209 protein-coding genes, 2 tRNA genes and 1 pseudogene (2 of these 212 only partly in view) are annotated in these 228,498 nt (G+C 67.4%); 126 read left to right on the plus strand and 86 right to left on the minus strand.

Annotated features, from left to right (window positions below):
• Positions 1-115: the 3' portion of a hypothetical protein gene (locus OG394_RS33010; RefSeq protein ID WP_328991087.1), read on the plus strand. Its footprint begins 65 nt before the window's first position; only the last 115 of its 180 coding nucleotides appear in the window; its start codon lies off the left edge, out of view; it ends in the stop codon at positions 113-115.
• Positions 116-166: 51 nt separating this feature from the next.
• Here OG394_RS33010 and OG394_RS33015 read toward each other — a convergent pair whose 3' ends face one another.
• Together OG394_RS33015 and OG394_RS33020 are read right to left on the minus strand one after the other, a co-directional pair.
• A complete protein-coding gene (locus tag OG394_RS33015) occupies positions 167-1,114 on the minus strand; it encodes a R2-like ligand-binding oxidase (RefSeq protein ID WP_328991088.1) in 948 nt (315 codons plus the stop codon).
• 3 nt (positions 1,115-1,117) lie between these two features.
• Positions 1,118-1,708: a TetR/AcrR family transcriptional regulator gene (locus OG394_RS33020; protein WP_328991089.1), complete on the minus strand. Its 591-nt coding sequence runs from the start codon at positions 1,706-1,708 to the stop codon at positions 1,118-1,120.
• 328 nt (positions 1,709-2,036) lie between these two features.
• Here OG394_RS33020 and larE point away from each other — a divergent pair, with 328 nt between their 5' ends.
• Both larE and OG394_RS33030 read left to right on the plus strand, forming a co-directional pair.
• On the plus strand, positions 2,037-3,509 hold the full coding sequence (larE, locus tag OG394_RS33025) for an ATP-dependent sacrificial sulfur transferase LarE (protein ID WP_328991090.1): 1,473 nt from the start codon (positions 2,037-2,039) through the stop codon (positions 3,507-3,509).
• 109 nt (positions 3,510-3,618) lie between these two features.
• Entirely contained in the window at positions 3,619-4,002 is a 384-nt protein-coding gene (locus OG394_RS33030; RefSeq protein WP_328991091.1) for a cold-shock protein, read from the plus strand.
• A 50-nt stretch (positions 4,003-4,052) separates the two neighbouring features.
• Here OG394_RS33030 and frdD read toward each other — a convergent pair whose 3' ends face one another.
• The 6 genes from frdD to OG394_RS33060 all read right to left on the minus strand — a co-directional run bounded on the left by frdD (position 4,053) and on the right by OG394_RS33060 (position 9,567).
• The gene (gene frdD / locus OG394_RS33035) at positions 4,053-4,403 is read right to left on the minus strand and encodes a fumarate reductase subunit FrdD (protein WP_328991092.1); all 351 of its coding nucleotides are present in this window, start codon (positions 4,401-4,403) and stop codon (positions 4,053-4,055) included.
• The gene (locus OG394_RS33040) at positions 4,400-4,792 is read right to left on the minus strand and encodes a fumarate reductase subunit C (protein ID WP_328991093.1); all 393 of its coding nucleotides are present in this window, start codon (positions 4,790-4,792) and stop codon (positions 4,400-4,402) included. The genes frdD and OG394_RS33040 overlap by 4 nt, the downstream gene beginning before the upstream one ends.
• Entirely contained in the window at positions 4,789-5,532 is a 744-nt protein-coding gene (locus tag OG394_RS33045; RefSeq protein ID WP_328991094.1) for a succinate dehydrogenase/fumarate reductase iron-sulfur subunit, read from the minus strand. Before OG394_RS33045 ends, OG394_RS33040 begins: the two co-directional genes overlap by 4 nt.
• A gap of 5 nt (positions 5,533-5,537) precedes the next feature.
• Positions 5,538-7,277 carry a fumarate reductase (quinol) flavoprotein subunit gene (gene frdA / locus OG394_RS33050; protein ID WP_328991095.1) on the minus strand — a complete coding sequence of 580 codons (1,740 nt, stop codon included), beginning with the start codon at positions 7,275-7,277 and terminating at the stop codon, positions 5,538-5,540.
• Positions 7,274-7,507 (minus strand): hypothetical protein, encoded by a 234-nt coding sequence (locus tag OG394_RS33055; RefSeq protein ID WP_328991096.1) that lies wholly within the window; start codon positions 7,505-7,507, stop codon positions 7,274-7,276. Before OG394_RS33055 ends, frdA begins: the two co-directional genes overlap by 4 nt.
• 104 nt (positions 7,508-7,611) lie before the next feature.
• Entirely contained in the window at positions 7,612-9,567 is a 1,956-nt protein-coding gene (locus tag OG394_RS33060; protein ID WP_328991097.1) for an MFS transporter, read from the minus strand.
• A 143-nt stretch (positions 9,568-9,710) separates the two neighbouring features.
• On the opposite strand from OG394_RS33060, the pseudogene OG394_RS33065 reads away from it, so the two are divergent.
• Positions 9,711-10,463, plus strand: a pseudogene (locus tag OG394_RS33065) (DUF3027 domain-containing protein); the annotation flags it as partial.
• On the opposite strand, the gene OG394_RS40165 reads toward OG394_RS33065, so the two are convergent.
• Positions 10,454-10,978, minus strand: a complete 525-nt coding sequence (locus tag OG394_RS40165; protein ID WP_442914316.1) for a DUF2530 domain-containing protein — start codon at positions 10,976-10,978, stop codon at positions 10,454-10,456. The pseudogene OG394_RS33065 and the gene OG394_RS40165 overlap by 10 nt on opposite strands.
• A 240-nt stretch (positions 10,979-11,218) precedes the next feature.
• Here OG394_RS40165 and OG394_RS33075 point away from each other — a divergent pair, with 240 nt between their 5' ends.
• A complete protein-coding gene (locus OG394_RS33075; RefSeq protein WP_328991099.1) occupies positions 11,219-12,691 on the plus strand; it encodes an NCS2 family permease in 1,473 nt (490 codons plus the stop codon).
• On the opposite strand, the gene OG394_RS33080 is transcribed toward OG394_RS33075, so the two are convergent.
• A complete protein-coding gene (locus OG394_RS33080) occupies positions 12,652-13,758 on the minus strand; it encodes a hypothetical protein (RefSeq protein ID WP_328991100.1) in 1,107 nt (368 codons plus the stop codon). The two genes, OG394_RS33075 and OG394_RS33080, sit on opposite strands and share 40 nt — an antisense overlap.
• Before the next feature lie 64 nt (positions 13,759-13,822).
• Between OG394_RS33080 and OG394_RS33085 the strand changes: the two genes are divergently transcribed.
• Positions 13,823-14,674, plus strand: a complete 852-nt coding sequence (locus OG394_RS33085; protein ID WP_328991101.1) for a hypothetical protein — start codon at positions 13,823-13,825, stop codon at positions 14,672-14,674.
• Between the two features lies 1 nt (position 14,675).
• Here OG394_RS33085 and OG394_RS33090 read toward each other — a convergent pair whose 3' ends face one another.
• Positions 14,676-15,698, minus strand: coding sequence for a saccharopine dehydrogenase family protein (locus OG394_RS33090; protein ID WP_328991102.1), 1,023 nt, complete (start codon positions 15,696-15,698; stop codon positions 14,676-14,678).
• Positions 15,699-15,796: 98 nt separating this feature from the next.
• Between OG394_RS33090 and OG394_RS33095 the strand changes: the two genes are divergently transcribed.
• Positions 15,797-16,750: a helix-turn-helix domain-containing protein gene (locus OG394_RS33095; protein ID WP_328991103.1), complete on the plus strand. Its 954-nt coding sequence runs from the start codon at positions 15,797-15,799 to the stop codon at positions 16,748-16,750.
• Positions 16,751-16,778: 28 nt separating this feature from the next.
• On the opposite strand, the gene OG394_RS33100 is transcribed toward OG394_RS33095, so the two are convergent.
• Positions 16,779-17,189, minus strand: a complete 411-nt coding sequence (locus tag OG394_RS33100) for a hypothetical protein (RefSeq protein ID WP_328991104.1) — start codon at positions 17,187-17,189, stop codon at positions 16,779-16,781.
• 526 nt (positions 17,190-17,715) lie between these two features.
• Between OG394_RS33100 and OG394_RS33105 the strand changes: the two genes are divergently transcribed.
• Positions 17,716-18,165, plus strand: a complete 450-nt coding sequence (locus tag OG394_RS33105) for a MarR family winged helix-turn-helix transcriptional regulator (protein WP_328991105.1) — start codon at positions 17,716-17,718, stop codon at positions 18,163-18,165.
• Positions 18,162-19,550: an MFS transporter gene (locus tag OG394_RS33110; RefSeq protein WP_328991106.1), complete on the plus strand. Its 1,389-nt coding sequence runs from the start codon at positions 18,162-18,164 to the stop codon at positions 19,548-19,550. Before OG394_RS33105 ends, OG394_RS33110 begins: the two co-directional genes overlap by 4 nt.
• 4 nt (positions 19,551-19,554) lie before the next feature.
• Here OG394_RS33110 and OG394_RS33115 read toward each other — a convergent pair whose 3' ends face one another.
• Positions 19,555-21,039: a TIGR03560 family F420-dependent LLM class oxidoreductase gene (locus tag OG394_RS33115; protein WP_328991107.1), complete on the minus strand. Its 1,485-nt coding sequence runs from the start codon at positions 21,037-21,039 to the stop codon at positions 19,555-19,557.
• Positions 21,040-21,073: 34 nt separating this feature from the next.
• Between OG394_RS33115 and thpR the strand changes: the two genes are divergently transcribed.
• The 6 genes from thpR (at position 21,074) to OG394_RS33145 (ending at position 26,692) form a co-directional block, all read left to right on the plus strand.
• The gene (thpR, locus tag OG394_RS33120; protein ID WP_328991108.1) at positions 21,074-21,637 is read left to right on the plus strand and encodes an RNA 2',3'-cyclic phosphodiesterase; all 564 of its coding nucleotides are present in this window, start codon (positions 21,074-21,076) and stop codon (positions 21,635-21,637) included.
• Positions 21,638-21,680: 43 nt separating this feature from the next.
• A complete protein-coding gene (efeU, locus tag OG394_RS33125; protein WP_328991109.1) occupies positions 21,681-22,511 on the plus strand; it encodes an iron uptake transporter permease EfeU in 831 nt (276 codons plus the stop codon).
• A 26-nt stretch (positions 22,512-22,537) separates the two neighbouring features.
• Positions 22,538-23,668: an iron uptake system protein EfeO gene (gene efeO, locus OG394_RS33130; RefSeq protein WP_328991110.1), complete on the plus strand. Its 1,131-nt coding sequence runs from the start codon at positions 22,538-22,540 to the stop codon at positions 23,666-23,668.
• A complete protein-coding gene (efeB, locus tag OG394_RS33135) occupies positions 23,665-24,906 on the plus strand; it encodes an iron uptake transporter deferrochelatase/peroxidase subunit (protein ID WP_328991111.1) in 1,242 nt (413 codons plus the stop codon). The genes efeO and efeB overlap by 4 nt, the downstream gene beginning before the upstream one ends.
• A gap of 178 nt (positions 24,907-25,084) precedes the next feature.
• A complete protein-coding gene (locus OG394_RS33140; protein WP_328991112.1) occupies positions 25,085-25,393 on the plus strand; it encodes a DUF4333 domain-containing protein in 309 nt (102 codons plus the stop codon).
• 192 nt (positions 25,394-25,585) lie between these two features.
• Positions 25,586-26,692 (plus strand): hypothetical protein, encoded by a 1,107-nt coding sequence (locus OG394_RS33145; RefSeq protein WP_328991113.1) that lies wholly within the window; start codon positions 25,586-25,588, stop codon positions 26,690-26,692.
• On the opposite strand, the gene OG394_RS33150 is transcribed toward OG394_RS33145, so the two are convergent.
• Both OG394_RS33150 and OG394_RS33155 read right to left on the minus strand, forming a co-directional pair.
• Positions 26,609-27,916: an MFS transporter gene (locus tag OG394_RS33150; protein WP_328991114.1), complete on the minus strand. Its 1,308-nt coding sequence runs from the start codon at positions 27,914-27,916 to the stop codon at positions 26,609-26,611. The genes OG394_RS33145 and OG394_RS33150 overlap by 84 nt on opposite strands.
• Positions 27,913-28,644, minus strand: coding sequence for an ArsR/SmtB family transcription factor (locus tag OG394_RS33155; RefSeq protein ID WP_328991115.1), 732 nt, complete (start codon positions 28,642-28,644; stop codon positions 27,913-27,915). Before OG394_RS33155 ends, OG394_RS33150 begins: the two co-directional genes overlap by 4 nt.
• 202 nt (positions 28,645-28,846) lie before the next feature.
• Here OG394_RS33155 and OG394_RS33160 point away from each other — a divergent pair, with 202 nt between their 5' ends.
• From OG394_RS33160 to OG394_RS33170, 3 genes are all read left to right on the plus strand, one after another.
• Positions 28,847-29,206 (plus strand): hypothetical protein, encoded by a 360-nt coding sequence (locus OG394_RS33160; RefSeq protein WP_328991116.1) that lies wholly within the window; start codon positions 28,847-28,849, stop codon positions 29,204-29,206.
• Between the two features lie 474 nt (positions 29,207-29,680).
• A complete protein-coding gene (locus tag OG394_RS33165) occupies positions 29,681-31,039 on the plus strand; it encodes a class I SAM-dependent methyltransferase (RefSeq protein ID WP_328991117.1) in 1,359 nt (452 codons plus the stop codon).
• Positions 31,036-32,415, plus strand: a complete 1,380-nt coding sequence (locus OG394_RS33170; RefSeq protein ID WP_328991118.1) for a hypothetical protein — start codon at positions 31,036-31,038, stop codon at positions 32,413-32,415. The genes OG394_RS33165 and OG394_RS33170 overlap by 4 nt, the downstream gene beginning before the upstream one ends.
• On the opposite strand, the gene serC is transcribed toward OG394_RS33170, so the two are convergent.
• Both serC and OG394_RS33180 read right to left on the minus strand, forming a co-directional pair.
• Positions 32,391-33,515 (minus strand): phosphoserine transaminase, encoded by a 1,125-nt coding sequence (gene serC / locus OG394_RS33175; protein ID WP_442914244.1) that lies wholly within the window; start codon positions 33,513-33,515, stop codon positions 32,391-32,393. The genes OG394_RS33170 and serC overlap by 25 nt on opposite strands.
• Before the next feature lie 102 nt (positions 33,516-33,617).
• Positions 33,618-34,460 carry a phytanoyl-CoA dioxygenase family protein gene (locus tag OG394_RS33180; protein ID WP_328991119.1) on the minus strand — a complete coding sequence of 281 codons (843 nt, stop codon included), beginning with the start codon at positions 34,458-34,460 and terminating at the stop codon, positions 33,618-33,620.
• Positions 34,461-34,551: 91 nt separating this feature from the next.
• Here OG394_RS33180 and OG394_RS33185 point away from each other — a divergent pair, with 91 nt between their 5' ends.
• A complete protein-coding gene (locus OG394_RS33185) occupies positions 34,552-35,370 on the plus strand; it encodes an AraC family transcriptional regulator (RefSeq protein WP_328991120.1) in 819 nt (272 codons plus the stop codon).
• Between the two features lie 6 nt (positions 35,371-35,376).
• On the opposite strand, the gene OG394_RS33190 is transcribed toward OG394_RS33185, so the two are convergent.
• Both OG394_RS33190 and OG394_RS33195 read right to left on the minus strand, forming a co-directional pair.
• Complete coding sequence (locus OG394_RS33190) at positions 35,377-36,048, minus strand: DUF2293 domain-containing protein (protein ID WP_328991121.1); 672 nt, start codon at positions 36,046-36,048, stop codon at positions 35,377-35,379.
• Positions 36,049-36,054: 6 nt separating this feature from the next.
• Positions 36,055-37,170 carry a citrate synthase 2 gene (locus OG394_RS33195; protein ID WP_328991122.1) on the minus strand — a complete coding sequence of 372 codons (1,116 nt, stop codon included), beginning with the start codon at positions 37,168-37,170 and terminating at the stop codon, positions 36,055-36,057.
• Between the two features lie 164 nt (positions 37,171-37,334).
• Here OG394_RS33195 and pdxH point away from each other — a divergent pair, with 164 nt between their 5' ends.
• Positions 37,335-37,973 (plus strand): pyridoxamine 5'-phosphate oxidase, encoded by a 639-nt coding sequence (gene pdxH, locus OG394_RS33200; protein WP_328991123.1) that lies wholly within the window; start codon positions 37,335-37,337, stop codon positions 37,971-37,973.
• On the opposite strand, the gene OG394_RS33205 is transcribed toward pdxH, so the two are convergent.
• Positions 37,970-40,153: an MMPL family transporter gene (locus OG394_RS33205; RefSeq protein ID WP_328991124.1), complete on the minus strand. Its 2,184-nt coding sequence runs from the start codon at positions 40,151-40,153 to the stop codon at positions 37,970-37,972. The two genes, pdxH and OG394_RS33205, sit on opposite strands and share 4 nt — an antisense overlap.
• Positions 40,154-40,265: 112 nt before the next feature.
• Here OG394_RS33205 and OG394_RS33210 point away from each other — a divergent pair, with 112 nt between their 5' ends.
• The 3 genes from OG394_RS33210 to OG394_RS33220 all read left to right on the plus strand — a co-directional run bounded on the left by OG394_RS33210 (position 40,266) and on the right by OG394_RS33220 (position 42,620).
• A complete protein-coding gene (locus tag OG394_RS33210; RefSeq protein WP_328991125.1) occupies positions 40,266-40,985 on the plus strand; it encodes a TetR/AcrR family transcriptional regulator in 720 nt (239 codons plus the stop codon).
• 297 nt (positions 40,986-41,282) lie between these two features.
• The gene (locus OG394_RS33215) at positions 41,283-41,555 is read left to right on the plus strand and encodes a hypothetical protein (RefSeq protein WP_328991126.1); all 273 of its coding nucleotides are present in this window, start codon (positions 41,283-41,285) and stop codon (positions 41,553-41,555) included.
• A gap of 111 nt (positions 41,556-41,666) precedes the next feature.
• Positions 41,667-42,620, plus strand: coding sequence for an SPFH domain-containing protein (locus OG394_RS33220; protein WP_328991127.1), 954 nt, complete (start codon positions 41,667-41,669; stop codon positions 42,618-42,620).
• Here OG394_RS33220 and OG394_RS33225 read toward each other — a convergent pair whose 3' ends face one another.
• Entirely contained in the window at positions 42,621-43,343 is a 723-nt protein-coding gene (locus tag OG394_RS33225; protein ID WP_328991128.1) for a hypothetical protein, read from the minus strand.
• A gap of 226 nt (positions 43,344-43,569) precedes the next feature.
• Here OG394_RS33225 and OG394_RS33230 point away from each other — a divergent pair, with 226 nt between their 5' ends.
• From OG394_RS33230 to OG394_RS33250, 5 genes are all read left to right on the plus strand, one after another.
• Entirely contained in the window at positions 43,570-44,205 is a 636-nt protein-coding gene (locus OG394_RS33230) for a TetR/AcrR family transcriptional regulator (protein WP_328991129.1), read from the plus strand.
• A gap of 89 nt (positions 44,206-44,294) precedes the next feature.
• Positions 44,295-45,254: an ROK family protein gene (locus tag OG394_RS33235; RefSeq protein WP_328991130.1), complete on the plus strand. Its 960-nt coding sequence runs from the start codon at positions 44,295-44,297 to the stop codon at positions 45,252-45,254.
• On the plus strand, positions 45,251-46,381 hold the full coding sequence (gene nagA, locus OG394_RS33240) for an N-acetylglucosamine-6-phosphate deacetylase (RefSeq protein WP_328991131.1): 1,131 nt from the start codon (positions 45,251-45,253) through the stop codon (positions 46,379-46,381). The genes OG394_RS33235 and nagA overlap by 4 nt, the downstream gene beginning before the upstream one ends.
• Entirely contained in the window at positions 46,369-47,289 is a 921-nt protein-coding gene (locus tag OG394_RS33245) for a 1-phosphofructokinase family hexose kinase (protein ID WP_328991132.1), read from the plus strand. Before nagA ends, OG394_RS33245 begins: the two co-directional genes overlap by 13 nt.
• A 16-nt stretch (positions 47,290-47,305) precedes the next feature.
• Positions 47,306-48,142 (plus strand): class II fructose-bisphosphate aldolase, encoded by an 837-nt coding sequence (locus OG394_RS33250; protein ID WP_328991133.1) that lies wholly within the window; start codon positions 47,306-47,308, stop codon positions 48,140-48,142.
• Positions 48,143-48,747: 605 nt separating this feature from the next.
• On the opposite strand, the gene OG394_RS33255 is transcribed toward OG394_RS33250, so the two are convergent.
• Entirely contained in the window at positions 48,748-49,095 is a 348-nt protein-coding gene (locus OG394_RS33255; protein WP_328991134.1) for a hypothetical protein, read from the minus strand.
• 104 nt (positions 49,096-49,199) lie between these two features.
• Here OG394_RS33255 and OG394_RS33260 point away from each other — a divergent pair, with 104 nt between their 5' ends.
• The 3 genes from OG394_RS33260 to OG394_RS33270 all read left to right on the plus strand — a co-directional run bounded on the left by OG394_RS33260 (position 49,200) and on the right by OG394_RS33270 (position 51,649).
• Positions 49,200-49,757, plus strand: coding sequence for a hypothetical protein (locus OG394_RS33260; protein ID WP_328991135.1), 558 nt, complete (start codon positions 49,200-49,202; stop codon positions 49,755-49,757).
• Between the two features lie 94 nt (positions 49,758-49,851).
• Positions 49,852-50,376, plus strand: coding sequence for a hypothetical protein (locus tag OG394_RS33265; protein ID WP_328991136.1), 525 nt, complete (start codon positions 49,852-49,854; stop codon positions 50,374-50,376).
• Complete coding sequence (locus tag OG394_RS33270; protein WP_328991137.1) at positions 50,369-51,649, plus strand: APC family permease; 1,281 nt, start codon at positions 50,369-50,371, stop codon at positions 51,647-51,649. The genes OG394_RS33265 and OG394_RS33270 overlap by 8 nt, the downstream gene beginning before the upstream one ends.
• Here the strand turns inward: OG394_RS33270 and OG394_RS33275 are convergent.
• Entirely contained in the window at positions 51,639-52,106 is a 468-nt protein-coding gene (locus OG394_RS33275) for a hypothetical protein (protein ID WP_328991138.1), read from the minus strand. The genes OG394_RS33270 and OG394_RS33275 overlap by 11 nt on opposite strands.
• Positions 52,107-52,314: 208 nt before the next feature.
• Between OG394_RS33275 and OG394_RS33280 the strand changes: the two genes are divergently transcribed.
• The 4 genes from OG394_RS33280 to OG394_RS33295 all read left to right on the plus strand — a co-directional run bounded on the left by OG394_RS33280 (position 52,315) and on the right by OG394_RS33295 (position 56,015).
• Positions 52,315-53,016 (plus strand): metal-dependent transcriptional regulator, encoded by a 702-nt coding sequence (locus tag OG394_RS33280; RefSeq protein ID WP_328991139.1) that lies wholly within the window; start codon positions 52,315-52,317, stop codon positions 53,014-53,016.
• 87 nt (positions 53,017-53,103) lie between these two features.
• Positions 53,104-53,877 (plus strand): class I SAM-dependent methyltransferase, encoded by a 774-nt coding sequence (locus OG394_RS33285; protein WP_328991140.1) that lies wholly within the window; start codon positions 53,104-53,106, stop codon positions 53,875-53,877.
• A gap of 87 nt (positions 53,878-53,964) precedes the next feature.
• Positions 53,965-55,323, plus strand: coding sequence for an aminodeoxychorismate synthase component I (gene pabB, locus OG394_RS33290; RefSeq protein WP_328991141.1), 1,359 nt, complete (start codon positions 53,965-53,967; stop codon positions 55,321-55,323).
• Positions 55,320-56,015: an aminotransferase class IV gene (locus tag OG394_RS33295; protein ID WP_328991142.1), complete on the plus strand. Its 696-nt coding sequence runs from the start codon at positions 55,320-55,322 to the stop codon at positions 56,013-56,015. Before pabB ends, OG394_RS33295 begins: the two co-directional genes overlap by 4 nt.
• Positions 56,016-56,056: 41 nt before the next feature.
• On the opposite strand, the gene OG394_RS33300 is transcribed toward OG394_RS33295, so the two are convergent.
• Positions 56,057-56,230, minus strand: a complete 174-nt coding sequence (locus OG394_RS33300; protein ID WP_328991143.1) for a hypothetical protein — start codon at positions 56,228-56,230, stop codon at positions 56,057-56,059.
• 229 nt (positions 56,231-56,459) lie between these two features.
• Between OG394_RS33300 and OG394_RS33305 the strand changes: the two genes are divergently transcribed.
• From OG394_RS33305 to OG394_RS33325, 5 genes are all read left to right on the plus strand, one after another.
• Complete coding sequence (locus OG394_RS33305; protein WP_328991144.1) at positions 56,460-56,837, plus strand: GntR family transcriptional regulator; 378 nt, start codon at positions 56,460-56,462, stop codon at positions 56,835-56,837.
• On the plus strand, positions 56,834-57,793 hold the full coding sequence (locus OG394_RS33310) for an ABC transporter ATP-binding protein (RefSeq protein ID WP_328991145.1): 960 nt from the start codon (positions 56,834-56,836) through the stop codon (positions 57,791-57,793). The genes OG394_RS33305 and OG394_RS33310 overlap by 4 nt, the downstream gene beginning before the upstream one ends.
• Positions 57,790-58,554 carry a hypothetical protein gene (locus OG394_RS33315; RefSeq protein WP_328991146.1) on the plus strand — a complete coding sequence of 255 codons (765 nt, stop codon included), beginning with the start codon at positions 57,790-57,792 and terminating at the stop codon, positions 58,552-58,554. Before OG394_RS33310 ends, OG394_RS33315 begins: the two co-directional genes overlap by 4 nt.
• 50 nt (positions 58,555-58,604) lie before the next feature.
• The gene (locus tag OG394_RS33320; protein ID WP_328991147.1) at positions 58,605-59,528 is read left to right on the plus strand and encodes an ABC transporter ATP-binding protein; all 924 of its coding nucleotides are present in this window, start codon (positions 58,605-58,607) and stop codon (positions 59,526-59,528) included.
• A gap of 201 nt (positions 59,529-59,729) precedes the next feature.
• On the plus strand, positions 59,730-60,464 hold the full coding sequence (locus OG394_RS33325; protein WP_328991148.1) for an ABC transporter permease: 735 nt from the start codon (positions 59,730-59,732) through the stop codon (positions 60,462-60,464).
• 365 nt (positions 60,465-60,829) lie between these two features.
• Here OG394_RS33325 and OG394_RS33330 read toward each other — a convergent pair whose 3' ends face one another.
• From OG394_RS33330 to OG394_RS33340, 3 genes are all read right to left on the minus strand, one after another.
• Positions 60,830-63,427 (minus strand): glycogen debranching protein, encoded by a 2,598-nt coding sequence (locus OG394_RS33330; protein ID WP_328991149.1) that lies wholly within the window; start codon positions 63,425-63,427, stop codon positions 60,830-60,832.
• Between the two features lie 22 nt (positions 63,428-63,449).
• On the minus strand, positions 63,450-64,454 hold the full coding sequence (locus OG394_RS33335; RefSeq protein ID WP_328991150.1) for a LacI family DNA-binding transcriptional regulator: 1,005 nt from the start codon (positions 64,452-64,454) through the stop codon (positions 63,450-63,452).
• A gap of 169 nt (positions 64,455-64,623) precedes the next feature.
• A complete protein-coding gene (locus OG394_RS33340) occupies positions 64,624-65,355 on the minus strand; it encodes an SDR family NAD(P)-dependent oxidoreductase (RefSeq protein ID WP_328991151.1) in 732 nt (243 codons plus the stop codon).
• A gap of 169 nt (positions 65,356-65,524) precedes the next feature.
• Here OG394_RS33340 and OG394_RS33345 point away from each other — a divergent pair, with 169 nt between their 5' ends.
• Genes OG394_RS33345 through OG394_RS33355 form a run of 3 tightly spaced genes read left to right on the plus strand, consistent with a single transcriptional unit; the run spans position 65,525 to position 68,014 of the window.
• Entirely contained in the window at positions 65,525-66,967 is a 1,443-nt protein-coding gene (locus OG394_RS33345) for an AlkA N-terminal domain-containing protein (RefSeq protein WP_328991152.1), read from the plus strand.
• Between the two features lie 10 nt (positions 66,968-66,977).
• A complete protein-coding gene (locus tag OG394_RS33350) occupies positions 66,978-67,541 on the plus strand; it encodes a GNAT family N-acetyltransferase (protein WP_328991153.1) in 564 nt (187 codons plus the stop codon).
• Complete coding sequence (locus OG394_RS33355) at positions 67,526-68,014, plus strand: methylated-DNA--[protein]-cysteine S-methyltransferase (protein WP_328991154.1); 489 nt, start codon at positions 67,526-67,528, stop codon at positions 68,012-68,014. Before OG394_RS33350 ends, OG394_RS33355 begins: the two co-directional genes overlap by 16 nt.
• On the opposite strand, the gene OG394_RS33360 is transcribed toward OG394_RS33355, so the two are convergent.
• Positions 68,011-68,154, minus strand: coding sequence for a hypothetical protein (locus tag OG394_RS33360; protein ID WP_328991155.1), 144 nt, complete (start codon positions 68,152-68,154; stop codon positions 68,011-68,013). The genes OG394_RS33355 and OG394_RS33360 overlap by 4 nt on opposite strands.
• Before the next feature lie 271 nt (positions 68,155-68,425).
• Between OG394_RS33360 and OG394_RS33365 the strand changes: the two genes are divergently transcribed.
• The gene (locus OG394_RS33365) at positions 68,426-69,139 is read left to right on the plus strand and encodes a nucleotidyltransferase domain-containing protein (protein WP_328991156.1); all 714 of its coding nucleotides are present in this window, start codon (positions 68,426-68,428) and stop codon (positions 69,137-69,139) included.
• Here the strand turns inward: OG394_RS33365 and OG394_RS33370 are convergent.
• Both OG394_RS33370 and OG394_RS33375 read right to left on the minus strand, forming a co-directional pair.
• Positions 69,132-70,403, minus strand: a complete 1,272-nt coding sequence (locus OG394_RS33370) for a cation:proton antiporter (protein ID WP_328991157.1) — start codon at positions 70,401-70,403, stop codon at positions 69,132-69,134. The two genes, OG394_RS33365 and OG394_RS33370, sit on opposite strands and share 8 nt — an antisense overlap.
• Before the next feature lie 3 nt (positions 70,404-70,406).
• The gene (locus OG394_RS33375; RefSeq protein ID WP_328991158.1) at positions 70,407-70,889 is read right to left on the minus strand and encodes a cation:proton antiporter regulatory subunit; all 483 of its coding nucleotides are present in this window, start codon (positions 70,887-70,889) and stop codon (positions 70,407-70,409) included.
• Positions 70,890-71,015: 126 nt separating this feature from the next.
• Here OG394_RS33375 and OG394_RS33380 point away from each other — a divergent pair, with 126 nt between their 5' ends.
• The 10 genes from OG394_RS33380 (at position 71,016) to OG394_RS33425 (ending at position 83,132) form a co-directional block, all read left to right on the plus strand.
• Positions 71,016-71,573 carry a PadR family transcriptional regulator gene (locus OG394_RS33380; protein WP_328991159.1) on the plus strand — a complete coding sequence of 186 codons (558 nt, stop codon included), beginning with the start codon at positions 71,016-71,018 and terminating at the stop codon, positions 71,571-71,573.
• Positions 71,570-73,585: an NADPH-dependent 2,4-dienoyl-CoA reductase gene (locus tag OG394_RS33385; protein ID WP_328991160.1), complete on the plus strand. Its 2,016-nt coding sequence runs from the start codon at positions 71,570-71,572 to the stop codon at positions 73,583-73,585. Before OG394_RS33380 ends, OG394_RS33385 begins: the two co-directional genes overlap by 4 nt.
• Positions 73,586-73,735: 150 nt before the next feature.
• A complete protein-coding gene (locus OG394_RS33390) occupies positions 73,736-74,254 on the plus strand; it encodes a hypothetical protein (RefSeq protein WP_328991161.1) in 519 nt (172 codons plus the stop codon).
• 159 nt (positions 74,255-74,413) lie between these two features.
• Positions 74,414-75,223, plus strand: coding sequence for an ABC transporter ATP-binding protein (locus OG394_RS33395; protein WP_328991162.1), 810 nt, complete (start codon positions 74,414-74,416; stop codon positions 75,221-75,223).
• 45 nt (positions 75,224-75,268) lie between these two features.
• On the plus strand, positions 75,269-76,240 hold the full coding sequence (locus OG394_RS33400; RefSeq protein ID WP_328991163.1) for an ABC transporter substrate-binding protein: 972 nt from the start codon (positions 75,269-75,271) through the stop codon (positions 76,238-76,240).
• Positions 76,237-78,330 (plus strand): iron ABC transporter permease, encoded by a 2,094-nt coding sequence (locus OG394_RS33405; protein WP_328991164.1) that lies wholly within the window; start codon positions 76,237-76,239, stop codon positions 78,328-78,330. The genes OG394_RS33400 and OG394_RS33405 overlap by 4 nt, the downstream gene beginning before the upstream one ends.
• 165 nt (positions 78,331-78,495) lie before the next feature.
• Positions 78,496-79,803 (plus strand): metallophosphoesterase family protein, encoded by a 1,308-nt coding sequence (locus OG394_RS33410; protein ID WP_328991165.1) that lies wholly within the window; start codon positions 78,496-78,498, stop codon positions 79,801-79,803.
• A gap of 4 nt (positions 79,804-79,807) precedes the next feature.
• On the plus strand, positions 79,808-81,049 hold the full coding sequence (locus OG394_RS33415; protein ID WP_328991166.1) for an MFS transporter: 1,242 nt from the start codon (positions 79,808-79,810) through the stop codon (positions 81,047-81,049).
• Positions 81,046-81,990, plus strand: a complete 945-nt coding sequence (locus OG394_RS33420) for a TolB family protein (protein WP_328991167.1) — start codon at positions 81,046-81,048, stop codon at positions 81,988-81,990. The genes OG394_RS33415 and OG394_RS33420 overlap by 4 nt, the downstream gene beginning before the upstream one ends.
• 92 nt (positions 81,991-82,082) lie before the next feature.
• The gene (locus tag OG394_RS33425; RefSeq protein ID WP_328996892.1) at positions 82,083-83,132 is read left to right on the plus strand and encodes a YibE/F family protein; all 1,050 of its coding nucleotides are present in this window, start codon (positions 82,083-82,085) and stop codon (positions 83,130-83,132) included.
• 275 nt (positions 83,133-83,407) lie between these two features.
• Here the strand turns inward: OG394_RS33425 and OG394_RS33430 are convergent, their stop codons facing one another.
• The 3 genes from OG394_RS33430 to OG394_RS33440 all read right to left on the minus strand — a co-directional run bounded on the left by OG394_RS33430 (position 83,408) and on the right by OG394_RS33440 (position 89,159).
• Positions 83,408-84,337, minus strand: a complete 930-nt coding sequence (locus OG394_RS33430; RefSeq protein ID WP_328991168.1) for a hypothetical protein — start codon at positions 84,335-84,337, stop codon at positions 83,408-83,410.
• Positions 84,338-84,361: 24 nt separating this feature from the next.
• Complete coding sequence (locus OG394_RS33435; protein WP_328991169.1) at positions 84,362-87,829, minus strand: glycoside hydrolase domain-containing protein; 3,468 nt, start codon at positions 87,827-87,829, stop codon at positions 84,362-84,364.
• Positions 87,830-87,995: 166 nt separating this feature from the next.
• Positions 87,996-89,159: an ROK family transcriptional regulator gene (locus OG394_RS33440; protein WP_328991170.1), complete on the minus strand. Its 1,164-nt coding sequence runs from the start codon at positions 89,157-89,159 to the stop codon at positions 87,996-87,998.
• A gap of 217 nt (positions 89,160-89,376) precedes the next feature.
• Between OG394_RS33440 and OG394_RS33445 the strand changes: the two genes are divergently transcribed.
• The gene (locus OG394_RS33445) at positions 89,377-89,991 is read left to right on the plus strand and encodes a TIGR03086 family metal-binding protein (protein ID WP_328991171.1); all 615 of its coding nucleotides are present in this window, start codon (positions 89,377-89,379) and stop codon (positions 89,989-89,991) included.
• Here the strand turns inward: OG394_RS33445 and OG394_RS33450 are convergent.
• Positions 89,964-91,157, minus strand: coding sequence for an FAD-dependent monooxygenase (locus tag OG394_RS33450; RefSeq protein ID WP_328991172.1), 1,194 nt, complete (start codon positions 91,155-91,157; stop codon positions 89,964-89,966). The two genes, OG394_RS33445 and OG394_RS33450, sit on opposite strands and share 28 nt — an antisense overlap.
• A 165-nt stretch (positions 91,158-91,322) precedes the next feature.
• Between OG394_RS33450 and OG394_RS33455 the strand changes: the two genes are divergently transcribed.
• The 5 genes from OG394_RS33455 (at position 91,323) to OG394_RS33475 (ending at position 96,428) form a co-directional block, all read left to right on the plus strand.
• Entirely contained in the window at positions 91,323-92,357 is a 1,035-nt protein-coding gene (locus OG394_RS33455) for a GntR family transcriptional regulator (protein ID WP_328991173.1), read from the plus strand.
• A 384-nt stretch (positions 92,358-92,741) separates the two neighbouring features.
• Entirely contained in the window at positions 92,742-93,641 is a 900-nt protein-coding gene (locus OG394_RS33460) for a hypothetical protein (protein ID WP_328991174.1), read from the plus strand.
• A 9-nt stretch (positions 93,642-93,650) separates the two neighbouring features.
• Positions 93,651-94,325: an SDR family NAD(P)-dependent oxidoreductase gene (locus tag OG394_RS33465; protein WP_328991175.1), complete on the plus strand. Its 675-nt coding sequence runs from the start codon at positions 93,651-93,653 to the stop codon at positions 94,323-94,325.
• A gap of 81 nt (positions 94,326-94,406) precedes the next feature.
• Positions 94,407-94,673, plus strand: a complete 267-nt coding sequence (locus OG394_RS33470; protein ID WP_328991176.1) for a hypothetical protein — start codon at positions 94,407-94,409, stop codon at positions 94,671-94,673.
• 96 nt (positions 94,674-94,769) lie between these two features.
• Positions 94,770-96,428 carry an alpha/beta fold hydrolase gene (locus OG394_RS33475; RefSeq protein WP_328991177.1) on the plus strand — a complete coding sequence of 553 codons (1,659 nt, stop codon included), beginning with the start codon at positions 94,770-94,772 and terminating at the stop codon, positions 96,426-96,428.
• On the opposite strand, the gene OG394_RS33480 is transcribed toward OG394_RS33475, so the two are convergent.
• Positions 96,429-97,004: a TetR/AcrR family transcriptional regulator gene (locus OG394_RS33480; protein ID WP_328991178.1), complete on the minus strand. Its 576-nt coding sequence runs from the start codon at positions 97,002-97,004 to the stop codon at positions 96,429-96,431.
• Between the two features lie 94 nt (positions 97,005-97,098).
• Here OG394_RS33480 and OG394_RS33485 point away from each other — a divergent pair, with 94 nt between their 5' ends.
• From OG394_RS33485 to OG394_RS33520, 8 genes are all read left to right on the plus strand, one after another.
• Entirely contained in the window at positions 97,099-97,428 is a 330-nt protein-coding gene (locus tag OG394_RS33485) for an SDR family NAD(P)-dependent oxidoreductase (protein WP_328991179.1), read from the plus strand.
• Positions 97,413-97,916: a hypothetical protein gene (locus OG394_RS33490; protein ID WP_328991180.1), complete on the plus strand. Its 504-nt coding sequence runs from the start codon at positions 97,413-97,415 to the stop codon at positions 97,914-97,916. Before OG394_RS33485 ends, OG394_RS33490 begins: the two co-directional genes overlap by 16 nt.
• Positions 97,917-97,955: 39 nt before the next feature.
• Entirely contained in the window at positions 97,956-98,603 is a 648-nt protein-coding gene (locus OG394_RS33495; RefSeq protein ID WP_328991181.1) for a LysE family translocator, read from the plus strand.
• 91 nt (positions 98,604-98,694) lie between these two features.
• Positions 98,695-99,072, plus strand: coding sequence for a YciI family protein (locus OG394_RS33500; RefSeq protein ID WP_328991182.1), 378 nt, complete (start codon positions 98,695-98,697; stop codon positions 99,070-99,072).
• 114 nt (positions 99,073-99,186) lie between these two features.
• Complete coding sequence (locus OG394_RS33505) at positions 99,187-100,443, plus strand: RNA polymerase sigma factor (protein ID WP_328991183.1); 1,257 nt, start codon at positions 99,187-99,189, stop codon at positions 100,441-100,443.
• A gap of 220 nt (positions 100,444-100,663) precedes the next feature.
• Positions 100,664-101,263 (plus strand): dihydrofolate reductase family protein, encoded by a 600-nt coding sequence (locus OG394_RS33510; RefSeq protein WP_328991184.1) that lies wholly within the window; start codon positions 100,664-100,666, stop codon positions 101,261-101,263.
• 126 nt (positions 101,264-101,389) lie between these two features.
• A complete protein-coding gene (locus OG394_RS33515) occupies positions 101,390-102,178 on the plus strand; it encodes an alpha/beta fold hydrolase (protein WP_328991185.1) in 789 nt (262 codons plus the stop codon).
• Positions 102,179-102,212: 34 nt separating this feature from the next.
• Positions 102,213-102,998, plus strand: a complete 786-nt coding sequence (locus OG394_RS33520; protein WP_328991186.1) for an alpha/beta fold hydrolase — start codon at positions 102,213-102,215, stop codon at positions 102,996-102,998.
• Positions 102,999-103,064: 66 nt separating this feature from the next.
• Here OG394_RS33520 and OG394_RS33525 read toward each other — a convergent pair whose 3' ends face one another.
• Genes OG394_RS33525 through OG394_RS33535 form a run of 3 tightly spaced genes read right to left on the minus strand, consistent with a single transcriptional unit; the run spans position 103,065 to position 107,712 of the window.
• Positions 103,065-103,436: a VOC family protein gene (locus tag OG394_RS33525; protein ID WP_328991187.1), complete on the minus strand. Its 372-nt coding sequence runs from the start codon at positions 103,434-103,436 to the stop codon at positions 103,065-103,067.
• A 48-nt stretch (positions 103,437-103,484) separates the two neighbouring features.
• Entirely contained in the window at positions 103,485-106,448 is a 2,964-nt protein-coding gene (locus tag OG394_RS33530; RefSeq protein ID WP_328991188.1) for a BTAD domain-containing putative transcriptional regulator, read from the minus strand.
• A 10-nt stretch (positions 106,449-106,458) separates the two neighbouring features.
• Positions 106,459-107,712: an MFS transporter gene (locus OG394_RS33535; RefSeq protein WP_328991189.1), complete on the minus strand. Its 1,254-nt coding sequence runs from the start codon at positions 107,710-107,712 to the stop codon at positions 106,459-106,461.
• A 132-nt stretch (positions 107,713-107,844) separates the two neighbouring features.
• On the opposite strand from OG394_RS33535, the gene OG394_RS33540 reads away from it, so the two are divergent.
• Genes OG394_RS33540 through OG394_RS33550 form a run of 3 tightly spaced genes read left to right on the plus strand, consistent with a single transcriptional unit; the run spans position 107,845 to position 110,341 of the window.
• Positions 107,845-108,663, plus strand: coding sequence for an NAD(P)-dependent oxidoreductase (locus OG394_RS33540; RefSeq protein ID WP_328991190.1), 819 nt, complete (start codon positions 107,845-107,847; stop codon positions 108,661-108,663).
• Positions 108,660-109,409: an SDR family oxidoreductase gene (locus OG394_RS33545; protein ID WP_328991191.1), complete on the plus strand. Its 750-nt coding sequence runs from the start codon at positions 108,660-108,662 to the stop codon at positions 109,407-109,409. The genes OG394_RS33540 and OG394_RS33545 overlap by 4 nt, the downstream gene beginning before the upstream one ends.
• A 20-nt stretch (positions 109,410-109,429) precedes the next feature.
• Positions 109,430-110,341, plus strand: a complete 912-nt coding sequence (locus OG394_RS33550; protein WP_328991192.1) for a ribonuclease Z — start codon at positions 109,430-109,432, stop codon at positions 110,339-110,341.
• A gap of 1 nt (position 110,342) precedes the next feature.
• Here the strand turns inward: OG394_RS33550 and OG394_RS33555 are convergent, their stop codons facing one another.
• On the minus strand, positions 110,343-112,115 hold the full coding sequence (locus OG394_RS33555; protein ID WP_328996893.1) for a bifunctional metallophosphatase/5'-nucleotidase: 1,773 nt from the start codon (positions 112,113-112,115) through the stop codon (positions 110,343-110,345).
• Positions 112,116-112,355: 240 nt separating this feature from the next.
• The gene (locus OG394_RS33560) at positions 112,356-113,255 is read right to left on the minus strand and encodes a LysR family transcriptional regulator (protein ID WP_328991193.1); all 900 of its coding nucleotides are present in this window, start codon (positions 113,253-113,255) and stop codon (positions 112,356-112,358) included.
• Positions 113,256-113,337: 82 nt separating this feature from the next.
• Here OG394_RS33560 and OG394_RS33565 point away from each other — a divergent pair, with 82 nt between their 5' ends.
• The 3 genes from OG394_RS33565 (at position 113,338) to pdxR (ending at position 119,113) form a co-directional block, all read left to right on the plus strand.
• Positions 113,338-114,552, plus strand: coding sequence for an MFS transporter (locus OG394_RS33565; RefSeq protein ID WP_328991194.1), 1,215 nt, complete (start codon positions 113,338-113,340; stop codon positions 114,550-114,552).
• Between the two features lie 99 nt (positions 114,553-114,651).
• Positions 114,652-117,630 carry a glycine--tRNA ligase gene (locus OG394_RS33570; protein ID WP_328996894.1) on the plus strand — a complete coding sequence of 993 codons (2,979 nt, stop codon included), beginning with the start codon at positions 114,652-114,654 and terminating at the stop codon, positions 117,628-117,630.
• A 70-nt stretch (positions 117,631-117,700) separates the two neighbouring features.
• Complete coding sequence (gene pdxR / locus OG394_RS33575) at positions 117,701-119,113, plus strand: MocR-like pyridoxine biosynthesis transcription factor PdxR (protein ID WP_328991195.1); 1,413 nt, start codon at positions 117,701-117,703, stop codon at positions 119,111-119,113.
• On the opposite strand, the gene OG394_RS33580 is transcribed toward pdxR, so the two are convergent.
• Positions 119,077-119,922 carry an SDR family oxidoreductase gene (locus tag OG394_RS33580; protein WP_328991196.1) on the minus strand — a complete coding sequence of 282 codons (846 nt, stop codon included), beginning with the start codon at positions 119,920-119,922 and terminating at the stop codon, positions 119,077-119,079. The genes pdxR and OG394_RS33580 overlap by 37 nt on opposite strands.
• A gap of 374 nt (positions 119,923-120,296) precedes the next feature.
• Here OG394_RS33580 and OG394_RS33585 point away from each other — a divergent pair, with 374 nt between their 5' ends.
• From OG394_RS33585 to OG394_RS33610, 6 genes are all read left to right on the plus strand, one after another.
• Complete coding sequence (locus OG394_RS33585) at positions 120,297-121,133, plus strand: helix-turn-helix domain-containing protein (protein WP_328991197.1); 837 nt, start codon at positions 120,297-120,299, stop codon at positions 121,131-121,133.
• Positions 121,126-121,938 carry an alpha/beta fold hydrolase gene (locus tag OG394_RS33590; RefSeq protein ID WP_328991198.1) on the plus strand — a complete coding sequence of 271 codons (813 nt, stop codon included), beginning with the start codon at positions 121,126-121,128 and terminating at the stop codon, positions 121,936-121,938. Before OG394_RS33585 ends, OG394_RS33590 begins: the two co-directional genes overlap by 8 nt.
• A gap of 57 nt (positions 121,939-121,995) precedes the next feature.
• On the plus strand, positions 121,996-122,295 hold the full coding sequence (locus OG394_RS33595) for a hypothetical protein (RefSeq protein WP_328991199.1): 300 nt from the start codon (positions 121,996-121,998) through the stop codon (positions 122,293-122,295).
• Positions 122,296-122,448: 153 nt separating this feature from the next.
• A complete protein-coding gene (locus tag OG394_RS33600) occupies positions 122,449-123,903 on the plus strand; it encodes a S1C family serine protease (protein WP_328991200.1) in 1,455 nt (484 codons plus the stop codon).
• A 325-nt stretch (positions 123,904-124,228) separates the two neighbouring features.
• Positions 124,229-125,656: an MFS transporter gene (locus OG394_RS33605; protein ID WP_328991201.1), complete on the plus strand. Its 1,428-nt coding sequence runs from the start codon at positions 124,229-124,231 to the stop codon at positions 125,654-125,656.
• Positions 125,653-126,195 (plus strand): TetR/AcrR family transcriptional regulator, encoded by a 543-nt coding sequence (locus tag OG394_RS33610; protein WP_328991202.1) that lies wholly within the window; start codon positions 125,653-125,655, stop codon positions 126,193-126,195. Before OG394_RS33605 ends, OG394_RS33610 begins: the two co-directional genes overlap by 4 nt.
• A gap of 24 nt (positions 126,196-126,219) precedes the next feature.
• Here the strand turns inward: OG394_RS33610 and OG394_RS33615 are convergent, their stop codons facing one another.
• The 3 genes from OG394_RS33615 to OG394_RS33625 are packed head-to-tail and all read right to left on the minus strand — an operon-like array spanning position 126,220 to position 129,086.
• Complete coding sequence (locus tag OG394_RS33615; protein ID WP_328991203.1) at positions 126,220-126,990, minus strand: sugar phosphate isomerase/epimerase family protein; 771 nt, start codon at positions 126,988-126,990, stop codon at positions 126,220-126,222.
• Positions 126,983-128,113 (minus strand): mandelate racemase/muconate lactonizing enzyme family protein, encoded by a 1,131-nt coding sequence (locus tag OG394_RS33620; protein WP_328991204.1) that lies wholly within the window; start codon positions 128,111-128,113, stop codon positions 126,983-126,985. Before OG394_RS33620 ends, OG394_RS33615 begins: the two co-directional genes overlap by 8 nt.
• A 4-nt stretch (positions 128,114-128,117) precedes the next feature.
• On the minus strand, positions 128,118-129,086 hold the full coding sequence (locus OG394_RS33625; RefSeq protein ID WP_328991205.1) for a hydroxyacid dehydrogenase: 969 nt from the start codon (positions 129,084-129,086) through the stop codon (positions 128,118-128,120).
• A 104-nt stretch (positions 129,087-129,190) separates the two neighbouring features.
• Between OG394_RS33625 and OG394_RS33630 the strand changes: the two genes are divergently transcribed.
• Positions 129,191-130,054 (plus strand): LysR family transcriptional regulator, encoded by an 864-nt coding sequence (locus OG394_RS33630; protein WP_328991206.1) that lies wholly within the window; start codon positions 129,191-129,193, stop codon positions 130,052-130,054.
• 3 nt (positions 130,055-130,057) lie between these two features.
• Here the strand turns inward: OG394_RS33630 and OG394_RS33635 are convergent, their stop codons facing one another.
• The gene (locus OG394_RS33635) at positions 130,058-131,224 is read right to left on the minus strand and encodes an alanine--tRNA ligase-related protein (RefSeq protein WP_328991207.1); all 1,167 of its coding nucleotides are present in this window, start codon (positions 131,222-131,224) and stop codon (positions 130,058-130,060) included.
• 515 nt (positions 131,225-131,739) lie between these two features.
• Here OG394_RS33635 and OG394_RS33640 point away from each other — a divergent pair.
• Positions 131,740-132,210: a GNAT family N-acetyltransferase gene (locus OG394_RS33640; RefSeq protein WP_328991208.1), complete on the plus strand. Its 471-nt coding sequence runs from the start codon at positions 131,740-131,742 to the stop codon at positions 132,208-132,210.
• 9 nt (positions 132,211-132,219) lie between these two features.
• Here the strand turns inward: OG394_RS33640 and OG394_RS33645 are convergent, their stop codons facing one another.
• On the minus strand, positions 132,220-133,812 hold the full coding sequence (locus tag OG394_RS33645; protein ID WP_328991209.1) for a hypothetical protein: 1,593 nt from the start codon (positions 133,810-133,812) through the stop codon (positions 132,220-132,222).
• A gap of 245 nt (positions 133,813-134,057) precedes the next feature.
• Here OG394_RS33645 and OG394_RS33650 point away from each other — a divergent pair, with 245 nt between their 5' ends.
• The 4 genes from OG394_RS33650 to OG394_RS33665 all read left to right on the plus strand — a co-directional run bounded on the left by OG394_RS33650 (position 134,058) and on the right by OG394_RS33665 (position 140,391).
• Positions 134,058-136,424: an ATP-binding protein gene (locus OG394_RS33650; protein WP_328991210.1), complete on the plus strand. Its 2,367-nt coding sequence runs from the start codon at positions 134,058-134,060 to the stop codon at positions 136,422-136,424.
• A 148-nt stretch (positions 136,425-136,572) separates the two neighbouring features.
• Entirely contained in the window at positions 136,573-138,174 is a 1,602-nt protein-coding gene (locus tag OG394_RS33655) for a galactose-binding domain-containing protein (protein ID WP_328991211.1), read from the plus strand.
• 10 nt (positions 138,175-138,184) lie between these two features.
• A complete protein-coding gene (locus OG394_RS33660; RefSeq protein WP_328991212.1) occupies positions 138,185-139,414 on the plus strand; it encodes an MFS transporter in 1,230 nt (409 codons plus the stop codon).
• Positions 139,411-140,391 (plus strand): hypothetical protein, encoded by a 981-nt coding sequence (locus OG394_RS33665; protein WP_328991213.1) that lies wholly within the window; start codon positions 139,411-139,413, stop codon positions 140,389-140,391. Before OG394_RS33660 ends, OG394_RS33665 begins: the two co-directional genes overlap by 4 nt.
• On the opposite strand, the gene OG394_RS33670 is transcribed toward OG394_RS33665, so the two are convergent.
• Together OG394_RS33670 and OG394_RS33675 are read right to left on the minus strand one after the other, a co-directional pair.
• Positions 140,274-141,554, minus strand: a complete 1,281-nt coding sequence (locus OG394_RS33670; RefSeq protein WP_328991214.1) for a DUF418 domain-containing protein — start codon at positions 141,552-141,554, stop codon at positions 140,274-140,276. The genes OG394_RS33665 and OG394_RS33670 overlap by 118 nt on opposite strands.
• A gap of 392 nt (positions 141,555-141,946) precedes the next feature.
• Entirely contained in the window at positions 141,947-142,927 is a 981-nt protein-coding gene (locus tag OG394_RS33675; RefSeq protein WP_328991215.1) for an aldo/keto reductase, read from the minus strand.
• Between the two features lie 175 nt (positions 142,928-143,102).
• Here OG394_RS33675 and OG394_RS33680 point away from each other — a divergent pair, with 175 nt between their 5' ends.
• On the plus strand, positions 143,103-143,429 hold the full coding sequence (locus OG394_RS33680; RefSeq protein ID WP_328991216.1) for a hypothetical protein: 327 nt from the start codon (positions 143,103-143,105) through the stop codon (positions 143,427-143,429).
• Between the two features lie 18 nt (positions 143,430-143,447).
• Here OG394_RS33680 and OG394_RS33685 read toward each other — a convergent pair whose 3' ends face one another.
• Complete coding sequence (locus OG394_RS33685) at positions 143,448-143,933, minus strand: GNAT family N-acetyltransferase (protein WP_328991217.1); 486 nt, start codon at positions 143,931-143,933, stop codon at positions 143,448-143,450.
• Positions 143,934-144,368: 435 nt separating this feature from the next.
• On the opposite strand from OG394_RS33685, the gene OG394_RS33690 reads away from it, so the two are divergent.
• Positions 144,369-147,422, plus strand: coding sequence for an ATP-binding protein (locus OG394_RS33690; protein WP_328991218.1), 3,054 nt, complete (start codon positions 144,369-144,371; stop codon positions 147,420-147,422).
• Here the strand turns inward: OG394_RS33690 and OG394_RS33695 are convergent.
• Together OG394_RS33695 and OG394_RS33700 are read right to left on the minus strand one after the other, a co-directional pair.
• Positions 147,419-148,198, minus strand: coding sequence for an ABC transporter permease (locus OG394_RS33695; RefSeq protein WP_328991219.1), 780 nt, complete (start codon positions 148,196-148,198; stop codon positions 147,419-147,421). The two genes, OG394_RS33690 and OG394_RS33695, sit on opposite strands and share 4 nt — an antisense overlap.
• The gene (locus OG394_RS33700) at positions 148,198-149,163 is read right to left on the minus strand and encodes an ATP-binding cassette domain-containing protein (protein ID WP_328991220.1); all 966 of its coding nucleotides are present in this window, start codon (positions 149,161-149,163) and stop codon (positions 148,198-148,200) included. The genes OG394_RS33695 and OG394_RS33700 overlap by 1 nt, the downstream gene beginning before the upstream one ends.
• Positions 149,164-149,486: 323 nt before the next feature.
• Between OG394_RS33700 and OG394_RS33705 the strand changes: the two genes are divergently transcribed.
• The 4 genes from OG394_RS33705 to OG394_RS33720 all read left to right on the plus strand — a co-directional run bounded on the left by OG394_RS33705 (position 149,487) and on the right by OG394_RS33720 (position 156,588).
• Positions 149,487-153,164, plus strand: coding sequence for a CARDB domain-containing protein (locus OG394_RS33705; RefSeq protein WP_328991221.1), 3,678 nt, complete (start codon positions 149,487-149,489; stop codon positions 153,162-153,164).
• Between the two features lie 212 nt (positions 153,165-153,376).
• Positions 153,377-154,387, plus strand: a complete 1,011-nt coding sequence (locus OG394_RS33710; RefSeq protein ID WP_328991222.1) for a glycosyl hydrolase family 18 protein — start codon at positions 153,377-153,379, stop codon at positions 154,385-154,387.
• Between the two features lie 164 nt (positions 154,388-154,551).
• Complete coding sequence (locus OG394_RS33715) at positions 154,552-155,394, plus strand: alpha/beta fold hydrolase (RefSeq protein ID WP_328991223.1); 843 nt, start codon at positions 154,552-154,554, stop codon at positions 155,392-155,394.
• A 141-nt stretch (positions 155,395-155,535) separates the two neighbouring features.
• Entirely contained in the window at positions 155,536-156,588 is a 1,053-nt protein-coding gene (locus OG394_RS33720) for a lipoyl protein ligase domain-containing protein (RefSeq protein ID WP_328996895.1), read from the plus strand.
• Here OG394_RS33720 and OG394_RS33725 read toward each other — a convergent pair.
• From OG394_RS33725 to OG394_RS33745, 5 genes are read right to left on the minus strand one after another with little or no spacing between them, the layout of a single operon-like run.
• On the minus strand, positions 156,572-157,228 hold the full coding sequence (locus tag OG394_RS33725) for a DUF624 domain-containing protein (RefSeq protein ID WP_328991224.1): 657 nt from the start codon (positions 157,226-157,228) through the stop codon (positions 156,572-156,574). The genes OG394_RS33720 and OG394_RS33725 overlap by 17 nt on opposite strands.
• A complete protein-coding gene (locus OG394_RS33730; protein ID WP_328991225.1) occupies positions 157,225-158,112 on the minus strand; it encodes a carbohydrate ABC transporter permease in 888 nt (295 codons plus the stop codon). Before OG394_RS33730 ends, OG394_RS33725 begins: the two co-directional genes overlap by 4 nt.
• Complete coding sequence (locus OG394_RS33735) at positions 158,109-159,014, minus strand: carbohydrate ABC transporter permease (protein ID WP_328991226.1); 906 nt, start codon at positions 159,012-159,014, stop codon at positions 158,109-158,111. Before OG394_RS33735 ends, OG394_RS33730 begins: the two co-directional genes overlap by 4 nt.
• 5 nt (positions 159,015-159,019) lie before the next feature.
• Positions 159,020-160,291, minus strand: a complete 1,272-nt coding sequence (locus OG394_RS33740) for an ABC transporter substrate-binding protein (protein ID WP_328991227.1) — start codon at positions 160,289-160,291, stop codon at positions 159,020-159,022.
• A 26-nt stretch (positions 160,292-160,317) separates the two neighbouring features.
• Positions 160,318-161,328, minus strand: coding sequence for a hydroxyacid dehydrogenase (locus OG394_RS33745; protein ID WP_328991228.1), 1,011 nt, complete (start codon positions 161,326-161,328; stop codon positions 160,318-160,320).
• A 134-nt stretch (positions 161,329-161,462) separates the two neighbouring features.
• On the opposite strand from OG394_RS33745, the gene OG394_RS33750 reads away from it, so the two are divergent.
• Positions 161,463-162,563 carry a LacI family DNA-binding transcriptional regulator gene (locus OG394_RS33750; RefSeq protein WP_328991229.1) on the plus strand — a complete coding sequence of 367 codons (1,101 nt, stop codon included), beginning with the start codon at positions 161,463-161,465 and terminating at the stop codon, positions 162,561-162,563.
• Here OG394_RS33750 and OG394_RS33755 read toward each other — a convergent pair.
• From OG394_RS33755 to OG394_RS33770, 4 genes are all read right to left on the minus strand, one after another.
• A complete protein-coding gene (locus OG394_RS33755) occupies positions 162,552-164,399 on the minus strand; it encodes a DUF2264 domain-containing protein (protein ID WP_328991230.1) in 1,848 nt (615 codons plus the stop codon). The two genes, OG394_RS33750 and OG394_RS33755, sit on opposite strands and share 12 nt — an antisense overlap.
• Positions 164,389-166,293, minus strand: a complete 1,905-nt coding sequence (locus OG394_RS33760) for a heparinase II/III domain-containing protein (RefSeq protein WP_328991231.1) — start codon at positions 166,291-166,293, stop codon at positions 164,389-164,391. Before OG394_RS33760 ends, OG394_RS33755 begins: the two co-directional genes overlap by 11 nt.
• Positions 166,294-167,412: 1,119 nt before the next feature.
• A complete protein-coding gene (locus tag OG394_RS33765) occupies positions 167,413-170,130 on the minus strand; it encodes a hypothetical protein (RefSeq protein WP_328991232.1) in 2,718 nt (905 codons plus the stop codon).
• Positions 170,127-172,166: a glycoside hydrolase family 36 protein gene (locus OG394_RS33770; RefSeq protein WP_328991233.1), complete on the minus strand. Its 2,040-nt coding sequence runs from the start codon at positions 172,164-172,166 to the stop codon at positions 170,127-170,129. The genes OG394_RS33765 and OG394_RS33770 overlap by 4 nt, the downstream gene beginning before the upstream one ends.
• Positions 172,167-172,254: 88 nt before the next feature.
• On the opposite strand from OG394_RS33770, the gene OG394_RS33775 reads away from it, so the two are divergent.
• The 4 genes from OG394_RS33775 to OG394_RS33790 are packed head-to-tail and all read left to right on the plus strand — an operon-like array spanning position 172,255 to position 176,377.
• On the plus strand, positions 172,255-173,361 hold the full coding sequence (locus OG394_RS33775; RefSeq protein WP_328991234.1) for a LacI family DNA-binding transcriptional regulator: 1,107 nt from the start codon (positions 172,255-172,257) through the stop codon (positions 173,359-173,361).
• Complete coding sequence (locus OG394_RS33780; protein WP_328991235.1) at positions 173,358-174,677, plus strand: ABC transporter substrate-binding protein; 1,320 nt, start codon at positions 173,358-173,360, stop codon at positions 174,675-174,677. Before OG394_RS33775 ends, OG394_RS33780 begins: the two co-directional genes overlap by 4 nt.
• Positions 174,678-174,683: 6 nt before the next feature.
• The gene (locus tag OG394_RS33785) at positions 174,684-175,565 is read left to right on the plus strand and encodes a carbohydrate ABC transporter permease (protein ID WP_328991236.1); all 882 of its coding nucleotides are present in this window, start codon (positions 174,684-174,686) and stop codon (positions 175,563-175,565) included.
• Positions 175,562-176,377 carry a carbohydrate ABC transporter permease gene (locus OG394_RS33790; RefSeq protein ID WP_328991237.1) on the plus strand — a complete coding sequence of 272 codons (816 nt, stop codon included), beginning with the start codon at positions 175,562-175,564 and terminating at the stop codon, positions 176,375-176,377. Before OG394_RS33785 ends, OG394_RS33790 begins: the two co-directional genes overlap by 4 nt.
• Here OG394_RS33790 and OG394_RS33795 read toward each other — a convergent pair.
• Positions 176,355-176,912 (minus strand): isochorismatase family protein, encoded by a 558-nt coding sequence (locus OG394_RS33795; protein WP_328991238.1) that lies wholly within the window; start codon positions 176,910-176,912, stop codon positions 176,355-176,357. The genes OG394_RS33790 and OG394_RS33795 overlap by 23 nt on opposite strands.
• Positions 176,909-177,544 carry a TetR/AcrR family transcriptional regulator gene (locus tag OG394_RS33800; protein WP_328991239.1) on the minus strand — a complete coding sequence of 212 codons (636 nt, stop codon included), beginning with the start codon at positions 177,542-177,544 and terminating at the stop codon, positions 176,909-176,911. The genes OG394_RS33795 and OG394_RS33800 overlap by 4 nt, the downstream gene beginning before the upstream one ends.
• 58 nt (positions 177,545-177,602) lie before the next feature.
• Here OG394_RS33800 and OG394_RS33805 point away from each other — a divergent pair, with 58 nt between their 5' ends.
• Entirely contained in the window at positions 177,603-177,731 is a 129-nt protein-coding gene (locus OG394_RS33805) for a hypothetical protein (protein WP_328991240.1), read from the plus strand.
• On the opposite strand, the gene OG394_RS33810 is transcribed toward OG394_RS33805, so the two are convergent.
• From OG394_RS33810 to OG394_RS33820, 3 genes are all read right to left on the minus strand, one after another.
• Positions 177,701-178,141 (minus strand): DUF1707 SHOCT-like domain-containing protein, encoded by a 441-nt coding sequence (locus tag OG394_RS33810; RefSeq protein ID WP_328991241.1) that lies wholly within the window; start codon positions 178,139-178,141, stop codon positions 177,701-177,703. The two genes, OG394_RS33805 and OG394_RS33810, sit on opposite strands and share 31 nt — an antisense overlap.
• On the minus strand, positions 178,138-178,812 hold the full coding sequence (locus tag OG394_RS33815) for a PadR family transcriptional regulator (RefSeq protein ID WP_328991242.1): 675 nt from the start codon (positions 178,810-178,812) through the stop codon (positions 178,138-178,140). The genes OG394_RS33810 and OG394_RS33815 overlap by 4 nt, the downstream gene beginning before the upstream one ends.
• An 88-nt stretch (positions 178,813-178,900) precedes the next feature.
• Positions 178,901-179,524, minus strand: a complete 624-nt coding sequence (locus OG394_RS33820; RefSeq protein WP_328991243.1) for a class I SAM-dependent methyltransferase — start codon at positions 179,522-179,524, stop codon at positions 178,901-178,903.
• Between the two features lie 206 nt (positions 179,525-179,730).
• Here OG394_RS33820 and OG394_RS33825 point away from each other — a divergent pair, with 206 nt between their 5' ends.
• Complete coding sequence (locus OG394_RS33825) at positions 179,731-180,183, plus strand: hypothetical protein (protein WP_328991244.1); 453 nt, start codon at positions 179,731-179,733, stop codon at positions 180,181-180,183.
• A 54-nt stretch (positions 180,184-180,237) separates the two neighbouring features.
• On the opposite strand, the gene OG394_RS33830 is transcribed toward OG394_RS33825, so the two are convergent.
• Positions 180,238-181,218, minus strand: a complete 981-nt coding sequence (locus OG394_RS33830) for a hypothetical protein (RefSeq protein ID WP_328991245.1) — start codon at positions 181,216-181,218, stop codon at positions 180,238-180,240.
• 245 nt (positions 181,219-181,463) lie between these two features.
• On the opposite strand from OG394_RS33830, the gene OG394_RS33835 reads away from it, so the two are divergent.
• From OG394_RS33835 to OG394_RS33845, 3 genes are all read left to right on the plus strand, one after another.
• Positions 181,464-183,641: an ATP-binding protein gene (locus OG394_RS33835; protein ID WP_328991246.1), complete on the plus strand. Its 2,178-nt coding sequence runs from the start codon at positions 181,464-181,466 to the stop codon at positions 183,639-183,641.
• Positions 183,642-183,755: 114 nt separating this feature from the next.
• Positions 183,756-184,223, plus strand: a complete 468-nt coding sequence (locus OG394_RS33840) for a YybH family protein (RefSeq protein ID WP_328991247.1) — start codon at positions 183,756-183,758, stop codon at positions 184,221-184,223.
• Between the two features lie 145 nt (positions 184,224-184,368).
• The gene (locus OG394_RS33845) at positions 184,369-185,736 is read left to right on the plus strand and encodes a hypothetical protein (protein ID WP_328991248.1); all 1,368 of its coding nucleotides are present in this window, start codon (positions 184,369-184,371) and stop codon (positions 185,734-185,736) included.
• 74 nt (positions 185,737-185,810) lie between these two features.
• Here OG394_RS33845 and OG394_RS33850 read toward each other — a convergent pair whose 3' ends face one another.
• The 5 genes from OG394_RS33850 to OG394_RS33870 form a co-directional block, all read right to left on the minus strand.
• Positions 185,811-186,689, minus strand: coding sequence for a carbohydrate ABC transporter permease (locus OG394_RS33850; RefSeq protein ID WP_328991249.1), 879 nt, complete (start codon positions 186,687-186,689; stop codon positions 185,811-185,813).
• Entirely contained in the window at positions 186,686-187,624 is a 939-nt protein-coding gene (locus OG394_RS33855; RefSeq protein WP_328991250.1) for a carbohydrate ABC transporter permease, read from the minus strand. The genes OG394_RS33850 and OG394_RS33855 overlap by 4 nt, the downstream gene beginning before the upstream one ends.
• The gene (locus OG394_RS33860) at positions 187,621-188,691 is read right to left on the minus strand and encodes an ABC transporter ATP-binding protein (protein WP_328991251.1); all 1,071 of its coding nucleotides are present in this window, start codon (positions 188,689-188,691) and stop codon (positions 187,621-187,623) included. The genes OG394_RS33855 and OG394_RS33860 overlap by 4 nt, the downstream gene beginning before the upstream one ends.
• A gap of 9 nt (positions 188,692-188,700) precedes the next feature.
• Positions 188,701-190,098, minus strand: coding sequence for an ABC transporter substrate-binding protein (locus tag OG394_RS33865; protein WP_328991252.1), 1,398 nt, complete (start codon positions 190,096-190,098; stop codon positions 188,701-188,703).
• 300 nt (positions 190,099-190,398) lie between these two features.
• Positions 190,399-190,471, minus strand: a tRNA-Arg gene (locus tag OG394_RS33870).
• A gap of 98 nt (positions 190,472-190,569) precedes the next feature.
• On the opposite strand from OG394_RS33870, the gene OG394_RS33875 reads away from it, so the two are divergent.
• Positions 190,570-190,980 (plus strand): maleylpyruvate isomerase N-terminal domain-containing protein, encoded by a 411-nt coding sequence (locus OG394_RS33875; RefSeq protein ID WP_328991253.1) that lies wholly within the window; start codon positions 190,570-190,572, stop codon positions 190,978-190,980.
• Between the two features lie 66 nt (positions 190,981-191,046).
• The gene (locus OG394_RS33880; RefSeq protein ID WP_328991254.1) at positions 191,047-191,169 is read left to right on the plus strand and encodes a hypothetical protein; all 123 of its coding nucleotides are present in this window, start codon (positions 191,047-191,049) and stop codon (positions 191,167-191,169) included.
• A gap of 46 nt (positions 191,170-191,215) precedes the next feature.
• Here the strand turns inward: OG394_RS33880 and OG394_RS33885 are convergent, their stop codons facing one another.
• Positions 191,216-191,470: a DUF4242 domain-containing protein gene (locus OG394_RS33885; RefSeq protein WP_328991255.1), complete on the minus strand. Its 255-nt coding sequence runs from the start codon at positions 191,468-191,470 to the stop codon at positions 191,216-191,218.
• An 80-nt stretch (positions 191,471-191,550) separates the two neighbouring features.
• Between OG394_RS33885 and OG394_RS33890 the strand changes: the two genes are divergently transcribed.
• The 5 genes from OG394_RS33890 to OG394_RS33910 all read left to right on the plus strand — a co-directional run bounded on the left by OG394_RS33890 (position 191,551) and on the right by OG394_RS33910 (position 198,292).
• Positions 191,551-192,549, plus strand: a complete 999-nt coding sequence (locus OG394_RS33890; protein WP_328991256.1) for an AraC family transcriptional regulator — start codon at positions 191,551-191,553, stop codon at positions 192,547-192,549.
• A 66-nt stretch (positions 192,550-192,615) separates the two neighbouring features.
• The gene (locus tag OG394_RS33895; RefSeq protein ID WP_328991257.1) at positions 192,616-193,962 is read left to right on the plus strand and encodes a glycoside hydrolase family 27 protein; all 1,347 of its coding nucleotides are present in this window, start codon (positions 192,616-192,618) and stop codon (positions 193,960-193,962) included.
• Between the two features lie 112 nt (positions 193,963-194,074).
• Positions 194,075-196,816 (plus strand): AfsR/SARP family transcriptional regulator, encoded by a 2,742-nt coding sequence (locus tag OG394_RS33900; RefSeq protein WP_328991258.1) that lies wholly within the window; start codon positions 194,075-194,077, stop codon positions 196,814-196,816.
• 104 nt (positions 196,817-196,920) lie between these two features.
• A complete protein-coding gene (locus OG394_RS33905; RefSeq protein WP_328991259.1) occupies positions 196,921-197,364 on the plus strand; it encodes a peptidase inhibitor family I36 protein in 444 nt (147 codons plus the stop codon).
• A 1-nt stretch (position 197,365) separates the two neighbouring features.
• On the plus strand, positions 197,366-198,292 hold the full coding sequence (locus OG394_RS33910; RefSeq protein ID WP_328991260.1) for a hypothetical protein: 927 nt from the start codon (positions 197,366-197,368) through the stop codon (positions 198,290-198,292).
• A gap of 45 nt (positions 198,293-198,337) precedes the next feature.
• Here the strand turns inward: OG394_RS33910 and OG394_RS33915 are convergent, their stop codons facing one another.
• From OG394_RS33915 to OG394_RS33945, 7 genes are all read right to left on the minus strand, one after another.
• Entirely contained in the window at positions 198,338-199,198 is an 861-nt protein-coding gene (locus OG394_RS33915) for a MauE/DoxX family redox-associated membrane protein (RefSeq protein ID WP_328991262.1), read from the minus strand.
• 27 nt (positions 199,199-199,225) lie between these two features.
• A complete protein-coding gene (locus OG394_RS33920; RefSeq protein WP_328991263.1) occupies positions 199,226-199,828 on the minus strand; it encodes a cell wall protein in 603 nt (200 codons plus the stop codon).
• An 11-nt stretch (positions 199,829-199,839) separates the two neighbouring features.
• The gene (locus OG394_RS33925) at positions 199,840-200,253 is read right to left on the minus strand and encodes a hypothetical protein (protein WP_328991264.1); all 414 of its coding nucleotides are present in this window, start codon (positions 200,251-200,253) and stop codon (positions 199,840-199,842) included.
• 295 nt (positions 200,254-200,548) lie between these two features.
• Positions 200,549-201,604 carry a hypothetical protein gene (locus OG394_RS33930; RefSeq protein WP_328991265.1) on the minus strand — a complete coding sequence of 352 codons (1,056 nt, stop codon included), beginning with the start codon at positions 201,602-201,604 and terminating at the stop codon, positions 200,549-200,551.
• A gap of 354 nt (positions 201,605-201,958) precedes the next feature.
• A complete protein-coding gene (locus OG394_RS33935) occupies positions 201,959-202,570 on the minus strand; it encodes an META domain-containing protein (RefSeq protein WP_328991266.1) in 612 nt (203 codons plus the stop codon).
• Positions 202,567-203,061, minus strand: coding sequence for a SigE family RNA polymerase sigma factor (locus tag OG394_RS33940; protein ID WP_328991268.1), 495 nt, complete (start codon positions 203,059-203,061; stop codon positions 202,567-202,569). Before OG394_RS33940 ends, OG394_RS33935 begins: the two co-directional genes overlap by 4 nt.
• A gap of 97 nt (positions 203,062-203,158) precedes the next feature.
• Positions 203,159-204,586: an alpha/beta hydrolase gene (locus OG394_RS33945; protein WP_328991270.1), complete on the minus strand. Its 1,428-nt coding sequence runs from the start codon at positions 204,584-204,586 to the stop codon at positions 203,159-203,161.
• Positions 204,587-204,672: 86 nt separating this feature from the next.
• Between OG394_RS33945 and OG394_RS33950 the strand changes: the two genes are divergently transcribed.
• Positions 204,673-205,647 carry a winged helix-turn-helix domain-containing protein gene (locus OG394_RS33950; protein WP_328991271.1) on the plus strand — a complete coding sequence of 325 codons (975 nt, stop codon included), beginning with the start codon at positions 204,673-204,675 and terminating at the stop codon, positions 205,645-205,647.
• 43 nt (positions 205,648-205,690) lie between these two features.
• Here OG394_RS33950 and OG394_RS33955 read toward each other — a convergent pair whose 3' ends face one another.
• Complete coding sequence (locus OG394_RS33955) at positions 205,691-206,311, minus strand: hypothetical protein (protein ID WP_328991272.1); 621 nt, start codon at positions 206,309-206,311, stop codon at positions 205,691-205,693.
• Positions 206,312-206,599: 288 nt separating this feature from the next.
• Between OG394_RS33955 and OG394_RS33960 the strand changes: the two genes are divergently transcribed.
• Complete coding sequence (locus OG394_RS33960; protein WP_328991273.1) at positions 206,600-207,262, plus strand: hypothetical protein; 663 nt, start codon at positions 206,600-206,602, stop codon at positions 207,260-207,262.
• 9 nt (positions 207,263-207,271) lie between these two features.
• Positions 207,272-207,406: a hypothetical protein gene (locus OG394_RS33965; RefSeq protein ID WP_328991274.1), complete on the plus strand. Its 135-nt coding sequence runs from the start codon at positions 207,272-207,274 to the stop codon at positions 207,404-207,406.
• A gap of 20 nt (positions 207,407-207,426) precedes the next feature.
• On the opposite strand, the gene mscL is transcribed toward OG394_RS33965, so the two are convergent.
• From mscL to OG394_RS33980, 3 genes are all read right to left on the minus strand, one after another.
• On the minus strand, positions 207,427-207,810 hold the full coding sequence (gene mscL, locus OG394_RS33970; RefSeq protein WP_328991275.1) for a large conductance mechanosensitive channel protein MscL: 384 nt from the start codon (positions 207,808-207,810) through the stop codon (positions 207,427-207,429).
• A 146-nt stretch (positions 207,811-207,956) separates the two neighbouring features.
• Positions 207,957-208,685, minus strand: coding sequence for an SAF domain-containing protein (locus OG394_RS33975; RefSeq protein WP_328991276.1), 729 nt, complete (start codon positions 208,683-208,685; stop codon positions 207,957-207,959).
• 72 nt (positions 208,686-208,757) lie between these two features.
• Positions 208,758-209,108 (minus strand): FmdB family zinc ribbon protein, encoded by a 351-nt coding sequence (locus OG394_RS33980; RefSeq protein ID WP_328991277.1) that lies wholly within the window; start codon positions 209,106-209,108, stop codon positions 208,758-208,760.
• Between the two features lie 178 nt (positions 209,109-209,286).
• Here OG394_RS33980 and OG394_RS33985 point away from each other — a divergent pair, with 178 nt between their 5' ends.
• Complete coding sequence (locus OG394_RS33985; RefSeq protein ID WP_328991278.1) at positions 209,287-211,875, plus strand: penicillin acylase family protein; 2,589 nt, start codon at positions 209,287-209,289, stop codon at positions 211,873-211,875.
• Here OG394_RS33985 and OG394_RS33990 read toward each other — a convergent pair whose 3' ends face one another.
• Positions 211,876-212,811: an aminoglycoside phosphotransferase family protein gene (locus tag OG394_RS33990; RefSeq protein WP_328991280.1), complete on the minus strand. Its 936-nt coding sequence runs from the start codon at positions 212,809-212,811 to the stop codon at positions 211,876-211,878.
• Between the two features lie 25 nt (positions 212,812-212,836).
• Positions 212,837-213,427: a 5-formyltetrahydrofolate cyclo-ligase gene (locus OG394_RS33995; protein WP_328991282.1), complete on the minus strand. Its 591-nt coding sequence runs from the start codon at positions 213,425-213,427 to the stop codon at positions 212,837-212,839.
• A gap of 226 nt (positions 213,428-213,653) precedes the next feature.
• Here OG394_RS33995 and OG394_RS34000 point away from each other — a divergent pair, with 226 nt between their 5' ends.
• The 9 genes from OG394_RS34000 (at position 213,654) to OG394_RS34040 (ending at position 219,997) form a co-directional block, all read left to right on the plus strand.
• The gene (locus OG394_RS34000; RefSeq protein ID WP_328991283.1) at positions 213,654-214,175 is read left to right on the plus strand and encodes a hypothetical protein; all 522 of its coding nucleotides are present in this window, start codon (positions 213,654-213,656) and stop codon (positions 214,173-214,175) included.
• 64 nt (positions 214,176-214,239) lie between these two features.
• On the plus strand, positions 214,240-215,628 hold the full coding sequence (locus OG394_RS34005; RefSeq protein WP_328991285.1) for a UTP--glucose-1-phosphate uridylyltransferase: 1,389 nt from the start codon (positions 214,240-214,242) through the stop codon (positions 215,626-215,628).
• A complete protein-coding gene (locus OG394_RS34010) occupies positions 215,621-216,085 on the plus strand; it encodes a GNAT family N-acetyltransferase (protein ID WP_328991286.1) in 465 nt (154 codons plus the stop codon). The genes OG394_RS34005 and OG394_RS34010 overlap by 8 nt, the downstream gene beginning before the upstream one ends.
• Positions 216,086-216,111: 26 nt before the next feature.
• Positions 216,112-217,338, plus strand: a complete 1,227-nt coding sequence (gene glp, locus OG394_RS34015; RefSeq protein ID WP_328991287.1) for a molybdotransferase-like divisome protein Glp — start codon at positions 216,112-216,114, stop codon at positions 217,336-217,338.
• A complete protein-coding gene (gene moaC, locus OG394_RS34020) occupies positions 217,335-217,814 on the plus strand; it encodes a cyclic pyranopterin monophosphate synthase MoaC (protein ID WP_328991288.1) in 480 nt (159 codons plus the stop codon). Before glp ends, moaC begins: the two co-directional genes overlap by 4 nt.
• Positions 217,811-218,302 (plus strand): MogA/MoaB family molybdenum cofactor biosynthesis protein, encoded by a 492-nt coding sequence (locus OG394_RS34025; protein ID WP_328991289.1) that lies wholly within the window; start codon positions 217,811-217,813, stop codon positions 218,300-218,302. The genes moaC and OG394_RS34025 overlap by 4 nt, the downstream gene beginning before the upstream one ends.
• Entirely contained in the window at positions 218,302-218,913 is a 612-nt protein-coding gene (locus OG394_RS34030; protein WP_328991290.1) for a GNAT family N-acetyltransferase, read from the plus strand. The genes OG394_RS34025 and OG394_RS34030 overlap by 1 nt, the downstream gene beginning before the upstream one ends.
• Before the next feature lie 97 nt (positions 218,914-219,010).
• A complete protein-coding gene (gene sepX, locus OG394_RS34035) occupies positions 219,011-219,805 on the plus strand; it encodes a divisome protein SepX/GlpR (protein WP_328991291.1) in 795 nt (264 codons plus the stop codon).
• Positions 219,806-219,924: 119 nt separating this feature from the next.
• A tRNA-Ala gene (locus tag OG394_RS34040) sits at positions 219,925-219,997 on the plus strand.
• Between the two features lie 100 nt (positions 219,998-220,097).
• On the opposite strand, the gene OG394_RS34045 is transcribed toward OG394_RS34040, so the two are convergent.
• On the minus strand, positions 220,098-223,259 hold the full coding sequence (locus OG394_RS34045) for a M14 family metallopeptidase (protein ID WP_328991292.1): 3,162 nt from the start codon (positions 223,257-223,259) through the stop codon (positions 220,098-220,100).
• Between the two features lie 628 nt (positions 223,260-223,887).
• On the opposite strand from OG394_RS34045, the gene OG394_RS34050 reads away from it, so the two are divergent.
• The 4 genes from OG394_RS34050 to OG394_RS34065 form a co-directional block, all read left to right on the plus strand.
• Positions 223,888-225,186, plus strand: coding sequence for a serine hydrolase domain-containing protein (locus OG394_RS34050; RefSeq protein WP_328991293.1), 1,299 nt, complete (start codon positions 223,888-223,890; stop codon positions 225,184-225,186).
• Positions 225,187-225,308: 122 nt separating this feature from the next.
• Complete coding sequence (locus tag OG394_RS34055) at positions 225,309-227,168, plus strand: CocE/NonD family hydrolase (RefSeq protein WP_328991294.1); 1,860 nt, start codon at positions 225,309-225,311, stop codon at positions 227,166-227,168.
• A 192-nt stretch (positions 227,169-227,360) separates the two neighbouring features.
• On the plus strand, positions 227,361-228,257 hold the full coding sequence (locus OG394_RS34060; RefSeq protein WP_328991295.1) for a hypothetical protein: 897 nt from the start codon (positions 227,361-227,363) through the stop codon (positions 228,255-228,257).
• A 50-nt stretch (positions 228,258-228,307) separates the two neighbouring features.
• Positions 228,308-228,498 carry the 5' portion of a RidA family protein gene (locus tag OG394_RS34065; protein ID WP_328991296.1) on the plus strand. Its footprint extends 247 nt past the window's final position, so 191 of the gene's 438 nt are visible here — the first part of the coding sequence; its start codon is at positions 228,308-228,310; its stop codon lies off the right edge, out of view.

Consider the following 228,498-nt stretch of genomic DNA (forward strand, 5'->3'; position numbering starts at 1 on the left):
CCAGGAACGGCGCGACCGTGAGGAGCAGGAACGACGCGACCGTGACGAGAAGGAGCGGCACGACCGTGAGGAGCGGGAACGGGAGAACGCGACCGCCGTTAGCGGGAACGAGTAGCCGAGGGGCCGGACCCGATCAAGGGCCGGCCCCTTTGCCCTCTTTGGAGGATTAGCGGACGGCGGCCAGCGCGGCGTCATCCTCGGAGCCGAAGTCGTCTTCGAGTTTTTCGGGGGAGTAGTCGAGGTCGATGCCGGCGACGTCGGCGCCGATGGCGGACTCGATCGCGCCGAGGCGGCGGGTGGCGCGGTCGCCGGCGTACGTCATCAGTGCGGTCGGGTTGATCTCGGGCGGCAGTTCGGGGCTGTGCTCCATCGCCCACTGGATTTGCGTCAGCGCGTGCGGAAGCAGTTCCTCCATCGTGTCCGTGACGACCTTCCAGTTGGACTCGTCGGCGGCGACATGGCGGCGGCAGGTGAACGTACCCCAGGCCATGTGGCGGCGTTCGTCGTCACCGATACGGCGGATGAGCTCCTGCATGCCGGGCAGTACGCCGCGTGCCGTGCACAAGAGGTTCCAGGCGTGGTAGCCGGTCAGAGCGAGTGTGCCTTCTACTACGTGGTTGTACGTGACAGAGGCGCGCACTTGGTTTGCCGGCGACGGGTCATCGCTCAGAGACTTCAGGGCCACAGGTAGCGCCTCGTAGAAGATCGCCCGGTAGCCCGGATTGTCCTCGACGTGGTGATGCAGGTCCTCCTTGACGCCGACAGCGTCTAGCCAGAGCCGGAAGACCTGGGTGTGCTTGGCCTCTTCGAAGCAGAACTGCGTCAGGTACATCTCGTCGCCGAATCGGCCCTCCGCCGCCATGGCCTGCATGAACGGCTGCAGGTCCTCGGTGACGGCCTCCTCGCCCGCGATGAACTGTGCGCACAGCATCAGCGCGTTGTGCCGCTCGTTATCGGTGAACTCCTCCCAGTCCTTGGCGTCCTGGCTGAAGTCGAGGTCAGCCGGGTTCCAGAACTTGCGATTCCCCTTGTCGAACAGGCGTAGCGGCAGTGCGTCCCAGTTCAGCCCGCCCGCTCGCAGGGAGGAAAAGCCAGTGCGATGCAACGTGGTCATAGTTCACCTCTCGGAAGCCGCGGACAGGAAAGGGCCGAGCACCCGGGCGACCTCGTCGGCGACCGTCGCCGGGGCACCCGCGGGATTGACGATGTGGCTGAGTACGACGCGCAGCGCGATGTCCACGCCGAGACGCGCGTCGTCGGGCGAGACGTCCGGCCAGTGCGAACGGACGTGCGTGTCGAGTCGTTGGTGGCACAGCTCGAGGATCTGATGGCCGCGCGTGGTGAGCAGTTGGCTGGCCTGGTCGGACCCGGGCGCGGTCAGGGCCGCCTTGATCAACGGGTTGTCCGAGGCGAGCGTCAGGGCCCGGTCGACGGCGGCGCGCAGGCCGGCGATGGCGTCGCGCTCGTGCTCCGCGAGGGCCTCGTTGACCAGCACCAGGAAGCGCTCGGTCTCGCGGGTGGCGACGGCCTGCAGGACATCCCACTTGTCGCCGAGTTCGTTGTAGACGGTCTGCCGGGATACGCCGGTCCGCCGCGCGATATCGGCCATGCGCAGGCCCTCGTATCCGCCGGCGACCAGGGCGTCGTACGCCGCGTCGAGCAGCTCATCGCGCAGTCGCCGCTTGGTCCGCTCGGAGAAGGAGGCCATGTGGTCATAGTTGACACTTCGGATAAAAGTGTCAAGAGGTCGGACAAAGCGTCACCGCATGTAAAGGTCGGCTGTGGACGTGATCCGTCCACAGCCGGCCAGGCGCTCCATCGCGAGAGCGCCGATGATCGGCCCGAGGGCAGACTCGGCCGATCGGTCGGGGCCGCACCTCCGCAAGTACGGCTCCGTGCTCCGGGTCCGACCCCAGTGCGGGACCCTGAACACAAAAGAGTCTATGTGCCCTTATTTACTGCACTTTGGGTTGTCCGGACTCCGAGATGCACCGCCGGAAGGCTGGCCGGTCAGACCTCCGCGTAGGGTTGAGGACGTGTCAGCAGCAGAGATCCGCCCCGCCGAATTGCCGACAACTCTCGTTCCGGAACTCGTGGTCGGGTTCGACCTGGACATGACGCTGATCGATTCCCGGCCCGGTATCAAGGCCGTGTACGACTTGCTGGCAGCCGAGACCGGCGTGGCGATCGATACGGAGCTGGTGGTCTCCCGGCTCGGTCCGCCGCTTGTCTGGGAGATGGCGAACTGGTTCCCGCCAGAGCAGATCGACGCCATGGTCGCCCGCTACCGCGAGCTCTACCCGACGTACGCGATCACTGGATCCGACCCGCTGCCGGGAGTGCCTGAGGCGCTTGCGGCCGTGCGGAGCTTGCACGGGCGGACGGTAGTCGTCTCGGCCAAGTACGCGCCGAGCGTGAAGCTCCACCTCGAGCACCTCGGTCTGGACGTCGACGAGCCGGTTGGTGACCTCCATGGTGCAGAGAAGGCCGTTGCCCTGAGGGAGCACAGTGCCGGCATCTACGTCGGTGACCACGTCGCTGACATCGACGGAGCCCGTGCCGCGGGTGCCGTCGCAGTAAGCGTTGCGACGGGCCCGTTCACCGCAGGCGAGCTGAAGGCGTACGGCGCTGACGTCGTACTCAACGACCTCACGGAGTTCCCTGGCTGGCTCGAGGACTACGTGTTGGAGCAGCGGCTTGAGGCGCTCATGGCCTCCCTTGCCGAGCACAGGAAGCTACTGGTCGCCTTTAGCGGTGGAGCCGACTCTGCGTTCCTCCTGGCGGCCGCAGCCCGTGCGATCGGCCCTGCGAACGTGGTGGCCGCTACGGCCGTCAGCCCGAGCCTCCCGCTCGCAGAACTCGAACCGGCCGCAGCTTTCGCCGACAGCCTCGGCGTACGCCACGTCACGCCGCCGACGCATGAGATGGAGCGAGAGGGTTACCAGGCCAACGCCGGTGACCGTTGCTACTTCTGCAAGGCGGAACTCGTCGAGACCCTGCAGCCCATCGCCGACGACTTCGGCATCGAGGCCATCGCCACCGGTACGAACGCCGACGACGCGGTCGCCGGCTTCCGCCCGGGTATTCGCGCCGCCCACGAGCGTGGTGCGATCACGCCGCTGAGGGACGCCCGGCTGACCAAGGCCGAGATCCGCGAGGCCTCCCGGCGCTGGGGCCTCGTCACCTTCGACAAGCCCGCGGCGGCCTGCCTGTCGAGCCGGATCGCGTACGGCATTCGCATCACGCCGCGCCTGCTGGCCCGCGTCGACCGTGCCGAACAGGTCGTCCGGGACCACCTCACGTCGTACGGCGTGGAGAACGTGCGAGTGCGCGACCTCGGTGGCAAGGCGAGTATCGAGATCGACGCCGGTCTACTCGCGAAGGTGGACGCCGCCACGCTGGAGGAGCTGGTGAGGGCCGAAGGCTTCGACGCGGCCGCTCTCGATCCGCGCGGATTCCGCTCCGGCGCCATGAACGAGCGCCTCGCGAACCCGGAGCAGTACCGCTAGAGGATTGGTATCGCAGAGGCGCGGGGACCATCGTTCACGTACGCTAAGTAGCCGGCACCAGCCGGAGTAACCGTCCCCTGTTCCGACGAAGACATCGAAGAGGTTTCCCGTGCCTGTAGGCAAGGTCAAGTGGTACGACGCCGGCAAGGGATTCGGCTTCCTCAGCAAGGACGAAGGCGGCGACGTCTACGTCCGGGCCGAGGCTCTGCCGGCTGGTGTGACGAGCCTCAAGCCGGGCCAGAAGGTCGAGTTCGGCGTGGTCGAGGGACGTAAGGGCGAGCAGGCGCTGCAGGTCCGCTTGATCGATCCGCCGCCCTCGGTCGCGAAGGCGATGCGGCCCAAGCCGGAGGACATGGTCACGGTCGTCGAGGACCTGATCAAACTGCTCGACAGCATCGGCGAGAACTACCGCCGCGGCCGCCACCCCGACAACAAACTGGCCCACAGCGTCGCGACCGTGCTGCGCGGTGTTGCCGACAAGCTGGACGTCTAGCGAGCGTGCATGGCCTCGATACCGGCGATGACGGTGTCGAGGCCGAGCCGTCACGCGCTCAGCAGGAGATACCCCGCCGCCACCGAACCGATGACAGCTCCGCCGTAACAGAACATGGTGATGATGGCGCTGAACCTCTTGAGCTGCAGGCCGTCATAGAGGGTGTAACGGAAGCGATGCGCCCAGTGGAACAGCGCCAACGCGCAGAGTCCGAACAGGATCAGCTTGGTGAGGGGATGCTGCAGCACCGAGAGCAGATACGCGTGATCCGGAGCGGTCAGCCAGCCCAGCGGGAACGCGACGCCGAACAGGAACAGCAGGACCGGAACCATCAGTGCGGCAACCATGCCGCCGGCGCTGAACAGCAGCCAGAGCAGTGGTTCCGGCGACCGGCGGGTCATCGGAGGATCACCCAAGCGGTGACGGCGGACAGCACCAGCCAGAGCAGGTAGTGCGCCGCCGCGATCACGCGGGGCGGGACACGGCGACCGCGCATCCGCACCACGATGGCCTTGGGTGCCAAGCCGAACCAGGTCACCGCGTGCAGCAGCACGAAGAGCAGGGCGACAACATTCAGCACGAGCACCCAGGCGCGCCCGCTCCAGTCGACGAACCGCTCGTACTCCCCACTGCCCGCACTGATGGCGCTGACCAGCAGCAGCAGGTACACAACGAACCAGGCGACGAACACACTGCTGAGCTCGCGGAGCACGAACACGAGGTATGAGCGACGCTCAAGCCACCAGAAGGTGGAGACCGGCCGGTGATACGGATGGGGCGTATCAGTCATCGTGCGCCCCTGGGCAGGAGGAAGTCCTTGAGCGCATGGGTGGCCGCGGTGAGCTTGTAGCGCTGGATGGCGCCGGCAGGGTCGACGTCTTTGGGGCAAACGGCGCTGCACTCGCCGACGAAGGTGCAGGCCCAGATCCCTTCGGGAGACGACAGTACGTCGCGACGGTCTGCGGCTCCCTCGTCCCGCGAGTCGAGGTTGTAGCGCTGGGCCAGCGCGATGGCCGCCGGACCGACGAACTGCGGGTCGAGCGCGTAGACCGGGCAGGCCGAGTAGCAGAGCATGCAGTTGATGCACATGCTGAACTGCTTGTACTCGTCCATCTCGTCCGGTGTCTGCAGGTACTCGCCCTCGTCGAGTGGCTTCTCCTCGTCGTGGACGAGCCAGGGCTTGACCGTCGGCAGCTTGCTCATGAAGTCGTCGATGTCGACGACGAGGTCGCGGACCACCGGGAAGTTGCGCAACGGCTCAATCCGCACCGGGCCCGGCGCGTAGTCGGTGAGGAAGGTGGCGCAGGTCAGCTTGGGCTCGCCGTTGACGGTCATCCCACAGCTGCCGCAGATACCCATCCGGCAGGACCAGCGGTAGGAGAGCGTGCCGTCCAGGTGGTCCTTGATGTGGTTGAGCCCGTCGAGGATCGCCCAGTCGGGGCGTAGCGGTACCTCGTAGGACTGCAGCACCGGTTCGGTCTCCAGCTCCGGCCGGTAGCGCGCGACCTCGAGGGTTATCCGGTCCGCCATGGCAGCTACCTCCCGTACACGCGTTCCCCCGGTGGCCAGCGAGTGATCGTCACCGGGAGGTATTCGACGCGGCCTGCGCCGTCGGGCTGATGGTGGATCAACGAGTGCGCCAGGTATCGCTGATCGTTCCGGGCCGGGAAGTCGGTGCGCTGGTGCGCGCCGCGCGACTCCTCACGTTGCTGGGCGCAGGCGATGATGCTCTGCGACACGTCCAGCATGAACGAGAGCTCGAGCATGGCGATGAGGTCGGTGTTGAAGGTCCGGCTGTGATCCTCGACGGCCGCGTCGGCGAATCGCTCGCGCAGCTCCAGCAGCGTGTCGGCGGCCTTCGCCAGGGAGTCCCCGTCGCGGAAGATCCCGGCCCCGTTCTCCATGGCGCTCTGCATCTCGGTCCGGATGTCCGCGATCCGCTCGCGGCCCTCGGCATGCCGCGTCAGCTCCCGCTCCAGCCGGCGCTCCTCGTCGTGGCCCTGCGCGAGCACGGCCGGGGAGACGGTACCGGCCGAGCCGGCGAACTCGGCAGCGGCCAGTCCGGCGCGAGCACCGAAGACGAGCAGCTCCGGCAGCGAGTTGGAGCCCAGCCGGTTGGCGCCGTTGATGCTGACGCAGGCGACCTCCCCGGCGGCGTACAGGCCGTCCATCGGTGTGGCGCCGTGGATGTCGGTGTGGACGCCACCCATCATGTAGTGCACCACGGGCCTGACCGGGACGAGCTCGGTGACCGGGTCTATGTTCTGGTACTTCGAGCACAGCTCCCGGACGAAGGGGAGCTTGGCGTCGATGAGCTTCGCGCCGAGATGGCGGAGGTCCAGGTGCACGATCGGCCCGTACGGCGTATCGATGGTCCGGCCTTTGTCGAACTCGTGCACGAACGCCTGCGACAACCGGTCACGTGGTCCCAGCTCCATGCTGCGCATCACCGGAGTGGGTTCGGGTTTGCCGAGGTCGTAGTCCTGCAGGTAGCGGTAGCCGTCCTTGTTGAGCAGCCAGCCGCCCTCGGCGCGGGCCGCCTCGGTGATCAGGATGCCGGTGAAGGGCAGGCCGGTGGGGTGGTACTGGACGAACTCCATGTCCTTGAGCGGCGCACCGGCCCGGTAGGCGAGCGCCATCCCGTCCCCGGTCTTGATGTTGGCGTTGGTGGTGAAGGGGTAGACCCGGCCGCAACCCCCGGAGCACACGATGACGGCGCCGGCGGTGATGGTCTCGACCCGGCCGGTGGCCAGCTCGATGGCAACGACGCCCCGAACCTGCCCCTCGTCGACCAGCAGCTTGGTGACGAACCACTCGTCGTACCGGACGATGTCGGAGTAGGAGAGCGCGGTCTGGAACAAGGTGTGGAGCAAGTGGAAGCCGGTCCGGTCGGCGGCGAACCAGGTGCGCTTCTTCTTCATGCCACCGAAGGCCCGCACCGCGATGTGCCCGTCGGGCTGCCGGCTCCAGGGGCAGCCCCAGTGCTCCAGCCGGAGCAGCTCGCGCGGAGCCTCGTCGACGAAGGCCTCGACGGCATCCTGGTCGCACAGCCAGTCGCTGCCGGACACGGTGTCGTAGGCGTGCTCGTCGAGACTGTCGTCGGCACCGGCGACCGCGGCGGCTCCACCCTCGGCGGAGACCGTGTGACTGCGCATGGGGTAGACCTTGGAAACAATCGCCACGCTCAGCCGCGGATTGGCTTCCGCCACGGCGATGGCCGCCCGCAGGCCGGCCCCGCCGCCCCCGACCACCACGACGTCGTGAAAGGCGGTCATGCCTCGTGGTCGCCGCTGTGCTCGTCCAGCAGGACCTTCCCGTCGTGGCGGACGGTCCTGATCCGCACGCTGCCGTCGTGGAACTCGTGCCGGATCAGGCGGCAGCCGCACGCGAAGAGAGTGTCGTCGAAGCTGAGGCCCTCGGCATCGCCTTCCTGGCTGCGGTCACCGTCCACGGTCCTCCCGCACGGCGCCCGCTCCTTGGTGAAGTGAGTGGTGGTGCCGGTCATCGTCGACCTCCTCCACGGCGAATGTTGTGACGGAGCTCACATCATCGATAGTGCTCCCGTGATCGCTGCTTGTCGACCCGGCGAGGACGACCGGCCTCGGGTGGTCAGCGGGGTGGGCGGCTGCCAGGGGAGCGGCGGCGGAAGGGGGAGGTGCGGGGCTGGTTTTCCACGGTCGGGTCCTTTGCCCAGTCCTCCTCGGCGGCGGGAGGGGACGGCGGCGCGTCGTCGCGCCACCAGTGATCGTCGGTACGGCGCTCGGCTGGACGTCCGTCGGTGCTCAGGATCGTCGTCGCGTCGCCATTGTCCCGCCGCCGCGGTTGCTGGTTCACCACGGTCGGGCTCGCGGCAGGTCGCGCTGGCGGGCCGGTGCGGGAGGTGGGCTGGGGCTTTGTGGGTGGGGGGCCGGAGGGGTCGCGGTTAGGGCGGCCGACGGGGGTGGTGGAGGGGCGGTAGCGGACGACAAGGAACACCACGATGAGCAGCACTGCCGCGAGGAAGCCGAAGCCCAGGCGCGGGATCAGCGGCAGGACGATGCCGCAGCCGCCGCCGAGCACCCAGGACAACTGCAGCACCGTTTCCGAACGCGCGAACACCGATGTCCGGACGGTCTCCGGCACGTCCCGCTGGATCAACGCGTCCAGCGAGAGCTTGCCAAGTGAGCTGCACAATCCCGCGACCAGGCCGAGCGCGATCAGCATCGGCAACCCGTAGAAGATCGCGACGAGGATCGCGACCGTCGCGTCCGCGAGCAGCACGACGAGTACGACGGCCTCGGGTTTACGGGCCTTGAGCAACGATCCGAGCAACGTGCCGAGACTGTTCCCGATACCGGCCGCGGCGATCACCGCACCGGCCAGCACCGCACCGTCGAGCCCGCCGATCGGCTTGTCCCGCAGGAGAAACGCCAGGTACATCGTCAGGAATCCGGACACGAACCGCAGCCCCAGGTTGCACCGGATCGCCCGCGCCACCGCCGCCGTGATCGCGCGACGCCGAGCCGCCTTGCCCTCGGCGCCGGTCATCTCCTCTTCTTGGGGCGAGTCGACCCGCGAGGGCAACCGGATGGCCAGCACGAGCCCGACCGTGTAGACCAGCGCGGCCCAGCGCAGCGACCACGCCGGGCCGATCTGCGCGAGCCCTCCGGCGATACCGGCCGAGACCGTCGCGCCGGCCACGCCTGCCAGCGAGATGCGCGAGTTCGCCGTGACCAGGGTGATGCTCTGCGGCAGCAACCGAGGTACGGCGGATGCCCGAGTCACGCCGTACGCCTTGGAGGCGACGAGACATCCCAGCGCCGCCGGGTAGAGCCACGGCGACACACTGCCGGTCATCGAGGCGGCGAGGCTCCAAACGAGGAACCCACGCAGTCCGAGCGTGGCGCCGATCGCCCAGCGCCGCCCGTGCCGGAAGCGGTCCAGGAACGGCCCGATCAGCGGTGCCATCAACGCGAACGGCGCCATCGTCAGCAGCAGGAACAACGCGACCTGGTCCCGCGCCTGGTCACTCGGTACGGCGAAGAAGACCGTGCCCGCGAGTGATACCGCGAGGGCCGTATCGCCGGCGGCGTTGACCGCGCCGAGCTCGATCAGCCGGGACAGACCGGACTCGCCCGCGCCCTGGGCAGTCGTCAAACCGCGAATCCGGCGCCCGGTCGCACGCCCGGCCCGCCCGGTGGCTCCCGCCGTACGACGTGAGGCCGACGCGACTCCGGCCGCTCCTACCTTCGACGCCTGGCCGACCTTGCGCCGCGCCTCGGCCAACTGCTCGCGCCGTCGCTCCCGCGCGACCCGCTTCGCCTCGGCCAACCTGGCCGCCTCGGCGGGATCCACGTCCGCCTTGTCTCCGCCAGAGCCGCGTGATCCGAACGGCAGGCGCCCCTTCAAACCGCCGACCCCGAACGTCGTACGACCGCTCTCGTTCTCTTGGCGTTGCCCGCCTTGAGGCTTGGAGTGGGGTGGTTCGCCGGAGCCGGTACGCCGCTGCTGCCCGGGCTCGTTCGGCCCGGCCGCGGGGTGGCGGCGGCCGTGCGGGCCGTCCGGCCTGTCGTCGCGGGGATCCATGGGCTCCATCCTGCCTGGTCGCAGGTCAGGTGGCAGCCGCAACGCACGGATTTCTGCCGGTCCAGGAGCGGGTTCAAACCAGCACCGGACGATCCGCCCCAGGGATTCGAATGGCGGCCGCGGGCGTGCGAGAATAGTCGATTGTGACTCCCGTCAAAGCTCCGGACCAGGTTCGCGCCAAAGCCGACGCCATTTGCGTGGCCGCGGTCGATGCGGCGCGGGAGGCCGCTGTCGAGGAGGCGGGGGCCGCGCAGGTCGGTGCGCACCTGTCGTACCGGGTCGAGGGCGAGCGGCTGCTCACGCACTACTTCGCGTCCACACACCCGGGGTATCTCGGCTGGTGCTGGGCCGTCACGCTGACTCGCGCCTCCCGGGCGAAGGTCGTCACCATCAACGAGGTGGTGATGCTGCCCGGCGACGAGGCGATCGTCGCGCCGGTGTGGGTGCCGTGGTCGGATCGGGTCCAGCCCGGCGACCTCCGCCCCGGTGACCTCTACCCGACCCCGTTGGACGACCCGCGGCTGGAGCCCGGTTTCGCCGACACCGGTGCGCCCGACGAGGTGCTCGAGGTGGTCGAGGAGCTCGGTCTCGGTCGCGCCCGGGTGCTCAGCCCGATCGGCCGGGACGACGCCGCCGAGCGCTGGTACGCCGGAGAGCTCGGTCCCGAATCGCCGATCGCCCAGGCCGCGCCGTACAAGTGCTCGTCCTGCGGTTACTGGATCCGGCTGGCGGACAGCCTCGGCCGGGTCTTCGGCGCCTGCTCGAACGAGATGGCCCCGGGTGAGGGACGCGTGGTGGCGGCCGACTACGGCTGTGGCGCGCACTCCGATGTCGTGGTGGAGTCGGTCGAGAGCCCGTCCACCGAGCACGCCTTCGACACCACCGGCTACGACGACCTGGACCCGGTCTCCGAATCGGCTTCGACATCGGATTCGGTTGCAGAAGAGGTCGAGCCGGTAGAGGTGCTGGATGGCGCCGGGCCCGCCTCGGTCGCCGCCTCCGTAGAGGATGTACCCGAGGCCGTGCCCTCCGTCGAGGCACCGGTGGCCGAAGCAGAGGCCGTCGAGGCGCTAGAGTCGTCCGAGGACTGACCGGTCGTCGGCTCTTCGGTGGTGAGCTTGCCGCTGGGAAGTAGCTCGGTGGTGGGCTCGGGGACGCCCCAATCTGCGACCTCGTGCTTCCCTGCCGCGAGGTGGCCTTCGATCGCGGCCCAGCGACGGCGGGTGTAGAACAGGCCGATCAGGCCCAGCCCGGTGCCGGCGACGGCGACCCAGATCCACCACTCTTCGCCGCGCGCCTCCAGCTCGGACCGGAAGATCAGCAGCACCACCAGCGCGATCAGCCAGGCACCGATGCCGACGGCAACGGTCGGCACCCCGCTCAGGTCCAGCGGTTTGACCTCGGCATGCATCAGCTCGCCGCGAGCCAGCTGGCTCGTCGGGTCGGTCCGCTTCGGGCCGCTCTTCTCCGGGCCCTTTTCCGGAACTGCGTCCCTCGCGCTGTCATCTGCCACCCCTCCACACTAATGCCCGGCTCCGACAATCCCTTGACAGGCTCGTCCCGCCTGCCCAACGCGGACCACTTAGGCCGCAAAGGGCACAGACCTGCCGAATCGCTCGCCAGTGTCGGAGCTACCTGTAATCATTCCGCCATGAGTACGTCCGAGACCACGACGGCACGCTCGAGCAGCGGCCCCCTCGACTCCTTCTTCAAGATCAGTCAGCGCGGGTCCACGCTCGGGCGTGAGATCCGTGGTGGCCTGGTCACCTTCTTCACGATGGCGTACATCGTCGTCCTGAATCCGCTCATCATCGGCACCGTCAAGGACGGATCGGGCCAGTTCGTCGGCGGCGGCACCGACCCGGCCGCCTCGATCGCCAAGATCGCCGTCGCCACCGCGCTCGCGGCCGGCGTGCTCACCATCCTGATGGGCCTGGTGGCGAACTTCCCGTTGGCGCTGGCCACCGGTCTTGGGCTGAACGCGTTCGTCGCCTTCTCGATCGCCACCAAGATGACCTGGGCCGACGCGATGGGCCTGGTCGTGCTGGAGGGCCTGATCATCCTGATCCTGGTGCTGACCGGCTTCCGCAAGGCCGTCTTCGAGGCCGTGCCACGTCAGCTCAAGGTTGCGATCAGCGTCGGCATCGGCTTGTTCATCGCGTTCATCGGCTTGGTCGACGCGGGCTTCGTGCGACGGCCGGCCTCCCCGACGGCGCCGCCGGTGGAGCTCGGCGTCGGTGGCACCCTGCGCGGCTGGCCGGTGCTGATCTTCGTGATCGGCCTGGTGCTGGTGGTGGCGCTGTACGCGCTGAAGGTCAAGGGCGCGATCCTGATCGGCATTGTCTCGGCGACGGTGCTCGCCGTCATTCTCGAGGCGATCGCCAAGATCGGCCCGCGTTCGGATACCAACCTCGGCGGCTGGGGTCTGAGCGTGCCGGAGCTGCCGGACAAACTCTTCATCGCGCCGAACTTCGACACCCTTGGCGAGTTCAACCTGTTCGGCTCGTTCAGTCAGGTCGGCGTGATCTCCGCGCTGCTGCTGATCTTCACCCTGATGCTGGCCGACTTCTTCGACACGATGGGCACGATGACGGCCATCGGCGCCGAGGCCGGCCTGCTCGACAAGGACGGCAACCCGCCGAGCACACAGCGCATCCTGATCGTCGACAGCGTTGCCGCCGCAGCCGGTGGTGCCGCCTCCGTCTCGAGCAACACGTCGTACATCGAATCAGCTTCCGGTGTGGGCGAGGGCGCGCGGACCGGCCTGGCCAGCGTCATCACCGGGTTGTGCTTCCTGGTGGCGATCGTCTTCGCGCCACTGGTCACCCTGGTGCCGTATGAGGCGGCCACTCCGGCGCTGATCCTGGTCGGCTTCCTGATGATGACCCAGATCAAGGGTGTCGACTTCGATGATCTCGAGATCGGCATTCCGGCGTTCCTGACCATCATCCTGATGCCGTTCACCTACTCGATCACCGCGGGTATCGGCGCCGGATTCGTCTCGTTCGTGCTGCTCAAGATCATTCGTGGCAAGGCCAAACTGGTCCACCCGCTGATGTGGGTGGTGTCGACGCTGTTCGTGATCTACTTCGCGATCGGCCCGCTCGGCGACTGGCTGACCTGAGCCCGGAGCGCCAGATAGTCACGACGTTCGGCGAACACGTCGCGAAGCTCGTCGGTCATGTTGTCGAGGAAGTCCTCGCGATAAGTGGCGTCGGTGAGCAGCGAGATCGAGTAGTAGAGGCCGGTGAAGGTGGCGATACCCGTCGCCACCTTCACCAGTGCCTCGCTGAGCAGTAGCGAATGCCCGAGCAGGTTGAAGTTCAGCTGCCAGGTGCCGTGGTCAATACCCCATGATTCGTAGATTGGCTCGCTGATCGCCAGCGTGCCGAAGGCGATGAAGAAGGCGCCGACTCCGACGCTCACCACCAGCACCTGCAGCCATTGCCGCAGCACCAGGTTGACGGTCAGGTTGAGGCGCTGGATCCGGCGTAGTGGCGGGCTGTCAGCCGCGACCTCCTGCACGATCCGCTTGAGCTCGCCCGGCAGCCGCAGCACCAGGAAGGCATCACCGAGCAGGGTGAACAGGACGACCGCGACAACGATGAACACCGTCGGCATACCCGAGAAGACCTGCCACATCTCGGTGTTGACGAACAGCACCAGCGAGAACACCAGCAGCAGCGGCAAGGCCCGGACCAGACTCGCCACCGAGTTACCGAGTTCGGTCACGATCCCGCGCGCTCCCCAGATCGTCGTACCGATCAGGCCATAGCCGACCACGACGTACACCACGCCGATCAGTAGCAGGTTGCTCGCGGCGATAGCGAAGAACTGCTGGACCTGGCCCTCGCTCGCCAGTGGCAGCAGGGCCGGCAACAACACGAAGACCGCCAGCTCAGGCGTGCCGAAGCGATCCGGGAACGCCCAGAATGGCCGGCCGCGCAACCCGTTGAGCAGGCCGAAGCCGCCGACCAGAACGGCGAGTGCGCCAAGGACGGCGAGCAGGTTCACCCACCACGGCCACTCGAGTGAGGTGGCGCCGAGCATCTCCGCGAGAAAAACCAGCACCAGCAGGGGAGTCGCCCGCGCGAAGATGTCGTGGGTGGGGGAGAAATCCTCGATGAACAGCGGTAACCCGGCTCGCCGGAACCGTTGCTCGTACCTATTCAGATCAGCCTGCTGCGCCATGACAGCAGACCCTAGTGTCCGATTCGTTCAAGACGTGCCTCCGGCGACGGGCCATGCTGGGGATATGACTACTTTCGATACCGCGAGGGAGTTCATCCGCCGCGAAGGCCGGTTGCTCGAGCAAAGGTTGTTCGCGACCCTGTTCGAGGATGCCGATCCGTCCGGCGTGGTCGACGCCCTGCGCGGATACCAGAACCCTGATGGCGGTTTCGGGCATGGCCTGGAGCCGGACAAGCGTTGCCCGGCCAGCCTCGGGCTCGACGTCCAGGTCGCCTTGCAGAACCTCGTCACGGCCGGGACCAACGACGTACCGATGGTCACCCGGGCGGCCGATTGGCTGCAGTCGGTGGCGAGTCCCGAGGGTGCCGTGTCGATGGCGTCCAAGGTGATCGAGGACTACCCGAGAGCGGAACACTGGGGCGATTGGACCTACATCCCCGGGCTCAACCCGACTGCGGCGATCGCCGGCCTGATGCACCAGCTCGGCGTGCAGCACCCTTGGCTCGACCGGGCCACCGAGTGGTGCTGGTCCACGCTCGAGGCGGGTCTGCCGGAGGAGGCGCACTCGCTGCTCGTGAGTACGGTCTTCCTCGAGCACGTGCCGGATCGCGCCCGCGCCGAGTCGTACGTCGAACCGATCCGCGAGTGGTTGCCGAAGGTCTCGATGTACCGCGCCGACGCGGACGATCCGTCGTACGGCGTGACGCCGCTCTGGTTCGCCCCGACGCCCTCGAGTCTTTGGCGGCGACTGTTCACCGATGAGCAGATCGAGGGCCATCTCGACCGGCTCAGGCGTGACCAGCAGTCCGACGGCGGCTGGGCACTTACCTGGGAGCCGCCCGGTCAAGCCGCCACGCTCGAGTACCGCGGCGTCATGACCGTGCAGGCCCTCCAGACCCTGCGTGCGTACAGCTAAATCAGTGCGGCAGTTCGACCGTCACGTGCGGGGCTAGTGCCATGAGGAAGTCTGCCGCGTCGAAGATGGCGCCCGCCGAGGCCACACCCTTCGTCCGCGTCTGCCCGGCCAGGATCCGTCGTACGGCCTCCACCGCCAGTGGTGCGGTGACGGCGTAGATGTCCTGGCCGCTGGCAGTCGCGCGGCGCTCGACCCCCTTGGCGCGGACGAGGACGTCGACGACGAAGGTCTGGTCCGAACGCCCTGACGCGTCGACCGCCTCCGGCGCAGGCGTGTCCTGGTCGAACAGGTCGCGCGCGGCCTCGACGGCCATGTACGTGCGGACCTTGGGCACGGCCAAGTGGCTGGGAACCGTCACGATGTCGGCCATGGAGAACTCGGGGAGGACGATTCGGCGGCCCAGCGGCTCCGGGAAGTCCCAGTCCTCTTTGGTCGACTCGTCATCGTGGTACTGGAGTTCGCCGTCCGTGAACCGAACCCGGCGGCCCGCACGACGCTCGTGCGACACCTGACCCGCTTCCCGCGTGCCATTGGTGGGGTGCCAGCTGCTCAACCCGTACGCGACGTGCACCTCGTCCGCCTCGGTCCACTCGCCCATCGCCGCGGTCGCCAGCAGGTCGCCCAATCCGCCGAAAAAGGCCATCGCCGGCACGACGGCGGTGCCGGCCTCTTGAGCTGCGTCCGCGTAGTCGGCGAAGGTCGAGACGTTCGCTTCGATCTCCGCCGCGACATCGACGTACGGGATGCCGGCGCGCAAGGCGGCCTCGACGACCGGGCCGCTCGTCACCGCGAACGGGCCGGCGGCGTTGATGACGGCCGCCGCACCGGCAAGCGCCCGATCCAGCGAACTCGGGTCGTCCACCGTGGCCGGCCGAACCTCGACGTCGCCCCACCCCGCGGCCAGCTCCTGCAACCGAGCCGCGTCACGGCCCGAGACGACAGTGGTGAAGCCGCGCTCGAGCAGTTCGGCGACGATGAATCGCCCGGTGTGCCCGGTCGCTCCGTAAACCACCACTGCGTTCATTGTTTCCTCCGCTTCAGCTGTTCTGATGCGTCCATTCTTGGGGCGCGGAGTGCTCGAGCGTGATAGTCCGGAACGACACCATGCGTACACTTTCGGACATGCACACTGTCGCGGTGGCTACCGCCGGTCATCTGCTGCACTTCGAGCTCGGAGTGGCGTACGAGATCTTCGGCAACCCGCCGCGCGAAGGCGGCAAAGCCCTCGACTGGTACGACGTACTGCTGTGCGGGCCTGGTCCGATCCAGGTCGGACCGTTCATGGTCGAGCCGGAGTACGGGCTGGAGCGATTGGTCAGCGCGGACACCGTGATCGTGCCCGCCTGCGCCGATGTCGACGAGCCGCCGCCGGCCGAGCTGGTCGACGCTGTTCGGGCGGCCCACGAGGCGGGTGCGCGGATCGCGTCCCTCTGTACCGGGGCCTTCGTGCTCGGTGCCGCGGGCCTGCTGGACGGTCGGCGGGCGACCACCCATTGGGCGCATACCGCGGAGCTGAGTGCCCGGCATCCGCTGGCCGTGATCGACCAGGACGTGCTCTATACGGACAACGGCAGCGTGCTCACGTCCGCGGGCAAGGCGGCGGCCGTGGACCTCTGCCTGCATCTGGTCAACCTCGACCACGGCGCCGGTATCGCCAACTTTGTCGCGCGTCGCCTGGTCATGCCGCCGCATCGGGCCGGCGGCCAGGCCCAGTTCGTATCAACGCCGGTGCAGGTCACGGGCGACCACAAACTGGCCCACTTGCAAGAGTGGGTGCAGGAACGCCTGGACCAGCCGTTGACGGTGACCGATCTGGCGAAGCGGGCGAGCACTAGTCCTCGCAATCTCGGCCGGCACTTCCGGTCGGTGACCGGGCAGGCTCCGATCCAGTGGCTGCTGGTCCAGCGCGTGCGTCGCGCTCAGGAGTTGCTGGAGGCAACCGATCAGAGCATCGAGGCGGTTGCCGTGGCTACCGGGATGGGCACGGCCACGACGCTTCGGCGCCAGTTCAAGCGGATCGTGGGGGTTCCGCCGGACACCTACCGCCGATCGTTCCGCAGCACGCGGTCGGCCTAGCTCACCGCGAGCACGCGGTCGGCCTAACTCACCGCGAGCACGCGCCTTGGAAGAGGCTGATGTAGGAGTAATAGGTGCCGGAGTCATGCTTTCGTTCAATTTCCGAGACCTCGACGCACGAAGCCGCCGGGGCTTGGTCGTCGTCGCTCGACTGCATCTGTCTGGTGATCTCGTAGAGCCTGGGCTTATCGGCCTCGGCGCTGTCGGACGAGATCCGCTCGACGTACAGGTCGGCGTCGACGAGGTCCTCGACTGCCGCCTCGATCCGCGTGGCGGTCACTAGGTCGCTGGTTCCGTCCAGGGGGCGGACGGCGCGCTGGGTGGCGTCGTACAGCTCGTCATCCGTCAGCTGGATCCGGTCGATGCCAAAGCCCGCGATCACGACCGCGATCACCGCGACCAGCCAGTTCCACCAGAAGAGCCACTTGTATCCGCTCACGGTCGGCTCCAATGCGTCCGGCCGTACCTGGGACCGCACCTTCCGATGCCAACGCTCCGGCCCCATCAATGCGCGACCAACCAGCCCGACCGCCAAACCACAAAGACCTACAACAACCACGACCACGGGCTCTCCTTCCAGACCGCTGCTCAACCTAAGCCGTCCCGGGTTCACGCCCAACCCACTCATCGGGCCCCTGTGACACGGCGCGTCGGCCTTCATCGGTCCCTTGCGACCAGTGGCACGGGCCAACCGCCTTTGCATTCGTTCGTCGGAATCCGCCCTCGCAGCCACCGCGGTCCAGTACAGGTCAGCGAACGGACGAGGGCGGATTCCGACGAATGAATGCAAAGTGACGGTGCTGCGCGGGTCGTCGCGGGCGGGCTACGCGCGGTCCGAAGGGACCGATGAACCCCGACACGCCGCGTCACAACGGCCCGATGAGCAGGGGGTGGGCGTTGTTATGTCAGGACGTGGGCGGTTGTCAAGAGTTTAATTAGCAAAGGTAATGAGTTAAGCTAACGATATGCCCAGTGTTGTCGCGCAGCAGGTGAAGAGTGATGTCGGTCTGGCCAGTGCGCTGAGGTCGTCGATCATGCGGCTGTCTCGGCAGATCCGGTGGCAGCGGGCCGATGACGCGGACCTGACGGCGAATCAGCTGAGTGTGCTCGGCGCGCTCGCCAAGCATGACGCGATGACGCTCGGTGAGCTGGCGGCGCACGAGAAGGTGAAGCCGCCGTCGATGACGCGGATCGTGTCCAACATGGAGGCGGCCGGGCTGGTGGTCCGCCGTCCGCATGAGAGCGACAAACGCCTCGTGCTGGTCGAGCTGACCGATGCCGCTCGCGCCCTGATCATCGCGAACCGCCGCCGCCGGGACGAGTGGCTGAAGACCAAGTTGAAGACCCTGACCCTTGAGGAGCGCGAGATCCTGCGCAAAGCAGCACCTGTACTAGAACGACTGGCAGCTCTATGAGTCCGACCTTCCGTGCATTCAAGGTCCGGAATTTCCGGCTCTACGCCTCTGGCGCGATCGTCTCGAACGTCGGCACCTGGATGCAGCGGGTGGCCCAGGACTGGCTGGTCCTGGAGCTGACCCACTCCGGTACGGCGCTCGGCATCGTGACCGGCCTGCAGTTCCTGCCCGCCCTGCTCGTCTCGCCGTATGCGGGCCTCATCGCCGACCGCTTCCCCAAGCGCAAGGTGCTCACCATCACCCAGATCGCGATGGGTTCCGTCGCGCTGCTGCTCGGCACGCTGGCCGTCACCGGTCTGGTCGAGGCCTGGCATGTGTACGTGCTGGCCTTCGCTTTCGGTATCGGCACTGCCTTCGACGCGCCGACCCGGCAGGCGTTCGTGGTCGAGATGGTCGGCAAGGACGAGCTGTCCAACGCCGTCGGGCTGAACTCGGCCTCGTTCAACGCGGCCCGGCTGATCGGCCCCGGTCTGGCCGGTCTGCTGATCGCCTGGATCGGCACCGGCCCGGTGATCATCATCAACGGCCTCAGCTATGCCGCGGTGATCGTGTCGCTACACCTGATGCGGACCAGCGAGCTGCAGACCCCGACGCCGGCAGCCCGGGATAAGGGCATGATCCGCGACGGCATGCGCTACCTCTGGCGCCGGCCGGAGCTGATGATGATCCTCACGGCGGTGTTCTTCGCGGGCACCTTCGGGCTGAACTTCCAGATGACCTCGGCGCTGATGGCGACCAACGCGTTCCACAAGGGCGCGGGGGAGTACGGGATTCTCGGCTCGATCCTCGCGATCGGTTCGCTCACCGGTGCCCTGCTGGCCGCCCGCCGGGTCCGGACCAGGCAGCGGCTGGTGATCGGTGCCGCGCTGGCCTTCGGCGTGATGGTTGTCATCAGCGGTCTGATGCCCAGCTATCTGACCTTCGCGCTGGTGCTGCCGGTCGTCGGCTTCACCGCGCTGACGCTGCTGACCGCGGCCAACGCGACCATGCAGCTCGGTATCGACCCGACCATGCGCGGCCGGGTGATGGCGCTCTACATGACCGTGCTGATGGGTGGTACGCCGCTGGGCTCGCCGTTCATCGGGTGGGTCGGCCAGACCTTCGGCGCCCGGTGGTCCCTGATCGTCGGCGGGTCGCTGACCGTGCTCGGCACCCTCGGCTCGGTGCTGTACTTCTCCCGCCGCCGGGGCCTCTCGATCCGCCCGCGCCTGCTACCCCGTCCGCACCTGGACGTGCTGCCGCAGACCGACCTCCTGGACGCCAAGCGCACAGCCGACCTGGTGGACGCCAGGCGCACGGCCGACCTAGTGGACGGCAAGCGCACGGCCGACCCGGTGCCGGTCAAGCCCGGGCCTGTGCGGCCTGTCAGGCCGCGGGTCGCTTAAGCCGCTAGTGGAAGGCCTCGATGACCGGGGCCATCCGTTCGAGTACGGCCGTCGCCTGCTCTGGCGAGGCGTCGAGGTCGGGGAGCCGGATCATCACTTCGGCGGCTCCGGCCTCGGCGAGTTCGCGGAACCGCCCGATCTGGTCCTCGACCGTACCGGCGTGCACGCTCGCGGCGTACTTGGCCGGATCCTGCCGACGCGGCCGCAGCCGTTCCACCGAGGCCGCGAGCTCTTGGTCGTCCTTGCCGACCAACACGGTCGAGAGATGCGTCAGCGCCACCTCGGCCGGCTCCCGACCCGCCGCCACGCAATGCGCCCGCAGTACGTCGGACTTGTGGCGTACGTCGTCTGCTGAGCCGAAGACGTTCGCAGCGGACGCATAACGCGCTGCAAGCCGTAGCGTCCGCTTCTCCCCGCCACCGCCAACCAGAAGTGGCAGTGGATCCTGCAACGGCCTCGGGTAGCAAGAGGTGTCCGGTACGTCGAGAAGCTTCCCGTGGAAGGCCTTATTCCCAGGGCCCCACATGACGGGCAATAGCCGCAACGCGTCCTCCAGCAACGCATACCGGTCATTGACCGACGGGAAGTCCCAGCCGTACGCCTTGTGCTCTGCCTCGAACCACGCGAGCCCAATCCCGCAGACCGCCCGGCCGCCGCTCAAGACGTCCAGGGTGGCAGCGATCTTCCCGAGGTGTGCCACGTTCCGGTAGGTGATACCCGAGACCAGCGTGCCGAGGCGGACGTGAGACGTACAGGCGGCCAGATACGCGAGTGTCGTCCAGCTCTCGAGGAAGTCGTCCCAAGCCCTCCCAACCTGCGGGATCTGCCTGAAGTGGTCCATCACGTAGATCGCGTCGAAGCCGACAGCCTCGGCTGTAGACGCCACCACCCGCAGCCAATCGCTCATCCCCTCACGCCCGGCTGGAAACTCTCCGAGGTGCAGGCCAAACCGCAGCCCGGTAGGCCGCTCCTGCTGACGTACCAAGGCTGCAGACGCCGACACGAACGCCTCGGGTACGACGCGAACAGCCTGCGGCAAAAGCACCTCGTCGTACCCCTCGGTGTCGAGCGCAGCGCGAACGGTAGGCCAGTTACGCAGTTGCGAGGCCAGTACGTCGGCAGGGATGCGTTTGGCGCGCAGGCGATTCCGTAGGCGGCACTCCTCGGCAGAGGTATCGAAGGCCACCGCAACGCACGCCAGACCGTGGGAACGGGCCAGCGCCAGCCAAGCCGTACGACGCTCCTGGTCGAGCCCTAGCGTGTCGATGACCGTTGTGAGGCCGCGAGCCAGCCTGAGCCGCACGATCTGCTCGAGCAGGTCAAACGCGTCAGCGCTCGCAGTGATGTCGTCCTCGCCCGAACCCGCCACTGCACGCAGTCGGTCGCTAGAGACGATCGTGTCGGCCGGGAAATGCTCCAAAGCCCAGGTCGACTTCCCGGCCGCGCCAGGCCCCACCAGGATCACCACACACGGCGACGGCAGATTCATGAGCATCAGTCTGCCAAGGTCGTACGATCCTCGGATGCGATTGTTCGTTGGAGTTGTCCCGCCGTTGGAGGTTGTCGAGCATCTGGCCGAGTTCGTGGAACCGCGCCGGTCCCATCCGGACGAGGATCTGCGTTGGTCCTCCGAGAGCACCTGGCACATCACTCTCGCCTTCCTCGGCGAGGTCCCCGATTACAAGACCGATGACCTGGCCGAAGGGCTGGAGTTCGTCGCCAAGCGGCAAAAGCCGATCGACCTGCGCTTGAAGGGCGCCGGCGCGTTCCCGGGCGTACCGAATGCGCGCGTCCTCTTCACGGGCGTCCACGATCCCGAGGACCAGCTCGCGCACCTCGCGAGCGTGACCCGCGGCGCGGTGAACAAGGCCGGCGTGCAGGTCGACGGGCGCAAGTTCACCCCGCACGTCACGCTGGCACGCCTCGGCCGCCCGGTCGACGTCCTGCGTTATGTCCGGGTGCTCGATCTGTACGAAGGCCCGGAATGGACCGCCACCGGGTTCGAGTTGATCTCGTCACGTCTGGGCGAGGGCCCGAGCCATGGTGCGGCCTACGACACAGTGGGCGAATGGGAGTTCTTAGGTTAGCCTTCCATAGGTTAGCCATGCCTAATGTCCCAGGAGTCCGCCGATGCTCGCCAACTACCTGATCGGGCTTCGGGAAGGCCTTGAGGCATCCCTGGTGGTCAGCATCCTGGCTACCTTCCTGGTCCGATCCGGTCATCGCGACCGCATGCGCTACGTCTGGTACGGCGTCAGCGCGGCCGTCGCGGTGGCCGTGGCCGGCTGGGCGCTGCTGCAGTTCATCACCGCGCTGACCGCGAAGTCGTTCGTGGCGCAGGAGACCATCGGCGGCATCATGTCGATCCTGGCGGTCGGCTTCGTCACCTGGATGATCTTCTGGATGCGCAAGGCGTCCCGCTCGATCGCGGGGGAGTTGCGCGAACGCCTCGGCCAGGCCCTCGAGATCGGCCCGCGCGCCATCGTCGTACTCGCGTTCCTGGCGGTCTTCCGCGAGGGCATCGAGACGGCCTTCATCGTCTACGCCTCAGCCGCGACGGCCACTACGGCGACGCCGTTCGTCGGCGTCCTGCTGGGCCTCGTCAGCGCGGTCGTGCTCGGCGTGCTGATCTACCGAGGCGCGGTGAAGGTCAACCTGGCCGTCTTCTTCAAGTGGACGGGCGCGATCCTCGTGCTGGTGGCCGCCGGGATCCTCGCGTACGGCTTCCACGACTTGCAGGAGGCGAACATCCTGCCCGGCCTGCACACGCTCGCCTTCGACATCTCGACCGCGATCCCGCCCGACAGCTGGTACGGCGTACTGCTCAAGGGGATCTTCAACTTCAACCCGATGCCGACCGTGGTCGAGCTGACCGTCTGGCTGCTCTACCTCGCACCCGTGCTCTTCCTTTATTTCCGTCCGATCCGCAGCAACGCACCAGCGCCCACGGTGCCGGCCTGATGCTCTATTCCCAGGAGAGAACCACTATGACCTTCCGCCGCGGTCTCGCTGCCGTCGCCGTTCTGTCGCTCACAGCCCTGACTGGTTGTGCCGAGGAGACGCCGGCCACCAAGGACGACGGCACCGGCCCGGTCGCGGTCAAGGCCAGCGACACCGAGTGCGGGCTGAGCCGCTCCACCGTGAAGGCCGGTACGAGCACGTTCTCGGTCAGCAACGGCGGCAGCAAGGTGACCGAGTTCTACGTGTACGCCGAGGGCGACCGGGTGATGGGCGAGGTCGAGAACATCGGGCCCGGCCTGAAGCGCGACCTGATCGTCGAGCTGCCCAGCGGCAAGTACCAGACCGCCTGCAAGCCCGGCATGATCGGCGACGGCATCCGCGGCGACCTGGTCGTCGAGGGTGACGCCGCCCCGCAGATCGACACCGACACCGCGCTTAAGCAGGCCACCGAGAGCTACCAGCGGTACGTGAACTCGCAGTCGATCGCGCTGGAGGAGAAGACGACCGAGTTCGTCAACGCGGTCAAGGCCGGTGACGTGGCGAAGTCGAAGGAACTGTTCCCGGTCTCGCGGACCTATTGGGAGCGGATCGAGCCGGTGGCCGAGTCGTTCGGTGACCTCGACCCGAAGATCGACGCCCGCGAGAACGACGTCGAGCCCGGTACCGAGTGGACCGGCTGGCACCGGATCGAGAAGTCGCTGTGGGTCTCCAACACCACCAAGGGCATGGAGAAGTACGCCGACCAGCTGCTGGTGGACGTGAAGACCGTTGTCGCCGAGGCGAAGAAGGTCAAGCTGAACCCGCTGCAGCTCGCCAACGGCGCGAAGGAGCTGCTGGACGAGGTCGCGACCGGCAAGATCACCGGCGAGGAGGACCGCTACTCGCACACCGACCTGTGGGACTTCCAGGCCAACGTCGAGGGTTCGCAGGCCGCGATCCAGGCGCTGCGCCCGGCCCTGCAGGAGCGTGACCCGGCGCTGGTGAAGACGCTCGATGCCCAGTTCAAGGCGGTCGACGCGGCGCTGCAGAAGTTCCGCACCGCCGACGGCTTCAAGCCCTACCTGCCCACCGACGCCGAGCGTAAGGAGCTCGGTACCGTGATCGACGCGCTGGCCGAACCGGTCAGCAAGGTCGCCGCGGTGATCGCGAAGAAATGACCGTCTCCCGACGCGGTCTGATCGGCGCGGCAGGCGCCGCCGTTGTCGCGGGTGCGGCGGGTTACGCCGCGCATGCGGCCACCAGCGATGAGGCATCGGCGGCCGGCGTCGACAACGCGGCACCGGTCGACTTCCACGGTGACCACCAGGCCGGCATCCTCACCCCGGCGCAGGACCGGTTGCACTTCGCCACGTTCGATCTGACCTCGACGAAGCGCGACGACCTGATCAAGCTGCTGAAGACCTGGACCGCGGCCGCCGCGCAGATGACGGCCGGTCACGACATCGGCGAGTACGGCGCGGTGTCCGGGCCTGGCGTGGCGCCGCCCGAGGACACCGGTGAGGCGGTCGGGCTGCCGCCGTCGCGTCTGACCATCACGATCGGGTTCGGGCCGTCGCTGTTCGACAAGCGCTTCGGCCTGGCCGGGCTTCGGCCCTCGGCGCTGGTCGATCTGCCGCACTTCATCGGCGACAACCTCGATCCCCGGCGCAGTGGCGGCGACATCGCCGTCCAGGCCTGCTCGGACGACCCGCAAGTCGCCGTACACGCGATCCGCAACCTGGCCCGGCTCGCGTTCGGCACGGCCGCCGTGCGCTGGTCCCAGCTCGGCTTCGGCCGTACGTCGTCCACCTCCCGCGCCCAGGCCACGCCACGCAACCTGTTCGGCTTCAAGGATGGGACGAACAACCTCAAGCTCGAGGACACCGCCAAACTCGACCAGCAGCTCTGGGTCCAGCCGAACGACGGGCCCGACTGGATGCTCGGCGGGTCGTACCTGGTGGCCCGGCGGATCCGGATGACGATCGAGACCTGGGATCGGACCTCGCTGGACGAGCAGGAGGCCATCGTCGGACGGGCGAAGGGCTCGGGCGCGCCGCTGGGTAAGGCCGAGGAGTTCGACGAACTGGACTTCGGCCTCAAGAACGAGGCGGGCGAGCTGCGGATCGGCGAGGTGGCGCACGTACGGCTGGCGCATCCCTCCAAGAACAACGGGGCCGAACTGCTTCGCCGGGGCTACAACTTCGTCGACGGCTCGGACGGTCTCGGGCGGCTCGACGCGGGGCTGTTCTTCCTGGCGTACCAGCGGGATCCGCGGAAGCAGTTCATCCCGATTCAGCGTCAGTTGGCTCGCGACGACGTCATGAACGAGTACATCCGCCACGTCGGTTCCGGCATCTACGCGTGCCCGGGCGGCGTACAGCAGGGTGGCTTCTGGGGAGAGCGACTCTTTTCCTGACCTAGTGCCTCGTGGTCCTGATTCCTTTGCACTGGCGGCGCCCAGGCGGGCACCTCGCGGCGTTGGAGAAGCGTCCACGATGCTCCGCATCGAGGACGCTCCTCCGCCTTGCGATGCACCCACCTGGACACCGCCAGCACTAAAGGAATGAGGACCACGAGGCACTAGGCTTCACCCCATGAAGCTCGGGGCAGTTACAGGAATCGCCATTGTCACCGCCGCAGCCCTCGCCGGTTGTGGTGGTACGCCGTCAATCTCGCAGGACGCATTGCAGAACAGCGTCTCCAGCTCGCTGGAGAAGTCGGTCGGCACGAAGCCGGAGAAGATCGAGTGCCCGGGCAAGCTGATCGCCAAGGTCAACGAGGCCACCCGCTGCGTGCTGTCGCACAAGGGCAAGAAGTACGGCGTCGCCGTCCGGATCAAGTCGGTCAAGGGCACCAACGCGAAGTTCGACATCAAGGTCGACGACAAGCCGATGTCCTCCTGATCACATCGGCCGGGCCGGTGCGGGGATGCCCGCCGCGGCCCGGCTACTGTGAGGCGGTGGACCCCCGCACCCGGCGACTCGTCACCTCGGCCGTACTGGCGCTACTCGTTGCCATCGTCATCGTTGCCGCGTTGACCAGGTAGTTCGCTGTTGGCCGCACGGATTGTCGGAGCGGCCCGGTAACCTCCCGGCATGACCACCTCCGCCGGTCGATCGCCGTACCTGCTGCGCGCCGGTCTGGTGCGCGATGTCCGAACCGCCGCGCACCTGACCACCTTCGTCGTGGCAGCGGTCTCGACTGTGCTGATCACCCGGTTGTTCCTGCGGTTGAGCGGTTATCCACAGATCGGTACCGAGGGCGGTCTGCACATCGCCCACATGCTGCCCGGCGGTCTGCTGATGCTGGCCGCGATCACCCTGCTGCTCGCGTTCATCGGCCCGGTGGTGCGACCCGCGGCGGCCCTGATCGGCGGGATCGGCTTCGGCCTGTTCATCGACGAGGTGGGCAAGTTCGTCACCTCCGACAACGACTACTTCTACCGACCGGCCGCCGCGATCATGTACGTCGTCTTCGTGCTGCTGGTGCTCGCGGTTCAGTTCGTGCGGCGAAGACCGTTCGACCCGCGCGAGCATCTCGCCAACGCGGTCGACCACGCCGTCGAAGGGGTCGCGGGCGGGCTGTCCCGGCAACGGCTGGCCGCGGCCTCGGCACAACTCCGGCTGGCCGACGACGCACCCGGCCGGGCCGAGGTCCGTGCGCTGCTCGCCGCGTGTAGACGCGATGACGTTGAGCTCGCCGCGCCGCTGGATGCCGTCCTGGTCCCGCTCAAACGTGCCTTCGGCCGCCTTGCCACACATCCGGCCGCACCACGCGTGGCGGTCGTCGTACTGGTCATCCAGGCCCTCGGCGCGCCCGTTTTCGCGGTGTTGTTCAGCCCGGAGCACCATTTGAACGAGGCGCCGGTCATCGGTGTGGCCGCGGGGAGTCTGCTGTCGGCCGTCTTCACCTTGCGCGGCGCCTTGCGGATGCGGGTCGACCGGCTGCGGGCTGTTCGGCTCTTCGAGGTCTCAGTGCTGATCTCGCTGCTGGTCACGCAGGTCTTCCAGTTCGCGGGGACCCAGTTCTCCGCGGTCGGCGGCATCGTTCTCGACCTGATCCTGCTCGGCCTGCTGGGGGCCGAGCAGGTTCGCATCGAGGAGCAACGCGTCCTGGCGCTACCGCCCGCCCCAGTCGCGCCGAGTTCCGATCAGCGTGGGGCTGGTGGTGGCGACGAGATAGGCGATACCGGCGACGAGTAGGGCGGGCGCGAGGCCGATTGAGGCGATCGCGGCACCGGCCAGTACGCCGCCGAGCGGCATCCCGGCCCAGCCGAGCGACTCGGCCAGCGAGCCGACTCGGCCGAGCAGGTGTCGAGGCACTCGCTCGATGAACAGCGCGCCGAGGATCGGGTTGATGAACCCCACGCCGAACCCGCCGATCAGGCAGACCCCGACGACGACCCACAGCGGGCTGTCCACGGCCATCACCACGAATCGTGGAATGCCGCCGAGCATGAAGCCGAGCGTGAACACGAGCCGACGGGGGACCCGGTCACCCATGGCGGCCGCGAGCAGGGCACCGATGGTCGCGGTGATACCGAACACGGACATCAGCAGGCCGATCTCCGCCGGACCGTACCCCTGGCTGCGAATCCAGACCGGCACCAGCACCGCGTTGTACGCGATGTCGAGCAGGTTCGTCACCGTGATCATCAGGATCAACGCCATCAGGAACTTGTCCTTGCGGAGGAAGTCCCAGCCCGACCGCAGCCTGCGCAGGTAGCTCACGCCCGCCTCGTCGTCCGGCTCATCCTCGGTAGCAGCCTTCTTGCGTGGCGCCCAGATACCGATCAGGAGGGCGCACACAGCGAACGAGGCCGCGTCCACGAGCAGCGCTTGTGCCGTACCTATTGAGGCGATCAGTACGCCGGCGATGGCAGGCGCGATGAATCCGGCAGTGCGATCGGTGGTGCTCTCCAGGCCGGTCACGCGCTCGATCGGGACTCGTGCCGCCTCGGCGATATCCGGGACCATTACGCCTTTGGCCGCGTCGCCCGGACCGCGGAAGACCCCGGCGATCGCGACCAGTGCCAGCAATAGCGGGAACGAGAGGCGGTCCAGCAGTTGCAGGATCGGGATCAGCGCGACCACTACGGCACTCGCGCTGTCCGCGATCATGCTCACGCGGCGCGGCCCGACTCGGTCGATGAGCGGACCGCCTAGGGCCTTGCTCAGTACCAGTGGGGTCATCTCGAAGACGACCACCAGCCCCATCTTGGCCGCCGATCCGGTCGTCACGAGCACCAGCCAGGGGATCGCGATCGCGCTCACCCTGGTGCCGGAGATGGAGACGACGTTCGCGATCAGGAACGCGATCAGCGGTACGCGGTTGGGCGGACCGCCTGGCTGTTCGGTGGGTGGTCGCGGGGTGGCTGGTTGTGGGGTGGTTGATCGCGCGGCGGGCGGGGATTCGGCGGTCGTCATTCGGCTGTCCTCTGGAAGCCCTGGATCTGCACCGAGACCTTCTTCTGGCCTTCCGCCAGCGGCTGGGTGAGATCGGTCCGGTACTTGTCCAGCACCACCAGGATTTCGTCGAACATCCGCTTGGCCTGGTCGCTGGTGAGGTGAAACGCGAAATCCGACAACATTCCCACGTCGCGCCATTCGGCATCGAGGGTCGGGATCTCGTCGATCGCGCGAAACATGTTCTCGGCGTAGATCTGTGCGTTCGAGTGCAGATAAGCCAGCGCGAGCTCAGGATCGCTGTCGAGCAAGGCGTTCTCGTCGAAGTAGGTGCCGCGGTGCGCCGCCTTCCACCAGCGATCCCGAGCGTTGCCGCGCTCTTCGTCGTCCACCACCAGCCCCGCCTCGGCCAACTGCCGGAGGTGGTAACTAGTGGCTCCGGTATTGACCCCGAGCCGACTCGCCAGCGTGGTCGCCGTCTGCGGTCCATGCGCTCGCAACAGCCCCAGCAACTTGTTCCGCATCGGATGCGCCAACGCCCGCAACAACCGGCTGTCCAACGACACATCCAGCACGGGATCCGGATGCCAGGAATGCTCAGCCGGCGCATCCTCAACGACCTGCGCCGCGTCGCTCCCGGCGGTCGCCGTGTCGCTCCCGGCCGTCGCCGTGTCGCCCCCGGCGGTCGCTGCGGCCTGGTCGTCGGGAGTCTTCGGAGTCTGCTCTGGGAGGTGGTCGCGGTCGCTCATGAGTCGACCATAGATCACACAATCTCTTTGCAAAAGCCCTTTGCAAAGAGATTGTGCAGTTTTTTCGAGCTTGCTGGCCGAGTTGTCCACAAGTTCGGAAGTAAGTGCGGAAACGGGCTTGGATCGCGGCATCTTCCCTGCCGAGAGGCTGATGTGGCCGCCGAGATGGTGGTCAGCGGTCCGAAGGAGAGAGGAGCCAGAGATGGTGCGGGTGTTGCTCGAGGAAGCCGACTATTGCGACGTCGCGGCGGACCTGCTGACGTTCGTCGAGGGTGCGGTCGTGTTCTGGAAGGACGGCGAAGAGGTCGCCCGGCAACGACAGAACCGGATCCGCGGTCTGGAGATGCTGACCTCACCCGGCAGACGCGTCGGCGAGGCACGCAAAACCTTCCCGAATGCCTACAAGCCCTGGACCACCGAACAAGAGGAAGAGCTCACCGAAGCCTTCAAGTCCGGCGGCACCATGGCAGACCTGACCAACCTCCTAGGCCGACAACCAGGCGGCATCGAAATGCGCCTAAGACACCTAGGCCTACTAACCGACACCGAACACCTCGCCTAAACCCACCACACGACCCCGGGAGGCGCCGGCCTATGCCTACGGGGAGGCGTTCGCCTAGGACTCCTCGTCGATTGGTCTCATTTGGTGGGCCGCATCTCGCCAAGTTCGACTCGTCATCCGACGGGATCACCTTTGAACCGGCGGCCCACGAAATGTGACCAATCGTCGAGAGTCCGGTTCGACTCGCGCGCTAGCCCACGATTTCCTCGTCAGGCCGCAGGGTGGCCCGCAGCCACACGGCACGTCTGGTCTATCGGGCGCGGACAACAGGGTGCTCGGACGGCTGCTCGGAAGGTGGCAAGGAGTCGGCCAAAGCCTCGATTGGGAGGCCCAAGGAGGCGCCTGAGAGGGCTGATTTGGGCGTCCCGGGAGGTGGTTGCAGGGTCAGGTATTGGGTCTCCGGAGAGGTGGTCGCGGCGCGGTTCGGGCGAGACCGTTTTGTGATGGTGTGGTGCGGTCGGTCAGAATGGCGCGGTGCAGTCTGACCTCGAGCCGCCGACTACGGGCTCCGAGCCTCGCGACGAGGTTCGGGCCGCGCTGCTCGACGAGTCGGCGCTGGTCCGTGCGCTCGGGTCTGGACGGCGTCGCGGCGCGGAGCCTCCGGCGTTCCACCGGGTCGAGTTGCGGTACGTCGATCTCAAGGCTGGGCGGCACCTGCAGCTCACGCAGTACGACGAGCGGCAGGCGCATACCAGCAACGCGGCGGTCGGTGCCGAGGCGGCGAAGCTCGTGGACGAACTACTCGACGAGCCGTACGGCAACTGGCATGTCGAGACCACCGCGGAGACCCTCCAGTTCCGGTACACCAAGAAGGGCCGCCCGCTGCTGCACCGCCAGCAGGACCGGCACGAGCAGGTGACCGGGCACGACCGGCCCAAGGAGCGGTTGCTCGATCCAGCCGCGCCCTTCCTGATCGAGCTCGGCATCAGCGACCACCACGGCCGGGTCAAACCGTCGCGGCAGTCCAAGTACAAGCAGATCGAAGAGTTCTGCAAACTGCTCGCTCCCGCCCTGGACGAGGCAGTCGCCGCCGGCCGCATCACCGCCGTCCGAACCACCTCGACCAGCACCGCGTCGGGCCACACCGCGTCGGGTGACGCCGGGTCGGACCAGGCCGCGTCGGACCACGCCGCGTCGGGTGACGCCGCGTCGGGTGGTGATGGCGGGGAGCGTGTGGGGGTGCGGCCGTTGCATGTGGTGGATTTGGGGTGTGGGAATGCGTATCTGACGTTGGCGGCGTATCACCTGTTGAGTGCGCGCGGGTATGACGTGCGCGTGACGGGGATCGACCACAATCCGAAGGCGCGGGTTCGGAACAGCCGGATCGTGGCGGATTTGGGCTGGCAGGAGCAGCTGCGGTTCGTTGACGGCACGATCGCCGAGGCGGAGCTGGACTCGCCCGCGGACGTGGTGCTCGCGCTGCACGCGTGTGACACCGCGACCGATGACGCGTTGGCTCGGGCGGTCGGCTGGGAGGCGCCGCTCGTGCTCGCCGCACCGTGTTGCCATCACGATATTCAGAAGCAGCTCAAGGCGGGCGAACCACCGGCCCCGTACTCTCTGTTGACGAGGTATGGCATCGTTCGAGAACGGTTCGCTGATCTTCTCACCGATACGTTGAGAGCGGCCGTGCTGCGACAGGTCGGGTATCGCGTGGAGGTGGTGCAGTTCGTGGACAGTGAACATACGCCCCGCAATCTGCTGCTGCGTGCCGCCCGGACGGGTGCCGCGCCGGACGAGGGCACTCAAGCCGAGTACGCCGAACTGATCCGCGAATGGCAGGTCCAGCCGCGCCTCGCCGACCTGGTCCTCCGGCCCGGGGCAGACTCTTGACCGCGCTCGGCCGCGTGCTGGCCGGTTCCGCCGCGACGCTGCTGGCGCTCGCGGCCGCCGCCGCTCCAGCTGCCGCAACGCCGACCGCGGATGAGCCGCCGGCGCCGAAGAAGTTGTTCACGATCCGGGATGACCGGATCACGGAGTCGTCGGGGCTGGCGAAGAGCGTCAAGTTCCCCGGGATCTGGTGGACGACGAACGACTCGAACGACTCGGCGCGGGTTTTCGGCGTCGACAAGAACGGCGAGGTTCGGGCCGTGCTGACGTTCGGGGCCGAGGTGCGGGACGTCGAGGCGCTGGCGATCAGTAAGGACGGCCGGATCTACGTCGGGGATATCGGCGACAACGAGGGCGTGCGGGACCAGATCCACGTCTACTCGATGGCCGAGCCGGAGAAGCTCGAGAACCAGCAGGTCAAGTTCCGGCAGTACGACTTCGAGTATCCCGACGGCGCGCACAACGCCGAGACGTTGATGATCCATCCGCGCAACGACCGGTTGTACATCGTCACCAAGGAGCAGAAGAAGGGCGGGCTGTACGCCGCTCCCGAGGTCGCTTCCCGCGAGGGCGTGAACAAGCTCAAGCGCGTCGGCGATATGCCCGCCCTCGCCACCGACGGGACGTTCATGCCGGACGCGCTGCGGATCGTCGTGCGAAGCTATCTCTCGATGACCGCGATGACCTGGTCCTCCCCTAAGGCGTACGCCACGGTGCAACTGCCGATCGCGCAAGGCGAATCCATCGCGGTCGGGCCGACCGACAACACGGTCGTGGCCGGCAGCGAAGGGTCGAACTCGGCCGTTTACCAGGTTCAGGTGCCACCACGGAAGGCGGCGGTCCCGCCCAAGGCGACGACCAAACCGGCCGATACCGGGGCCGGCGATGCCACCTCGAAGTCCGGCGGAACGTTGCGGTGGATCCTGGCCGGCGCCGGGGTGTTCGCGCTGATCGTGGCGCTGGTGACGTTCCCGACCGGCCGGCGCGAGCGGCAGGACGCGCTGATCGAGCAGCAGCGCCTGGACAAGCTACGCGATCGCGACCAGCGCGACCGCTACAGTCGGGTCGGCGAGACGGGCGAACACGCCGCCTACACCGATGCGGCATACGCCAGCGCAGGCTACGACGAGACCGCCTACGCGCCGAACGGCTACGAGCAAAACGGTTACGACCAAAACGGGTACGACCAGGGCGGCTACGACCAGAACGGTCACGGGCAAACCCACGGCGCCCACGGGCAAGGCGGCTACCCCCAGCACCAGCAGCACCAGGGTGGGCACCAGCAGGGCGGGTTCGATCGCAGTCGGTTCCAGCCGGTCGGGGACTATCACAACCCCGACCGGCAGGATCCGTATCAGGCCAGGCGCTCGACCGTGTAGTCGATCGCCTGGGTGAGCTTCTCCACGTCATCCGGGTCGACCGCCGGGAACATCGCCACCCGGAGCTGGTTGCGGCCGAGCTTGCGGTACGGCTCGGTGTCGACGATGCCGTTGGCGCGCAGCACCGTCGCGACGGCGGCCGCGTCGATCGAGTCGTCCAGGTCGATCGTGCCGATCACCAGCGAGCGGGCGTCCGCGTCCTCGACGTACGGCGTCGCGTAGCTGGACTTCTCGGCCCAGGTGTAGAGCCGGTTGCTGGAGTCGGTGGTGCGCTGTACGGCCCACTCGAGCCCGCCGTTGGCGTTCAGCCAGTCGGTCTGCTCCGCCATCAGGAACAGCGTCGACAGCGACGGGGTGTTGTAGGTCTGGTTCTTGCCGGAGTTGTCGATCGCCGTGGCCAGGTCCAGGAACGCCGGGATCCAGCGGCCGGAGGCGGTGATCTCCTCGACCCGGGCCAGCGCGGCCGGGGACATGATCGCGATCCACAGACCGCCGTCCGAGGCGAAGCACTTCTGCGGCGCGAAGTAGTACACGTCGGTCTCGGTGATGTCGACCGGCAGACCGCCGGCGCCCGAGGTGGCGTCGATCGCGACCAGCGCGCCCTCATCGGCACCCTCGACCCGCTTGATCGGGGCCATCACGCCGGTGGAGGTCTCGTTGTGCGGCCACGCGTACAGGTCGACGCCCGCCTCAGCGACGGCGACCGGACGGGTGCCGGGCTCGGCCTTGATCACGCTCGGGTCGGCCAGGTGCGGCGCCTGCTGCGCGGCCTTCGCGAACTTGGACGAGAACTCGCCGAAGCTCAGGTGCTGGCTCTTCTCCCGGATCAGCGCGAACGTCGCGACGTCCCAGAACGCGGTCGAGCCGCCGTTGCCGAGCACGACCTGGTAGCCCTCGGGCAGGTTGAACAGGTCCGAAACGCCCTGGCGAACGCGGCCGACCAGGTTCTTCACCGGGGCCTGGCGGTGTGAGGTGCCGAGCAGCTTGATGCCCTCGGTGGCGAGGGCCTGAACGGCCTCCGGGCGGACCTTGGACGGTCCGGCGCCGAAACGGCCGTCGGCGGGCTTGAGCTCTTCGGGGATTACAACGTCGCTGGTCACCAGCGGTGCTCCTTCGTCGTCTGGCTTGATACTTGCTCTGCCGACGACGCTGTCAGCTACCAGCAGTGTTCCATATCCGGCTCGCCGGGTTACCTACGGGTCTCACTCGTGTTTCCGGCTGACGGTGTGCATGCCGGTCATGGCCGCCACTGGACCGTCTGGCGTCTCTACCCACTCACCGCAGGCTCCACCGCCCTCAGCCACCGCTAGCTCCAGTGGGCTGCCGTCCATTCGCAGTGCGGGGTGGTAGTACTCGGCGACCTGCTCGGCCGCGCCCTCGATGTAGTGCCCGATCAGTGCTCGCCGGAACCGGTCAGACGTCACATTGGGCGCACTGCCGTGCACGAGTGCTCCGTGGAAGAACAAGACATCCCCGGGCTCCATAACCACCGGTACGGCGTCCCGGACGTCCCCGGCGTCAGGTAGCGGCACTGTCACGTCGGTGAAGCTCACGGACGTATCGGCCTTCTCCGTGCACAGGATCGGCCAGCGATGGCTGCCGGGGACTACGGACAGACAGCCGTTCGACTCGTCGACCGGGTCGAGCGCCATCCACGCCGCCACACACGTGCCCGGCTCGGCCTTCAGGTAGAAGTTGTCCTGGTGCAGGGCCTGTCCCCGCGACCCCGGCGGCTTGAAGTAGAGCATCGTCTGCACGGCGTACGGCGCGCGCCCGAGCATTTCGGTCAGCACCCGCTCGAGTCGATCGTCGATCAGCCATTGCAGGGAGAGCTCGTCCCACCGGTGCATCTGCGCCATCCGCGGATACCGCCGCAGGGGATCGCGGCTGCCCGCCTGGACGCCCACCGCGTCACCGTCGTACGACCCGCGCCGGCGCAGCACCATGTAGTGCTCCCGCAGCCGCTCGACCTCGTCGGTGCCGAACAGCCCGCGGGCCACCGTGTACCCCTGCTGCTCGAATTCGTCCTTGAACGAAGCGCTCATTCGTACCATCCCTGCTCGATAGGTCGTTACTCTTAGCTTGAACGCCGCAAGTCATAGTCGCGACGGAGAATCGACGCGAGGAGTTGCACTTTTGACGCGCACGACGCTCAGCGACGGACCGCCGTTGACCCTTGAGCTGCACAGCCCGCCGACCTTCTGGCGCTGTGAGCCGAGTTGGTACTGGCAGACCCGGCCGCTGCGGGATCACCTGCTCTGGTGCGTCCTCGACGGCCGAGGTCACCTGAGGCTGGACGGCCGGGAGCAGGAGTTGGGCCCGGGCATTTGCGCGGTCTTTGGCCCGGGCGACGAACCAACGGCCGGGCACGACCCGAAGAGGCGCCTCCTGGTCTTCGGCATGCACTTCAACGTCACAAGCGCCACAACCACCAGCAGCGCCACCGGCACCACTGGTGCTCAGGTCGACGTACTGCCGGAGCAGCGCTGGTGCGACGTACCGGATCGGCTGTTGCTAGGGGAGTTGGCCCGCGGCGCGGATACGGCCTACCGGCGAGGTGGTCGCGCTGGTAGACGCCAGGCCGAGTTGTACCTGGAACAACTGCTCTACCTGATCTGGGACGCCTCCACCCGGCCCAACCACCGCAAGGACGCAGCGCTGGAAGAGATCGCCCAGGTGATGAGGCAAGACCCCAGCCGCCAGTGGACCGTGACGGAGCTTGCAGCGCGTGCTGCGTTGTCCCGGGCTCAGTTCACGCGCAGGTTCACCAAGCAGTTCGGCGCCTCGCCCGCGCAGTACGTCATCCAGGCCCGAGTGGACCGGGCACACCAGCTCCTGACCGAGACGAGCATGTCCGTGACCCAAGTGGCGGCAGCCCTCGGCTACACCGACGTGCCCTACTTCAGCCGCCAGTACAAACAACGAACCGGCCGAACCCCACGCCAAGACGCCTGAAAAGACCTAAGCCTCAGCGCGCCAGCGGTCCAGTACAGCGTCGAGGGCCGGCCGGATTTGGTCGCGAGCGGTCTGGCGAGCGATGCCGGACATCAGCAGGAGGTCGTAGTCGGTGTCGAGGTGCCTGGCCGATGCCACCACCGCCAGCGTGACCGCATTCTCGTCGAGCGCGCGACCGGCCGCGCTCCGCCCAACGCGCCCGCTGCCCCTCGTCCCGGCATGCTCCGCGATCTCCTTCGCGCGATCCGACGGGCAGCTCGGGAACAACCGCAGGATCGCGGCCGCCATCCGCTGCTGGAAGTCGGCGTCTTCGTCGACCCGCCGCAGGGCCGCGCGTTCACGTTGCCGAGCCCGTACGTCGGCATCGGCGAGGCATTGCTCCTCGGCTGACTGCAGCGCCGCCTCTTCGACCAGCACGCCTTGCCGCTCGTACCGCTTCCGCGACCGGCTCCACTGGAGGACGATCGCGGACAGCGAACTCTCCTTGCGCGCCCGCCGGGTCAGCGCCGTATCGCCGCGAGGCAGGAACACCAGATGGCCGAGATCGGCGCACGCCAGGCAATGCGGGGCCTCATCCTCCAACCGCAGCAGATCGCTCTCGGTGTCACCGCAATCCGCACAGGTGAAGGGCTTCAGCGGTGCGATGACAACGAGGTCGTCGGACTTGCCGGTCGGCATGAGAGGTCAGCGGTTGAGCCAGGAGGGGTTCCAGCCCTCGATGTCGGTGGCGGGGCGGGTCGCCGGGCCGGAGTAGATGGCGGAGGGGCGGATCAGTCGGCCGGTGCGCTTCTGCTCCAGGATGTGCGCGCTCCAGCCCGCGGTGCGCGCACAGGTGAACATCGAGGTGAACATCGGCGGCGGGACCTCCGCGAAGTCCAGCACGATCGCCGCCCAGAACTCGACGTTCGTCTCCAGCACCCGGTCCGGACGACGCTCGCGCAGCTCGGCGAGAGCCGCCTTCTCCAGCGCCTCGGCCACCTCGTACCGCGGGGCGTCGAGCTCCTGCGCGGTCCGGCGCAGCACCCGGGCGCGCGGGTCCTCGGCCCGGTAGACGCGGTGCCCGAAGCCCATCAGGCGATCACCGGAGTCGAGCAGTCCCTTCACGTACGCGCGGGCGTCGCCGCCACGCTCGACGTCCTCGATCATCGTCAGCACTCGCGCGGGCGCACCGCCGTGCAGCGGGCCCGACATCGCGCCGACCGCGCCCGAGAGTGCGGCCGGTACGTCGGCGCCGGTCGACGCGATCACCCTTGCGGTGAAGGTGGAAGCGTTCATGCCGTGCTCGGCGGCAGACGTCCAGTAGGCGTCGACAGCCTTCACGTGCTTGGGGTCCGGCTCACCACGCCAGCGGATCATGAACCGCTCGGTGATGGTCTGAGCCTTGTCCACCTCACGCTGCGGAACCATCGGCTGACCAGTTCCACGAGCGGCCTGGGCGACGTACGACAACGCCATCACGGCCGCGCGCGACAAGTCGTCCCGCGCCTGCACGTCGTCGATGTCGTACAGCGGGCGTAGACCCCAGGCCGGTGCCAGCATCGCCAGTGCGGACTGCACGTCGACCCGGACATCACCAGAGTGCACGGGCAACGGGAACGGCTCCGCGGGTGGTAGACCCGGCGTGAAAGCTCCATCCACCAAGAGGCCCCAGACGTTCTCGAAGGGGACTCTGCCGACTAGATCCTCGATGTCGACACCGCGATAGCGCAGTGCCGATCCCTCCTTGTCCGGCTCGGCGATCTGGGTGTCGAAGGCAACCACACCTTCGAGGCCATGCTGGACGGTGACCGGCTCTGACATTCGCCCGCGACTCCCTTGTCTGTATCGGCTGCCCACGCAGCATAGGCCCACCACCTGCCAGACGGACACCTCTGTGTGTTGCGGGTTACAGGACTGTGTGAAGCGTGTTACCCACGTCATCCCTTTTGACCACTCGCGGACAAAAGGGAGTCTAGGCTCGCCTTGTGGAGCTAGAAGAGATGCGGGAGACCTACGGCCTCGGCGAGCTGCGTGAGGATCAGGTGCACCCCGATCCGATCGTGCAGTTCCAGCGGTGGCTGGAGAACGCCGTTGCGTTCGGGGTGGCCGAGCCCAACGCGATGGTGCTGGCGACGGCGGATCAAACCGGCCGTCCGTCCGCGAGAACCGTTCTGCTGAAGGGGATCGACGAGCGCGGTTTCGTCTTCTACACCAACCAGCAGTCCCGCAAGGGTGACGAGCTCGCGGCCAATCCACTGTGTGCACTGGTATTTCCCTGGCACGTGATGGAACGCCAGGTCCGCGTGGAAGGCACAGCCTCGAAGTTGCCGCAGGACGAGGTCGACGCCTACTTCGCCAGTCGCCCGCGTGGTTCCCAGCTCGGCGCCTGGGCTTCGCAACAGTCGCAGCCGGTCGAATCCCGCGAGGAGCTCGACCTGCAATACGCGTCGTACGAGCGGCAATGGCCCGACGGCACCGAGATCGCCACGCCGTACTTCTGGGGCGGTTACCGGATCAAGCCCGACTTCATCGAGTTCTGGCAGGGCCGGACGGGCCGCCTGCACGACCGGTTGGCGTACCGGCGTACAGGCGACTCCTGGCAACTGCAGCGGCTCCAGCCCTAGACGTTGACGGGCTCACGCTCATCGGACGAAGGGCGTGGGGCTTCGACCTCGCGGAAGCCGTTGCGCTGCCACCAACGGGTGAGTGCGGGCGGAGCCCACCAGTTGGCCTTGCCGAGCAGGCGCATCGTGGCCGGGACCAGCAGGGCGCGAACGACCGTGGCGTCGAGGGTGATCGCGATCACCAGGCCGATACCGATCATCTTCACGAACACGATGCCCGAGGTGGAGAACGCGCCCACCACGATCACCAGCAGCAGGGCCGCACTGGTGATGATGCCGCCCGTGCGCTGCAGTCCGAGCGCGACCGCCTTCGTGTTGTCACCGGTACGGTCGTACTCCTCACGAATCCGGCTGAGCAGGAACACCTCGTAGTCCATCGAGAGCCCGAAGAGTACGGCGAACAGCAGCACTGGGTTGGTCGCGTCGAGGAAACCCGCCGGGGTGAAGTCGAGCAGACCCGACAGATGCCCGTCCTGGAAGATCCAGACCATCGCGCCGAACGACGCCGCCAGCGACAACACGTTCATCAGCAACGCCTTCGCCGGCAGTACCAGCGAGCCAAAGGCCAGGAACAACAGCAGGAACGTGATGACGATGATCAGACCGATCATCCACGGCGCACGCTCGCCCATGACGTCCAGCAGATCCAGTAGCGCCGCAGTCTCGCCTCCAACCTGCACAGACGTCCCTGCCGGCGGTACGACGCCACGGACCGCCTTGACCACATCACGCGCTGGCAGCTCCTGCGCGGTGTAGGAGGTGTGTACGACAACAGAGGCAACGCCATCCTTGTACCCGTCGACACGAACCGCATCTACGTCCCTAAGCGCCTGCAAGTTCTTGAGGTACGGCGCGAGGCTCTGCTGCGCCTCACGATCGCCAAGCGATGCGTCAAACCGAACCGCCGCCAAGACGTTCGAACCACCAGCACCGGCGAAATCGCTCTGCAGGATCTCCGTGACGGTACGGCTCTCCGAACCCACGGGGAGTGCCCGGTGGTCGACACCGCCGAGTTCGGCCCGCAGGAAGGGGATACCGAGGACCAGTACGAGCGGCACCAGCACTACGACGTACCGGATGGGCCGACGCATCACGCTCTGCGCCAGTCGGTACCACGCCCCGTGCTGGCCCTCGCGCGGCTTGGAGCGGCCAAGGCCGGGGATGCGCAGCTTGTTCACCCGATGTCCCAGCACGGCCAACAGCGCGGGCAGAGCGGTCAAGGCCGCCACCATCGCGACAACCACCGCAGCGGCACCGCCGTACGCCATGGACTTCAGGAACATCACCGGGAACAACACCAGGCTAGTGATGGCCACACCCACAGTGATGCCGGAGAAGGCGACAGTCCGACCGGCGGTCGCCATGGTCGTCACCAGGGCCTTCTCGACGTCATCGCCTTGCGCGAGCTGCTCACGGAATCGCGTCACGATGAACAGCGCGTAGTCGATCGCCAGGCCGAAACCGATCATCGTCACGATGTTGATCGAGAACACGGACACATCGGTGAACGTGGTGAGCGCCCGCAGCACGACGAACGCGCCGAGGATGGCGAGTCCGCCCACGAACAACGGCAGACTCGCCGCGACCAGTCCGCCGAACACGATCACCAGCAAGACCAGCACGATCGGCAGCGAGATGGTCTCGGCCTGGACGATGTCGTGCTCGGTTTGGACGTTCACCTCTTCGAAGACGGCCATTTCGCCACCGAGCTTCACGTCGAGCCCGGCGGGCGTACGGCCGAGCGCGTCCTGGATCCGGTGGTAGGTAGCCAGCCGCTCCTCGGGATCGGCGCCGGCCAGCGTCAGTACGGCATACGTGCTGTGTTGGTCGTTCGAGACGCACGCGGGCGCCTTCGTCGACCAGTAGGTGGCAGTCCGAACGACCTCGCCGTCTGGCAAACCGGCCAGGTGCGAGTCGACCGCCTGTTTAAATTCCGGGTCTGCCACAGTCGCCGCATCACTGCGATAGAGCACGATGACGTCCGAGCCATCCCGCCCGACGGTCTGCTCGAGCGTGCGCACGGCCTTGGCGGCCTCGCTGTTCGGCGCCTCGAATCCGCCGTTCGCGAGCGAGCCGAACACGCCCGTGCCCCAGACGGCCGCCCCGATGACGAACAGGCCGGTCAGGACGAGGAAGGCGCGGCGCCGCCGGTAAGCGAGCCGACCGAGTGTTTCGAACACGGAACCCCTCCGAAGGGCGTACATTGAACAGTGGTCGCGGTAGTGAACACCGTTAACGGTTAACGGTGTTCACCATAGCCGGGACTGAACCTGACCTGTCAAGGAGTCAAAGGTGAGTACTGAAGCGACCGTCGAGACGCGACGGGACCGGCAACGTGCCGCGACCGTCGCCGAGATCAAGGCGGCGGCCCGGCGGCGACTGGTCGAGGGCGGCCAGACCGCGATCGGGCTGCGGGCGATCGCGCGCGACCTCGACCTGAGTGCGCCCGCGCTGTACCGGTACTTCCCGAGTCACGACGAGCTGATCACCGCGCTCATCACCGACCTGTTCGACGAGCTCACCGCCGCGATGGTCGCCGCTCGCGACGAGTACGCGCCCGACGATCTCGCTGCCCGGCTCTACGCGACCGCGCTGGCGCTGCGCGCGTGGGCGGTGGCCCATCCGGCCGAGTTCGGCCTGGTCTTCGGCTCGCCCGTGCACAGCCCGATGCTCGATCCGTACGACGATTCGCCGTGCCATCAGGCCGGGATGCGGTTCGGCGCGGTCTTCAAGGATCTGATGCAGGAGCTGTGGCACCGCCGTCCGTTCCCGATCCCGCCCGACGAGGAGCTCGGTCCGGAACTGGTGGCCCAGCTGGAGAGCCGCGCGGCCCAGTTCGGCAATCTGCCGCCGGGCGCGATCTACCTCAGCCTCAACTACTGGACCCGGCTCTACGGCCTGATCTGCATGGAGATCTTCGGCCAGCTGCACTGGGCCCTCGACGACGCCGGCGCCTACTTCCAGGCCCAGGTCAACGAGATCGCCAGGGCGCTCTCCCTGGATTGCCTGTAAATAAAAGAGACCCGTGAGCGCTTCCTCGATCTTCGAGGGTCAGGCGGACTGACCTGACTGCTCACGGGTCCGGTGACTGGCGTGAAACTGGCTAGCCACATGCCCACTAACTGTGGAGAGCGGCTAGCCCGCCGCCACCTCACGAGTCCGATTGCAATTCATGCGTTGGACCACCTCCCTTCGCGTGTACTGAGAACCTACGTCGCGATCGGCCGGCACTCAACAGATTTACGCCGCAGGCTGACAAGTGGCCGAGATGGTCATCCAACGACCCACGAACGTGGTCCCATTGGACACATGCTGAGGCTCGTACTACTACCGGCCGTGATCCTGGCCGTCGCGCTGGCCTGGTTCGCCATCGCCTCGTATCGCCGGGCGCAGATCGCGGAGCAGCAAGTCGCCGCGCTCAAGGACGAGGTGCGCACGCTGGAGAAGGTGGTCGCGACCGCCGAGCAGGGGTTGCGTACGCTCGCCGGGCATCCGTCCGTGCCTCGCGATGTCGCCGTCTCGGCCGACATCACCCTGGCCGACGTACGACGGCTGCTCGACCGCAAGGAACTCGACGGATAACTCCGCCGTCCAAAGGCTGTCCAAGGCGCAGCAACTCCCCGAACAAGTCGCAGCACATCCCCGAATGACCCGGCGCTATGCCGGCATGACCAGCAAGGAGCACGACCCCAGATGGCGAAGACCCCGAACGTGGCGGCGATCAAGTCGAAGAGCCCGGTGGGCAAGGTGATCGGCGTTGTGATCCTGGTGATCATCGCGATCATCCTGCTGGTCAAGATCTTCAACTTCGCGAACACCGCGACGAATGAGATCGGCCTGCACTACGGCGGCGGCATCATCGAGGATCGCAAGTTCAAGAGCGTGATCGCGCCGGGTTCCACCAACAAGCGGATCGGCCCCGGCGACCAGTTCTACGTCTACCCGATCGACCAGCGCTCGTACATCATCGGCGGCGCCGGCGCGGACAGCTCCGCCGATGACGAGGTCACGGTCGTCAGCAAGGACAACGTGCGCCTCGGGGTGCGGGTCCAGGTCTACTTCACGCTGAACCGTGACCAGGCCATCCTGCAGAACTTCCACGAGCGGATCGGCCTCAAGACCTACGCCTTCACCGAGAAGGGCTGGCACGACATGCTGCGGGCGTACTTCCGGCCGCAGATCGACCGCGCCCTCGCCGCCGTCGCGACCAACTACAACTGGGCCGAGCTCTACAACAACGAGGCCAAGAAGGCGCAGTTCCAGACCGCCGCGGCGAAGGAGTTCACCCGGCTGCTGCCGGCCGCCGTCGGTGGCGACTACTTCTGCGGCCCGAGCTACAACGGCAACAACGGTTGTGGCGAGCTGTCCTTCACGATCCAGAAGCCGAACCCGATGGACAAGGGCATCATCGACGGTATCGAGGCGAAGCAGCGCGCCGAGCTGGCCCGGCAGGCGCAGGAGCAGAAGAACCAGCAGGTGAACGTCGAGCTGCAGTCGGTCAAGGCCCAGGTGGCGCTGCTCGGCGCGCAGGGTTACCTGCTCAAGTCCGCGATCGAGTCCGGCAAGATCCAGTTCATGGTGATCCCGCAGAACGGCAACGTCAGCATCCCGGTGCCGGTGCCGAGCACCACGCCGACGCCGCGTTAGTCAGCGGAAATCGGCCGGGTCCACGGCGATCCAGATCTGGGTCGCGCGAGCGAGGACCCGGCCGTCCGCGTCGTACAAGGTCGTCGCGGTGTGGGTCTTGCGTCCGTCTTCCCCGAGGTGGCGGCCCATCACCACACACGCCTCGTCGGCCGGTGGGCGCGCGTCGACGCAGGTGGTGATCTGGCCGAGTACGGACGGCCGGCCCTCGAGGTCGATCGTCCAGCCGCCCGGGCAATCCAGAGCCGCCCAGAGGTACGGCGTACCGACGAGGCCGTCGGCATCGGCCAGGTCCGCCGACGGGGTCCAGGTGCACGCGGTCCGGCCGTCGCCGAGCGGGCCGGGCCGCAACCGCAGACCGGTCGCGTTCTCCGGGCCGCACGCGAAGCAGGTGGGGAACGGGTGGTGCGCCAGCCCCCGGTACGACGCCTCCGCCGCGCGCGCCTCGGCCGGCTCGACGGGGTCCACCACGGGCAGCTCGTCGCCCGTCCCAACGCCTTCGGCCACCAGGCCATCGGGCCCGGTCAGCTGTACGACGTCGCCGGTGACCGCGAGGTCGAGGTCGATCGTCAAGGGCGGCGGCATCCGCAGGCGGACGCGGATCGGAGTGCGCGCCGGGGCGAGGGCGGACGCGACTAGGCCGGCCGTGTAGCCGCCGTTCCCGGACCGCGCGGGTCCACAAAAACGCGGGTCGATCCGGACGGAAGTGGATTGCGGAATGCTCACCGCAAAGACCCTAGCGCCCTGCGCGGGCGGTGGTTCGACCTCCCGTGCAGGCCTCCGATTTCGGCACTGACGGGACCTTGAAAGGCAACAGGTCGGCATCGGCGGGAAATTAGTCGGCTGAACGCTGCTATTCAAACGGTCGTTTGAACTATGCTGTCGAACAAGCTACGGGCCGTGAGCAGGTGGGGTGCCTGGACGGCCGGTGCTTGGGGGGAAGGAGAACTCTGTGGAAGCACCCGTGGAATCCACCCGGGAAAGGTTGCTCAACGTCGCCGAAGAAAGGTTCGGCGATGGGGGGTACGAAGGCACCTCACTGCGCGCGATCACGGTCGCCGCCGAGGCCAATATCGCCGCGGTCAACTATCACTTCGGTTCCAAGGAGGCGCTGTTGCGCGCCGCCGTGGCGCGGGCGATGGCACCGGTCAACACCGAGCGCAAGCGACGGCTCGACCGGCTTGAGGAGGAGGGCGACGCGACACCGGAGCAGCTGATCCGGGCCTTCGTCGAGCCGGGGCTCAATCTCGCGATCAGGCGAGGTGATCGCGGCCCGACCATCCAGCGGTTCATCGGCCGGGTCGCGTTCGACCCGAGCCCGCGGATCCGCGAGCTGTACGCCGCCGAGGCCGATCCGGTCGAGGGGCGTTACCTGGCGGCGCTGCGGGCGGCACTGCCCGAGGCGCATCCGGAAGCGGTCGCCTTCGGGTACGTGAACATGCTCGGGCTGCTCGCACTGCACCAGTCGCGCACGTTGTCCAAGGCGCCCGGGGCGAGTGACGGGGTCCCGTCGGACACCCAGGATCTGACCGACAGCCTGGTGGCGTTCCTGGTGGCGGCGTTTCAGCAGGGGTTGAGCGCCAATTAAGCCGAGTGTCTCGCTTAAAACGTCTCGAAGCGTCCACGTTTTGCTCATGGATGTTCAAACCGGCGAGTAACGCTGCATAATGGCGCTCCGTGGAGCTCAGTGAAGTCGTGGTGGCCGTCGATCTCGGCGGAACCCGGATGAAGTGCGGCCTGGTCGCGCGCGACAGCACCGTCGTGCATCGCGAGACCAGGCCCACTCCCCGGGAGGCCGGCGGTCAGGCGGTGCTCGACGCACTGGTCGAAACGGTCGTCGAGTTGGCGCAGAAGGCCGCCGCCGAGGGGTACCAGGTGCGCGGCGTCGGCGTCGTCGTACCGGGCATCATCTCCGCTCGCGGTACCGTCCGCGCTGAGAACCTGGCCTGGCTGAACGTCGGCGTACTGGACGCGATCCGCTCGGCCGTCGGCGATGGTCAAGAGGTGGTGCTTGCCCACGACGTACGCGCAGGGGGATACGCCGAGCTGCGCAACGGCGCCCTCGTCGGCACCACCAACTCGCTCTTCCTTCCGCTCGGCACGGGTATCGCCGCGGCCATGGTGGTCGACGGCCGGCTGGTTTCCGGAGACGGATTCGCCGGTGAGATCGGCCACACCCGGTTCGTGCACACCGACGCGGCCGAGCGTTGTGCGTGCGGCCAGTTCGGCTGTCTCGAGACCGTCGCTTCGGCCGCCGCCCTTGCCCGGCGGTACGGCGAACGCACGGGTCATCCCGTCAGCGATGGCTCTCGCGAGGTGCTCGAACTCCTCGCGGCAGGTGATCCCGACGCCGCCGTGGTCTGGGACGAGGCCGTGCGGCCGCTGGTGGACGCTCTGGTGCTTTACACGACTCTGCTGGCGCCCACCCGGATCGCCATTGGCGGCGGGCTGGTCGGCGCGGGGGAGACCCTGCTGCGGCCCTTGCGGGACGGGCTCGCGGCGCGCTTGACGTTCCAGCGGCGTCCGGAGATCGTTGCGGCCGTGCTCGGCGAAGAGGCCGGCTGCCTCGGCGCCGCGTTGATGGCCTGGGACGCGGTGAACTTGAAGTCGGACCCTGAGGAGGGTGAAGCCGAATGACGACGTACCTGGCGGGCCGGATCGTCACCCCGGACGACGTGCTGGAGCGGGCGTGGATCCAGATCGTCGCGGGCGACATCTTCGCGATGGGCCGCCGCGCCGACGGGATGCCCGCCAACGGTGAGCGGCCGGAGGACCTCGGCGACATCACGCTGGTCCCGGGCTTCGTCGACATCCACACCCATGGCGGCGGCGGTGCGTCGTACTCGACGACCGATCCGGAAGAGGCTCGCAAGGTCGCCGCATTCCACGCCAAGCACGGCACCACTACGACGATGGCGAGCCTGGTCACGGGTCCGCTGGACGAGCTGGTCTCGCAGACCGCCTGCCTGGCCGACCTGGTCACCGATGGCGTGATCGCGGGTGTGCACCTGGAAGGCCCGTTCCTTTCGGCCGCGCGTTGTGGTGCGCATGAGCCGTCGTTGTTGCGCGATCCGGTCGAGGGCGATCTGGCCAAGGTGCTCGGCGACGTGGTCAAGATGGTGACGATCGCGCCCGAGCTGCCGAGCGGTCTGGACGCGATCCGGCAGACGGTCGACGCGGGCAAGGTGGCCGCGCTCGGTCATACCGACGCGACGTACGAGCAGATGGTCGCGGGGGCCGACGCCGGCGCGACCGTGGCGACGCATCTCTTCAACGGGATGCGGCCGTTCCACCATCGCGACCCGGGGCCGGTCGGTGCCGCGCTGAACGATCCGCGTCTGCTGCTCGAGGTGATCAACGACGGCTTCCACCTGGATCCGCAGGTGGTCCGGGTGGCGGTGGCCGCGGCCGGGACCAGGCGGATCGCGCTCATCACCGATGCGATGGTCGCGACCGGGATGCCCGACGGCCGGTACAAGCTCGGTGGGCTCGAGGTCGACGTCGCTGCCGGCGAGGCCCGCCTCACCACGGGCGAGAAGTCGATCGCCGGTAGCACGCTGACCATGGACGTCGCGTACGCCAACGCCGTACGGGCCGGGATCTCCCTGGTCGACGCCTCCCGGATGGCGTCGACCGCGCCCGCGGAGGCCTTCGGTTGGTACGAGGTAGGCGCGATCGAGGTCGGCAAGCGTGCGGACTTCGTCGTGCTCGACAGCGAGTACGCCGTCCAGAAGGTGATGCGGGCCGGCGAATGGCTGGACTGATCGGCACGGTCACGCTCAACCTCGCACTGGACGTCACGTACGACGTACCCGAGCTGGTGCCGGGCGGCAGCCATCGCGTCGCCCGCGTCCGCCAGCGGGCCGGTGGTAAGGGCGTGAACGTCGCCCGGGTCGCCTTCGCTCTCGGCCATCGGGTGCTGACGCTCGGCCTGGTCGGCGGTGTGACCGGCGATCTCGCGTTGGACGAGCTCTACTCAGCGGGTTTGACGGCGCTGCTCACGCCGATCGCGGGCGAGACTCGACGGACCGTCGCGGTAGTTGCTTCGGACAACGGTGATGCCACGATCTTCAACGAGGCCGGGCCTTCGGTCGCTCCGGACGAATGGCGCGCCTTCCTCGATCGGTTGCCGTGGGCAAGCTTGTCGGTGCTCGTCTGTTCGGGGAGTCTGCCGCCGGGGATCCCTGATTTTGCGTACGCCGAGTTGGCCGCGCGCGCCCGGGAGCACGACGTACCGGCTGTGGTTGACGCCGGCGGTGCGGCTTTGGTCGCTGCGGCCAAGGCTGGTGCGGTCGTACGGGCTAACGCGGCTGAGCTGCGCGAGGCCCTTGGCGAGGACGTGGTTGTTGCCGATGGCACCCGTCAGTTGCTCGAACTTGGCGCTGCCGCTGCGGTGATCACTGATGGCGCTGCTGGGATGGTTGCCGTGAGCCCCCTTGGCGCCTGGCGTGCGTTGCCGGTTGAGCGCGTGGCCGGGAATCCTACTGGCGCGGGTGATGCCTGCACGGCGGTGGTCGCTGCTGCTGTGGCTGATGGTTCTTTGGATTGGCCCGACGTGTTGCGTGCTGCTGTGGCGGCCTCGTCGGCGGCCGTGCTCACACCTGTTGCCGGGGACATCGATCTCGACGCGTACCAGCGCTGGTTGCCTGCTGTAACCGTGACTACGTTGTAAATAAGGGAGTTTCGTCATGCCGTTGGTTTCCGGAGCCGAGGTCGTGCTGAGCGCGGCGAAGGCCGGTCGTGGTGTCGGTGCGTTCAACGTGATCCAGCTGGAGCACGCTGTCGCGCTGATCGCGGGCGCCGAGCAGGCCGGCGCGCCCGTCATCCTGCAGATCAGCGAGAACGCGGTGAAGTACCACGGCGCCCTCAAGCCGATCGGCGTCGCCACTCTCGCCGCGGCCGCCGCGTCGACCGTGCCAGTGGTCGTACACCTGGACCACGCGATGGACCGGGACCTCGTCACCGAGGCCGTCTCGCTCGGCTTCACGTCGGTGATGTTCGACGCGTCGAAACTGGAGTACGCCGAGAACGTGCGGGCCACTGCCGAGGTAACAGCGTTCTGCCACGAGAACGGCGTTTTCGTCGAAGCGGAGATCGGCGAAGTCGGCGGCAAGGACGGCGTCCACGCCCCCGGCGCGCGCACCCGGCCCGACGAGGCAGCCGCCTTCGTCGAGGCGACGGGGGTCGACGCTCTCGCTGTGGCGGTCGGCTCGTCGCACGCGATGACCGAGCGAACTGCCGAACTCGACTTCGAGCTCATCGGACTCCTGCGCGAGGCAGTCAGCGTTCCACTCGTTCTGCACGGCTCATCCGGTGTAGCCGACGCCGACCTCACCCGCGCGGTCGAGGCCGGTATGACCAAGGTCAACATCGCGACTCACCTCAACAACGTCTTCACCGACGTAGTCCGCCAAGTCCTCGCCAACAACCCCACTCTGGTAGACACCCGCAAATACCTAGGCCCCGCCCGCGACGCCGTAGCCACCGAAGTCGCCCGCCTCCTAACCACCCTAAAAGCCACCTAACCCACCCCCACCACGCCGCCGCCTCCACCGTGCGGCGCCGTGCACGGATCGCGAGTCTGTCCTTGAGCACCACTGCCGAGTGGTCCCGCGCCCGGCTGGCATCTTCCCGAGCGGACTGGACGTTTTCCGGCCGCGAGAACGTCCAGTCCGCTCGGGAAGACGCACCCGCAGCCATCGATAAGCGCTGAGTCGTCAGGTTCCGCCGCCGGTCCCCGTCCCGGCAAGTTTGGCGAGTCCACCCCCTTTTCCGCAGGTCGACCCTCGGAATAGGGCGACGGTCGGTGGCATCGGCGGCCGCACTGCGTGTTTGGGAGTGGCTGGCCATTCGCGAGGTGGGTTACCACCCCGCCAATCCGAGGTGGTAACCCACCCGCACGGTGGTTACCCCCTCGCAATTCGTCGGCCTCGTGGCGATCGGGCTCTTGACCGCGGCAAGGCGGGCGCATTCTGCGACAACCCGCCAATTCGCAAGAACTCAGGGGGACGGGTGCCCACCAACACCACCCGGAATCGGGCGCGCAGGACGAGCCACCTCGCGCCGGATCGCGCGGGATCCGCGGGATCGCGGGATCCGGGGAGGCCGGTCGACGCTGGAGAGGATGGGGTTACATGGAGGCGGCGCCGCGGGTCCAGTGGGTGCGGAGGTTGTTGCGGGCGGTGGTTACCTGGGCGCGGATCGTCGGGTCGGGGACTTCGTAGTCTTCGATCATTCGGCTGAGGGCGTGTTCGATGGCGGCGATCACGGCGTCCTCGTCCGAGACGGGGAGCGGGCGGCCGGCGAGGCCCGTCGTCAGGGTGGACAGGCCCGCGGCCAGTGCCGCGAGTGCGGTCTCCTCGGCCGGGGTGAAGCCGAAGGCGCGCTCCGACCGCTCCGGCATCTTGGCGGCGCTCGGCTCGGAGGCGCTCGGCTCGGGGTCGCTCGACTTGGCTGGGGGTTCGTTGGTGGCGGCCACGCGCTTCTCCTTGGGTTGGTAGAGTCATGGTGCAATGAAACGGGGATGTTTCACAAGGGGCCTGCCGGTGCAGACGGTGGCCATGGCCGGAAGTGGCGACAGCGATGACGGTGACGGTGGAGGAAACGCTGCGCGAGGCGACGGTGGCGGTGCTGGCCGAGCACGGTTGGGCCGGGGTCACGCTGGAGCGGGTCGCGGAGAAGGTCGGGCGTTCGCGGGTGACGCTCTGGCGGCAAGGGCTGACCGTCGAGGTGCTGCTGGATGCGCTGCTGGACGCGCTGGCCGAGGACTTCCGCAGCACGATGTGGCCGGTATTGACCAGCTCGGGGACCGGCCGGGACGGGCTGGTGCGATCGCTGGAAGCCCTTTTCGACTTGGTGGACAGGCATTTGCCGCTGCTGATGTCGTCGGACCTGGTCTTCCATCGCGAGCAGGAGCGCAACGGTTCGGTCGTCTTCATCGAGCCGTTCGAGCGGTTCCTGCGCGAGGGCGCGGAGGACGGTTCGCTGCATCCGCGCGGCCGGATCGACGACGTGGCGGAGATCGTGATGGTCGCAGCCGTGCAGACCTACGTGCACATGCGCGGACGGCACCACTGGTCACGTCGTCGCGTGCGTACCCTCACTCTCGACATCCTGCTCCGCGGCATCGTCGACCCCTGAGCAGACGGACCCGGATGCAACATAGGTGTTGCAAAATCTGCAACGCAGGTGTTTCATAAAGGAGTCAAGCCGAAGCATCGAGAGAGGCACCGCCATGACCCTTCCGTACGCAGAACCGCTGATCCGCCGCGAGCTTGGGCCGCGAGTCATTCCCGAGCCGTTCCGCGTCGGCGAGCCGGGTGGCGATCCCTGCGGCCTGTGCGCGTGGTTCGCCGCCGGGGAAGCGTCCGAGCACCAGCCGCCGCTGTGGAGCAACGACGACTGGGTGCTGTGCCGCGCCACCGAGGTCACCATTCCCGGCGTGGTCTGGCTGACCACGCGGGAGCACCACGACTCGTTCGCCGATCTGCCCGATCACCTCGCCGCGTCGTACGGCCCGGTCGTCGCCAGGGTCGAGCGGGCCATCCTCGCGCTGGAGGACATCGCCCGCGTGCACGTCTACCGCTGGGGTGACGGCTCCGCGCACTTCCATGTCTGGTTCTTCCCGCGCCCGCTGGGCATGCTGGAGGCGCGACGCGAGATGCTGCCCCTGTGGGCGGACCTGCTGCCCGAGGCGCCCGCGGATGTGGTCGCCGATGCCGAGAAGAGGATCGCCGCCGCGATGGAAGCCAGTGACTGAACACCAGCCAACCCCAGAGGACAAGGCGACGAAGCCGGCAGGTCTGGCGCGGCGGCTCGGGGTGACGGATGCCGCGATCATCGGGCTCGGTTCGATGGTCGGGGCCGGGGTCTTCGCGGTCTGGGCGCCGGCGGCTCGCGCGGCCGGCGCCGCCCTGCTGATCAGCCTCGTCCTCGCCGCGATCGTGGCCTACTGCAACGCCGCGTCATCGGCCCAGCTCGCCGCCGTCTACCCGGTCTCCGGCGGCACGTACGTCTACGGCCGCGAGCGCCTCGGCCCCGGCTGGGGATTCGCCGCCGGTTGGGCGTTCGTGATCGGCAAGACCGCGTCGTGTGCCGCGATGGCGCTCACTTTCGCGACGTACGCCGTACCGGGGCCGGAGTGGTTGCGAAGGCTCGTCGCCCTGGCTGCCGTGGTGGCGTTGGCGGCGGTCAACTATCGCGGCATCACGCGTACGGCGCGGTTGACCCGGGTGCTGGTCGGCTGCACGCTCGTCGTACTCGCCACTGTTGTGGTGGTTCTCCTGGTCGCCCGGCCGGATCATGCCCTGACGCTCTGGTCGTACGGCACTTCGCCGTACGGCGTATTGCAGGCGGCCGGATTGCTCTTCTTCGCCTTCGCGGGATACGCGCGGATCGCGACGATGGGGGAGGAGGTACGCGATCCGGCGCGGACGATTCCCCGGGCCATCACGATCGCGTTGGCCGTTGCCGTCGGCATCTACCTGGTGATCGGGATCAGCCTGCTGACCAGCCTCGGCACGGCCGGGATCGCCGGGGCGACCGCGCCACTGGCCAGTGCGGTCAACGAGGTGGGTGCGGACGGCGTCGTACCGGTGGTGCGGATCGGCGCAGCGCTGGCGAGCCTTGGCGCGTTGCTGGCGTTGATCGCCGGCATCGGGCGGACGTCACTCGCGATGGCCCGCGGTGGCGATCTGCCGTCCTGGCTGGCGGCGGTGCATCCACGTTTCCAGGTGCCGCATCACGCCGAGGTGGCGCTGGCCGCGGTGGTCGGGGTGCTGGTGCTCGTCACGGACCTGCGTGGCGTGATCGGGTTCTCGTCGTTCGGCGTATTGCTGTACTACGCGATCGCCAACGCGGCGGCCATCACCCAGCCGCCGGAGCAGCGCCGGTTCCCGAAGGCGCTGAGCGTCCTCGGGCTGACCGGTTGTCTGGTGCTGGCCGTCACGTTGCCGATCGCCTCGGTACTCACCGGCGCGACCGTGCTCGCCATCGGTCTGGCGGGCAGATATCTGCTGAAGCTCAGGCGCTGAGCTGCTGGGCGGTGTCGCGCCAGGCGGCGATCGCGCGGGCGACCTCGGCGCGGTACTGCTCGTCATCGAAGATCAGCGTCGGCACCTGCAGGCGCTCGCCGGCGTCGGGCGGGATCTCGGCGATCGCCCGGGGCCCGTCGAAGACACCGGTGTAGCTGCGGAAGTCCATCCACCACAGCTGGCCGACGATCTTGCGCATCATCGGTGCGACCACGCCACAACCATCGGCCGGACAGGCGCAGTGGTAGATGGCGATCCGGTCACCTGGACGGCTGGGCAGGAACGGACTGTCGTCGGACAGGACCACGTCCGGCGACCACCCGACCTGTCCGGTGGCGGCACCGATCACGTCGACACCGTCGACGAGCACGGTCAGACGCGGGCCCGAAGGCGGGTGTCCGGTTGGTGCCTGGGCGGGAAAATCGACTCGAAGCGCGAACTCACTAGTGTGCTGCATGGCGTCTTGAGCCTATGCGGTATCTGTTAATCCGTCCCGCGTGTTGGACCAGCTGCGGCCATTCCGCAACCTTCCCGCCCTTGCGCCCGGCGATTCGCCGCCTCCCGGTCGACCGCCGGGCACGCTCCCATGGGCGCACGGCCGTGCTGCGGGGGCGATGGCCGACCGGGATTCGTGAGGGTTGCCTCAGTAGTGGACAATAGAAAACGTGAGCGAGCTGATCGATACCACCGAGATGTATCTGCGCACCGTCTACGAGCTCGAAGAAGAAGGCATTCTGCCGCTGCGTGCGCGGATCGCCGAGCGCCTGCACCAATCCGGCCCGACCGTCAGTCAGACCGTCGCCCGGATGGAGCGCGACGGCCTGGTCACGGTGGAGGGCGACCGCCATCTGGAGCTGACCGAGGTCGGCCGCATGCAGGCGATCCGGGTGATGCGCAAGCACCGCCTGGCCGAGCGCCTGCTGGTCGACGTCATCGGCCTCGAGTGGGAGGACGTGCACGCCGAGGCCTGCCGCTGGGAGCACGTGATGAGCGACGCCGTTGAGCGCCGCCTGCTGGAGATCCTGAAGAACCCGACCGAGTCGCCGTACGGCAACCCGATCCCGGGTCTGGAGGAGCTGCAGAAGGACAACGAGGCCACCGCGATCACCGAGTTCCGGCTCGGCGTGGAGCCGCTCGACCAGGTCCTCGACGCCGCCGGGGAGAAGGTCCGGGTGCTGGTCCGCCGGATCGCCGAGCCGGTGCAGACCGACGACGACGCGATGTCCGTGCTGCGCCGGGCGAACGCGCTGCCCGGCCGCGAGGTGGATTCCGCGCTGGACGCCGAGGGTGTGCTGGTCGGCAGCCGCGAGGCCGGGGGCGTGATCAGCGACGAGATCGCCGGTCACATCTTCGTCAGCCGGGTCTGACTGACCGTTAGGTCACACCTCAAGGCTGAGTAAGGCCTTGGCGCCAATGCTGTACGCAGCGTGGCCGGGCGGTAACGTCTGTCCGCGATGCCTGAGAACGATGTCGACTGGCCGGCCTACGTCCGTGAGTTTCACGAGACCAGGCCGGGCAGTACGGAAAGACTGCTGTCCCGCGCCGTCGCCGGCGACCACACCCCGTACCGCTGGCTGGTCCGGGCGGTGTCCGGCGAGGCCAAGCGGGTGCTCGACCTCGCCTGCGGTAACGGCCCGGTCGCCCGCGAGCTGCACGGCCGCTGGGTGGTCGGCGTCGACACCTCCGCGGCCGAGCTGGCGGGTGCGCCCGGGCCCAAGGTCCAGGCCGACGCGCTGCACCTGCCCTTCGCGAACGAGTCCTTCGACGTGGTCACCTGCTCGATGGGCCTGATGGTGATGCAGCCGCTGCCGGCCGTGCTCGCCGAGGCGGCCCGGGTGCTTCGCCGCGGCGGCGTACTGGCCGCGACCGTGCCCGCCATTCGGCCTTTGCGGCGGACGGATTTCCGCATCCTCACCACGCTCACCACCCGGCTCCGGTCGACGCCGCAGTTCCCGGCGGGCAGCGAGCTCACCGAGCTCCGGGACCAGCTCCGCGCCGCGGGTTTCGACGTACTCGAGAGCCAGCGCGAGCGCTACGCCTACCGGGTCAACAACGTCGCCGACGCGAAAAACCTGGTCGAATCGCTCTACCTGCCCGGCACCAGCGACAGCCGCCGTACGTCTGCCGCGACCTGGTTGGGCGAACGCGCCGAGTCCCGCGACGGCCTCGAAATCGCCATCCCAGTCCGCCGCATCGTCGCCATGCGCGGCAAAGTCGCCCTCCACTAGGCTCCGTCTTCCCCTAATCCCGCGAGTGGTCGCGTCTTACCCGACCACTCGCGGCCGGGAGGACGCGGGAGGTATTACCGTTCGGGTGTGAGTACTCCGCTGCGTTGGTCCGTCGTTCGGGTCGATGAGGTGTACGACGGCGAGACGGTTTACCGCGAGCTGTTCGCCGCCGAGCCGACCGCGTTCTGGCTGGACGGCAGCCTGGTCCCGACCGGACGAGCGTCAGTGCTCGGTACGACGACGGGCCCCGGCGCGGAAGTCGTCGTACGGGATGTGGCCGACGGGGATGCGTTCGCCGAGATGCAAGCGCTGCTCGCGACCAGGCATGGCGACGTACCGGCTGAGTTGGCGGACATTTTCTGCGGCGGGTACGTCGGCTTCTTCGGGTATGAGCTCAAGGCCCTGACCGGTGGTGCCGTCGCGCACGAGGCGCCGACGCCGGACTCGCTGTGGATCTGGGCGAACCGGTTCGTCGTGATCGACCATGCGCGGGCGCGGACCTTCCTAGTGGCGGTTCATCCGGATGAGGAGGCGGCGGCCGCCGAGGCGTGGTTGCGGAAGGCGGCGGCGTCGGCCTCGAACTGGTACATGGGATCGACGTCCAAACCCTTTGCCGGGCTCGATATCGAGGCGCATCTCGAGCAGGACCGGGAGGCCTATCTCGCCGGGATCGACGCGTGCCGGGAGGCGCTGGAGGCCGGCCAGACGTACGAGGTCTGCCTGACGAATCGCGTCCGCCTGCCCGCGGTGGTGGACCCGTTCGAGTTCTTCCTCTGGCAGCGCGAGGCCAACCCCGCGCCGTACGCCGCCTTCGTTCGGCATGGCGATCTCGCGCTCGCCAGTTCGTCGCCCGAGCGGTTTCTGGCGGTCGACGCGGACGGCTGGGCCGAATGCCGTCCGATCAAGGGCACGGCTCCCCGCCTCGATGATCCCGAGAAAAACCGGATCGCCGCGGCGGAGCTGGCCGCCGACGAGAAGACGCGCGCCGAGAACCTGATGATCGTTGACCTGATCCGCAACGACCTCGGCCGGGTCAGCATGCCGGGCTCGGTGCAGGTGCCGCAGTTGATGGCGGTCGAGACGTACGAGACTGTGCACCAGCTCGTCACCTCGGTCCGCGGCCGGTTGCGCGACGACGTGGACGCGATCGACGCCGTACGCGCCTGCTTCCCGCCCGGCTCGATGACGGGCGCACCGAAGATCCGGACCATGCAGTTGATCGACGAGCTGGAGTCCAGCGCGCGCGGGATCTACTCGGGCGCGCTCGGCTGGTTGTCCGTGGACGGTCGGGCCGACCTCAGCGTGGTCATCCGGACTGCCGTGCTCACGCCGTCCGAGACGGTCGTCGGCGCGGGTGGTGCCATCGTGCTCGACTCGGACCCTTTCGCCGAGTACGACGAGATGTTGCTCAAGGCAACCGCCACCCTCCGCGGCAGCGCCACGTGACCAAGTTGTTGGTGGCGGATTCGTTTTTGCTGGATGACGGCCGGGTGCGCGGGCTTGAGCTGCATCGTGAGCGGTTCGTTGGCTCTTGTACGGCGGCCGGGGTCGACGCGAACGCCTTCTGGGTCGACGTGATCGCCCGGTTGCCTCGCGGCGGCCGATGGTTCCCACGGGTCGAGCTATCCACCGATCGCGAGCTTTCCCTACGCCTTCGGCCCGCGCCGCCGTTGGGTGGGCAGGTCCGCGTCAGCCGGTACGGCGGCCCGGATCCGCGAGTGGCGCCGACCGTCAAAGGCCCGGACCTCGACGTACTCGGTGAGCTGAAAGTCCTTGCGTACAAGGAGAACCAGGCCGACGAGGTGCTACTAACCGGTCCGGGTGGTGTCGTCCTCGAGGCGGCGTACTCCGCGATCCTTTGGTGGGAGGACGAGACGCTATGCCTACCGCCTTCGGACCTCCCGATCCTGCCGTCGGTCACGGCCAGACTGCTGCGATCACTGGCCGCCGATCGCGGTACGCCGGTTGCCGAACGACGCCGCACGTTGGACCAGTTGGCTGGCCGTGAGGTCTGGCTGGTCAACGCACTACACGGCATCCGCCCAGTAGCCGCCTGGATCGACGGACCACCGACCGGCCCGATCGAACGCGGCCCGGACTGGCAGCTGGCCCTCCGCCAATTAGCCGCGCCGCTTTAGCCATTTGTCCCGACGCCGCGACCTGGTCCCGGCGGTGCGAGCTACCTGTCTCGGCGCTGCGTTGCGGCGATGACGGCGAGGCTGTGCGCGATCGAGGTCAGCGCGAGGGCGTTCACCGCGTCGTACGTGCCGGGCTTCAGCTTGCTGGCCACCGCGGCGGCCTGTGCGGCGTACTCCTGGGCAATGCCAACGGCCTGGTCATGTTCAGAGGTCATCCCCAAACGCTAGCGGCACCGCTGACCTCTTTTGCGTTCATTCGTCGGAATCCGCCCTCTGCCGCCGCGGACCGGTACATGTCCACTGGGCTGGAAGGGCGGATTCCGACGAATGAACGCAAAAGAGGACGTGCTTGGCAGCGGAGCGGGCCAGGTGCTACGGTTCGTTAGTCAAGTAATGAACCTAGGAACCGAAGAACCATGAGACGAACCACGAGGAGGGCGGACGGTGTTCGACGATCGCAGCCCGATCTATCTGCAGATCGCGGAGCAGATCAAGACCGACATCGTCACGGGCGCCCTCGGTGAGGACGAGCAGGTGATGTCGACCAACCAGTACGCCGCGTTCTACCGGATCAATCCCGCCACGGCGGCGAAGGGCTTCGCCCAGCTGGTGGATGAGGGCGTGCTCTACAAGAAGCGCGGCATCGGCATGTTCGTCAGTCCGAAGGCCCGTGAGTTGCTCCGGTCCGGGCGGCGCGAGTCGTTCTTCGCCGAAGTGGTCGATCCGATGATCACCGAGGCGCAGGCGATCGGCGTACCGCTGACCGACGTCATCCAGCACATCGAGAAGGCCAATGCCGAAAAGGGGGAGGAGGCGAAATGAGTGGGCTGAGTGTGCGGACCGAGGACCTAACCGTCCGGTTCGGCGATGTGACCGCCGTGGACGGGCTCGACCTGAGGCTCGCGCCGGGCAAGATCCACGGTCTGCTCGGCCGCAACGGCTCGGGCAAGAGCACGCTGGCCGCGCTGCTGGCGGGCTTTCGCCGGCAGACCTTCGGCCGGATCCTGATCGAGGGTGCCGAGGTCGGCGAAGGCGGCGAGCCGTACGAGAACGCCGCCATCACCAGCACGGTCTGCCTGATCCGCGAGTCCGGCGACGTGGCCCAGCCGATCCCGGTGCGTTGTGCCGTGGAGTTCGCGCGGGACTTGCGCCCGTTCTGGAGCGACGAGGTGGCGGGCGAGCTGCTGGACAAGTTCGAGCTGTCGCCGAAGAAGCGCATCCAGAGTCTGTCGCGAGGGAAGAAGTCGGCGCTCGGTGTCGTGCTCGGGATCGCCAGCCGGGCGCCGCTGACGATCTTCGACGAGTCCTACCTCGGTATGGATGTGCCGTCGCGCAACCTCTTCTATGACGCGCTGCTGGCCGATTACGCCGAGGCGCCGCGGACGATCGTGCTGTCGACGCACCTGGTCAGCGAGGTCAGCGCCTTGCTGGAAGAGGTCGTGATCCTGGACGAGGGCCGCCTCGTCACCCAGGCGCCGGTCGAGACCCTGCGTGGACGCGGTGCCGCCCTGGTTGGCCCGGCCGCAACGGTCGACGAGCTCACCGGCGGTCTCACAGTCCTGTCCGAACAACGCCTGGGCGGCACGAAGTCCACCACCGTCTTCGGCGATCTCGACGACGGTCTCCGGACCAGGGCGCGCTCGGCCGGCGTCGAACTCGGCCCGGTCGGCCTGCAGGAACTCTTCGTCCACCTGACCCAGAACAGCTCGGCCCAGAACAGCTCGACCCAGAACGGCAACGCGACGAACGGCAACGCGACGAAGGAGGCGCACCGATGAGTGCCACTACCAGTGTTACGACGGAGGTGCGGCCGGTTCAGCGGACCACGGACACGGCCGCCAACGTCTGGCGGATCGTCCGGTTCATCGCCTACTCGTTGCGCGCGATGTTGCTCGGCTACTGGTTGATCATGGTGGTCGGGTTCACCCTGGTCGGCGTCGGCATCCACCTCGCGACCGGCACGCTGGACGAGAGTGTCTGGGACTACGCCTCCCAGTCACCGAAATACTTCAGCTCGGCCATCGGGATCATGCTGATGCCGACGTTCTTCGCCCTGCTGGTCGCCCACGGCGTTACTCGCCGCACGATCGCGCAGGCCGGTACGGCGGTGCTGTTGCTGAGCGCCACGGCAACGACGTGCCTGTGGATCGTGATGTACCAGCTCGAGTCTGCGGTCTACGCCTGGCAGGACTGGCCGCAGAAGTTCATGAACCCACACGTCTTCACGAGCAACTCGCAGGTCGGCCTGATCTTCCTCGAGTTCTTCCTGCTGATCATGTCGCACCAGGTGTCGGGCTGGATCATCGCGACCGGGTTCTTCCGGTTCGGCTTCTGGACCGGCCTGCTGGTGCTGCCGGTCGGCCTGATCCCGGCCGTGGTCACCGAGTTCCTCCTGATCGCCGGTTGGGTCGGGCAGGTGCTCGGCTGGGACCGCGCGCCGCTGGCCGTCTCCGTGCCGGTTGTGCTGGCGATCGTCGCCGCCGGGCTCTACGGCAACTACCTGATGATGCGGCCGATCGGGCTCAAACAAGTCAAGTAAGTCCCGCTAGACCCTCACAAATCCTCACTAGCAGAAAGGGCGGCTTCGCCATGCCCGAAAACCTGGTCGTCGTTGATCACCTGCACAAGTCGTACGGCGCCACGGTGGCCGTCGACGATGTCTCCCTGACCGTCCGCCGAGGTGAGATCTTCGGCATCCTCGGCCCGAACGGCGCGGGCAAGACCACCACGGTCGAGGCCATCGCCGGACTGCGGACGCCCGACCGTGGCACCGTACGCGTCGCCGGTCTCGACCCGCGGGCCGACCGCGCAAAGACCACGGCCGTCGTCGGCGTACAGCTCCAGGCGGCCGAACTGCCCGAGAAACTCCGGGTCGAAGAAGCGCTCAGCCTGTACGCCTCGTTCTACCCGTCACCCGCGGATCCCGAACAGTTGCTGGCGAAACTCGGTCTGACCAAGGTCCGGAAGAGTGCCTTCGGCAAGCTTTCCGGGGGCCAGAAGCAACGACTCTCGATCGCGCTCGCCCTGGTCGGCAATCCCGAACTGGCCATCCTCGACGAACTCACCACCGGCCTCGACCCGCAGGCCCGTCGCGACACCTGGGAGCTGATCCGCCAGGTCCGCGACTCCGGCGTCACGATCATCCTGGTCACCCACTTCATGGAAGAAGCCGAACACCTCTGCGACCGCCTCGCCATCATCGACGCCGGCCGCGTAGTAGCCCTCGACACCCCCGCCGGCCTCATCGGCGCCGCCACAACCGCCCAACGCATCACCTTCCGCCTCGCAGAAGCCGCCGAGCTCGACGACGCCATCCTGACCCGCCTCCCCGAGGTCGCGTCAGTCACCCGCGACGGCGCCCGCATCGTTGTCACCGGCAACGACAACCTCCTGGTCCCCCTGATCACCACCCTCGCCGCCCACGGCCACACCCCCCAAGACCTCCACACCGAACGCGCCACCCTCGACGACGCCTTCCTCTCCCTAGCCGGCCACACCTACGCCGCCGCCTAGCCCTCCCGCGCCGCCGTGCGCCCCGCCTCCGCCGTGCGCCCGCCTCCGCCGTGCGCCCCGCCTCCGCCGTGCGCCCCGCCTCCGCCGTGCGCCCCGCCTCCGCCGTGTCGCAATTCCAATCATCGGACCCTCGTGACGCGGCGTGTCGCGGTTCATCGGGCCCTTCTGACCACGCATGTCCTCTCGATCGGAGCACCGACCATGAGCCAGACGCTCACCTTGACCCGGACCGAGTCCAAGTTGTTCCTGCGCGAATGGACCGGCCTGTTCTTCGTCTTCGCGCTACCGCTCGGCCTGCTGGCGATCTTCTCGATGATCAGCAGCGGCGACACCTCCGACCCGGCGCAGAACATCCCGGCGAGTTTCCTGCCGACGATGGCGATCGGGATCGGCGTCTCGATGCTCGGCATGGCGACGCTGCCGATGGTCCTCGCGACGTACCGGGAGAAGGGCATTCTCCGCCGCCTCTCGACCACCCCGGCGCGCCCGCTCAAAGTGCTGCTCGCCCAGCTCGTCGTCCACCTGACGGCCGCCGCAATGGTCGTCGTGCTCATCGTCGGCGTCGGCGCCCTGGCCTTCGACGCGGCGCTGCCCGAGTCGGCGCTCAAGTTCACCGTCGCCGCCCTGCTGACCGCCGCCGGCCTGTTCTCGATCGGCCTGGTGATCGCGGCGCTGCTGCCGACGGCGAAGGGCGCGAGCATCGTCGGCAACGTGCTGTTCTTCCCGAGCATGTTCTTCGCCGGCGTCTGGACCCCCGGCGACGTGATGCCCGAGTCGCTCCGCTGGCTCCGCGACGTCACCCCGATGGGCGCGGGCATGAGCGCCCTCCAGGACGCCTGGGCCGGCACCTGGCCCGACCCCACCCACGTCATCGCCCTTGTGACCGTCACTGCCGTCTGCCTGGTCGTCGCGTCGCGCTACTTCCGCTGGGAGTGACCGGCGAGGTTATGCACAGGGCCTGTGCATAACTTGGGGCGAAGGTGTGGATTAAGTCGCGTGGGGTGTGGATGACACGCCGATGGCGTCCGAATGTCGGATCTCCTTCTGTGCAAGGGGTTGTGCCCGGCCGGATCGGGGAGGTACAACTTTCACACGTCGTTCGAATCCGGACGACGGGATCGGGCGGAAACCGAAGTTCTCACCGACGGGCCACTTCCATGCGCGGGAGCCGCCGGAGCAGACCGGTGACGAGGTCTGTGGTTCAGACGGGTCGTCCGTGAGGCTGGGGACGTCACTTTCCTCTGGCTGTCGATGGGCCCCTCCGACTCATACGCGGAGGGGCCTATCCTTGTCCCCGACTCCTAACGCAACGTGATCCGCAGAGACGCGTGCGAGGTCTCGGTAATGACCCGGAGCTCGGTGCCGCGGGCCGTCTCCACCAATCGGTGCGGCACGGTTCGATCGTTCATCCGCACGGACGCGATCTCCGCACCAGCCGGCAGTACGGCACCGATGGTGAGAGCAGCCGGTACGTCGTTGAGGCGTACGTCGGTGCTCAGCGTCTTGCCGACCTGACGCGCCGATACGTCGATGCTGCCGCGCCCCAACCGGATGTTGCTGGCGGCAACCTTGTTCTGGCCGGCCGGCAGTTGCGGTACGACGCTGAGCTGGTGCCGCCCGAGTGCGGGTGATACCCCGAGGTACTGGTGGACGACCGGCCACAGCACGCCGTACGTTCCCCACGCCTGCAAGTTCATCGAACGGTCGTAGAAAGGCCGATCGATATTCGCGATGAAGTCCGGCGACGGCGCGATCTCCGGCATCGCGCCGGGCGTCTCCCAGACCTTCGGATCGAGTTGGATCCGCGCGTTGCCGGTCGTGTATCGCTGCTGCTGCAATGGCCCGAGTCGTCCGAAGTTGCCCTCGGCAACCGCCATGATCGAGGTGTTGAGCGAGAAGATGCTGCGCTCGCTCTTGACGGCCGAGACCACCGAATCGCAGGACGGCCCCGGGTTGCCGGCGGGATCACTCGTCGGACCGCTGCCGGTGTGGAACAGCCCGAATTCCCCTGTGTAGCAAGGAGTTTCGCGCTGCGCCAAAGCGGTCAGCCCATGAGCCCGTGACGCCAACGGGCCAACCCCGGCGGGCCGGGTCAGTTCGACCTCCATCGGGGTGACGCCGGTCCAGTGCCGCTGGAAGATGGGCTTGTTGTCGTTCGCCGGATCGGCCGGATCGTCGACCGAGTCGGCATAACCCTTGGCCGCGTCCACCCACCACTGCGACTCGAAGCGTCGTTCGAGGTCTTCCGCCTTCGCCGTCGCCCAGGCCTCGACCGCGCCATCCCGGCGGGATGCGGCCAGGTCCGCGAGATCGCGCAGACCCCGCGCGAGGTAGACCGTGCTGTCGAGCTTCTCCACGCCCATCCCGCTGCGTTCCACATTCGCCAGCCCCTCGGGCCAGCCGTCCTTGTCGTCGTCGAGTTCGCGATAGACGTAGCGCAGGTTCCGGACGCTGAAGTCGTACATCTCGTCGCGGAAGCGGTCATCCCCGGTCCATCGCCACAGCAGCGCCACGATGCTCGGGAACTTCACCGTCTCGTCGGTATTACCCGCGCTCTGGTTCGAACCGAAGTACACGTCACCGGTCGGCATCACCTCGTGCACGACCTTGCCGCTGCCCTTGTTCACCTGGTCGCTGATGTCCCGCAGGGCGCGCAGGTGATCCCGCACGGTGTCGAACTGTCCGGCGGCCACCGCGGCGTACGCCGTGTACTCGCCGTCTGTCGCGAACAGCCAGGGGTAGTCCGGGAAGCCCGCGCCGTACCAACGGGCCTTGGGCAACGATCCGGTCGGAGCCGGATAATCCTTGCCTTCGTTGACGTCTCGCAGCTCGAGGTCGCGGGCTTCTTGGACCGAGTCGGCCAGGTTCTGCTTGCTCCAGGCAACACTTTGCTGCAGCAGCGGATCGCCCGGCAGGTCCACCACGGTCTGCGCGGCGACCTTTGCGCGAGAGGCGATCTTTGCCTTGAGCAACGTCCCGGCATCGCGAAGCGCGGACCGGTGTTCGCGGTGCGCGGCGGCCAGGCCCTCGTCCGAGCCGGAGACCGCGAACCACACGGTCGTCGGACGGCCGGGCGCCACCGGCACGCGATACGTCAACCGGCCGCCCGTGCCCTTGCCGAAGGCCGAGTCATCGCAACGCGGCGGCGCCGTACCGTCGGCCGGGCAGACCACCGCAGGCTCCTGCGGTCCGCGATGGCCGGACCCGAGTGCGTGGGCGACGGGTTTGAGGTTGGACCCGGCGACGGCCGCGTAGTCGTGCGCGGCCATGCCCGGCGGCGTGCCTTGGTCGCGGAAGACGAGCGCGCCATCGGCGTACGAGCCGGAGTCCGGGAGGTTCGCGGTCGCGGCGCTGGGAGTGGTCCAGCCCCAGGGGTACGACGGCAGCAGTTCGGAGTGCGCGTCGGTGTCGAGGTCGATTGTGCGGGCCGAATCCGACGCGGTGAAGGTCAGCCCGACCAGCACTGAGCGCATGCCATCCGGTACGAAGTCCGTCCGGGTGAGGCCGACACCGTTGGTCGTGCCGTAGTCGATCCGCTGGTAGCCCTGCCCACTGGTGTACTTCCGGGCGGCGATCCCGTCCCCGAGCCAGTCACCGCCGACGGCGAACCACAGTCCGTCGAGCATCTTCATCGGCTGTGTCCAGAAGCCGCCCATCTCGCCCCGGATATGCCAGCCGGTGGCGGGATAGCGGCCGGTCTCGTCGCCCATCGCGTACGCGCGATCCCCGCTCACCAACGATCGCCGATCGGCCAGGCGGGTGGTCTCATAAAGCTCCGGCCCGACAGAGGCGCTGCCAGGGGGCACTTCGACGGGAGGAGACGCGGCGCTGGCCGGGACGGCGAGGGCGGTGGCGAGCAGGCCCACGATGATGGATCGTCTGACGTGGCGGGGTGTCATGACGGGCTCCTCCTACATCGGATTACCCGGGGCTCGAGCTGCCCCGGATCACGAGTTCAGGTAACAACAGCCGAGTGGTCGCGCGGTGGGATGGTTCGCTGAGCAGCTTCACCAGCTCGGCGGCGATCTCGTCGATCGGCTGCCGCAGACTGGTCAGCCCGGGCTCGACCACGGACGCCAGCGGCGAGTCATCGAAGCCGGTCAGCCCGACGTCCACACCCGCCCGCAGACCACGACGGTTGATCTCGCGCAAGGCGCCAAGGGCGAGTACGTCGCTGAGGGCCACGATCGCGTCGACCGGCCGGTCCGCGTCGAGCAGCTTCGCGGCACCGCGCGAGCCTTCGACGATGGTGTCCGAGCGGCAGGCGACGGACAGGCCACCAACCTGCAGGCCGGCCTCTTTGCACGCGCCACGCCAGCCGGACCGCCGGTCTTCCGCAAGGCCCGAGGTCTTCGGCCAGCCGAGGAAGCCGATCCGCGTCCGGCCGGCTTCGGCCAGATGCTGTACAGCCTGGGCGCAACCGGCCGCGCCGTCCACGTCGACCCACGAACCGGGCTGCGACTTCTCGCCCCAGACCCGGCCGAACGAGACGAACGGGATCTTCCGTTTGGCCAGCCAGGGATGACGCGGATCCTTGGTCTCGGTCTGCGACAGCACGAAGCCGTCCACGAGCCGACGCGCGTGCAGGTCGTCGTACACCCTCATGCCGTCAATGCCCGGCGGCGCGGTGAAAAGCAGGATGTGCCGGCCGCTGGACTCCGCGGCGGCGCAGAGCGCGTGCAGGAATTGGTCCATCACCAGATGTGCCTGGCCTTCGGGCCAGCTGGGGACGCAATAGCCGACCAGCTCAACCGCGCTCGTCCGCAGACTGCGGGCGTTACGGTTGGGGCGGTAGTTGAGCAACTCGATCGAGCGCGTGACTCGTTGCAAAGTGTCGGCGCGGAGCCGGTGCGGCGCGTTCAGCGCGTTCGAGACGGTCTGGACCGAGACCTCCGCATGCGCGGCGACCTCTTTCAGTGTGGCCATCGCGCACCTCCGGGTCGGGACTCGCGGCTTTTGACGCCCAGGTGACAACTTTGAACGTTAAAACCGCAGTCTCGATCGGACTGCCTGACCTGTCAACCCTATACGACCCTTTGTACGGCCGACGGGCCCCTTCGCGTTCGCCGGCCGCCGAACGCGAAGGGGCGCCGAATTACGCGCTGTGTCCGCCGTCGATGGTCAGCTCGGAGCCCGTCATGTACGCCGCACCCGGGCCGGCCAGGAACGCGACGGCCTCGGCCACCTCGGCGGTCGAGCCGAACCGGTCGAACGCGAGCGCGGTCCGCTGCGCCTCGGCGTACGGGCCGTCGGCCGGGTTCATCGCGGTATCGGTCGGACCGGGGTTGACGATGTTCGACGTGATCCGGCGGTCGGCCAGATCCCGTGCGAGACCCTTGTTCATGCCGATCAGCGCCGACTTGCTCATCGCGTAGAGCGTCATCCCGGGACCGGTGTTCCGGGCGGTGATGCAGCTCCCGATGTGCACGATGCGGCCGCCATCGCGCAGGTGTCCGGCCGCCGCCTGCGAGGCGACGTACGCCGCTCGCACGTTCACCGCGAGCACCCGGTCGACCTCTTCGAGCGGTACATCGGCGAGCATTCCCGACGTACCGACGCCTGCGTTGTTGACGAGGATGTCGAGCCCGCCGAGCTCCTCGGACGCCCGCGTCACCGCGGCCGCGACGGCTGCCGCGTCGGCGCCGTCGGCCTGGATCGCGACACCCCGGCCGCCGTACGCCTCGATCTTCTGCACCACCTCGGCGGCCTCGTCGGCGGACCGCAGGTACGTCACGGCGACACTCGCGCCACGCTCGGCCAGGGCCAGCGCGACGGCCGCGCCGATACCGCGGCTTCCTCCGGTCACCAGGGCGGTCTTACCGTTCATTTCGGACATCGTGACCTCTCGGGTAGTTCGTTTCGGTACCTCCAGCAAACGCGGCTGGGCGAGCCGTTGCTGGCGGAAATACGACACCCAACTTGATGTCGTTTTTTCGCTAGTGAACGGTTGACCGGCAGGGGATGCTGGGGGAGTGCATGAATGTGTCGAGAGGTGTGTGCGGGCGGTCCAGTCCAAGGACGCGCGGTTCGACGGCTGGTTCTTCACGGCCGTTCTGACCACGCGGATCTACTGCCGCCCGAGCTGTCCGGTGGTGCCGCCGAAGGTCGAGAACATGCGGTTCTACCCGAGCGCGGCGGCCGCTCAGCAGGCCGGATTCCGGGCCTGCAAGCGCTGCCGGCCGGACGCCAGCCCGGGCTCACCCGAGTGGAACGACCGGGCCGATCTGGTCGCCCGCGCGATGCGTCTGATCGCGGATGGCGTCGTCGACACCGACGGCGTGCCGGGATTGGCAGCGCACCTCGGCTACAGCGTGCGCCAGGTGCAACGCCAGGTGCTGGCCGAGCTCGGCGCGGGTCCACTCGCGATCGCCAGGGCGCAACGCGCGCAGACGGCCCGGCTGCTGATCGAGACGACCGCGATGCCGATGGCGGATATCGCGTTCGCGGCGGGTTTCACCAGTGTGCGCGCGTTCAACGACACCGTGCGCGAGGTCTTCGCGCTGTCGCCGACCGAGCTGCGAGTACGGCGCAAGGGGCAGGCGGTGCCGACGACCGGGATGATTTCCCTCCGGCTGCCGTTCCGCGAGCCGCTCAACCCGGACAACCTGTTCGGCCATCTCGTGGCCACCGGGGTGCCGGGGGTGGAGGAGTGGCGCGACGGCTGGTACCGCCGGACCCTGCGGCTGCCGCACGGGCATGGCGTGGTGGCGTTGCGCCCGATGCCCGATCACATCGCGTGCCAGCTCTCGCTCAGCGACCAGCGGGACCTCGCGATCGCGATCAGCCGTTGCCGCCGGATGCTCGACCTCGACGCCGATCCGACCGCAGTAGATGATCTGCTTCGGAACGACCCGGTGCTGAAGCCTTTGGTGGACAAGGCCCCCGGACGGCGCGTGCCGCATACGGTCGACGGCGCCGAGTTCGCCGTACGGGCCGTGCTCGGGCAGCAGGTCTCGACCGCCGCGGCCCGGACGCATGCCTCCCGGTTGGTGCTCGCGCACGGTGAGCCGATCGCGGATCCGGCCGGTGGGCTCACGCATCTGTTCCCGACGATGCAGGCGTTGGCCGGGACCGACCCGGAGACGCTCGCCTTTCCAAAGAGTCGCCGTACGACGTTCATGACGCTGGTCGAGACTCTCGCTGCTGGGGAGATCGACTTGGGCGCCGGGGCCGATTGGGACCAGGCGCGTGTGCAACTCGCCGCGCTGCCCGGCATTGGCCCGTGGACGGTCGAATCGATCGCGATGCGCGCACTCGGCGATCCGGACGCCTTCGTGGCGTCCGACCTCGGCATCCGGTACGCCGCTCGCGATCTAGGGTTGCCTGAGGCCCCTAAAGCGTTGACCGAGCACGCCCGGGCCTGGCGTCCTTGGCGGGCGTATGCCGTGCAGTACTTGTGGGCCACCGGCGACCACGCCATCAACCGGCTTCCCGAATAGTTGGAGTGTGATGACCGAACTGCGAACCGATCGCCTGCTGCTGCGCCAATGGACCGCGGCCGATCGTGAACCATTCGCCGCCATGAACGACGACCCCGCCGTGATGCGGCACTTCCCGAACCGAATGACGCGGGCCGAGAGTGACGCACTGGTCGATCGATCCGAGCAGGCGATCGTTGCCAACGGCTACGGTCTCTGGGCGCTGGAGGTGCTCGAGACCGGGAAGTTCATCGGTTTCACCGGGCTGGCGCCGATTCGTTTCGATGCGCACTTCACCCCGGCCGTCGAGATCGGCTGGCGGTTGGCGGAGCCGGCCTGGGGCAACGGTTATGCCACCGAGGCCGCCCGTGCCGCGCTCACCCATGCGTTCGGACCGGCCGGGCTGACCGAACTGGTCTCGATCACCGCCGTACCGAACCAGCCATCCCGCCGGGTGATGGAACGCATCGGCATGACGCACGATCCGGCCGACGATTTCGACCACCCGCGGATCGAGAAGGGTCATCCGCTCGAACGGCACGTGCTGTACCGGATCGACCGAGCCACTTGGGAGCAGGCATGCCGCACACCGTGATCGACAGCCCGATCGGCGCGCTGACCGTGGTCGCGACCGACGACGGCCGGTTGTGCGGTCTCTACATGGAGCAGCAGCGCCACCTTCCCGACATCGAGACCTTCGGCGATCGCGTAGACGGCCTGCTACCCGACGTCGAGGCCCAACTCGAGGAGTACTTCGCCGGCCGCCGGACCACCTTCGACCTACCCCTAGCCTTCTCCGGCACCCCCTTCCAACAGGAAGTCTGGAACGGCCTACTGGACATCCCCTTCGGCGAAACCTGGACGTACGGCGGCCTAGCCGCCCACCTCGGCAAACCCCCAGGCGCCGCCCGCGCCGTCGGCCTCGCCAACGGCAAGAACCCCATCAGCATCATCGTCCCCTGCCACCGCGTCATCGGCTCTACCGGCGACCTAACCGGCTACGGCGGCGGCCTATCCCGCAAACGCACCCTCCTAGCCCTGGAATCCACCACCCCCGCTTTGTTCTAGCCGTTCATCGGACCCTTGTGACGCGGCGTGTCGCCCTTCATCGGACCCTTCTGACGCGGCGTGTCGCCGTTCATCGGTCCCTTCTGACCACGCCCGGCGCAGCCGATCAGCCGAAGCCAACCGCCTTCCCCAACGTTCACCGATCCAAATGTCGCTTGTCTGCAGGCCGTATTCGGACCGATGAACGCTGGAACTGTGCGGACAACCCGGCCCATCAGCTGGTCACAAGGGACCGATGAACGCCGACACGCCGCGTCACAAGGGTCCGATGAAGGGCGACTCGCCGCGTCACAAGAGCCCGATGAACGGCTACGGCGGCGGGGTGCAGGTTTCCGGCGCTGGGAGGGCGGGTTCCGACGAATGAACGCAAAAGAAGGTGCCGAAGGTGGCGCGCCTCCGCAGAATGGCGGGATGGATGCGGGCGTGGTGGCGAAGGGGTTGGTGGTGGAGCGGTTCGCGGATGCGCGGGCGGCTTGGCTTGGGGGGAGTGTTGCGCGCGGGACGGCGACGGCGACGTCGGATCTCGATATCACGGTGTTGCTGGTGGGGGCGCCGGCGCCTTATCGGGAGTCACTGGAGTACGGCGGTTGGCCGGTCGAGTTGTTCGTGCATACCGAGGTGTCGCTCAAGGAGTTCCGGGCGAAGGACAGCGCGCGCCGGAGGCCGACGATGATGCGGCTGGTCGGTGAGTCGATCGTGTTGCTCGACACCGACGGCTCTGGGCGCAAGCTCCAAGTGGACTGTTTGGAGGAGATCGCGGCTGGGCCGGCGCCCTTGTCCGAGACGGATTTGCTGCTGCGGCGCTATCACGTGACCGGGTTGCTCGACGACTTGCTGGGGGCCTCGGACAACGACGAGGTCGCCGCGATCGCCGCTGCCCTTTGGGGCGATGCCGCCGAGCTCCTGCTGCTTGGGAATACCCGTTGGACCGGTATCGGCAAAGGCTTGCGCCGCGAACTCCAGGCTTACGACGAGGCGCAAGGTACGACGTACGCCTCGTCGCTGTTGGCGGGTCTGCGCAGCGCGATCAACGGCGATCCGCGGCCACTTGCCGAGGTGGTTGAGGTCGTGCTTGCTACGCAGGGAGGCCGGCTGTTCGAGGGCTTCCGCCTCGCCGCTACGTAGTCGCCTCCGAATTGGCTGCCTCCGCGGCCGCCACATCCGAGCTCGCCACGTCCGAGGTCCCCACGGTGGAGGGCGCTACCTCCGAGGTGGTTGGGGTGGTACGGAGGCGGGTGGCGTACGTGGTGAGGCGGGTGGCGAGGGGTTCGGTGTAGCGGGCGGCGATCGGGCCGAGGATGACGAGGATGAGGACGTACGCCGTTGCCAGGGGGCCGAGGCGTGGTTCGACGCCGACGGCCAGGCCCGCGATGACGATCGAGAACTCGCCTCGGGCAACCAAGGTGCCGCCCGTGCGCCAACGGCCGGCCGGGCGAATACCCGCGCGCTTCGCGGCGAACCGCCCAGTCGCGATCTTCGTTGCCGTCGTCACCAAAGCGAGCAGCAACGCAATCCCCAGCACAGGCGGGATATCCGCCGGATTCGTACTCAGCCCGAAGAACACGAAGAACACCGCGGCGAAGAGATCCCGCAACGGGCTCAGCAGATTCCGCGCACCCTTGGCGACTTCACCCGACAGCGCGATGCCGACGAGGAACGCGCCAACCGCGGCCGAGACCTGCAGCTGCTGAGCGATACCAGCGACGAGCAGAGTCAGCCCAAGCACCACGAGCAGCAACATCTCCGGGTTGTCCGACGAAACGGCCCGGCTGATCACCCGCCCGTACCGCAGGGCCAGGAACAACACAATGCTCACCGTGCCAAGCGAGATCAGCAACGTAAGGCTTCCACCAGCCAAACCAACCCCGGCCAGCAGCGCCGTCAGAATCGGCAAATAGACCGCCATCGCGAGATCCTCAAGCACCAGAATCCCAAGAATTACAGGGGTTTCACGATTACCCAGCCGGCCAAGATCCCCCAGCACCTTAGCGATGACCCCAGACGACGAGATCCAGGTCACGCCCCCGAGCGCCACCGCGGCGACCGGCCCCCAACCGAGCAGCAGCGCGACAGCCGCACCCGGCAAGGCGTTCAGGACGAAGTCGACGATGCCCGCGACGTACTGCGTCTTGAGCGTCCCGACCAGATCCGAAGCGGTGTACTCCAGCCCAAGCAAAAGCAGCAGCAGGATCACCCCAATCTCGGCACCGGTCGCCACAAACGCCTCACTCGCGCCAAGCGGCAACAAACCGCCATGCCCAAAGGCGAGACCCGCCAGCAGATACAACGGAATAGGGGAGAAGCCGAGCCGGTTCGCGATCCGCCCGAGGATGCCGAGCGCCAGCAACAACGCGCCGAGCTCGATCAGCAGCGCCGTGAGGTCGTGCACGGTCTACCCTCCGGCGATCAGGTCGGCGACCGCGTCCACGCCCTCGCGCGTACCCACGACCACGAGGATGTCCCCGGTCGCGAAGCGGAAGTCCGGCGTCGGCGACGGCACTGCGTCCGTACGCCGAAGCACCGCCACGATCGAGGCGCCGGTCCGCGACCGCGCCTGCGTCTCGCCGAGCGTGCGTCCGCTGTACGGCGATCGGGCCGAGACGGGCAGTTGCTCGGTGATTAGGTCGATCTCGAGCTCGTGCAACGGCTGGATCGGCGCGGGCGTCAGCAGGTGGGCGAGCGCGGCGGCCTCGGCCTCGTCCAGCGGCACGCTGTCCTTGCAGTTGTCATCGTCATCCGGGTCGTGGAAACCGAGGAACCGCCGCCCGTCGATGTGGGCCACGATCGAGATGTGCATACCGCCTTCGGTGACCAGGTCGTACCGGGTGCCGATGCCCGGCAACGTGGTCCGGGTCGGGTGCGCCTTCGGTTCCATACCTCTCCCTCGGTTTGCCGGGACATAGAAGTCAATCGTCCGCCGACGCCGCGCATTCCCGGCCGCTGGTGTGAGATGGGTTGCACCTGAGTGCAGTGCACCTAGTTGCATAGGTATGGTCAGGCCATGGCACTGGAGCACGCGATTCTGGTCTCGCTGAGCGAACGGGCCGGCTCGGGCTACGAACTGGCCCGCCGGTTCGACAAGTCGATCGGCTTCTTCTGGGCGGCGACGCACCAGCAGATCTATCGCGTGCTGGCCCGGATGGCCGAGGCCGGCTGGGTCAGCGCGGAGGAGATCGCGCAACAGGGCCGGCCGGACAAGAAGGTCTACACGGTCAGCGCCGCCGGTCACGCCGAGCTCGAGCGCTGGCTGGCCGAGCCGCTCGAGCCGCCGTCGTTCCGGGACGAGCTCGGGGTGAAACTGCGCGGCGCCGAGCTCGGTGGCGCCGTCGACTCCGTGCTCAAAGAGGTCGAGCGACATCGCGAACTGCACGCCGAGCGGCTGGCGATCTATCGCGCGATCGAGCGCCGCGACTTCCCGGCGCCGGACGAGCTGACCGGGCGGCAACTGCATCAGTACCTCGTGCTGCGCGGCGGCGTACTCGCGGAACAGTCGTTCATGCAGTGGTGCGACGAGGTCATCCAGGCGATCAGCAACGACATGAGGGGAACATCCCGATGAGCCAGTACCCGAACCTCCTCGCGCCGTTGGATCTCGGCCACGTGACGTTGCCGAATCGCGTCATCATGGGCTCGATGCACACCGGCTTGGAGGATCGCCTCAAGCACGCACCGCGTCTCGCGGCGTACTTCGCCGAACGAGCCCGCGGCGGCGTTGGCCTGATCATCACCGGCGGGTACGCACCGAACCGCCTCGGCCGCCTCACCCCCGACGGCTCGAAGCTCACCACCCGGCGGGAGGTCCGCGCGCATCGCGTCATCACCGACGCGGTCCATGCCGAAGGCGGCCGGATCGCCCTGCAGATCCTGCACGCCGGACGCTACTCGTACCACCCGTTCAGCGTCTCAGCGTCCTCGCTCAAGGCGCCGATCACGCCGTTCCGCCCGCGCGCTTTGAGCGACCGAGGCGTTCGCAAGCAGATCAAGGCGTACGTCGATTGCGCGGGCCTCGCCCAACAGGCCGGGTACGACGGGGTCGAGGTGATGGGCTCGGAGGGCTATTTCATCAACCAGTTCCTCGCCGAGCGGACCAACAAACGCACGGATCGCTGGGGTGGTAGCGCGGAGAACCGCCGCCGCCTCGCCATTGAGATCGTGCGCGGAATTCGCGAGCGGGTCGGCCCGGACTTCATCATCGTCTACAGGCTGTCGATGGCGGACCTGGTCGAGGGCGGCCAGACGTGGGACGAGATCGTTGCGCTGGGCAAGGAGATCGAGAAGGCGGGCGCCTCGATCATCAACACCGGTATCGGCTGGCACGAGGCCCGGGTGCCGACGATCGTCACGTCCGTGCCGCGCGCCGCCTTCACCGGTATCACCGCGCGGTTCCGGCCGGAGGTGTCGATCCCGGTCGTCACGTCGAACCGGATCAACATGCCGCAGGTCGCCGAGGAGGTGCTGGCTCGCGGTGACGCGGACCTGGTCTCGATGGCGCGCCCGTTCCTGGCCGATTCCGAATGGGTGCTCAAGGCAACGACCGACCGTGCCGACGAGATCAACACCTGCATCGCCTGCAACCAGGCCTGCCTCGATCACGTCTTCGCGAAGCGCAAAGCGACTTGCATGGTCAATCCGCGCGCCGCCCGCGAGACCGAACTCCGCCTGCTGCCGACACGTCGTACCAAGCGAGTCGCCGTCGTCGGTGCCGGGCCCGCGGGCCTGGCCGCCGCCGTGACGGCCGCCGGACGCGGGCATCACGTCGAGCTGTTCGAGGCGGACCAGGAGATCGGCGGCCAGTTCGGCATCGCCCGGCGCATCCCCGGCAAGGAGGAGTTCGCCGAGACCATCCGGTACTACCGCCGCCAACTCGAACTCACCGGCGTAAAGCTCCACCTCGGCCATCGCGTGTCCGCCGCCGAACTCATCGAGCAAGCCTTCGACGAGGTCATCCTCGCCACCGGCGTCAGCCCGCGTACGCCGGTCATCCCCGGCATCGACCACCCCAGCGTCTTGTCGTACGTCGACGTGGTGCGCCACCAACGTGCCGTAGGCAAGCGCGTTGCCGTGATCGGCGCGGGCGGGATCGGCGTGGACGTGAGCGAATTCCTCACCCACGGCGAATCGCCGACGTTGGACCTTCCGGCGTGGCAGGCGGAGTGGGGTGTGACGGCGGAAGGCCGGCTGACCAAGGCTCACGTCGAGCCGTCGCCGCGTCAGGTCTACCTCCTGCAGCGCAAGCCCGGGAAGATCGGCGCGGGTCTTGGGAAGACGACTGGTTGGGTCCATCGGGCGGCTCTGAAGAACAAGCAGGTCGAGCAGCTGCGTGGCGTCAACTACGAGCGAATCGATGACGCCGGGTTGCACATCACCTTCGGCCCCAAACGCGAACGCGCGCAGGTTGTGGAGGTCGACACGATCGTGGTCTGCGCGGGCCAAGAACCCGTCCGCGACCTGGCCGACGCCCTCCGCGCCGCAGGCCTCCCCACCCACCTCATCGGCGGCGCCGACGTAGCCGCCGAACTAGACGCCAAACGAGCCATCGACCAAGGCACCACCCTCGCCGCCTCCCTCTAGCCCGGGTGGGGTGGTTTTGCGTTCATTCGTCGGAATCCGCCCTCTCCCGCCGCATCCGGTGGCGATCCGTTTTCCTGAGGGCGGATTCCGACGAATGAACGCAAAACCAACGGGCGAAGCGGCGATGGAAACAGGCGTACTGTCCCTGGAATGGAGTGGACGAACATCCGGACAGCAGGGCAGTCGGCCGAGTTCGTCCCGGCGGCCGTGCTGAATCTGGTCAGCGACGACTTTCGAACCAGGGATGACGCCTACGCGAACCTCGAGAACGGTGTTGTCCAGCAGAGCCGGCTCTTCGAGGCCGCCTACTACACCGTGCCCCTCCTGATCGAGCTGCTCGAGCGATCGACAGAGGACACCGGCAAGGACCTCATCTACGACCTGCTCTACGAGATCGGCAACGGCTGGGCGGACGACCGCATCACCCACAAAGACGGGACCTCTGAGCCACTACGCGAAGCCTGCCGCCGCGCGGTGCGCGATCACCTCAAGCTCTATCTCCGCGACGTGACCGCCGAAGACGAAACCGTCCGCCGCCGCGTCCTCGACGTCCTGGTTTCCATGGAAGACCCCGCGCGCCCCGGCGAGATCCAGCGCCTGCTCGGCGAAGTCCGCACCACCGATTCCGAAGTCCTCGCCGACATCGCCCAAGCCAACAACGACCTCTAACCCGTTCCTTTCTTTGCGTTCATTCGTCGGAATCCGCCCTCTCCCGTGTGTAGACCTGTACCGGCAGGCGGTGGTCAGAGGGCGGATTCCGACGAATGAACGCAAAGAAGGGGGGCACCTGCCTGACAGGTCAGGTTAGGTGAGGCTATCCTTCACGGCATGCGTGTGGATGGTGGGTTGGCTGGGGAGGATCTGCACCTCGGGTACCACGGGAAACAGGTGGTCGAGGGGGCGTCGCTCCGGATCGAGGCGGGTGAGGTGACCGCGTTGATCGGGCCCAACGGCTCCGGCAAGTCGACGTTACTGCGTGCGTTGGCCCGGTTACACCACGCTGACAAAGGCCGGATCTCCTTCCCTGACGGCACTTCCGCCTTCGACCTCTCCGCCAAGGACTTCGCCCGCCGGGTCACCCTGCTGACCCAGTCGCGGCCGACGCCGAGCGGGGTGAGCGTGCGCGATGTCGTCGGCTACGGCCGCCACCCGTATCGCAGCCGCTGGCGCGATGACGATCGCGACGGCCCGCGCGCGATCGAGCACGCGATGGACGTGACCGGCGTGACCGCGATGGCCGAGCGGGCGGTTGACGAGTTGTCCGGTGGCGAGTTGCAACGCGTCTGGCTGGCGACGTGTATCGCCCAGGACACCGGCGTACTGCTGCTCGACGAGCCGACCACGTTCCTCGACCTGCGCTACCAGATCGAGATCCTCGACCTGATGCGCGACCTGGCCGATGACCATCACGTGGCCGTCGGCGTCGTCCTGCACGACCTCAACCAGGCGGCGGCCGTCGCCGATCGGGTCGCGCTGCTGGATCGCGGCAAGGTCCGGGCGACCGGCACCCCCGCCGAGGTGTTCGACGCGACCGCGCTGACCGAGACGTACGGCATCCAGATCGACGTACGTACGGACGCCCACACCGGCCGCCTGACCGCGGAACCCTTCGGCCGCCACCTCCAACGCCTCGCCTGACCAACACCCCCCAAGCACCACCACCCCCGTAAATAAAGGAAGAACATGCGAATCACCGCCCTGGCCGTCGCCTCCCTGGCCCTGGTCCTGACTGCCTGTGGCAGTAGTGAGACCGTCACCCCCGAGCCGGAGGGCAGCGCTTCGGTCCAGCCGGTCTCGGTGACCGATGCCCGTAACAAGAAGGTGGACCTGAAAGCGCCCGCCACCAAGGTCGTCGCACTGGAGTGGGGCGTCGTCGAGGGCCTCGTCACCCTCGGCGTGATGCCCGTAGGCATCGCGGACACCAAGGGGTACAACAACTGGGTGACCGCGGCCAAGCTCGACCCGTCGGTGAAGGACGTCGGAACTCGTGGCGAGTCCAGCGTGGACGCGATCGTTGCCTTGAACCCCGATCTGATCATCACCACCACCGACGAGGCGCCCAACACGATCGCCCAGTTGGAGAAGGCCGTGCCGGTGCTGGTGATTCGCGGTTCCGACGCGAAGAACGCCATTCCGCAGATGAAGACCAACCTCGACCTGGTCGCGCAGGCCGTCGGCAAGACCGACACCGCCAAGACCGTGCTCGCCGACTTCGACAAGGCCCTTGCCGAGGGCAAGCAGAAGATCACCGCCGCCGGCAAGACCGGTGAGTTGTTCACCATGTCCGACGGCTACAAGCAGGGCAGCACGGTCTCACTGCGGATGTACACGACCGGTTCACTGCTCGGCGCCGTCGCAACTGAGCTGGGCCTGAAGAACGGCTGGACCGGCGCGGGCGACAAGGACTACGGCCTGGCGCCGACCGACATCGAGGGCCTGACCAAGATCCCGAACGGCAACTTCCTCTACATCGCCAACAAGAACGACGGCGGTGACGTCTTCGGTGAGGACCTGTCGAAGAACGCCATCTGGAAGAACCTGCCCTTCGTGAAGAGCAACGACGTGCACCGGCTGCCGGACGGTATCTGGATGTTCGGCGGTCCGAAGTCGACCGAGCAGTTCATCGACGCGGCGGTCGAGGCAGTCACCTCTTGACCCTGCTCAAACCCGCAGCGGCGCAGACCGCCGTACCGGTCGCCCAGCCGGTACGGCGGATCCGCGTCGCAGGCGTCTTCCTGCTCACGATCGCGGCCGTCGTCGTACTGGCCGGGGTGCATCTGACCCAGGGCACGTCGTCGATCGGAGCGGGCGATCTGCTCCGGCTGGCGATCGGCCAGGGTACGGATGACGCCGCCTCGGTCCTGGTCGCGTCGCGGCTGCCGAGGTTGCTCGCGGGCGCGCTCGTCGGCGTGGCGCTGGGAGTCGCCGGCGCTGGGCTGCAGTCGCTCGCGCGCAACCCGCTTGCCTCGCCCGACACGCTTGGCGTGAACGCCGGGGCCTACCTCGCGGTTGTCGTCTTCGCGGCCTTCGGCATCAGCCTGCCGACGTTGCCCGCGGGTGGCGTCGCCTTCCTCGGTGGATTGGCCGCCGCGGTGCTGGTGCTCGCGCTGTCCGCGGGTGGTACGAGCGGGCCGACCCGGTTGATCCTCGCGGGTTCGGCGATCGCGATGGCGTTGGCCGGTTTCACCACGTTGCTCCTGGTGCTCTACCAAGAGGAGACGGTCGGCACGTTCGCCTGGGGGAGCGGCTCGCTGGTCCAGACGGACCTGGACGCCGTTACCCAGATGGCGCCGATCGTTGCCCTCGGCATCATCGCGGCCATCCTTCTTGCCCCGAAGCTGGACATTCTCGCGCTCGGTGACGACACGGCCTCGGTGCTCGGTGTCAACGTACGGCGTACGCGCATGGTCATCACCCTCGTCACGGTGATGTTGTCGGCCGCCGCGGTGACCGTGGCAGGCCCGGTCGGTTTCGTCGGCCTGGTCGCGCCCGTCATCGTCCGGCTGATCGCACCACTGGTGCCCGGGTTGATGCGGCATCGCGTGCTGTTGCCGCTGTCGGGACTGGCCGGCGTCATCGTCGTACTCGGGGCGGATGTGGTGCTGCGCCTGGCCCTTGGTGGCAAGGCCGGTGTCGAGATTCCGACCGGCATCGTGACCATGCTGGTTGGCGCGATTGTGCTGGTCTGGCTGGCTCGGCGCTATCGCGATTCGGGCCCGAGCCGGACGGCCTCCGGGAGTACTCGCGGCCGGTTGCGCAGCCGTCGTACGTTCGTGATCGTCGCGGGCGTGCTCGTCGTACTGGTGATCGGTGCCGCGATCGTGGCCATGCTCGCGGGTGACGCCTGGCTCCGCACGGGCGATATCACGAACTGGGTCAGCGGACGCTCCGGTCGCGCGATCACGTTCGTGCTGGATCAACGCTTCCCGCGAGTCGTTTCGGCCCTGCTCTGCGGTGCGGCTCTGGCCATCGCTGGCGCCACCGTGCAGGCCGTCTGCCGTAACCCGCTGGCCGAGCCGGGCATTCTCGGCATCACCGGTGGTGCCGGAGTTGGCGCGCTGCTGACGTTGATCCTCGCGCCCGCGGCCGGGGTTTGGCTGCTGTCCGGGTCTGCCGCCGTCGCCGCGCTTGCCACGTTCGCCTTGGTGTACGCGATCTCCTGGCGTGGCGGGTTGAGCTCTGACCGGCTGGTGCTGATCGGTGTCGGCGTCTCCGCGGCCGCGACGGCGGTCATCACGTTCCTGATTGTGTACTCGGATCCGTGGAACGTCGCGATGGCGATGACCTGGCTCTCCGGCAGCACGTACGGACGGACGCTGCCGCAGGTGGTGCCGGTCGCGATCGCTCTGGTCGTGCTGACGCCGTTCCTCGTGCACGCTCGTCGCGAACTCGACTTGCTCTCCCTCGACGACGACGTACCGCGCATTCTCGGCGTACGGCTCGAGCGGACCAGGCTGTTCGCCCTGCTCTGCTCGGCCCTGCTCACGGCGGCAGCCGTCTCGGCCATTGGCGTTCTCGGCTTTGTCGGTCTGGTCGCGCCGCACGCCGCGCGGGCGTTGGTCGGCGGGAAGCACGCGCGCGTACTGCCGGTCGCGGCCTTGCTCGGCGCGGCGCTGGTCAGCTTCGCGGACAGCATCGGCCGGACCGTGATCGCGCCCGCGCAGATCCCGGCCGGGCTGGTCACGTCGATGATCGGTGCGCCGTACTTCGTCTACCTGCTCTGGCGCACCCGGCGCGCTTCATAGAAGGAACGATCCGCGTATTGGCGGCCGGATAAGGCCTTCCGGAGCCGGTTAACCCGATGTTCATTCACTGAACAGCCGCGCAGCCCGAATGGGCCATTGCGCTGCGTGCTCAGGTGACTACTTTGCTGTTCACCGGAACTTGATCCCTACCGCCCGAGGTCGATCATGAGTGAACTGAAGTTGCCGTCCCGTCGTTCGATCCTGATCGGGGTGACCGTCGGTGCCGTGCTGGCCGGCGCTGCCACCTCCGTCGCGACCGCGTCGAAGGAGGAACAGCCCCAGCAGGACAAGCCCATCGCGGTCAGCTCGACCGAAGGCGTGCCCGTGCCGGGGCAGCGGTTGCAGCTCAGCGAGAAGGGCGCCCGCGCGGGTACGTTCGCCGCGGCCGCGAAGTCCGCCGCCGGAGTGCAGCGCCTGTGCGCCCAGCAGGACGCCCGCTGGTTGCGCGTCCGGTTCGCCAAGCTCGACCTGGCCGGCAGCGACCGTGTCACGGTCGTCGGTGCGGCCGGCGGTAAAACGGTGCTAACGGCAACCAACTGGCGTGGTGAGGCCTTCTACACAAAGGCATTCCCGGGCCGCTGTGTGACGGTGACGCCGAGCTTTGCCAACCAGAGCAGCCAGTACGTCGTTGACGCCTACCAGGACGGCGCGATGCCATTGCCGGAGGCAACGGTCGTCGTCGCGGCCGCGGGCGACATCTGCGGCTCGGCGTGCAACCAGACGCGCCCGGTGGTGACCAACATCAACCCGGCGGCCGTCATCACGGCGGGCGACAACGCCTACGACAGCGGGACGTTGTCGGAATACAACAACAAGTACCACCCGCAGTGGGGCGCCTTCAAAAGCAAGACGTACCCAAGCGCGGGCAACCACGAGTACCAAACGTCTGGCGCCTCCGGATACTTCGACTACTTCAACGGCGTGGGCCAGGCGACCGGTCGTGCGGGCGCTCGTGGCAAGGGCTACTACAGCGTGGACATCGGCGACTGGCACTTCATCGCGCTGAACTCCAACATCTCCAAGAGCACCGGCAGCACCCAGGAGCAGTGGCTGCGCGCGGATCTCGCGGCGAACACCAAGCCCTGCGTCGCGGCGTACTGGCATCACCCCCGCTTCTCCGCCGGCAACTACAGCGATAACACGTCGATCAGGCCGTTCTTCCAGGCGCTGTACGACTACAAGGCCGACCTGATCATCAACGGGCATGACCACAACTACATCCGGTTCGCGCCTTCCCGTCCCGATGGCACCAAGGACACCGTGAACGGCGTCCGGCAGCTGCTCATCGGCACCGGCGGCAAGTCGCTGTACGGCTCGGGTGGTTCGACCGTGGCGACGATCGAGAAGAAGGAGTACAGCACCTTCGGCGTCGGCAAGCTCACGCTCACCGCGACCGGCTACACCGCCGACTTCGTGCCCGTGGCCGGCCGGACCTTCACCGACACGGTGACCGGCACCTGCCACAACGCCTGACGCGATGTACCTGTCCACCGCGCGGGCGGCCGACTCGACCACCGCACCTCGCCCTGGCGGCACAGCCAGGGCGAGGGTGTCGGGTACGGTCGTCGCCCTCGGCCTGGTCAGCCTCGTCACCGACGCCTCGGCCGAGATGGTCACGGCGGTGCTGCCGCTGTACCTGATGTACGGGTTGAGCCTCGGCTACCTGCAACTCGGCGCGCTCGACGCCCTCTACACCGGCGCGACGGCATTGCTCCGGCTCGCGGGCGGTCATCTCGCCGACCGTCTCGCCCGTCCGAAGGCTGTCGCGATAGTCGGCTACAGCCTGTCGGCCTTGACCAAGCTCGGCCTGCCCGCGGTCGGTGGATCGCTCGGCGGGCTGAGCGCGGTCGTGGCCGTCGACCGGGCCGGCAAGGGCATTCGTACGGCGCCGCGCGATGCGTTGATCACGCAATCGACCCCGGCGCCGGAACTCGGCCGCGCGTTCGGCGTACATCGCGCTCTCGACACCGCGGGCGCCTTGCTTGGCCCGTTGCTGGCGTTCGGGCTGATCGCGGCGATCCCTGGTGGGTACGACGTGGTATTCAGTACGAGCTTCTGCCTGGCCGCGATCGGCGTACTGATCCTGGTCTTCTTCGTCGCCCAACCGCATCGCGCGATCGCCCGCAAAGCCGTCAGCCTGCGCGCTGGTCTGTCGGTCATCACGGCTCCGGGTCTTCGCCGACTCGTGCTCGCGGCAGGTCTGCTCGGACTCGTCACGGTTGGGGACATGTTCTTGTACGTCTCGGTGCAGCGGACGGCCGATCTGCCGCCGGCGGTGCTGCCACTCCTGCCTTTGGGGACGGCGTTGACCTTCATGCTGGCGGCGATTCCCTTCGGGCGACTGGCCGATCGGATCGGGCGGTGGCGGTTGTTCCTTGGCGGTCACGGGTTGTTACTCGGGGCATACGTATTGGTTGCTTCGGGCACCGAGGGGCGGATCGTGGCGGGCGTCGTACTTCTGCTGCATGGGTTGTTCTATGCCGCGAGCGATGGCGTGCTGATGGCGTACGCGGCGCCGTTCATCCCTGACCACTTGCGTGGTACGGGGCTTGCGGTGGTTCAGACGGCGCAGGCTGTCGCGCGTGCAGTTGGGGCCGTGGGGTTCGGCGCGGTGGCTGCGCTGGCCGATCCTGGTCCGACGTTTGCGGTCTTCGGGATCGGGTTGGCGCTTGCGATCGTGGCGGGCGTTCGGTTGATGGCGCCGCGGGGTTTGGCGTGAGCAGGCGCAGGGTTTTGTCGGGGCTGGCGTTGATCGGGTTGGTCGTTGCCTCGGGCACCGGTTATCTCGGTTGGCGGCTTGCCGCTGGTGAAGCGGTGCCTGCGGGTGCGTTGGAGCTGGGTCGTGCCGGCACCATGCTGTACGTCGAACCCGGGTCGGGGCGGGTTCGGCAAGCGCCTGCGGGTGGTGGCGAGGCCTTCGGCGCCGGTCCGACGTGCCATCGGGTCTACGCGGGTGGCGATACGTTGGCGTGTTTGCGTGCGACGGCCGTACCGATGGCGTCGGAACTCGACATCACCGAGGCCGGATCTACCTCACGTCGTACGTTGGAGTTGTGGGGGAATCCCAGCAGGGTAAGGGTTTCCGCGTCGGGTCGGTTGGTGGCCTGGACGGTATTTCGTACTGGTGACACCTATCTCGTGCCGGGGGCGTTTGCGACGACTGCGGGGATTTTCGACCTGCGTCTTGGTACGCATTACGGCTCGCTGGAGGACTTCACCGCGTTGGTGGACGGGACGGCGTACAAGGCCGTCGATCGGAACTTCTGGGGGATCACCTTCGCGGCCGATGACCGGACGTTCTACGCGACGATGGCGTCGAAGGGGCGGACCTGGTTGATGCGTGGAGACCTGGTCACGCGTCGGCTGGTTGCTATGCGGCAGAACGTGGAGTGTCCTTCGATCTCGCCGGATGGGTCGCGGTTGGCCTACAAGTTCCGGACAGGGAAGACGTGGCGGTTGCATGTGTTGCAGCTTCCGTCTGGCGCCGATTGGGCGTTGGCGGAGACGGCTCATGTGGACGATCAACCGGTCTGGCTCGACGATCAGACCGTTGCCTATAGCAAGAATGACGGCGACCGGCCGGGCGTGTTCGCCGTACCGGCTGATGGATCGGGTGTGCCCCGGCGGATCGTGACCGGCTCGTCCCCGGCCGCCGGGTGACCCACGACCACGGCCGGTCGTCGGCACCGCTTTCGCCCAGGGCCCGTCGGTTGCTGGTATGCGTTGTTGTTCCGTTGCTGCTGTTGACGGCGGTGCTCCTGGTCGTACTTCGGCCGCACGGCGACGTGAAGGTCGACGCGCTGCAGGCCGCGAAGGCGCGCGGTCAGGTCACCGCCGTCATCCCTTGCCCGCAAGCGCCGGACGAATGCGATCGCGCGACAGTCCGTTTGACCGACGGCGCGATTGTGACTGCGCGCGTGGTCAAACACCCGCTGGTGCCGCCCGTGCGTACCGGCCAGCGAATCCTCTTGTCCGTGGCCGAGAACGCCGAACCGGCAGACCGCTACCTCTACGTAGACCAGGACCGAAGCCGTCCGCTCCTGGCTCTCGCGCTGGTCTTCGCGTTCGCCGTGGTGCTGCTCTCGCGATGGCGCGGGGTGGCCGCACTCGTCGCACTGGCCGTGACCGCGTTAGTGCTCACGCAATTCGTCCTGCCCGCCATCCTCGGCGGCGCCAATCCCGTGCTCGTCGCGGTCGTCGGTGGTACGGCGATCATGGTGCTGGCGCTCTACCTCACGCACGGATTCAACGCCCGTACGTCGGTCGCGCTGCTCGGCACCATCGGCGCCTTGCTGCTCACCGCCTTGCTCGCCGAGGCCTTCCTACGCCTCACCCGCATCACCGGCCTGAGCGCGGACGGCGCCTCCGAAGTCGCGTCGTACGTCCCCGGCCTCGACGTCCAGGGCCTCCTCATCGCAGGCGTGGTGATCGGCACCCTCGGCGTACTCGACGACGTCACCGTCACCCAAACCGCCGTCGTCTGGGAACTCGCCGCCGCCGACCCGAACGCCAGCCGAGCCGACCTCTTCGGCGCCGGCCTGCGAGTAGGCCGAGCCCACGTCGCGTCAGTCGTCAACACCCTCGTACTCGCCTACGCCGGCGCCGCCCTCCCCATGCTGATGCTCTTCGCCATCAGCGGCATGCCCCAGCTCTACGCCCTCTCCACCGAACAAGTAGCAGTCGAGATCGTCCGAGCCCTAGTCGGCAGCCTAGGCATAACCGCCGCCATGCCCCTAACCACCCTCCTAGCCGCCCTAACCCACCCCACGCCATCCCCAAACCCCGTCATCGGTCCCTTGTGACCCGGCGTGTCGTGGTTCATCGGTCCCTCGTGGCCAAAGGCGCACGCCTAGCTCTTTGCATTCATTCGTCGGAATCCGCCCTCTCCCGTCCGCTGACCTGTACTGGAACGCGGTGGCTGAGGGCGGATTCCGACGAATGAATGCAAAGAAGGGAAGGGCCCGGTCTCCCACGCGTGGTCAGAAGGGGCCGATGAACCCCGACACGCCGCGTCACAAGGGCCCGATGATCGGTATACGACACGCCGGAGGGCCGGAGGGCTGGGGACGGGCGGGGGTTAGGTCCAGTCCCAGGCGATGCTGTAGATGCCGCTGGTGGGGTCTAGTTCGGCGAATTGGGCGGTGTGGCTGGCGCCTAGGGTGAGTTCGCTGGTGGTTCGGTCGTCGCTGACGGTTGTGCTGTAGGTGCGGTAGACGCGGGCCGGCAGCACTCCGGCGGGGAAGGCTAGCTGGATCGAGAAGTCGCGCACGGAACGCTGTACGCGCTGGGTGTGGACGGTGTCGGCGAGACCCGGCCTGGGTTGCAGCGTGTACTGCAGGACGGTCAATTCGCCGAGCCGGAGCGGCTGGTCCAGCAACAACTCGAAGGTCGTGAACCCGGTCGCCTCGTCGTCGCGCTGGCGGCCGGGGCGGCATCCCCTCGTGCCGGTGATGCGCAGCGGTTCGGCCCCGGCGGGATCGGTGCGGAAGGCAAAGACTTTGCGATCGACCTGGTCCCGTTCGGCTCGGGCGACCAAGTGGTAGGTGATGCTGTCGATCCGGCGATCGGCCCCGACGGTTAGCTGCAGGTGCATCCCGATCGACGTGAGGTTGTGCATCACCTCCGGGGTGGAGCCCATGCGTTGCAAGGCGCGCGCCAGACCATCCGGACGGGCCCAGGCCTGGTCGGGCCGGAGGACGCCGGGTTTGTGGCTGAGCCAGCGGCCGCGGGGGCGGGGCGGTCCGAGCAGGGCGGAGAGGGCGCCGGGTTCGACCCCGGCCAGGCTCTCGATGATCGCCAGTGCGCGCAGCGATTCCGGCCGCTCGGGCTGGGTCCGGCCGTGCTGCCAATAACTCAGCGCGGTCTTACTGACGGGAACGCCGTACTCCCGCAGCCGGACCTGCAGCCGGTCCAACGTGAGGCCGCTGGACCGGACCGCAAGCCGAAGCGCCAGGCTGAACGGTCCGGTGGCCAGTGCTTCGTCCAGTCGCTCGGTCTCGACAGGCATGGCACGCACCTCCGGCCCAACAGCCTAATGCGTGATGACCTCCGCGCCGAGTTCGTTGCTGTGCCAAGGGCCGATGGCCGGGGCGTCCTGCCAGCAATGCCGCAGCGTGCCGGCCGCCGTACGGGCGAAGAAGTGCAGGCGCCCGTCGGTGTCCTGCGTGACGGCGCCATCGCCCGCCACTTCGACCGGAATGAGCGTGGTGTCCCAAGGCCCACCCTCCGGCACGCGCTGCCAACTGTGGAAGACCCGGCCGTCGGTGGTGCGTGCGAAGTACGTGAGTTTGCCGGCCGCGTCGAGGTGTGCGGACGGATCGCCCGCGATGGTCGCCGTACCCTCGGCCGTCTCCCGCGGAAGCAGCGCCCACCGCCACGGTCCTTCGCCCGGCGTGCTCTGCCAGCCGTGGATGATGCCGCCCGAGTTGTGCCGCGCGTGGAAGGTCAGACGGCCCGAGATCCCTTGTGCCACAGCGATTCGGCCCGCGGTCGTGGCAGGCGCGCCGGTGCCGTTCTCGAACAGGCGATCGGAGTACCAGGTCTCGCTTCCCGGCGTCGCCTGCCAGCCGTGCAGGATGTCGCCGTTTGTGGTCTGGGCGAACCACGTCAACTTGCCCGACGGGTCCTGGATCGTGACGGGATCACCCGTGATGTGGACCGAGCCGACGTACCCGCCGGACCAACCGTCGGTCGCGGGACGGTCCTGCCAGCCGCGGTAGAGGCGTCCACCACTCGTCCGGACGAAGAAGTTCAACCGCCCGGCGTCATCGAGGGCGACGGCCGGAACGCCCACGGCGGTGTCACCGGTCAAGAGAGGCGTGACTGTACGTCGTACCCAGGAGCCCTCGTCGCGCGTCCACTGGATCACGCCATCGCGCAGACTGACCAGGTTGAGCCGCCCGGCCGGGTCGATCGCGCTCACGGTCGGACTGCCCGCCACCGGTCCCGCGACGAGCTGCCAAGCGGCCGGGTCGGACCCGGTCTGCCGGCCGATCGCCAGATTGCCGTCCGTGCGTACGACGTGCACGAGCGGTTTGCCCGCGGCGTCCTGGCGGGCCCACGTGCCGGGACTCGGCAGGCCCGTCCGGCTTCGCAGGAAGCGCAGATTGTCCAGATAGAGCGTGAGTGGAACGGCTCGGCGTTGGACGCGTAGGTGGATAGACGTGATCTTCGTCAAGTCGTTCACCAGGCCGGCGATCGGTACGACGACCCGTTGCTGCTTGCGCGGTGAAAGGTAGACGGGGTTCCCGGCGTCGAGGTGCACCGGGTCGTGGAAGTCGCAGTGCATCAGGATGAGGTCATCCGAGTCGTTGAAGACGTCGAACGCGACCGCGTCGAACGTGGACCAGTTGTTGCGCCCGATCGACTCCTGCGGCGCCTCGGCCGCGCCGGTATAGAAGTAGACCCCCGGATCGACCGGCGTATTCGCCTGAAACACCAGCTTCGCCGAGGACTTGCCACTCACCACATGCTCGGTTGATCGCGTCGCCGTGACGTACGACGCGCGCGCCTTCCGCACCTCGACGTCGGTCTCGAAACTGTTGACGATGATCTCGTGCGGAGTCGCCGCGCGGCCCACCTCGATCGTCCGGACGAGCTCCTTCCCGGCGATGGAGATCGCGAGATCCCGCCTGCCCTGCAAGAGATCCGCGGTGATTTGGTGGACGTCCGCGCCGGCGGTGCTGGTGACCGACGAGATCTTGCCAAGAGCAACGGACACACTGGTGCCCTTGGCAACGATCACAGTCACGGGAACGTTGTGCGCCGTCGGTTTGCCAGCGCTGATCAGCGCAGGCGTGGCTCCGAACAGCTGCGCCACCTCGGCTCCGACTTGCGCCCGGATCCGGTGGAACGACACCGAGTCGTCCTGATAGTGCAACCCGCCATGGAGTACGTCGTGCGCCGACCGCAAGGCCGACTTCACGTCGAACCGGCCGGTCGCACCCCATTGGGCGAGGAGCTCGGTGGCACGTCGCTCGTACAAGGCGAGGTACTCGAGATCCTCCATGCCATCGCGTAGCGCCTGCAGCCGGACCGTACCGACCGGACCGTCGATGCCGACCTGCTTGCCCGGGTACATCAGATAGCCGTCGCCCGGATATTCGTTCAGCGCGTTCGGCTCGGTCCAGCGGTCGGACCACTGGTAATGGCCGTCGGGCTTGAAGTCGTACTTGCCGAAGACGGTCGTCGACCAGTAGAGGAATCCCTCGATGCCCAGGTGGTGCTGGATCCACGGCAACAGCCGATGGCCGACCGCGCTGTCGGCGGTGAAGACACCCGGCAGCGGCCACTGGTGTCCGTAAGCGGCGTACCACCAGACCAGGTCGCCGCGAGCCTTGAGGGCCTCGACGATGCCGGGCAGTTCCGGTTTGGGCGCGGTGATGACGAAGCACCAGGCGCGGACGAAGTCGAGCAGCTTCTGCGGAGGCGGATCGGTCAGCGTCAGCACATGCGGGATATCGGGCGCGACCGTATCGACCGTCGTGAACAGCTTGCGCACGTTCTCGTAGGCCGTGTCGTTCATCGGCTCGTCCGCGTAGTAGAAGTAGCCCCGGTCGATCAGGCCGCCGCCCAGCGAACGCAGACCGTCGACCACCGCGCGCAGCCGGCCCGTGTCAACGGTGAACCCGGAGTCGTTGCCGCCCGAGGTGTACAGCGGGATGCGGAACTTTCGCAGCCGTGGATCGCGCAGGTACGTCTCGGCGTGGGACAGCCAGACGTCGGGTTCGGGCTCGGGGCCCGGCCCAGGCTTGTACGGTCCAGGGCCGTGCTGGGCGCGCACGGGGAAGTCGTCCGAGGCGAGACGATGCCGCAGCTGGAACTCGTAGTACTTCTTCAGGAGATCGTCGTACCGGGTTGTTCCCCACTGGGCGTCGTGCGCCCACGAGACCTGCTGGTACCAGATGGCCGCGGCGGTGTCGGTACTCGGCTCGTCGGGCAGCTCGAAGTTCCACACCTCGAGGTCTAGCGGAACCGTCACGACGGTGGTGCCGCCGGAGATCGTGATGGTGCCCGAGTAGAGGCCGGCGGGCTGGCCCTTGGGAATCCGGACGGTGATCCAGACTCCCGTGTTGCGATCGGCGACGGCCTGGATTGTTGTCGAGGGCAACAAAGGCACGAGTGCGTCGGGAAAGAAGCCGGAGCCGTATGAGCTCTGCCCAGGTTTGATCTCCGAGTAGTGCTGCCGGAACAGCTCGACCTGAGCCGCCGGGATGGTGCCTGCCGGACCGGCGAGATCAGACGTGGTCAGTCGTACGTCGGCGGTGCCCGAGGTGGTGCGCAGGATGAGCTGGCCCGATTCCTCCTCGTTGCGCGCCGCCTTGAGGCTGATCCGGGTGCCAGGGGTGCCGGGAAAGGCCGAGTCGCGTTTGACCTTCAGGTTCGGCGAGGGCAGCCAGACAGTCACCGGGGCGACGGCCGCTCGCGTGCTGCCGGCACCACTGGTATTGGTCGCGTGGGCCTCGCCGATGAAAGCGGGCACGGTCGCGGTGGCAGCCATCCAGGCCATCACCTGGCGGCGACTCGGTACGTTGGACCCTGGTGGATTCGGCGCTGTGGACATTGGGCGGCCTCCGGCGGAATTATGTTGAGCTCCATCAATATTCGCTGAGGAGCCACAACGTCAACACCCTTCGATCAGGGTGGAATCCCTTTAATCACAAGGTCTAGACCGCCGGACACTCCAGTCGTCCGAGTGGGCCGGAGCCGCTAGCCAGGAGTGCGGTCTCGACGTTCTCGGCGGCGAGGGTGACGGCGCCGAGCGCGGGGGAGTCGCCCGCGAGCGGCGAGACCCGAACCTCCGGGGGCTGCCGAATGTACCGCTCGAGCTCGGTGGCGAGCAGTGGCGCGAGCAACTCGCCGTGCTCGGCCAGGGATCCGCTCAGCACCAGCACTTCGGGATCGATGATCGCGCAGACCGTGCCGGCGGCCGCCGCCATGTCGTGCACGTAGCGCTGGACCGCGTCGACGCCTTGCCGCACGCCTTCGGCCGCGGCGTACAGCGTGTCGGCGACCGGGTCGTCCGTCGCGCCCGACGCGGGCACCGCGCCACTGTGCTGGAGGTGGCCGATCGCGTCCTCCCAGCGGAGTGCGGGCAACAGGCTGAGATCACCGGCCATCGCGGCGAACCCCCGATGCGGGCGGCCGCCGATGATCAACCCGAGCCCGGTACGGCGCCCGGCCTGCAACACCACGAGATCCTCGGCCCCTCGTCCAGCGCCGCGGCGGTGCTCGGCCAAGCCGCAGAGGCGGCTGTCGTTCTGCCCGGCGAGGACGCCTCGGGGTAACCGCTCGCGCAGGAATGCCACCAGGTCGACGCCGGCCCAGTCCGCGATGGCGTCGGACAGTACGACGCGGCCGTCCTCGTCGACGGTGCCGGTGCTGCCGGCCACCGCGCCCCAGACGTCGGCCGGGGTCGTGCCAGTTTCCTGCAGGCATTGCCGAATCGCCTTGTCGACCACGGTGAGGCGACGCCGCCGGGACAGCTCCGGCGTGGTCGGCCGCCGGGTCGATCCGAGCACGTGGCCGTCGAGGTCGGCGATCATCGCGCGAACGCTGTGCGCGCCGATGTCCAGCCCGAGCACCTTGCCCGCGTCGGCACGAAAGGTGTACCGATGGGCGGGGCGGCCGCGTCCGCTCACCACTGGCGGATGCTCGGCGAGCCAGCCGCGGCCGACCAGTTCGCGAACCACCTCGCCCACCGAGGCGCGCGCCAATCCGGTCCGCTCGACGACCTCGGCCAGCCGCAACTCGCCCGCCTGCCGCACGCTATTGAGCACGGCAAGCTCGTTGATCCGCCGCAACTGATTGAGATCCGCGCCGCTACCCATCGTTCCCCCTCACCTGGCCATCCCTGTCCTCAGTATCGCTACATCGGCAGGTCCATCAACGCGAGCCGGGCCGGATTGGTCACGGCCGCGATGCCGGCGATCCGGCCGTCGATCCGTTCTCCACTTCAATGTCGGTCGACGACCTCGGCACTTCGGTCGTCGCCTCCCTGACGGAACTCGACGGCAAGAGGTAACAGACCTCCCTATGCTGCTCGGCATGGATATTCGCGAGCTCGATCAGCAGGCCGGCGTGGTACTCGGGGAAGTTGTCGCCCAGGTGCGGGCCGACCAGCTGTGGCTGCCGACGCCGTGCCCGGACTGGACTCTTCGCGGTCTGCTTCGGCATCTCGTCAGCGAGAACGAGGGATTCGCCGCCGCGGCGCGGGACGGCTCGGCGCCTGTGCAGGTGTGGACCGGTGGACGGCTCGAGGATGACCACGTCGGCGCGTACCGGCGTTCCAGTGAGCGCTTCGCGGCGGCCTTCGTGGACGGCGACGCGCTCGACGAGCCGATGGCGGTGCGCGAGTTCGGCACGTTTCCGCGGCGGGTGGCGGTGAGCTTCCACCTGCTCGACAACGTGGTGCACGGCTGGGATGTCGCGCGCGCGATCGATGCGCCGTACGACCCGCCGGCCGAGCTGGTCGCCGTCGCCCTCAAGGTCGCTCGCCTAGTGCCGACCGCCGCCGAGACCCGCGGACCGGGCGCCGCCTTCGACCAGGTCGTGCCGGCCCCCGACGCCGCGTCCGACCTCGACACCCTGCTCACCCTCACCGGCCGTACCCCGTCCTGGACCTCTCCGGCGATTCAACGGATCGCGCGCGACGCCGGGTAGTCCTTCAAGGTGATGGCGTCCGGTTTGGCCATCTCCTTGGCCATCGCCGCGCGGAACGGCCAGGCCATCAGCAGCCGCGTCATCGTGTTGCGCAGGCGGATACCGGTTCGGCTCATCGGCATCGCCGCCTTCAACCCGCCGGGCGGCAGGGCGGTGCGCTGCTTGACGTACGGCGCGAGCTCACGCTGGTACGCCGCGAAGGCGTCGACGTGGTCGTCGTGCGCGGCCAGCTCACCCGCGAGGACGTAGGCGCCGACCAGCGCGAGCGCCGTACCGTGTCCTGCCAAGGGGGAGCCGCAGTAGCCCGCATCGCCCAGCAGCACCACGCGGCCGCGCGACCACTGCGGCACGGCGACCTGGCCGACCGAGTCGAAGTAGAGGTCGTCGGCCTCCGGGAGGGCGGCCAGGATTTGCGGTGTCACCCAGCCGACGTCCTTGAACGTCTCCGCCAGGAGCTGTCGCTGATCCTGGCGACGGTCGTACGTCAATGAGGTGGAACGGAAGCCGAGTAACGCTCGCGCCTGCAGCGGGTCGTGGTCCGGCCGGAGCGCGACCCAGAGACCACCAGGCGCGCTGTGCACCGTCATCCAGCCATCGAGGTCGACCGGCGCCGGGATGGTGAAGTAGCCCATGTAACCGCCGAGCGGAGTGACGAACGAGGACTCCGGCCCGAAGGCCAGCGCGCGAACCCGCGAGTGCACGCCGTCGGCGCCGACGACCAGGTCGAACGTCCGGGCTGGCGCGTGCTTGAACGTGACCAGCACGCCGTCGGCCGTCTCGGTCAGCCCGGTGATGCTGTCGCCGTACAGGTATTCCACGTCGTCGCGGGTGGCCTCCAGCAGGATCTCGGCCAGATCGCCGCGCAGCAGTTCGATCTCGGCGACCGGTCCCGCGTCGCCGAGCGACTCGACGTTCATCTCGGCCTGGCGGCGGCCGTCGGCATCGACGTAGGCGAACCCGCGTTCGTGCAGCTGCCGCTCGCGGATGGCGGGCAGCAGGCCCATCCGCTCCACCACGTCCTTGGCGATGCCGCGGATGTCGATGGTCTGGCCGCCGGGCCGCGGTTCGGCGGCCAGCTCGACGATGGTGGACCGGATGCCGCACCGGTGCAGCCAGTAGGCCAGGGCGGGACCGGCGATACCAGCGCCGGAGATCAGGACGTTCATGGTTTCTCCTCGGGGTAGTGCACGTACGCTGTATACCTGATGTGTACACAGTACGAATCGGCGCCGAGAAGTCCAGCCATTGGTGAAATGCCCTAGTACAGTGGGGCTTTTGCGGCACGAATTCGGTGGTACGGTCGTCGTCAATGCACTAGTGCGGGAGGAATCATGGATGACGCGCCCTACCTGCGGATCGCCGCGGAGATCCAGCGGCGGATCGAGGCCGGTGAGCTGCGAACGGGCGACCGGGTGCCGTCGACCCGCGCGCTGACGGCGGAGTTCGGCGTCGCGATGGCCACGGCGACCAAGGCGTTGACCGCGCTACGACAACAGGGGTTGGTGCATGCCCGGCCAGGTGTCGGCACAGTGGTCGGCCCTGAGCCGAAAGCGCTGGGACGCGAGGTGCATCGCCGGAAGGCGGAAGGGCAACTCGACGGCGTGGGGCTGAACCAGGAGCAGGTGGTGCGCGCCGCGATGGCGATCGCCGATGCGGACGGTCTGTCCGCGTTGTCGATGCGCCGGGTCGCGACCGAGCTGGGCGTCTCGACGATGGCGCTCTATCGCTACGTCGGCGGGAAGGAGTCGCTCGTCCTGCGCATGGTCGACACGGCCTTCGGTGATTTCCCGATCCCGGCAGCCGTCCGCCTGAACGCCGGTGTCCCCGCGCGCCGGTCCAAAGCGAAGACGAAGACGAAGACGAAGGCGAAATCGAAGACGGAGGTGGAGAGCTGGCGGCCGGCGATCGAGGTGGCCGCGCGGCAGCAGTGGGCGGCATACCGGCGTTATCCGTGGTTGCCGGGCGCGGTCACGCTCGGGCGGCCGCAGGTGCTGCGCAACCTGTTGACGCATACGGATGTGGTGCTGCGCGGGGTGGCCGGTTCGGGGCTGGACGCGACCAACGCGATGTACGCCTCGATCACGATCTTCGGTTATGTGCGGGGGATTGCCGCCAGTCTGGAGACCGAGGCGCAGGCCGAGCAGGACAGCGGGCTCAGCGCCGACGAGTGGGCCGATTCGCAGTACCAGCGCATGGCCGAGTTGATGGTGCTGGACGACCTGGCCGGATTCCGGGCGCTGGGCATGGCCGGCGGATTCGAGTTCGACTTCGACCTGGACCAGCTTTTCGAGTTCGGATTGGGACTCGTCCTTGATGGTCTGCAAACGCGCCTCGAACGCGCGAGCCCGCTAGTGTCCCGTGTCTAAGGTTCCTCAACGGTTGGGAGCGCCAACCGTCGAACAACCTCAGACACGGCACACTAGGCTGAACCAGCTGAGCATCATCCAAGGAAAAGAGGCCCTTGACGTCCTCCACCCGCCGAAGGCAGGGGATTCCAACCCACCACCCGGAGGTAGTGAGATGAGGTTCGCGGATCATTGCCGTGCCCAACTGCGCAAGAAGGCTCACCGCGCTGCCACGGCCCGCCCGGCCGCAGTCACTACAAGGTCTAACCGTGTTGCTGATGCTGGTCGCTTGGTTATCGCAGACCAGCACCACAAACCGTACCTGACGCCCCCGACAAACCCTAAAAATAGGAATCGGCGTTTTCACCCCGCCCCGAAGGACGACGTTTCCACGCCGGACAATCCATGACAGCGCAGCGTCCCGAACCGGAACCAGTCTTCGCCCCCGACGTGCCGGTCGCAGTTCGCCGCCTGTTCGGCCGGAAGCCCGAGCTATTGGTGGCCGCGAGTCATCCGCGCCCGGTTCGCCGGACGGCGTGGTCGGAGCCGATGGCCACGCTCGGCACGTTGCTGGTCTGGATCACGGTTTGCGTGGGTGTGTGGATCCTGGGGCTGATCCTGTTCGCGGTGTTGTTCCCGCCGGACTTGGCCGCCTGGCTTGCGGTCGGTCTTGCCGCGATCGGCGTGTCCGCGACGGCGGTGATCGGCGTTGGTTCGGCGATCGAGCCGCGCGATCGGAAGAAGGCCCGGTCGTACCACGGCAAGTACCTGCTGGCGGCTGACTTCGACGACCCGGCGGCGCGCTTGCTGGTCAGGGCGCAACGCGCGGTCAAGATCGTGCTCGGTGCCGAGGTGACCACGCGTGGCCTGCTGGACGACATGCAGAACGAGCTGGTTCTGCCCGAACAGCTGTGGGATATCGGCCAGGTGCTGCGCGAGCAGACGGTCCTTCGCGCCCGGCAGCGTGAGGTCGCCGGCGGGATGGCCACGGCCGAGCTCGACGCCGTGCTCGGTCCGCAGCGGCGCGCGCTGATCCGCTCCGAGACGGCGATCCAGCGCAAGGTCGAGGTGCTGGAGCGGTACGCCGAGCGCGTTCGCGTCGCCGACGCCGCCCTGCGTGCCGAGGCGGCGCTGGAGGATGGCGACCGCTACATCGAACTGCTCGCCCGGACCGAACCGGCCGGCGATACCGGCACCGTGCAAGGCCTCTCCGACGAGGTCACGCGCCTCCACGACACCCTCGCTCGCAGTATCGAATCCGCCCGCGATGCGGGACGAACCTTGGCGTTACCAGCCGAGTCGTAGGGTGCACGTATGACGCGGAGCGTGATTGTTGCCGGGGGCACCGGTGTGCTCGGATCGGCAGTAACGGCGGAGTTCCTGGCGGCGGGCTGGCGGGTCGTCGTACCGGGGCGGAGTGAGACGACCTTGGCCGCGTTGGGTTCGGGTGACACGTTGCACCCGGTCGTTGCCGATCTGGCCGATCCCGCGGACGCCGCGCGCGTTGCCGAGGTGGCAGTTGCCGATACGGAGGCGCCGTTGCGGGCCGTGGTGAACCTGGTCGGCGGCTTCGCGATGGGTGGGCGGTTGCACGAGACGCCGATCGAGGAGTTCGACCAGCAGTTGCGGACCAACCTGCGCGCGACGTACCTGATCACCCAAGCGGCATTGCCGCACCTGATCGAGGCGGGCGGCGGGGCGATCGTCTGCACTTCCAGCCGTACGGCGCTGAAGCCGTTGCGGGGCGCGAGTGGTTACGGCGTCTCGAAGGCGGCAGTGCTCTCGCTGGTCGACAACCTCGCCAACGAGTACGCCGCGGACGGTATTCGCGTCAACGCGATCGTGCCGAGCGTCATCGACACGCCCACCAACCGCAAGGCGATGCCGAACGCCGATCCCAACACCTGGACCCAGCCCGCCAAGATCGCCTCGGTCATCCGTTTCCTCTGCGAAAACGACACCGTCTCGGGCGCCCAAGTCCCGGTCTGATCTTGTGCCGGAGCGCGAGATCGTCCGGACGGTCCGTAGCGGACTTGCGCTCCAATCGAACGTGTGTGCGATGCTGGATCCGTGGGCACGAACAGGCGCTATCCGAGGGACCCTTCGCCCGACGCCAAGCGCCGGCACTGCTGGGTGCTCGGTACGGCGTATGAGCGCGGACCGTGGCCCGGCCTGATCCTCGAATGGCGCCGGGCGAACGGTGGCGAGTGGATGGCGCGCGTCGTCTACGTGCCGAACCACCGGCAGACGCAGTCGGTCGAGGCGTGGTTCGCGGCCTCGCTGCTCCGTCCGCTCGAGCCGTCCCGCCTTCCGCAGGGCGAGGTCGACTTCCGCTGAGACCTCATCGGGAACCTATCGCGCGTTAATCGGACCTTTATCTCCACCTCACTAGCGTCGCTGACGTTCTGTACCGGATGAGGAACGGAGAGTGTTTTGAGGTCACGAGTGAGGCTCAAGGCCAGCCGTGCCATCGCCGCGCTGACCGGCCTGCTGTTGGTCGGGTCGCCGGCGGCAGCGGCGGTACCAACGGCCAAAATGTCGTATTACCAGCAGAAAGCGGTCTGGGCTATTTGCGATCCAGGCGAGCCACCGGAGGGGATGCCGGAAGACGTCTGGAAGATGATCTGGAAAGACCTCGAGTGCGCCGACGTCGTCGTACCGATGGACTATCGCAATCCCGGCGCCGGCAATCTCACCATCGCCATCAGCCGGTTGAAGGCGAGCGACCCCGCGCGTCGCCAAGGCGTGCTGCTGCTGAATCCGGGTGGTCCGGGCGGCAACGGCCTGCTGATGCCGAGCTTCTTCCGCAATGACGCCATCGCCAAGCCGTTCGACCTGATCGGGTTCGACCCACGCGGGGTGGGCCGGTCCACCGAGCTGAGCTGCGAGGAGCCGTCGAGCCCGCCGCTCGTCGAGACCCGGCCGACCGATGACCAGTTCGGCCGGTTCGCGGCGGACGCCCTCGCCCAGGAACGGGCCTGCGAACAGGCCGGCGGCGGGCTGCGGAAGTTCATCAGCACAGCCAACACCGCCCGCGACATGGACGTCATCCGCGCGGCGATCGGCGAGAAGAAGATCAACTACCTCGGCTTCTCGTACGGCACCTACCTGGGCGCGGCGTACGGCAGCCTCTTCCCGTCCAAGCTCAACCGCAGCGTGCTCGACTCGTCGATGCACCCGGACTGGTTCTACTACGAGGCGAGCAAGCAGCAGGCCGTCGCAGCCCGGGAGAACGTCGACGCGTGGGCCGGGTGGCTCGCGCAACGCGACAGCCGGTATCACTTCGGCAAGACCGCTGCCGAGGTACGGGCAACCCTGGACGCCGTACGCGCACGCCTCGCGAAGAAGCCGGTGCCGTGGCCGGACGCGCCTCCCGGCTATCCGGACATCGACGGTTCGCTGTTCGACATGATCCTCGGTGGCGCCAGTCCCTCGCGGCCGATGTGGCACGAGTTGGCCCTGCTGATCGGCGCGGTTCGGGACGCGAGCCAGACCACGAAGAACGCGCTCACGACGTCCGAGGGCAAGGCCTTCCGGGCGCTCTACGGGGTCATCAAGGAGACGTACAACGGGGTCTTCCCGGCCGTCACCTGCGAGGCCGACTGGCCGAAGGATCTCAAGGTGTACGAGGCGCGGATGCGGATCTTCCGGAAGAAGTACCCGTACGGTCCGGGCGCGATGGCGGCGGCTCCGACGAACTGCACATTCCGGTCGTTTACGCCGCCGGAGAAGCTGGTCGACCTCAAGCGTGCGGGTTATCCGACCGGCCTGGTGGTGCAGGCGGAGTTCGACCCGGCCACGCAGTACGACGGTGGGCCGGCGATGGCCGCCAAGCTGAACAACAACCTCATCTCGATCAAGGACGAGGGCAGTCACGGCATCTACGGCGGCAACGCCTGCGCGACCAAGAAGATCGACGACTACCTGATCAAGGGCATCCTGCCGGGATCGCGAACGGTCTGCCCCGGCGCTCCGCGTCCGGACGTGCCGGTCGACGGCGCGCGGTCCGGCAGAACGCTGACCGATACCGGGCCGATCGACCAGCGGGTGGCGAAGATCATCAAGGCCGGCAAACTCGGCCGCTTCCGCTGATCAAACAGGAATAGGTCTGCCGAAGAGGGCCTCGCCAACTGCCGCAAGGTGGGGGGCGAGGTCCTCGCTTGTTGCCTTCTGCAAGGCGGGCGTGCCGACCGCGGTGCGAAGTACGCCGATGCCGAGCAGCCAGGCCGCGAACAACTCGGTCCGCAAGGCCGGGTTGTTGCCCTGGGCAAGCTCTTGCAACACGTCGAGGTATTGCCCGCAGACCTGGTCGCGAACCCGGTCCCGCATGTCGTCATGCCCGGCCGATCGCAACAGCGCGATCAGCGGATGCTCCCCGGCGTACTCCTCCCACTCGGAGAAGACCAGTTGTTCGAGCAGCTTGGCCGGCAGCTCCTCGATCGGCCCGGCCGGCAGTTCGGCCGCGGCCCCGGGTGGGTTCATCGCCTCGGCGAATAGCTTGGACTTGGAGCCGAAATACCGGAAGAGCAGGGCCGGATCCACGCCGGCGTCACCGGCGACCTCTCGCACGCTGGCGCCGTCGTACCCCTCGCGGGCGAACCGGATCCGCGCGCACTCCAGCAGCCTCGCCCGGGTGGCCTCGCGATCGCGCTTGTGCGTCTCTGCCATGGCTCCAGCTTAAGTCATCGATCGTTGACATCGCCGCGGACCTGGTCGTACGGTGGCTAAGTCATCGATCGATGACTTAGTTGAGGGAGAGCGTATGAAGGACGTAGTGGTCGCCGGGGGAACCACCGGGCTGGGGCGCGCGATCGCGCTGCACTATCTGCGCGAGGGCGCTCGCGTCACCGTGATCGGCAGTACGCCGGCGCGCGGAGAGCAGTTCGTCAAAGATGGCGAGCAGTTCGTCAAAGACGGGGCGGCGTTCATCCAGGCGGATCTGCTGTCCGTGGCCGAGAACCGCCGGGTGGTCGAAGAAGTGCGGGCGCGGCACGACTCGCTCGACGCGTTGGTGCTGACCGCGATGACGCCGTTCCTCAAACGGGTCGAAACCGTCGACGGGTTCGAGGGACGTTCGTGCTCTACTACCTGAGCCGGTATCTGCTCAGCCATGGTCTGACCGACCTGCTGGAACGTGCCGACGAGCCGATCATCGTGAGTCTGGGCGCGACCGGTTTCACCAAAGGCGGGGTGAATTGGGATGACCCGCAGCTGACGCGGAAGTACAGCCCGATGAAGGCGATCCTGCAGGGCGGCCGGGCGAACGATCTGCTCGGTGTGGCGTATCTGCAGGCGCATCCCGACGGCAAGACCCGGTTCATGCTCGACCATCCGGGTTATACGAACAGCGGTACCAACCGGATGCCGCAGCCGCTGCGGGCCGGGTTGAACTTGCTGGCGAGGTTGTTCGCGAAGACCCCCGAGGAGAACGCGAAGCGCATCATCGCGGTGATGGACGACCAGCCCGACCGTCGCTTCATCCCATGGGATCGCGACAAGCCGGTCGACCCGACGCTGTCCAGTTTCGACCCGGACAACGCGCGCCGGCTGTCTGCGTTGACCAAGGACCTGCTCCGCTAAAAAGGTGGTGGACGGGCGCGACTCGTGTCAGCCTGCGGTATGGATGTTGTCGCCTCGCTGCCCGCGTTCCTCCTGGCCGTCCTGCTCATCTCGGCCTCGCCCGGGCCGGCGATGGCCCTGATCTTCCGCCGAGCCGCCTTGCAGGGATTTCGTGCCGCCGTGCCGACCGTGCTGGGGCTGGAGTTCGGGCTCTATCTCTGGGCGTTGATGGCCGGTGCCGGTCTGGCCGCCCTGGTCGCGGCGTCCCAAACGGCGTACCTCGTGCTCCGGGTCGTTGGTGCCGTGGTTCTCGTCTACCTCGGCGTTCAGGCTTGGCGTGCGGCTTGGCGGGATAAGGGTTCGGAGGCGGTTGACGTTCCGGCCGAGAGCGCAGAGCAGGTACGGCGTACTTGGTGGCGGCCGTTCGGCGAAGGGGTGCTGGTGCAACTAGCCAACCCGAAGGCGGCCGTTTTCATGTTCGCGTTCTACCCGCAGTTCGTGCCGGCGGATCGGCCGTTGCTCTCGACCACGGCCATCCTCGCGGCGCTCCAGGTCGTACTCGAGACGGCCTTCTACCTCACCCTCGCGCTGATCGTCGGCCGTGCCCGCAACTGGTTCACCCGCCCGGCCATCCGGCGCCGCCTCAACGCGATCAGCGGCACGGTCCTCATCACCCTCGGCCTGCGAGTCGCCGCCACCTCACGCTGAGGCTCGGGAAAAATCTGACCGAAGTGTCGATCCAGGGTCCATCCCTTCGACGCAGTGGTGAAAGCTAGGGCAAAACCGAAGGAGAAGACCCATGCGTTACATGATCATCAACAAGGCCGACGCCGACTCCGAGGCCGGTGTCCCGCCGACCAAGGAGGTCATCGAGGGCGTTGGTGCGCTGGTCGAAGACCTCGCCAAGGCGGGTGTGCTGCTGGTCGCCGAGGGCGTGCACAGCAGCGCGCGTGGCGCCCGGGTCAAGGTCGACGGGGGTAAGCGCACGGTCACGGACGGTCCGTTCGCCGAGACCAAGGAGCTGATCGGCGGCATCATGGTGATCGACGTCCGCAGCAAGGACGAGGCGATCGAGTGGGCAGCACGGCTGGCCGAGGCCCTTGACCAGGAGGTCGAGCTGCGACTGGTCGTCGAGGCCGAGGACATCGAGGCCGCCGGCGAGGCCGCGGGCCTGTAAAGAGGCTGCCGGTCTAAAGAGGCTGCCGGTCTAAGGAGCACGCCGGTATCCGGGCCGGGTCTGGGCAGCCGAATGAGGTTGCCCTGACCCGGCCGGTGCGGTTCTATCGTTCGGGTGACGGTTACGGATACCCACGGGGCGATCGACGCGGTCTGGCGAATCGAGTCGGCCCGGATCATCGCCGGCGTGGCGCGGCTGGTCCGCGATGTCGGCCTGGCCGAGGAGCTCGCGCAGGACGCGCTGGTCGCCGCGCTCGAGCAATGGCCCGAGTCGGGGGTGCCGAAGAACCCGGGCGCCTGGCTGATGGCGATCGCGAAACGCCGGGCGATCGACCTGATCCGGCGCAAGGAGACGTACCAGCGCAAACTCGCCGAGATGGGCCATGAGCTCGAGATCGACGGCGAGAGTGTCGAGGACGACGTGGAGTCGATCCTGGCCGACACCATCGAGGACGACCTGCTCCGGCTCGTCTTCACCGCCTGCCACCCGGTGCTGTCGACCGAGGCCCGCGCGGCGCTCACGTTGCGGCTGATCGGCGGCCTCAAGACCGACGAGATCGCCCGGGCCTTCCTGGTGCCGGAGGCAACGATCTCCCAGCGCATCGTGCGCGCCAAGAAGAACCTGGCCAAGGCGAACGTTCCCTTCGAGCTGCCGCCCACCGCCGAGCTGAACGAACGCCTCGCCTCCGTGCTCGAGGTCATCTACCTGGTCTTCAACGAGGGCTATTCCGCCACCGCCGGCGACGACTGGATGCGCCCGGCACTGTGCGACGAGGCGATCCGGCTCGGCCGCATCCTCGCCGGGCTGATGCCCGCCGAGCCGGAGGTGCACGGCCTGACCGCGCTGATGGAGATCCAGGCCTCCCGTTCGGCCGCGCGAACCGGGCCCGACGGTGAGCCCGTGCTGTTGCTCGAGCAGGACCGCTCCCGCTGGGACCGCCTGCTCATCCGCCGAGGTCTGGCCGCCCTAGACACCGCCTGGGGCCTGGAGGGAACGCCCGGCCCGTACCTCCTGCAAGCCGCGATCGCCGCCTGCCACGCCCGCGCCACCACCGCCGAGGACACCGACTGGGCCCGCATCGCAGGCCTGTACGGCGTACTCGCGCAAGTCTCGCCGTCGCCGGTGATCGAGCTGAACCGGGCCGTCGCGGTCTCGATGGCCTTCAGCCCGGCCCACGGTCTGGAAGTCGTCGACGGTCTGCTGGACGAGCCATCCCTCAAGGACTACCACCTACTGCCGAGCGTGCGCGGCGACTTCCTCTTCAAACTCGGCCGCCTCGACGAAGCCCGCGCCGAATTCGAACGAGCCGCCTCCCTCACCCGCAACGAACGCGAACGCACCCTCCTCCTATCCCGCGCCGCCGCCTGCTGAAGATTTTTCCGTTCATTCGTCGCAATCCGCCCTCTGCCGTCGGCTGCCCTGTGCTGGTCCGCTGAGCTGAGCGGGCGGATTGCGACGAATGAACGGAAAAATCTTGGCGGTGTTGGGGCCTTGTGACCACGCCGGGTGAAGGAAGTTCACCCGAACCTGTCGAGGAATCCGCCTCAGCTCCGACGTACCCGCGAAACCACCGAGACCTAGGAGGAATGAGATGGGCAAGGTCACCACCGGCGCCACGATGTCCCTGGACGGCTTCATCGCCGGACCGGAGGAAAGTGGCTTCGACCTGCTGTTCCAGTGGTACGGCAACGGCGACGTGGAGATCCCGTCCGCCAGCCCGGACGTACCGGCGATCCGCCTCTCGGCGGCGAGCGCCGGGCTGATCAAGCCGGAGTGGGAGAACACCGGTGCGCTGCTGGTCGGCCGGTATCTCTACGACATGACGAAGGCCTGGGGCGGCCGGCACCCGATGGACGTCACCACAGTCGTGCTCACCCACCAGCGCCCCGAGGACCGTCCGGAGGACGACGACAACTTCGTCTTCGTCACCGACGGCATCGAGGCCGCGGTGGCCAAGGCGAAGGAAATCGCCGGGGACAAGAACGTCGGCGTCAACGGCGGGCAGATGGCCCAGCAGTGTCTGGAAGCCGGGCTGCTCGACGAGGTCGGCGTGGAGCTGGTGCCGGTCCTGCTGGGAAGCGGGAAGCCCTTGTTCGCGGAACTCGGCGCTGTGCCGGTGCAGTTCGAGGGCCCGATCGCGGTCGTCGAGGGCACTGGTGTCACCCACCTGCGCTACCGCGTCAAGAAGTAGCCCTAGCGCCGGGTCTCTCTAGCAGTCGGATTCCTTCTCACGGCCTAGAGGTGTCGAAAACCGGGTGCGGTGTTCGACGCAGGGGTGAGAGACGGGGTGAGCCCGTCGGGAGCAGGAGGAATACCGATGATCAAGGTCAGGTCGAAGGACGGCACCAAGATCGCCGTGGACCGCTTGGGGGATGGGCCTGCCGTGATCCTGGTCGGCGGGGGATCGGTCGACCGGTCGGACAACGCGCCACTCGCGGCGCTACTCGCTGAGTACTTCACCGTCTACAACTACGACCGCCGCGGCCGGGGTGATAGCGACCTCAGCCCGGCCGGTACGCCGTACTCGCCGGAGCTGGAGTTCCAGGACCTGGAAGCGGTCTTCGCGGCCGCGGGCGGTTCCGCCGACCTGTACGGCATCTCGAGTGGTGCGGCCCTCGCGCTTCTCGCCGCCGCGGCGGGCTGCCCGGCCAAGAAGGTCGCGCTGTACGAGCCGCCGTACATCCTGGAGGAAAGCAGCAAACCCCGCCCGTCCAAGGACAACGCCTCGGTTTACCGGGAGCTGGTCGCCGCGGGGAAACGTGATGAGGCCTTCATCCGGTTTGTGGTGCATGGTGTCGGCCTGCCGGCGGAGTTGGTCGAGACCTGGCGGACCGAGCCGTGGTGGCCGAAGCAGTTGCAGCTTGCGCACACCCTCGAGTACGACGCGACGATCATGGGCGAGAGCCGGTTGCCGGTCGACGAGGTCCGCGACTACACCACGCCGACCCTGGTGATGAGTGGCGACTCCGGCTGGGAGTGGATCGAGGCGGCCGCGCCCGCGCTCGCCGGCATCCTCAAGAACGGCACGCATGAGGTCTTGAATGGGCAGACGCACGAGGTCGACCCGGCCGTGCTGGTGCCGAAGCTGCGCGCGTTCTTCGCATGACCGGGCCTGACTTTTCACACGAAGGGGTACTCCGATGAACACCACGACATCCGCCGACGGCACCACCATCGCGTACGACCGCATCGGCTCGGGCCCGGCGCTAGTCCTTGTCGACGGCGCGTTGTGCAGCCGTGCGCAAGGCCCGTTGCCCGAGGTGGCGGGGCAGTTGCAGGACGCCTTCACCGTCTACACGTACGACCGACGCGGCCGGGGCGACAGCGGTGACACCGAGCCGTATTCGCCCGAGCGGGAGATCGAGGACCTCGCGGCCGTTGTCGCCGAGGCGGGCGGTTCGGCGTACGCCTATGGCACGTCGTCTGGCGCCGCGCTGCTGCTTCGCGCTACCGCGGCGGGTGTGCCGATCACCCGGCTGGTCGCGTTCGAACCGCCCTTCGTGGTGGACGACAGCCGCAAGCCGATCCCGGCCGACTGGGTCGACCAACTGGCGGCGCGCGAGCCGGGTCAAGCGGTCAAGTACTTCATGACCAAGGGCATCGGCCTGCCCGGGTTCGTCGTGACGATGATGCGGCTGATGCCGGCCTGGAAGGGCATGACGGCCGTTGCGCACACCCTGCCGTACGACGCGAAGGTTGTCGGCGGCAACTGCTTCGGCAAACCGCTCGACGCCTCGCAATGGGAGTCGATCAAGGCCCCGGCGCTGATCGTCAACGGCGGCAAGAGCCCCGCCTGGATGCGAACCAGCGTCGCCGCCCTGGCCCAAGCCGTCCCGAACGCCCGCCACGAAGTAGTCGCCGGCCAGAACCACATGATCAAGGCCACCGCCATCGCCCCGGTGATCCGCGCCTTCCTGACCACCTGAGCGGCGTGTCACAAGGGACCGATGATGGGCGACACGCCGCGTCAGAAGGGCCCGATGACGGTGTTGTTACTGCTGCGGGAGCATTTGCTGGAGGGCCCAGCCGTTGCCGTCGGGGTCGCTGAAGAAGACGAAGCGGCCCCACGGGAACTCCTGGACCTCGCTGACCTCGACGCCACGCTCCAGTAGTTCCTTGCGGGCGGCGTCGGCGTCGTCGATCACGACCTGCAGGCCTTGTGCGGTGCCGGGCTCCTGCGTGCTGAGGCCCGTACCGATCGCGATCGAACAGGCCGAGCCGCGCGGCGTCAGCTGCACGAACCGGACCTCGTCGCTGATCCGGTGATCGTGGTCCTCGACGAACCCGACCTGCTCGGTATAAAACGCCTTGGCCCGATCCACATCCGTCACCGGCACAGCGACCAACTCGAGCTTCCAGTCCATCAAAACCCCTCCTTCGCCGAAATCTTTGGCCGTTCGAACAGTAAGGCTTCAGCGGTCCAATCGGGCAGTGATGCGATTGAGGTCGAAGCGTTCGCCCGCTGGCAGGGGAGTGCCGACGGAGGCGCGGAGGGTGGCGGCTTTGGTCAGGAGGCGGCGGGCTTCGGTGGGGTTGGCGGTCAGGGCCTCGACGCCGGCCAGGCCTTCGCAGGCGAGGGCGATCGCTCGCGGGTCGCCGACGGCTTCCGCGGTCGCGAGGCCTTCCTCATGGAGGGCGCGGGCCTGTACGGCGTCACCTCGTTGCTCGGCGGCGAAACCGAGTTCCGCCAGGATCAGCGCCACACCGGGCCCGCCGCCGTACTCGCGACACCAGTCGAGCCACGCCCGGAGGTGGAGCTCCGCCTGCTCGAGCTCACCGCGGCGCCGGGCGGTCATACCCAGACCCACCTCGGCGAACTGCACTCCGCGTTGATGCGACTGCGACCGGGCGAGCTCCATTCCGCGCCGGTGGTACTCGTCCGCGGCAGTGAAATCCCCGGCCAGCAGGGCCAATCGCCCGAGGCCGGAGAGCTTGTACGACGCTTCCGTCCACAGGCCGAGGTCTTGCGCGTAGCAGAGGCCTTCCTCGTGCAAGCGGGTTGCCTCGGCGTACTCACCAGAAACCTCGGCAAGGAACGCCAGAACATCCGTGGCACGCAGACGCCCCCAGCGATCGCCGAGGTCGCGGAAGGTGGTCGCACTGCGCACAGCGAGTTCGCGCGCTCTCGCCAGGTCACCGGCCGCCAGAGCGCTGGACGCCTGCAAGGACTCGACCGTGGCCGTACCCCAACGGTCATTGGTCCCCCGAGCCCTCCACCGCTCGCTCGGGCCCGGAGTTCCGAAGCCCACTTGGGCAGAGGCCAGCACGAGGGTTACGACACCTGGATCGCGCGCAGCGTCGTACAGGTCGTCTAGCTCGGCTTCAACCGGATCTACGCCATCACGAACCAGCAAGGTGAAGGCGGCTCGCCACAGTCCTGCAAGTGCCAGGGCGTCCGCAGGACCGGGCATGGCCAGTACACGATCTAGTGACCGCCGCGCCTCGCCCAACCGGCCTCGGACGAACCAGTACCACCCAAGGGCTGTGGTCAGTTCCAACGCCACGGAGGCGTCTCCGGCGTCAATGGCAGAGTCGAGCGCGGTACGGAGGTTCGCGGTCTCCGTGTCGAGTCGGGACAACCAGAGCTGCTGGTCATGCCCTCTGAGGTTGGAGTCGGCCTCAACCGCCAGCGCCAGGTAGTACTGCCGGTGGAGGCTCTCGACGGCTAGACGTTCCTGAAGTCGTTCAAGGCAGTACGCCGTCACAGACTCGAGTAGTCGGTAGCGGGTGCCGTCAGGTGTTGGGACGGCTACGACCAGCGAGCGATCTACCAGTCGTGACACGAGGTCCAGTACGTCGCCGGGCTTGATGCCGTCTCCCGCGCAGACAACCTCCGCGGCGGCCAACGTGCAGCCTTCGGCGTGTACGGCGAGCCGGCGCAGGACTATCCGCTCGGACTCTGTCAGGAGGTCCCAACTCCAGTCGATCATCGCCCGCAAGGTCTGTTGCCTAGCGGGCGCTCCACGCCTCCCGGCGACCAGTAGGCCGAACCGGTCGTCCAAACGCTCGGCAAGTTCGCGTACGCCGAGTGCGCGCACACGGGTGGCCGCGAGTTCGAGAGCGAGTGGGATGCCGTCAAGCCGCTGGCAGATGGCTGCAACGGCTGCAGGGTCGTCCGGCACGAAACTCGGTACGGCGGCACTAGCGCGAGCGGTGAACAGTTCAACGGCCGACGCCAGTTCAAGCGGTGGCACGGGCCAGAGGCGTTCACCGTCGACCGCCAACGACTCCTGGCTTGTCGCGAGGATGCGCAGCCCGGGCGCTCTCGCGAGCAGTACGCGGGCCAGTTCCGCTACCGGTTCGATCAAGTGCTCACAGTTGTCCAAGACCAGCAGAAGCCGTTTGTCCTGCAGCCCTTGGGCCAACCGATCCTGCAGCGGTTCCTCGGCGGAATCCCGCACGGACAATACGGCCGCGACGGCCTCGGCGGGGGACGTTGTACCGGCAAGCTCGACCAGCCAAACCCCATCCGGATAGACGGCCTGGCGAGCGGCCTCAAGCGCCAACCGGGTCTTACCCACACCACCCGAGCCTGTGAGCGTCACAAGTCGGCTTGCGGCGAGCAAGCCCTTCACAGTCGCTACAGCCTCACCACGGCCGATCAACTCGGTAAGCGGCTCCGGCAGGTTGTTCCGCCCCAGAGCCGTGCTGCCAGGCACAGTCGCCTCTTGCCGCAGTACAGCCTGGTAGACCGCAGAGAGCTCAGGGCTCGGATCAACCCCCAGCTCGTCCGCCAACCGCCGCCGCAACGCGTCGTACCGCTCAAGCGCCTCTGCCTGCCTCCCGGCTCCATAGAGGGCCCGAAGATGTACGGCGTGCAGTCGTTCCCGCAGCGGGTGGAGCGTCACCAGCTCGCCTAACTCGCTCACGAGCTCTCGGTGCTGCCCAAGTTCGAGACGTGCCTCGGCCAGGTCCTCCAGCGCGACGAGCCGTTCCTCTTCCAGCCGGGCCCGTACCGCCTCAGCAAAGTCGTACCCGTCATAGGCGGTTCCCCGCCACAGCGCGAGCGCCTCGGTCAACAGCGCCGGGTCCCGGTTCAACCTGGCCTTGGCGACTAGTGCCCGGAACTCCTCGCTATCGACGGCCGTAGCGGCCAGCGCGTATCCCGCCGGGCTAGAGACGACCAGTGCTTTGCCGCCCGGCTCGATCTCCTCCAGGGCTTTCCGCAACTGCCAGACCCGGGTCTGCAAGGTACTCCCCGGATTGGCCGGCAGACTGCCGCTCCAGAGATCATCGATCAACCTGTCCGCCGGAACGGGCCTTCCGCCGTACGAGAGCAGGTCGGCCAACAGCGCCCGGACCTTCTTCTCGCGGATCGTGCCCGGCTTACCGTCTGAGGACCAGACCTGCAGCGGACCAAGCACCCCGAAACGCACACCGTCAACCCTACCCAGGAGCCAACACAGGCTCGCTGGCCCGGTTGTCGGAGGCAGCACGCTCGCGGCGCGCCAGCAGGATGAACGGCAGGACCAGGAGCTGGATACCTGCACCGATGACGTAGGAAGGGCCGTAGCTCCAGACGTCGGCAGACCGGCCGAGGACCGGCTGGATGACCACGCCACCAGTGGAGCCGAGCAGGCTGTCCGACGACAGTACTGTCGCCCGCTGTGCCGACGGGATCAGTCCATTCAGGTAGGCCTGCCTGATCGGCATAGCGGCTGCGAACATCACTGACCACACCGCCAGTAGCGCGAACACCACCCAGAAGTTCTGCACCAGACCCATCAGCGCCAGCACTACCGCGGTGACGCCGGCAGTGATGAGGAGCGCCGACGTACGCCGCCGGAACGCCCTGGCCACCAGCGACACCGAGGCGCCGCCAGCGATCTGCGCTCCGGCGACCAGCCCGGCCGTCAGCCCGGCGATCGCGTAGGAATCTGCGCTGCCGTACAGCTCGAGCAGGTACGGCTGGGCCGCGTAGAAGCCGTACACGCTGACGCCCGAGGCGAAGGGTGCGGCGAGCATCAACCAACGCACTGGCGGGTTGAGCAGACCGTGCTCCAGCGATGCGCGCAGAATGCCGGCCATCTCCGACCTGACCGAGACACGCGGTTTCGGTGCGAAGCCGACGTCGTACATCGACCGCCAGGCCACCAAGAAGGTGAGTCCGAGCAGCACCGCCCGGACGAGGTACGGCACGCCGAGGTTGGTCGCCTGGGCCAGCAGGCCGCCGCCGATCGTGCCGCCCATCATCGCGATACCGCTCGCCATCTGCCCCTTACCGAAGGCCGTGTCCAGCGAGCCGTCGTACCCGCTGGCGGTCAGGCCGTCCACCAGCCACGCCTCGGTGGCGCCGCTGAAGAACGTGAACCCCAGTCCGAGCAGGGCCGACGCCGCCGCCCAGGCCGCGAACGGCGCACTGGTGTGCCACAGCAGCAGATAGAGCAGCGTGGATCCGAACAAGGTGGCCGCGCCGAGCAGGTACGACGTACGCCGGCCGACCGTATCGGCGACCACACCTGTCGGGACCTCGAACAGCACCATGCCCGCGGTGAAGAACGCGTTCGCGGCAAACGCCTCGCCGATACTCAGGCCGGCGTCGAGCAGGAACAGCGTGTTGATGCCCCAGATCATCGACGAAGCACTTGTCGACACGACGACAAGCGTTAGGTAGGTCCGCAGAAGCTGATCCGAAGCCATCAGGCACCTCTTCCGTCGTTGCTGTCACCTGCTACGTCGGAGCGGTCTAAAGCCCATCGACATTGGAGCTAGAGAAAACCTAGAGCGGTCGATCGCAGGGTTAGGGCCTGACAAGAACAGGAAGGACCTTCTGTGAGTAAGACCGATGTGACGGTATTGGGGCTTGGTTCGATGGGGCACGCGCTTGCTGCCGCGTTCCTGGCCAACGGACACCGGGTGACCGTGTGGAACCGCACCCCCGGCAAGGGCGACGACCTGGTCGCCCAAGGGGCCATCCGCGCGCAAGGCCCGAAGGAAGCAGTACAGGCGTCGCCGGTGGTTGTTGCCTGCGTACTGGACTACCCGACGCTGCACGGCGTGCTGGATGGTTCCTGGGACGCCCTGGCCGGGCGGACGCTGATCAACCTCACGAACGGGACGCCCGCACAGGCGCGGGAGACGGCCAAGCTGCATGACGGGGAGTACGTCGACGGCGGCATCATGGCCGTTCCGCCGATGATCGGTGGGCCGAGCGCGTTTGTGCTCTACAGCGGTTCGCGGGCCGCGTTCGAGCGGTACGAGGACATCCTCGGCGAGCTCGGCGCCACACACTTTCTGGGCGAGGACGCGGGCATGGCAGCGCTGATCGACCTGGCGCTGCTGAGCGGGATGTACGGCATGTTCGGCGGCGTCGCGCACTCGGTCGCGCTGGCCGCGTCGGGCGGTCTCGACCCGGCCGAGTTCACCACCTCGCTGCTCGCGCCCTGGCTGGTCGCGATGACCGGGGTGCTCAATTCGATCACCGATGACTCGCCTGCCGACATGCAGGTCATCGCGTTCGGGAACATCGTTGCTGCCAGCAACGACCAGGGCGTTGATCCGGAGTTGCTGAGCCACCTGACCACACCATTTCGCCAGATGATCGGCCCGGACGCGGCCGGTCTCACCCTCGAGGAGATGTTGAACCGATGACCCGAAAAGCTGTAGTCACAGGCGGTACGCACGGGATCGGGCTCGCCACCGTCAAGGCGTTGCTCGACGGCGGTGCCGAGGTGCTGCTGACCGGACGCGACGAGCGCAACCTGGAGAAGGCGCGCGGCGAGCTGACCGGGCGGTCCGCCCACGTGCTGCGGTCCGACGCGGCCAGCCTCGCCGATATCGATGCCCTCGGCAACGAGGTGGGCCAGCGGCTGGGGCAGATCGACCTGCTCTTCGTGAACGTCGGCATCTCGATGCTGGAGCCGTTCGACCAGGTCACCGAGGCGTCGTACGACCGGAGTTTCGCGGTCAACACCAAGGGCGCGTTCTTCACCGCCCAGCGCCTCGCGCCGCTGGTCCGCGACGGTGGTGCGATCGTCTTCACCTCGTCGATCGCGGACGAGGGCGGCGAGTCCACGATGACGGTGTACGGCGGTACCAAGGCGGCGCTGGTGTCGATGGCCAAGGGCATGGCGGGCGCGCTGCTGGCTCGCGATATCCGGGTCAACGTGGTCAGCCCAGGGTTCATCGACACCCCGACGATGGGCGCCGCCGATCTGTCCGAGGCCGACCGGCAGGCCTTCCGCGTGATCGGGGATGAGATGACGCCGATGAAGCGGCACGGTACGGCGGAGGAGGTGGCGGCCGCGGTCCTCTACCTGGCCTTCGACGCCACCTACACCACCGGATCCCGCCTAGTCGTCGACGGCGGCCTCGGCACCGGCATCACACGCGCCTGAGGAAGGTTTAAGGTCGAGGGATGGCGCGGGAGTTGGTGGTGCTGGGGACGGGGAGTCAGGTGCCGTCGCGGAGCCGCGGCCAGAACGGGTATTTCCTGCGCTGGGATGACGAGGGTTTCCTCTTCGACCCGGGCGAAGGTACCCAACGGCAGATGCTCTTCGCGGGTGTCGCCGTCGGCGCGATCACGCGAATCTGCATCACCCATTTCCACGGCGACCACTGCCTGGGATTGCCAGGCGTCGTCCAACGGCTCTCCCTCGACCGTGTCCCGCACACCGTGCAAGCGCACTACCCAGCGTCCGGCCGGGAGTACTTCGCCAGATTGCGCCACGCCAGCTCCTTCTACGAAGTGGCCAAGGTCGCGGAGGAGCCGGCGTACGACGACGGCCCGATCGCGTCCGGCCCGTTCGGCGTACTGACTGCGCTGCGCCTGGAGCACCCGGTCGAGGCCTTCGGCTACCAACTCGTCGAGCCCGATGGCGTGCGGATGTTGCCCGAGGCGCTCGCCGGGTACGGCGTGACCGGGCCGGACGTGGGACGGCTGCAACGCGAGGGCCTGGTGGAGGTGGACGGCCGGGTGGTGACGCTCGACCAGGTGAGTACGCCGAGGGCGGGTCAGCGGTTCGCGTTCGTGATGGACACGCGCCTTTGCGACAACGTCTACGAACTGGCGGATCGGGCCGACATGCTCGTCATCGAGTCCACCTTCCTCAGTTCCGAAAGTGCGCACGCGACGACGTACGGTCATCTCACCGCCCTCGATGCCGCCCGCGTCGCGAAGGAGTGCGGCGTACGCAAACTGGTGCTGACCCATTTCTCGCAGCGGTACGACGACCCGGACGCCTTCCGCCGCGAAGCCGCCGAGGGGTTCGACGGCGACCTGGTCATCGCCGCCGACCTCACCCGAATCGCCGTACCGTCCCGAGCCTGACCTACTTCGCCGTCATGCGCGTGAGTGGAGCCGGCGTCAGGGTCTTGTGGGCCTTCAGGTAGGCGGCGAAAGTCTCGTGGTCGGTGTTGTTGCGGACCGGATTGCTGTAACCGGCCTTGAACGCGGTATAGCCGTCTCCACCGATCACCGTGTACGCCAGCACCGCGACCCGGTAGGTCTTGCCCGGGGCGAGGGCGACACCGTCGATCTTCACGTCTGCCGGGTCGACCCGATCGCCGACGGGACGGCTCGCATCGTAGGAGTAGGCGACGTTCCCCGACACCGCCAGTGGCGCGAACTTCACCGTCCCATTGGGCTGAGTCTGCCATTGCTGCTCGAGCGCGGCGTCCAGCGATTCTCCGGTCAGGCTCACGGTCAGGACCGGATTGCCGTACCCGTAGGCCTCCCACGACTCACCGAGCAGCACGCGCCCGTCGGCATCACCCGGCTTGTTGCTATTGGCAACCAGTAGGTCACCGCGCAACGCCGTACTGCCGACCGCGGGCTTGGCGGCGACGATGCCGAGGTCGGCGGACCCGTTCTGCCGGGCGGTCCACAGATGCACGTCGGCGGCCAGGTCCGCGAACGTGCTCTCGCCGGCCGCGTTCGCGGTCCGGGTGAAGTCGCCGGTGATGGTGGCGACCGGTTCGGCGTACTTGCGCGCGCCGGCGGCGGTCCAGTAGTCGACGATGCGCTGGATTCGGGCGTCCGGGGTGACGTCTCGGGTGACGGCGTGGTTGGTCGAGGTCGTCTTGTCCCGCAGGACCTCACCCGTACGGCGGTCGAGCTGGAGGTTGATCTCGTTGATCAGACGGCCGTGGTTCGCGGCCTCGACGACCGGGCGCGGATTGCCGGCCGGGTCCGGGATATTGCAGTTGAAAGCCGTGTGCCAGTGGCCGGTCACGATCGCGTCGATCTGCGGGGTGACCTTGCGGGCGAGTTCGATCGCGGGTCCGGTCGGGTTGACGCAGTTGTCGTACGTCGGCGATGCGTCGGTACCGCCCTCGTGCATGTTCAGCACGATCGCCTTCACCCCGCGCCGGGTCAGCTCGGCCGCGGCCGCGTTCGCCGACTCCAGCGGATCGAGTGACTTGAGACCCGGCTGGAACGACGTCGAGCCGACGGGGGTGTCGGGAACGGTCAGGCCGATGAAGCCGACCGGGTACGCCCGGCCGTGATCGCTGACCCAGCGGATCGTGTACGGCGCGACGATCGTGCGGCCCATGGCGTCCACGATGTTCGCCGATTGGAACGAGAAGTCGGCACCGTGGAAGCGGCGCCCGGTGGAGTCGGTGAAGCAACTGTCCACCCCGACCTTGCCGAAGCACTTGCCGTTCGCCATGTGGTCGACCAGGAAGCTCTTCGACACGTCCAGTTCGTGATTGCCGACCGCGTCGAACTCCACCCCGAGCGCGTTCATCACCTCGACCGTCGGTTCGTCGGCATGCGCGTCGACCTCGAACGGCCAGCCGGCGAAGCTGTCGCCGGCGGCGAAGAAGATCGAGTTCCGCTGGCCGGCCCAGATGGTGTTCAGATGCGCGGCCAGGTACGCCGCTCCGCCGACGACCTGGGGCTTGCCGTCGGGGCCGACGATGGTGCCGCCGTCGGCGGGGGACGGCGGTCGCAGGTAACCGTGGAAGTCGGTGATCGAGACCAGCTGCACCGGTACCGAGGTGGGAACGGCGTCGGCGGCCGCGCCGAACGCGGTGGGGCTCAGGCCGGCCGCGACAACCGCGACGAGGGCCGCGGCCCTGACGCGTGGGCGGTGAAACATGCGCACAAGTGTCTCCTCAACTGTCCAGGCAAGCACTTTCCGACAGAATCAGACTGCCCCACGATGAACGCCAAGTCACCATCAAACGGCGAGTCGCTGAATCCGGAAAGAATCTGCCCACCCGTTGGCCCCTTCTTTTGCGTTCATTCGTCGGAATCCGCCCTCTCGGCTCAGTGGACAGGTGCAGGTCAGCGGTGAGAAGAGGGCGGATTCCGACGAATGAACGCAAAAGAAGGTGAGCTAGAAGCCGTGGTCGGGGTTGAGGTAGTCGGGGAGGAGGTCGAGGAGGGCCTCGATCGGGCGGCTTCGGCGGCGGCCGCGGGCGGTTGCGACGTACAGTTTCCAGGTCAGCGGTTGCCCGGCCAGGGGTACGACCACCACGTTCGACCCGGGCTTGACGTTGAGCTGTGGGATGACCGCGACACCGAGACCCGCCGCGACGTACGCCGGAACGCTGGGCAGATCCGGCACCTCGACCGTGACCCGGCGCGGCCTGCCCATCGCCTCGTACGCGCGATCCACCACCAGCCGATTGCCGAAACCGCGCAGGGTGTCGACAAAAGGCTCGTCGGTCAACGAAGCCAGCTCGAGATCCCGCCGATCGGCCAACGCGTGCCGCCGGGGGAGCAGCGCGACGAACGGCATCTCCAGGATCGGGTCCGCGTCCAGCCCGGTGAGGTCTGACTCGGGCAGTCCGAGGAAGGCGAGGTCCAGCCGGCTCCGGCGCAGGTCCTCGGCCAGGCCGGTCGAACCCTCGGGCGAGGCGGTCAGGTGTAACTGGACCTCCGGGTGGCGTTCGTGGAAGGCGCCGGCGAGGGCGGCCAGGTCGATCGCGCCGATCCGCGTGAGCGTGCCGATGCGCAGGCTGCCGCGCAGGCCCGTCGTGGTCTCCTCGACCGTGGCCCGGGCCCGGTCGAACGCGGCCAGCGCCGCCTTGGCCTCGGGCAGCAGCGCGGCGCCCGCGGGGGAGAGCGCGACGGCCCGGGTCGATCGCTCGAACAAGGGCGTCCGCAACTCGGTCTCCAGCGCGCGAATCGCCGCCGAAACGGTCGACTGGACGGCGAAGACCCGCTGGGCGGCGCGGGTGAAGCTCAATTCCTCGGCGACCGCGACGAAGTACTCGAGCTGGCGATTGTCCACGACGGCTATTATCGCTCAAACCGATAAGAGCATCCAGGTCTTTTCGTTGGACTCGATGACTCACGAGTGTGATGGTCGAAGGGTGAACAACAAGCTCAGTCATGCGGCCGGTTCGTGGATCGTCGGCGCCGCCTTCTTCATCACGATGGCCTTCGGGACGCTGCCGACTCCGCTCTACGCGCTCTACCAGCAGCGCGACGGGTTCAGCACGTTCACCCTGACGGTCGTTTTCGCCGGTTACGCCTTCGGGGTGATGGCCAGTCTCTATCTCGCCGGTCACCTCAGCGACCGGCTCGGCCGTCGCCGGGTAGCGCTCGCCGCCGTACTGCTCGAACTGCTGTCCGCCGGGATCTTCCTGCTCTGGCCGGAGGTGCCCGGGCTGATCCTCGCCCGGTTCGTCTCGGGGCTCGGCGTTGGCGTCATCACCGCGACGGCCACCGCGCACGTGGCCGAACTGCGACAGCTCGGGCGCCCCGGCGAGCACCCCAGACGCGCGTCGATGCTCTCCACCGCGGCCAACCTCGGCGGCCTGGCCGTCGGCCCGTTGATCGCCGGCCTCCTGGCCCAGTATGTGCGGTCGCCACTGACCACGCCGTACGTGGTCTTCGTGCTCCTGCTCGCGATCAGCGCACTCGGGCTGGCGCTGGTGCCGGAGACGGTGACGCCGCCCGCGGAGCGCGTGCCGTACCGGCCGCAGCGGGTGTCCGTACCGCGCGAGGCCCGCGGCACCTTCCTCGCGGCCGGCGCCGGTGTGGTGTCGGCGTTCGCGATCCTCGGCTTGTTCACCTCGGTCGCGCCGACGTTCCTGTCCGGGACCTTGCACGAGACCTCGCGGGTGCTCGCGGGCGCGGTGCCGTTCGCCGTGTTCGCCGCCGCGGCCCTCAGTCAGATCGTGCTCTCGGCGATGACGGTCCGCAATCAGCTCAAACTCGGTACGGCGTTGATGGCTGCGGGCCTGGTCGCCATCGCCGCGGCCGTCGTCTTTCCGAGCCTCGCGCTCTTCGTCGTCGGCGGCATCGTCGCGGGCGCCGGCGTCGGCCTGGTCTTCCGTACGTCGGTCGCGTCCGCCGCCTCGCTGGCAACCCCTGACTCGCGTGGTGAGGTCCTGGCCGCCATCTTCCTGGTCGGCTACAGCGGGTTGTCCCTCCCGGTGATGGCCATCGGCCTCGCCCTGCTGGTCTTCCCCACCACCGTCGTCCTCCCGGCCTTCGCCCTCTTGGCCCTCCTCGGCGTCCTCTACTCCGCCACCCGCCTCCTCGCCCCGCCCCCAGCCCCCGTGGTCCCGACCGCCGTCTGACCGCTCGGAAAGGTGGTTCGCGGTGTCGGCCGGGGCGAATAGACTTCGTGCTTCAGGCTTTTCGGCTCACTTCCCCGCGAGGTTTTCGTAGTGCTCACCATGCAGGACGCGTTGCTGGCGTTGACGAAGTACTGGACCGACCGAGGCTGCATGATCGTGCAGCCCTTCAACACCGAGGTCGGCGCCGGCACGCTGAACCCGGCGACCATTCTGCGCGTGCTCGGTCCCGAGCCGTGGAAGGTGTCGTACGTCGAGCCCAGCGTCCGGCCGGACGACGCCCGCTACGGCGAGAACCCGAACCGGCTGCAGACGCACACCCAGTTCCAGGTGGTGCTCAAGCCGGACCCGGGCAACCCGCAGGAGCTGTTCCTGGAGAGCCTCGAGGCCCTCGGGATCGACATCCACGCGCACGACGTCCGCTTCGTCGAGGACAACTGGGCCAACCCGGCGACCGGTTCGTGGGGTCTCGGCTGGGAGGTCTGGCTGGATGGGCTGGAGATCACCCAGTTCACGTACTTCCAGCAGGCCGGCGGCATGACGCTGGACCCGGTCTCGGTCGAGATCACCTACGGCGTCGAGCGCATCATGATGGCGCTGCAGGGTGTCAGCCACTTCAAGGACATCGCCTACGCCCCGGGGATCAGCTACGGCGAGGCATTCGGCCAAGCTGAGTACGAGATGAGCCGCTACTACCTCGACGACGCGGACGTCGAAGGCCAGAAGCGCCTCTTCGAGGAGTATGCGACCGAGGCCCGGCGGATGCTCGACGCGCGGCTGCCGGTGCCGGCGCACACCTATGTGCTGCGTTGCTCGCACACGTTCAACGTGCTCGACGCCCGCGGCGCGGTCAGTACGACGGAGCGCGCGAAGGCCTTCGGGCGGATGCGCGGTCTGGCCCGCGAGGTCGCCCAGCTGTGGGCCGAGCGCCGGACCGAGCTCGAGCACCCGCTGGGCCTCGCCGAGCTGCCGGCCGTCGCGCCGGTGCCGACCGAGTTCCCGGTGGTGGACGGCGAGCGCCGGCTGCTGTTCGAGCTCGGGACGGAGGAGCTGCCGCCGAGTGAGGTGACCAAGACCGCCGACGCCGTGCGCAAGGCGCTGACCGAGAAGCTCGGCGCCACCCGCCTCGGCCATGGCGAGATCAGCACCTTCGCGACCCCGCGCCGGGTGATCGCGATCGTCGACGCCGTTCAGCCCGCCGAGCCGGATGCCGAGCGCGTGGTTCGCGGCCCGAAGAAGGCGGCCGCGTTCGACGCCGACGGCAATGTGACCAAGGCCGCGGCCGGTTTCGCCCGCGGGCAGGGTGTCGACGTCAGCGAGCTGCACGACATCGACGTGGACGGCGTGGCGTATGTCGGTGTCACCAAGGCCGATCTTGGCCGGGGTGCCACCGAGGTGCTCAGCGGTGTGCTCGCCGAGGTCGTGACGGGTCTGCGTTCCGACAAGAACATGCGCTGGAACGACCCGAAGCTGTCCTTCACCCGGCCGATTCGCTGGCTCGTTGCGCTGCTCGGTGACCAGCTGATCCCGTTGTCCGTGGGCAGTCTCACCGCCGGGCGCACCACTCGCGTGCATCGCGTCGCCGCCCAGCCGGAGATCGAGATCGCCTCCGCGGACGCCTACCTCGACCTGCTGCGCTCGAATGGGATCGAGGCCGACGCTGACGTTCGTCGTACCAGGATCGTCGCTGATGCGGGCCGGCTGGCCGCGACGGTGGATGGTGTGGTCGACGTTGACGGCGAGACCGCGCTGGTGGACCAGATCGTCAACCTGGTCGAGGAGCCGACCGCGCTGCTCGGTGGTTTCGAGCCGGACTATCTGTCGCTGCCGCCGGAGATCCTCACCACGGTGATGCGCAAGCACCAGCGGTACCTGCCGGTGCGTAATGCCGATGGCGGCTTGCTGCCGCACTTCGTCGCGGTGGCGAACGGCGCGATCGATGAGGCGACCGTGCGCGCGGGTAACGAGGCCGTGCTGCGCGCGCGTTACGAGGACGCCGCGTTCTTCTGGCGCGCGGATCTGCAGACGACGCCCGAGGCGATGAAGTCCGGGCTGGACAAGCTCGCTTTCGAGGAGCGGCTCGGCTCGATGGCCCAGCGGGCGCAGCGGATCGGCGCGATCGCGCTGGCGCTGGCCGAGACGGCCGGGCTGGGCGAGGACGAGCTGGTCACGTTGCGCCGGGCGGCCGAGCTGGCGAAGTTCGACCTCGGCTCGCAGATGGTGGTCGAGCTGACCAGCCTGGCCGGCACGATGGCCCGGGAGTACGCGCGCCGTGCCGGGGAGACCAAGGCGGTCGCGCAGGCGCTGTTCGACATGGAGTTGCCGCGTTCCGGTGGCGACCCGACGCCGGTCACGACGGCCGGTGCGTTGCTGGCGCTGGCGGACCGATTCGACCTACTGGCCGGGCTGTTCGCGATCGGTGCCACTCCGACTGGTAGCTCGGACCCGTTCGGTCTGCGTCGCGCCGCCGCTGGCGTGGTGGCGATCCTGCGCGACCACCCATCGTTGCGCGCAATTACCTTGCCGGTAGGCATTTCCGCGGCGTCCGCGCAGATCGTTGCCCAGGGCATCGAGGTGCCGGAGGCCTCGCTGGCCGAGGTGGCCGACTTCGCCGTACGTCGGTATGAGCAGCAGTTGCTTGACCGCGGCAACGACCCGCACCAGGTTGCCGCCGTGCTATTCCTGGCCAACGCGCCTGTGGTTGCGGACGAGACGCTTGCCGAGTTGCAGCGGCAGGCCGGTAGCGAGTCGTTCGCTGAGCTGGTTGCCGGATTGCAGCGGACCCGGCGCATCGTGCCGGCCGGGACCGAGGCGACGTACGACGCGTCGAAGCTGACCGAACCGGCCGAGCTCGCGTTGCACCAGACGGTCACGAAGGTGCGGGAAGCGCTCGGCTCGGGTCCGATCGGGCTGGCCGACTTCATCGCGGCGGCGTCGATCCTGACCGGGCCGGTGACGGCGTTCTTCGAGGAGATCCTGGTGATGGCCGAGGACCTCGACGTCCGCGCCGCCCGCCTGGGGCTGCTCGCCACCATCCGCGACCTGGCCGCACCGGTGCTCGACTGGCAGGCGTTGGTCTAAAGCTTTAGGACCTTGAAGGGCGTCGGAGGCCAACACCTCCGGCGCCCTTTTTGCGATTACTGTCGTCTGCATGACCAAGTCCGGGGCGGCGGGGGAGTTGCTGGTCGAGTTGCGCCGTGATGGCGGGGTGGCGTTGCACCAGCAGTTGGAGGCCGGGATCCGGGATCGCATTCGCGACGGCCGGTTGCGCCCGGGCGCCGCGTTGCCGTCGAGCCGCGCGCTCGCGGCCGACCTGGGATTGTCGCGCGGTGTGGTGGTCGAGGCGTACCAGCAGTTGGTCGCCGAGGGCTACTTGGTCAGCCGGTCCGGCGGTTACACCCTGGTCGCGCCGGACGCGGCTTGTGGGCTGCGGGGCGCGCCCGCGTCGATGGTGGTCGAGCAAGCGCCGCGGATCGACTTCAAGTACAGCCGGCCCGACGTCACGCAATTCCCGCGCGCGGCCTGGTTGCGTTCGCTGCGGAAGGTCCTGACCGAGGCGCCGCACGAACGCCTCGCGTACCTCGACGGACGTGGTTCCGAAGAGCTGCGGGTTGCGATGGCGGACTACCTCAACCGCGTTAGAGGTACGTCGGCTCGGCCCGGAGATCTCCTTATTTGTAACGGGTTTGCGCAGGGTTCGCGGTTGATCCTGCAAGTGCTGGCGGCGGCGGGATTCCGTCGGTTGGCGGTCGAGGACCCGTCGGACTGGGAGTTGCGGAGTGTCGCGGCGGCCGCCGGGCTGGAGGTCGTCGGCATCCCCGTGCGCGAGGACGGCATCGACGTCGACCGGCTCGAGGCGTCGGGCGCGGACGTCGTACTCGTGACCGCCGCACACCAGTTCCCAACCGGCGTCGTCACCTCGGCGGCCGTCCGCGCGGCCCTGGTGGCGTGGGCCTCGCGGCACGACGCGTTGATCATCGAGGACGACTACGACGCGGAATACCGGTACGACCGGGAGCCGATCGGGGCGATCCAAGGGCTCTCGCCTGACCACGTCATCTACGCGGGTACGGCCAGCAAAACCCTCGCGCCCGGTCTGCGCCTCGGCTGGCTGATCCTGCCGGCACGACTCGTGCCTGCGATGGCCGCCGCGAAGATGGCCGACGACCGCGGCTCGTCCGTACTGGATCAGCTGGCCTTCGCCGACTTCGTGGCCCGCGGCGAGTTCGACCGGCATTTGCGGCGGATGCGTCCGCGTTATCGGGAGTTGCGCGACACCCTCGTTTCGGCCCTGGCCCGGGAGCTGCCGGAGCTCTGCCCGACCGGCATTTCGGCCGGCCTTCACCTGATGACGCCGCTGCCGCTGGACGTTGACGAAGATGCTCTTGCTGCCGCGGCGTTGCGGTATGACCTGGGCGTCTACCCGCTGAGTCCGTACCGCCTGAGCGAGCCGGGACCGCCCGGTCTGGTCTTCGGCTATGGCTCGCTCACGCCCGCGGCCGTGGTGGAGGGCGTCGCGCTCTTGGCTCAGGCCGTCGCCGAGGTCCGCGCCCACATCGCGTAGGTGCGGGCTGGTCGGCCGAGGATGTTCGGTACGTCGTCGGTGAGGATCGCGTTATTGCCTTCGCGTGCCCAGAGTGTGCCGGTGACGATCGCGTCGACCGCGCCTGGGTCCATGCCCTGGGCAAGCATTCCGTCGCGCGCGACCTCGGGATGTACGTCGAACAGGTAGACCTTCCGCCCGAGAACTTCGCCGAGTTGTGTCGCTTGGTCGTCCGCGGTCAGCAGTTCGGGGCCGGTCAACGTGTAGGTCTTTCCGTCGTGCTGGTCGGAGGTCAACGCCTCGACCGCGACGGCGGCCACGTCGCGCGGGTCGATCACGCCGTACCGCGCATCGCCGAGCAGGTTCGGCACCGGTTCGCCGGCGTTGATCGGCTCGAGCCAGGACAACGTGTTCGACGCGAAGCTCGACGGGCGCAGGATGGTCCATCCGAGCCCACTCGCCCGTACGGCGTCGTCGGCTACCTGGTGCCACCGGCCGACCGTACGTCCTGCGGAGTCCGTCTCGCCGGTGCCGATCGCGGAGAGCCGCACTATCCGGCGCACTCCTTGTGCGCGTGCGGCGGTCAGCAGTGCGAGGTCGTGATCCGCGCCGGGTGAGGTCGGCGCGGTGAGTAGAAAGACCGTGTCGACCCCGGTCACCGCCTTCGCCAGGGATTCCGGATCACCAAAATCTCCCGCCACTACCTCGGCCTCCGGCGTGGTGATGCGCTCGGGGTTTCGGGCCATCGCCCGGACCTCCGCACCGCGTTGCACGAGCTGCCGCAGAACTTCACTACCAACAGTGCCAGTCGCACCAGTAACCAGAATCATGCCCACCATCCTTCTGCGGCGGCGTCACCCCGAATAGGAGAAACCGGCACAATCCCACCGCCCGGCTCCCGCTTTAGCATTCATTCGTCGGAATCCGCCCTCTTCCCACCGCGGACATCTGCTGCTCCGCTGCGCTGAGAGGGCGGATTCCGACGAATGAATGCAAATGGTTGGGCGCGTTCGTTGGGCGCAGCCATAGGTGGGCGTTGGATCGGTTTGGCGGCTGGTTTTGCGGGGTTGTGGCTGCGCTGGTGTCCGCTTCGGATCGCCAGGCAGGCACAACCTGCCCTTGAAGCGCTTCACCGGTCGCGAAGAGCAGGGTTGTGCCTGCGTGGAGGTCCGCGGCGGCCTGGGTGGGTCAGTAGAGTTGGTGGATGATCGTTGAGGTTGAGCGGCCGGTTCGGCTTCCGTCCGGGTTGCCGGCTGGGGTGGCGGGGATCAGCCTTGGCGCGATGCGTGCCGCCGGGACGGTGGTCGAGATGCCGGATCACGCCGTCACCCTGGCCGTTCGTACCCGTCCGGATCTGCCGACCGAGTTGGTGGCGATGGGGCCACGGACGCGCGCGATGTACGTCGACGGCGAGGTCGGGCCGTCCTGCTTGAAGATCCGCCTCGATCCGGGACTCGCGACCTCTGTGTTCGGGCATTCCCCTGCGGAGTTGGTCGATCAGGCCGAGGTTCTTGCTGAGCTGCCGACGTCCCGGCGAGGTCCGATGGATCAGCTGGAAACCGTACTGACGATGATCTCCGGCGCAAGGCCCGCGTTGTCGATCGACCTGGTCGAGCGGGCGGCCCGGCTGCTGGGCGTCGGCGTACGCGTGCGGGAAGTCGCCCAGAGCCTGCACGTCAGCGAGCGCCACCTCGGCGACGTCTTCACCGCAGCGACCGGCCTCTCGCCCAAGCACTACGCACGCATCGACCGCGTCCGCACCGTCCTCGCCCAAACCCGCAACACCACCCACCCCCACGACATCGCGCACCCCCGCGACATCGCGCACCCCCGCGACATCGCGCAGACCCGGGACTCCGCGCAGGCCGGGGACGGCCTGGTGAGTGGGGTCCGGAGTGGTGGGTTGGCTGAGGTGGCGGTGGCGGCGGGGTATTACGACCAGTCGCATTTGACCGCCGAGTTTCGCCGGGTGATGGGCGTGCCACCACACGCTTTCGCTACCGGAAAGTTGCCTAGGGCAAGGATGTGTGGGAATGCTTGAGGAGAAGTACGTCGCGACCGGGCTGGGGCGGCTCCGCGTGGAAACGGGCGGGGATGGGCCGGCGCTGATGTTCTGGTCGAGCCTGTTGATGGACTCGTCGATGTGGGCGGCTCAAGTCGAGCACTTCCTGCCGAACCATCGCGTCATCGTGGTGGATCCGCCCGGGCACGGCCGCAGCCAGGCGCTGAATCGCCCGTTCACCTTTGACGAATGTGCCGAGGCGATCGTCCGGATCCTCGATGCGCTCGACGTCGAGCGCACGCATTTCGTCGGCAATTCCTGGGGCGGGATGATCGGTGGCACGTTCGCCGCGACGTACCCGGATCGCGTCGGCGCCGCCGTACTGATGAACTGCACCGCCTCGCTGGCCGGGCGGAACCAGCAGCTCGAGTACGGCGCACTGGTCGCGGTCGCGCGCGTCATCGGTGGTATTCGCGGACCGCTCGTCAGGTCGGCGGTCGACGCGTTCCTCGGGCCGACGACCAAGCAGCACAAGCCCGACGTGGTGTCGGCGGTCAAGGCCGCGATCCGGCGACTCGACTTCAACTCGGCGCATTGGGCCGTCACCAGCGTGGTGCCGCGGCGGCCGGATCAGCTCGCGCTGGTCGCGGGGATCACCAGTCCCGTGCTGGTCGTCGCCGGTGTCGAGGACGCGACCTTCCCGGTGGCGGAGACACGCGCGATGGCGGACGCGATTCCCGGCGCCGAGTTCGTCGTACTCGAAGGTGCCGCGCATCTCGCCGCCCTGGAGAGCCCGGCCGAGACCAACGCCCTGATCGAGTCCTTCCTGGCCCGCCACGCCTAGGTCCTGCGCCCGGCGGTCGTACCGGTTGAAGACCTGGTCGGGAAATATGCTTCGGCCATGGCTTGCCGGTGCGGGATCGAGGTACGTCAGCCCTGGACGTCCCGGGACGACGTATGGAGCCCGGCCTCGTTCGTGGGTGGCCTGGTGCTGCTGGCGATCGGGTTCGCCGTGACGCTCGCGGTCCGGGAGTGGTTCGGCTGGATCGTGGTCGGCCTGCTCGGGTTGCTCGTAGTGATCGCCTGGATCGTGCAGGCGACGCGCGGGCATCGGCGTGGGTGCCTGGTCCGGCGCGGTCTGTGGTTCGGGCTGGCGGCACCGGGCGTACCCATCCGCGTCCTCGCCCAGCTCTCAGTCTGAGCCAATCCCTAGAACAAGCTGGCAGTCGGCTGAGAAAAGCCTTTCCCGGCAAGGGTTTCGGCGTTTTCTCAGCTGATTCACCGATTGCCTTCGACAACCTCTCAGAACCGCGCGCTCTACTCGAAGAGGGAGATCGTCGAAGGAGAGCCGGACATGAGCGAGTACGAAGACCAGGGCAAAGACCAGCCACCCGCGGGCCAACCGCCGCAGCCGCCACAATCGGCCGGGGCGCAACCGCCGATGCCGGCGCCGAACCAGCCGCCGGCGGCCGGATACGACCCGCGCCACTGGCAATACCCGGCCGCGTCGAACCAACCCAACCCGCCGTACGGCGCAGCAGCTCCGGACCAGCCGTCGTACGCCCAGGGGCAACCGCCGTACGCGCCGGGTCAGCCGCAGTACGCGCAGGGCCAACCGCAGCCGCAGTTCGCCTATGCGACGTACGGACCGCCGCAGCTGCAAGGTCATCCGCAGCAGCAGTGGGGTCCGCCCGGGCCGCCGAATCCGCAGCAGACGCGGCGGCGCAAGCGGATCACAATGGCGTTCGGCGCACTCGCGCTCGCCTTCCTCCTGGCCGTCGCCTCGGTCACCTGGGCCGCCGTCCGCAACGAGGCCACGCTCACCACCGCACAGACCAAGTCGAACAATCCGGCGGCCATCGCGGCGGCGATCTCACCCGGACTCGTCAACATCAACACCGTTCTCGGTTACGAAGGCGGACAGGCGGCCGGCACGGGCATCGTGATCTCGTCCGACGGCGAGGTGATCACCAACCACCACGTCGTCGAAGGCGCCACCAAGATCACCGCCACGAACGTCGGCAACGGCAAGACGTACACCGCCAAGGTCGTCGGCTACGACGCCACCAAGGACATCGCCGTACTCCAGCTCCAGAACGCCTCCGGCCTCACCACCGCCTCGATCGGTGACTCGTCGGACGTCGAGGTCGGCGACCAGGTCGTCGGTGTGGGCAACGCCGGCGGCAAGGGTGGTACGCCGAGCTACGCGCCCGGTCAGGTCACCGCGCTGGACCAGGACATCACCGCGACCGACTCGTCCGGCGGTGACCCGGAGAGCCTGACAGGTCTGATCCAGACCGACGCCAACATCCAGCCCGGCGATTCCGGCGGCCCGTTGGTCGACGACAACAGCCAGGTCATCGGCGTGGACGTGGCCGGTTCGGTACCGGCGCCGAACGGGCGGGGCATGTCGCAGACGGCCGACGGGCAGGGCAGCGCGGACCCGGAGGGATACGCGATCCCGATCAACGAGGCGATGGCGGTCGCGGACCAGATCGAGTCCGGCCAGGCGACGGACACCGTGCACATCGGTGGTTCCGCGATGCTCGGTATCACCGTGCTGACCAACCAGGCCGCCGCGGGTGTCGTAGTCGCCGAGGTCATCCCGGACGGCGTCGCCGCCAAAGCCGGAATCGCCGCCGGCTCCACCATCACCCGGCTCGGCGGCAAGACCATCGACTCCGCCGACACCCTGACCAAGCTCCTCGAGCAGCACAAGCCCGGCGACAAGGTCGACGTCACCTGGACCGACCAGTCCGGCGAACAACACACCGCCAACGTCGAACTAGCCCAAGGCCCAGTCCGCTAGCCACCCCCTACCAACGCCGGCCCGCCACCCCTCCGTGGCCGGGCCGGCGTTCGGCTCCCCTCCTTCTGCCGCGAGTGGTCGCCTCTGATCCTCCCGCGAGTGGTCACCTCTGAACCTCCCGCGAGTGGTCAGGTCATAACGGGTCCACTCGCGGGAGGCGGTTCAGCGGCACGCCGTACGACGCACACGGCGCCACCCCAATTCCCAACCACAAATCGGCTCGGGTGTGTGCGGTACGGGTGCTGTTTGGGGTTGGGGGGTGAACGGGTGTTTACTGTCGGAGGGTGAACAGTTGTTCACCGCTGGACCGACTGAGGATCTTCGTATGCCTGCTCGTCGCCCACGGCTGGTTGTCGCCGCGTTGTCCGCCTGTGGCGTGGTCGTCGCGATCATGCAAACGATCGTGGTGCCGTTGCTGCCGCAATTGCCCGCGCTGACCAACAGTTCGCCGGCGAACGTGAGTTGGCTCGTCACGGTCACCCTGCTCACCGGTGCGGTCGTGACGCCGTTGCTCGGCCGTGCCGGCGATATGTACGGCAAGCGCCGCGTCCTGCTGCTCGCGATCGGCTCGATGGTCGCCGGATCGTTGCTGTGCGCCGTCAGTAGGGACCTGACCGTTCTCCTGACCGGCCGCGCGTTGCAGGGTGCTGCCGTCTCGGTGATTCCGCTCGGCATCAGCATCCTCCGCGACGAGTTGCCCGCGGAGAAGGTCTTGCCCGCGATCGCGCTGATGAGTGCGACCCTCGGGATGGGCGCGGCCTTCGGGATTCCGCTTGCCACCTTGGTCGTCGAGTACGCGGATTGGCACACGATGTTCTGGGCCAGCGCGAGCGTCGGTCTGGCCGTCATGCTGGCCGTGATCCTGGTCGTGCCGGAATCCCCCCTGCGGACGCGCGGCCGCTTCGACGTACTCGGTGCTCTCGGCCTGAGCGCTATCCTGATCTGCCTGCTGCTCGCCGTGTCGAAGGGCAGCGTCTGGGGTTGGTCGTCACCGATCACGCTCGGCCTGTTCGCCCTCGGCGCTTTCCTCGTGCCGGTGTGGGGCTACCACCAACTCCGTACAGCCAAGCCGATGGTCGACCTGCGAGTATCGGCACGGCCGGCGGTTTTGTTCACGAACCTCGCGGCCGTGATGGTCGGCTTCGCGTTCTACGCCAACTCGCTGGCCACCGCGCAACTCGTGCAAGAGCCGACGTGGACCGGGTACGGCCTTGGCGCGTCGATCGTCGTGAGCGGATTGTGCCTGCTGCCGGGTGGTGTCGCGATGGTGCTGCTGTCGCCGGTATCGGCCCGGCTGTCGGCGGCGCGCGGGCCGCGGTTCACGCTCGTACTGGCGTCCGCCCTGATGACTTTGGGGTACGTCGTGAGGGTCTTCACGAGTACGAGTCTGACCGCGATCGTGCTCGGTGCGACGGTGGTCTCGGCTGGTACGGCGGTGGCGTACTCGGCATTACCCGCGCTGATCATGCATGCTGTGCCGGTGAGCGAGACAGCGGCGGCGAACGGATTGAACACCCTGATGCGTACGATCGGCCAAGCCGTATGCAGCGCAGTCGTCGTGACGGTGCTGACGAGTTTGGTCGCGACCCATGTGGGTGGTGGGGTGGCGCCACGTTTGGGGGCGTACCAGGTGATCTTCATGATCGCGGGCGGTTGCGCGCTGGTGGCGACCTTGCTGACGCTGCTCATCCCGGCCCGGCGTCCGGTGATCGAAGACGTCCAGCTGGCCGAGCCGCAGAGGACCGCCGCGTGACAGTGGTCGATACGGGCAGGGGTGCGATTCTGCTCGCGGCGCGGCGGGCGTTCGCTCTTCAGCCGTACGCCGCGGTGACGTTGCGCGGGATCGCTGCCGATGCCGGGGTCAGCGCGTCGTTGATCGTGAAGCACTTCGGCAGCAAGGAGTTGCTGTTCGACGCGGTCGCGGACTTCAGCCCGGCCGCCGCCGAACTGCTGGACGCGCCCAATGACGAGCTCGGGCGGCATGCCGTACTGGCGCTGGTCCGGTCTCGCCGCGAGCACAAGCAGGACCTGCTGCTCCGAGTGGTCTTCGCGGCCGGTAGTGGGGATGAGCGGGCGCTGTTGCGCGAACGCTTCCGCGACCAAGTGGTCAAACAGGTCGCCGCGCGTCTGAAGGGCCGAGGCAAAGACCTCCGCGCCGAACTCTTCGCCGCCCACCTCCTCGGCCTCGGCGCCGCCATGGCCATCAACAAAGAAGGCCCGGCCGCCACCGCCACCCCCGAAAAACTAGCCGACCTCTACGCCCCCGCCCTCCAATCCCTCGTCGACCAATAGCCACTCCCGCCCGGGCCGGCGTGGTTAGGCGAGCGTTTGGGCGTGGGTTAGGTCGCGTTGTAGGCGGGGTTCGAGGGGGAGGGTGGGGTCGGAGTATTGGGCGGTTAGGCAGATGGGGCCGGTGTAGTTCAATGCGGTGAGGGTGGTTAGAGCCGTGGACCAGTTGGCGAGGCCGTCGGGGGCTTCGACGTAGTACGGGGTCCAGGCGCCGCCTGTGGTGGGGCGGTAGACGACGTTCTTGAGGTTGACGATTGCGAGGCGGTCCGCGACTAGCGGCAGGGTGACGGTGGGGTCGTCGCCGGCGAGGGCGTCGTGGGCGGCATCCCAGACGACCTTGAAGTGGTCGGTTGGTAGGCCTTCGAGGAGGGCGAGTACGCCGAGCGAGGATGAGACGAAGCGGCCGTGGTGTGGTTGCACTCCCACCTGTACGTCGTACTCCCGGGCGAGCGCCACGACGGACTCCAGCCGCGCGCGCATCCGTCGTACGGACGACGTATAGCCGTCCGCCCCGAGCTCGGCCATGATCCGGATCAGCGGTACGCCCGCCGCCTGGCACGCCGCGAACGTCTCTTCCGCCAGATCACTCGCGATGCTGATGGTCGTTACGCCGTGCTCCCGCAATTGCGCCACAAAGCCCGGCAGCAAAGACAACGCGTTAGCCGGAGTGACAAAGGCGTTATCGCGTACGGGCACCTCCGCACCGGTAAAACCCAAGCCAGCAACGAGTTTTCCGAGTTCGTCACCGGGAAGCGACGCCCAGGGCTTGGTGAAAACAGACCAGATGAACTCAGACATAAACCAGTTCCTTCGCCTCAGCGCGGATCCGCTCCTCGTCAACGACAACGCCAAGACCGGGAGCCGTGGGCACAGCCGCGACAGCCTTGGTGATCGACAAGCCCTCGACGTACAAGTCGGCCAGGAGTTCCGGCCCATTCAGCTCGGCCGGTAACGCGAGTTCCAGTTGGCTGAACAAATGCAGAGCCGCCGCAAACCCAATCCCGCAATCGGTCAATCCGCTGGCCAGAATCTCCATCCCATTGGCCATGGCAACGTGTGCGGTCTTCAGGGCTTGACGAATTCCGCCCGCCTTGCAGATCTTCACGACAACCAGATCGGCCGCCTCAAGCTGAATCGCCCGCGCAAGATCGCTCGCGGTAAAGCTCCCTTCGTCGATCGCGATCGGCAGACTCGTCATCGCGCGCACCCGCCGCATCCCCAACGTGTCTGTACTCGGTACAGGCTGCTCGACGTTGTGAATCCCCGGCACATCCCGCACCGACTCCAGTAGCTGCCGCAACGCCGACGGCCGATAAGACTGGTTGGCATCCAGCCAAATCTGCTTGCCCTCAGCAACTTCAGAAGCAGCCCGAACCGCAGCCGCATCAGACGACGGATGGCCGGAGATCTTCACCTTGTAGGCGTGGTAATCCGACGACTGCAACACCCGCTCCCGAACCACCGACGGCTGGTCGACGCCGATCGCGGAACAGAGCGGGATCTCGTCGCGCAATCGGCCGCCCAGCAACTGATGTACCGGAACGCCCGCGAGTTTGCCCGCCGCGTCGTGCATCGCCAGATCCACCGCCGCACGCGCGAAGGGGAACCCGTTCGACACCGACGGACTGAGCCGCTGGTTGGCCCGGTTGTGGAACAGCTCGACGTCGAACGGCGTGAGCTCCAGCACGATAGGTTCCAGCTGTCGCTTGATCACCACCGCGATCGTCTCGGCCGTCTCGTAACTCCAACTCGGCAAGGCCCGCTGCTCACCCCACCCGACGATCCCGTCCTCGGTAACCAGCCGGACGAAGACGACCAACCCGGCCTGATCCGGCGTACCAACAGCGCCGCTGCCGAGCACGAAACCTTTCGCGAACGGCACCGCGACGGCGAAAACCTCCAGCGACCTGATTCGCGACATGACGTCAGGCCGCGATCGACCAGTTGGCGGGATCGACGTACGACGTGCCGCGCGTGCCGTCGTCCAGCCACTTGAGTACGTCGGCCAGCACGAACCCGGCCAGAGCGCGATGGCCTTCCACGGTGTCGCCGGCGATATGCGGCGTGACCAGCAGCTGACCAGCGGCGCGTACGTCGTCCACGAGTGTTGGCGGTTCGGGGTCGAAGACGTCGAGGGCGGCGAAGAGGCGGCCCGCGACGACGTATTCGAGCAAGGCCTGCTGGTCGATCGCCGGACCTCGCGACGAGTTGATCACGATGGTGCCGTCTCGCATGGCGTCTAGGTGTTTTCGGCTCACGAGACCGCGAGTTTCGGGCACATCCGGCACGTGCAACGAGACGAAGGCGCATTGCAGTACTTCGTCCAGCTCGGCCGTGCGTACGCCGAGGGCGCGCGCCTGCTCGTCATCGAGGTACGGGTCGTACACCACCACGTCGCAGCCGAACGGTTTGAGCAACGTGATCAGCGCCCGAGCCGTCGAACTGGCGCCGAGAATGCCGACCGATTGCCCGGCCAACTCGATCCCCCGCAGGTGACCCGGTTTCCAGGCGCCATCGCGGAGAGCCTGGTCGAACTGGGGCAGGCGGCGCGCGAGCGTGAGCATCGAGGCCAGGCAGTACTCGCCGACGGACCACGCGATCCGGGTGCCCGCGGAGAAAACGGCCACGCCCTGGTCGAAGATGACCGGGTCGACGAGGCGTTTGACCGAGCCGGCAGCGTGGGCGACTACGCGCGGACCGTTGCCGTCGGCCCAGATCGAGGCGGGCAGGTGCGGCGTACCCCAACTGGTCAGCACCACCTCGGCGCCTGCCAGTCCGCTCACGTCATTCCCAGCCCATGTCACCTCGAACCGGTCCTCGAGCAGTTGGCGGGTTTCGGCGCTGCAGACATCCTCAACGCGTTCGGGGCTCATGGCGACGACCAGTCTGGACAACGTCCGGCTCCTCAAGGTTTTGGTGGCATCCGCACGACGACGGTAAGGGCTTTCCGTTATGCTCGTCCAAGCCCATTTCCGCATCGACCGATACCTTCTGGGGTATGGATCTCTCCCTGAACCAGCTCCGGGGGTTTGTCGCCGTCGCCGAGGAGTCCCACTTCGGCCGGGCCGCCGAACGCCTGAACGTGACGCAGCCGCCGTTGACCCGCCAGATCCAGGCCGTCGAGAAGGCGGTCGGCGTCAGTCTCTTCGACCGGACCGGCCGAGGTGTGCGATTGACGGCCGCAGGCGAGGTCTTTCTGTCGCACTGCCGCCGGGTGCTGGCCCTGCTGGAGGTGGCGCCCGAGGCCAGTCGCCGCGCGGCCGAAGGTCAGACCGGCACGTTGCGGTTGGCGTTCACCGCGGTCGGCGCGTACGCCGTACTCGCGGAGTTCCTGACCGAGGTCAACACGCGGCTGCCGGGGGTGAGCATCGCGTTGGCGGAGCTGGTGAGCGAGGACCAGTTCGAGGCGCTCGGCAATTTGCGCGTCGACATCGGGTTGGTCCGGCCGCCGATTCCGCCCGGTTTCGAGTCGGTGCTGGTGCATTCGGAGGACCTTGTGCTCGCCGTGCCGGTTGATCATGAGCTCGAGGGGACGGTGGCGCTGGCTGAGGTGACCGAGGACTACATCGGGTACAGCCCGGAGGGGTCGCGCTATCTGCATGACATCTGCGCGGCGATGATCGGCATGGACCGGTACGTCGTGAGTCAGCTCGCGTCCCAGGTGCCGACGATGCTCGCGCTGGTCCGGGCCGGGTTCGGCTGCTCGCTGGTGCCGAGGTCGATCATGGCGATGGGCGTCGAAGGCGTCCGCTATTGCGAACTCGCCGCCTCCGACGCCCATTCCGTCACGCTGCACGCCTGTTGGAGTCCCGACAACCCCAACCCGGCGCTGCAGCGATTGGCTGAAACCCTCAAGAAATAAGGGCTACTGGCTTTCGGTGAGCACTGATTCGACCACCTCCCGGGGTAGGCCGTGGGTCTCGCGAAGGAAGGTGAAGTCGGACTCGGTCAACGGCCCGCGCTCGTGCAGGCGGAGAACGCGGTCGCGGCCGCGGTCGAGCAGCTGGCGGAAACGCCGTTCCTCGTCGAGCAGGAGTTCGCGGATGCGACCGGGGTCGTCGGGCTGACCGAAGTGGTCGATCGTGTGCTGGATCAGGTCGATCGGCAGCTCCTCCAGGCCGTGCGTCGGATCGAGCCGGCGCAACGTCGTCAGCGAGCGGCGGACCAACCGGCGCAGGACGTAACCCCGCCCGGTGTTGGACGGGCGTACGCCATCCCCGATCACGACGATCGACGAGCGGAGATGGTCCGACAGGATCCGGAATGACGTCTCGTCGGGCCGCCAGAGACGTCGTACGTGCTGCGACCAAGGCCCGAACTGGTCCGTCTCGTACACCGAATCGACGCCCTGCAAGAACATCAGCAATCGCTCGAACCCCATCCCTGTATCCACGTTGGACGGCGTGAACGGCCGCAGCACGCCATCGTCGTACCGGTGGAAACGCATGTGGACGTGGTTCCACACCTCGACCCAGCGCGGGTCTGTGCTGGGGGTGCCCTCGGGTTCGGTATTGCCGGTCCAGACAAAGATCTCGCTGTCCGGGCCGCACGGACCGGTCGGGCCGTTCGACCACCAGTTGTCGTCGACGAGGCGCTCGACCGGTAGGCCGAGTTCGGACCAGACGCGTTCGGATTCGAGATCGGGTCCGACTTCGTGGTTGCCGCCGAAAACCGTTACGTGTAAGCGGTTTAGGCCGAAGCCGTTGGTGAGTAGGTCGTACCCCCAGCGCAGGCTCTGCTCGTGGGTGTAGTCGCCGAGTGACCATGACCCGAGCATCTCGAACACGGTCAGGTGCGAGGTGTCCCCGACCTCGTCCAGGTCTGTCGTACGCAGACATCGCTGGCGGTTCGACAGCCGTCGGTGTGGATGCCGTCGCGTGCCGTCGAGGTATGGCGTGAGGGGGTGCATGCCCGAGGTCGTGAACAGGACCGGGTCGCCGGGCTCGGGCAGCAGGGTGCTGCCGGTGATGCGGTGATGTCCGCGATCGCTGAAGAAGTCTTCGAACGTGCGCAGGACTTTGGTGGATTCCATCGGAGTGCCTTTCGGGAGAAGGCGACCGACAGCTCACGGGCTCCAGGAACGGAAAAACCGGCGAACTGTCGCGTTCGCCGGTTTGCTGGAGTGAACTCAGAAGCTCAGGTCTGATCAGCCGACGGCGCGAACGCCCCGGCTGCTGCAACCCTCACCCAAGTCCTCATACCCGCCATCCTACCAACCCTCTGCCACCCCCTTTTTTTCCGTTCATCGGACCCTTGTGACGCGGCGTGTCGGCATTCATCGGTCCCTTGTGACCAGCACGGCGGGCCCAACGCCTCTGCATTCATTCGTCGGAATCCGCCCTCTCCCGTCTGCTGACCCGCGCCGGTCCGCTGTGGCTGAGAGGGCGGATTCCGACGAAAGAATGCAAGTGACGGACGGCTAGCGGGTCGATGCCGGATGGCGCGCGTGGTCAGAAGGGACCGATGAATGCCGACACGCCGCGTCACAAGGGTCCGATGAACGGAAAAGAGGGGAGGCGGGGGAGTGGGGGTCGTTAGGGTCGGGGTATGGAGTTGCGTGCGGCGGTGAGTGGGGATGCGGGAGTGGTGGCGGGGATTTGGTATGCGGGGTGGCGGGATGGGCATTGGGGGCATATTCCGGAGGCGTTGGTGGCGGTGCGGACGCGGGAGTCGTTTGACTTGCGGGCGGCTGAGCGGGTTGGGGATACCACCGTTTGTACGGTCGACGGGCGCGTCGTTGGGTTCGTGATGGTGGTGGGGGATGAGGTCGAGCAGGTCTATCTGGCTAGCGATCAACGCGGTTCGGGGTTGGCGGCGGAGTTGCTGGCCGAGGCGGAGCGGCAGGTCAGGGCGAATGGGCATAGCCGTGCCTGGCTTGCGGTGGTCGAGGGCAATGCCCGGGCGCGCCGGTTCTACGAGCGCCAGGGCTGGGTGAGCGAGGGCCCGTTCGACTACCAGGCGTCGTCCGCGGACGGCCCGATCGCCGTACCTTGTCTCCGCTACGCCAAGCCAGTCTGAAGCAACGGCTCAGGGCATTCTCCGATCCAGGTATTGCGCCTGATAGAGCGAGGACGGAAAGAGGCCAGGGGTATTGGCGCCTTCGATCAAGCCGGCGGGTTGGGGGAACGGGCCATCGCCGGTGATGATGCCGCGGCACCCGATCGCATAGTTCTGCGCCGTCGGCGGTTTCTGTACGACGAGCTTGGTGCCGGCCGTGTCGCAGTTCCAGCCGACCGAGTGCGACGTCGCCCAGCCGTGCCCGGTGCCGTAATCCCCGCGGTTGTAAATGCCAAGAGTCAGATCAACCTTCGGCGCGACCTCGCGATGGTTGTCCCAAAGCAACCCCTGGCTCCACCGGCGATGGCCTTCGCTCGACGCGAGACTGCCCTCCGCCGTACCGCGGAGGAACACGATGCCCGACGCGCTGCTGGTGCCGTTCGAGATGAAGGCGTGCCGGGCCTTCGAGGCGTAGCAGTCGACGAACAACACCTGCTGGGAGTACGCCTCGCAGTTGAAGTTGTACCGCAGCCCGCCCGTGATGACCGAGGCCGGATCGAGCGCCCGGCAATTCCGGATCGTCGCCCGGGTCGTCTCCACCGTCTCCACTCCCGCCTTTGCGAAGTGCAGGAAGGTGCTGTCACGGACCCAGACGTCCTCCGCCTGCCGGATCTTGACCGCCACCCACGCATGCGCCTCGTCCACGTCGGGATCACCGGCGAACTCGATGTCGATCCGCAGCGACTCCACCCCCACGCCGGTCACCAGGCCCGCGCGGTCCCACTTGTAGAGGTACGACTGCGACCGCTCGCGCCGCAGATGCTCGAACAGCGGTACGTCGACAGTAACGGTGTTACCGCGAATCGCCCGGACGTACCGGTTGTAGGTGATCGGCTGGCTGTCCACCACCCAGGGCGCGTCCTTGCCCGTACCGCCATGGTCGACCGAGGCCAGCCACGCCTCGGTACACGGGTGGACCAGGATGACGTTGTCGCCCCGGCGCAACCCGCTCGCGTCGGCCACTTCGAACGAGCGCGAGCCGACTTGCACCCAGTCGCTGGTGATGTCGGTCCGCGTACCGGGCACTTGGCCGCGCCACCCCGTGCTGGCGCCGCCGCCGACCACGATCACGTCGCGCGACACCGGGACGTTGCCGGTCGCCCGGACGATCGTGTTCTTGGCCGGGTCGGCGCCGTCGCCGGATCCGCGCAGCACGACGCCACTGTGGTTCAGGCGCAACGTACCCGCGACGGGGTAGTCGCCGGGCTCGAGTCGCAACGCGCCGCGAAAGCCGTTCCGGTCGAGTGGTCGGTTGCCCACGGCATCGATCGCCGCCTGCAGGTGTGCGGTGTTGTCGCCGTCAACCGGTCCGACGGTACGTACGGTCCGGACGTGGGGGATCGGGCTGTCGCCGTTCTTGTAACCGGCATGGCTGAAATCCGGGATTCGGTTGCCCTCGGCATCTTCGGCGTACCTGAGCCGGTGTGCCGAGTCGTAGCGGACAACTTCGGACTGCCAGATCCCACTCGGGGCGGCTTGAGCGATTCCGGGGCCGAAGACGGCGCCGCCGGCGAGTGCGCCGCCGAGGCCGAGCAGGCGTCGCCTACTGAAGTCGTACGTCATCGAAAACCTCCTGATGGGCGGATCAGGAGGCTCAGTCTGCGGTCGCGAGCACCGCTTGGCAAGCGCTTGCCGACAGGTGGGAAAACGAAGTCCCGTGAGCCGGAACCAGCCGCCAGGGCAGTTCCGCAGGGCTGAAACGAATCTGCCGCGAGTGGTCGCGTCTGACCCGGCACACCGACGTCTGCTGAGCCGCCGCGTGGACCAGACGCGACCACTCGCGGTGAAGAAGGCACTACCCTGACGGCGTGACTGACGAGGTCGGGCGGTTGTTGCGGACCGCACGGATCCGGGCCGGCCTGACCCAGGAAGAGGTCGCCGAGCGCTCCGGGGTGAGCGTGCGGGCGATCAGCGATATCGAGCGCGGCCGGGTGCGCGCGCCCCAGCCGCGTACGGTCGACGCCCTCGCCGACGCGGCCCGATTCACGCCGGACGAGCGCCAATTACTGACCGAGATCGCGAAGTCGGCCCGTTCCCGGACCGAGGAAGTCGCGCCCTGGGTCGCCGCCGCCCAATGCGAACCGCCGGCCGGCCTGAGCGATTTCGTCGGCCGCGCCGAAGAGCTCGCCACGTTGACCAACCTCGCCACCACCGGAACGACCCGGCCGGTCGCCGTACTGAGCGGGCCGCCAGGCGTCGGGAAGTCGAGTCTGGCGGTACGCGCGGGCCGTTCGCTCGCGGCCGGTTTCCCCGGCGGCTGCCTGTACGTCGACCTGGCCGAACCGGGCGAAGGCGCTGCGCTCCGCCGCCTACTCGGCGCCCTCGGTGTGGCCTCGGCCGAGGTCCCAGCGGATCCGATCGACCAGGCCCGCCTCTATCGGGCGATGCTCACGCGCCGACCCGCCTTGGTCCTGATCGACAACGCGATGGACGAGGCGCAGGTCCGGCCGCTGCTCGCCACCGGCGCAGGCGCGTTCACGATCGTGACCAGCAGGCGAGTACTGGCCGGGCTCGAGGGCGCGGTCTGGATTCCGCTCGGCCCGTTCTCCACGGCGGAAGCAACCGACCTGCTCGCGGCGATCGTGGGCGACGAGCGGCTGGCGGCGGAGGCCGAAACCGCCGAGCAGATCGCGGAGCTGTGCGGACATCTCCCGCTCGCTCTGCGTATCGCCGGCAACCGGCTCGCCAGTCGGCCGTTGTGGTCGCTCGGGCATTTCGCGACCCAGTTGGGCGAGGCGCGGTTGGCCGGGCTGGAGGCGGGGGATCTGCGGGTCGTCGCTGCGTTCACCATGTCGTACCGGCAGCTGTCCGAGTCGGCCGCGCTCGTTTTCCGGCGACTCGCCTTGCTGACCGGGGAGTACCTGTCGGCCGAGATCGCCGCCGTACTGGCCGATCTGCGACTTGCGTCAGCCCGCCGAGCCGTCGAGGAGCTCGCCGACTTCAGCCTGATCGAGCCGGTCGGCTCCGATGGCGGCTACCGCATTCACAACCTGCTGGCGTTGTTCGCCACGGAATGCCTGGCCGCCGAAGAGACCGTCGAGGCGGTCGAAACGGCCGAGCGGAGGATGACCGGCTGGTTCCTGCGTTCGGCCACCGCGGCCGGGCATTGCTTCCTGCCCGAGGTGCTGCAACCTGGGCCGGCCGTGCCGCCAGGGCCCGGAATGGCCTTTGATTGCAGGCATTCGGCGCTCGGTTGGTTGCATCGCCATCGCGCCGATTGGCTCGCGGCCCTGCGCTGGGCGGCCGCGGACGATCGCTGGTCGGCGGAGGTGCTGGCGCTGACCGATGCCCTCCACTGGTACTCCGACCTGGGCGTGTTGCCGGAGGTCTGGCCCGAGGTCTTTCAGCTGGGCGTTGATGTCGCACGGCGGGTGGGCGACCGTGGCGCCGAGGCGGTCCAGCTCAACCTGCTCGGCTGGGCGGTCGGCGTACTGCTGGAGCAGCGGCAAGAGGGGTTGCGCCTGCATCGGCAGGCCCTTGCCGCCGCCCGCGAGGCCGGTGATCCGGTCGAAGAGGGCTGGGCGTTGTTCTACCTGGCGACGCTCGAGCGCGTCACCGGCGATACCGAAGCCGCGACCGAGCTCGCGAATCTCGCCGTCGAGCGGTTCGGCGCGGCGCCCGAGCCGCTCGGCCAGCACATCGCCTGGTCGCTGGTGGCCTCGCTGGACCAGGCCCGCGGCGATTCCGCTGCCGCGCTCGCCGTACATCGTCGTGTCGTCGCGTACTTCCGCCGCTCCGAGCATTCGCCGACCGACGGCACGGGCGCGGTCTTGCTCGGGCATCGCCTGCTCGCGTACGGCGCCACGCTCGCGCGGTCGCGGGAATGGGCCGACGCGATCTCGGCGTACTCCGAAGCGATCGAGCTGTTCCGGGCCGCGGGGATGCGCAGCGGAGAGGCCCGTGCCTGTTACGGGCTGGGGAGTTCGTCTGCCGGGCTCGGGAATCTGGCCGACGCCCGGGAGGAGCTGGAACGGGCGGTCGAGTTGCTGCGCGATACCGGTGCCGGTATCAGGCGAGTGGAGGCACAGGCCGAGCTGGCCGACGTACTCGATCGGCTGGGGGAAACCGAGGCGGCGGCGCGGGTCCGGGCCGAGGCGCTGGAGTTCTGCCGGGAGTGGGATCGCCCCGAGCTGACTGCGGTGGCAGCGACTCTCCAAGACGCCCTGGCGCACTAGCAACCGGCAGAACCGGAAGGCGGGAGTTCTGCCGGTCGTTCTGCGTGGGCAGTGCCGGGTGGTTGCGCTGAACTTGCGAATTGTTAACTCACTTTCCAATTCGGTCTGCCCGCCCCAGGCGTCCCCGAGCCAACCGCAGGAGTGCGACATGTTCCCGCTCAGAAAACTGAAAGTGCCCATGGTGTCGTTCGTCGTCCTGGCGATCGCGACCACCGTCGGCCTGCAATCCAGCTCAGGTGCCACCACCGCCGACGTGTTGTTGTCCCGCAACGCGTTGACGATCACGTCCAGCATCGAGGACAGCAACTTCCTCGGAAAGTACGCCGTTGACGGCAGCACGACGACCCGCTGGGCCAGCGCGGAGGGCATCGACCCGCAGTGGATCCGGGTCGACCTCGGCCAGCCGTCGGCCGTCAATCGGCTGAAGCTCAACTGGGAGGTGGCCTACGCCAAGTCGTACCGAATCGAGATCTCCGACGACGGCGCGAACTTCCGGACGCTCAAGACCATCACCACGGGGGATGGTGGCATCGACGACCACACCGGCCTGGCCGCCAATGGCCGTTACGTCCGCGTCGTCGGCACCCAGCGCGGCACGCCGTACGGCTATTCGCTGTGGGAGATGGAGATCTTCGGCGTCAGCGGTTCCACCGGTGACACGCAGGCCCCGACCGTGCCGACCAACCTGACCGCCGGCACCGTCACCAGCACCACCGTGGCGCTGAACTGGACGGCCTCGACGGACAACGTCGGTGTCAGCGGGTACGACGTGTTCCGCAACGGCGTCTTCGTGGCCTCGGTGGCGGAGAACACCTTCACCGACACCGCGCTGACTCCGCAGACGGCCTACAGCTACACGGTGCTGGCCAAGGACCCGAACAACAACAAGTCGGCGCAGAGCGCTCCGCTCTCGGTCACGACCGCCTCCGGTCCCACCGGGGTGTTCGTGCTCGCGGCGGCCGGTGACATCGCCGACCAATGCACCGCGTCCAGCAGCTCCTGCGTGCACCCGAAGACGGCCAGGGTCGTCGACTTCATCAAGCCCGTCAACGTCATCACCATGGGCGACAACCAGTACGACGACGCCCACTACTCCGACTTCACCAGCTACTTCAACACCTCGTGGGGCCGCTTCAAGAGCATCATGAAGCCCTCGGTCGGCAACCACGAGACCTACTCCTCGCCGGCGTACGACGGTTACCACCGGTACTTCGGCGACATCGCCCGCCCGAACGGCAAGCGGTACTACAGCTGGGAGCGCGGCAACTGGCACTTCATCGCGCTCGACTCGACCGAGGACTCGCCCGGCCTGGTCGAATCCGCACAGCACACCTGGCTCAAGGCGGACCTCGCGGCCAACACCAAGAAGTGCGTCGCGGCCTACTACCACCACCCCCGGTACAGCTCCGGTTCGCACGGCGACAACCCCAAGATGGCCACGCTCTGGAACATCCTGGTCGACAACAACGTCGACCTCGTGCTCAACGGCCACGACCACCACTACGAGCGCTTCGTGGCGCAGGACAAGTACGGCAACCCGAACGCGGCCGGTACGACGCAGATCATCGGCGGCATGGGTGGCACGGACAACTTCTACCCCGTGCACGCCGAGCACGAGGCGACCGCCAAGACGATCACGGACACGCATGGCGTGCTCAAGCTGACGATGACCGACAACTCGTTCACCAGCCAGCTGATCGGTCTGAACAACACGGTACTGGACAGCTCCCCGACCACCACCTGCCACTGACGAGCCGACCATGTATCTAGCCGATACCCGCGCGGCGGGAACCACCAAAGGGAAGATCGGGCGGCGAGTCTCCGGCAACGTGCTGGCGCTCGGCATGGTCAGCCTGGTCACCGATATCTCGGCGGAGATGGTGACCGCGGTATTGCCGCTCTACCTGGTTGTCGGTCTTGGCCTCAATCCGCTCCAGTTCGGTCTGCTGGACGGGTTGTACGCCGGGGCGACCGCGCTGGTTCGGCTGGTCGGTGGGCATGCCGCCGATCGCTGGCGACGGTTGAAGGCCGTCGCCGGCATCGGCTACGGGTTATCCGCTGCCAGCAAACTCGGTTTGCTGGCAGCGGGCTCCTCGGTCCCGGCGATCGGCGCCGTACTGGCCGTCGACCGGGCCGGCAAGGGGATCCGGACGGCACCCAGGGACGCGCTGATCTCGTTGAGCAGCGAGCCGGAAAGTCTCGGCCGCTCGTTCGGCGTCCATCGTGCGATGGACACGATCGGCGCGTTCCTGGGTCCGCTGGTCGCGATGGTGGTGCTCTGGGGCAGCCTGGGGGACTACAGCTCGGTGTTCGTCACCAGCTTCTGCATCGCGACCATCGGGGTGCTGGTGCTGGTCGCCTTCGTCCGTGATCGACCGCCCACCGACGGACCGGCGAAACCCGTTCCGGTGCGGTCGATGCTGCAGCTCCTTCGCATTCCGGGCTTTCGCCGGCTCTGCGGATGGGCCGCCGCGCTGGCGCTGATCAGCGTCACGGATTCGTTCCTCTATCTCGCTCTGCAACGCAACTTCGACGTCAGTACGACGATGTTCCCGTTGCTGCCGCTCGGTACCGCCGGCGTCTATCTGTTGCTGGCCGTGCCGCTCGGGCGGCTTGCCGACAAGTACGGCCGGTGGCGCGTCTTCGTCGGCGGTCATCTGGTGATGGCGACCGCGCTCGGACTCGTCTGTGGTCCCTTTGCTGGCTGGTGGATCGCCGTCTGCGTACTGGTCCTGCATGGCGTGTTCTATGCCGCGACCGACGGCGTTCTGATGGCGGCGGCAGGCCCCTGGCTGCCGGAGCACCTCCGCGCGAGTGGCATGGCCCTGATCCAAACCGGTCAGGCCCTGGCGCGGATGGTGTCCGCCGTTCTGTTCGGGCTGGCCTGGACGCTGTGGGATCTCCGCCCGACCATGATCGTCGTGGCCGTCGGCCTGCTGGTCGTCACCATTGCCGCCGCCCTGCTCAAGCCCTGGGAGAAGCCCGCATGAGAAAGATTTTGGTGACCGTGCTGGGCGTACTCGTCCTCGCCGGGGCGGCGATCGGGTACGTCGTCTCCGCCCGGACCGGGGCCGCGGTGAACGCGGTACCGGTGCAGAACGGGACGATCGAGCTCGGGCCGGATCGGCTGTACTTCCGGAACACCGCGGCCGGGCCGGACGAGGGCAAACTGGCTTCCCTGCCTTCTGCCTCATCGGCTGTGCGGTTGGTGGATGGGTTGAAGTGTGACCGTTTTGCGCTCGCGAAGGGGACGGGGATCTGCCTGGCGCTCCAGCCGGGTGTGCTGCCGCCGATCACGGATGTCGTGGTGGTGGGACGCGATATGTCCGTTGTTTACAAGAAATCCCTGCCTGGTACGCCGAGCCGGGCGCGGGTCTCGCCGGACGGCAAGATCGTGTATTGGACGGTGTTTGTGACTGGTGATTCGTATGCGGCGACCGGATTCTCCACCCGCGCGGGTTTGTACGACCTCGAGAAGAAGCAGCTGGTCAAGAGCATCGAGGAAATGGCCGTGTACGTCGACGGGCGCCGGTATCGCTCGTCCGATATCAACTACTGGGGAATCACCTTCGCCGGGGACGGGAATCGCTTCTACGCGACGATGGCCAGCAAGGGGAAGACTCATCTGGTCGAGGCCGACTACCAGGATTTCAACGGCAAGGCCACTCTGGAGAACGTGGAATGCCCTTCGCTGTCGCCTGACGAGAAGCGAATCGCCTTCAAACAAAGGAATCCGGACGGAACGTGGCGGTTGTCGGTTGTCGAGTTGGCGACGCGCAAGATCGTGCGAACGGCCGAGACCGGCAACGTGGACGACCAGCCGTTGTGGCGGGATAACACGACGTTGCTTTATGGCTTGACTGGATCGGATGGCGGTTCGGACATCTGGTCTGTGCCTGCCAATGGCTCGGGTGCGCCTGTGTTGGTCGTACCGGATGCCGCGTCACCGGCGGTCTTGGCGCGGTAGGGCTGCTTCTTCTCGTCGTCGGTCAGCTTCCTCTCGCGGTAGGTCAGCTTTCGGAGGAGCACCTCGAACGGGCCGCGCAGGCCTCGGTGGTGCATCCAGTTGGCGAGGAGGACCGTGGCTAGCCAAGTGGCGACGGCGATACCGGCGAGGGACGTGACGGTGAGGTGCGGCGTCAGGTTGAAGGCGTACGGCGCGAAGGCGAGCGTCCAGACGAGCGATTGGGCCAGGTAACACGTCATCGACCGCTGCCCCACAGCCGCAAGCGCCGTAACGACACGCCCTCGTCCAACGTTCGTCGGGGTTGCGCTGATTCGGTTGGCCAGAAGGGCGATCGCGGCGGCGTAGCCGAGGCCGCCGAAGTGGCCGGTGGCGTCGTGCAACGTGCCCAGCAGGCCGAGGGTATTCGCGGCCGGCTGGTCGATCACTCCCGCGAGGACGAGCCCGACCGGCAGGCCACCGAGGATCGCCGTACTAATGCCGAATCCAGCGACGCATCGCAACAGCGTCAGGTGTTGGCCGGGCAGTTCGAGCAGTCGGGCCCGAGCCGCGAGAATGCCGATCAGGAACGGCAAGAGCAAGCCAATCGGATACAGCGGCACCAATACCAGCAGAGCCGGCGCCCGATCCATCACGCCGGACCAGATGCCTTGCGGCAGCATCGCCGGCTCAGGCGCGACCGTACTCTCGACCGCCAGTGAACCGCCCAGTGGCAGGCTCGTGATGACGAATGCGAGAGAGGCCAGAGTGACGATCGTGCGGGTCTTCCACCGCAAGGCCGGAACCAGCAGAAACGCGAGAATCCCGTACGCCGCGAGGATGTCCCCGACGTACAGGAATATCCCATGCAGGAAGCCGATCACGATCATCCACAAACTCCTTCGGCGCAGGAGTTTGCGAATAGGCTTCCAGTCTTTGCCGGCAGCCTGTTGGCGACGGTAGATCTGCACCAGGCCGTACCCGAAGAGCGCGGCGAACATCGGATAGGCCCGACCGTCCACAAGTGTCGCGATAAGCCCGACCAAGAACGCGTCGATCCCGGTGGTACCAACCGGGAAACCGCCCAACGCCGGCCCGTTCTGCAGGAAGTAGTGCGAGTTCGCGACGGCGATGAACAGCAACATCACGCCCCGCGCCAAATCCGGCGCAAGAAACCGCTCACTCAACTTGGTAGACGTAGACGCCCCACTCCGACTCTCATTCACCCCACCCACTCAACCCCTCCCCGCCCCACCCCACGTCCACCCAAGGTCTCCGCGACCTCAACTAAAGACGCGCTCCCGCCCCGGTGTGTCGGTATCCCGTTCATCGGTCCCTTATGACCGAAGGCGTGCGCCAACCGCACTTTGCATTCATTCGTCGGAATCCGCCCTCGCCCGCGCGCTGGCCTGTACTGGACTGCGGTGGCTGAGAGGGCGGATTCCGACGAATGAATGCAAAGTGAAGGTGCCTGGCGGGTCGCCGCGGAGAGCCGCGTGGTCAGAAGGCCCGACGTACGCCGATACGCCGCGTCGGAAGGGACCGATGAGCGGGATACACGCCGCGTCGGGGTAGCGGGCTAGATGGGAGCTCGTGGGTCTAGGAGGTTGGCGGTGTGGAGGGCTGTCCAGAGTTGGGTGGGGATGGGGGTGGTGGAGGAGGTGAGGTTGTGGGTGGCCTCGGTTGCTGTGCGCATGCCGATTACTACGCCTGCGACGACGGGGTGGAGGAGGGGGAAGGCGATTGCGGCTTCGGGGAGGGTTACGCCGTGGGATTCGCAGATGTCGGCGATGCGGTTTGCCTTGTCCAGAAGGGCTTTTGACGCGGGGGCGTAGTCGAAGCGTGCGCCTTCCGTTGGACGCGCTGAGGCGAGTAGGCCGGAGTTGAAGATGGCTGCCGCGAGGATCGACACGTCGCGTTCGGCGCAGGTGGGCAGCAGGGTGTCGAGGGCGCTTTGGTCGAGCAGGGTGTAGCGGCCGGCCAGCATCACCACGTCCACGTCGGTCTCGCGTACGAGGGTGGTGAGCATCGTTGGGTCGTACATGCCGGCGCCGATCGCGCTGACCATTCCCTCCGCACGCAGCTCGGCGAGGGCGGGATAGCCGTCTCGCAACGCGTCGTCGAAGTGCTTCTCGGCGTCGTGCAGATAGAGCACGTCGATCCGGTCGAGGCCGAGCCGGGTCAGCGAGTCCTCGACGCTGCGCCGGACGCCGTCGCGGGTGAAGTCCCAGACGCGCCGATGGGTCGCGGGCACCTGGAAGGCTTCGTCCATCCTGCCGTTCGCCTCTTGCGGGATGAGGATGCGCCCGACTTTGGTCGACAGCGTGTACTCGGAGCGCGGCTTGCCCCGCAGGAACTCGCCGATCCGGCGCTCGGAATGCCCGATGCCGTAATGCGGAGAGGTGTCGTAGTACCTGATGCCGCCTTGCCAGGATGCGTCTAGCGCTCCGGCGGCGGTCTCGTCGTCGAGCGGTTCGAACAGGCCGCCGAGCGGACCACCTCCAAAGCCGATCTCGGTCACGGTGACGTCCGTACGGCCGAGCTTCCGCGTCTTCTCCACGACACCACCTTGTCGTCGTACCGAGGGGTCGGGCAACGGGTTTAGGCCTGCTGCAGGTAGCTGCAGCATCGTTGAGGGCTTGCCGCTCGCGCGTCTACGGTCTGCCTTAGTCGCATCCCGCGACGACTAGGGAGTGATGATGGCGACAGGTTTGCGTCGATCCGGTTTGCGCGCGATGGCGATCATGCTGGTGGCGATCCCGGGCGTCGGTGCGGCGGTGGGGACTGCGCCGGCTGCGGCTGAGATGGCGCCCGCGCTGCTGACGGATTGCTCGGCTTTCAGGTACCTCACCACGGCAGGTGAGCCGTACGTGCAGGGCGGCTGCAAGGGAGGTTCCGGGCTCATGAGGGTGAAGGCCTTCTGCAGCAGCAAAACTGCCGACCACACCTTCGACAAATGGGTGTACGGGGCCTGGGTTGGTCGGACAACGGTTTCGAAGGCCTATTGCGGCTCCGCCGGGTTCCAGATCAAGTCCAACGCTTATGGCTACGAACTCCGCTGATCGCTCGGCTCCGATTGGCTAGGCGGCGTACGGCTGGAATCCCAGTGAGTGGTAGAGCTTGAGCGCCGGGTCGTTGGTGGTGAGGACGCGAAGTGCCAGGTGGGTGGCGCCTTTGTGGGCGAGGCGGGCCATTGACCAGGTGAGTAGTGCCCGGCCGAGGCCGATGCGGCGGTCGTCCGGGTGGGTGAAAACCTCAATGGCGAAAGGGCAATCAGGGGTACCGGGCCAAGGTGCTCGACGTACGACGTGGACTACACCGGCGACCCGGCCGTCGGCCACGGCGATGGGTGAGACGGCGGGCCATAGGTCGCCGTACACGCCGTCGAATGTTTCCACCATCCCGAGTCGCGCAGCGGCCAGATCCTGCGCGCCTATCTCCGGCGGGTAGGCGGCCAGATAGGTGGCTGCCATCGCTTCCAGATCCGCCGTCTCGGTCGGCCTGACGAGGTACTTCCCAGGTGCGCCGATTTCCGCAACCTGGGCCAGCTCCGCAATCAAAATCACCCCGTCCGCCATAACCCCGCAGTCTCCCACCCATTTAGGTCACCCCGCGTCGGCATGACTCGCCAACACCGGCACAGGCATCCGATTCGCACCCCCTAAGCACATCGACGCTAATCCAGCACCACGAATTCCGGCTTTCCCGGGTAAGAGCTCCGGGCGGGAGTACTTCGTGGGCCGGGATTAGCGACGATTCGTCAGGATTCGACCGCATGGCCCGAGTTGACCAAGGTGGCCCGCCGCGGGAGCGGGTCGAATCCAGACGAATCGACGCAGGGCTTAGGGGGTGGGGCTGAGTGGGCGTCTGCCGGTGTTGGCGTGCGAGGGGTTGGCGGTGTTGGCGTGGTGGGGACGTAGGGTGCGGGGGTGAGTGAGTTGAGGTTGTTGGGGCGGGGGGTGTGTCGGGGGCAGGTGGTTGCCGGGGCTCGGTTGCGGGGGTTGTTGGCGCTGCTGGCGGGGGACTTGCGGGCGGGGTGCAGTACGGGGCGGTTGGTGGAGGGGCTTTGGCCGGAGGAGCAGCCGGAGAACCCGACCAAGGCGGTTCAGGTCCTCGTCTCGCGTGCTCGTTCGCAGTTCGGCGCCGACCTCATCGCGAGCACCCCGACCGGCTACCGGCTAGCGCTCACCGACGACCAGGTCGACACGTCAGCCGTCCTCCAAAGCGCCAACGCCTGCGCGCAAAGCGCCCGCACTGGTGACCACGCGGCCGCGCTCGGCCATGCCGAAACCGGGCTCGCCTACTGGGAAGACGGCGTCGCCACCGACGAACCCGGCGACGATCCGCTCTCAGTCCTCCGCGCGGCGCGGGCTTCGACGTACCACTCGTTGGTCAAGGCAAGAGCGCTCGCGCTCGGAAGGCTCGGGCGGCGGGCCGAGGCGATCGAGGCGTTGACCCCGCTCACCACGGAGTACCCACGCGACGAGGAACTCCTGCTCGAGCTCCTCAAAAGCGAGGCCGCCACGGCTGGGCCATCCGCGGCGCTCGCGCGGTACGACGCCTACCGGCGGGACCTCCGCGACGAGCTCGGGACCGACCCGGGCGCGGGATTGCAGGCGTTCTACCGCGACCTCCTCCAGGACGACGCCCCGGCCGTGCGCCACGGCGTACCGCATGAGCCGAACGCCCTGCTCGGTCGCGACGCCGACATCGCGGCCGTGACGGGCCTCATCCACTCGTCGCGAGTCACCTCGATCGTGGGACCGGGCGGCCTTGGCAAGACCCGGCTCGCGCAGGTGGTGAGCCGGCAGGCGGAGCAGCGTTCGGTCCACTTCATCAGCCTGGCCGGCGTCAAGACCGACGAGGACGTCACCGGCGAAGTCGCTTCGGCGTTCGGCGTCGGGGAGAGCCTGCGTACGGCGGATCAGCTGGTCGGGATCATCGGCGCTCTCGGGGCCGGGCCGGTGCTGCTTGTGCTGGACAACTGCGAGCAGGTCGTCCGTGGTGTCGCCGATCTCGTGCAGGCGCTGGTCGCGATGACGCAGGACCTTCGCATCCTCACCACCACGCGCGCTCCGCTGGACCTCTCGTCGGAGGCGGTCTACCTGTTGCCGGAGCTCGACCTCCCGACGTCCATCGAGTTGTTCGTTCAACGCGCCCGGGCGGCCCGGCCGAATGCCGAGCTGCCCGCCGATGCCGTGGCGGAGCTGTGCCGTCAGCTGGACGGATTGCCGTTGGCGGTCGAGCTCGCGGCCGCGCGCGTCCGGGTGCTCCAGGTCGCGGAGATCGCCCGTCGGCTCGAAGACCGTTTCGCCTTGTTGCGTGGGGCTGCGCGGGACAAACCCGAACGGCATCAGACGTTGTACGCCGTGGTCGACTGGAGCTGGAACCTGCTCGAACCAGCCGGGCGAACCGCACTCGTACGGCTGTCGATCTTCCCTGGCGGGTTCACGGCGTCGGCCGCCGAGCACCTGATCGACGACGACGCCCTGGAGATCCTCGAGCATCTGGCCGACCAGTCATTGCTCAAGGCAACCGATACTCCAGCGGGGTTGAGGTTCCGGATGCTGGAGACGGTGCGCGAGTTCAGTACGGCGCATCGCCCGGCCGATGACGACGCGCGGCCCCGATTCCTTTCCTGGGCAAGGGAATTCGGCACTGTCCACCACACCCAGCTCTACGAGGTGAACCCAGGCCCGGCCATTCAGAAGGTCCGCGCCGACCAGGACAACCTCGTGCACGCCCTGCGTTGGGCCATCGCGGACGACGATCGCGCCACCATCGCGTCCGTCGCCGCCGTACTCGGGAGCCTGTGGAACCTCGAGTTCAACCACACCCGGATGGCGACGCTCGTACAGGACACCGAGTGGACCCTGGTGCACTACCGACCGGAGCCGGAGTACGTCGAGGTCACGCGTACGGCACTGGCGCTGGCCGCGTCGGGCGTCTTCCTGGTCCAAGGCGCGGTCGCGACGCGTGCGCTGGTTGGCTTAAAGCGTCTACCGGCGGCGCCGCCCGACACGATCATGCGCGCGGTCGCCGTGATGGCCGGTACGGCGTACGAGTCGGCTGAGCGTTTTCCCCTTGTATTGCGGGAGTTCCGCGACAGCGCCGAGCCGCTACTGGCCGGAGTCGCGAACGCCGTCGCGGGCTATCTCGCCGAGGTCGAAGGCGATCTCGACAACGCGATGACGGCCGCGCAGCGCATGCACGACGCGTTCGCCGGTTCGCGTACGCCGTGGATGCGGCTGATGGCGCACCTGCGGATCAGCGAGTTGTGCCTGCAGGTGGAACGAGGGGCCGAGGCGCGGCAGCACATGCTGGCGGCGCAGGCCGAGCTGGGCGTGATCGGCGAACCGGCCGAGATGATGGAGTTCCAGCTTCGGTGGGGCCTAGTGCTGGCCGCGCTGCAGACGGGTGATGCCGACGAGACCGAGCGGCTGCTGGCGCATTCCGCGGGGACGTGGGACGGCGAGGCGGTCGCGATTCCCGATCTGGGGATCCGGGCCGAGATCGCCTTGTGCCGTGGGCAGATCGACGACGGGCTGGCGTTGTGGCGGCAGGCCGTACGGACCGACAACCAGGACAATCCGGCGTTCGACCTGATCGTCGATCCGACGATGGACCCTTGGGTGCTGGAGGTGCAGGCCGCGGCCGTGGTCGCGCATGCCCAGCACGGGCGGTTGGACGAGGTGGCGGACGTCGTCGCCGAATTGCCGGCCAAGGTGTCGCTGCTGCTGAACGATCCGGTGGCCAAACCGGTGTCGATGATGGAGTTCCCGGTTTGTGGTTCGATGCTGCTCGCGCTCGGGATGGTCGACCTCGATCGAGGTGCGACGGCCTCGGGCGTGCGGCTGATCGCGTTGGCTTCGCGACTGCGCTTCTTGCGGAACTTCCAGCCGACCATGTCCGCCGTACAAGCTCGTGTAACCGCCGAAAAGGCCGAAACAGCCGGCAGGCCGACGTACGTCGACTGGGAGTCGTCGTACGCCGGCCTGGGGCGCGGGGAGTTGCGGGCTGCCGCGCTGGCGGCGCTTAGAGACCGGGACATTTAGCGTGACGGGTCCTTGCGGTAGGCGGCGCGGGACCAGAGGTAGCCGATGACCGTGATGACCGCGCACCAGATGATGCTGTAGATCCACTGGTTGCCGATCGGCGTGCCCATCAGCAGACCGCGGATCGTCTCCGTGATCGGGGTGAACGGCTGGTACTCGGCGAACCAGCGCAGGCCGCTCGGCATCGAGTCCACCGGGACGAACGTGCTGCTCAGGAAGGGCAGGAACTGCAGCGGCAGAACGACGTTGCTAGCGGCCTCGGGGGTCTGGCTGACCAGGCCCATCGCGACGGCCAGCCAGGTGAAGGCGAACGTGATCGCGGCGAGGATGGCGGCGGCGCCGAGCCAGTCGCCGAAGCTCGCGTTCGGCCGGAAGCCCATCAGTAGGCCGACCCCGACGACCAGCACGAGGCTGCCCATGGTCAGGATCATGCTGCCGATGACATGCCCGGTGAGGACCGACGGCCGGAAGATCGCCATCGTGCGGAACCGGGCGATGATGCCCTCGGTCATGTCGGTGCACACCGCGACGGCGGTCGAGATCGAGCCGGCCGCTACCGCCATCAGCAGGATGCCGGGCACGAGGTAGTCGATGTACTCGCCGCCGCCGGCCGCGGCCGGGCCGATCGCGCCGCCGAAGACGTAGACGAACAGCAGCAGCATGATGACCGGCATACCGAGTGAGCCGAGGCTGAGGCCGGGATAGCGGGCCGCGTGCAACAGGTTGCGGCGCAGCATGGTGGCGGAATCGGTGAGGGCAAGGGTCAGTGAGCTCATCAGATCGTCGCTTCCTCAGTCGCGGTGGTGGTGTTCTGAGCGCCGGTGACGGCGAAGAACACGTCGTCAAGGTCGGGGGTGTGCACTGACAGCGACTCGACCTCGAGCGAGGCGTCGTCGAGCCGGGCGAGCAGGGCGCGCAGCGAGTGCACGGTGCCGTCGTTCGGGACGCGCAAGCTGAGCGACTCGGGATCCGGCATGGTCTCGTCGAGATACCGGACGGCCAGGTCGAGCTCTTCCGCCGTAGCGAACTGAAGCCGGACGTGCCCACCGGGAACGAGCCGCTTCAACTCGTCGGCCGTGCCCTGGGCGACCAGCTTGCCGCCATCGAGTACGGCGATCCGGTCGGCGAGGCGATCGGCCTCTTCCAAGTACTGCGTGGTCAGGAAGATCGTCACGCCCTCGGCGACGAGCCCCCGGATGATCTCCCAGACGGTCTGCCGGCTGCGCGGGTCCAGTCCGGTCGTCGGCTCGTCGAGGAAGATGATGCGCGGGTTGCCGACCAGGCTCATCGCGAGGTCGAGCCGCCGCTTCATACCGCCGGAGTACGTCGACGCGGGCTTCTTGCCGGCCTCGACCAGGTCGAACTTCGCCAGCAGTTCCTTGGCCAGGCGGCGGCCTTCCTTCTTGGGAAGGTGGTGCAGATCGGCCATCAGGATCAGGTTCTCCTCGCCGGTCAGCAGGCCGTCGACCGCGGAGAACTGTCCGGTGACACCGATCGCGGCACGCACCGCGTCGGGCTGCTCGGTCACCTTGTGGCCGGCGACCTCGACCGCGCCGCCGTCCGCGGTGATGTAGGTGGTGAGGATCTGGACGGCCGTGGTCTTACCGGCGCCGTTCGGCCCGAGCAGCGCGAAGATCGTGCCTTCGGCGACGTTCAGGTCGATGCCGTCCAGCACGACCTTGTCGCCGTAGGCCTTTCGCAGCCCGGTGGCCGCGATGGCCGGGCGATTTGAGCTGGTCATTGCTCCCTCATCTCTTCGGTGTGGTTCTCGCTGTTTGCTTCCACTGTTTGCGTCTGAGAAGAGATTGCGGCCGGCCGGTTTTACGACGGCATCACCGTGGTTTCACCGGGCTTCAGCTGGTTTCACGCCCCTGTGGAGGTGTCGGGGGTGTAGCGAACCGTTGACGAATGAGTGACGAGCTGCAACCTTTGTCCCCTGGCTCGCAAGAAGTTGGCAAATTCACGCAACTTACGTAGACCACCCTGCAGGTTCGGGGCAGACGTGCCCTGAAGCTGCGGCGGTCGCGTCACGCCCGCCCCCACGACCAGCAGAACTGAGGACACATGAAACGGACCCTGAAACGGACGCAGCCCAGATGGCGGGCGATCACCGGCCTGCTCGCGGCGGCCTTGCTCGCGGCCGGGAGCGCGATCATGCCGGCCATTGCCACCGCACGGGTGATCGAGACTTTTGGGACGCAGGCGGTGGCCGCCGATGTGGCCCTGGCGAAGACCGTGTCGGCGAGTAGCGCATTGGGCGGGTATCCCGTGGGCAATAGCGCCGACGGCAACCAGGCGTCGTACTGGGAGAGCAACAACAACGCGTTCCCTCAGTGGATCCAGGCCGATCTCGGCGCATCCGTGAAGGTCAACCGGGTCGTGCTGAAGCTGCCGTCGTCGTGGGGTGCGCGTACGCAAACGCTGTCGGTCCGCGGCAGTACGAACGGCTCGACGTTCACCGACATCGTGGCGTCGGCCGGGCATGCGTTCACCCAGGCCGGCGGTAATACCGTCACCATCTCGTTCCCGGAGACGACTACGCGGTACGTCCGGCTGAACGTCACGGCCAATACCGAGTGGCCCGCCGCCCAGGTCTCCGAGTTCGACCTGTTCGGGCCGGACTCGGGCGGCGGCGACACGCAGGCGCCCACCGCCCCCGGGAACCTCGCGCTGACCGAACCGGCGTCCGGGCAGATCCGGCTCGCCTGGTCGGCGTCGACGGACAACGTCGGGGTCACCGGGTACGTCGTACACCGCAACGGCACGCCCATCACCACGGTCGCGGGCAACGTCCTCACGTACACCGACAGCCAGCCGACAACGGCCACTGTCGAGTACGTCGTCCGCGCGCGTGATGCCGCCGGCAACGAGTCCGGCGACAGCAACCGAGTGGTGCGGAACGGTGAGGGTGGTGGCGCCAACCTCGCCGCGGGCAAGCCGATCGAGGCCTCCTCGCACGTGCACAGCTTCGTCGCGACCAACGCGAACGACCCCAGTGGCACTAGTTATTGGGAATCGAACGGCTTCCCGGCGACGTTGACGGTCAAGCTCGGTTCCAATGCCGACATCACGTCCGTCGTGGTGAAGCTCAACCCGGACCCGATCTGGGGAACGCGTACGCAGAGCATCGAGGTCCTCGGCCGCGATCAGGGTTCGACCTCGTACACGTCGTTGCGGGCGCGGGCGGATTACGTCTTCAACCCGGCGTCTGGCGGGAACTCGGTCACGATTCCGGTCAGCGGGCGCACGGCCGACGTACGGCTGCAGTTCTTCAGCAACACCGGTGCGCCGGGCGGCCAGGTCGCCGATCTGCAGGTCGTCGGCACACCTGCGCCCAACCCGGACCTGGTGATCACGTCGACCACCTGGACGCCGTCATCGCCGAGTGAGACCAGCCCGATCACGCTGTCGGCGACGGTCCAGAACATCGGTTCGGCGGCGGCCGGCGCGACCTCGGTCAACGTCAGCCTCGCCGGCGTGGTCGTCGGCACCGCTCAGGTGGGTGCGTTGAACGCGGGCGCCTCGACCACCGTCTCGGTCAACGCCGGAACGCGGGCAGAGGGCAGCTACACCGTCACCTCTGTCGTGGATCCCACCAACACGATTGTCGAACAAAACAACGACAACAACAGCTACACGGCGCCTACTCAACTTGTGGTCGCGCAAGCGCCGGGTCCTGACCTCCAGGTCCTGGGCGTTGCCTCCAACCCGGCGAACCCTGCCGTCGGGACGCCGGTCAGCTTCAGCGTGACCGTCAACAACCGTGGTACGTCCGCCAGCGCCGCCTCGGTCACCCGCGTGGTGGTCGGCGGTACGACGCTGACCGGCAACACCGCCTCGATCGCCGCCGGCGCAACGGCAACCGTGCCGATCAGTGGAACCTGGACCGCCACCAACGGCGGTGCCACGATTACGGCGACGGCCGACGCGACCAATGTCGTTGCCGAGACCAACGAAACGAACAACGTCTACTCGCAGTCGATCGTGGTCGGACGCGGTGCCGCCGTGCCGTACGTCGAGTACGAGGCGGAAGCGGCCAACTACCAGGGCACGCTGCTGGTGACCGACCCGCTGCGCACGTTCGGGCATACCAACTTCGCCACCGAGTCGTCCGGCCGGCAGTCGGTCCGGCTGAACTCGACGGGCCAGTTCGTGGAGTTCACCTCGACGAACCAGTCCAACTCGATCGTCGTACGGAACTCGATCCCCGACGCCCCGGGTGGTGGCGGTATCGACGCGACCATCAGCCTCTACGTCAACGGCACCTTCGCGCAGAAGCTGACGTTGTCCTCGAAGCACAGCTGGCTCTACGGCACGAGCGATGGTCCCGAGGCGCTGACGAACACCCCGCAGGGTGATGCCCGACGGCTGTTCGACGAGTCGCACGCGCTGCTGTCCGCGTCGTACCCGCCGGGCACGAAGTTCAAGTTGCAGCGCGACGCGGGCGACACGGCGTCGTTCTACATCATCGACCTGGTCGATCTCGAGCAGGTGGCGCCCGCCTCGTCGCAGCCGTCCGGATGTACGTCGATCACGTCGTACGGCGCGGTGCCGAACGATGGTCTCGACGACACCGATGCTCTGCAGCGCGCGGTCACCGACGACCAGAACGGTGTCATCGGTTGTGTCTGGATCCCGGCCGGTCAATGGCGGCAGGAGAAGAAGATCCTTACCGACGACCCGTTGAACCGCGGCCAGTTCAACCAGGTCGGCATCAGCAACGTCACCATTCGCGGTGCCGGGATGTGGCATTCCCAGCTGTACACGTTGACCGAACCGCAGAACGCCCAGGGCGGAATCAACCACCCGCATGAGGGCAACTTCGGCTTTGACATCGACAAGAACACGCAGATCTCCGATATCGCGATCTTCGGTTCCGGCCGGATTCGCGGTGGTGACGGCAATGCCGAAGGTGGTGTCGGCCTGAACGGGCGATTCGGTACCAACACCAAGATCACCAACGTCTGGATCGAGCACGCGAATGTCGGCGCCTGGGTCGGTCGCGACTACGACAACATCCCGGAATTGTGGGGACCGGCCGACGGCCTCGAATTCACTGGGATGCGGATCCGCAACACCTACGCGGACGGGGTCAACTTCTCCAATGGGTCGCGTAATTCCAAGGTCTTCAACTCGTCATTCCGCACTACCGGTGATGACGCGCTGGCGGTCTGGGCGAACAAGTACGTGAAGGACCAGTCGGTCGATATCGGTCACGACAATTCCTTTGTGAACAACACGATCCAGCTGCCGTGGCGTGCGAACGGCATCGCGATCTACGGCGGCTACGGCAACAAGATCGAGAACAACCTTGTCTACGACACGATGAACTACCCGGCCATCATGCTCGCCACGGACCACGACCCGCTGCCCTTCTCCGGCACCACGCTGATCGCCAACAACGGGCTCTACCGCACCGGCGGCGCGTTCTGGAACGAGGACCAGGAGTTCGGCGCGATCACCCTCTTCCCGTCGAACCTGCCCATCCCCGGCGTAACCATCCGCGACACCGACATCCACGACTCCACCTACGACGGCATCCAGTTCAAGACCGGCGGCGGCACCATGCCCGACGTACGGATCACCAACGTCCGCATCGACAAGTCCAACAACGGCGCCGGCATCCTCGCCATGGGCGGCGCCCGCGGCAACGCCATCCTCTCCAACGTCACCATCACCAACTCGGCAGACGGCAACATCCTCATCCAGCCAGGTTCGACCTTCACCATCACCGGCAACTAATCCCACGGGCGTCCGCCCACCCACCCGAAGGCCTCCTGGTCCCGCCCGCCAGGAGGCCTTCCTCGTCTTCTTTTGCGTTCATTCGTCGGAATCCGCCCTCTTGCCACCGCGGACAGGTGCTTCGCCGCGGCGCTGAGAGGGCGGATTCCGACGAATGAACGCAAAAGAAGGGGGCCCCTGCGGAGGTTAGGCTGCCGGGTCGAGGGGGTGTGGTGAAGCGGCGGATTCGGTTGGGGCTGGTCGGGGTGTTGGCGTTCCTGGTGATGTTGCCGGGGATCGTGGCGCTTGAGCTGCGGATGGAGTACGCCGGGGAGGTATCGGGGGAGGCGCGGACCAGAGGGCGGGATGCGGTTTGGTTGGGGCATGCGTGGGTTGATGGGCGGAAGACGGACGCGGATGTCGCCGAATTGGCCAAGCAGTTGGATGGCACGGGGATGCGGGATTTGTACGTGCATACCGGGCCGCTCGAGCATGACGGCACGGTGCCGGCGAAGGTCCATCCGCGTGCGCGGTGGTTCGTGGATGCCGTACATCGGGTGATGCCGAAGGTGCGGGTTCAGGCCTGGTTGGGGGATGTGGTCGCGCCGGAGAAGCGGCCGGCGCTCGACCTGGAGGATCCAGCGGCTCGTGCTCGTGTCGCCGCTTCGTCCGCGCAGGTGCTGGATCTTGGTTTCGACGGGATCCACTTCGACTTCGAGCCGGTGCGGTCGGGGTCGCGCGGGTTCCTCGCGGTGCTGGACGACGTACGCGCGCTGACCGAATCGCGGCAGAAGTTGCTGTCCATCGCGACGCCGCAAATCGACCCGTTGCCGGCCGTCCATCGGGTCGGGATCGCCCTTGCCGGGCAGGGGAAATACTGGTCCCAGGCGTACTTCGCCGAGACCGCGCGCCGGGTCGACCAGGTCGCCGTCATGTCATACGACACGGCCATGCCGATCGAGTCCCTGTACGGCGGATTCGTCGCGCGCCAGACCGCCCTTGCCCTGGAAGTGACCGGCGATGACGTAGACCTCCTGATGGGCTTACCCGCGTATTGGAAGGACGCCGTCGGCCACCGTGGTTCGGCCGAAACGGTCGAGGCGGCCGTCCGCGGCGCACGCCTCGGCCTCGACCGGAACGCGCCCGGACGCCAATCCTTCGGCCTCGCCTTGTACGTCGACTTCACCGCCACCCCAGCCCACTGGGCGGCGTACATAGACGGCTGGTGCACCAACCAGAGCTAATCACTCGCCAACCTCCCTTCCTGCCGCGAGTGGTCGCGTCTGATCCGGGCAGCAACTCAGCCGCGTCGACCGTGCGGACCAGATGTGACCACTCGCGGCAGGAAGAAGAAGACCAGGGGCAAATTGGGTTGTGCTGGGTAGGGGCCGCTGCGATGGTGTGCGCCATGCCGACCTTTTCCGCGCCTGACGGTGCTGAGCTCGCCTATCACGTAATAGGCGAAGGTGAACCGCTGATCTGCCTCCCCGGTGGACCAATGCAGGCCTCCGTCTATCTCGGCGAACTCGGCGGCCTTTCGAAACACCGGCAATTGGTTTTGCTGGACCTGCGCGGAACCGGCGATTCGGCGATTTTCGCGGACGTCACCACCTACCGCTGCGACGAACAGGTCGATGACGTTGAGGCATTGCGCGAGCACCTCGGCCTCGACCGGGTGGACCTGCTTGGGCATTCCGCCGGCGCGAATCTGGCTGCGTTGTATATCGGCCGCTATCCGGAACGAGTCGGCAAGCTCCTGCTGATCACGCCTAGCGTTTTCGCCGTCGGGCTCCAGGTCACCGGCGACGACCGGCTCGAGGTCACGCGGCTCCGGCAGGACGAGCCGTGGTTCGGCCCGGCGTTCGAGGCTTTGCAGCAGATCATCGCCGGCAACGCCACGGGGGAGAGCTGGGCGGCCATCGCGCCGTTCTCGTACGGCCGCTGGGATGTGGCGGCGCAGGCGCACCAGGCGGCCGAGGACGGTCAGCGGAACAACGAGGCCGCGGCGGCGTACGCAGGCGAAGGCGCCTTCGATCCGGACTCAACTCGTACGGCGCTCGCGACGTTCTCCCGGCCCGTGCTGGTACTCGCCGGCGAGGTTGATCCCGGCGCTCCGCCGCGCGTGATCGCCGAGTACGCCGGGCTGTTCCCGAACGCCGAGTTCGCCGTACAACCGGGAGCCGGGCACATGCCGTGGCTGGACGATCCCGACCACTTCGTCGCGACAGTCGCACCCTTCCTGAAGGATTGACCGCGAATAGTCTTATTTTGTTGCCTTTCGTGGGCCCGACCTCGGACGTCGACCTGCCCTACGGCATCACCAGCCTCGAACTCGGATAGGTCCCCCTTGTTTATGCGGCATAAACAAGGGAGGCGGGCGGTTGTGGCGGGTATGCATGGTGAGTACAAGGTGCCTGGTGGCAAGTTGGTGGTTGCGGACGTTGATGTGAGCGAAGGGGTTCGGATCAAGCGCGCGCAGATCAGCGGCGACTTCTTCCTCGAACCAGACGACGCGCTCGAGCGGATCAACGGAGCACTGGCAGGCCTGCCGATCGAGGCATCGACGGCCCAGGTGGCGGCCCGGGTCCGGGCGGCGCTGGGGGATGGCGTCGAGATGATCGGGTTCTCGCCGGAGGCCGTCGCGGTCGCCGTACGACGTGCGTTGACCGGCGCGACCGGCTGGCACGACCACCAGTGGGAGTTCGTGCACGACGTACCGCGTGAACCGGCGTTGCAGATGGCGCTCGACGAGGTGCTGGCCGAAGAGGTCGGCAACGGGGAGCGGCCGCCGACCCTGCGCGTCTGGGAGTGGGCGTCAAACGCGGTCATCGTCGGCAGCTTCCAGTCGCTCCGCAACGAGGTCGACCTGGAAGGCGCAGCCAAGCACAACGTCACGGTCGTACGGCGGATCAGCGGTGGCGGTGCGATGTTCGTCGAGCCCGGCAACACCATCACGTACTCCCTCTACGTGCCCGAGTCGCTCGTCTCCGGCCTCTCGTTCGTGGAGTCGTACGCGTTCCTCGACGACTGGGTCATCGGCGCGCTGAACGAACTCGGCATCGCGGCGACATACCAGCCGATCAACGACATCACCTCGCCCGCGGGCAAGATCGCCGGCGCCGCGCAGAAGCGGTTCGCGGGCGGCGCGCTGCTGCATCACGTGACGATGGCGTACGACATGGACGCCGCGAAGATGGTCGAGGTGCTGCGCATCGGGCGCGAGAAGCTCTCCGACAAGGGCACCACCAGCGCCAACAAACGGGTCGACCCGCTGCGCAGTCAGACCGGGCTCGAGCGCGGAGCCGTCATCGACCGGATGGCTGGTTCGTTCAAGGAACGCTACGGCCTGGCTGAAGGCAAGATCGGCGACGAGACGGTTGCCGAGGCCCAGCAGCGCGTGCTCACAAAATTCGGCACCGAAGAGTGGCTCACGCGGGTGCCCTGACGGACGCCCCGAGTTGGAAGCGCGCGTTGATGAGCATCACCCACGCGGCACAACCTGGCACGGTGGTCAGGCCCAGCAGCGGAGCCTGGTTGACCAGGACCAGTGCGACCGCGCCGACGACCAGGCTGACCAGACTCCACGGCCAGCCGCGAACCGCCGCATAGACGGCGACTCGTGCCACCGAAAACAGGTCAAGAGCAGAGCCCGAAAGCAGTGCGAGCGCACAAGACCCGGCCGACACCAGCAAGACCACCAACACGACTAAGAGCGGGACGAGCGCCGCACCCGGCATCGCGTCGTACAGCATCGCGATGTCAGCCAGCAGCACCCCGACCAACCCGGTCACCACCGCCGAGATCGCCAGCGCACGACGCCAATGCGCCCGATAGGCCGCGACGAACAACCGCACCGGAGGCCGGGAATCGTCGTCTCCCAGATACGCAAAAGCCGCAGCAACCGCCGGCCCCGCGAGCACCACGAGAATCCCAAAGAAGACGGGATAACGCCACGGCTCGGCGACCGTGAGCAACCCGAAAAGCAGCGGAAGTGACCCTACCACGAGCCCAAGATTCACTACCAGGACCCGATGGATGAACGACCAAAGCAGTTCCCAGGTGTCGAGCGTCAGCAAGCGGTTCATTTCATTCCACTGGTGGCGATGCCTTGCACGAAGTACTTCTGCCCGAGCAAGAAGATCACCAGAATCGGCAGCACCGACAAAACCGAGCCCGTCATGATCATCGCGTACTCCGCATCGTATAAACCGACAAACGACCGCAGGCCCAACTGAATCGTCCACAACTTGTTGTCCGTCAAGTAAATGAACGGCCCCATGTAGTCATTCCACGTATGCACGAAAGTGAGTAGCGCAAGGCTGGCCAGCGCCGGTTTCGACAGCGGCAGCATGATTCGCGCCCAGATCCCGTATTCGCTGAGCCCGTCCAACCGCGCGGCCTCGCTGAGCTCATCGGGAATCGTCAGGTAGTACTGCCGCATCAAGAAGACGCCGAAGGCACTGAACGCCTGCAACAAGATCAACGACAGGTGCGTGTTCACCAGGCCGGCCTTCTGCATGATGATGTACTGCGGCACCATGTACGCCTGCCACGGCACGGCGATCGTCGCCAGGTACGCAAGGAACAACGCGTCGCGGCCGGGGAAACGCACCTTGGCGAAGCCGTACGCCGCGAAGCTGCCCGTCAATACCTGCAGGGCCGTGATCGTGATGCTCAGGAAGACCGAGTTGCGCAAGTACGTCAGCAGCGGGATGCGATCCCAGATCTTGGTGAAGTTGTCCCAGTGGAACTCCGCCGGAATCCACCGGACCGGGACGCTGAACACCTCGGCGTCGAGCTTGAGCGACGACGACACCATCCACGCGAACGGCATCAGCACCGCCGCCGACAACACCACCAGCAGCACGTATGCCAGCACACGTCGTACGGACGGCCGCTGTCGTGACGGCCGGTGCTCCAAAACAGGCGGGTCCTCGACTGGCGTCGGCGGAGAGACGGTCAACGTCATCGCTCACTCCTTCGCTGCAAGCGGAACTGGATCACCGTGATCAGCAGCACGATCACGAACAGGACCATCGAGACCGCCGACGAGTAACCGAACCGGCCCTGGGTGATGCCCTCGCGGAAGATCACCTGGGACAGCACCAGCGTCGCGCGGCCAGGACCGCCCTCCGTCATCACCTGCACCAGGTCGAACACCTTGAAGCTCGAGATGGTCAGCATGATCAGCACGAAGAACGTTGTCGGACGCAACGACGGCACGGTGATGTGCCGGAATTGCTGCCAGGCGTTCGCCCCGTCGACCTTGGCCGCCTCGTACAGCTCGCCCGGAATCGTCTGCAGTCCGGCCAGGTAGAGGATCATGTAGTAGCCGAGATCGCGCCAGACGCTGGCCATGATCACGGCCGGCATCGCCCAGGTCGTGGACGTCGTCCAGCCCGGCGGGTTGTCGATGCCGATGGTCCGCAACAGCTGGTTGACCGGGCCGAGGTCCGGACTGAGCAGCATGTTCCACACCACGGCAACCGCGACCAGTGACGTGATGTAGGGAAAGAACAGCGCGGTCCGGAAGAACTGCACCGCCCGCAACTTCTGGTTCAGCAGTACGGCGAAACCGAGGGCCGCGCACAACGTGAGCGGCACATGGCCGACCGCGTAGTACACGGTGTTCTGCAACGCCGTCCAGAAGGTGTCGTTGTGGATCATCCGGCGGAAGTTCGCCAGGCCGACCCACTTCGGGGTGCTGTAGGAATCCCAGTCCAGGAAGGACAGGGCGAGCGAGGCCAGGACCGGCACGAGCGTCAGGGCGGCGAAGCCGAGGAAGTTCGGCAGGATGAAACTCCAGCCCACCCTGATGCTGTGCCGGCGTCGGGCCGCCGCGGTCGTTGGACCGGTTGCGGTGAGGGTCACGGGGCTCAGCCGACCTCGGACTTCACCCGGTTGGACATCTCGGTGAGACCTTCGTCCAGGGACTTCTCACCGGTCATGATCAGCTCGTGCTCCTCGGTCAGGATCTGGTCGATATCCGAGGCCTTGTCGCTGACCGGCATCTCCAGCACGACCTGGTCCGGCTTGAAGGCCTTCTTCGCCACCGCGTCGTTCGGGATACCGGGCAGGGCGAAGTAGGTGTCGAGGATCTGCTGGCTCTGCAGGGACGGCGTCGCGCCCACCTTGGCGACCGCGGTCGCGCCGTCGGTGCCGGCGGCCCAGGTGACGAACTTCTTCGCCGCCTCGGCGTTCTTGGCCTTCTTGTTCACCGCGAAGGCGGTCGGCGAACCGAAGCTGGTCACCTTGCCACCGGCCTCGCGCTGCGGTAGCGGAGCCATGCCCCAGTCGACCTTGTGCTTGCCCGCGGCCTTGTCCGTCAGCAACCTCGCGCCGTACCAGGTGCCCATCGGCATCATCACGGCCTTGCTGGTGGAGAACATGGTGTCGTAGGTGACCTTCTGGCTCGAGGTCGTTGCCCACGGCATCAACGCGCCACTGGTCTGCAGGTCCAGCGTCATCGCGTACTGGTCGCGCATGAACCCGTAGTTGCCACTGAGCAGGTCGCCACCGGTCTGCGCGGCCGCGACGGCCTCGACGACCGATCGCCAGGTGTGCTGGTGCACGCCGTACACCTTGCTCGCGCCGGTGCCCTTGGTCATGCTCTTGCCCAGCGCGGCGTAGTCGGCCCAGGTGAGATTCTGCAGCTTCGACTCGGGCACGCCCGCCTGCTTCAGCAGCGTCTTGTTGTAGTAGAGCACCCAGAAGTCCTGCCGGTAGGGCAAGGCGTAGTACTCGCCGCTGAGCTCGTACGACGTCAGTCCCGACTGCTTCACCGGGTCGAGCTGCTTGGCCTCTTCGGTCAGCGAGGCCAGCTGACCGCGGGTGCCGAAGCGCGCGTAGTCGATGACGTTCTTCATCGTGAGTACGTCGGTGGTGTCGCCGCCGGCCAGCATGGTGGTGACCTTCTCGGCGTAGTCGTCGGCCAGGATGTCGACCGGCTGTACGTCGATGTCGGGGTTGGCCTTCTCGAAGCCGTCGATGATCGCCTTGAACTCCGGAGTGGTCTCGTAGTTCCAGAGGGCGACCTTGAGGATCTGCCGGCCATCGGCGGACTGGCTGGGGGTGTCGCCACCGCCGCAACCGGCCAGCAAGGTCAGGCTGGCGGCCGCAGCGAGGGCGGGGACGAGGTGTCGCTTCACGGCGAAACTCCTTGTGTTGAAGGGGATTAGGCGTTGAGGGCGAAACCCTCGGCGGTGATCCGGGTACGCAGCGGAACGTCCGCGACCCATCGGGCGATCTCGTCGAGGGTGTGGTCGGTCAACCGGCGGATCTCCGAGCCGAGTGAGCCGGCGATATGCGGGGTGACCATCACGTTGGGTACCGAGCGCAGCGGCGAGTCGCCCGGTAGTGGTTCGGGATCGGTGACGTCGAGGATCGCGAACAGCCGTCCCGAGCGGCATTCGCGGGCCAGGGCGGCGGAGTCGATCAAGCTGCCCCGCGCGGTGTTGACGACGGTCGCGTGGTCCGGCAGCAGCGCGAGCTCCGCGGCCCCGATCATGTGGTGCGTGCTGGGCAGCGCCGGCGCGTGCAACGAGAGCACCTCGGCCCTGGCGAGCAGCTCGGGTAGTTCCACCAGCACACCGCCCGCCTCGGCGACGGCGACGGGATCGGCGTACGGGTCGGCGACCAGAACGGTCGGTTCGTCGAGGGTCCGGAGTAGTTCGACGACCCGGCGCCCGGTCCGCGAGAACCCGACGATGCCGATCGTGCGCCGGTAGTTGGACAGGTTGCCGAAGCCGCGCGGATGCCCCCAGCCCTGGTACGCCGTGCTCTCGTCGACGGCGAGGAACGGCGCCTTCTTGCCCGCGAAGATGATCGCCGCGAGCGTGTACTCGGCGACCGGTACGGCGTTCGCGTCCGCGGCGCTGGTGACCGTGATCGGGCGGTTCCACACCTCGTCGTCCACCAGCGGCCGGACGCTGCCCGCGCCGTGGAAGACGGCCCGCAGTCGCGTAGCTGCGTCGAGGCGGTCCCGGGTCAGCCGGGGCGCTCCCCACGAGGTGAACAGCAGGTCCGCCGTGGCCAGCCGCGCCCGGGCCGGCGACGAGTCGAGCTCGTCGGTCCAGACCGGATCGGCCAGCCTGACCAGCGAGGCGAGCCGATCCAGCCGGGCCTGGTCGAAATGGGCCTCGAACGAATCGCGGTCCATCACGATCAGCGCGGTGGGCTTTTGCAAGGTGGGTTCTCCAGACGCTGGCAAGCGGTTACCGTTTCGGGTGTGTGAACATGAGATGTCTTGCTCGAACACAAGATCTACGGCTCGATCGGAACTGATCAGAAACGTTCAGACTCGAACATGGGAGGAATCGGATGTCCGACGACCGTCTGTTCGGGCTGCAACGCCATGAGCGAGTGATGGATGAGCTGCGCCGGCATGGCTCTGTCCGCGTGAAGGACCTGGCCCAACTGCTCGGCGTCAGCGAGTTGACCGTGCGCCGGGACATCGCGGCCCTCGCCGCGCAGAACCTGCTGACCAAGGTGCACGGCGGCGCGACGCTACCGACCGACCTCGCGCCTTCGGGTCCGGCCCGGCGCAGGAGTTCGGCGGCTCCTCGCTTCACCATCGGCATGGTGGTTCCGTCGCTGGACTATTACTGGCCGCCGATCGTCAGTGGCGCCCGATCGGCCGCTGCCGCGCTTGGCGTGCACATCCAACTGCGCGGATCGACGTACGACTGGAACGAGGATCGCCGCCAGATCACCCGCCTGATCGAGGCGCAGCAGGTCCAGGGGCTGCTACTCGCGCCGAACCTGGAGGGCGAGGACGTCGGCGAGATGATCCAGTGGATCGGCGATCTGCCCGTGCCCGTGATTCTGGTGGAGCGGCACCCGCCGCGCTGGACGCCGACGAAGTACCAGCTCGAGTGGGTTCGCAGCGATCACTCGCTCGGCGCCGAGATCGCCGTACGGCATCTGCACGACCACGGTCATCGCAACATCGGCCTGCTGCTTTCCAAGGGCAGCCCGACCTCGGCACACCTGGCGCACGGATGGGGCCTGGCCTGCGCGGATCTCGATATCCCGGCCGGCATGGTGTTGCGCGAGTCGGTCCGGATGGACGAGCCGGGTCATCGCGAGATCGTCGCGCAGATCCTCAAGCAGTGCGACGAAGCCGGTACGACGGCCTTGATCATCCACTCCGACCCGGACGCGATGGCCGTCGCGCAGTACTGCGTCGAGCTCGGCATGTCGATCCCGGAGGACCTGGCGATCATCGCGTACGACGACGAGGTGGCCGGGCTGGCCGAGCCGGCGATGACCGCGGTCCGGCCGCCCAAGTCGATGGTCGGACGGACGGCGGTCGAGCTGATGGTGGCCCGATTGGTCGAGGGCAAGCGCCGCCCGACGCAACGCGTGCTGCTCACTCCCGAACTCGTCATCCGGGACTCGTCGATCGTGCTAGCCCTTTAAAACAAGGGAGGACGTCGTGCCATCGGGCCAATGCGCGACGACGGTTCCGTCGGGGTGGACGTCCACCTTGGGCGGGGTTTTCGCCGTACCGGCTAGTGTCACGACGGCGGCGTACGTCTCGCCGGGGTGCGGTGTCGTGGTGACCAGTGGGATGGCGGTGTGGCTTCCGGTTGGGCCGGCGTTGACCAGGCGACGGATCCCGGCTTGGCCGAAACCTGATACCGAGGAGTGCAGGTCGTTGCCTTCGACAACAGCCTGGCCGGCCTCCATCGAACCTGCCGGAGCATCGTCCCCGGTGATCGGCCAGCCGCTGATCTCCAACGTCCACGACGGATCCAGCTCGGCGGCCGGGTCGACGCGCACCGCCCGGACCTCCTGTCCGCCGTGCAGCAGGGATCCGAGGATGAGGCGCGGCCCTTTTGCGACGCTGCCCGCGCGACCGGATCCGTGCTCGGGCCCATCGTCCTCGTCCGTCTTGACCCAATGTGCCTCGGTGATCGAGATTCCGTACGGTCTCGCCGTGAAGCCGTTGCGATGACTCGGGCCGAGCTCCGGATGAACGATGGCGACGCTGTTCTCGAGCGCCTGGTCCCACGCGCCCGCGGCCATCGACGGCATGGTGTGGGTGGAATAGCCGAGGCGTGCGTACAGCGGTGAGTCCGCGCGTTCGTCGCCCGGATTCGAATGATCCGTGCCGTGGTTGACGATCCGGACGATGCCGTCGTCGCTGGTGCCGTTGACCAGCCATCCCGGCTCGGGCAGCGTCAGCTCGAAGTCGCCGGTCTCGACTGGTAGCGGCAGTTCCGCGTCAGCCCAGACGGGATGTTCCGCCGGTAGCGTGAGGCCGAGCATCCCTTTCACCGCCCAGTACGGCGAACCCGGGCCGGAGTACGACTGCGCCATGGCGGGCCATTCGCCGTACCAACCGAGGTTGAGCAGGCCGCGTTCGTCCGGGACACCGCGATCCAGGAAGTGGCCGAGCATCCCGGAGGCGGCTCGTCTCAGCAGGCCTGGCGGCAGGTCCGTCGCGCCGGTGATCGCGCCGACCCAGAACGGCGCGGCCGCAGCGAAGCGATAGGTGAGGCTGCGGCCTTGGGCGAGCGGCGAACCGTTGGCGCCGATGAGGTGCACGGCCGTTTGCAAGTATTCGTTGAGGCGTTCTCGCCAGAGCGTTTCCCTTTGAGGGTCGCACAAGCCGGGTTCCATGGTTGCCCAGAGCAACGGATAGACGTGCAGGGCCCAGCCGTTGTAGTGGTCGTACGCGCGTTCGGGTCCGTCGGCGTACCAGCCGTTGCCGCGATAGAGCGACTCGTGTACGGCCAGACCGCTCTCGATATCGGCCATCGACCAGGGGCCGCCGACGGACTTGAGGAAGGTCTCGACGACGATCTGGAACCACACCCAGTTGATCGGCGGATACTCCTCGCCGACGACCGTTGCGAGCCAGGCGACGAGTTGCTCGCGATCCCGATCGGCCAGTTTGTCCCAGAGCCAAGGGCGGCTCAGGTGCAGGCCTAGGGCGATCGAACAGGCCTCCACTTTTGCCTGGCCCAACTCGTCGGGTCGCGGCCAGCGGTGGGGGGATTGCGGGTCTGTTCCGACGCGGAGGCCGTCGGCGTACCACTCGGCCAGTCCGTGCGGGTCGACCCCGTTCTCGCCGCGCAGCCGGATCGCGGCGAGGAGGAACGAACGGGCGAATGCTTCCAGGGAGTCGCTGTCCGGGCCGTACGCGCTCGCCGGGCCGGGGAGGTCGATGCGTGCGTGGTCGGGGGAGGCCCAGGGGCGCAACGACAGCAACAGGTTGTCGGCCGTGGCGGCCCACAATTCACGGGACACGGGGGCTCTCCTTGAGCGTGGTGATGGTCAGGTCGAACGACGTCTGGTTGGGGCCGAGGTCGATTACTAGGCGATGTACGGCCGGGCCCCAGACGTCGCTGAGCAGGGGGTCATCGATGGTTCGTTTCTCCAGGCGTCCTTGGCCGAGGTGGGGAGCCCAGGTCAGGCGTGCCTTTGCTTTTGCTTTTGCGCCGGCCAAGGTCTCGACGGTCAACTCGCCTGCGTGGTGGGCGATCGGGCGTCCCGCCAGGACGTGGTGGAGCGTGACGTGGTCCGCGTTCTCCCACTCGTCGTGGACGCGGACCGTGCTCGCTTGCCGGTCCAGGGTTGCCGTCCGTCGCCAGCGGGCGTCTGTTGGGTAGGCGGTCGAGAGGTCGGCCGAGAACGAGTCGCCCTCTGGTGTTAGGCGTACGTCGACCTCGCTCGCCCGCCATTGCGCGCCTGCGGGTTGTTCGTGGCCGGCGATCAGCGGCAGGTTGTGCCATTCGCTGCGTACGACCCATTGCTCGTAACGGCGTTCGGAGAACGAGATGCTCGTGTACGTCGGCTGGCCGAGGTCGATCAGCACGGGCGTACCGTCGACGGCGACGACGTAAGACCCGACGTCGTTGTGGTTGTGGTTCTCCGCGTTATGCCCGCCCTTGATCGCAAGCGCCAGACCTTTCGTCGTACCGGCTTGTTCGCGCGAGACCAACAGCTGCACATCAGGAAGCCAACTCGACGCTGGCAATGGCAGCGCCGCCGGTTGCGCCGCCGGTTGCACCGCCGGTTGCGCCGTCATCCAGTCGTCGTCGAGTAGCCCGGTCAGTGCCCGGCCCAAACCCGCCTTGGCCGAGATCGCTTGGCCTCGATGGGCGGCGGCCTGCGCCCGTACGTCGTGATCGCCGATCCGGCCGCCCCACCGATGCAGGACATGCCAGGGCTGGTCGGGATCAGGCCGTGCCGGTCCATCGCCGACGTTGACGTACCAGCCTTCGCCTAATGCCATCCGCTGCGGATACCGTGCGAGTTCGGCCAGCGGCGCGATATCCCAAGGCGCGAACTCTCCACCCGTGACACGATCGAGCAGCTCCAGCGCCTCGGCCAGCCGCGCCGGCCCGTTCCACCAGTAGGCGTACCCCTCGTCGCAACCACCGTCCGCCGGTAGCGCGGCGAGATAGCGATCGAGGCCGTCGATGGTCAGCTCGACGACGGCCCGCTTGGTGGCCGAATCGGTTTCGAGCAATAACGTTGCCGCCAGCAACTGTCCATGGATCCACGGATTCCAGTTGTGCAGGTGACCGTCGAGCCCGAGCCAATGCCAACGGCGATCCTCGAGAAACGGCCGAATCACGCGCCGCCGTGCTTCCTCGCGAAGGCGCCGCCGAAGCCCCGGAACCCGCCGGTCAAGCGCCGACGCAAGCGCCAAATCCGCCCAAGCCAATATCGAGACCGTCTCCGCGGCGCCAAGATCGAGGTACGGGTGATCCGGATCCGGAACGACCTCCTTCCGCTCCGACGCGAACGACTCATGTGCCGCCCAGCACCAACTCGTCTGCTCGCACAACAGCAGCAACCCGTCCGCCGCCTGGTCGAGGTGCTTCTCCTCCCCAGTCAACGCCGCCGCGAGAACCGCTGCACTCGTACGCCGTCTAACGTCACCCGCAGGACCCTCATACGCCGTACGAACCCCATCCCGCCAATAGCGCGCGTAATCCGACAAGAAAGTCCCCGGCCACGGCACCCCCGCGTCCCTCGAAGCCTCAGCGGCGATCGCGGCAGCCGTCTCCGGGTCGCACGTCTCCCAGGCCGCCCGATCACCGACATCCGGCACGCCAACCCGCGCGCGGGCATGCCCCAACGCCGCAGCACGCACAGGCTCGCCCAAGTCGAACCACCGCCGCGTCAGCGTCACCAAACCTCCAAAGGAAAGCGCTTGCCGCATCCATCCTAAATCGCCCCTCACGGGCAAGGCCCAGGGGCCCACCTGTCCATAGCGCTGCCACGGCCGGACGCAGAATGCGACCCGCGCACGGATTTGGGGATAACCCTCCCGCGAGGTGCCTTATGCGTCGCGCGCGTGCAAACACAAGGAGGCACCTCGCGGCAAGGTTGTCCACAAAACAGCCCGCACGTGTGCGGTTGGGGCTTAGGCGCCGTGGGCTCGGCATCCACAGGCGGCCCGCATTCCGCGTCCGACCGTGGCAGGCCTTCCATGCGACTGGACGCGCCATAACGCGACCACGCATGCCCATTCCCCTCCGCGATTAGACGCGTCATAACGCGACCACGCCTGCCCAATTCCCCCTGCAAGTGGACGCGTCATAAGGCGACCACGCGCGCCCGACCTTCTCGCGAGTGGACGCGTACTGCCGCGACCACTCGGGCGCCGGCCCGCCGATCCGGGCGGCGCCTCGCGGGTAAGGGCGAGGGGGCTCGCCTGTGGATAGTGCTGCCACGGTCGGACGTGGAATGCGGCGCGCGGGCGGATATTGGGGACAACTCTGTCGCGAGGTGCCTTGTTGTGTCGCGCGTGTGCAAACACAAGGAGGCACTTCGCGCGAGGGTTTTCCACAAATCAGCCCGGACGTGTGCGGTTGGGACCTAGGGGCTGTGGGCTTAGCGTCCACAGGTGGGCCGCATTTTGCGTCCGACCGTGGCGGGGATTCAATGCGAGTGGACGCGTCATTACCTGACTACTCGTGTCCAGGGTCTGCGCGGGGGCGTCAGGACGCGACCATTCGCGGGCAAGATCCCCGCGAGTGGTCGCGTATGCGGTGACGACGCGTGCCCCGAGTCCCCGCGAGTGGTCGCGTTGTGCGGTGACGACGCGTGCCCCGAGTCCCCGCGAGTGGTCGCGTATGCGGTGACGACGCGTGCCCCGAGTCCCCGCGAGTGGTCGCGTTATAACGCGACCACTCGTGCCCAAGATCCCGCGAGTGGTCGCGTTTTGACGTGATGACGTGTGGCTAAGGGCCCCGCAAGTGGTCGCGCCCTAACGCGACCACTTGCGGAGGGGAGGAGGGGGTGGGGGTTAGGACTGGGGGATGCGGGTGCGGGGGATGGTGGTGGGGGTGCCGAGGGTGGTGGGGGCGATGGTGAGTTTGTCTAGGTCGGGGGCGAAGGCGGTTGGGTTGCCGAAGACCAGGGAGCCGGTGGAGGTGTGGAGGGTTACGGGGATTGTGCGTTCTAGGAAGCTGTTCCAGGCGTAGGTGTAGCGGAAGTACGCGTGGCCGGCGGGCGTTGTGCTGCCGGTTTCGGTGATGTTGAGGCGGCGGTCGACTACCTGGGGGTTGTAGTCGTGGGCGCCACTTAGCTCGGCGTTCGCGTAGCTGACGACGACGTTGTACTCCCCGGGCTTGTCGAAACCGGGGCCGCGCGGCACCTCGATCGTGTTACCGGCGCCATTGCCGATGTAACCGGCGCCCTTCAGCCCAGACGCGTTGCTGCCCGAAGCAGGCGTGTACGTGTTCACAACGGCAGTGCCGTGACGGACAGCGTTCTCGGCCTCGACAACGACTGCGGCGCTGTCGGCCGACGCGGCTCGGGTCGTGGTGACCTGCTGGAGCAGAATCCCGTTGGCCGAGCTCAACTCGAGCTCGTTGATCCCCTGCACCAAGTGAACCCGTGCCGTAGAACGCCATACGCCAAGGCGCGGTGCACTCAACTGCGTGACCGCGCGCCCGTTCACGCGGATACCAACCTTCGCCGCGGCAGTCGTCCGATAGTCGACGCTGATGTCGTAGTACCCGGTCTCCCAGGCCTGAGCGTAGACGTCGGCCCGCTGACCAGCACCGCGGATGCTGCCGTGACCACGCGCCTGCGCAACGCCGTACGTCACTGCAGCGCCACCGGCATAACGCAGCGTCGACGCCGGGTAGACCGTCGGCTCGCCATCGGTGACGTCCGTCAGCAGGAACTTGTCGAGCGTGATATCCGAGTTCGGCAGCAGGGTGGTCCCATCCGCGCTCGCCCGCAGCGAAAGCGTGTGTTGCCCGGCCGTCAACGGGATCGTCACCTCAGCACTGCCGCGATACTGCCACTTCTGGTACGACGTGAGCGCAAGGTTTGCCGTGTACTGGACCGGCGAGGCCATGACGTTGTCGACGAAGAGCGCATGCCGCCCAGGGGTGCCAGGCGTGGCCCCGATGATCTGGAACCGGTATTTGCCGTCGCGCGGAACGCTGACCGTCCAGTCAGCCTTTGACGTCGGCTGGTTGAAGGACCCGACATCGCGTCCACCGGAGGCGAGGAACTTCCAGCCGCCGCCGGACAACGGGTCCTGGGTGTAGACCGTGGCCGCGGTGAGGTTCGTGTTCTCGGCCTCAACGCTGGCCGCCCACACCTTGCCCGCCTCGAGCGTGCGGTCTTGCTCGGGGGTGACGATGACCTGATACCCGGCGTATCGGTCGTACGTCGGCACCTCGAGCTCGACCGTGCCGTTGACCACGCGAACACCCTTGAGGGCCTTGATCACCGGCGGAGTGCCGGCGACACCTTCGGCCCCGGAGAGTGTGTTCTCGCGGACCTCGATGTCGACCTTGGTGCCGAAGGAGCTGAGACCGGCCAGCTTGAGCGAAACGGCCCCACCACTGCCGCCGCCGTACAGGACAGTGGCTCGCCTGTTCTTGGTATCGATGGCGCCAATGCCTTGCAGGGTGTCGACCGTGTTCAGCGCGGGCGGCGTGACCTTGACCGTCTGGCTGCCCGCGAGATCGCCGTACCACTTGTACATCCACCAGCCGGCGTTGGCCGAGTTGGTCCGCGCGCTGTTGTCGTTGAAGTTGCCGGCGTAGTTCCAGTAGGCGGTCTGCCCGTCGACCTTCAGGTCTTCCATGATGGACAGCCATTGGACGAGCTGCCCGGGCGTGCCCATGTCGCGCAGCATGCCGTACTCGGTGATGTTGATCGGGATCGGGCCGAGGCCGAGGTCCTTCTCGAGCTGCCGGTATTCGGCGAAGTGGGACCGGAAGGTTCTGAGGTTGTCGATGCCCAGTTCGTGCCAGATGAAGATGTCAGGCAGTACGCCGTTGGCCTTCGCGAAAGTGAGGATGTCCGCGGAACGCGCGGGCTGCCATCGGGTGTCACCAGGACCGCCGATGCGCGCATGCCCGAGATTGTGGCGGGCGTACACCTCTTGGATCTTTGTGTAGATGGCCTTCCAGTCAGCGAGGAAGGTCGCCTTCATGGTGGACCAGTTGGCGTACCAGTTGCCGCCGTCCGGTTCGTTGAAGGGGATGAAGACGTAGTCCTTGGGCCGCGAGGATCCGGTCGCTACCGCCTCGGTGACGAACTCGACGACCTCCAGGTAATCCCAGATGCCGTTGGGTTCGTTGCTGTAGGCACCGGTCGCCTGGTTGTACGTGCGGGTGTCGGCAGGGCGCACACCACCGTGGTACGACCAGTCCGGGTAATAGTCCTGGATGTAGATGTACATGTCCTTGCCGTGCTTCTGGAAGAAGCCGTCCTCGACCTTGAGGGCGTCACCGCTGGGATGCTGGGTCCCGTGCGGAGCCTTCTGCGAGGTGTTGGTGATGGCGGCGCCGTTGATGAGGGCCTGCGTCGGTGCGCCTTCGTCGCCGAAGCCGTACAACGTGCCCGTCGCGCCGCCGCGGAACGAGCCGGTGGTCTGGGAGAAGTCGACGCTCAAGGTGTCCGTGATCGCCTCCAGGGCTGCGACCGGCGCGGACAGGCTGCCCAGCGCCAGCGTGGTGATGACCGATGCGGCCACGAGTTTTGCGGCTTTCTTCATTCGATGCTCCTTAGGGCAAGGACCACTGCCTGATGAGGATGCGGAAGGGTGATCTTCAAAGAGCCCGAGACCAGCTCGACAGTCGCGTCCGTCCCCGTCGGATAGACGACTTCAACGCGAGTGGCGAAAACGGGCAGCTGCAGCGTGCGAGTGTCGGTGACTCCACCGCGCCGCCAGATCGCCACCAACGCCTGCCCGCCGGAGCGCAGGCCGTGCACGATCCACTTGTCCTCCCACTCGGGCAGGCCAAGGGGCCAGAACGGTACGGCGGTCGCGATGAACTGGCGGTGAGCTCGATAGGCGTCGACGGCTTCGGTGACCAGAGCTCGCTGGTCGTCGGTCATCTTGTCCAGATGTCCCGATAGGTGCAGGCGGCCGAGCATCCCCGCGGTCATCGTGAACGCGATCTCTTCATCGGTGAACGTGGGCTGGGGATAGGCCCAACTGGCTGCCTGCTCTGGCGCGATCGCCGCGGCGGCCGCGGCCGCGATGGGGGGATACCGCAGGAAGTCCTGCTGGTCACTGGTCGACTGCATCTGCAGGTGGGACAGCATGGCGTAGTCAACGCGCATCCCACCCGACGCGCAGCTCTCGAGAGTGAGGTCGGGGTGCTGGTCGAGCACCTCGTCGATCCACTGGAGGAAGGCCCGGTTGTGGCCCAGTAGTCCAGCTCCGGCGGCGAGTTCGTCGCGGTCGGTGCCGGCGCCGATGTTGATGTTGTAGTCCAGCTTGAGATAGCCGATGCCCAGACCGCCGACGAGTCGGTCGATCACCTCGTCGAGATGTTTGCGGGCCAACGGGTGGCGCAGATCGAGGTGGTACCGGCCGTGTTCGACGACGCGATGGCCATGGCGCAGGAAGAACGCCTCGTCCGGCAGCAGATCCGCGACGGCGCTGCGTACGCCGACGACCTCCGGCTCCAGCCATAGCCCCGGGACCATGCCTCGGTCGCGAATGTGCTGGATGACCTCCGCCAGCCCGCCCGGGAAGCGGTTCGTCGCCGGCTCCCAAGCGCCGACGCTGTCCCACCAGCCAGTGGAATCGTCGTCATACCAGCCGGCGTCGATGCAGAACGTTTCTGCGCCAACGGCTGCCGCGGCGTCGATCAGCGGTAGTAGCTTGGCCGTCGTCGGGTCGCCCATAAGGGTGTTCATGTAGTCGTTGAAGACAACCGGCAGCCGCTCGTGGTCCGGATGTGGCCGCCGATCGTGACGCCGGGCGACCGTCAGGGCCGCGATCACGCCTTCGAAACCGTCCGTGGCAAAAGCGATGGTCGCGGGAACGGTCGTGAACTCCTCGCCAGGGGCCAGCCGTTCGTACCAGTTGTGCTCGGTCTCAGTCGGGCCGAGCAGACTGACGTACAGGCCATCGGTGCGCTCGCCGACTTGCCAGTGCCATGGCCCGTTGTGCTCGATCTGCCAACCCAAGGCGTTGGCCTCGTTGACGACCACGCCAAGCGGCAGTGTGCCGTCGGAGGACCAGGCACCCAACGCCGTACGCGAGAAGGTGCCGCGCGGGTCGTGCTCATGCACGCTCCGATTGAGGTCCGGCATCAACTCGCGGACGCCGGCCGAGCGCCAGCGGTTCTCGGCGAGCCAGTCGTTGTCCGCCCACCACAGCTGCAGAGATTCCAACGGCGAGCCGATGCCGATCACCGCGGACGTGACCCACGTCAGGTCGACGTCCTTGGCCCCGCTGTTGATGACGCGGGACTGGATCCGTAGCGCAGCAACGCCGGGCACAGCGGACAACGTGGTGACGACGGTGAGTCCATCTGCCTGGCTGGTGACGTTGAGCTTGTCCCCCTCGATCGTGTGCCGGCGATAGGTCAGCAGGTGCGCCGAGTCGATATAGCGACGCGCTGACCAGGATCGACCGGATCCGGCAACCCCCACCTCGACAAGGGGGAGCGGAGTGGCCGGGCGAATGACGTCCTGATCGCCGATCCGGACCTGGCTCAGGCGAGCGATCCCGTCGGTGAGGGAGACGGTCAACGAGAAGGGGCCGGGGTTCCAATGGATCGCGGAAGGGCACATAGGCGGCTGGCTCCAGGGACGGGGGAACGGGACCGAACTTGCCGCCGAGGTCTTGCGCTCCGGCGATGTTATCGCTAACACTCTAGCCATGTCTGTGACCGGTCACAATCCTGTAAGCCAAGAAACGACGGCGTCCATCCGCGACGTCGCCCGCGCTGCCGGGGTGTCGTACCAGACCGTGTCGCGCGTCATCAACGACCATCCGAACGTCAGTCCGCAGGCCAAGGAAAAGGTCAACGACGCCATCGCGGCACTCGGCTACCGACCCAGCCGGGCGGCGAGAGCGCTGGCCAACGGTGTGGACCGCGCGGTGACCGTTTTGACGTCGAACACCAGGCTGTACGGCTACGCGGAAACCCTTGGTGGTATTGAGGAAGCGGCCAGGTCGGCCGGTGTCCAGGTCTCCATCCGCGTGCTGGAGTCGGACAGTCCCGAGCATGTCGCGGCAGCGGTCGAGGGGGTCAGCGATCCACGCGCGGGCGCGGTGATCGTGCTGGCGTTCGACCGTGCCGGGGCGCGTGCGCTACAGGCACTACCTGCAAACGTGAGTACGTCGGCGGCAGCGGAGTCCTATCTCGGCAGGCGTGCCCCGGTGTCGGAGAGCGCGCAGTGGGCCTGGTTCGACGACACGCTCGCCGCGCAGCACGCGACCGAGCACCTGCTGGCCCTTGGGCACGAGACCGTCCACCACCTCGCGATCCCTTCCACCACAAGCGTTGGCGATCGGCAACGCGGCTGGAAACGCGCGTTGTTGTCGGCGAACGCGTCCGTTCCGGATGTCGTTCGTCCCCGGAGTTGGAGTACGGCCGGTGCGCATGAGGCGGCGATGCGGTTGTTGCTGGACCCGGCGGTGACCGCGATCCTTTGCGGGAACGACGACCAGGCGCTCGGCGTCATTCGAGCCGCGCATGATCTCGGCATCAGCGTCCCGGCGGATCTCAGCGTGGTCGGTTTCGACGATGTGCCGACCGCCCGCTTCTATACCCCGGCCCTGACCACGGTCAGGTTCGACTTCGCCGCTCTCGGCGCCCGCGCCTTCGAGCTACTCGGGTTCGCGCCCGCGGGCGAGGCGCCGCTCGCGGAACCGACGCTCATCGTCCGCGAAAGCACCGGGCCCGCGCCCAGTCGTCGTACCGCTGTATCTCCGGGCCGCCGGCCCCGGGCAGGAACTCAAGAGAAGAAGGACGACCGATGAACAAAATCCGAAAGCCGTTGATCGCCGCGGCAGTGGTCGCACTACTGATCGCGGGCTGCAGCGACCCGGGTGCCGGCACGGGGAGCGCCGACTCGGGTGCGCCCGCCTCCTGGCCGGAGCAGACGGCAAAACTCGATGGCGTGAACCTCACCATCTGGGCCGCGCAGAACAGTAATACCGTGGCCAAGAAGGTCGCCGAGGACTTCACCACCGCCACCGGCGCGAAGATCAACATCGTCACGGTGCCGGATCCGTATGAGCAGAGTGTGCAGACGAAGGTCGCGTCGGGGGATAAGCCGGATCTCGCCTTCTGGCAGCCGACCGCGTCGCAGTTGACCGCCATCAATGCCAAGCAGAACTTGCAGCCTCTCGACGGCGCGCCATTTATCGACAAGTACACCCCGGCTCTGAAGGACGCCACGGGCATCTTGGACGGCACTCGTTATGCGGCACTGGTGACCGTGCCCGCGGTGGAGGGGGTCTGGTTCAACAAAGAGGTCTTCGCCAAGTACGGCATCACTTCCACGCCGAAGAACTTCGACGAGATGGTGGCCGCGGGGCGCAAGATCAAGGCTCAGGGCGGAGTGCCGTTCTACGAGATGGGCGGCGAGAAGTGGGCGACTCAGTGGTGGGTGCAGGTCCAGCTCGCCGACGCCGCGAAGCTGGGGCTGTGGGACAAGGTGAACAAGGGGGAGGAGAAGTTCACCGACCCCACGATCCTCAACGCGATCAAGAAGTACCGGAGCCTGGTGGACGAAGGACTGTTCAACAAGAACATCACCTCTGCCACTTTTGTTGACCAAGGCAAGGCCGTGCTGTCCGGGCAGGCGGCGATGGCGATTCAGGTCAACACGTTCTTCAGCCAGTTGCAGGCCCAGTCGAACACCGCCGAGCTGAACAAGAAGATCGGCTTCTTCCCGATCTCGCCCGCGGGCAACATCGGAACCAACATCCCCGACCAGTCGAACGCCCTGATCGCCTTCAAGACCGGCGACGCCAAGCGCGAAGCGGCCGCACGTCAGTTCCTGACCTACTGGCTCGGCACGGCCTACCCGGAGTTCGTCAAGGCCCAGAACACCGTCTCGATTCAGGCCGGCGTGGAGACGCCCGCGACCGTTCCGGATGCGCTGAAGGCGAATGCGGCCTCGATCGGGGATTCCGTCGGCTCGATGCAGGTGCTCGCCATCGTCAACCCGGACCTGTACCTCAACCTGGCCAACATGCTGGCCGGCCAAGCGACACCCGAAAAGGTCGCCGAGGCTACCCAGGCCCAGTTCGCGCAACTCGCACAGGCCATCGGCGCGGCAGGCTTCTGAGTCGGTATGTCCATTGCTAAGCGCCAGAAGCCGGCGCAGCCCCTGGCCTTCCTGGTGCCGGCCATGGTCATCATGCTCGTGTTCTTCTTCGTGCCCAGCATCTACAACCTGATCTACGCCTTCAGTGACTGGTCGAGTTTCAAGAGCTCCATCAACTTCGTCGGGCTGCGCAACTTCACCAATGTGCTGAACAACGGAGTCCTGCTGGGGGACCTGAAGGTCAACATCATCTATGCGGTGCTGGTCGCGATCTTCCAGAACCTGTTCGGCCTTGGTCTCGCGCTCCTCCTGGAGGCTGATACCAAGGTCAACCGGTTCGCGCGCACGATGGTCTTCATCCCGGTGCTCATGTCGGCTCTGGCGGTTGGCTACATCTTCCAGGCGTTGCTCAAGCCCACCGGAGCTCTGAACGCTGTGCTGTCGTCCGTCACCGGACAGGAGATCTCGTACGCCTGGCTGAACGATCCCAGCCGGACGTTGGTGTGGCTGACCCTCATCCACGCCTGGAAGTGGATGGGGCTCGCCATGCTCATCTACCTGGCAGGGTTGAAGACCATCAGCTCCGAGGTGCTCGAGGCTGCGCGCATCGACGGGGCAAACCGATGGCGGACCTTCCGCGACGTCAAACTCCCATTCTTAGCGCCAGCCGTCACCTTCAACGTGGCGACGGCTCTGCTCGGATCGATGAACAGCTTCGACATCGTTCAGGCCACCACCGGAGGTGGGCCCGGCCAGACCACCGAAGTCCTCAACATCTTCATCTACCGGACCTTCGGGCAGGGGCTGTTCGCCCAGGCCACCACGATGAGCCTCGTGCTGGTGATCGTCATCTCGCTGATGGCGTTCCCCACGATCATCATGCTGCGGCGACGGGAGCGTGTGCTGTGAGATCACGCATTCAGCCTGCTGTGGCGCTTGCGCTGGTTGGCGTTGTTGTCGGCATACCGCTCTGGCTGGTCATCGTGACCTCGGCCAAGTCCCAGGGTGATGCGCTGAATCCCTCGTTGGCACTGCCCACCGACGGCTGGCACTTCGCCCAGAACTACGCGAGAGCCTTCACCGAGGGACGCGTCGTCATGGCGTTCCTCGGCAGCGCGTCGATCGTGGTGCCTGCGGTGGTCCTCGTGCTGTTGTTCGGCGCGATGGCCGCGTGGGTGCTGGCCCGTCGTACGAGTATCTGGTTGTCAGCCGTGTACGCCGTGGCGATCAGCGGCATTGTCATCCCGCCTGCGGTGATCACGTTGGTGCTGCTCCTGCGGCAGCTCGGTTTGGCCGGCACGCTTGGCGGAATGGTCTTGGTGTACGTCGGTATCTACCTGTCGACGGCCATCTTCTTCATCACCGGATTCATCCGCACTATCCCGCACCAGCTGGAGGAAGCGGCCCGCGTCGACGGTGCGGGGCCGGTCCGGATCTTCTTCACGATCGTGCTGCCGCTGCTTCGCCCCGTACTCGCGACCGCGACGATCCTGATCTGCCTCTACATCTGGAACGACGTGTTCTTCGCGTTCTTCGTCATCGGCGGCCGGATGGACACGCTGCCGCTCAACCTGTTCCAAGTGGCCAGCGCCAGTGTGTACCTGAACAACTGGAACCTCATTTTCGCCTACGTGGTGCTCATGAGCATTCCGCTGCTGGTCGTTTTCGTGATCGCCCAACGACGCATCATCGCCGGCATCACTGGTGGTGCGGTGAAATGAAGGGAACCTCTGTTTGGACAAGCTCGATCCCGTTGCCGAGTAAGGCCCACTCGGCAACGCGCGAGACCGTTGCCGCAGGCACCAGTTCTTCATACCCGGCAACCGCGGGGATGTCGGTGCTCGCATGCGCGTCATGGGGCAACACCACCCGAAACCCTTGCGCCAGCGCCGTACGGGCCGTAGCGCTGACGCACATCTCGGACATCACGCCAGTGATCGCCATCGAACGCACGCCGTGTTGAGTGAGCAACCCGGCCAGGTCCGTTCCGTCGAAGGCGTCCGCCTTCTTCTTCCGGATCACGATCTCGGTGGGAGCTGCCGCCAGTTGCAGCTCCCACCCCGGCGTACCCGGCTCGTCCACCTTCCCCGCGGGTCCGTCGTTCTGCACGTGAACCACCAAGGCCGCGTTGGCGCGCGCCTTTTCGAGCAAGTCCGTGAGCGTTTCCATCAGTGGACCTGCGCCCGGCAGGCGGCCGGCGCCTTCGATATGGCCTGCCTGTACGTCGATGATCAGCAGCGCCTCAACGGGTTTCACGATCGCCTTCCCAACAGTTGTGCTTTCAGTAGATCGAGAGTCCAGGCCTGCCATTGGTCGTCGGACCAGCCGCGATCCACGGTCATCACCAGGTAGAGCTCGGGACTGAGTAGACCGTAGAGGACATCCGCGGCCTGCTCGGCGTCCACGCCCTTCCGTACGCCCGGCTTGTCGAGCAGCGCCTTCGCCGCATTGAGGTGTACGACGTACCGCGGGTCGTCGGCCGGCCAGAGTGCGACGACTTCCGGATCGGCGGCCGCGGCCGCGTCGAGCACGCGCAGGATCGGCGCGACCCGTTCGAGGATCGGCCGGGTGCCTTCGACGTGAGCCTCGAGCTGCTTCCCAGCGGTCTTCGCGTCGAGCACGGCCTGGAACCACGGCCGCTCGAGCGTCGCCACGGGTGCGTCATCGCCGGCGATCGTGACGTCGACGAGCTCCTTCAAAACCGTGCGTTTGTTGCCGAATCCGAAGTAGATCGTCTGCACGGCAACCCCGGCCTCGTCCGCGATCTCCTGCAGCGAGGTCGCGCCGTACCCCTGCGCGACGAACAGCCGCCGGGCGGCCTCGAGGATGCGCCGCCTCGTCTCGCGGGCCTTCTCGGCACGGACGGAGCCTTTCTTGACAGACGTCATGGTTGTAGCTTACCTCTAGAGTTATTCACTAGAGTTCCACTACAACGAAGGAGTTCTGATGGCCATCATGCGCCTGACCCGATTCACCATCGACGCGGCCGACCGCAAGCCGATGCTGACCAACCGAGCCGCCCTGATCGACGCCGTACAAGCCCGCTATCCCGGCCTGACCGAGACCCGCCAGTGATGGCGGCGGTGGTGGGGTCCGCTGAATAGGGCGAACCAGAAGAACATCCAGAGGAGCCAAGGCGCGCCCAGTGCGATGGTGGCGACGACTAGGCCCACCATCAGGAACTGTGCGAGCAAGAGGAATCGTGGCGGCGGGCCTGCCCGGAACCGCTGGGGATCAGGTCGCCGTAGCGTTGCGGGAGTTGCGGTTTCCGGGTCCGGCAGGTCGGCGAAAAGTGGTGCCACGTCGTCGACGTACCGCGCTCGCGTCGCTTGGTCGCTGCGCTCCTCGAACTCCTCTTGGGTAAGTCGCCCGGCCACGAAGTGCTCACCCAGCAGGGCCACGGCCTCGTCCCGTTCGGCGTCGCCGATCCGGACCACCCGCTCCCGTACGTCGTACGCCGAAGGGGATGGCAGGTGCTGGCTCATGACCGGTCCTGCTCGTCATCGTCGTCGGCGAGGATGCCGAAGAGCGTGCGCCGCAGGTCGGCCAGCGCCTTGCGGGCTCGCACCTGCTGATCGGGAGTGCCGGCGGCGTGGATCTGCCAGAGCGCCGTACCCACCTGTCCGAGCAGCGGCTTCAGTCCGTTGTCGTCATCCTCCGCCGATGCGCTCATCGCCTCCCAGGGCGCCGATACCTCGTCGGCGTGCGCGGCGACGTACGCACGGCCCTCGTCAGTGAGCGTGAACGTCCGGCGTCCGGTCTCGGCATCCGCTGTGACCAGACCTTCGTCCTCCAACTGCTGGAGGGTCGGGTAGATCGAGCCCGGGCTCGGCTTCCACGCGCCGCCGCTGCGCTCGGCGATCTCCTGGATGATCTGGTAGCCATTCGTCGGCTGCTCGGCCAGTACGGCGAGGATCGCGGCCCGTACGTCGCCGCGCCGCGCCTTCGGGCCACGCCAGCCGCGCGGTCCACCGGGTCCACCCGTCGGCCCGAACATCGGCCCACCGAACATCCCCCATTGCGCGCCGAACGGGTGGTGCCCGTGCCCGCGCCGCCCGCTCATGGCGAGCCACTCCTTCTTGACGTCCTCGATGAACGAGCAGTCCCGCGCAATCTGCTGCCAAGGCCACCCAACTGTGTGCGCCGATCCGGTCATGCCGACCACTGTCCCCTCAGAAGAGCTGGTCCGATACATCAACGATATATCGCGACCGATTGCCAACCAAGGCCCACAGCCGGGAAAATCAGGGCGAGGTGGCGGTGCCGAGGGTGAAGGCGCCCAGTGGCTTCGGCGCGCCCGGCTCGTAGAAGATGTCGAGCTCGGTGACCTCGAATCCCGCGTTGGTCACCAGGTCGGCGATCGGCCGGGTGAGATGGCAGCCGCCGGCTAGTCGTTGCTGCAGGGGGTCGACGCGTCGTTGCCAGCGGCGTACCTTTTCGTCCTCCTCCGGCGCCAGCCCGTGCTCGACGAAGTGCAGAGTTCCACCGGGTTTGAGGACGCGCCGGATCTCCCGGAGGGCGGCGTCGGCGTCGGGGATGGTGCAGAGCGTCCAGGTGGATAAGGCGGTGTCGAAGCGGTTGTCGTCGAACGGCAACGACTGGCCGTCCAGCCCAGCTCGCCGTACCGGGATGTCGGTCGCCTCGATGCGCTTGCCGGCCAGCTTCCAGCCGAGGTCGGACGGCTCGACGCCGGTCACACTGGTGACGGTCGCCGGGTAGTACGGAACGTTGTGCCCCGAACCGAATCCGATCTCGACGACCTCGCCCGTCAGCCCGGCGCAGACTCGCTGCCGTACCGGCCGGGCCGTCTTGACCCCGCACGCGACATTGACGATGCGCGGCAGCACTCGCTCTGTATAGAACCCCATCGCGACCTCCGATCAGGGCTGCGGCGAGTCCGGCACGTCGTCGCGCTCGCGTTCGCCGTAGCGCCTACCAACCGGTCAGGCGTTGAAACCAATCGGCAGTAGGTGAAATTGAACCGTAACAGTCGCCTCTCTGGCGACGATAGGACGTGCAGGGGTGACTCGCCGCGCGTCCATGCGCGGCGAGCGCAATTCGAAGGGGGGCCTTAATGGGCCGCAATCGTGGAGTGTTCGCCGTCGTTGCCGCAGTGTCGGCGATCGCAGTGGGAGGCCTGTTCGGCCTGAACGCCGCGCAAGCAGACACCAGCGGGACATCGACCGTGACCACAACCATTCCGACGACCAGCACGCCGCCGACGAGCGAACCGCCGGGCAACTGGTGCTCGCCGGGCTTCTGGAAGAACAACCCGCTCGCCGTGGCCGAGACGGGCGTCGACATGTCGCAGTACTACAACGACGGGTTCGACCCGGACGTCAACGGCACGAAGAAGGGCGGCGTCGCGAACCCGACGCTCCAGCAGGTGCTGAACAGCCCGCAGTACTACGGCGGCGAGGCGTTCAACAACGTCGGTGACCTGCTCAGCAACGCCCACCCGGACGTCAGCTTCACCGGCGACCGCGTCGAAGACAGCTGCCCACTCTCCGCAGACGAAAGCCGCTAACCACCAACACCCGACGGCGAGCGGCGTGGTCCGCTCGCCGCCGAGTGGTCGGCGTTAGATGCAGGTGACCGCGTCCTTGATGACCGTGAATGCCGTCGGGTCGTTGAAGGCTGTGTGGACGCCCTTCTCGGCTACAACGCCCACGATGTCCGGTCGGCCGTTGGACTTGCCCACATAGCCCGCAACCTTGGCTAGTGACTCCTGCACGGCCTGGCGCGGGACGCTGAACTTGAAGAGCCCATGACCCGCTGGATCATTCGTGCCGGCAAACCAGCCCACTAGGTCCTGGGCGGCCTTGCAGTCCTGGACGAAGTACCTGAAGCCGTCAGACGGAATGTTCTTCAACAGGCCGGTCTTCTGGACCTCGGCAACCTCTGCCGGCGTACCGATCTTGTAGAGCGTGATGTAAGCCTCTGTGCTGCCAAGGATCGTGGAACCCGGTGTACCGAACGGGGAAGGTAGGGCCCGGACTGTCGGCGAATTCATCGCCTGCGCGGATCCGGTGCTCTCGACCGTGTTGAACTCGACCACGAACCGTCCACCGCTACTGCATTGGCCGGGCGTCAGCGTCGCATCGAGTTTCAGCGCATCCAGTTGGAAATAGTTGAACATGGTGGTGCCCGGCGCCGGCTCCAGCGTGGTCGACTGAGTTGAGCTGAGGTAGGCCAACGGGGCGGCTCCGCAGGCCCAGGCCCACCGATACTGCAGGGTCGCCTTCTTCGGACTCGGCTGTCCCTGGGCATCGAACTTCGGCCAGGCCGCGAAGTAGGCCGTGACCTTCACCGGCTTGCTGGTATCCACCCACAGCGCCGACAGCTTGTCCGCATCCCACAGGTTGTCGTAGCTGATCGACGCGTACCCACCGCCGAACTGCAACGCCCGCCCCAACGGCACCGGCGCATCCGGATCCGCCGCCGTCCGCTCGACCGGCGCGGCCACCCCTGGCGCGGCTGCCGCATTCACTCCACCAACCAGACCAGCACACCCGACGAGTACGACTACCGCACGAATAACCCGCCGCCGAAAAGCAGACATATAGAACTCCCTCACGAAGCGTCTCACCCAACACTTCGAGGCTATTCACGCCAAGGCCCACCCCCACCCCAAACGCCCTGCAACTTCCTGCAACAGAAGGTCAGGCGTGCACGAGCTGTGCCGCCTCGCTTAGGGGGTCATCGAGGGGTTGGACCACAGAGGCGCTGGTGCTGGCGGCCGGGGCTTGGCGGGGCGACACTTTGGTCGTGGGTCAGCAAGGGGAGCGACCGAGTCCTTCGATACCTGTGCCTCTCACGGCGTTGATCGGCCGCGAGTCGGAGCTGCAGTCGGTCAGCGGCATGCTTCGCAGAGCCAGGCTGGTGACGCTGACCGGCCCGGGTGGGGTGGGTAAGACCCGGACAGCCATCGAGTTCGGACGTCGGCAGGCCCGGAAGCAGGCCGATGGCGTGTGGCTGGTTGATCTCGCGTCGGTGGCGGCAGAAGACGTCGCGGCGGCGACGACACGGGTGCTCGACATTCGGGGCGCCGCGGGGGACTCGAGCACCGAGGTCGTACGGCGGTACCTGGCCGACCGTGATGCGTTGCTTCTCCTCGACAACTGCGAGCACCTCCTCGACGCGTGCGCGGAGTTCAGCACCACGCTGCTCGGCGCCTGCGCGAAGCTCCGGATCTTGGCCACCAGCCGCGAGCCGCTCGGCATCACCGGCGAGGCGGTGTGGCGCCTTGAACCCCTTCGCCCCGACCACGCCTACCGCCTGTTCCTCGAGCGCGCCCGTGAACGCAGCCCCGAGCTGGTTCCGGACGACGACACCGAAGCGGCCATCCTCGAAATTTGCGCACGGGTCGACCACCTCCCGCTCGGGCTCGAGCTGGCGGCCGCCCGAGTGTCGATCATGTCGCCGTCCGAGATTCTCGCCAGTCTCGAAGCCCACCTGGGGGAACTGGGCCGGCCGCGGCGGTCTGCGTCCGCGCGCCATCGCAGCGTTCGAGCCGCGGTCGAGTGGAGCTACAACCTGCTCGATCCCGTCGAGCAGGCCGCGTTCCGGAGCCTCGCCGTATTCGTCGGCGGGTTTGACGCCGACGCCGCGCGCGCGGTCGCCTCCCTATCGCTCGAGATGCTGGCCGGGCTGGTGGACAAGTCGCTGATCACCGTTGTAACGGCGCCGCAGCGCCGTACGCGATATCGGCTCCTGGAGACCATGCGGGAGTACGCCGCGGCGCAGCTTGTCTCGGCCGACGAGGAGGCCGGGGCGCGGGCGCGACATCTGCGGCACTTCGCCACCATCGGCATTCCTGCCGAGGAAGGGTGGTGGTCGCCAGGCGTGGCCGCCTTGCTGGCGGAACGGGCGGACGACTACGGGAACGTGCGCGCCGCTATTGAGTGGGCGCTGGCCACGGAGTCCTGCGTGGCGATGCGAATGCTCGTCACGACGAGGGATCTCTTCTTCATCCTGGGTCAGGCCGACGGGAGGCGGCTGACGGAGGAGGCTCTGCGGCGGTGCCCTGAGCGGAACAGCGATCGGGCCGAATGCACGCTCGCCGCCGGCCAATATGCCTACCTGCTCGTTGACATGCCCGCCGCCTTCGCGCTGACGACAGAGGCGGTCGAGCTGAGCGCCGAATTGGGCGAGCGCGCGGCCGAGGGCAGGGCGCATTGGTTCCTCGGGCTGCAGAAGTTGTTCGGAGCGGGGCCCGACAACGGACGCGAGCACTTTGTCACCGCCCGCGCCATCCAGCAGGAGACCGGCGACCTGCGTGCCGAGGGGCGGACCACCGCCACACTCGGCCTCGTCTTGGCCAAGGAAGGTGAGCCCGCCGCTGCCCGGAAGCTCCTCGAGGAGGCTCTCTCGATAGGCGTGGCTGCCCAGGACCGGGCGAGCCAGGGCCAGGCGAACCTCTACCTCGGCATCCTGGCCGGGTCGTCAGCCGACCCGGATGGCGCGTCGTCGTACTTCCGGGAAGCGGTCGAGTGCTTTCAGTACTACCAAGACTCCACGCTGCTGCCGGCGGCGCTCGTCGGCCAGGCGAGCGTGGTGGTCCGACGCGATCCGCGGACCGCGCTTCTGGTCCTGGCCGCCGCGTGGGAGGTGCGAGCCCGCAACGGCGGCGACTTCCCGCCGTACATCCGGGCGATGGCTGAGCAAACCCGCGCCGCCGCGGCCGAGGGAACCGCCGACGACACGGCCCGGCTGTGGAAAGAGGGCTCACGGCTGGCCGTTGACGAGGCCATCGCGCTGGCGTTCGGCACGACCCGGCCGAGGATCTCGCACGACCTCGGGGTCAGCCGGCGTGAACTCGACGCCATCCGGCTCGTCGCCGACGGCCTGTCGAACAAGGAGATTGCCGCCCGGCTGCACCTCTCGGTCCGGACGGTCGAGACTCATGTACGCCACGCGCTGACCAAGACAGGCCTGGTCAACCGCACGCAACTCGCGACCTGGGCGCGCGAACGGGGCGAGTAAGAGTCAGTGGTGAATCCGCGATCGCACTGATGTGAGCACCCGAGCCCGATTTCTACGGTGAACCAATAGATCCCGCGGCGGTGACATTTCCGCCTTCTCACAGGAGGTTTACCGATGCGATCAGATTCGAAGTCCACGATGGCGACGATGACCGGGGGTGGCTTCGACGACGCAGTCGAGGCGTTCCGGCGCGCTCAGGCCGCGTTCGTGCAGGGCGATCCGAAGCCGGTCACGGAGTTGTTCTCGCGGCGCGACGACGTCACGCTCGCGAATCCGCTCCTTCCGCCTCAGGTCGGACCAGTCGCGGTCGGCAAGGCAGCGGCAGCGGCTGCGGCGCAGATCAGGGACGGCGCCATGCGCGGTTACGACGAGGTTTCCCGCTACAGCACCGCTGACCTTGGCTATGTCGTCCAGATCGAGCGGGCGCAGGCACGCTTCGGGGGAAGCGAGGACATGGCTCTTGTCGCACTGCGGGTCACCTTGATCTTCCGGCGCGAGGGAGACGCCTGGAAGATCGTGCACCGCCACGCCGACCCGATCACGACCCCTCAACCGATCAGCACGCTCCTCGAGACGAACTGACCCCGACGGTGCCCCCGCAGGGCCAGGCCGGTCAGTCGCGGAAGTCGGCGTTAGCGGAGGCTGCGCTCTGGGAACCGGCTCCTGATCGGAGTACACAAGGAGGAAAAGTTGAGCGCTCATGACCAGAATGAGCAAGGGGGGAAAGATGATGCGAAAGCTTCGGGCTGCGCTGGTCGGCGGATCGGCCGCGTTATTGGTGGGCTTGGCGGTCATGCCGGCCGCTGCCACCGTCATCGACCAGGGCACCTATTCGGGGACGGACTCGTTTGTCTACAACGATTGCGGATATCCGGTCGGAGTACAGGCAGAGTTCAGCGGCAGCTACCGCGTGCGTGCAGGCAAGAATGCCGATGAATCCGCATTCTTCCTCAAGGACACGTCCACATATCGCGAGATCCACACGAACCTCGAGACTGGCGAGTGGTTCGTGGTGCGCGGCCGGAGTGTGACGAACGAGATCGGCGCCACGAGAGTGGAGGGCTCCGTCTTCGAGTTCGTCACCGTCCTGGCCGGCCAGCCGTTCGTGGTGGAGGACTCCTCGGGCAATGTCGTGCTGCGGGACCGTGGTGCCGTCCGATACCGGACGCTCTTCGACACCGGTGGTGACGACCAGCCAGGAGGGACCTTCCTCGAGTTCTTGGGCGCCGAGATCAGGGGTCCGCATCCGAGCTTCTTCGTCGATTTCTGCAAGGTCGCGGGAGATCTGATCGGCACCGGATCGTCTCAGCGGCTCACGGCCCGCCCTGCTGGGACGACGGATGCGCCTTCGGGATATTACGAATACCTTCCGCCCGACTACGACGAGGCCGGGCGGAGCCCACTCCTGGTGTTTCTGCACGGGTTCGGTGAGAACGGCGACGGCTCACCTGCCGAGTTGGGCAACCTCCTCGCCACGGGCATCCCTCAGCTCATCAGGAACAGCGGGTGGCCGTCCGAGCGTCCCTTCGTGGTTCTTGCTCCGCAACACGCGAACCCGACGGATGATGCGCCCTATGCCGCCTGTGAGAATGCCGTGCACCCTGGTTCCTGCGTGATGAGGATCCAGCACGACCTGGGCCATCCGGAGAATGGCTCGCCATGCACCACCCCCGCGGAGGTGCGCGAATTCTTGGCGTACGCGATCGCAAACTATGACGTCGACCCGCAGCGGATTTATCTGACCGGGCTGAGCTGCGGCGCCTTCGGCGCGTGGGAGTACGTTGCCGAGCAGGCGGGCCCCCAGGTCGCAGCCATGGTCCCGATCGCCGGTGATGCCCGCCCCGCGTGGGACGCCGCGAAGTGTGGACTTGGTGAGGTCGCCATCTGGGCCTTCCACGGCGACGCGGACGATGTCGTGGCTCCGGCAGGCAGTATCGAGCCGATGACCGATTTGATGGCGTGTCCCGCGCCGCCGCGGCGCGACGCCGAGCTGACGGTCTACCCCGGCGTGGACCATGACTCCTGGACACGTACCTACAACCTCAGTGCCGGCCACGACATCTACAACTGGCTGCTCGGCTTCACGATCCCGTAAAGGTCTGGCCGTCACCCGTGTGATGCATCGAGGGTCTTCGGCCCCTGGGTGCATCACCCGGGATGTCTCTGTTCTCAGCCCTTGACGGCACCCATCGTGAAGCCGGCGATGAACCGGTTCAGGAACAAGTTGAACACGAGTGCGATCGGCACTGCGACGAGAACTGTTGCCGCCTGCAGCGACTGCCAGAAGAACACGTCGCCGCGCACCAGGGCCGTCGGTACGCCGGTGCTGATCGGCTTCTCTGTGGTTGGCGAGACGAAGGCCAGGGCATAGATGAACTCGCTCGCCGTCAGTGTGAACGCGAACACGACGACGGCGACGATGCCGGGGAAGACGAGGGGGAGGACGATGCGGGCGAACGCGCCGAGCCTGCTGTACCCGTCGACCATGGCCTGCTCCTCGATGTCCTTCGGGATCGCGCGGAGGAAGCCCATCAGCAGCCACACCGAGACCGGGATCGTGATGGTCGGGTAGACGAGTATGAGCGCCCAGGTCTTATCCTGCAGGCCTGCGGCCACAACGACGCGCGACAGCGAGAGGAACAGCAAGGTGGGCGGCACCAGGTAGACGAAGAAGATCGCGATCGCCATCGGACCTGACCAGGGCCGGTCGAGTCGCGCCAGGCTGTAGGCCGCGGGCAGGCCGAGGCCGAGGGTGATCGCGGTGACAAGCAGTCCCACCCAGAGCGTGTTCCAGACGAAGGTCGGGAAATCCGTGCTGGTGAAGAGGTAGTCGACGTGCTCGCGCGTGGGGGCCAGATTGAAGATGAATGGGTTGTTGTCGCGGCGGTAGAGGTCCCGGTTCTCCTTGAACGCGGTGATCGCCGCCCACAGGAACGGTCCGGCCGCGAATAGCGCCGCCATGGCCGCGAGCACGTACACGGTCACGCGCGACGCGATGTGTCGCCGGCGCGCCTGCCGCCGCATCCGTTCGACCTCGGCGGCCCTCATGTGACCTCCATCCGGCGTACGGAGCGGAGGATCGCGACGGCGGCGGCGAGCAGCAACGGGAACAGGAACAGCGCGATCGCCGCTCCCTGCCCGACGTCGCCGCCCTCGATGCCGCGGAAGAACGCCCAGCTCGCCAGCACCTGGGTGGAGTTGGTCGGCCCGCCACGGGTCAGCACGTACACCACGGTCATGTCGGTGAAGGTGAGGATCGCGCCGAACAGCGCGGCCACAGCGATGATCGGCATCGTCAGCGGGATCGTGATCTCGAACATCCGCCGCCAGAAGCCGGCGCCGTCGACCTCGGCCGCCTCCTGGACATCTCTTGGGATGGCGACCAGGCCTGCCATCATGATCACGGCCGCGAGCGGAACCAGCCGCCAGACATGGACCAGGATCACCGAGGCGATCGCGAGGTCTGGTTCGCCCAGCCAGTACATGTTGGCGTCGATGACGCCCACCTCGCGCAGCACCCAGTCGATCGGCGAGAACACCGAGTCGAGCAGCCACAGCCAGGCGATCGTGGACAGTGCGACGGGAGTGGTCCAGGGCAGGAGGACGAGGAAGCGGACCAGCCACTTGCCGCGGAAGTCGGCGATCAGGACGTTGGCGAGGATCTTTCCGAGCAGCACGATCAGCAGCATCGAGATTGCGGTGAAGATGACCGTGTTGCGCAGCGACTGCCAGAAGACCGGGTCGTCGAAGACCCGGGCGTAGTTGCGCAGGCCCACCCAGTCGAAGCTCGGGTCGCCCGCGGTCACGTCGCTGAAGCTGAACGCGATGGCGAGGAAGAACGGGATCGCGGCGAGGGCGACGATGTAGATCACCGACGGCAGCAGGAAGACCCACGCGAGCAGCCCGTCGCGGTCGGCGAGCCGGCGGCGCTGGCCGACTTCGACCTCGGGTACGGCGGCCGTGGGTGCCGAGGTCTGCGTCATGGACCGGTCCGTACCGACACCGGCTCGGTGCGCCTGCCGCTACCGGCGTCGAAGAATCGCAGTCGCTCGGCGTGCACCGCGAAGTCATACTCCTCGCCCGGCTCGACCGGCGAGGTGACGGTCGTGGGCAGCCGGGCAATCACCCGGGTCTCCTCACCGAGCCCGCGCACTGTGCCGTACAGATGCCGGTCGCCGGACAGGTACTCCACCCGGTCGACCTGGAACGGCACGACCAACCGGTCGTCGCCTGGCACGATCTGTGCCGGCAGCAGATGCTCGGGGCGGAAGCCGACGAGTACGTCGTCGCGCGCGACCAGGTTCATCGGTGGCGAGCCCAGGAACGTGGCCACGAAGGTGTCGGCGGGATCGTCATACACCTCGACCGGCGGGCCGATTTGACGGATCCGGCCCTGGTACATCACGGCGATCCTGTCACCCAGACCCATCGCCTCGACCTGGTCGTGGGTGACGTAGATCGTCGTCGTCCGGACCCGCCGCTGGAACCGCTTCAGCTCGTCGCGGGCGCTCGCACGCAGCTTAGCGTCGAGGTTGGACAACGGCTCGTCGAGCAGGAAGACGCTCGGATCGCGGACGAGTGCCCGGGCCAGCGCGACCCGCTGCCGCTCGCCGCCGGAGAGCTGGCGTGGTTTGCGGTCGAGTAGCCGCTCGATACCGAGTAGCTCGGCGGCCCACTTGGCTTTCTCGGCCCGCTTCGCCTTGTCGATCTGCGCTGCCTTGAGCGGGAAGACGATGTTGGCGCGCACCGTCTTGTGCGGATAGAGCGCATAGCTCTGGAACACCATCGCAACCCGGCGCGCCCGGGGCGGTAGCTCGTTGACGACGTGCCCGCCGATGCGGATCTCACCCTCAGTCGGCTGCTCGAGCCCCGCGATCGTGCGCAACAACGTCGTCTTGCCACATCCCGACGGCCCCAGCAGCACGAGGTACTCGCCCTCCGAGGTCGCCAGGTCGACGCCGTCGACCGCATGCACCCGCGCCTGGGCACGGCGACGGACCCGCCCGCCGTCGAACAGCTTCTTCAGCCCCCGGACCTCGACGACGGCCACGCGCGCTCCTTACTCAGCGATCAGGCCGCGACGCCGCCACTTGTCGAAGATGGGCTTGATCTGCCGCTCGGCATCGGCGACCGCCTGCTGCGGGTTCAGCTCGCCGCGCGCAGCCTTGGCGTACATGTTGGGGATGATGAAGGTCGCGAAGACCTCACCGACCGCAGTGTTGGCCGGGCCGGGGTGACCGATGTTCGTGCTCCACTCGATCGCGTTCTTGAGCACTGCGAGCTTGTTGGCCGGTTTGGCGCCGAACGGGTCCTTGTCGAGCCAGTCGTTCAGCTGCGGTACTAGCTTCGGGAAGGCTGGCAGGTCGTACAGCCTCGAGTGGTACGTCGCGAGTGCGAAGTTGCCCGTGTAGTGGAGCAGGAACTCCTTCGCTGCGTCGGCATTGCGAGCGTGGCTCGGGACGATCCAGTTGTACATGACGTGTTGCGCGGCGAGCGCGGCCTTCGGGCCCTTGAGCGCGGGGACGAAGAACACGTCGTCGGCGACTTCCGGGGCCGCCTCCTGAGCGGTGCGCCAGGCCGAGATCGAGTTGAGGATGTACGACATCTGACCGGCGATGAGGCCCTGGTTGTTGGATGCTGCGTTCCAGGAGAAGACCTCGTTGGTCATCGTGTCCTTGAACAACCGCTGCATGAACTCCACGGCGGCGATGGTCTCCGGGGAGTTGATCACCACCTGCTCGTTCGTGTCCTGGATCGAACCACCGAAAGACCACAGCAACGCCCGGCCAGCCATGTTGGAGTCGATCTCCTGGGACATGCCCAGCCCCATCTGGACGTTCTTGCTCTTCTTGATCTCGGCCCCGCCGCGCAGCAGTTCGTCCCACGAGGTCGGGCCGTTGGGCAGGCCGACCGACTCCCACAGGCTCTTCCGGAAGTCGCCGGGGTCGGGCGCCCAGCTCGGCGCATACGCGTAGTGCTTGCCGGTCGTCGGGTTCTGACTGGACTTGACGCACAGCGGCAACTGCTCGCCGTATCGCTTCGCCGCCTCGGCGGCGACGTCCTTGAGGTCCAGCACGCTCGGCTCGAACTGCGAGAGCGGCGCGATGTACTGGATCAGGTCGTGCCCCTGCCTGGCCTGGACCTCCGCCGCGATGCGCGCGGGGATCTCGGCGTTGTTGATGTGGTCGACGGTGACGTTGACCCCGACCTGCTCGCCCCAGGCCTTGGCGAACGGGTCGAACCACGTATCGTGCGCGGGCACGAAATGGCTCCACAGCAGGATCCTCAGATCGCCGGAGAGCGCCGCCGTGGGTTCGGCGAACGTCGGGCTCGGCGCGGGCACGGCCGCATCCGGCGGCCCGCTGTCACCCCCGCCCCCGCCACAGGCGGAGACCGCGGCGGCCGCAGCAGCCATCCATAACAGGTCCCGACGCGAGAGAAGCCCAGAATCGTTCATCGCACGCCTCCTCTGAGGCTCCCTGTCACAGTACGACTGTGCAGTGAGCGCCGGGAAGGTCCAGTGGTCTACTGTCGATCATCTGGTCCTCCAGGGCACTGGGCAGCCTCGCGAGATGTCCGCCCATCATGTGCGTGTCACGCCTTGAGCAGGACGGCGATGCCCGCCGAATCCGGCACCGTCTCAGGCGGTCGCGTCCGCCCGTCAGGCGTTCTGGGATCTGGGCGGACGCGTGTGCACAACGCAACCGCCCTGATCCGGTGGGTCGAAGGGTGTTCTGAACAACGCACACTTGGTGGGTGCCCCCGGCAGGATTCGAACCTGCGGCACATGGTTTAGGAAACCATTGCTCTATCCCCTGAGCTACGGGGGCCCGGAGGCAAGCGTAGCGGGTCGGGTGGTCTGTTCAGGCCGGGTGGTGGTGGCTTCAGGCGGATCTGGGGCGGACCGGTTGGCTTGTAGTGTTCTAGGGTGGATCGGGTTGATGGGTTTCTCGCCGGGTTGCCGGGCGGAATGGACGAGTACGGCGTCGAGGCAGCGACCGCCCAGTTCAAACGGATCGCGGGCAGAGTGGCGCCGACGGCCTGGGATAACGGCACGCCCTGCGACATCACCGTTCGCGAGGTTGTCGATCACGTTGTCGCGGGCAACATCTTCGCCGTACGACTGCTGGCGGGCGCATCCGCCGCCGACGCCACCGCGGGGCTGGACATCGACCACCTCGGCGACGACCCGCTCTCGGCGTTGGCGACGTCGTGCCAGAGTCAACTGGACGCGTTCGCGGCTGCCGATCAAACCCGGCTGCTTCACCACCCCAGCAGGGACATCTCCTTCGAGACGTTCGTGCGGTTCCGCATGGGGGAGTTGGTCGTACACGCGTGAGATATCGCGGTCGGAGCGGAGCTGGACTCGTCCCTCGATGCTCGGGTTGTCGAGGCGCTCTGGGCGATGGTGTTGCCACATCTCGACGAGATGCGCGGCATGGGCACGTACGGCGCCGGGGCAAGCGAGCTTCCAGCCGACGCGTCGCTCCAGAGTCGCGTGCTTGACGCTTTCGGGCGGCGTACGTAATGGTCGCCTGCCGGTCGATGCCGGCAGGCGACAGGCCCCCTAACGGTCAGCTGCCCTCTACGACCTCGTAGACGTGGTCTGCGAGCAGGCCGTGCGCCTCCCGGTGCACCGCGATCGCGGCTTCGGCGTCGGGCGCCTCGGCGAGGCAGAACACCTTGTGCTTGGTCTCGTCGACCCAGTAGCGCAGGTACTTCACACCGTAATCGTCCTGTACCTGCATGTCGGCCTTGTGCGCCTCGGCGACGTCCTTGGCCGTCGCGCCCTCGGGCAGTTCCTCGTGTACGTCCATGAACAGCGGCATAGCGGTCCCCTTACGGTTTCGCCGGTCCGGCCTCCCTCGGTTCCGGCTGTGTGATGATCAGTGTTATGTCGGGGCGGCCGATGAGCCATGACCGCGCCCCCGCCGTAGCTGACCGGGAAGCCACGCTGTCGTTGGCGCTGGCCCGGTTACGACTCCAGGGGGCGATCTTCCTGCGCGGGGAGTACTCGGAGTCCTGGGCGTACGAATCGCTGCCGCCGCGGGACGCCTTGGCCGTGCTGGCGCCGGGTGCCGAGCGGATGATCCTCTTCCACGTCGTCGCGTCCGGGCGCGCATGGATCGAGACGCGTGACGGAGAGCGGCATTGGGCGGGGGCGGGCGACGTGATCGTCCTGCCGTACGGCGACAGCCACCGGATGGGCGGGACGGAGCCGGCGGCCTGCGTCGCGGTGTCGGACCTGATCGAGGCGCCGCCATGGAGCCGGATGCCGGTCATTCGCTACGGCAAGGGTGGCGCGGTGACTCACCTGGTCTGTGGCTACCTGGTCAGTGACGATCCGCTTTTCGATCCACGGCTGCGCGCGCTGCCGCCGGTGTTCGTGGTGCGGCCGCCCGAAGGCGCGGCGCGCGAATGGGTGCGCGCGAGTATCGACTATGCGGCGCAGCAGACCGCCTTGGTCGCCGGTGACCGTATGGAGGCGCCGACGCCGGTCCCGCAGTTGCTCCTGCTCGAGATCCTCAAGCTGCACCTGGCGGGAGCCCCGGCGGAGGAGACCGGTTGGATCCGCGCGTTGCGCGACCCTGTGCTGGCCCCGGCGCTCGCCGCGATGCACGGATCCCCCGGGGAGAAGTGGACGCTGCTCGCGCTGGCCCGAGCGGCGAAGGTCTCGGTGTCGTTGCTCGACGAGCGCTTCCGCGAGGTGCTGGGGCTGGCGCCGATCCGGTACCTCACGGGCTGGCGCATGCACGTTGCGAGGGACCTGCTTCGTACGTCGGACCTCGGTGTGGCGTCGATTGCGCGACGGGTCGGCTACGACTCGGAGGAGGCGTTCAGCCGCGCGTTCAAACGCGAGACGGGCCTGGCGCCGGCAGTGTGGCGCGCCGCCTGCCCCGCCGCCTAGATACTTGACGAAGTTAATTTACTGCCCGTACGGTACCCGGGATTGCCTACGAAAGGTGTTCCCGCCATGTCCACCGCTCGTTTCCTTCGCCGCGCACTCGTGCAGGCGACCGCGTTCACCGTCGTACTCACCACGACTCTGATGTCCAGCGCACCCGCCCAAGCGAAAAGCGACTTCAGCGTCAAGCCGTTCATGGGCTGGAGCAGTTGGAGCGTCCAGTCCTCCAGCCATCCCGATTACGGAACGAAGTGGCTGACGGAGGGGCACATCAAGGCGACCACCGACGCGATGGCCTCGAAGCTCAAGCGCGCCGGGTACACCAACATCAACCTCGACGCGGGCTGGAACGCCAACTGGGCCTGGGAATTCCGCACCGACGCCAACGGCATTCCCGAAGCCGATCCGGAGCGTTTCCCGAACGGCATCGCCAGCCTGGCGAAGTACGTCCACGGCAAGGGCCTCAAGATCGGCCTGTACGGCGGTGCCGGTCTGCAGAAGCCGATCTACGAGAAGGCAGCACCGATCGTCGGCACCAACTGCACGACGAAGGACATCGTCGTACTGCCGCTCACGCCGACCAACATGTGGGGCGGCGACTGGAAGATCGACTTCGCCAAGCCTTGCGCGCAGGCGTACATCGACTCGATCGCGGACAAGTTCGCGTCCTGGGGCGTCGACTTCGTCAAGATCGACGGCGTCACCACCGACAACATCCCGGACATCAAGGCCTGGTCGAACGCGATCGACCAGAGCGGCCGCAAGATGTGGCTGACCGCGAGCGCCTGGCCGGTACCGCGGGAGGCCGGCGAGGGCCTGCAGCCCTGGGCGAACAGCGTCCGCGTCGACACCGACATCGAGTGCTACTGCAACACCGTGGCGACCTGGACCTCCTCGGTCGACAACCGGTGGGAGGACCTGCCGAACTGGCTCGACGTGGTCAAGCCCAACTACTGGCCGGACCTCGACTCGATGCCGATCTCCAACAACACCGGCGTCGGCATCCAGGACGGCATCAACGACATCGAACGGCAGAGCGTGATGACGTTCTGGTCGATGGCCTCATCGCCGCTGTACGTCGGGGGAGACCTCGCCAACCTTGACCGCAAGGCCGTCTCGATCCTCACCAATCCCGAGGTGATCGCGGTCGACCAGGCCGGCGTGATCCCGACCCAGGTCAGCGGCGGAACGCTGCAGGTATGGAAGAAGCGGCTGCCCAACGGCAAGCTCGCCGTCGCGGTCTACAACCTCGGAACCGAGACCGCCAGCATCACGGTGCCGTGGAGCCAGCTCGGCATCAGGGGAAACCGGGAGGTCCGCGACCTGGCGAACCGGCGGAATCTCGGCGAATTCAAGAACTCCTGGACCGCCACCAACGTCCCCGCCCACGGCTCCCGCGTCATCACCGTGTCCTGAGCGGCGTCCGGAATCAGCCACCGCGGCCTAGCCGTTCTGCCCTCTTCGGTAGCTAAACTCCTTGCGTCGGTGACGTTACGTGGGGTGACATCAGCCGGAGGGGGCGCGGGGGATGATCGGGTTTTCGAGGGGTGAAGCGCGTCCGGATCCGCCCCGATTCCGGTTGCTCGGCGCGCTCGAGGTCGGCGAGATCGAGCGGCTCGGTGGGCCACGGCAACGGGCGGTGCTGGCCGCGCTGCTGTTGCGGGCCAACGACACCGCCGGCATCGGGTATCTCACCCGCGCAGCCTGGGACGATCCGCCGATGGCCCCCGAGTCGAACCTGCGCACGTACGTCGCGGGCCTGCGCAAGATCCTGCGCGACGAGCGGGCCGACCTGGTCACCCGCAACGGTGGTTACAGCCTCGTGCTGGACCCGGACGAGCTCGACGTGGCGCGGTTCGAGTATCTCGCCGGCGAAGGCGGAAGAGCCTTGCAGGACGAGGATTTCGCCACCGCCGACAAGCATTTCCGGCAGGCCCTGGAGCTCTGGCGAGGAGAACCACTCGAGGGGCAGGCCATCGGTTCGGCCTTGCAGGCGGAGGTCGGCCGGCTGCAGGATCGCCGGTTCGCCGTCATCGAGCAGCATTGCCGGGCCAATCTCGAGCTCGGGAATCACGCCTCGCTGGTGTCCGAACTGCAGAGCCTGGTCGACGAACACCCTTTGCGGGAAGAGCTTTCGGCCCAGTTGATGCTCGCGCTGTACCGCTCGAACCGTCGCGCGGACGCATTGGACGTGTTCCGCCAGACCCGGGAAGTGCTGGTGCGCGAGCTGGGGATCGAGCCCGGGCCGCGGCTGCAGAGCGTCCAGGGTGAGATCCTCGGCTCGCACCGTACGGCGGCTCCGGCGCCTCCGTTGGGCCGGCATCGCCGTCTGCCGATGGATATCGCCGACTTCACCGGTCGGCGCGACGAGTTGTGGCGGCTGCGGCGACTCGTCGACGAGGCGGTCAGCGGTCCGGTCACGGTGTGCGTGATCGAGGGGATGGCAGGCGTCGGCAAGACCCGGCTGGCGATTCACGCGGCGCACCAGCTCGGCTCGTACGAGGACATCCAGCTCTGGGCGGACCTGCGTGGTTTCGACAGCGCGCAGCCGCCGGCCGAGCCCAGCGCCGTACTCGGGGCGTTCCTGCACGCCCTCGGTGTTCCGGCCGAGCAGCTGCCGCACGACCTGGACGAACGGGCCGCGCTCTATCGGGACCGGTTGGCCGGCGCGAGATCCCTTGTGCTGCTGGACAATGCCGTCAGCGAGGAGCAAGTGCGACCGCTGCTGCCCGGCGGTCCCGACAGCCTGGTGCTGGTCACGACGCGGTGCAGTCTGGCCGGGCTGGATGGTGCCGTCATGCTCGGGCTCGACGTGTTCTCCGAGCGGGAGGCGGTCGAGTTGATGGCCCGAATCGTCGGGCCGCAGCGGATCGCGGCCGAGCCCGATGCGGCCGCGCGAATCGCCCGGTTGTGCGGGTTTCTGCCGTTGGCGGTGACGCTGGCCGCCCGGCGATTGCGGGCCCGGCAGAGTTGGCTGCTCGCGGATCTGGCCGACCGGTTGGAGGGTGATCGGCTCGACCAGCTGGATCTGGGCGATCGTGGCGTGCGAGCCGTTTTCGAGTTGTCCTACCTGGCTTTGGCCGATGACCAGCGACGGTTGTTCCGGCTGCTGGGGCTGCATCCGGGGGACGATTTCACGGCGGAATCGGTTGCCGCGCTGTGTGGTCTGACGCCTGCGAGTGCCGAATCGATGCTCGACGCGTTGCTCGATTTCTACCTGCTCGAGCAGATCACGCCCGGGCGCTACCACTTCCACGACCTGGTCCGCGATTTCGCCCGGGATTGCTTGCGCTCTGACGAAAGCCCTGCTGCGCAAGCGGATTCGGTCCAACGCCTGCTCGCGTGGTTCGTCGCCTCGGCGGATGCGGCCGATCGGGCTCTGCAACCGTCGCGCCATCGCGTCGTACTCGATGTCGACGCCTTCCATCGGCAGTTCGACCAGGATCAGGCGATGCGCTGGTTCGAGGCCGAGAATGACAACCTGGTCAGGGCGGTGCAGGTCGCGGCCGATCATGGTTGCCATCGGCATGCATGGCAGCTGCCCTCGTTCCTGTTGAGCTGGTTCTACCGGCGCAGGCTCTGGGCAGACTGGATCAGCACGTACACGGTCGGCCTCGCCTCCGCGCGCCGATTGGCCGATCGCACCGGTGAGGCGATGATGCTGAACGGCCTCGGTGTCGCGCACTCCGACCTCGATCAGTATGTGGAGGCCATCGCCTGTCATCAGCAGGCGCTGGTGATCGAGCGAGCCGCGGGAGACCGATCCGGCCAAGCCTGGAACCTGAACAACCTCGGCGTCGCGTTGGGCGACCTCGGCCGGTTCGACGAAGCGGTCGACTGTTTCCAGCAGGCCTTGGTGCTGCACCAGGACTCCCACGGCAAGGGTCTGGCCCTGAGCAACCTCGGTGATGCCTATCGGGCGCTGGGCCGGCTCGACGAGGCACTTGGCCAGCTCCGTCAGGCTCTGCGGTTGCAGCGGACCAGCGGCGATCGGGCCGCGCAGCGCTACACCCGGAGCTGCCTGGGAGATGTGTACGTCGCGTTGGGTAAACCCGCGCGGGCCATCGAGCACTACCGCCAGGCCCTCGCGATAAGTCGCGAGACCGGCGATCGTTGGCAGGCCGCCATCGTGCTCGCGCGGCTCGCGGACGTCCTGGGCGATGGCGATCAGGCCGAGGCGTGCCGCCAGGAGGCGGGGATGATCCTGGCCGAACTCCGCGGCGGGCCGAAAACGCAGAAGTTGCGCGAGCAGCTCGGCGACCTCGTGTAGTCGTCTGTGCCCGGTCTGTGCGCGTTCTGTGCGCCCGCTGCTGCATCGTCGTTCCGGTGTGGAGGTCCGGACCGCCCGAACCTCCGGAACAGGGAGGCACCACGATGCTGAGAAAGCTCGCCGTCGTTCTGGCCGCGATGGCCGCCGCTGTGGCGTTCGCGCCGGCCGCCAACGCGACCACCGCAGCAGTACCGACCAAGGCCACCGCCATGCTCGCGCCTGAGATCGCCATCCCGGCGCGGGTGGCCGCCTCAACCTGCGACTCGAGCTACCTGTGCTTCTGGGTTGACTCGGACTACAGGGGGGAGCGGGGCAAGTTCTCTGGCAACAACGCACACTGGAGCAACTACGGGCAGCCGGACTGCCAGGACGGCAACTGGAACGACTGCGCCTCGTCGGCCAAGAACCGGGGCACGTCCTGTTCGGTGACTTTGTACGAGCACCACAGCTACAGCGGCGACGCAGAGACGATCGGCCGCGGCGGCGACCGCTCGAACCTGCGCAACCAGGGGATGAACGACAAGACGAGCTCCAACCGCTGGTGCTGAAGTGCTCAAACGGCCCATCGTGCGCACAGGCCTGGTCGCCTGCGCGGTAGCCGTGACGCTGGTGTTCGCCGGGTGCGCCAAGAGCGCCCCGGCGGCCACCGCGCCACCGGCCGATCTCGACACCACGGCTCTCGACCTGTTGACGCAGTCAGGGTCCTTCCATCAGCAGAAGTACCTGCTCACGGCGGCGGAAGAAGTACTGGTCGGCCGGTGTATGCGGGACCAGGGAGTCGCCTACCCGAAGGAGCCACCGAAGGCCGATACCCGTACGGACGAAGAGCGCGCGCTCAACCTGGCCGAACGCCGTCGTCTGGGCTACGGCCTCTCCCGCGCGAACGGCAGCGACGTACCGGCTCTGGATCAGTATGTGAGGGCACTGCCGGCAAGAGCACGGGCTACTTTCACCCGCGCGCTCTTCGGCGCCGAGGAACAGCGCCGCGCGATCGAACTGCCGGGCACGGGGCCGGTCAGCTTTCCAGGCGAAGGCTGTCTGCACGAAGCCCAGGCCACGTTGTACGGCGACATCCTCTCGTGGGCCCGAGTGACGTACGTGCCAGAAGAGCTCAACAACAAGGTCGCAGCCCTCGCAACGGCCTCACCCGAGTACAACCAGGCCATGCGGCGTTGGGCCACTTGTATGAGCCACCACGGCTACGCGTACGCCCTGCCGGCCAAAGTGAGCGAAGACTTCTCAGCCCGCTACAAGGCTCACGGCAAGAGCAAGCGCCTGCTGCAACAAGAGATCAAAGCGGCCGTCGCAGATGCCACCTGCGCGCAGCAAGTCGGTATCCCCAGACTCGTCATCGACCTCAAGAAGTCCAAGTCCGCAACGCTGTCCGTGTCTGAGCTGCACTCGTTGTCCGAGCTCGCCAGCGTCTGGTCACACGCCGCCACGACCGCCGAGGCCGTCCTCACCACAACCCGTTGACCCCGGCGTCCGAAGCCGCCCCTTCGGACGCCGGCCCTGCGTGTGTTAGTTGGCCATCGGCAGTAGGTCTTCGCGTTTGACCAGTCGGGGTTTGTAGAGGGTCTTACCGGTCTCGTCGTCGACGATGGCGACCAGTACGTCGTCCGGCTCGTACTGCAACCGGGGTACGGCGAAGACGGCCAGGCCGGCCCGTTCGCCGTACGCGGCCGTATAGCTGACAAACCGCCAGTCGCCCTTATCCCAGTGGTCGCGGATGTCGGAACGCAAGTACGGCGAGACCTCCCGGTAGGCCGGACTACGCATCAACTGCTGCTGCGTGGCCGCGAGTGGTACGTCGTACGTGCCGGCGGTCTTGGAGAGCGGGTGCGTTAGCCGGACCCGGAGCCGCCGCAACGGCACCAGCCAAAGGTGGTCGAGCTCGGCCGACAGCGCCGCGAACACCAGTCCTTCGACAACCGCCACGCCGATCACTGCTGGGTTGGCGAACACCGTCCACCAACCGGTCGTCGCAGTGAGCGCAAACGCGGCACCGGCCAGCAGGAGGCCGGCCCGGCCGAGCGAACGCCACGACACCGGCGCGGCCTTGGAACCGACGCACCCGCAGGACGAATCGGGCGCGGCGATCTTGGCGTAGACGAGATAACCGACGAACCCGGCCGCGAGCACCGTCGCGGCCGCGGCATCGACCAGCCGCAGCGGCGGCAGTACCAGCGCCAGGCCGACCAGTACCTCGATCATCCCGACCGCGCGGAACGCCGGAACCGCGCGCTCCTTGCCGACCAGCGGGACCAACGCGGTCCGGCGTGCCCTGGCCGGGACCTGGTCGCCGACGAGTTTGCCGTACGACGACCAGAGCAGGATCGCCCCCAGCACGAGTGGTTGCACAGCGGCGAGATCATTCACCATCTGCGGATCTCCTCTCGAAGGTGGCGGTCAGGCCGCCGCGTAGATGGTGGCGATATCGACCTCGTTGGTATCCGGACGCCACGCGCCGAGCACCTGCGCGTGCCGCCCGACGGACAGCATCGACAGGTCGGAGACCGCGGGGGTGCCGTTGTAAACCGCCGCGCTGAGACCCGGTACGACATGGCCGACGACCTTGTGACCGTGGTGGTCCATCGTGATCTGGTTGCGGCCGATGCTGGTGATACCGACCTTGAGGTTGACGATGTTGACCCAGACCGATTCGGCCGCGAGCATGCCGTCGGGCAGCAGCACGCCACGCGCGTACAGGCCGTCGCCGATGCTGACCTGGTCGATCGTTGTCGGGTGCAACTTCCAGACGCTGGTGCCGCCGGTGAGGATGATCCGGTGCAGCCGGCCGTCCGAGCCGCCTGCCGTGACGACCGCGCCGTTGCGGCCGGTGACCCGGCCCTCGGCGAAGTCCGGGTCGGGCGCGCCCGGTTCGGGGGACTTGGCCCGGGTGGCGAATGCGGCCTCCGGGGCGAGGGAGCCGAGCGCGGTCGCACCGACCAGGGAGGCGGTGGTACCGAGTACGGCGCTGGTGAGCAGGGTCCGGCGATCGAAGGTGGTCATGTCCGTTCCTCTCAGCCCACGACGACGTTGCAGGGAATGAGGCCGGCGTTCAGGCTCGCGATCGCGCTGAAGGCCGCCGGGGTGAGGTCGATGATCCGGTTCGTGCCGCAGTTGCCACCGCAGCAGGCCCGCTCACCGCAGAAGAGATCGGTCTGTGGACCACAGTCCGCGATCGTGGTGGTGATCGCCCGGCCGTTGCACAAGTTGGTCGTCCGATGCCGGAAACCGCAAGTACGCAAGGACATTCCGGTGATACCGCACCGGTCGGGCCGGGTGATGTCGTAGCACGCCGCCGAGGTGTTCGGCCAAGCGTGCTGGGAGTTGCCGGAGTGGCAGGTACCGCAGGCGCCGCGGCCGGTACTACTGCAGGGGCCCCAGCTGTTACCGCAACAGAACCACGAGACTTCGCCGTTCAATCCAGCCATTACTTCCTCCTAGGTCATTCGGGCGGATAGACCTACTTGTTCCGTCAGCTACTCACGGAACGTTAAAGGTGTACCACCGGTCGTGACCGTTGGAAAGTTTCCGGCTCAGTTAATTTCTTCGTCCATTAATGCCCTCCCCAGCCTAGAAAGTCCCCTCGGCCCGATGAACGGCGGCGCGCCGCGTCACAAGGGACCGATGAACGGAGGGGTGGGCAGGGGTAGGGCCCGGGTCGATGCTTCCGGGATCGACCCGGGCCCTGAGTGGGGCGCCGGTGGTGGGTGGGCGCGAAGGGGGTTAGCCGGTTAGGGCGTAGATGTTCAGGTGGCCGGCGATGGAGTCGTAGCGTTCGGCGTAGATGGTGGTGCAGCGGGCCGAGACGCAGTTGCCGCCGGCGAAGGCCATGCCGCGGATGGTGGCCGTGGTGCTGCCCGGCTTGGTGTAGACCGGGCCGCCGGAGTCGCCGCCGCGGATGACGGTTTCGCCCGACTTGCTGCCGCGGATGACGTACGTCGTGCAGCCGTCGGGGTCGCAGTACTTCGCGCTCAGCGAGTCCACCCGGATGTTGCAGATGGAGTTGCTGAAGCTTCCCGATTGGCAGACCAATTGGCCAACCGCCGGGTCGGCCGCGCCGCTGACCGTGCGGGTCTCCGCGGAATCGCCCGCGCCGTACGTCCAGATCTTCGGGCCATAGGAGCTGCCGGTGAGCAGGGCCTGGTCGTAGTCGGGGTAGTTCACCCGGCCATTGGTGGTGCCGTAGTAGTTCGAGCCGGAACGCCAGTACGTGCCGTTCACACCGCAGTGGCCGGCGGTGACCGAGGCGCGGGCGTTGATCGCGCGGCGGACCACGCTGAACCCGGCGGTGCAGTACTTCAGGGACGACGCGATCCGGGCACCACCCCAGTGGCCGCCGGTAGCCGTGTCGTTCAGCCGGTCCATGCGCTGGTTCTTCCCGGGCTTCAGGCGCACCACCTCGGGGTCGATCTTGCTCAGACCCGCGAGGGCCTCGGCGCTGGTGCCGTCCGCGTCGTACTCGACGACGATCTGCTCGGTGGCGACGTCGAGGTCGGCGGTGAACGTGATCTTCTTCGCGTCGCTGGACCACTCGCGTTTCCCGAGCTCGGTCCAGGCGGCGGCGATCTGCTTGGCGGAACGGCAACTGCGCTCGGTGCCGAGCATCTGCAGGCCGGCCTCCGGCACGTGTTTGGCCACGGCCGCGTTGTACGTCTTCTGGTCGGTGACGGACTCGTCGAACATCACCTTGTAGCCGGATCCGGGCGAGCCCAGGATGCCGATGATGCCGACGCTCAGGCCATACGGCAGGCCGGAGGTCGGGCGGCCGGTTTCGGTCATCGGTTCGACCGAGCGGATCGCCTGGTTGATGCCTTCACCGATCGCGTCGCCGAGTGGTCTGCGGTCGGTTGAGCTGGTGGGTTGGCTGAGACGCTCCGACTGCGTGCTGTTGGCCGACGGAGGTGTGTGATCACATCTCGATTCGACGGAGCCGGGCGAACCAAAACCATTGGGTGAGGCGTTGGTCGGCAAGGCCGCGAATGTTGCACTGAGAGTGACGGAGCTGAGGACGAGGACCCGGACGGTGGTGGTAAGTCGCACGTTGCCCCTTAGCGCTGGACGTGTTTGCCCTGCATCGTCCGATCAGTGACTGCGGATCGTCAATACCCGGTCACTATACGCGATCAATTAGGCCTACCGTGTCCGCACGTATGACGCAAGTTCGAGCCCGTCGGCGCCCAGGAATCGCAGGCTGATTTTGTCGCCCACAACCTTGCGGGTCTCCATCAGCACGCCGGTGTGCGGCACGTTGTCGCAACCGGCCAGGCGCTGGTCGCCGACGGTCGCGCTGAACTGGCCGCCGGCACCGATCGTGTACGTCCCGCCGAGGCTGTTGCAGCCGTCCGAACCCGTCCAGGTCCCGTCGGCGGCGAAGGTCAGCATCGGCTGCTGCGGCCGGGCCTTCCTCAACCCGGTGAACCCGGTCATCCGGAGCGGGAACCAGGTGCCGCTCACACCGCTGACAGTCGCGGGAGCCGTGGCCGACGCGGTGGTCGTGGCGCTGCTCGTCTGGACCGCGGCCGGCTGCCCGGCGACGGGTGGGCCGTCCGGCTCGCGCTGCATCGCCACACCGACGACGGCGACCGCGGCGACCGCGACCACGGCGGCACCGGCGGCGGCCCAGGTCTTGCGCTCGCGGCGCACCTGGGTCTCCGCCCGGATGACCAGATCGGGCGCGGCCGGCACACTCGCGGCGGCACGCTCGAACGTCTTCCGCAGGTCTTGTTCGAGTTCAGTCTTGCTCACGGCAACCTCTCATCAACGCGGCTGTACTGCCTGGCCGTCCGCAGCGAGGCCAGCGCTCTGCTGGCCGTCGCGCGCACGGACGACGGTTTGATGCCGAGCACATCGGCGATCGTCCGGTCGTCCATGTCCTGGTAGTAGCGCAGGACCAGAACGACCCGTCCCCTGGCCGACAACCGGGCGAGTGCTCGCCAGAGGTCGTCGGAGTTCACGATGTCGATGGCGGGGTCGGGCACCGTGCGTTCGGAGTCGATGTCGGCGGCGGGAGCCTCGGTGAAGGACCGCTTCCGGGTCATCGACAGGTAGGAATTGACGAGGATCCGCCGCACGTAGTTATGTGGATCCTCCGTTCGTTGCACGCGCCGCCAGTTGCGGAACGCCTGCATGAGGGCGATCTGGGCCAGATCTTCCGCACGCTGGTAGTCCCCGGACACGGTGAATCCGAGCCGCACCAGGTCTTGCCCGCGCGCGGACGCGTACTCCTCGAACTCCACTCGCAACTCCCTGGACGGGTTTACAACACCTCACACCTATTAGACGCGGTTGACCACCCAGAGTGCTGCAAAGATTTCAATCAGTTGTATGTCGCCGTCAGTTCAGCAGGAACGAGCGCACCGCGTTCTTGCCCGTCGGGTCGGTCGGACTGCCCTGAATCCCGTGCCCACCACCCGGTACGACGACCAGCCGCCCGCGCGGCGCCTGCCGCTTGGTCCAGACAGCGTCTTCGACCGGGCAGAACAGATCGTTGGTGCCGTGCAGGATGAGCGTGGGCGGCACGAGTCGCGGCAGCTTGGAGTACGTCGACGCGCGAGCCGGTTCCCAGCGCAGGCAACCCTCGACCATCAGCATCGAGCGCGCGGTCCGTACGTCGTACGGGTAAAGCGTGGCCGGGTCCAACCGGCTGACGGCGCGGTCGAGTGCGGCCTGGCGGAGCGCGAGTGGTGTCTCGGACGTACCCCACGGCTGCTTCCGGACATCCGAGCAGAGGGTCGCCATGTGCAGCCCGGCGGAGAGTTGGTCGTACGGGGTGCCGAGGCCGCTCGCCCGCTCGAGGAACTGCTTCAAGGGAGCCATGTTCCCGTTCCGCGCGTCGTTCAGCAGCTTCGGTATGCCCTTGAACGAGGGATTGACCGAACTGACGCTCATGATCGACAGCGATTCCACGAAGTTGACGCCGTTGATCGGTTTGCCGTCGAGCTCGCCGTTCCGTAGCAGCCAGGCGAGGTCCGCGACCGGGTCCGTCGTACAGGCGGGGTCCTGGGCGCAGGCGCGCGCGAGTACGGTTCGGGTGGTGGTGCCCAGCAGATCGACGCCGAATGGGTCGAGACCGCTGAACGGTACGACCGAGTCGAGGATCAGCGCGCTCACTCGGCTCGGGTGGCTCAACGCGTAGTGGGCGCCGGTGAACGTGCCGTACGAGACGCCGTCGATCGTGAGCCGCTGCTGGCCGAGTGCCCGGCGTAGCAAGTCGACGTCCGCCACGGTGTCGGTAGAGCGGTAGAAGTCGCGGTTCTTGCCGAGCTGCCGGGAGCAGGCGTCGACGGCATCTGCGGCCGGGGTGAGCCAGTCGGAGCCGCCTACGGATGTCTGGAGCTCCTGGCAGTTGATGCCCTTCGGGCCTGTCCCACGCTGGTCGAACATCACCAGCCGGTACTGCGCCAGTACGGCCGGGTCGAAGTAGTTGCGGACTCGGTTGACGAGTGAAACGCCGGGTTGGCCTGGACCGCCTGTGAGCAGCAGTAGTACGCCGCGAGGCGCGTCGGCGTTGTCGGCGGCTGCAACGGACAGCTCGAGGGCAGGGCCGGTACGGCGTCCGTGGTCGAGGGGGACGCGCAATGTCGTACAGGTGAAGCCGGGAGTGTTCGGGCAGGGTGCTGGGTTTTCCAGCACCGGGTTCGCCGATACCGGATTCTGCAACGTGGAGGTGGTAGTCGGGCCGGGGGTTGGCGTGGCGGTGGGGGAGATGCAGCTGACGAGCACCGTGGTGACGGCGGTCAGGGCGGCCAGGCGGTTGCGCATTCAAAGCCTCCAGGTAGGTATGCAGCCTCAGGGTGCGACTACCTCGACCGGCTGACAATGACCTTCAACCGTGGCCAAATATGGGCATGCTGCGCATCGAGTTCACTGCCGAGGACTTGGCCAAAACGCGGATCCTGCCGACGCTCGGGCCGTTCGCCGAGACGGTGCTCGGGGTGGGCTCTGTGCGGATGGCGCGCTACCCGACCGCTCCTTGGCTTGCGGCGCTTCGGGGCAGCTCGGTGCACGAGTTGTCGGATCTGGCTCGCTTCTACAGCCCTACCCCTTGGATCCAGTTGGACCTGTTCAGCCGGGTGGGGGCGGCTGCGGACTTTGGTGAGGCCGCCGAGCGCGTGTTGGCCATGCCGGACCACCTGTTCCGGGATGAGGTGGAGGTGGCCCGCTGCCGGTATACGGCGTCCTGGTTGCGGGGGATCGAGCGGGCGGAACTGGCTCCGCGCCGAAGGATGGTCAGCGTGCTGGAGCGGCTGCACGCGGATACGGTCGCTCCGCATTGGTCTGCGATCAGTACGGCCTTGGAGACGGAGAGGGCGCGTCTGTCCCGCATCCTGGCTGACCGGGGCGTTGAGGGCTTGCTGTCATCGCTGCACCCGTCGATCCGCTGGAAGTCTCCGGTGCTGGAACTACCGACTGCGGGTCGTTGGGCCATGGAACCGCTGCTCGGCCGGTTGCAGGGCGAAGGCCTGGTTGTCGTGCCCTCGGTGTTCTGCGCGACCGGTCCAACGCCGTACTTCCCGCACGACGGTCGGCCCGCCGTACTGGTCTATCCGATCGCCAGTGACGAGCTGTGGACTTCAACGTCCTCTAGTACGGCGTTGGCGACGCTGCTCGGTCGGACGCGGGCAGCGATGCTCCAGGCGCTCGCTGCGGGCGGTACGACGACTGAGTTGGCTGAGCGGGTTGGGGTGTCTCTGGCGAGCGCTAGTCAGCACGCGACGGCGCTGCGCGAGGCAGGGCTGGCGGTGAGCGTGCGGGAACGCAACAAAATGCAGCACGGCCTGACCCCGCTAGGCCAGGCCGTGCTCGAACGCGCCCTCAGGTGAGGCAGCGTGCTCTTAGGTGAGACAGCGTGATCCCAGGTGAGGGTCAGCGCATGCCGAGCGACTTGATCAGCTCGGGGGTGACGATGCGCGGCGACGCGAGATCACCGGGCTTGCCCTGGCCCTCGAACGAGGTGGCGACCAGCCGCCGGCAGCCGTACGCCTCGACCGTGTACGTCAGCACACCGCGCTCGTTGTCGGTGAAACGCAAGGCGTACGTCGGGCCGAGCTCCTTGGTGCAGAACTTCGGCTCCTTCGTCGTCGGCTTGGCGGCGTTGACCAGGGCGAAGAGGTCGGTGGCCTGCTTGCCCTGTCGCTTGGTGGTGACGTTGGCGTAGGCCTTGCCGACGGCCTCGGCGTCGTACTGGCAGATCGTCACGCTGACCGGCTCGAACGCCGACTTGGCCGAACCCTTGCCCCAGAGGGCCTTGTCCACCTGGGACCGGACCGTGGCGATCGTCTCCGGGCAGTCCATGCTCGGGGTGCCGCTCGGGTTCGGCGTTGGCGCCGACGGGGTCGGGGTGGGGGTTGCGGGCGAACTGGTGGTCGGGGTCGGGCTGGGCTGGGCGGAGGGGGCGCTCTCGTCGCCGCAGCCAGTGGCTGCCGCGAGAACCATCACGATCATCGAGGCACCGACGAGGCTCCGTGTCCGGGTTACTGCACTCACGACTCGGTCCTTCCGGTTGCTGACACGTCTTGCTGACAGAACTTGGACTTGCTGGGCGGAACTACCTGTGGTTCGAACTACCTGGGGCGGCACAAGGGACCCATGATCGTTGACGCAGATCTCGCGCACTGTGGCGGAAGCGTCACGGCAGCACGTCTATCTGGTCACGGCAATGGCCGTCTGGTCAGCGGACGTTCTGACCCGCCGTCCGGTTGCCCTCACCGGACTACGGTTTCGTGAAAATGGCATGATCATCCCGACTCGGACGACGCCATCAGGAGGCATGCAGTGGGCAAGAGGAAGGACGCGGCCCTTCTCGCCGAACAGCAGGCGGCGGAATGGCAGCTCGGTCAGGACTGGGCCAAGTGGCTCTTGACGGGTAACGAGCCGCAGCCGTTGACCTTGTACGGGATCATCCTCGAGCAGGGCGAGACGGCCTATTTGCAGACCACGGTCAACTACGCGCGGCTGTACGGCGGCACCGGCGTGTACAACCAAAGCGGCGGCATGTATTTCGGCAAGCCCGGCATGGTGCTCGGCCTGATGGCTGCGACCGCCGCGGTGAACGCAAGCCGTCGCTCGGCCGCAAGGCGTGACATGCAGTTGCTGTGGCGCGATTTGCAAGAGGTGTCGCTCATCGCGACTTCCAACCGCCTGATGTGTCATCTGCCGGCTAGAGGCTGGTTGAGCTTCGACTACTCGACGGTGACCGAGTTCTACCCGGATCCGGCGAACTGGACGCTCACCTTCGGCTTCCAGAACTCAGAGCCCTTGCGGCTGGTCGGGCTGCCAGTCCCGACCTTGTCGGTCCTGAGCGCCTGGCGGGTGATGGGCTCGCGTTGGACGACGGAACCGGGTATCGCGGCGCTGGTGCAGCCCGCGCAGCAACAGCAGGTCTCAGGCGGTCAGGGCGAGCAGCGCCAACTGCCCCGAATCCCTGGCCAGGACTAGGCTGGACGCATGAGTACGCCGTACGAGGAAGACGAGCCGGTTCTGCCTGACCAGACCCGCGATGACGACCCACGCTCTTGGGGCGAGTCGACCGAAGAGGACGACGAGCGCTTTCTCCGCGAGGTCCCCCCGCACCACAACTAGTGCGCTGCGAGGGGGCTGGGTCAGCGGGTGCGGAGGGCGTCGCGGATTTCGGTGAGCAGCTCCTGGTCGGTGGTCAGGGTCTCGGCCTCCGGCTCACTCTGGCGCTTCCGGCGCTCGTTCAGGTGGTTGATCGGCACTACGATCACGAAGTAGATCGCCGCGGCGACGAACAGGAAGTTGATGACCTCCTGCAGGATCAGCCCGATCGAGAACTTCGCCTCGTTGATCGTGAACGTGCCGACGTTCGTCACATCGGGTTGACCGAAGATCGCGGCGACCAGCGGGTTGATCAGACCATCGACCAGTGCCGTGATGATCTTGCCGAACGCGGCGCCGATGACGACCGCGACCGCGAGGTCGACGACGTTGCCGCGCATGATGAATTCTTTGAAGCCTTTGAGCATTTCCGCCTCCACCGTCAAAGGGTCCGGCTGACCCTCGGTTCGCTATCCCGATGAAGTTAGTGCTCCCGCCCCACCAGAAGCGAGAGCCCGCGCCGGAACCGTACGTGGCTGTCAGGACGCACAGCGCCACCAAGGAGCCAACTGCGTCAGGTGATTCCGGAGAGGGCGAGAGTCAGCCGACTGCTCGTCGCAGCTTGAGCGATCCGCGCGGCCGCCTGCGATTCGAGCTCCAGCACGACCAAGGCGCCAGACCGCCCGGACGTCGAACCGCCGCCGCCGAGCGATGACCCGATCCCGGTCTCGCCAGAACCAGCGCCAGAACCAGCGCCAGGACCAGCGCCAGGACCAGCGCGGGGGAGTGCCATCACCCGCAGCCCTGTGGCAAGGCGGGCCGCCAGCGCCGAGGTGGTGCTGGTAGCGGCGTACACGTCGATCCGATCGCCGACCCGGAGCAGCGCGACCACCTCGGCATCGTCGAAGCGGACCGGATACGCGACCACGCCCGCGCCGCCAGCTCGCCGTACGAGTGCAGAAGAGACCAACGCAGGGGAGACGAAACGCGCGTCGGTGAGGATCTCGCCGGCCCGGATCGGGGCGGCCAACGTCCGCCGGGCGGCGGACGTCTCGGGTCTGAGCGCGCCCGTCGGTATGAACTCCGGCGGTATCGCGACCACTCGCAGATCGCCGGGCAGTAGGCGCTCGCCACCCGGAAGGTCACGGGCGGCGGCGAGAACGCGCACGGTGGGAGGCGGTGCGGGGGCGAGGGCGGTGAGGGCGAGATACACGCCTGCGGCGGCGGCCACCGCGGCCAGGGACCGCCGATGCCAGCGCACGGCCCGCAGCAAGCGATGCCTCAGAGGTTCGTTTCGGCTCATGCCAGAGAAGTTACGAGCCTGGAAGAGCCGATCCAGCCTTATCCACAGAGCAATTCCAGCGAAAGCGGGACCTCAGGCGGCGGAGGAAGACTTCCCACTGGAGGAACTGCCCGACGAGGACGAGCTGCTCGAGGAGGAAGAACCGGAGTCACCCGAGCTGGACCCCGAGCCGGAGCTCGACGCAGCAGGAGCCGCGGTCTTCGCGCCCGAGTCGGACTTCGACGGCACGGTCGCGGTGCTCTTCGTGTTGCGGCTGTCGTTGCGGTAGAAACCGGAGCCCTTGAAGACGACGCCGACCGCGTTGAACACCTTGCGCAGCACTCCGTCGCACTCCGGGCACACCGTCAGTGCGTCATCGGAGAAGCTCTGGCGCACCTCGAGGTTGGTCCCGCAGTCGGTGCACTGGTACTGGTACGTCGGCACGTCGATCCCTTCAGGCCTGGCACTCCTACTACTCGACTGCTAATAATGCGCTACGCGACCGAACTATTCCAATCAAGCCGCAAAAACAGCCTCGGAAGCAGGTGCCGCCACGCCCGGAAGTGGCAGGACGGACGGCCCCATTTGGGGTGTGAGCGGCGTTGTCTCTACGGTTGGGTCCGTGCGCCGCCTGTTTCGACTCTCCGTCATCAGCGGTATCGCCCTCGCCATCTTGCTGATGGTGATCGCCGGTACCGGCGTCTTCGTTGTCCGCCACTCGTTCCCGTCGTACGACGGCTCCGCCGAGCTGCCCGGGCTCGACGCCGAGGTCGAGGTGGTTCGCGACGCCAACGGCATCCCGCAGATCTATGCGGACAACGCCGGTGACCTGTTCGCCGCGCAGGGTTATGTGCACGCTCAGGACCGGTTCTTCGAGATGGACTTCCGGCGCCACGTCACGGCCGGCCGGCTGTCGGAGTTGTTCGGCGCCGACGCGCTGGAGACCGACAAGTTCGTCCGCACGCTCGGCTGGCGCCGGGTGGCCGAGCGCGAGCTGAAGATGCTCGAGCCGACGACCCGCGCGTACCTGGACGCGTATGCGAAGGGCGTCAACGCCTACCTCGAGAAGAACCAGGGCTCCGGCGTCTCCCTCGAGTACGCCGTGCTGAGCCTCCAGGGCGAGGACTATCGCCCCGAGCAGTGGACCGCGGCCGACTCGCTGGCCTGGTTGAAGGCGATGGCCTGGGACCTGGCCGGCAACATGGACGACGAGATCGCCCGGACCAAGATGGCCACGATCCTGTCGCTCGCCCAGATCAACAAGCTCTACCCGGCCTATCCGTACGACCGGAACGCGCCGATCGTCGAGGCCGGCAACGTCAGCGGCGGCAAGTTCGTCAACGCCAAGCCGACCGGCAAGTTCAACCGCGGTTCGCTCGACCCGGCGCTGCGCAAGTCGCTGGATCAGCCCGAGCTGCGCAAGTCGCTGGACACGATCGAGCGGATCACCAAGGGCCTGCCGGACCTGATGGGCAAGGGCGACGGCATCGGCTCGAACTCGTGGGTCGTTTCGGGCGACCACACCACGACCGGCAAGCCGCTGCTCGCCAACGACCCGCACCTCGGCGCGACGATGCCGGGCGTGTGGTCCCAGGTCGGGCTGCACTGCCGCAAGATCAGCGAGGGCTGCCCGTTCGAGGTGTCCGGGTTCGGCTTCGCGGGTGTGCCCGGGGTGGTGATCGGCCACAACAACGACATCGCTTGGGGCTTCACGAACCTCGACCCCGACGTGACCGACCTGTACCTGGAGAAGATCCGCACCAACGGCACCCAGTACAACGGCAAGATCGTCCCGTTCGAGGAGATCCGCACCGAGACGTTCAAGGTGGCCGGCCGGGACGAACCGGAGAAGCTGACCGTCCGGGTGACCAAGCACGGCCCGCTCATCTCGGACATCTCCGAGGACGCGAAGGAGACCGGCAAACTCTCCACCGAGTACGGCCAGGGCAAGGCACAGCGGTTCGGCACCGAGACGTACGGCGTCGCGATGCGCTGGACCGCGCTCACGCCGGGCCGCACCGCCGACGCGATCTTCGGCTTCAACAAGGCCAAGAACTGGACCGAGTTCCGGGCCGCCGCCAAGGTCTTCGAGGCCCCAGCACAGAACCTGGTGTACGCCGACCGCGAGGGCCACATCGGCTACCAGGCGCCCGGCAAGATCCCGGTCCGCGGCATGGGTGGCGGCAAGTCGGCCGGCGACTGGCCCGCCCTCGGCTGGGACCCGGACTACGACTGGAAGAGCTTCCTGCCGTTCGAGGAGTTGCCGACCGAGTTCGACCCGGCCGACGGCATCATCGTCACCGCGAACCAGGCCGTCGTCCCCGGGGATTACCCGCGCCACCTCGGCAGCAACTGGGACTACGGCTATCGCTCGCAGCAGATCCTCGACCGGATCAAGCGCGCGGGCAAACTCGACGTGAACGCGATGGCCGACATCCAGCTCGACAGCAAGAACGCGAATGCCGAGATGCTGGTACCGCATCTGCTGGACATCGGTATCCCCGACGACTTCGTGCGCCAGGGCCAGGACGTGCTGCGCGGCTGGGACTTCCAGCAGCCGGCCGATTCCGCCGCCGCGGCGTACTTCAACATCGTCTGGCGCAACGTGCTCGCGCTCACCTTCCACGACCAGATGCCCGAGTCGATCTGGCCGGACGGCGGTTCGCGCTGGTTCGAGGCGGTGCGCGATCTGGTCGACGAGCCGAACAACGCCTGGTGGGACGACCTCGGTACGCCGCAGCGCGAGAGCCGGGACGACGTACTGCGCGAGGCGATGATGAAGGCCCGCAGCGACATCACGAAGGCGATGGCCCGCGATCCGGAGAACTGGGAGTGGGGCCGGCTGCACAAGCTGACCCTGACCAACCAGACCCTCGGCAAATCGGGCATCGGCGTGGTCGACCGGCTGTTCAATCGAGGCCCGTACGAGCTCGGCGGCGGCAACTCCCTGGTCAACGCGACCAGCTGGGACGCGGCCAAGGGCTACGCGGTCACCGCCGTGCCGTCGATGCGGATGGTGGTCGACCTGGACAACCTCGACAACTCCCGCTGGATCAACCTGACCGGCGTTTCGGGGCACGCGTTCCACGGCAACTACACCGACCAGACCGAGCTGTGGGTCAAGGGTCAGACGCTGCCGTGGGCCTTCACCCGTGGCGCGGTCGAGGCCCGGCGCGAGCACACCTTCACGCTCACGCCAGGCCCCAAATAACTACAGACCGCCCGCGAGCGGTCCCACTCGCCAAGCGTCGATGACCGGCTGCAGTCCCTCGCCCAGTGCGGGGAACTGCGGCACCAGCGGCAGGCACGCGATGACCTGCAGGTTCCGGGCGGCGCCCATCACCGCGAGCGCGCGCTCGTCCATACCCGGCCGTCCGAGCTTCGCCGCGGCCTCGTTGTAGATGGTCGCGATCTCCGCCGGGAACAACGCGAAGTCCCACTCGATCGGCCCGACCGTCACGTCCTCGAAGTCGGCCCAGAGCGCGCCGTCGCCGACCATGATCATGTTGTACGCCGGTGCGTCGCCGTGGATCGGCTGCACTGACGAGTTCGGGAACTCACGCTCCCACCCGGCACGCGTCCCGACGATAGGCTCGAGCAGCTTCCACTCACGCTGGGCACGCTCGAGGTCTTCCGGCGCAAGCAAGTCGGGCTGACCCTCGAGAGCAGCCAGTCCCTGCGGTACGACGTTGTTGACCGGCGACAGCCACGTCAGTTCGCCCGGGTAATCCGCCAGCGCGTGATGCAGCTCGGCCGAGCGGGCGGCGTTCCCGGCCCAATCCGGCTCACCCGCGACCTCGACGTACTGCCAGAACGTCATGGACAGCCCGTCCCGGCTCACCGGCTCACGTCGTACGAGCGGGCTGGGCGGAACCACCGGGTGGCCCTGACCCTGCAACCAGGCGACGGCGTCGAGCTCGGTCCGCTGGCGGGCGAGCTGGGTGGTCGCGGTGAACTGCGGCGGCAGCACGATCGGGATGCGTGCCACCACGGGCGACGGTTTGAGGTGTACGACCACCGAGAACGCGTCGTACAACGCGGTCGCGTCGGTCACGTCCAGCCCGAGGTCACGGGCGGTCGCGGTGGCGGTGGCGACCGCGCTCGCGGTGCGGGCGGTCAACTGGTCGGCGGTCAGGTGCTCGTTCATCCGCGCATTCTGCACGACTGTGCGGTCACGTCTGGCGAACGTCTGACCGATTGGTCACCCGTAGGCCGGAGGGCGTGAGCGCGGCATCGACGTACTGGTCGTGGGCGTCCCGCGGCAGGGCTTCGACGACTTCGCTGGGATAGACCGCGGCCCAGATCGGTACGTCGGCGGCGCGGGCGAGGGCCCGGTCGTACGAGCCGCCGCCCCGCCCAAGTCGTACGCCGTTGAGGTCGATCGCCAGCGCCGGGCAGATCACGAGCGCCGCCGAGGCGATCGCGTTCGGGCCGAGATCCTCCAGCGGTTCGGTCAGACCGAGGCGGCCCGGATGCAGGCCCGAGTCCGCCGGCCCCCAGCCGAGGTCGTTGTCGTCGTACAGGAGCGGTAGCAGCACCCGCACGTCGTGAGCGCGAAACCAGTCGAGCAGCGGCGTGGTGTCCGGCTCGGTGCCCATCGCGAGGTAGAGCGCGACACATCGCGCGGCCTGAAACTCGGGCCTGACCTGCGCGGATGCGAGCAACCCCGCACCCGCGGCAGCCACCTCGTCCGACGTCAGCGCACGTCGTGCCGCGAGCAGTTCCTTGCGCCGGGAAGCCTTATCGAGGGCGGGAGATTCCACAGGCCTGATGGTAGACGGGTGGGTTGTGTTCGTATGGGTACGCTGTGTAGGCATCGGTGCGAATGCGGATCACTTCGGAGGTTCCTACCTCAAATCCATGCGAAATATGTCAAGAGTTGCCTGGTTCGGCTCCTCAGATCGGGCTCGGATCGGGGAGAGTAAGGGGTGTACGCGTTGACGGGACTGGCGCTCTCCCCGTCACATCTCAGGTGAAAGGGTGTCGTTGGTGCTGCGTCGTGTTCGGGGGATGGCGATGATGGCGGGCCTGTTGCTGCTCGCTGTCGGCTGCGGGTCCGGGCCGAGCAAACAGGACAGCGAGTCCGTCCAGGCGGTCGTGAGCCAGTACCTGAAGGACCGCGCCACCCGGGTGACCGACGAGGGCACCGCGATGAACGGCAAGCCGCTGACGACCGCGCGGCTCGATCCCGATTTCGCCGTCGGGATCGAAACCCACGCCAAGAAGCTGGACGAGCGTCGTGCCGCCGGGACGCATACCCGGGCCGAGGTCGAGGTCACCCTCACTTCGCTCGAGGTCACCGGTGAGCTCGCGAAGGCCGCCGTCACCGACAACACCAAGCTCTACCTGCCGTCCGGTGGCGCGACCGCCGCCAACCGTGGCGCCAAGCAGGACTACAGCCTCAAGCGCGTCTTCACCCTCAAGCGCGAAGGTGGCGAGTGGGCCATCACCGGCACCTGGCTGGAAGAACCACCCGGCAAAAAGCTCCCGATCACCGAGGTCGGTTTCTAACCCTGTCAGGGTGATCTTCGTCGCGCGCTGCGGTTGGACCGTACCCGTTCAGTAGGGTTGCCGCATGAGTCAGGACGGTTTGCGCCAGGCGACGGAGAAGATGCGTTCGGCCGGGGTCGCGGAGGTCGCGATCAAGGTCTTCACGCACTACTACGGACTGCTCGAATCCGGTCAGCAGGGCACCATTCGCGAGGCCGAGATCGACCCGGTCGGCGACCTGCCACATCTGGAACACCTCGACACCGACACCGAGGCGATGCGTGCCGCCCTGGCCGAGACCGTGGTGATCAAACTCAACGGCGGCCTCGGTACGTCGATGGGCGTCACCGGTCCCAAGTCGGCCCTGCCGGTGAAGGACGGCCTGAGCTTTCTCGACATCATCGCCCGCCAGATCCTGCACCTGCGCAAGACGTACGACGTACCCCTGCCGCTCGTCCTGATGAACTCGTTCCGCACCCGGGAGGACTCCCTCGCGGTGCTCAAGGCGTACGACGAGCTGCCGGTCGACGGGATCCCCCTGGATTTCCTGCAGAACGCCGAGCCCAAGTTGCGGGCCGACGACCTCACCCCGGTCGAGTGGCCGGCCGAGCCCGAGCTCGAGTGGTGCCCGCCGGGTCATGGCGATCTCTTCACCGCGTTGGTCGCCTCGGGCATGCTCGACGCCCTCCGCGAGAAGGGCTTCCGGCACGCCTTCGTTTCGAACGCGGACAACCTCGGCGCCACCCCGGACGGCCGGATCGCCGCCTGGATGGCCGAGCACGACGTCCCGTTCGGGATGGAGGTATGCCGCCGGACCAGGTCCGATCGCAAGGGCGGGCATGTCGCGGTGCGCAGGTCCGACGGCCGGCTGATCCTGCGGGACAGCGCCCAGGTGCATGAGGACGACAACGCCTCGTTCCAGGACGTAACCCGGCACAAGACGTTCAACACCAACAACCTGTGGATCGACCTGGACCGGCTGGCCGAGCTGATGGCCGGCCATGACGGCGTGCTCGGGCTGCCGATCATCGTGAACAAGAAGACGGTCGACCCGTCGGATGCCGAATCGCCGCGGGTGATCCAGCTCGAGACCGGGATGGGTACGGCGATCGAGACGTTCGAGGGTTCGCAGGCGGTGATCGTGGACCGGTCCCGGTTCAAGCCGGTGAAGACCACGAACGACCTGCTCGTGCTGCGCTCGGACGTCTACGAGCTGGACGAATCGGGCGAGCTGACCACCACGCATGAGGGCGACGAGCCGTACGTCGATCTCGACCAGGCGTACTTCCGGATCCTGGCCGACTTCGAGCGCCGGTTCGCCGGTGGTGCGCCGTCGCTGGTCCGGGCCGACCGGCTCGAGGTGCGCGGTGATGTTGCCTTCGGCAAGGATGTGACCGTGATCGGTGACGTCGAGGTGGCAGCGGCCGCGGGGGAGCGCCGGGAGATCCCGGACGGAACGGAGCTTCGTGGCTGAGGTCTTCATCCGGCCGCTCGAGCCGGCCGACTGCAACGACGCGGCCGACGCCTGGTGGGCCTCGCGGCTGGGCGGTCTGCCGGCGTTGCCCGCGCCCATCCATACGCAAGACCAGGTACGCGACTGGTTCGCGCACGTGCTGCTGCCCGACGCGCAGACCTGGGTCGCGCTCGAGGCCGATCGGGTGGTGGCCGTGCTCACGCTGGACGGCGATGACCTCGACCAGCTGTACGTCGTACCGGAGTTGGCGGGGCAGGGGATCGGCTCGATGCTGGTCGATCTCGCGAAGGACCTGCGGCCGGGCGGGTTGGCGTTGTGGACCTTCCAGACCAACGTACCCGCACAGCGGTTCTACGCCTCGCACGGCTTCACCGAGGTCCGTCGTACGGATGGGGCCACCAACGAGGAGAAGGCGCCGGACGTTCGAATGGTCTGGGGCGCCCACCCCGAGGCCTAACCGGCCAAGGCGCTAGGGTTCGGCGCATGAGGCGCAGTGTCGACGAACATCTCCAAGCGGTGCTGGAGCGGATCGCGCCGCTGCCCCCGTTCGAGCAGCCGTTGCTGGAAACCCTCGGGCTGGTGTTGTGCGAGGACGTCGACTCGGCCATAAGCCTGCCCGGTTTCGACAACTCCGCGATGGACGGTTATGCCGTGCAGGCCGCGGACCTGGCCGGCGCCTCGGAGGAGAACCCGATCACGTTGCCGGTGATGGGCGACATCGCCGCGGGCCGGAGCCGTCCGCTGGTGGTCACGCAGGGCACGGCCACCCGGATCATGACCGGTGCCCCGATGCCACGCGGCGCCGATGCCGTCGTACCGGTGGAGTGGACCGATGGTGGTGCCGTCTCGGTCCGGATCAACCGGCAGCCGCAGCTCGGCGCCTCGATCCGGCGGGCCGCTGAGGACATCGCGGCCGGCGATCGCGTACTCGACAAGGACACCCTGCTCGGTCCGCGCCAGCTCGCCATCCTCGCGGCGGTCGGCCGGTCCCGGGTGATGGCCCGGCCGCGGCCGCGCGTGGTCGTCATCTCGACCGGTGCCGAACTGCGCGAGCCCGGTTCGAAGCTGGAGCATGGCCAGATCTACGACTCGAACAGCTACACCCTCGCGGCGGCAGCACGGCAGGCCGGGGCGATCGTCTATCGCGTCGGCATCGTGGACGACGACGAGAAGCAGTTCCTGGACACGTTGTCGGATCAGCTCGTGCGGGCCGATCTCGTGATCACCACGGGTGGCGTCAGCAAGGGCGCGTACGACGTGGTGAAGGAGGTGCTGCGCAAGACCGGCACGATCGACTTCCCCGAAGTGGCGATGCAGCCGGGTAAACCGCAGGGCTTCGGCGTCATCGGTGAGGACGCGACGCCGATCTTCACGCTGCCCGGCAACCCGGTATCGGCGTACGTCTCGTTCGAGGTCTTCATCCGGCCGGCGCTGCGCAAGCTGATGGGACGGCTGCCCTACCGGCGGCAGGCGGTCAGCGGCGTACTCCTGGACGACTTCTCGTCTCCGAAGGGCAAGCGCCAGTTCGTCCGTGCGGCTGCCAGTCTCAACGAGGACGGCTGGATGATCCGTACGGTCGGTGGGCACGGCTCGCACCTGCTGGGCGGGATGAGCCGTGCGAACGCGCTGATCGTCGTACCCGAAGAGGTGACCGGGATGCGTGCCGGTGAGAAGGCCGAGATCTGGCTGCTCGACGAGGAGACCTCATGACCGACGACCGCCGCCTTACCCACGTGGACGAGTCCGGTGCGGCCCGAATGGTCGACGTCTCCGGCAAGGACGTGTCGGCGCGGCAGGCCGTTGCCTCCGGCAAGGTTCTCGTCAGTGCCGAGGTGGTCGCCGCGTTGCGTGGCGAGGGCGTGCCCAAAGGTGACGCGTTGGCCGTGGCCCGGATCGCCGGCATCATGGCCGCGAAACGTACGCCGGACCTCGTGCCGTTGTGCCACCCGATCTCGATCAGCGGCGTGAAGGTGGAGTTGGAGGTGTTGGACGACGGCGTCTCGATCGTCGCGACCGTACGGACCAATGACCGGACGGGCGTCGAGATGGAGGCGCTGACCTCCGTGACCGTGGCCGGTCTGACCGTGATCGACATGGTGAAGGCGCTCGACCCGGCCGCCGTCATCACCGACGTACGCGTCGAGACCAAGGACGGCGGCAAGACCGGCCACTGGGAGCGCGGATGACGCGGGCCTTGGTGGTGAGCGTCTCGAACCGCGCGGCCGCCGGCGTTTACGAGGACACCACTGGTCCGTTGATCGCGACGGCCTTGTCCAGTTGGGGTTTCAGCGTCGACGGGCCGCGCATCGTACCCGATGGTGAGCCGGTTGAGCTGGCCCTGCGCGCCGCGGTCGCATCGTCGTACGACGTGGTGGTGACGACGGGCGGGACCGGTATCTCCCCGACGGACGCGACTCCGGAGATGACCGCACGCGTGCTGGATATGGAGATTCCGGGCATTGCCGAGGCGATTCGCGCGTACGGCGTGGCCAAGGGGATCGCGACGGCCTCGCTATCCCGGGGGCTCGCGGGGGTGGCCGGGCGCACGGTGATCGTGAACCTGCCGGGTTCGCGTGGTGGCGTGAAGGACGGACTCACCGTGCTCGAGCCGATCCTGGCGCATGCGGTCGACCAGGTGGGCGGCGGCGATCACGAACGGACGGACCTCGCCTGATGGCCGAATTCCGCTGGCCTGTTGAGCTGCGGCACGGCTCGGTGGGGTTACGGCCTCTGCGTGCGTCCGATGGCGCCGAGTGGAGCGCCGTACGTCAGCGCAACGTCAGTTGGCTGCGCCCGTGGGACGCGACGCAGCCGCCGGGTGGCGATTCGGGTGCGCCGACGTTCCGCGCAATGGCACGCGAGATGAACCGGCAGGCCAGGCAGGGACGGATGTTGCCGTTCACCCTTACTTATGGGGGAGCGGTCGAGGGACGCGGCAAATGGCCGTTGGTCGGGCAGTTGACCGTGTCCGGAATCACCTATGGATCAGCGCGTTGGGCCAACCTGGGTTACTGGATCGACGAGGCGTGGGCCGGCCGGGGTATCGTGCCGACGGCGGTCGCGATGGCCGCCGACCATTGCTGGTTCGTCCTTGACCTGCATCGCATCGAGATCGCGATCCGCCCGGAGAACAAGGCGAGTCTGCGGGTGGTGGAGAAACTGGAGTTCCGCGACGAGGGTTTGCGGCCCGCGTTTCTGCACATCGACGGCAAGTGGCGAGACCATCGGATCTTCGCGTTGAACCGTGAAGAGGTCGGCGCGGGATTGCTGTCCAGACTGGCTTGATCACTGGCCGTGTTAATCACACCAGTCACACGAGTCTTCTTGCGACACACCGCCCGACGTACCGGATGTGAACCGTCCGTGGTCTTAGCGTCATGGCATGGGGACGACCGGGCTGATCTATGTGGCGATCGTCGCTGCCTGGGCTGCCTACCTCGTTCCGATGTGGCTGCGCCGCAGCGACGAGGCTCCGCGCGCGTCCTCTGGTGACCCTTCCCCGGAGCGCCGCGTGCTCGCTCGGCAGACCGATGACCAGGACCGTGCCCGGTACGTCGTCCGGCCGCCGGGCTTCTCCGAGCCCCTGCCTGTCGAGGGCAACCCGCCACCACCTCGGCGTTCGGCTGCATCCAACCGAGCCCGCCGGGTGGCCGCTATGCGGCGCCGGCGGGTCCTTTCCATGCTGACCCTGTCACTGCTTTCCCTCACCGCCCTGGCCTCGTTCGCGATGGTGCCGTGGTGGTCCCTTGGTGTGCCGGGTGGTCTGATCCTGCTCTTCGCGGTCGTCGCTCGCGCGCAGGTGCGCAAGATGCACCGCCTCGACGAGCTCGACCGACTGGACCGCCTCGAGCGCCGCCGCGCGCGCGATCAGCATGAGGCCGGCCCGTCTGCCGCCGCGCCTGCGGCGGACGTCGAGGAGACGATCGAGGTCCGCCTCCCCGAGCCCGAGGCCCCCGCGGCCGAAGGCCTCTGGGACCCGGTCCCCGTCACCCTCCCGACGTACGTCCACAAGGAGAAGGCCCCCGACCGCACGGTCCGCACGGTCAACCTCTCCGGCCCCGAAGTCTTCTCCTCCGCCCGCGCCACCCCGACCCCCGCCGAATCCCACCCCCCGGTGGCGGACCCGGCCCCCGAGGTCGAGGAGTCCACCGAGATCCCCCGCGCCGTCAACGACTAACCGCCCGCACCCCTTCCCCGGGACGCGGCGCGGTCCGGCGTGGTGCAGGACCCCGGTGGTCAGACGGCTTCGGAAATCATGTTAAAGTTCTGCGGTCGCAAGGACGCAGCGACAAGCCTGGGGCTGTGGCGCAGTTGGTAGCGCGCCTCGTTCGCAACGAGGAGGCCAGGGGTTCGAATCCCCTCAGCTCCACCCAGATCAAAGGCCCTTTCCGAGCAATCGGCAAGGGCTTTTTCCATAGGTGCAGCACGGGGGTGGGGGACCCGCAGGCCCCACCCCCGGTGACCGCTCGCTAGCGGAGTAGGTAGTCGATCAGGCGATCCATCAGCTCGTTTCTCGTGGCCTGCCCAGTGACACCTTCGAAGCCGAAGCCCAGGTATGCGGTGTCCGACGTCGAGACTGCAGCGCCCTCCTTGATACCGAGGCCGCCGCGGCGGACCCAGTCGTTGAGGTTCGGGCCCTCGATGCCTTGTGGGTCCTGCGGCGCCCCGAGGACGGCCCAGCCGTCCAACGGGTCGGCATCGTCCTCGAACGAGGTGGTTCCCGCACCGGTGGAGACCTCGATGTCGTCGACGAAGACGCCCGGGAACTGCTGCAGGCCCCAGTCGCTCAGGACGGTGACCGACAACTCGACCTGCCGGCCGGCGTAGCGCGACAGGTCGATCTGCCACTGCTGCCAGCCCGACGAGCTGCCGTTGGCGGCGTGCCACTGCCCGGTCGTTCCAGTGTTCGAGCACGTCCCGGTGGCTGGGTCGAAGGTCTGGTAGTGGGTCAGGAACGGGTGTAGCACGTTGACCTCATCGGCGGGATTACTCCAGCCGTTGGTGCAGGCCATGTCGTTACTCAGATCGCTGGACGTGTGCCCGTTCTGATCTGGCAGCGTGGTCCAGTCGTCCTGGCCGACCGTGTGCGCCTCGACGATCATGTAGTCGAAGTCCAGCTCGAGGTTGTAGCTGGTCCAGAACGACAAGGTCGCGCCACCCGCCGGCACCGTGATGGTCCGGGCAAGCCGCTTGTACGCCTCGTCCGCCCGGTCCGACCACATGAACTTCTGCCCGCTGTGCGGGTCGAAGGGGCCCGCGATCCCGCTCAGGTACTCCGCCGCCGGCCAGCTGTCCAGGTGGGGGAAGCTGCCCGCCGGGTCGGTCACCTCCAGGAAGTCGCCTGTCGCGATGAACGACGAATCGACGGTCTGGTTCTGGGCGCTGTCGGCGCCGTTGCGCTCGAGGGCCAGGCCGGTCAGCGGATTGTCGATCCCGGAGATGGGGAACGGATCACCCGTGGTCGAGTCGAAACCGCCACCCGGCGTGGTGATCGCCGCACCGAAGACGTACTCGATCGGGTCGCCCTGCGAGTTGCCGGAGCCGGACAGGGCGAGGCAGCGTGCCAAGATGGCGGGATCCGCGCGGCACTGCCGGTTCTCGAACGGGTCGTACAGCTGCGTTCCCAGAGCCGGGGTGTACTGCTGGCCGGCGCGCTGGCCGGTGTAGGCCACCCGGCCACCCTCGTTGACGAAGTCGCGCACCTCGAGCAACTCCTGCATCGCCAGCCGCGACGCATTGCCCGGGCCCCAGCCGCTTTCGCGGGTCACGATGTCGTCTCCGGTGTACCAGAGGACGGCGTCGTAGTGGCTGAGCACCCCGAGGTTGTCCGGCGCTGTGCGCCCGCGCGCGTCGACGTCGTACACGTCGTACTCGATTCCCTTGGCGTCCAGCGCGTCCGTGTAGAAGGACAGGTACTGCGGCGCCGTCACTCCCGCCTTCACCGGAGACGCACCGGTGTAGTCCTCGGCCGCGAGGATCAGGACCCGCCGGCCGGTGTCGGATTCGACCCGGTAGGTGAACGAGTCACTGCGCGCGCCGCCGCCTTCGAACCACACGGTCACGTTGTCGCCGACCGACGCGCCTGCCACCTGGCCGCGGACAACGTGGTAGTGGGCGCCGTTTCCAGGCCCGTAGCGCTCACCGCCGGTCCATTCGGACGTCGGCGCCTGTCGTACAGGCCCGCCGGCGATCTGGTACTTCAGCGTCACGGCGCCGATGTTGTGCTGTGCCAGCACCCGGACCTCCTGCGGGTCGCCGTAGGAGACGGCGAACCGGAAATCGAACAGCGACTGCTGTCCGTTCTGTGGGTCGACGTCGTCCTGGTCGAGGTAGAACGGCGCGGGCTGGATGCCGACCGGCGACGCGGGTTTCGTGGGATTGACCGCCGACCGGGCCAAACCAAGGTGGAACGGCAGGGTCTTCTCGAACTCCGCCTGGATCAGCGCCTCGTCGTCGGGGAAGACGAAACCGGACCCGGGGGCCCCTTCGCCCAGCTCGGGGGTGAAGGCGATGGTGCCGGCACTGGTGTCGGCGTAGTCGGTGGTCTCGCCGTTGGTGACGTAGAGCGTGTCAGCCGACTGACCGGGGTTGAAGCCCGGGATCGCCGGCCGCGCGTCCGTGCCGCCGAGCGCGACGTAGAGCGGGTTGTCGGCGTCGGGCGTGCCAACCTGCCAGCCCTGCGGGTACAACAGCCATTCGCCGTACGAGTGAAGGTTCGACTGGAACCTCGGCCTGACGCGGTCGATCAGCCCCTGCATCGCGCGTGTCTCGGGCTCAGACGCCGGGCCTGGACCGCGATAGGTCTCCTCGGCCGGGTTCGGCGAGGAGCCCTCGTTGTCGTAGCCCCAATGCTCGTTGAAATTGCGGTTCGGATCGACCCCGTCGCCGACAGTGATCTGGCCGTCACGGTTGTTGTCGCGCACGTTCTTCCGCCACAACCGCTCGCTGTCGAACGTGTACTCGTACCCGTCGGGGTTCGCCGCGACGACGAACCACAACTCGGTCTGCTTCAGCAGACCCCTGATCTCCCTGTCGTTTGTCCGCCAACGGTCGACGAAATGATGCAGCAGCCGGCGGTTCACCTCGAGACTGATCCACTCGCGAGCGTGCTGCAGCGACGAATACAACACCGCCGGGCGGGATCCGTCGGGCACGTCGCGCGCCCCCTGGGTGAGCTTCAACCCGATCAACTCGCGGCCCTGATGCGACCGGCCGAGGACCACGAGCTTGACCAGCTGCGGATTCCGGCGCGCCACGTCGTACAGCTCGTCCCGGATGCCACCCGGTTCGTCCCACGACCGGTAGACGTTGTAGCCACCCTGCGCTTGGGCGGCAGCCTGCTCCGAGACAGTCTGGCCCTTCTTGTTGCGTTTGACTGTGACCTTCGCGCCGGAGCCGGCCAACTTGTCTCGCTGGCCTTGCGTGAGAACCGCGTCGGCCTTGATGCCTGATGCGGTCTGGCGCAGACCCGCGAGCTCGAGCCCGGGCACGGCTTCAGCGATCCTGTCGGCCGGCCCCTCAAGCGTGTACATCTCGAGCGGCGCATCCGGCTGCCGAGCAACGGCGGGGAACGATACCAAGCTCAATACGAGGGCGGCTACAGATACCACGGCGGCACGTCTCAAGGACATACTGAACACCCCTCCATGCATGGGCGGGCGTCCCCGGCGAGCGCTTCGCGAGAGGCAGCCAACGTGGGGCTTCCGACCAAGGACGCGCGCCAGCCTGGCCGCAACGCTACTCCCGGAGCACTGCGCCAGCAATGCTCAACGACTCGTAACGTGAACGCCCCCAAAGCAGGGCAATCAGGCGCATCACCAGCACGGGTAGGGTGCGGCAAAATGCAGCAGCCGGAGCAACCAGCACAGGCCACGGTGTACCAATTGCGACCCGAGCCAAGCCTGCAACGACTGCTGCTGACCATGCTGCCCCGAGTTCGCAACGAGGATCCAGACCAAGCCCGGGCTGGATTGGGCGACCTGCAACTTCACCGTGAGTGACCTCAGCCAGGCTCGATCGGACTTGGAGGGCCACGGATGCCAACCAACTGCGATCGAAGGGTCGCCTGACATCTGTCGCTTCTTCACCATCAAGGATCCCGACGGCAACACCCTGCTGGTAACCGACCGCTAGGCACAGAACGAGCGACACGGCTTCAAGCTGTGGTCAGCGGCCTTTGGAGCCGCGCTTTTGCGTGGGCGGGCGGGCGCGTCAGCGCAGTGACGGTCCGGTGTCAGGACGGGCGGTGATCTTGGGGCCATGGCTAGTTCAATGAGCGCGGCCGTGGGGTTGCGGAAGACGTATGAGGGTCCGGAAACGACTACTGAGAAGGGCAGGGGGCGGATGCCGCGGGGCATTCGGCGGATGGCGGGCGCGGTGCTGGCTGTTGCGTTGTTGGTTGGGGTGGGGGCGCCTGGGGTGGCGACTGCGGAGGGCAGGCGCGTGCCGTTGGCGGATGGTGGGCAGGGGCGGCCGGAGTTGCAGGAGGCGATTCAGGAGGTTGTGGACTCCGGGTTCGCTGGGGTGCAGATGCGGGTGAACGATGAGCGCGGGGAGTGGGTTGGTAGCGCGGGGGCGCGCAAGTTGGGGGAGGGGGCGAAGCCGTCGACTAGTGGGTGGTTCTGGGTGGGGAGTGTTACCAAGAACTTCGTCGCGACGCTGGTGCTGCAGTTGGTGGCTGAGGGGAAGGTCGGGCTGGATGGCTCGGTGGCGGGTTATCTGCCGGAGTTCAAGTTGGACCGGCGGATTACCGTGCGGATGCTGTTGCAGCACACGAGTGGGTTGTTCAACTACACGGGCGAGTTCTACGACGACGGGACGTACGTGCCGGGGATCCCGGGGGCGGGTAAGGAGTGGGTGGATAACCGGTTCCGTACTTACCGGCCCGAGGAGCTGGTACGGCTGGCGTTGTCCAAGCCGGCGAAGTTCGCGCCGGGGACGAACTGGAGCTATGCCAACACCAACTACACGCTTGCCGTGCTGCTGGTCGAGAAGGTCACCGGCCGCTCGTACGCCGAAGAGATGAAGCGGCGGATCCTGCGGCCGCTCGGGATGAAGGGGACCGTGGTGCCGGGCAACCGGACGCAGCTCCCCGGGCCGCATGCTCACGGCTACTACCGCTACCAGGACGCTGGGCAGTGGAAGACGGTCGATGTCACCCGCCAGAACCTCTCACTACTGGCAGGCGCCGGTGACATGATCTCGACCACCGAGGACCTCCACACGTACTTCTCCGCGCTGAATGGCGGCAAGCTCCTCCCGGCCCAACTGCTGGCCGAGATGCGTAAGCCTCACCCCAAGAGCGGCGACTTCCACTACGGCCTCGGGTTGTTCGTGCAGGACCTGGGCCCGGAGTGTGGCGGCACGACCATCCTCCACCACAACGGCGGCCCTCCCGGCGGCTACGGGGCACTGATGGTCAGCACGCCTGACGGTCGTAAGACCCTGACCGCCTCGATTACCACCGGAGACGCGGCAATCGACCTCGCGACGGAGTTTTGGAAGGCGTTCAACATGCTGGCCAAAGAGGTGTTCTGCGGCGGGAAGGCCGCGGGCTGACCTGACGGGGTCAAGGTGCTCAGGCGACAAGCTGAGCACCTTGGCCCCGTACGCATCCCTTGTGTCAGGGCGTGTCAGGAGGATGGCGGGGGCGTGGCAGGCCGGGTGCCGATAGTCATCGCATGACCAACAACAGGAACCTCGCCGCAATCGCACTCGCGACCGCGCTCGTGGTCGCCGGTACTCCCGCCGCAGTCGCGACCGCCGCGACCGCGAAGCAGACAACCGAAATCTCCGATGGGCTGACGCAGCCCGTCTTCTCCTACAAAGACGCCATCCGCGAGCACGTCCGGGTGCAGTCGCCGGCCGACAGCGACGGCGACGGCAAGAAGGACCTGATCCGGGTAGACATCATCCGGCCGAAAGAGAGCAGCTCCGGGCTCAAGCTCCCGGTGATCATGCACCAGAGTCCGTACTTCGACACCCCCGGCGTCGGCTTCGAGCTGGACCACAAGAAGTACGACGCCAACGGGAACCTCACGAAGTTCCCGCTGTTCTACGACAACTACTTCGTCCCGCGCGGCTACGCGTACGTGTCCGTCGACATGAGCGGCACCAGGTTGTCGGAGGGCTGCCCGACCTCGGGCGGCCCGTCCGACGTACTGGGCGGCAAGGCGGCCATCGACTGGCTGAACGGCCGGACGACCGCGTACGACGCCAAGGGCGATCCGGTCAAAGCCACCTGGACCACCGGCCGTACCGGCATGATCGGCCATTCGTACGAGGGATCCCTCGCCATGGGAGTCGCCGGCACCGGGGTGCGGGGTCTAGAGACGATCGTGCCGCTCGCGGGCCCCAGCAGCTGGTACGAAATGTGGCGCGCCAACGGCACCCTCACGGATTTCAAGGGCGGGCAGGAATGGTTGGCCAAAATGGTCGACGCGGATCCGGACGAGAAGTGCGCGGCGGCGTACCAGCGCATGACCGAGGGCTCGGACGACGAAACCGGCAACTACAACGCCTACTGGCGTGAACTCGACTACCGGACCGGACCCGTGTCGAGTGTGCGCAACGTACGCGCCAGCGTCTTCTCGGTAGTGGGGATGCAAGACCGGAACGTGACGGCCGACCAATTCTCCACCTGGTGGGCCGGGCTGCCCCACGGCGTACAGCGCAAGGTGTGGGTTACGCAGTACGGGCACCTCGATCCGTTCTGGGCCCGCCGCGAGGTGTGGGTCAACACTCTGCACAAGTGGTTCGACCACGAATTGATGGGCGTACCCAACGACGTCATGCGGCAGCCGCGCGCCGACGTACAGCTCGGCCCGGACCGTTGGATCGCCCAAGCCGACTGGCCGGCGCAGACGCGGACGACGACCCTGCGACCGCAGCAGGACGGTTCGCTCGCCAGTAAGCCGTCAGCCGGGACCGGTAGCTACACCGAGACCCGCCAGACCGAGATCGGGATGGCCGGCGACCCCGGCACCACCAACCCGTACCGGCTGGCATTCCTGACGCCTGCCCTGAAGAACGCGACGCGGCTGTCCGGTACGGCTTCGGTGAGCCTACGAGTCAAGCTGGACATGCCGACTGCCAACCTGGGCGTACTGCTCGTCGACTACGGTCAGGACACCCGCATCCACGGCGTCGATCCCGCTGGCGGGCAAGGCCTCAAGCTCATCGAGGGCAAAGACTGCGTCGGCGAGAGCACGGCCGATGACAGCAGCTGCTACCTCAGGGCCGCCGACAACACGGTGACCTCCGGCTTCCAGGTGGTCGCCCGCGGGTTCATGGACGCGCAGAACCACAAGTCACTGAGCCACCCGACACCACTGAAGCCGGGCAAGTCGTACCAGATCACCTGGTCGATGCTGCCGCAGGACTACGAGTTCAAGGCGGGACACCGGCTGGGCCTGGTACTGACCGGCACCAACGCCGACGTCACCGAAGCCGAAACCGGCACCGGGACCAACGTCACCGTCGACCTGTCCGGCACCTCGGTCTCACTGCCCCTGGTCGCAGGCACCGCCAGCGGAGGCTAGCCCCGATCGGACGTCAGACGTACGGTCGCGGCCAACGTGGGTCGCGACCGTACGCACGACGGTCACTCGCTGCATCCTCCTGGCCCTTGGGTTGTCCCGGGAACGTGGCGAGTTGTGGCGGTGTAGACGAGTTGTCCGCTTGTCGGGCGACTAGTTGTGCCAGCTGCTTTAGTTACGGGCCGGGGAGTCCTCATGTATCTGTTCAGGAGCATCGTTCTGTGCGCTTGCGGCGTGGTGATCGCCGGTTGTGCCTCGACGCCGGACCGCGTCAACAGCGCGGACGAGCGACCGACTATCACCAGCAGCACACCGGCCACTGGGGCTGTCGGAACAAGAATCGACGAGCTGCGGGTCGGATCGGTCACTGTGAGGGTCCAACCCAATGAGACCCGCACTTCGGTTTCCGTGCTGGGCGGCGCCAGCCGACAGGTGGAGGTTGACGGGCGGTGGGTGCTGCCGCGCGTCGTGGCGAACGGCCCGTCAGAAGGCGCGACACCTGACGGCGCTCTGGCCGTGCTCGCCGAAGCCGAGGCCGAAGCCGGTAGTCCCCGGGGTCGCGTGAGTCGGTTCATGGTCGTCGATCTGAAGGCGGCGACATCGGAGCTGGTTGAACTGGATGGTGACTTCACGTACGACGCCTGGTCACCGGACGGATCCCTGATCTACTTCATCGAGCACCGAAAGCCGGCCGGCTCGGGCAAGTACGTCGTACGCGCGTATGACCGGGTGGCTGCGGCTCTGCGTCCTGATGCGGTGGCAGACAAGCGGACGCTCGGTGAGGAGATGGCCGGCCTTCCCATCGCGCGCGCGGCGGGGCGAGGCGGACGCAGCGTGGCGACGCTGTACGTCCCCCATCCCAGCGGGGCGCATGGCGCGGGGCACGAGGGGCTCGGGCGTCCGCACGGGCCGTTCGTCCACCTGCTGTTCGCGGATACCGCGTCGGCCCTGTGCGTCGACCTTCCGGCCGAGGTCGGGCGCGGCTGGACCTTTGCCGTTGACGGGAAGGTCCTACGCATCTCGCGGGCCGGCGTTCCGCGCGCGTACGCGATCGACCTGGAGTCCGGTGCGCTCACCAGTAGAGCCAACTGACCTCAACCGTCGAAAGCGGGAGACAGGCGGAGCGCGGCTAGGGTCGGGGTATGAGTGGACACTTCAATCCACCGCGCATGTGGGCGCCCAACGGACGTGCCTTCTCCCAGGGAGTCGTCCAGCCTCCCGGACAGGTCATCCACGTAACCGGTCAGGTTGCTTGGGATGAGGACAGCAACGTGGTCGGCATCAGCGACGCCGGGATGCAGCTGGAAAAGAGCCTGGACAACGTCCGGATCAT

Source organism: Kribbella sp. NBC_01245 (assembly GCF_036226525.1).
Classification (GTDB): domain Bacteria; phylum Actinomycetota; class Actinomycetes; order Propionibacteriales; family Kribbellaceae; genus Kribbella.

What these genes read in the sequence shown, in the direction of transcription:
- OG394_RS34055 (WP_328991294.1), top strand. Translation starts at nt 225,309, where the DNA reads ATGACCAACAACAGGAACCTCGCCGCAATCGCACTCGCGACCGCGCTC.
- OG394_RS33480 (WP_328991178.1), bottom strand. Translation starts at nt 97,004, where the DNA reads ATGGCAGAGACGCACAAGCGCGATCGCGAGGCCACCCGGGCGAGGCTG.
- OG394_RS33705 (WP_328991221.1), top strand. Translation starts at nt 149,487, where the DNA reads ATGAAACGGACCCTGAAACGGACGCAGCCCAGATGGCGGGCGATCACC.
- OG394_RS33485 (WP_328991179.1), top strand. Translation starts at nt 97,099, where the DNA reads ATGAAGGACGTAGTGGTCGCCGGGGGAACCACCGGGCTGGGGCGCGCG.
- frdD (WP_328991092.1), bottom strand. Translation starts at nt 4,403, where the DNA reads ATGACCCGCCGGTCGCCGGAACCACTGCTCTGGCTGCTGTTCAGCGCC.
- OG394_RS33965 (WP_328991274.1), top strand. Translation starts at nt 207,272, where the DNA reads ATGAGTACGCCGTACGAGGAAGACGAGCCGGTTCTGCCTGACCAGACC.
- OG394_RS33730 (WP_328991225.1), bottom strand. Translation starts at nt 158,112, where the DNA reads ATGACGTTGACCGTCTCTCCGCCGACGCCAGTCGAGGACCCGCCTGTT.
- OG394_RS33615 (WP_328991203.1), bottom strand. Translation starts at nt 126,990, where the DNA reads ATGTCTGAGTTCATCTGGTCTGTTTTCACCAAGCCCTGGGCGTCGCTT.
- OG394_RS33250 (WP_328991133.1), top strand. Translation starts at nt 47,306, where the DNA reads ATGCCGTTGGTTTCCGGAGCCGAGGTCGTGCTGAGCGCGGCGAAGGCC.
- OG394_RS33660 (WP_328991212.1), top strand. Translation starts at nt 138,185, where the DNA reads ATGTATCTAGCCGATACCCGCGCGGCGGGAACCACCAAAGGGAAGATC.
- OG394_RS33890 (WP_328991256.1), top strand. Translation starts at nt 191,551, where the DNA reads ATGAGCCATGACCGCGCCCCCGCCGTAGCTGACCGGGAAGCCACGCTG.
- OG394_RS33990 (WP_328991280.1), bottom strand. Translation starts at nt 212,811, where the DNA reads ATGAACGAGCACCTGACCGCCGACCAGTTGACCGCCCGCACCGCGAGC.
- OG394_RS33665 (WP_328991213.1), top strand. Translation starts at nt 139,411, where the DNA reads ATGAGAAAGATTTTGGTGACCGTGCTGGGCGTACTCGTCCTCGCCGGG.
- OG394_RS33195 (WP_328991122.1), bottom strand. Translation starts at nt 37,170, where the DNA reads ATGTCAGAGCCGGTCACCGTCCAGCATGGCCTCGAAGGTGTGGTTGCC.
- OG394_RS34005 (WP_328991285.1), top strand. Translation starts at nt 214,240, where the DNA reads ATGAGTCAGGACGGTTTGCGCCAGGCGACGGAGAAGATGCGTTCGGCC.
- OG394_RS33830 (WP_328991245.1), bottom strand. Translation starts at nt 181,218, where the DNA reads ATGTCTGCTTTTCGGCGGCGGGTTATTCGTGCGGTAGTCGTACTCGTC.
- OG394_RS33385 (WP_328991160.1), top strand. Translation starts at nt 71,570, where the DNA reads ATGAGCCAGTACCCGAACCTCCTCGCGCCGTTGGATCTCGGCCACGTG.
- OG394_RS33555 (WP_328996893.1), bottom strand. Translation starts at nt 112,115, where the DNA reads ATGTTTCACCGCCCACGCGTCAGGGCCGCGGCCCTCGTCGCGGTTGTC.
- OG394_RS34025 (WP_328991289.1), top strand. Translation starts at nt 217,811, where the DNA reads ATGACGCGGGCCTTGGTGGTGAGCGTCTCGAACCGCGCGGCCGCCGGC.
- OG394_RS33855 (WP_328991250.1), bottom strand. Translation starts at nt 187,624, where the DNA reads ATGACGCAGACCTCGGCACCCACGGCCGCCGTACCCGAGGTCGAAGTC.
- OG394_RS33075 (WP_328991099.1), top strand. Translation starts at nt 11,219, where the DNA reads ATGAGTACGTCCGAGACCACGACGGCACGCTCGAGCAGCGGCCCCCTC.
- OG394_RS34050 (WP_328991293.1), top strand. Translation starts at nt 223,888, where the DNA reads ATGGCTAGTTCAATGAGCGCGGCCGTGGGGTTGCGGAAGACGTATGAG.
- OG394_RS33330 (WP_328991149.1), bottom strand. Translation starts at nt 63,427, where the DNA reads ATGACACCCCGCCACGTCAGACGATCCATCATCGTGGGCCTGCTCGCC.
- OG394_RS33840 (WP_328991247.1), top strand. Translation starts at nt 183,756, where the DNA reads ATGCGATCAGATTCGAAGTCCACGATGGCGACGATGACCGGGGGTGGC.
- OG394_RS33320 (WP_328991147.1), top strand. Translation starts at nt 58,605, where the DNA reads ATGCCCGAAAACCTGGTCGTCGTTGATCACCTGCACAAGTCGTACGGC.
- OG394_RS33535 (WP_328991189.1), bottom strand. Translation starts at nt 107,712, where the DNA reads ATGGCTTCGGATCAGCTTCTGCGGACCTACCTAACGCTTGTCGTCGTG.
- frdA (WP_328991095.1), bottom strand. Translation starts at nt 7,277, where the DNA reads ATGACCGCCTTTCACGACGTCGTGGTGGTCGGGGGCGGCGGGGCCGGC.
- OG394_RS34030 (WP_328991290.1), top strand. Translation starts at nt 218,302, where the DNA reads ATGGCCGAATTCCGCTGGCCTGTTGAGCTGCGGCACGGCTCGGTGGGG.
- OG394_RS33895 (WP_328991257.1), top strand. Translation starts at nt 192,616, where the DNA reads ATGTCCACCGCTCGTTTCCTTCGCCGCGCACTCGTGCAGGCGACCGCG.
- OG394_RS33390 (WP_328991161.1), top strand. Translation starts at nt 73,736, where the DNA reads ATGGAGTGGACGAACATCCGGACAGCAGGGCAGTCGGCCGAGTTCGTC.
- OG394_RS33155 (WP_328991115.1), bottom strand. Translation starts at nt 28,644, where the DNA reads ATGAGCGACCGCGACCACCTCCCAGAGCAGACTCCGAAGACTCCCGAC.
- OG394_RS33545 (WP_328991191.1), top strand. Translation starts at nt 108,660, where the DNA reads ATGACCCGAAAAGCTGTAGTCACAGGCGGTACGCACGGGATCGGGCTC.
- pdxR (WP_328991195.1), top strand. Translation starts at nt 117,701, where the DNA reads ATGACCAAGTCCGGGGCGGCGGGGGAGTTGCTGGTCGAGTTGCGCCGT.
- OG394_RS33355 (WP_328991154.1), top strand. Translation starts at nt 67,526, where the DNA reads ATGCCGCACACCGTGATCGACAGCCCGATCGGCGCGCTGACCGTGGTC.
- OG394_RS33825 (WP_328991244.1), top strand. Translation starts at nt 179,731, where the DNA reads ATGGGCCGCAATCGTGGAGTGTTCGCCGTCGTTGCCGCAGTGTCGGCG.
- sepX (WP_328991291.1), top strand. Translation starts at nt 219,011, where the DNA reads ATGGGGACGACCGGGCTGATCTATGTGGCGATCGTCGCTGCCTGGGCT.
- OG394_RS33245 (WP_328991132.1), top strand. Translation starts at nt 46,369, where the DNA reads ATGGCTGGACTGATCGGCACGGTCACGCTCAACCTCGCACTGGACGTC.
- OG394_RS33150 (WP_328991114.1), bottom strand. Translation starts at nt 27,916, where the DNA reads ATGACGACCGCCGAATCCCCGCCCGCCGCGCGATCAACCACCCCACAA.
- OG394_RS33810 (WP_328991241.1), bottom strand. Translation starts at nt 178,141, where the DNA reads ATGAGCCAGCACCTGCCATCCCCTTCGGCGTACGACGTACGGGAGCGG.
- OG394_RS33930 (WP_328991265.1), bottom strand. Translation starts at nt 201,604, where the DNA reads ATGACCGAAACCGGCCGCCCGACCTCCGGCCTGCCGTATGGCCTGAGC.
- OG394_RS34060 (WP_328991295.1), top strand. Translation starts at nt 227,361, where the DNA reads ATGTATCTGTTCAGGAGCATCGTTCTGTGCGCTTGCGGCGTGGTGATC.
- OG394_RS33655 (WP_328991211.1), top strand. Translation starts at nt 136,573, where the DNA reads ATGTTCCCGCTCAGAAAACTGAAAGTGCCCATGGTGTCGTTCGTCGTC.
- OG394_RS33315 (WP_328991146.1), top strand. Translation starts at nt 57,790, where the DNA reads ATGAGTGCCACTACCAGTGTTACGACGGAGGTGCGGCCGGTTCAGCGG.
- OG394_RS33525 (WP_328991187.1), bottom strand. Translation starts at nt 103,436, where the DNA reads ATGGACTGGAAGCTCGAGTTGGTCGCTGTGCCGGTGACGGATGTGGAT.
- OG394_RS33900 (WP_328991258.1), top strand. Translation starts at nt 194,075, where the DNA reads ATGATCGGGTTTTCGAGGGGTGAAGCGCGTCCGGATCCGCCCCGATTC.
- OG394_RS33380 (WP_328991159.1), top strand. Translation starts at nt 71,016, where the DNA reads ATGGCACTGGAGCACGCGATTCTGGTCTCGCTGAGCGAACGGGCCGGC.
- OG394_RS33620 (WP_328991204.1), bottom strand. Translation starts at nt 128,113, where the DNA reads ATGTCGCGAATCAGGTCGCTGGAGGTTTTCGCCGTCGCGGTGCCGTTC.
- OG394_RS33160 (WP_328991116.1), top strand. Translation starts at nt 28,847, where the DNA reads ATGGTGCGGGTGTTGCTCGAGGAAGCCGACTATTGCGACGTCGCGGCG.
- OG394_RS33140 (WP_328991112.1), top strand. Translation starts at nt 25,085, where the DNA reads ATGAAGCTCGGGGCAGTTACAGGAATCGCCATTGTCACCGCCGCAGCC.
- OG394_RS33450 (WP_328991172.1), bottom strand. Translation starts at nt 91,157, where the DNA reads ATGAACGTCCTGATCTCCGGCGCTGGTATCGCCGGTCCCGCCCTGGCC.
- OG394_RS33800 (WP_328991239.1), bottom strand. Translation starts at nt 177,544, where the DNA reads ATGACGTCTGTCAAGAAAGGCTCCGTCCGTGCCGAGAAGGCCCGCGAG.
- OG394_RS33495 (WP_328991181.1), top strand. Translation starts at nt 97,956, where the DNA reads ATGGATGTTGTCGCCTCGCTGCCCGCGTTCCTCCTGGCCGTCCTGCTC.
- OG394_RS33845 (WP_328991248.1), top strand. Translation starts at nt 184,369, where the DNA reads ATGATGCGAAAGCTTCGGGCTGCGCTGGTCGGCGGATCGGCCGCGTTA.
- OG394_RS33080 (WP_328991100.1), bottom strand. Translation starts at nt 13,758, where the DNA reads ATGGCGCAGCAGGCTGATCTGAATAGGTACGAGCAACGGTTCCGGCGA.
- OG394_RS33105 (WP_328991105.1), top strand. Translation starts at nt 17,716, where the DNA reads ATGCCCAGTGTTGTCGCGCAGCAGGTGAAGAGTGATGTCGGTCTGGCC.
- OG394_RS33455 (WP_328991173.1), top strand. Translation starts at nt 91,323, where the DNA reads ATGGATGACGCGCCCTACCTGCGGATCGCCGCGGAGATCCAGCGGCGG.
- OG394_RS33515 (WP_328991185.1), top strand. Translation starts at nt 101,390, where the DNA reads ATGATCAAGGTCAGGTCGAAGGACGGCACCAAGATCGCCGTGGACCGC.
- OG394_RS33465 (WP_328991175.1), top strand. Translation starts at nt 93,651, where the DNA reads ATGACGCGGAGCGTGATTGTTGCCGGGGGCACCGGTGTGCTCGGATCG.
- OG394_RS33950 (WP_328991271.1), top strand. Translation starts at nt 204,673, where the DNA reads ATGCTGCGCATCGAGTTCACTGCCGAGGACTTGGCCAAAACGCGGATC.
- OG394_RS33300 (WP_328991143.1), bottom strand. Translation starts at nt 56,230, where the DNA reads ATGACCTCTGAACATGACCAGGCCGTTGGCATTGCCCAGGAGTACGCC.
- OG394_RS33310 (WP_328991145.1), top strand. Translation starts at nt 56,834, where the DNA reads ATGAGTGGGCTGAGTGTGCGGACCGAGGACCTAACCGTCCGGTTCGGC.
- OG394_RS33700 (WP_328991220.1), bottom strand. Translation starts at nt 149,163, where the DNA reads ATGACCAGCTCAAATCGCCCGGCCATCGCGGCCACCGGGCTGCGAAAG.
- OG394_RS33375 (WP_328991158.1), bottom strand. Translation starts at nt 70,889, where the DNA reads ATGGAACCGAAGGCGCACCCGACCCGGACCACGTTGCCGGGCATCGGC.
- glp (WP_328991287.1), top strand. Translation starts at nt 216,112, where the DNA reads ATGAGGCGCAGTGTCGACGAACATCTCCAAGCGGTGCTGGAGCGGATC.
- OG394_RS33865 (WP_328991252.1), bottom strand. Translation starts at nt 190,098, where the DNA reads ATGAACGATTCTGGGCTTCTCTCGCGTCGGGACCTGTTATGGATGGCT.
- OG394_RS33695 (WP_328991219.1), bottom strand. Translation starts at nt 148,198, where the DNA reads ATGAGCTCACTGACCCTTGCCCTCACCGATTCCGCCACCATGCTGCGC.
- mscL (WP_328991275.1), bottom strand. Translation starts at nt 207,810, where the DNA reads ATGCTCAAAGGCTTCAAAGAATTCATCATGCGCGGCAACGTCGTCGAC.
- OG394_RS33805 (WP_328991240.1), top strand. Translation starts at nt 177,603, where the DNA reads ATGGCCATCATGCGCCTGACCCGATTCACCATCGACGCGGCCGACCGC.
- OG394_RS33630 (WP_328991206.1), top strand. Translation starts at nt 129,191, where the DNA reads ATGGATCTCTCCCTGAACCAGCTCCGGGGGTTTGTCGCCGTCGCCGAG.
- OG394_RS33580 (WP_328991196.1), bottom strand. Translation starts at nt 119,922, where the DNA reads ATGATTCTGGTTACTGGTGCGACTGGCACTGTTGGTAGTGAAGTTCTG.
- OG394_RS33350 (WP_328991153.1), top strand. Translation starts at nt 66,978, where the DNA reads ATGACCGAACTGCGAACCGATCGCCTGCTGCTGCGCCAATGGACCGCG.
- OG394_RS33725 (WP_328991224.1), bottom strand. Translation starts at nt 157,228, where the DNA reads ATGAACCGCTTGCTGACGCTCGACACCTGGGAACTGCTTTGGTCGTTC.
- OG394_RS33770 (WP_328991233.1), bottom strand. Translation starts at nt 172,166, where the DNA reads ATGTGCCCTTCCGCGATCCATTGGAACCCCGGCCCCTTCTCGTTGACC.
- OG394_RS33275 (WP_328991138.1), bottom strand. Translation starts at nt 52,106, where the DNA reads ATGCAGCACACTAGTGAGTTCGCGCTTCGAGTCGATTTTCCCGCCCAG.
- OG394_RS33090 (WP_328991102.1), bottom strand. Translation starts at nt 15,698, where the DNA reads ATGAACGCAGTGGTGGTTTACGGAGCGACCGGGCACACCGGGCGATTC.
- OG394_RS33040 (WP_328991093.1), bottom strand. Translation starts at nt 4,792, where the DNA reads ATGACTGATACGCCCCATCCGTATCACCGGCCGGTCTCCACCTTCTGG.
- OG394_RS33570 (WP_328996894.1), top strand. Translation starts at nt 114,652, where the DNA reads ATGCAGGACGCGTTGCTGGCGTTGACGAAGTACTGGACCGACCGAGGC.
- OG394_RS33500 (WP_328991182.1), top strand. Translation starts at nt 98,695, where the DNA reads ATGCGTTACATGATCATCAACAAGGCCGACGCCGACTCCGAGGCCGGT.
- OG394_RS33550 (WP_328991192.1), top strand. Translation starts at nt 109,430, where the DNA reads ATGGCGCGGGAGTTGGTGGTGCTGGGGACGGGGAGTCAGGTGCCGTCG.
- OG394_RS33590 (WP_328991198.1), top strand. Translation starts at nt 121,126, where the DNA reads ATGCTTGAGGAGAAGTACGTCGCGACCGGGCTGGGGCGGCTCCGCGTG.
- OG394_RS33220 (WP_328991127.1), top strand. Translation starts at nt 41,667, where the DNA reads ATGGCGAAGACCCCGAACGTGGCGGCGATCAAGTCGAAGAGCCCGGTG.
- OG394_RS33785 (WP_328991236.1), top strand. Translation starts at nt 174,684, where the DNA reads ATGTCCATTGCTAAGCGCCAGAAGCCGGCGCAGCCCCTGGCCTTCCTG.
- OG394_RS33460 (WP_328991174.1), top strand. Translation starts at nt 92,742, where the DNA reads ATGACAGCGCAGCGTCCCGAACCGGAACCAGTCTTCGCCCCCGACGTG.
- OG394_RS33215 (WP_328991126.1), top strand. Translation starts at nt 41,283, where the DNA reads ATGCTGAGGCTCGTACTACTACCGGCCGTGATCCTGGCCGTCGCGCTG.
- OG394_RS33045 (WP_328991094.1), bottom strand. Translation starts at nt 5,532, where the DNA reads ATGGCGGACCGGATAACCCTCGAGGTCGCGCGCTACCGGCCGGAGCTG.
- OG394_RS33765 (WP_328991232.1), bottom strand. Translation starts at nt 170,130, where the DNA reads ATGAAGAAAGCCGCAAAACTCGTGGCCGCATCGGTCATCACCACGCTG.
- OG394_RS33020 (WP_328991089.1), bottom strand. Translation starts at nt 1,708, where the DNA reads ATGGCCTCCTTCTCCGAGCGGACCAAGCGGCGACTGCGCGATGAGCTG.
- OG394_RS33285 (WP_328991140.1), top strand. Translation starts at nt 53,104, where the DNA reads ATGCCTGAGAACGATGTCGACTGGCCGGCCTACGTCCGTGAGTTTCAC.
- OG394_RS33975 (WP_328991276.1), bottom strand. Translation starts at nt 208,685, where the DNA reads ATGAGCCGAAACGAACCTCTGAGGCATCGCTTGCTGCGGGCCGTGCGC.
- OG394_RS33435 (WP_328991169.1), bottom strand. Translation starts at nt 87,829, where the DNA reads ATGGCTGCCACCGCGACCGTGCCCGCTTTCATCGGCGAGGCCCACGCG.
- OG394_RS33595 (WP_328991199.1), top strand. Translation starts at nt 121,996, where the DNA reads ATGGCTTGCCGGTGCGGGATCGAGGTACGTCAGCCCTGGACGTCCCGG.
- OG394_RS33600 (WP_328991200.1), top strand. Translation starts at nt 122,449, where the DNA reads ATGAGCGAGTACGAAGACCAGGGCAAAGACCAGCCACCCGCGGGCCAA.
- OG394_RS33815 (WP_328991242.1), bottom strand. Translation starts at nt 178,812, where the DNA reads ATGACCGGATCGGCGCACACAGTTGGGTGGCCTTGGCAGCAGATTGCG.
- OG394_RS33015 (WP_328991088.1), bottom strand. Translation starts at nt 1,114, where the DNA reads ATGACCACGTTGCATCGCACTGGCTTTTCCTCCCTGCGAGCGGGCGGG.
- OG394_RS33715 (WP_328991223.1), top strand. Translation starts at nt 154,552, where the DNA reads ATGCCGACCTTTTCCGCGCCTGACGGTGCTGAGCTCGCCTATCACGTA.
- OG394_RS33395 (WP_328991162.1), top strand. Translation starts at nt 74,414, where the DNA reads ATGCGTGTGGATGGTGGGTTGGCTGGGGAGGATCTGCACCTCGGGTAC.
- moaC (WP_328991288.1), top strand. Translation starts at nt 217,335, where the DNA reads ATGACCGACGACCGCCGCCTTACCCACGTGGACGAGTCCGGTGCGGCC.
- OG394_RS33915 (WP_328991262.1), bottom strand. Translation starts at nt 199,198, where the DNA reads ATGGTGAATGATCTCGCCGCTGTGCAACCACTCGTGCTGGGGGCGATC.
- thpR (WP_328991108.1), top strand. Translation starts at nt 21,074, where the DNA reads ATGCGATTGTTCGTTGGAGTTGTCCCGCCGTTGGAGGTTGTCGAGCAT.
- nagA (WP_328991131.1), top strand. Translation starts at nt 45,251, where the DNA reads ATGACGACGTACCTGGCGGGCCGGATCGTCACCCCGGACGACGTGCTG.
- OG394_RS33190 (WP_328991121.1), bottom strand. Translation starts at nt 36,048, where the DNA reads ATGCCGACCGGCAAGTCCGACGACCTCGTTGTCATCGCACCGCTGAAG.
- OG394_RS33365 (WP_328991156.1), top strand. Translation starts at nt 68,426, where the DNA reads ATGGATGCGGGCGTGGTGGCGAAGGGGTTGGTGGTGGAGCGGTTCGCG.
- OG394_RS33720 (WP_328996895.1), top strand. Translation starts at nt 155,536, where the DNA reads ATGCATGGTGAGTACAAGGTGCCTGGTGGCAAGTTGGTGGTTGCGGAC.
- OG394_RS34045 (WP_328991292.1), bottom strand. Translation starts at nt 223,259, where the DNA reads ATGTCCTTGAGACGTGCCGCCGTGGTATCTGTAGCCGCCCTCGTATTG.
- OG394_RS33945 (WP_328991270.1), bottom strand. Translation starts at nt 204,586, where the DNA reads ATGCGCAACCGCCTGGCCGCCCTGACCGCCGTCACCACGGTGCTCGTC.
- OG394_RS33415 (WP_328991166.1), top strand. Translation starts at nt 79,808, where the DNA reads ATGTACCTGTCCACCGCGCGGGCGGCCGACTCGACCACCGCACCTCGC.
- OG394_RS33820 (WP_328991243.1), bottom strand. Translation starts at nt 179,524, where the DNA reads ATGGGGTTCTATACAGAGCGAGTGCTGCCGCGCATCGTCAATGTCGCG.
- OG394_RS33260 (WP_328991135.1), top strand. Translation starts at nt 49,200, where the DNA reads ATGACGGTGACGGTGGAGGAAACGCTGCGCGAGGCGACGGTGGCGGTG.
- OG394_RS33180 (WP_328991119.1), bottom strand. Translation starts at nt 34,460, where the DNA reads ATGAGCGCTTCGTTCAAGGACGAATTCGAGCAGCAGGGGTACACGGTG.
- OG394_RS33850 (WP_328991249.1), bottom strand. Translation starts at nt 186,689, where the DNA reads ATGAGGGCCGCCGAGGTCGAACGGATGCGGCGGCAGGCGCGCCGGCGA.
- OG394_RS33925 (WP_328991264.1), bottom strand. Translation starts at nt 200,253, where the DNA reads ATGGCTGGATTGAACGGCGAAGTCTCGTGGTTCTGTTGCGGTAACAGC.
- OG394_RS33905 (WP_328991259.1), top strand. Translation starts at nt 196,921, where the DNA reads ATGCTGAGAAAGCTCGCCGTCGTTCTGGCCGCGATGGCCGCCGCTGTG.
- OG394_RS33680 (WP_328991216.1), top strand. Translation starts at nt 143,103, where the DNA reads ATGGCGATCATGCTGGTGGCGATCCCGGGCGTCGGTGCGGCGGTGGGG.
- OG394_RS33775 (WP_328991234.1), top strand. Translation starts at nt 172,255, where the DNA reads ATGTCTGTGACCGGTCACAATCCTGTAAGCCAAGAAACGACGGCGTCC.
- OG394_RS33440 (WP_328991170.1), bottom strand. Translation starts at nt 89,159, where the DNA reads ATGGGTAGCGGCGCGGATCTCAATCAGTTGCGGCGGATCAACGAGCTT.
- OG394_RS33780 (WP_328991235.1), top strand. Translation starts at nt 173,358, where the DNA reads ATGAACAAAATCCGAAAGCCGTTGATCGCCGCGGCAGTGGTCGCACTA.
- efeU (WP_328991109.1), top strand. Translation starts at nt 21,681, where the DNA reads ATGCTCGCCAACTACCTGATCGGGCTTCGGGAAGGCCTTGAGGCATCC.
- OG394_RS33635 (WP_328991207.1), bottom strand. Translation starts at nt 131,224, where the DNA reads ATGGAATCCACCAAAGTCCTGCGCACGTTCGAAGACTTCTTCAGCGAT.
- OG394_RS33920 (WP_328991263.1), bottom strand. Translation starts at nt 199,828, where the DNA reads ATGACCACCTTCGATCGCCGGACCCTGCTCACCAGCGCCGTACTCGGT.
- OG394_RS33410 (WP_328991165.1), top strand. Translation starts at nt 78,496, where the DNA reads ATGAGTGAACTGAAGTTGCCGTCCCGTCGTTCGATCCTGATCGGGGTG.
- OG394_RS33445 (WP_328991171.1), top strand. Translation starts at nt 89,377, where the DNA reads ATGGATATTCGCGAGCTCGATCAGCAGGCCGGCGTGGTACTCGGGGAA.
- OG394_RS33265 (WP_328991136.1), top strand. Translation starts at nt 49,852, where the DNA reads ATGACCCTTCCGTACGCAGAACCGCTGATCCGCCGCGAGCTTGGGCCG.
- OG394_RS33885 (WP_328991255.1), bottom strand. Translation starts at nt 191,470, where the DNA reads ATGCCGCTGTTCATGGACGTACACGAGGAACTGCCCGAGGGCGCGACG.
- OG394_RS33585 (WP_328991197.1), top strand. Translation starts at nt 120,297, where the DNA reads ATGATCGTTGAGGTTGAGCGGCCGGTTCGGCTTCCGTCCGGGTTGCCG.
- OG394_RS33060 (WP_328991097.1), bottom strand. Translation starts at nt 9,567, where the DNA reads ATGGATCCCCGCGACGACAGGCCGGACGGCCCGCACGGCCGCCGCCAC.
- OG394_RS33645 (WP_328991209.1), bottom strand. Translation starts at nt 133,812, where the DNA reads ATGACGTACGACTTCAGTAGGCGACGCCTGCTCGGCCTCGGCGGCGCA.
- OG394_RS33325 (WP_328991148.1), top strand. Translation starts at nt 59,730, where the DNA reads ATGAGCCAGACGCTCACCTTGACCCGGACCGAGTCCAAGTTGTTCCTG.
- OG394_RS33095 (WP_328991103.1), top strand. Translation starts at nt 15,797, where the DNA reads ATGCACACTGTCGCGGTGGCTACCGCCGGTCATCTGCTGCACTTCGAG.
- OG394_RS33605 (WP_328991201.1), top strand. Translation starts at nt 124,229, where the DNA reads ATGCCTGCTCGTCGCCCACGGCTGGTTGTCGCCGCGTTGTCCGCCTGT.
- OG394_RS33335 (WP_328991150.1), bottom strand. Translation starts at nt 64,454, where the DNA reads ATGGCCACACTGAAAGAGGTCGCCGCGCATGCGGAGGTCTCGGTCCAG.
- OG394_RS33520 (WP_328991186.1), top strand. Translation starts at nt 102,213, where the DNA reads ATGAACACCACGACATCCGCCGACGGCACCACCATCGCGTACGACCGC.
- OG394_RS33115 (WP_328991107.1), bottom strand. Translation starts at nt 21,039, where the DNA reads ATGAATCTGCCGTCGCCGTGTGTGGTGATCCTGGTGGGGCCTGGCGCG.
- efeO (WP_328991110.1), top strand. Translation starts at nt 22,538, where the DNA reads ATGACCTTCCGCCGCGGTCTCGCTGCCGTCGCCGTTCTGTCGCTCACA.
- OG394_RS33750 (WP_328991229.1), top strand. Translation starts at nt 161,463, where the DNA reads ATGTCCGACGACCGTCTGTTCGGGCTGCAACGCCATGAGCGAGTGATG.
- OG394_RS33145 (WP_328991113.1), top strand. Translation starts at nt 25,586, where the DNA reads ATGACCACCTCCGCCGGTCGATCGCCGTACCTGCTGCGCGCCGGTCTG.
- OG394_RS33510 (WP_328991184.1), top strand. Translation starts at nt 100,664, where the DNA reads ATGGGCAAGGTCACCACCGGCGCCACGATGTCCCTGGACGGCTTCATC.
- OG394_RS33110 (WP_328991106.1), top strand. Translation starts at nt 18,162, where the DNA reads ATGAGTCCGACCTTCCGTGCATTCAAGGTCCGGAATTTCCGGCTCTAC.
- OG394_RS33085 (WP_328991101.1), top strand. Translation starts at nt 13,823, where the DNA reads ATGACTACTTTCGATACCGCGAGGGAGTTCATCCGCCGCGAAGGCCGG.
- OG394_RS33430 (WP_328991168.1), bottom strand. Translation starts at nt 84,337, where the DNA reads ATGCCTGTCGAGACCGAGCGACTGGACGAAGCACTGGCCACCGGACCG.
- OG394_RS33400 (WP_328991163.1), top strand. Translation starts at nt 75,269, where the DNA reads ATGCGAATCACCGCCCTGGCCGTCGCCTCCCTGGCCCTGGTCCTGACT.
- OG394_RS33340 (WP_328991151.1), bottom strand. Translation starts at nt 65,355, where the DNA reads ATGAACGGTAAGACCGCCCTGGTGACCGGAGGAAGCCGCGGTATCGGC.
- OG394_RS40165 (WP_442914316.1), bottom strand. Translation starts at nt 10,978, where the DNA reads ATGCATGCCGAGGTCAAACCGCTGGACCTGAGCGGGGTGCCGACCGTT.
- efeB (WP_328991111.1), top strand. Translation starts at nt 23,665, where the DNA reads ATGACCGTCTCCCGACGCGGTCTGATCGGCGCGGCAGGCGCCGCCGTT.
- OG394_RS33055 (WP_328991096.1), bottom strand. Translation starts at nt 7,507, where the DNA reads ATGACCGGCACCACCACTCACTTCACCAAGGAGCGGGCGCCGTGCGGG.
- OG394_RS33880 (WP_328991254.1), top strand. Translation starts at nt 191,047, where the DNA reads ATGGTGTTGCCACATCTCGACGAGATGCGCGGCATGGGCACGTACGGC.
- OG394_RS33640 (WP_328991208.1), top strand. Translation starts at nt 131,740, where the DNA reads ATGGAGTTGCGTGCGGCGGTGAGTGGGGATGCGGGAGTGGTGGCGGGG.